At 36.9% G+C, this 169,031-nt stretch carries 151 protein-coding genes and 1 pseudogene (1 of these 152 only partly in view); 77 read left to right on the top strand and 75 right to left on the bottom strand.

Going from position 1 to position 169,031, the window contains the following annotated elements:
* Positions 1-128: 128 nt before the first annotated feature.
* Positions 129-1,094, bottom strand: a complete 966-nt coding sequence (locus Q4493_RS10460; protein ID WP_303452303.1) for a response regulator transcription factor — start codon at positions 1,092-1,094, stop codon at positions 129-131.
* A gap of 93 nt (positions 1,095-1,187) precedes the next feature.
* On the opposite strand from Q4493_RS10460, the gene Q4493_RS10455 reads away from it, so the two are divergent.
* The 3 genes from Q4493_RS10455 to Q4493_RS10445 all read left to right on the top strand — a co-directional run bounded on the left by Q4493_RS10455 (position 1,188) and on the right by Q4493_RS10445 (position 6,468).
* Entirely contained in the window at positions 1,188-2,825 is a 1,638-nt protein-coding gene (locus Q4493_RS10455) for an FAD-binding protein (protein WP_303452301.1), read from the top strand.
* Entirely contained in the window at positions 2,822-4,552 is a 1,731-nt protein-coding gene (locus tag Q4493_RS10450; protein ID WP_303452299.1) for a thiamine pyrophosphate-binding protein, read from the top strand. Before Q4493_RS10455 ends, Q4493_RS10450 begins: the two co-directional genes overlap by 4 nt.
* 95 nt (positions 4,553-4,647) lie before the next feature.
* The gene (locus tag Q4493_RS10445) at positions 4,648-6,468 is read left to right on the top strand and encodes an acyl-CoA dehydrogenase C-terminal domain-containing protein (protein WP_303452298.1); all 1,821 of its coding nucleotides are present in this window, start codon (positions 4,648-4,650) and stop codon (positions 6,466-6,468) included.
* 82 nt (positions 6,469-6,550) lie between these two features.
* Here Q4493_RS10445 and Q4493_RS10440 read toward each other — a convergent pair whose 3' ends face one another.
* The 5 genes from Q4493_RS10440 to Q4493_RS10420 form a co-directional block, all read right to left on the bottom strand.
* Positions 6,551-7,924 carry an aldehyde dehydrogenase family protein gene (locus Q4493_RS10440; RefSeq protein ID WP_303452297.1) on the bottom strand — a complete coding sequence of 458 codons (1,374 nt, stop codon included), beginning with the start codon at positions 7,922-7,924 and terminating at the stop codon, positions 6,551-6,553.
* Positions 7,925-8,000: 76 nt separating this feature from the next.
* Positions 8,001-8,669 carry a TetR/AcrR family transcriptional regulator gene (locus Q4493_RS10435; protein ID WP_303452296.1) on the bottom strand — a complete coding sequence of 223 codons (669 nt, stop codon included), beginning with the start codon at positions 8,667-8,669 and terminating at the stop codon, positions 8,001-8,003.
* A gap of 89 nt (positions 8,670-8,758) precedes the next feature.
* Positions 8,759-9,652, bottom strand: coding sequence for an acyltransferase (locus Q4493_RS10430; protein ID WP_303452295.1), 894 nt, complete (start codon positions 9,650-9,652; stop codon positions 8,759-8,761).
* 195 nt (positions 9,653-9,847) lie between these two features.
* Complete coding sequence (gene fadE, locus Q4493_RS10425) at positions 9,848-12,283, bottom strand: acyl-CoA dehydrogenase FadE (protein ID WP_303452294.1); 2,436 nt, start codon at positions 12,281-12,283, stop codon at positions 9,848-9,850.
* A gap of 257 nt (positions 12,284-12,540) precedes the next feature.
* Entirely contained in the window at positions 12,541-13,218 is a 678-nt protein-coding gene (locus tag Q4493_RS10420; RefSeq protein WP_303452293.1) for a glutathione S-transferase, read from the bottom strand.
* 119 nt (positions 13,219-13,337) lie between these two features.
* Here Q4493_RS10420 and Q4493_RS10415 point away from each other — a divergent pair, with 119 nt between their 5' ends.
* Both Q4493_RS10415 and Q4493_RS10410 read left to right on the top strand, forming a co-directional pair.
* The gene (locus tag Q4493_RS10415) at positions 13,338-15,614 is read left to right on the top strand and encodes a peptidase U32 family protein (RefSeq protein WP_303452292.1); all 2,277 of its coding nucleotides are present in this window, start codon (positions 13,338-13,340) and stop codon (positions 15,612-15,614) included.
* Between the two features lie 63 nt (positions 15,615-15,677).
* Entirely contained in the window at positions 15,678-16,496 is an 819-nt protein-coding gene (locus Q4493_RS10410) for a class II glutamine amidotransferase (protein ID WP_303452291.1), read from the top strand.
* 36 nt (positions 16,497-16,532) lie between these two features.
* Here the strand turns inward: Q4493_RS10410 and Q4493_RS10405 are convergent, their stop codons facing one another.
* The 3 genes from Q4493_RS10405 to purM are packed head-to-tail and all read right to left on the bottom strand — an operon-like array spanning position 16,533 to position 19,017.
* Positions 16,533-17,300 (bottom strand): DUF3108 domain-containing protein, encoded by a 768-nt coding sequence (locus tag Q4493_RS10405; protein ID WP_303452290.1) that lies wholly within the window; start codon positions 17,298-17,300, stop codon positions 16,533-16,535.
* A 15-nt stretch (positions 17,301-17,315) separates the two neighbouring features.
* Positions 17,316-17,957: a phosphoribosylglycinamide formyltransferase gene (purN, locus tag Q4493_RS10400; RefSeq protein WP_303452289.1), complete on the bottom strand. Its 642-nt coding sequence runs from the start codon at positions 17,955-17,957 to the stop codon at positions 17,316-17,318.
* 16 nt (positions 17,958-17,973) lie between these two features.
* On the bottom strand, positions 17,974-19,017 hold the full coding sequence (gene purM / locus Q4493_RS10395; protein WP_303452288.1) for a phosphoribosylformylglycinamidine cyclo-ligase: 1,044 nt from the start codon (positions 19,015-19,017) through the stop codon (positions 17,974-17,976).
* A gap of 167 nt (positions 19,018-19,184) precedes the next feature.
* On the opposite strand from purM, the gene Q4493_RS10390 reads away from it, so the two are divergent.
* The gene (locus Q4493_RS10390) at positions 19,185-20,327 is read left to right on the top strand and encodes a DUF2066 domain-containing protein (protein WP_303452287.1); all 1,143 of its coding nucleotides are present in this window, start codon (positions 19,185-19,187) and stop codon (positions 20,325-20,327) included.
* Positions 20,324-21,043, top strand: a complete 720-nt coding sequence (gene hda, locus Q4493_RS10385) for a DnaA regulatory inactivator Hda (RefSeq protein WP_303452286.1) — start codon at positions 20,324-20,326, stop codon at positions 21,041-21,043. Before Q4493_RS10390 ends, hda begins: the two co-directional genes overlap by 4 nt.
* 29 nt (positions 21,044-21,072) lie before the next feature.
* On the opposite strand, the gene Q4493_RS10380 is transcribed toward hda, so the two are convergent.
* From Q4493_RS10380 to Q4493_RS10365, 4 genes are all read right to left on the bottom strand, one after another.
* Positions 21,073-21,468 carry a DUF2069 domain-containing protein gene (locus tag Q4493_RS10380; protein ID WP_303452285.1) on the bottom strand — a complete coding sequence of 132 codons (396 nt, stop codon included), beginning with the start codon at positions 21,466-21,468 and terminating at the stop codon, positions 21,073-21,075.
* A 9-nt stretch (positions 21,469-21,477) separates the two neighbouring features.
* Positions 21,478-21,816, bottom strand: coding sequence for an arsenate reductase (glutaredoxin) (gene arsC / locus Q4493_RS10375; RefSeq protein WP_303452284.1), 339 nt, complete (start codon positions 21,814-21,816; stop codon positions 21,478-21,480).
* A 97-nt stretch (positions 21,817-21,913) separates the two neighbouring features.
* The gene (locus tag Q4493_RS10370; protein WP_303452282.1) at positions 21,914-23,386 is read right to left on the bottom strand and encodes a M48 family metalloprotease; all 1,473 of its coding nucleotides are present in this window, start codon (positions 23,384-23,386) and stop codon (positions 21,914-21,916) included.
* A 13-nt stretch (positions 23,387-23,399) separates the two neighbouring features.
* Positions 23,400-24,023 carry a hypothetical protein gene (locus Q4493_RS10365; RefSeq protein WP_303452280.1) on the bottom strand — a complete coding sequence of 208 codons (624 nt, stop codon included), beginning with the start codon at positions 24,021-24,023 and terminating at the stop codon, positions 23,400-23,402.
* Between the two features lie 43 nt (positions 24,024-24,066).
* Between Q4493_RS10365 and Q4493_RS10360 the strand changes: the two genes are divergently transcribed.
* Both Q4493_RS10360 and Q4493_RS10355 read left to right on the top strand, forming a co-directional pair.
* Positions 24,067-24,360 carry a sulfurtransferase TusA family protein gene (locus tag Q4493_RS10360; RefSeq protein ID WP_303452278.1) on the top strand — a complete coding sequence of 98 codons (294 nt, stop codon included), beginning with the start codon at positions 24,067-24,069 and terminating at the stop codon, positions 24,358-24,360.
* The gene (locus Q4493_RS10355; protein ID WP_303452276.1) at positions 24,360-25,433 is read left to right on the top strand and encodes an AI-2E family transporter; all 1,074 of its coding nucleotides are present in this window, start codon (positions 24,360-24,362) and stop codon (positions 25,431-25,433) included. The genes Q4493_RS10360 and Q4493_RS10355 overlap by 1 nt, the downstream gene beginning before the upstream one ends.
* Positions 25,434-25,484: 51 nt before the next feature.
* On the opposite strand, the pseudogene Q4493_RS10350 reads toward Q4493_RS10355, so the two are convergent.
* The 3 genes and pseudogenes from Q4493_RS10350 to Q4493_RS10340 all read right to left on the bottom strand — a co-directional run bounded on the left by Q4493_RS10350 (position 25,485) and on the right by Q4493_RS10340 (position 26,872).
* A pseudogene (locus Q4493_RS10350) lies at positions 25,485-25,757 on the bottom strand (hypothetical protein).
* Positions 25,758-25,836: 79 nt separating this feature from the next.
* Positions 25,837-26,313, bottom strand: coding sequence for a thioredoxin-dependent thiol peroxidase (gene bcp / locus Q4493_RS10345; RefSeq protein WP_303452274.1), 477 nt, complete (start codon positions 26,311-26,313; stop codon positions 25,837-25,839).
* 31 nt (positions 26,314-26,344) lie between these two features.
* Positions 26,345-26,872 (bottom strand): glycine cleavage system protein R, encoded by a 528-nt coding sequence (locus tag Q4493_RS10340; protein WP_303452272.1) that lies wholly within the window; start codon positions 26,870-26,872, stop codon positions 26,345-26,347.
* A gap of 276 nt (positions 26,873-27,148) precedes the next feature.
* Between Q4493_RS10340 and bamC the strand changes: the two genes are divergently transcribed.
* A complete protein-coding gene (gene bamC, locus Q4493_RS10335; RefSeq protein ID WP_303452270.1) occupies positions 27,149-28,243 on the top strand; it encodes an outer membrane protein assembly factor BamC in 1,095 nt (364 codons plus the stop codon).
* Between the two features lie 86 nt (positions 28,244-28,329).
* On the opposite strand, the gene Q4493_RS10330 is transcribed toward bamC, so the two are convergent.
* The gene (locus Q4493_RS10330) at positions 28,330-29,655 is read right to left on the bottom strand and encodes a Na+/H+ antiporter NhaC family protein (RefSeq protein ID WP_303452268.1); all 1,326 of its coding nucleotides are present in this window, start codon (positions 29,653-29,655) and stop codon (positions 28,330-28,332) included.
* A gap of 321 nt (positions 29,656-29,976) precedes the next feature.
* Here Q4493_RS10330 and Q4493_RS10325 point away from each other — a divergent pair, with 321 nt between their 5' ends.
* The 7 genes from Q4493_RS10325 (at position 29,977) to Q4493_RS10295 (ending at position 38,203) form a co-directional block, all read left to right on the top strand.
* Positions 29,977-30,591, top strand: coding sequence for an FKBP-type peptidyl-prolyl cis-trans isomerase (locus tag Q4493_RS10325; protein ID WP_303452266.1), 615 nt, complete (start codon positions 29,977-29,979; stop codon positions 30,589-30,591).
* A 115-nt stretch (positions 30,592-30,706) separates the two neighbouring features.
* Entirely contained in the window at positions 30,707-31,141 is a 435-nt protein-coding gene (locus tag Q4493_RS10320; protein ID WP_303452263.1) for a hypothetical protein, read from the top strand.
* Between the two features lie 21 nt (positions 31,142-31,162).
* Complete coding sequence (gene dapB, locus Q4493_RS10315) at positions 31,163-31,966, top strand: 4-hydroxy-tetrahydrodipicolinate reductase (protein WP_303452261.1); 804 nt, start codon at positions 31,163-31,165, stop codon at positions 31,964-31,966.
* A 257-nt stretch (positions 31,967-32,223) separates the two neighbouring features.
* A complete protein-coding gene (gene carA / locus Q4493_RS10310; protein WP_303452259.1) occupies positions 32,224-33,354 on the top strand; it encodes a glutamine-hydrolyzing carbamoyl-phosphate synthase small subunit in 1,131 nt (376 codons plus the stop codon).
* Between the two features lie 33 nt (positions 33,355-33,387).
* On the top strand, positions 33,388-36,606 hold the full coding sequence (gene carB / locus Q4493_RS10305) for a carbamoyl-phosphate synthase large subunit (protein ID WP_303452257.1): 3,219 nt from the start codon (positions 33,388-33,390) through the stop codon (positions 36,604-36,606).
* A 117-nt stretch (positions 36,607-36,723) separates the two neighbouring features.
* Positions 36,724-37,200 (top strand): transcription elongation factor GreA, encoded by a 477-nt coding sequence (gene greA, locus Q4493_RS10300; RefSeq protein ID WP_303452255.1) that lies wholly within the window; start codon positions 36,724-36,726, stop codon positions 37,198-37,200.
* Between the two features lie 136 nt (positions 37,201-37,336).
* Positions 37,337-38,203: a hypothetical protein gene (locus Q4493_RS10295; RefSeq protein ID WP_303452253.1), complete on the top strand. Its 867-nt coding sequence runs from the start codon at positions 37,337-37,339 to the stop codon at positions 38,201-38,203.
* Between the two features lie 85 nt (positions 38,204-38,288).
* On the opposite strand, the gene Q4493_RS10290 is transcribed toward Q4493_RS10295, so the two are convergent.
* Both Q4493_RS10290 and cysZ read right to left on the bottom strand, forming a co-directional pair.
* Entirely contained in the window at positions 38,289-38,639 is a 351-nt protein-coding gene (locus tag Q4493_RS10290; RefSeq protein ID WP_303452251.1) for a hypothetical protein, read from the bottom strand.
* Positions 38,640-38,789: 150 nt separating this feature from the next.
* Positions 38,790-39,548 carry a sulfate transporter CysZ gene (gene cysZ / locus Q4493_RS10285; protein ID WP_303452249.1) on the bottom strand — a complete coding sequence of 253 codons (759 nt, stop codon included), beginning with the start codon at positions 39,546-39,548 and terminating at the stop codon, positions 38,790-38,792.
* A gap of 150 nt (positions 39,549-39,698) precedes the next feature.
* Between cysZ and smc the strand changes: the two genes are divergently transcribed.
* The 4 genes from smc (at position 39,699) to Q4493_RS10265 (ending at position 46,782) form a co-directional block, all read left to right on the top strand.
* Entirely contained in the window at positions 39,699-43,211 is a 3,513-nt protein-coding gene (gene smc / locus Q4493_RS10280) for a chromosome segregation protein SMC (RefSeq protein WP_303452248.1), read from the top strand.
* Between the two features lie 14 nt (positions 43,212-43,225).
* Positions 43,226-44,305 (top strand): cell division protein ZipA, encoded by a 1,080-nt coding sequence (gene zipA, locus Q4493_RS10275; protein WP_303452246.1) that lies wholly within the window; start codon positions 43,226-43,228, stop codon positions 44,303-44,305.
* 63 nt (positions 44,306-44,368) lie between these two features.
* Complete coding sequence (ligA, locus tag Q4493_RS10270; protein ID WP_303452244.1) at positions 44,369-46,450, top strand: NAD-dependent DNA ligase LigA; 2,082 nt, start codon at positions 44,369-44,371, stop codon at positions 46,448-46,450.
* A complete protein-coding gene (locus Q4493_RS10265) occupies positions 46,447-46,782 on the top strand; it encodes a DUF3392 domain-containing protein (protein WP_303452242.1) in 336 nt (111 codons plus the stop codon). The genes ligA and Q4493_RS10265 overlap by 4 nt, the downstream gene beginning before the upstream one ends.
* Before the next feature lie 142 nt (positions 46,783-46,924).
* Here Q4493_RS10265 and Q4493_RS10260 read toward each other — a convergent pair whose 3' ends face one another.
* On the bottom strand, positions 46,925-47,854 hold the full coding sequence (locus tag Q4493_RS10260) for a LysR family transcriptional regulator (RefSeq protein WP_303452239.1): 930 nt from the start codon (positions 47,852-47,854) through the stop codon (positions 46,925-46,927).
* A 106-nt stretch (positions 47,855-47,960) separates the two neighbouring features.
* On the opposite strand from Q4493_RS10260, the gene Q4493_RS10255 reads away from it, so the two are divergent.
* From Q4493_RS10255 to Q4493_RS10225, 7 genes are all read left to right on the top strand, one after another.
* Positions 47,961-49,433 carry an NAD-dependent succinate-semialdehyde dehydrogenase gene (locus Q4493_RS10255; RefSeq protein ID WP_303452237.1) on the top strand — a complete coding sequence of 491 codons (1,473 nt, stop codon included), beginning with the start codon at positions 47,961-47,963 and terminating at the stop codon, positions 49,431-49,433.
* 60 nt (positions 49,434-49,493) lie between these two features.
* The gene (gene gabT, locus Q4493_RS10250; RefSeq protein ID WP_303452235.1) at positions 49,494-50,774 is read left to right on the top strand and encodes a 4-aminobutyrate--2-oxoglutarate transaminase; all 1,281 of its coding nucleotides are present in this window, start codon (positions 49,494-49,496) and stop codon (positions 50,772-50,774) included.
* A 525-nt stretch (positions 50,775-51,299) separates the two neighbouring features.
* Positions 51,300-53,171, top strand: coding sequence for a PLP-dependent aminotransferase family protein (locus Q4493_RS10245; protein WP_303452232.1), 1,872 nt, complete (start codon positions 51,300-51,302; stop codon positions 53,169-53,171).
* A gap of 144 nt (positions 53,172-53,315) precedes the next feature.
* Positions 53,316-54,173, top strand: a complete 858-nt coding sequence (locus Q4493_RS10240; protein WP_303452230.1) for a carbon-nitrogen hydrolase family protein — start codon at positions 53,316-53,318, stop codon at positions 54,171-54,173.
* Positions 54,174-54,282: 109 nt separating this feature from the next.
* Positions 54,283-56,778: a TonB-dependent receptor gene (locus Q4493_RS10235; protein WP_303452228.1), complete on the top strand. Its 2,496-nt coding sequence runs from the start codon at positions 54,283-54,285 to the stop codon at positions 56,776-56,778.
* Between the two features lie 106 nt (positions 56,779-56,884).
* Positions 56,885-58,531 carry a tetratricopeptide repeat-containing sulfotransferase family protein gene (locus tag Q4493_RS10230; protein ID WP_303452226.1) on the top strand — a complete coding sequence of 549 codons (1,647 nt, stop codon included), beginning with the start codon at positions 56,885-56,887 and terminating at the stop codon, positions 58,529-58,531.
* Between the two features lie 23 nt (positions 58,532-58,554).
* On the top strand, positions 58,555-59,769 hold the full coding sequence (locus Q4493_RS10225; protein WP_303452223.1) for an MFS transporter: 1,215 nt from the start codon (positions 58,555-58,557) through the stop codon (positions 59,767-59,769).
* A 174-nt stretch (positions 59,770-59,943) separates the two neighbouring features.
* On the opposite strand, the gene Q4493_RS10220 is transcribed toward Q4493_RS10225, so the two are convergent.
* On the bottom strand, positions 59,944-61,689 hold the full coding sequence (locus Q4493_RS10220) for a hypothetical protein (RefSeq protein ID WP_303452222.1): 1,746 nt from the start codon (positions 61,687-61,689) through the stop codon (positions 59,944-59,946).
* Positions 61,690-61,837: 148 nt separating this feature from the next.
* Complete coding sequence (locus Q4493_RS10215; RefSeq protein ID WP_303452220.1) at positions 61,838-62,761, bottom strand: LysR family transcriptional regulator; 924 nt, start codon at positions 62,759-62,761, stop codon at positions 61,838-61,840.
* A 129-nt stretch (positions 62,762-62,890) separates the two neighbouring features.
* Between Q4493_RS10215 and Q4493_RS10210 the strand changes: the two genes are divergently transcribed.
* On the top strand, positions 62,891-64,240 hold the full coding sequence (locus Q4493_RS10210; protein ID WP_303452218.1) for an aminotransferase: 1,350 nt from the start codon (positions 62,891-62,893) through the stop codon (positions 64,238-64,240).
* Positions 64,241-64,268: 28 nt separating this feature from the next.
* Here Q4493_RS10210 and Q4493_RS10205 read toward each other — a convergent pair whose 3' ends face one another.
* The gene (locus Q4493_RS10205) at positions 64,269-64,631 is read right to left on the bottom strand and encodes a hypothetical protein (protein WP_303452216.1); all 363 of its coding nucleotides are present in this window, start codon (positions 64,629-64,631) and stop codon (positions 64,269-64,271) included.
* Between the two features lie 81 nt (positions 64,632-64,712).
* On the opposite strand from Q4493_RS10205, the gene Q4493_RS10200 reads away from it, so the two are divergent.
* From Q4493_RS10200 to Q4493_RS10175, 6 genes are all read left to right on the top strand, one after another.
* Positions 64,713-65,399, top strand: a complete 687-nt coding sequence (locus Q4493_RS10200; RefSeq protein WP_303452214.1) for a hypothetical protein — start codon at positions 64,713-64,715, stop codon at positions 65,397-65,399.
* Between the two features lie 220 nt (positions 65,400-65,619).
* Positions 65,620-66,318 (top strand): spondin domain-containing protein, encoded by a 699-nt coding sequence (locus Q4493_RS10195; protein ID WP_303452212.1) that lies wholly within the window; start codon positions 65,620-65,622, stop codon positions 66,316-66,318.
* A 9-nt stretch (positions 66,319-66,327) separates the two neighbouring features.
* Complete coding sequence (locus Q4493_RS10190) at positions 66,328-67,050, top strand: spondin domain-containing protein (RefSeq protein ID WP_303452209.1); 723 nt, start codon at positions 66,328-66,330, stop codon at positions 67,048-67,050.
* A 100-nt stretch (positions 67,051-67,150) separates the two neighbouring features.
* The gene (locus Q4493_RS10185) at positions 67,151-67,876 is read left to right on the top strand and encodes a response regulator transcription factor (protein WP_303452207.1); all 726 of its coding nucleotides are present in this window, start codon (positions 67,151-67,153) and stop codon (positions 67,874-67,876) included.
* On the top strand, positions 67,873-69,357 hold the full coding sequence (locus tag Q4493_RS10180; RefSeq protein ID WP_303452205.1) for a cell wall metabolism sensor histidine kinase WalK: 1,485 nt from the start codon (positions 67,873-67,875) through the stop codon (positions 69,355-69,357). The genes Q4493_RS10185 and Q4493_RS10180 overlap by 4 nt, the downstream gene beginning before the upstream one ends.
* 74 nt (positions 69,358-69,431) lie before the next feature.
* Positions 69,432-70,220, top strand: coding sequence for a M48 family metallopeptidase (locus Q4493_RS10175; protein ID WP_303452203.1), 789 nt, complete (start codon positions 69,432-69,434; stop codon positions 70,218-70,220).
* A 99-nt stretch (positions 70,221-70,319) separates the two neighbouring features.
* On the opposite strand, the gene Q4493_RS10170 is transcribed toward Q4493_RS10175, so the two are convergent.
* From Q4493_RS10170 to Q4493_RS10140, 7 genes are all read right to left on the bottom strand, one after another.
* Entirely contained in the window at positions 70,320-70,502 is a 183-nt protein-coding gene (locus tag Q4493_RS10170) for a hypothetical protein (protein ID WP_303452201.1), read from the bottom strand.
* The gene (locus Q4493_RS10165) at positions 70,495-71,175 is read right to left on the bottom strand and encodes a M15 family metallopeptidase (RefSeq protein WP_303452199.1); all 681 of its coding nucleotides are present in this window, start codon (positions 71,173-71,175) and stop codon (positions 70,495-70,497) included. The genes Q4493_RS10170 and Q4493_RS10165 overlap by 8 nt, the downstream gene beginning before the upstream one ends.
* Positions 71,176-71,186: 11 nt before the next feature.
* Positions 71,187-72,326 carry a succinyl-diaminopimelate desuccinylase gene (gene dapE, locus Q4493_RS10160; protein WP_303452197.1) on the bottom strand — a complete coding sequence of 380 codons (1,140 nt, stop codon included), beginning with the start codon at positions 72,324-72,326 and terminating at the stop codon, positions 71,187-71,189.
* The gene (locus Q4493_RS10155; protein WP_303452196.1) at positions 72,323-72,670 is read right to left on the bottom strand and encodes an ArsC family reductase; all 348 of its coding nucleotides are present in this window, start codon (positions 72,668-72,670) and stop codon (positions 72,323-72,325) included. Before Q4493_RS10155 ends, dapE begins: the two co-directional genes overlap by 4 nt.
* Positions 72,671-72,677: 7 nt before the next feature.
* Positions 72,678-73,052 carry an ACT domain-containing protein gene (locus Q4493_RS10150; protein ID WP_303452194.1) on the bottom strand — a complete coding sequence of 125 codons (375 nt, stop codon included), beginning with the start codon at positions 73,050-73,052 and terminating at the stop codon, positions 72,678-72,680.
* 491 nt (positions 73,053-73,543) lie between these two features.
* Positions 73,544-75,667 carry a phosphate acetyltransferase gene (gene pta, locus Q4493_RS10145; protein ID WP_303452192.1) on the bottom strand — a complete coding sequence of 708 codons (2,124 nt, stop codon included), beginning with the start codon at positions 75,665-75,667 and terminating at the stop codon, positions 73,544-73,546.
* A 1-nt stretch (position 75,668) separates the two neighbouring features.
* Positions 75,669-76,865 carry an acetate kinase gene (locus tag Q4493_RS10140; RefSeq protein ID WP_303452190.1) on the bottom strand — a complete coding sequence of 399 codons (1,197 nt, stop codon included), beginning with the start codon at positions 76,863-76,865 and terminating at the stop codon, positions 75,669-75,671.
* A 156-nt stretch (positions 76,866-77,021) separates the two neighbouring features.
* On the opposite strand from Q4493_RS10140, the gene yfbV reads away from it, so the two are divergent.
* Positions 77,022-77,447, top strand: a complete 426-nt coding sequence (yfbV, locus tag Q4493_RS10135) for a terminus macrodomain insulation protein YfbV (RefSeq protein ID WP_303452188.1) — start codon at positions 77,022-77,024, stop codon at positions 77,445-77,447.
* A gap of 91 nt (positions 77,448-77,538) precedes the next feature.
* On the opposite strand, the gene Q4493_RS10130 is transcribed toward yfbV, so the two are convergent.
* The 7 genes from Q4493_RS10130 to nirB form a co-directional block, all read right to left on the bottom strand.
* The gene (locus tag Q4493_RS10130) at positions 77,539-77,877 is read right to left on the bottom strand and encodes a hypothetical protein (protein ID WP_303452186.1); all 339 of its coding nucleotides are present in this window, start codon (positions 77,875-77,877) and stop codon (positions 77,539-77,541) included.
* A gap of 10 nt (positions 77,878-77,887) precedes the next feature.
* On the bottom strand, positions 77,888-78,697 hold the full coding sequence (rlmA, locus tag Q4493_RS10125) for a 23S rRNA (guanine(745)-N(1))-methyltransferase (RefSeq protein ID WP_303452184.1): 810 nt from the start codon (positions 78,695-78,697) through the stop codon (positions 77,888-77,890).
* A gap of 50 nt (positions 78,698-78,747) precedes the next feature.
* Positions 78,748-79,554, bottom strand: a complete 807-nt coding sequence (xthA, locus tag Q4493_RS10120) for an exodeoxyribonuclease III (RefSeq protein WP_303452182.1) — start codon at positions 79,552-79,554, stop codon at positions 78,748-78,750.
* A 149-nt stretch (positions 79,555-79,703) separates the two neighbouring features.
* Positions 79,704-82,292: a [protein-PII] uridylyltransferase gene (glnD, locus tag Q4493_RS10115; protein WP_303452180.1), complete on the bottom strand. Its 2,589-nt coding sequence runs from the start codon at positions 82,290-82,292 to the stop codon at positions 79,704-79,706.
* Positions 82,293-82,996: 704 nt separating this feature from the next.
* Positions 82,997-83,485 (bottom strand): MarR family winged helix-turn-helix transcriptional regulator, encoded by a 489-nt coding sequence (locus Q4493_RS10110; protein WP_303452178.1) that lies wholly within the window; start codon positions 83,483-83,485, stop codon positions 82,997-82,999.
* 152 nt (positions 83,486-83,637) lie between these two features.
* Entirely contained in the window at positions 83,638-83,973 is a 336-nt protein-coding gene (gene nirD / locus Q4493_RS10105; RefSeq protein ID WP_303452177.1) for a nitrite reductase small subunit NirD, read from the bottom strand.
* Positions 83,974-84,002: 29 nt separating this feature from the next.
* Entirely contained in the window at positions 84,003-86,624 is a 2,622-nt protein-coding gene (gene nirB / locus Q4493_RS10100; protein ID WP_303452175.1) for a nitrite reductase large subunit NirB, read from the bottom strand.
* A gap of 315 nt (positions 86,625-86,939) precedes the next feature.
* On the opposite strand from nirB, the gene Q4493_RS10095 reads away from it, so the two are divergent.
* A complete protein-coding gene (locus Q4493_RS10095; RefSeq protein ID WP_303452173.1) occupies positions 86,940-87,947 on the top strand; it encodes an XdhC family protein in 1,008 nt (335 codons plus the stop codon).
* A 108-nt stretch (positions 87,948-88,055) separates the two neighbouring features.
* Here Q4493_RS10095 and Q4493_RS10090 read toward each other — a convergent pair whose 3' ends face one another.
* The 12 genes from Q4493_RS10090 to Q4493_RS10035 form a co-directional block, all read right to left on the bottom strand.
* Positions 88,056-88,490, bottom strand: a complete 435-nt coding sequence (locus Q4493_RS10090; protein WP_303452171.1) for a hypothetical protein — start codon at positions 88,488-88,490, stop codon at positions 88,056-88,058.
* Between the two features lie 118 nt (positions 88,491-88,608).
* Positions 88,609-89,109 (bottom strand): hypothetical protein, encoded by a 501-nt coding sequence (locus Q4493_RS10085; protein ID WP_303452169.1) that lies wholly within the window; start codon positions 89,107-89,109, stop codon positions 88,609-88,611.
* 61 nt (positions 89,110-89,170) lie between these two features.
* Positions 89,171-89,815, bottom strand: a complete 645-nt coding sequence (locus Q4493_RS10080) for a rhomboid family intramembrane serine protease (RefSeq protein WP_303452166.1) — start codon at positions 89,813-89,815, stop codon at positions 89,171-89,173.
* 117 nt (positions 89,816-89,932) lie between these two features.
* Entirely contained in the window at positions 89,933-90,589 is a 657-nt protein-coding gene (locus Q4493_RS10075; RefSeq protein ID WP_303452164.1) for a Bax inhibitor-1 family protein, read from the bottom strand.
* A gap of 144 nt (positions 90,590-90,733) precedes the next feature.
* Entirely contained in the window at positions 90,734-91,195 is a 462-nt protein-coding gene (locus Q4493_RS10070; RefSeq protein ID WP_303452162.1) for a nuclear transport factor 2 family protein, read from the bottom strand.
* A gap of 127 nt (positions 91,196-91,322) precedes the next feature.
* Positions 91,323-91,808, bottom strand: coding sequence for a septal ring lytic transglycosylase RlpA family protein (locus Q4493_RS10065; protein ID WP_303452159.1), 486 nt, complete (start codon positions 91,806-91,808; stop codon positions 91,323-91,325).
* A gap of 118 nt (positions 91,809-91,926) precedes the next feature.
* A complete protein-coding gene (locus Q4493_RS10060) occupies positions 91,927-93,186 on the bottom strand; it encodes a DUF3644 domain-containing protein (RefSeq protein WP_303452157.1) in 1,260 nt (419 codons plus the stop codon).
* 573 nt (positions 93,187-93,759) lie between these two features.
* Positions 93,760-94,173 carry a hypothetical protein gene (locus tag Q4493_RS10055; protein WP_303452156.1) on the bottom strand — a complete coding sequence of 138 codons (414 nt, stop codon included), beginning with the start codon at positions 94,171-94,173 and terminating at the stop codon, positions 93,760-93,762.
* Between the two features lie 160 nt (positions 94,174-94,333).
* Complete coding sequence (locus Q4493_RS10050) at positions 94,334-96,283, bottom strand: DmsC/YnfH family molybdoenzyme membrane anchor subunit (protein ID WP_303452317.1); 1,950 nt, start codon at positions 96,281-96,283, stop codon at positions 94,334-94,336.
* Positions 96,284-96,423: 140 nt separating this feature from the next.
* Positions 96,424-98,640 (bottom strand): molybdopterin oxidoreductase family protein, encoded by a 2,217-nt coding sequence (locus tag Q4493_RS10045; protein WP_303452153.1) that lies wholly within the window; start codon positions 98,638-98,640, stop codon positions 96,424-96,426.
* Between the two features lie 201 nt (positions 98,641-98,841).
* Positions 98,842-100,626 carry a bifunctional protein-serine/threonine kinase/phosphatase gene (locus Q4493_RS10040; protein ID WP_303452151.1) on the bottom strand — a complete coding sequence of 595 codons (1,785 nt, stop codon included), beginning with the start codon at positions 100,624-100,626 and terminating at the stop codon, positions 98,842-98,844.
* 4 nt (positions 100,627-100,630) lie between these two features.
* Positions 100,631-102,100 (bottom strand): NarK family nitrate/nitrite MFS transporter, encoded by a 1,470-nt coding sequence (locus Q4493_RS10035; protein ID WP_303452149.1) that lies wholly within the window; start codon positions 102,098-102,100, stop codon positions 100,631-100,633.
* A 669-nt stretch (positions 102,101-102,769) separates the two neighbouring features.
* On the opposite strand from Q4493_RS10035, the gene Q4493_RS10030 reads away from it, so the two are divergent.
* Positions 102,770-103,363, top strand: a complete 594-nt coding sequence (locus Q4493_RS10030; RefSeq protein WP_303452147.1) for a PEP-CTERM sorting domain-containing protein — start codon at positions 102,770-102,772, stop codon at positions 103,361-103,363.
* Positions 103,364-103,474: 111 nt separating this feature from the next.
* On the opposite strand, the gene Q4493_RS10025 is transcribed toward Q4493_RS10030, so the two are convergent.
* From Q4493_RS10025 to udk, 7 genes are all read right to left on the bottom strand, one after another.
* Positions 103,475-104,152: a transporter substrate-binding domain-containing protein gene (locus Q4493_RS10025; RefSeq protein WP_303452145.1), complete on the bottom strand. Its 678-nt coding sequence runs from the start codon at positions 104,150-104,152 to the stop codon at positions 103,475-103,477.
* A 137-nt stretch (positions 104,153-104,289) separates the two neighbouring features.
* Positions 104,290-105,093: an ABC transporter substrate-binding protein gene (locus Q4493_RS10020; RefSeq protein ID WP_303452143.1), complete on the bottom strand. Its 804-nt coding sequence runs from the start codon at positions 105,091-105,093 to the stop codon at positions 104,290-104,292.
* Positions 105,094-105,103: 10 nt separating this feature from the next.
* On the bottom strand, positions 105,104-105,730 hold the full coding sequence (upp, locus tag Q4493_RS10015; protein WP_303452142.1) for a uracil phosphoribosyltransferase: 627 nt from the start codon (positions 105,728-105,730) through the stop codon (positions 105,104-105,106).
* A 54-nt stretch (positions 105,731-105,784) separates the two neighbouring features.
* Positions 105,785-106,360 (bottom strand): thymidine kinase, encoded by a 576-nt coding sequence (locus Q4493_RS10010; protein ID WP_303452140.1) that lies wholly within the window; start codon positions 106,358-106,360, stop codon positions 105,785-105,787.
* A gap of 54 nt (positions 106,361-106,414) precedes the next feature.
* Complete coding sequence (gene deoC / locus Q4493_RS10005; RefSeq protein WP_303452138.1) at positions 106,415-107,203, bottom strand: deoxyribose-phosphate aldolase; 789 nt, start codon at positions 107,201-107,203, stop codon at positions 106,415-106,417.
* Between the two features lie 11 nt (positions 107,204-107,214).
* Positions 107,215-108,459: a NupC/NupG family nucleoside CNT transporter gene (locus Q4493_RS10000; protein ID WP_303452136.1), complete on the bottom strand. Its 1,245-nt coding sequence runs from the start codon at positions 108,457-108,459 to the stop codon at positions 107,215-107,217.
* Between the two features lie 45 nt (positions 108,460-108,504).
* Positions 108,505-109,143, bottom strand: coding sequence for a uridine kinase (gene udk / locus Q4493_RS09995; protein ID WP_303452315.1), 639 nt, complete (start codon positions 109,141-109,143; stop codon positions 108,505-108,507).
* 235 nt (positions 109,144-109,378) lie between these two features.
* Between udk and Q4493_RS09990 the strand changes: the two genes are divergently transcribed.
* The gene (locus Q4493_RS09990) at positions 109,379-110,599 is read left to right on the top strand and encodes a phosphopentomutase (RefSeq protein ID WP_303452134.1); all 1,221 of its coding nucleotides are present in this window, start codon (positions 109,379-109,381) and stop codon (positions 110,597-110,599) included.
* A gap of 84 nt (positions 110,600-110,683) precedes the next feature.
* Positions 110,684-112,942, top strand: a complete 2,259-nt coding sequence (locus Q4493_RS09985; RefSeq protein ID WP_303452132.1) for a TonB-dependent receptor — start codon at positions 110,684-110,686, stop codon at positions 112,940-112,942.
* Between the two features lie 94 nt (positions 112,943-113,036).
* Here the strand turns inward: Q4493_RS09985 and deoD are convergent, their stop codons facing one another.
* From deoD to add, 3 genes are all read right to left on the bottom strand, one after another.
* Complete coding sequence (gene deoD, locus Q4493_RS09980; protein WP_303452130.1) at positions 113,037-113,741, bottom strand: purine-nucleoside phosphorylase; 705 nt, start codon at positions 113,739-113,741, stop codon at positions 113,037-113,039.
* 155 nt (positions 113,742-113,896) lie between these two features.
* Positions 113,897-114,067 (bottom strand): XapX domain-containing protein, encoded by a 171-nt coding sequence (locus Q4493_RS09975; protein WP_303452128.1) that lies wholly within the window; start codon positions 114,065-114,067, stop codon positions 113,897-113,899.
* A gap of 142 nt (positions 114,068-114,209) precedes the next feature.
* Positions 114,210-115,208 (bottom strand): adenosine deaminase, encoded by a 999-nt coding sequence (add, locus tag Q4493_RS09970; RefSeq protein WP_303452126.1) that lies wholly within the window; start codon positions 115,206-115,208, stop codon positions 114,210-114,212.
* Positions 115,209-115,416: 208 nt separating this feature from the next.
* Between add and aroG the strand changes: the two genes are divergently transcribed.
* On the top strand, positions 115,417-116,472 hold the full coding sequence (aroG, locus tag Q4493_RS09965) for a 3-deoxy-7-phosphoheptulonate synthase AroG (protein ID WP_303452124.1): 1,056 nt from the start codon (positions 115,417-115,419) through the stop codon (positions 116,470-116,472).
* A gap of 87 nt (positions 116,473-116,559) precedes the next feature.
* Here aroG and Q4493_RS09960 read toward each other — a convergent pair whose 3' ends face one another.
* Positions 116,560-119,115 (bottom strand): EAL domain-containing protein, encoded by a 2,556-nt coding sequence (locus tag Q4493_RS09960; RefSeq protein ID WP_303452122.1) that lies wholly within the window; start codon positions 119,113-119,115, stop codon positions 116,560-116,562.
* A 345-nt stretch (positions 119,116-119,460) separates the two neighbouring features.
* Between Q4493_RS09960 and Q4493_RS09955 the strand changes: the two genes are divergently transcribed.
* Positions 119,461-119,934, top strand: coding sequence for a low molecular weight protein-tyrosine-phosphatase (locus Q4493_RS09955; RefSeq protein ID WP_303452120.1), 474 nt, complete (start codon positions 119,461-119,463; stop codon positions 119,932-119,934).
* 97 nt (positions 119,935-120,031) lie between these two features.
* Here Q4493_RS09955 and ilvN read toward each other — a convergent pair whose 3' ends face one another.
* Together ilvN and Q4493_RS09945 are read right to left on the bottom strand one after the other, a co-directional pair.
* Positions 120,032-120,529: an acetolactate synthase small subunit gene (gene ilvN / locus Q4493_RS09950; protein WP_303452118.1), complete on the bottom strand. Its 498-nt coding sequence runs from the start codon at positions 120,527-120,529 to the stop codon at positions 120,032-120,034.
* The gene (locus Q4493_RS09945) at positions 120,529-122,253 is read right to left on the bottom strand and encodes an acetolactate synthase 3 large subunit (RefSeq protein WP_303452116.1); all 1,725 of its coding nucleotides are present in this window, start codon (positions 122,251-122,253) and stop codon (positions 120,529-120,531) included. Before Q4493_RS09945 ends, ilvN begins: the two co-directional genes overlap by 1 nt.
* Before the next feature lie 577 nt (positions 122,254-122,830).
* Between Q4493_RS09945 and Q4493_RS09940 the strand changes: the two genes are divergently transcribed.
* Positions 122,831-124,372 (top strand): HD domain-containing phosphohydrolase, encoded by a 1,542-nt coding sequence (locus tag Q4493_RS09940; protein ID WP_303452114.1) that lies wholly within the window; start codon positions 122,831-122,833, stop codon positions 124,370-124,372.
* Here the strand turns inward: Q4493_RS09940 and Q4493_RS09935 are convergent.
* Complete coding sequence (locus tag Q4493_RS09935; protein WP_303452112.1) at positions 124,369-124,896, bottom strand: SCP2 domain-containing protein; 528 nt, start codon at positions 124,894-124,896, stop codon at positions 124,369-124,371. The two genes, Q4493_RS09940 and Q4493_RS09935, sit on opposite strands and share 4 nt — an antisense overlap.
* Positions 124,897-125,090: 194 nt before the next feature.
* Here Q4493_RS09935 and Q4493_RS09930 point away from each other — a divergent pair, with 194 nt between their 5' ends.
* Both Q4493_RS09930 and Q4493_RS09925 read left to right on the top strand, forming a co-directional pair.
* The gene (locus tag Q4493_RS09930) at positions 125,091-126,086 is read left to right on the top strand and encodes a peptidase U32 family protein (RefSeq protein ID WP_303452110.1); all 996 of its coding nucleotides are present in this window, start codon (positions 125,091-125,093) and stop codon (positions 126,084-126,086) included.
* A gap of 26 nt (positions 126,087-126,112) precedes the next feature.
* Positions 126,113-126,994, top strand: a complete 882-nt coding sequence (locus tag Q4493_RS09925) for a U32 family peptidase (RefSeq protein ID WP_303452108.1) — start codon at positions 126,113-126,115, stop codon at positions 126,992-126,994.
* Between the two features lie 37 nt (positions 126,995-127,031).
* On the opposite strand, the gene Q4493_RS09920 is transcribed toward Q4493_RS09925, so the two are convergent.
* The gene (locus tag Q4493_RS09920) at positions 127,032-127,535 is read right to left on the bottom strand and encodes a YchJ family protein (RefSeq protein ID WP_303452106.1); all 504 of its coding nucleotides are present in this window, start codon (positions 127,533-127,535) and stop codon (positions 127,032-127,034) included.
* A gap of 108 nt (positions 127,536-127,643) precedes the next feature.
* Positions 127,644-128,057 (bottom strand): hypothetical protein, encoded by a 414-nt coding sequence (locus Q4493_RS09915; protein ID WP_303452104.1) that lies wholly within the window; start codon positions 128,055-128,057, stop codon positions 127,644-127,646.
* Positions 128,058-128,223: 166 nt separating this feature from the next.
* Between Q4493_RS09915 and Q4493_RS09910 the strand changes: the two genes are divergently transcribed.
* On the top strand, positions 128,224-128,412 hold the full coding sequence (locus tag Q4493_RS09910; protein WP_303452102.1) for a hypothetical protein: 189 nt from the start codon (positions 128,224-128,226) through the stop codon (positions 128,410-128,412).
* A 165-nt stretch (positions 128,413-128,577) separates the two neighbouring features.
* Here Q4493_RS09910 and Q4493_RS09905 read toward each other — a convergent pair whose 3' ends face one another.
* From Q4493_RS09905 to Q4493_RS09890, 4 genes are all read right to left on the bottom strand, one after another.
* On the bottom strand, positions 128,578-128,985 hold the full coding sequence (locus Q4493_RS09905) for a lysozyme inhibitor LprI family protein (RefSeq protein WP_303452101.1): 408 nt from the start codon (positions 128,983-128,985) through the stop codon (positions 128,578-128,580).
* A complete protein-coding gene (locus Q4493_RS09900; protein ID WP_303452100.1) occupies positions 128,985-129,287 on the bottom strand; it encodes a YciI family protein in 303 nt (100 codons plus the stop codon). The genes Q4493_RS09905 and Q4493_RS09900 overlap by 1 nt, the downstream gene beginning before the upstream one ends.
* A 12-nt stretch (positions 129,288-129,299) precedes the next feature.
* Positions 129,300-129,863 carry a septation protein A gene (locus Q4493_RS09895; protein ID WP_303452098.1) on the bottom strand — a complete coding sequence of 188 codons (564 nt, stop codon included), beginning with the start codon at positions 129,861-129,863 and terminating at the stop codon, positions 129,300-129,302.
* Positions 129,864-130,038: 175 nt separating this feature from the next.
* Positions 130,039-131,256 (bottom strand): Xaa-Pro peptidase family protein, encoded by a 1,218-nt coding sequence (locus tag Q4493_RS09890; RefSeq protein WP_303452096.1) that lies wholly within the window; start codon positions 131,254-131,256, stop codon positions 130,039-130,041.
* A 463-nt stretch (positions 131,257-131,719) separates the two neighbouring features.
* Between Q4493_RS09890 and Q4493_RS09885 the strand changes: the two genes are divergently transcribed.
* From Q4493_RS09885 to Q4493_RS09870, 4 genes are all read left to right on the top strand, one after another.
* Positions 131,720-132,028: an STAS domain-containing protein gene (locus Q4493_RS09885; protein WP_303452094.1), complete on the top strand. Its 309-nt coding sequence runs from the start codon at positions 131,720-131,722 to the stop codon at positions 132,026-132,028.
* A 2-nt stretch (positions 132,029-132,030) separates the two neighbouring features.
* The gene (locus tag Q4493_RS09880; protein ID WP_303452092.1) at positions 132,031-133,767 is read left to right on the top strand and encodes a SpoIIE family protein phosphatase; all 1,737 of its coding nucleotides are present in this window, start codon (positions 132,031-132,033) and stop codon (positions 133,765-133,767) included.
* Positions 133,768-133,956: 189 nt separating this feature from the next.
* The gene (locus Q4493_RS09875; protein ID WP_303452090.1) at positions 133,957-134,787 is read left to right on the top strand and encodes a response regulator; all 831 of its coding nucleotides are present in this window, start codon (positions 133,957-133,959) and stop codon (positions 134,785-134,787) included.
* 68 nt (positions 134,788-134,855) lie between these two features.
* Positions 134,856-136,184, top strand: a complete 1,329-nt coding sequence (locus tag Q4493_RS09870; protein WP_303452088.1) for a diguanylate cyclase — start codon at positions 134,856-134,858, stop codon at positions 136,182-136,184.
* Between the two features lie 116 nt (positions 136,185-136,300).
* On the opposite strand, the gene yfaE is transcribed toward Q4493_RS09870, so the two are convergent.
* The 5 genes from yfaE to ubiG form a co-directional block, all read right to left on the bottom strand.
* Positions 136,301-136,600, bottom strand: coding sequence for a class I ribonucleotide reductase maintenance protein YfaE (gene yfaE / locus Q4493_RS09865; RefSeq protein WP_303452086.1), 300 nt, complete (start codon positions 136,598-136,600; stop codon positions 136,301-136,303).
* 81 nt (positions 136,601-136,681) lie between these two features.
* Positions 136,682-137,812 carry a class Ia ribonucleoside-diphosphate reductase subunit beta gene (gene nrdB / locus Q4493_RS09860; protein ID WP_303452084.1) on the bottom strand — a complete coding sequence of 377 codons (1,131 nt, stop codon included), beginning with the start codon at positions 137,810-137,812 and terminating at the stop codon, positions 136,682-136,684.
* A 144-nt stretch (positions 137,813-137,956) separates the two neighbouring features.
* A complete protein-coding gene (gene nrdA, locus Q4493_RS09855; protein ID WP_303452082.1) occupies positions 137,957-140,227 on the bottom strand; it encodes a class 1a ribonucleoside-diphosphate reductase subunit alpha in 2,271 nt (756 codons plus the stop codon).
* Between the two features lie 396 nt (positions 140,228-140,623).
* Complete coding sequence (locus Q4493_RS09850; RefSeq protein WP_303452080.1) at positions 140,624-141,304, bottom strand: HAD family hydrolase; 681 nt, start codon at positions 141,302-141,304, stop codon at positions 140,624-140,626.
* Positions 141,305-141,306: 2 nt separating this feature from the next.
* Entirely contained in the window at positions 141,307-142,014 is a 708-nt protein-coding gene (ubiG, locus tag Q4493_RS09845; RefSeq protein WP_303452078.1) for a bifunctional 2-polyprenyl-6-hydroxyphenol methylase/3-demethylubiquinol 3-O-methyltransferase UbiG, read from the bottom strand.
* 354 nt (positions 142,015-142,368) lie between these two features.
* Here ubiG and gyrA point away from each other — a divergent pair, with 354 nt between their 5' ends.
* The 9 genes from gyrA (at position 142,369) to pyrF (ending at position 152,896) form a co-directional block, all read left to right on the top strand.
* Positions 142,369-145,092: a DNA topoisomerase (ATP-hydrolyzing) subunit A gene (gyrA, locus tag Q4493_RS09840; RefSeq protein WP_303452077.1), complete on the top strand. Its 2,724-nt coding sequence runs from the start codon at positions 142,369-142,371 to the stop codon at positions 145,090-145,092.
* 105 nt (positions 145,093-145,197) lie between these two features.
* A complete protein-coding gene (gene serC / locus Q4493_RS09835) occupies positions 145,198-146,283 on the top strand; it encodes a 3-phosphoserine/phosphohydroxythreonine transaminase (protein WP_303452075.1) in 1,086 nt (361 codons plus the stop codon).
* A gap of 1 nt (position 146,284) precedes the next feature.
* Positions 146,285-147,565 (top strand): 3-phosphoshikimate 1-carboxyvinyltransferase, encoded by a 1,281-nt coding sequence (aroA, locus tag Q4493_RS09830; RefSeq protein ID WP_303452073.1) that lies wholly within the window; start codon positions 146,285-146,287, stop codon positions 147,563-147,565.
* 85 nt (positions 147,566-147,650) lie between these two features.
* The gene (gene cmk, locus Q4493_RS09825; RefSeq protein ID WP_303452070.1) at positions 147,651-148,346 is read left to right on the top strand and encodes a (d)CMP kinase; all 696 of its coding nucleotides are present in this window, start codon (positions 147,651-147,653) and stop codon (positions 148,344-148,346) included.
* 138 nt (positions 148,347-148,484) lie between these two features.
* Positions 148,485-150,146: a 30S ribosomal protein S1 gene (gene rpsA, locus Q4493_RS09820; RefSeq protein ID WP_303452068.1), complete on the top strand. Its 1,662-nt coding sequence runs from the start codon at positions 148,485-148,487 to the stop codon at positions 150,144-150,146.
* Between the two features lie 88 nt (positions 150,147-150,234).
* Entirely contained in the window at positions 150,235-150,522 is a 288-nt protein-coding gene (gene ihfB / locus Q4493_RS09815; protein WP_303452066.1) for an integration host factor subunit beta, read from the top strand.
* A 76-nt stretch (positions 150,523-150,598) separates the two neighbouring features.
* The gene (locus tag Q4493_RS09810) at positions 150,599-150,835 is read left to right on the top strand and encodes a LapA family protein (protein ID WP_303452064.1); all 237 of its coding nucleotides are present in this window, start codon (positions 150,599-150,601) and stop codon (positions 150,833-150,835) included.
* A 9-nt stretch (positions 150,836-150,844) separates the two neighbouring features.
* Entirely contained in the window at positions 150,845-152,014 is a 1,170-nt protein-coding gene (lapB, locus tag Q4493_RS09805; protein WP_303452062.1) for a lipopolysaccharide assembly protein LapB, read from the top strand.
* A 186-nt stretch (positions 152,015-152,200) separates the two neighbouring features.
* On the top strand, positions 152,201-152,896 hold the full coding sequence (pyrF, locus tag Q4493_RS09800) for an orotidine-5'-phosphate decarboxylase (RefSeq protein ID WP_303452060.1): 696 nt from the start codon (positions 152,201-152,203) through the stop codon (positions 152,894-152,896).
* A gap of 142 nt (positions 152,897-153,038) precedes the next feature.
* On the opposite strand, the gene Q4493_RS09795 is transcribed toward pyrF, so the two are convergent.
* Positions 153,039-153,641 (bottom strand): nucleoside triphosphate pyrophosphatase, encoded by a 603-nt coding sequence (locus Q4493_RS09795; protein WP_303452058.1) that lies wholly within the window; start codon positions 153,639-153,641, stop codon positions 153,039-153,041.
* A gap of 123 nt (positions 153,642-153,764) precedes the next feature.
* On the opposite strand from Q4493_RS09795, the gene yceD reads away from it, so the two are divergent.
* The 18 genes from yceD to acnD all read left to right on the top strand — a co-directional run.
* A complete protein-coding gene (gene yceD, locus Q4493_RS09790; RefSeq protein WP_303452056.1) occupies positions 153,765-154,277 on the top strand; it encodes a 23S rRNA accumulation protein YceD in 513 nt (170 codons plus the stop codon).
* A 36-nt stretch (positions 154,278-154,313) separates the two neighbouring features.
* Positions 154,314-154,484 carry a 50S ribosomal protein L32 gene (gene rpmF, locus Q4493_RS09785; RefSeq protein WP_116000475.1) on the top strand — a complete coding sequence of 57 codons (171 nt, stop codon included), beginning with the start codon at positions 154,314-154,316 and terminating at the stop codon, positions 154,482-154,484.
* A gap of 20 nt (positions 154,485-154,504) precedes the next feature.
* Positions 154,505-155,533: a phosphate acyltransferase PlsX gene (gene plsX, locus Q4493_RS09780; RefSeq protein WP_303452313.1), complete on the top strand. Its 1,029-nt coding sequence runs from the start codon at positions 154,505-154,507 to the stop codon at positions 155,531-155,533.
* Between the two features lie 157 nt (positions 155,534-155,690).
* On the top strand, positions 155,691-156,626 hold the full coding sequence (gene fabD / locus Q4493_RS09775; protein WP_303452046.1) for an ACP S-malonyltransferase: 936 nt from the start codon (positions 155,691-155,693) through the stop codon (positions 156,624-156,626).
* An 8-nt stretch (positions 156,627-156,634) separates the two neighbouring features.
* The gene (gene fabG / locus Q4493_RS09770) at positions 156,635-157,369 is read left to right on the top strand and encodes a 3-oxoacyl-ACP reductase FabG (RefSeq protein WP_303452044.1); all 735 of its coding nucleotides are present in this window, start codon (positions 156,635-156,637) and stop codon (positions 157,367-157,369) included.
* A 171-nt stretch (positions 157,370-157,540) separates the two neighbouring features.
* On the top strand, positions 157,541-157,774 hold the full coding sequence (gene acpP / locus Q4493_RS09765; protein ID WP_303452042.1) for an acyl carrier protein: 234 nt from the start codon (positions 157,541-157,543) through the stop codon (positions 157,772-157,774).
* Positions 157,775-157,910: 136 nt separating this feature from the next.
* Complete coding sequence (fabF, locus tag Q4493_RS09760; RefSeq protein WP_303452040.1) at positions 157,911-159,149, top strand: beta-ketoacyl-ACP synthase II; 1,239 nt, start codon at positions 157,911-157,913, stop codon at positions 159,147-159,149.
* A 191-nt stretch (positions 159,150-159,340) separates the two neighbouring features.
* A complete protein-coding gene (gene pabC, locus Q4493_RS09755; RefSeq protein ID WP_303452038.1) occupies positions 159,341-160,168 on the top strand; it encodes an aminodeoxychorismate lyase in 828 nt (275 codons plus the stop codon).
* A gap of 1 nt (position 160,169) precedes the next feature.
* Entirely contained in the window at positions 160,170-161,174 is a 1,005-nt protein-coding gene (gene mltG / locus Q4493_RS09750; RefSeq protein ID WP_303452036.1) for an endolytic transglycosylase MltG, read from the top strand.
* Positions 161,175-161,203: 29 nt separating this feature from the next.
* Positions 161,204-161,848, top strand: coding sequence for a dTMP kinase (gene tmk / locus Q4493_RS09745; protein ID WP_303452034.1), 645 nt, complete (start codon positions 161,204-161,206; stop codon positions 161,846-161,848).
* Complete coding sequence (gene holB, locus Q4493_RS09740; protein WP_303452032.1) at positions 161,845-162,831, top strand: DNA polymerase III subunit delta'; 987 nt, start codon at positions 161,845-161,847, stop codon at positions 162,829-162,831. Before tmk ends, holB begins: the two co-directional genes overlap by 4 nt.
* Before the next feature lies 1 nt (position 162,832).
* Complete coding sequence (locus Q4493_RS09735) at positions 162,833-163,159, top strand: PilZ domain-containing protein (RefSeq protein ID WP_303452030.1); 327 nt, start codon at positions 162,833-162,835, stop codon at positions 163,157-163,159.
* Between the two features lie 58 nt (positions 163,160-163,217).
* Positions 163,218-163,988: a TatD family hydrolase gene (locus Q4493_RS09730; RefSeq protein ID WP_303452028.1), complete on the top strand. Its 771-nt coding sequence runs from the start codon at positions 163,218-163,220 to the stop codon at positions 163,986-163,988.
* Positions 163,989-164,463: 475 nt separating this feature from the next.
* Complete coding sequence (locus Q4493_RS09725) at positions 164,464-165,693, top strand: nucleoside recognition domain-containing protein (RefSeq protein ID WP_303452026.1); 1,230 nt, start codon at positions 164,464-164,466, stop codon at positions 165,691-165,693.
* A gap of 150 nt (positions 165,694-165,843) precedes the next feature.
* On the top strand, positions 165,844-166,533 hold the full coding sequence (locus tag Q4493_RS09720; RefSeq protein WP_303452024.1) for a GntR family transcriptional regulator: 690 nt from the start codon (positions 165,844-165,846) through the stop codon (positions 166,531-166,533).
* A gap of 21 nt (positions 166,534-166,554) precedes the next feature.
* The gene (gene prpB, locus Q4493_RS09715) at positions 166,555-167,445 is read left to right on the top strand and encodes a methylisocitrate lyase (RefSeq protein WP_303452022.1); all 891 of its coding nucleotides are present in this window, start codon (positions 166,555-166,557) and stop codon (positions 167,443-167,445) included.
* A gap of 79 nt (positions 167,446-167,524) precedes the next feature.
* Positions 167,525-168,664: a 2-methylcitrate synthase gene (prpC, locus tag Q4493_RS09710; RefSeq protein ID WP_303452020.1), complete on the top strand. Its 1,140-nt coding sequence runs from the start codon at positions 167,525-167,527 to the stop codon at positions 168,662-168,664.
* 170 nt (positions 168,665-168,834) lie between these two features.
* Positions 168,835-169,031: the beginning of a Fe/S-dependent 2-methylisocitrate dehydratase AcnD gene (gene acnD / locus Q4493_RS09705; protein ID WP_303452018.1), read on the top strand. The gene runs 2,446 nt beyond the window's last position; the window shows 197 of its 2,643 coding nt (coding positions 1-197); it begins with the start codon at positions 168,835-168,837; the stop codon falls past the right edge of the window.

Here is a 169,031-nt window from a genome sequence, read left to right as displayed (position 1 = left end):
GTGGTAGTTCAGTTGGTTAGAATACCGGCCTGTCACGCCGGGGGTCGCGGGTTCGAGTCCCGTCCACTCCGCCACTTTTGTTTAAAATCCTGAACAATCCCTATACTATATTAAAACCCAATATCATTTTACTCTCTTTTCTTTTGTACCAATTCAATTAGTTCACTGCGGGTATTTATTCCTAATTTGATATAAATTCGATATAAATGATTTGACACTGTTGAAGGTGAAAGCGTTAGCGTTTTTGCGATTTGTTTAAAGGTTTGTCCCTGACAAACCCCTTCAATAACTTCTTTCTCCCGCGTAGTTAATATGTCTAATTGATCGATGATCCTTATTGAAATTTTAAATAATTCCCCGACAGCTTTTACTGAAAAATGTAAGTTACCTTTGATCAGTTCATCATTATTTTTTAATAAATCAGGCGGAAACGTTTGATGAGAGGCTTGTGGCATATGTTCATCAAGCACGGCAAAAAATTGTGGTGTAACACAATGGTAAATTCCTTTGGCGTCACATAAAGCATTGATTTGGTTACTTTCTGCAGCTTTAACTGATTTTGTATCTATTGAAATTTCTGATAATTGACGATAAGCGAAGCAACTCATTAAGTGATAAAGCAATCGGCTTTGTAAGCTCTGTTCCGCTTTAGTAAATAAATGTGCTCGATCATAGCGGTATAGTGTGAGCAAGGTAAAAATACCACTACGTTCATCAACATTTATTGAACTTAAAATTCTTTCAATATCACAGGGTTTAAAACATTTATGATAAAGCTCTGATTGATAAAAATTATCATCATCTATGACATCACTCATATTAATTGCTGTACCTAAACGTTCAGTTATTTGGGCGAAAATAGGGTTTATAGGTAGATATGTTAAGAGGTTAGTAAATATATCATCAGAGACATCTAGAGTTATCTGGGTATGAAATGTTTTAGTTGATGTATGACCTGTCCCCCAAATCGCGCCATCAAAAGGTATCACTTGCCTAAGGAGATCTAATGCCCAGGTTGGAAAATCTGCTAAAGATACATTGAGCGCTCCACGATAAAGTTGGCTAATAAACTTATCAACGTCAGTATTTTTCATCAAAGTTTCATTCATTAGGTAATTTTTACTATAGTCAAATTCAGTTAATTAAAAGAATATTAAGATAATTTTATGCTAACAGGTGGTTAGTTGATGGAACAAGAAAAACTTTTACCATGTGATACTGTGATTGCTGGCGGTGGTATAGCCGGCCTTGTCAGTGCGCTTGAATTGCTGCAAGTAGGTCAAAAAGTGATGCTTATTGATCGAGATACCCCAGAAAATTTAGGTGGTTTAGCTCGTTGGGCTTTTGGTGGTATGGCGTTAACAGAGACAGCGCAACAAAAAAAGATGAAAATTCCTGACTCTGCGAAAACATTGTTAAAAGATTGGCATAGTTTTGCAGAGTTTACAGAGCAAGATATTTGGCCTAAAGCTTGGGCGAAAGAATATGCCGAGCACAATCATGAAAAAGTCTATCAATGGTTAATAAAAATAGGCTTAGGTTTTTTACCTGCCGTTAATTGGGTGGAACGAGGGTTATATCAACCAGGTAATTCTTTGCCACGTTATCATGTTTTATGGGGCACAGGTTGGCAGCTAATTGAGACTATTATCAGGTTATTAACTCCTTTTTTAAAGAGTGGCGCATTAACGATTTTTCATCAACATAAAGTATTAGCTACTTTGCTTGAAAATCAACAGTGTATTGGCGTACAAGTGAGTGATGAGTTAAATGATGTAAAATTTAAAATTAGCGCAAAGAACACCATTATTGCCTGCGGTGGAATTAATGGCAGTTTAGAAAAAGTGAAAGAACATTGGCCGTATCAAGACAATACTGTTAGTAAAAAAGTATTAAATGGTGCCAACCCTTTATCAGATGGAAAACTTCATGAACACATTAGTGACATTGGTGGCAACATCACTCATGCCGATAAAATGTGGAACTATGCGGCGGGAATTCATCATCCACAAGCTGAGTTTGAAAATCATGGGCTAAGTTTAATTCCTTGTAAATCTGCTGTTTGGTTAAATCATCTTGGTGAGCGTATTGGGCCTATGCCATTAGTGACAGGTTTTGATACTCACTATTTATGCCAGCAAGTAGTTAAACAAGAAAAGCCATGGACTTGGCAAATTCTCAACGAAACCATTGCCAAAAAAGAACTTGCTGTGTCTGGTTCACTTCATAATCCCTCGATAAAAAATAAGAAACTATTGAGTTTTTTGAAAGAAATATTATTCGGTAATAAGCGTTTGATCAGGCAGTTAAGTGATGAAAGTGAAGATTTTATCTGTGCTGACACCTTGGTTGAATTAACCGACAAAATGAACGCACTCACCGATGAAAAATATATCAAGTTAGCAGTTATCCAAGATGAAATTGACCGTTATGACGATGAATTGCACAAGCCGTCAAACTTACAAAATGATGAACAGATCAGGCGTATTAATCATGCGCGTCAATGGAGGCCTGATAAATTAAGAACTTGTCAACCCAAGCCTATTGTTAAAAGCAGTAAAAAACAAAAATTGATTGCAATTCGCTTGCATTTGATTAGTCGAAAAAGCTTAGGGGGAATACAAACCAACTTAAAAAGCCAAGTACTTAAAGAAAATGGGGACGTTATGCCAAACTTATATTGTGTTGGAGAAGCGGCAGGTTTTGGTGGTGGCGGGGCATGTGGAAAGCGTTCTTTAGAAGGAACATTTTTATCCGGATGTATTTTAACGGCAAAAAATGCCGCACAAGCAATTATAAATAATAAAGATGAGAATCAGAGATGAAAAAAACAGCCGCGTGGTTAGTCAAATATGCTTTAGAGCAATTGAACGTAAAATTTACCTTCGGGATCCCCGGAGTTCATAATACCGAGATTTATGATGAACTGGCTAAGTCGAGTCAAATTGAACCGATATTAGTCACGCATGAAGGCTATGGCGCTTTTATGGCAGATGCTGTTAGTCGCAGTAGCGAAAGTATCGGTACTTTAGTGATTGTTCCAGCGGCAGGGGCAACACATGCAGCTAGTGGTATTGGCGAAGCTTTTTTAGATGGCATTCCTATGTTAGTGATTTGTGGCGGGGTGAGATCAGATTCTCAATTTCAATATCAACTGCATGACATGGATCAGCATAAAATGTTGGAGCCGATCACAAAGAAAACCTACAAAGTTGAAAACCATCAAGCGGTTGTTGCCACTATTTTTGATGCTTATAAAGTGGCGAATGAAGGTGAGCCTGGGCCAGTATTTGTTGAAATTCCAGTGAACCTTCAATTAGACAAAGGTGAGGTGGACGAGTTATTAACCTTTACTCCTTCGCTGCCGGTAAAAAATAACAATATCGATATAGCGTTAGTAGAAGCTGCCAAGCTTTTAGCTAAAGCAAAAAATCCTGCAATATTTGTCGGCTGGGGAGGGGTTGAGGCGATAGCTCATACGGAAACTATTGCTGATCTTCTGTGCGCACCAGTGGCCACTACTTTGCAAGGTCTCAGTGCATTTTCAGCCAAACATCCTTTACATACAGGAATGGGCTTTGGTCCTGCTGCAGTTCCAGCAGCTACGAATGCTTTTAAAAACTGTGATTGTTTGCTGGCAATAGGAACCCGATTTGCAGAAATAGCTACCGGTAGTTTTGGTGTTGATGTACCTGAGAATTTGATTCATATTGATATCAATAAGCAAGTATTTAACGCAAATTATCCTGCTAAAGTGGCGATTGAAGGAGATGCCTCCTTAGTATTAGCGTGTTTAGTGGAAAAATTAAAGCAAGAAAATATCATTGAAAAGCCAATAGAAAGTATTACCTCGGCAATTAAACAAGATAAGCAGTCTTATCTGGATGAATGGTTGCAACACGATAGTCAGCAACGGGTAAATCCAGCGCTATTCTTCCAACAACTCCGTCAACAACTTGATGATGATGCTTATGTTATCGCTGATGATGGCAATCATACTTTTTTAACCGCAGAATTGATGCCGTGCTATCAAGCGAAACATTTTTTTAGTCCAACTGATTTTAATTGTATGGGCTATGCTATTCCTGCTGTGATAGGTGCTAAGCTCGCAAACCAGGATAATCAAGTCGTGGGGATCATTGGTGATGGCGCCTTTTTGATGAGCCAAACGGAATTATTTACAGCTGCACATTTAAATATTGGCGCTATTTTTACGATTTTTAATGACGGCGAATTAGCGCAAATTTCTCAAGCCCAACAAACACCTTACAATAAAAAAACCTGTACCGTGTTACCTAATGTTAAATTTGAAGCGATTGCACAGGCAAGTGGTTGTCAGTATCTGCGTATTGATTCTAATGATGATATCGATGAAAAAATTGCACAAGCCCTTAACTATGCTAAAAATAAAGTACCGGTAGTGTTAGATGTAAATATTGATTATTCAAAAAAAACACGCTTTACCCAAGGTATTATTGCCACCAATTTAAAACGGATGAAATTACCGACCAAAGTGCGCATGATTTCAAGAGCGTTATGGCGTCGTGTTTAATAACAGAAAAATAAGTGGTTTGACCAGTTGCTTTTATACGAAATGTCCAATAGTATAAAGTCATTATACAGGTCGGACCTATTTGGAGTTTATTCATGTTGACATATAAAGCACCTATTGCAGATATAAAGTTTCTTTTTGAAGATGTATTTGGTTATTACAAACATTACGAAAAATTTCCTGAATTTGAAGAAGCGACACCTGATTTAGTTGATGCAATTTTCCAAGAATGTGCAAAATTCTCAGAAAATGAATTATTACCGATGAATCAAAGTGCTGACAAAGAAGGTTGTACATTCGATAATGGTAAAGTCACTACGCCTAAAGGTTTCAAAGAAGCTTATCAACAATATGTTGATGGTGGTTGGCAGTCATTGTCACATGGCATTGAATATGGCGGCCAGGGCTTACCTCCTTCGCTAGGTATGGTTAAGTCTGAAATGATGGGAACTGCAAACTGGTCTTGGTCAATGTACCCAGGATTGAGTCATGGTGCGATGAATACCATTGATGTTCATGGTACCGAAGATCAAAAACAGCTTTATTTAACCAAACTGACTGAAGGCACATGGACAGGTACTATGTGTTTAACTGAGCCACAATGTGGTACCGATTTAGGTCAAGTGAAAACCAAAGCAGTACCAAATGGCGATGGTACATATGCCATCAGCGGTACAAAAATATTTATTTCAGCAGGTGAGCATGATCTGGCTGAAAATATTATTCATATCGTCTTAGCCCGCTTACCTGATGCACCAAAAGGGACTCGAGGTATTTCATTATTTATCGTCCCTAAAATGGATGTTGAGCAAGATGGAAGCATTATTGGCGGTAACCATGTTACTTGTGGTTCACTCGAAGATAAAATGGGGATTAAAGGCTCTGCAACAGCCGTATTAAACTTTGATAATGCGAAAGGTGTACTCATTGGTCCTGAAAATAAAGGCTTAGAGTGTATGTTTACCTTTATGAATACTGCTCGTGTAGGGACAGCTTTACAAGGTGTCTGTGCTGCTGAACTGTCTTATCAAAACGCCTTGTTATACGCGAAAGAGCGTCTTTCTATGCGTTCCCTATCAGGTGCAAAACAACCTGAAAAAGTTGCTGACCCTATTATTGTACATCCTGATGTTCGTCGTATGTTATTGACACAAAAAGCGTTTGCTGAAGGTGGACGTGCGATGATTTATTATGTATCAAAACTTGTTGATACGATTGAGACCTCTAAAGATGAAAAAGAACGTAAACGTGCAGATTATCGTTTAGGCTTTATCACGCCAATTTTAAAAGCATTTTTAACTGAAGTGGGCTCTGAGAGTGCTAATTTAGGTGTACAAGTGTTTGGTGGCCACGGGTATATTAAAGAGTGGGGCATGGAGCAAATTGTTCGTGATTGCCGAATTTCTACTTTGTATGAAGGCACTACAGGTATTCAAGCGCTTGATTTATTAGGGCGTAAGATCTTATTGAGCCGAGGCAAGTCGCTGAAAAGCTTTACTATGGAAATATTAAGTTATTGCCGCGAGAAAAGTATGATCTCTAGTAACCCGCATAAACGCCAAATGAATAAATTTATTTGGCCATTAAGTAAAGCGGTCGCCAATTGGCAACAATACTCGGTTCGTTTAGCGATAAAAGCGAAAAAAGACCGAGATATAGTTGGCTCAGCGTCTGTAGATTATTTAATGTATTCAGGCTACATCACTATGGCATATTTTTGGGCACAAATGGCGCAAACTGCCTACGAAAAATTAGCAGGCGAAGTTGAAAATCGAGATTTTTATCGAGCAAAAATTAAAACGGCTGAGTTTTATTTTGAACGTATCTTACCTCGTATAAAATCACATGCCGCAACTATGATGGCGGATCCAAAAAGCTTGATGCAATTGGATGAAGATTTATTGTCTTTTTTATAATATGAATAAGTAGTTAAAAATATATAGACCGATAAAAAAAGCTGCAACTGCAGCTTTTTTTGTTTTTACCGTTAGTGATTAATTATAAATGTCTGATCAAACGCAGTAATTTAAATTTTAGCTTGGTATAAGGTGCGAACCTAACGGGTAAGTCTTTAAAGAAAGGGCGGTATAATACGGACTTTAAATGACTAAAATTATCAAAGCCTGCTTTTCCGCTATATTGCCCCATACCACTTGGGCCAACACCACCAAAAGGTAAGTCAGGAACAGCATTAAACATAATTACATCATTAATACATTGACTACCCGAGCTGATTTCATTAATCCAACTTTGAGTTTGTTGATTATCTTTACTAAAAATATAAGATGACAGTGGCTTTTCTCTTGATTTAACAAAGGCTTTTGCTGCTTCAAAATCATCAATGGTGATGATTGGTAATAATGCACCAAAGATTTCATCAGTCATAATCGCGCTATCAAGTGCGGGATTAAGGATTATCGTCGGTTCAATATAATTTGTCGTTACATCAACTTCACCACCGTGAACAATTTCACCACTATCCATATAAGAGGCTATTCGCTCAGTGTGACGTTGGTTCACAATACGTCCATAGTGAGGATTATTTTTTATATCATCGCCAAACATTGATTTAATTTGTTTTTTCAGCGCAATGATAAGTTTTTCAGCAACATCTGTGCTCGTTAAAATATAATCTGGGGCAATACAAGTTTGCCCTGCGTTCATCCATTTTCCCCAAGCGAGTCTTTGTGCGGTAATGGTTAAATCAGCACTTTTATCGATGTAAACTGGACTTTTTCCACCTAATTCTAAAGTCACAGGGGTTAAATGCTTAGCGGCAGCAGTCATAACAATACGACCCACTTGGCCATTGCCGGTATACATAATGTGATCAAAAGGATAGGTTAATAATTCAGTGGTTTCTTCAACGCCACCTTCTATCACCGACACGGCTTCGTTATCTAAATATTGCGGAATAAGTTTAGCTAATAATGCCGAAGTCGCTGGTGATAATTCTGACGGTTTAATGATGGCACAATTACCTGCTGCAATAACAGCAACAAGGGGAGCTAACACTAATTGCAAGGGGTAGTTCCAAGCGCCCATAATGAGTACTGTACCCTGGGGCTCTGGTTGAATATAAGAACGGCCTGGTTGAGCAACTATAGGCGTTGAAACTCTACGCTTCTTTGCCCATTTATCCAGGTGTTTAACCATGTGATCAACATCACCAGCTACATACGAAACCTCAGTGATCCATGCTTCAAGAGTTGGTTTACCTAGATCTGACTTTAATGCATCTAAACATAACTGTTCATTTTCAATGACCAATTTTTTTATTTGCAGTAATTGCTTTTTTCGCCAAGATAAATCATGGGTTATATGACTTTTAAAATAGGCTTTATGCAGGTTGATTTGTGATTCAAAGTTCATAAAGTCTCCAAAATTCAGTTGATGGTGGTCGGATGACTAAATCTACACTATTTTAGAACTTATGTACAAAATTGATTTAACGTTTTAGTTGCATAATCCAGTTTATTATCCGTTCTACTGTTTGGTGAATATTGTTAACGTCTATTTCATCAACCGGTAAAACTAAGTTGCGATATTCTAATTGAGTAAAAATAGTCAGCATTATATCAGCATCTAACTCAGCATATTCATCGTTAAAATATGAACAAAGTTGTATGAACGGGGTAATAAGTGCTTGTTTATGAATTTGCGCTAGTTCACGTAACTTAGGAGTGATTTGTATCTCAGTGAAAAGTAACTGTTCAATGGCTAATTCAGTCGGGTGATCTTTAATTTTCGTATATAAATAGCTCGTGGCCATTTCACTGAGTTTTTCAGCTAACTCTGTTCGCAAAGCGACTTTTTTTAATTGAGTTTTTGTATATGAATCTAATAAGTTAAAAGCGGGTAACCAAGCCGCTCCAGCTCTAGATACCGTTTGTGTGGAACTTAATACAAAAGCTTCATGAACAAGCTCTTTAATATCTTTAAAATAATAAGTGGTTAGCGACAGTTGCAGTTGTGCTTGTGTTGCAATAGCTCTATGAGTGGTACCTTTAATACCCTGAGTGGCTAAAACTTCAATCGCTGCGTTAAGAATTTGATTGCGAGTTAGCTCACCTTTTGAACGACGCTTTACTAAAGCTTTATCTTTTAGCACAGTCATATTAAATACTACTTAAAATTTAAATTTGATTAACATTAAATTAACGTATTTTTAAGATTTATTCAATGTTTTCAATGAAGAGAAAGCGCTTACTTTGATAAATAATGGGTTATTTTTTTATCATTTTTAACCCAAAGTTGAGTTAGCCATTGATGAAAGGCTTTTTTATATTGTATGTCTTCTTGATAATTACCGAGTAGCTTGTCAACGTTATCTATTTGTTCAATGTCAATAATCACTTCTTTTAGCTGCCCTTTGAGCATTTCTTTCATGATATGACCTTTATTGTGCGGGTAGACCAGCGTGATATTAAGAATTTTGTCAAATTGTTCCCCCATCGTTGCCAAAGTAAAAGCTATGCCACCTGCCTTTGGAGAAAGTAGGTGCTTAAAACTATTTTGCTGAGCTTGATGTTTTTGTGGAGTAAATCTTGTGCCTTCAACAAAATTTATAATAGTGGTTGGGGTGTTTTTAAATTTAAGACAAGACCGTTTTGTCGTTTCGATATCAGTGCCTATTAAATGAGGGTGCTTTTTTAAATAGGATTTACTGTATCGTTTCATAAAGGGCATATCTAATGCCCAACAACCCATACCGATAAATGGCACTTTTTTAAGGGAATCTTTTAGAAAGTATTTTGGCTCAGGTATATGAGTTCTAGCAAAGTTGGATAAAACAAAGATATCTAACCAACTTTGGTGATTGGCTATTAATAAATACCAGGCATCTTTACTTAAATTTTCATTACCTGTAATTGTCCATTTAATTTTATTAAAAAGACTCATAATAATAAAATTATTAAGGGCCCAGAATCGGTAAATAAAATGCATGGGTTTATAAACGGCTTGATGTATTAATTTAAATGGCAACAATAACTTTATTAGTCCGCCTAATAGCAAAAATGTGCCGGCAAATGCTAAATTTAAGCAAAATAATAGAAAGGAAAGGGGCATTGATATAAAAGCTGGTAAGCCTGAAAACATAAGAAAAAAGAGAGTTAAGAAATTATTTTTTGGATATTTTACGTGGTATTTTAATATTTTGGTAATGCTTTATTCGTTACACATGTACGCTGAAAAGCTTAAAACTACCTTTTATTGTTAAGTCATTTGTAAAAATAGAGTGAAGTTTTTAATTCCACTCTATTTAAATTTTACACAATTTTATTTGATGGCTAACTATTGTTGTTGAGCAAACTTTGCTGAAATCAACTCATCGTTATCAAAGTCATCAACATTTATTACCGCTAAACGTTGTTGTTCTGCTTCCGTTAATAGTTGAGCTTCTTGTTCAGTAATCACCTTGGCTGCTAATCCTTGCTCGGCTACTTTATCAAGCTGATAAAAAGGTAATTTTTTATCAATGGCTTTGCAAACACGGTCGAAAATTGGCTCACAGGCAATGATATTCAACAAGGCTGTTTCTAGTTTCCCTAGAGTATTCTCGCCATCATCCGTTAAATATTGCCCTTGTCCTAAACGTGTTCTTGCTTCACAAGGTGTTTGTAAAATTCTAGCAACTTTATGATCGATGATATCTGATGGTTTCTTTAACCATGTACCTAATGGGAAGATCATCGCACGAAGTGCTAAAGCGACCAATGTATTAGGGAAATTGCTAATAAGTTCATCTATCGCCTTTTGTGTGCGATACAATGAGTCTTCAACGGCCCATTGCACCAATGGTAGGTCATCTGCTTGACGGCCTTCATCGTTAAAACGTTTTAAACTGGCACTGGCTAAATAGAGGTAACTTAAAATATCGCCTAAACGTGCTGATATTCTTTCTCGGCGTTTTAAGTCGCCACCAAGCGTTAGCATGGCAATATCTGAAAGCATGGCTAAATTTGAACTAAATCTTGTCATTAATTGATAATAACGACGAGTTTCATCATTAAAAGGTGTTTTGATAAAACGAGCACCGGTAAATGACATCCATTTGCTGCGAACGATATTACTGATGGCAAAACCAATATGGCCAAATAATGCGTGATCAAAATCAACAAGTGCTTGTGATTCATTAGGGTTAGCGGCAGATTCAAGTTCTGCGAGCACATAAGGATGACAGCGAATAGCGCCTTGACCATAAATGATCATACTTCGAGTTAAAATATTCGCGCCTTCAACGGTAATAGCAACAGGCGCACCTTGGTACCCACGTGCTAAATAATTGCTTTCACCCATACAAATACCTTTACCGCCATGAATATCCATAGCATCGGTAATACAACTACGCATTTTTTCGGTTAAATGATATTTTGATATAGCAGATACTACAGAAGGTTTTTCTCCTAAATCAATGGCGCCTGTTGAAAGGGTTGTTACGGCATCCATTAAATAAGCATTGCCGCCGATACGGGCTAGTGCTTCTTCAACACCCTCCATTTTGCCAATAGGTAATTTAAATTGTCGTCTAATACGGCTATAAGCACCCGTAGCTAAAGCGACAGATTTTATTCCACCCGCACTGTTTGATGGTAATGTAATAGCGCGGCCAACAGATAAACATTCAACCAGCATACGCCAACCTTGGCCTGCCATTTCTGGCCCACCAATAATAAAGTCAAGCGGAACAAATACTTCATTACCTTGAGTTGGACCATTTTGAAAAGGAACATTCATTGGGAAATGACGTCGGCCTGTAATAACTCCATCAATGTCAGTAGGAATTAATGCACAGGTAATACCTAATTCTTCTTTGTCACCCAGTAAGCCGTCAGGATCACGTAATTTAAAGGCTAATCCTAATACAGTGGCAACAGGCGCTAAGGTAATATAGCGCTTGTTCCAGGTTAATTTCATACCTAAGGTTTCTTTACCGTCAAATTCACCTTTGCAAACGATCCCAAAATCAGGAATTGCACCGGCATCTGAACCAGCTTCAGGGCTCGTTAGTGCAAAACAGGGCACTTCTTCGCCTTTGGCTAAACGAGGTAGATAGTAATCTTGCTGTTCAGTTGTACCATAGTGTTGTAATAGTTCACCTGGACCTAATGAGTTAGGAACACCAACAGTACTAGCTAATACAGTACTCGCACCTGATAATTTTTGCAGCACTCTCGATTGAGCATAAGCACAAAACTCTAAACCGCCATACTGCTTTTTAATGATCATGGCAAAGAACTTGTTATCTTTTAAGTACTGCCATACTTCAGGTGATAAATCGGCTCTGTCGTGCGTGGTCTCCCAGTCATCTATCATTTTACAAACGTGTTCAACTGGACCATCTAAAAAAGCTTGTTCTTCTGCACTTAAACGAGGCTTTGGATATTGATGAAGCTTTTGCCAGTCAGGGCTTCCTCTAAATAATTCGGCTTCAAACCAAGTTGTACCCGCATCAATAGCTTCTTTTTCAGTGTCCGACATTTCAGGCATTATTTTTTGAAAAGCGGTCAATAACGGTTGGCTGAGGTATTTTTTACGAACGTCTGCAATATTAAAAGGCAGAATAACAATGGCGAAAATTAACCATCCCCAAAATGAAATTACATTAAAAAAAGAACCGACAACCATTAACGCAGCGAAAGAAACGCTGAACGTTGTTAATGACGAACGGTTATAAGTCATAAAGACAATAAGTGCGATTGCGCATAATAGCCAAGTAAATAGTTCCACAAAAATTCCTTACATTTGATAGAGGTCAGACCACTAGGTTTGAATAGCTTAATTTGCTTTTACGTTAATTTCAATCATTTATTCATAACTTTATAAACGAGTATTTTTGTCTTATTCGTCGCATTCATTACCACGTTAATTACTTGCGAATGTAGCTTGTGTTTAATTGTTACTATAAATATAGCAGTTTAGCGCTAATTGTCGGTTAATATTGCATTTTATTGGAATAAATGTCCGAACATAAATGAAATGAAAAGTTAGAGTTGTGGAAAAATCAGGGGGGCTTGGTTACTTTCCCATAATGGGTGTTTCGCCATTACTTTAGTAAACATGGCACTTTGCAGATACATATTTAACCAAGCTCTAACGTTAGGATAGGGAGCTTGTAAATACCATTGGCGTTCAATACGTGCAAACTGCCTAATAAAAGGTAATAAAGCGATATCGGCTAAGCTTTCATGATTTGATATTAAAAATGGATGCTGTGTTAATCGCTGCTCTAATTGATTAAGAAAAATTTCACAGGCTTGTCTACATTCAACGAGATTTGTTTCATGATACCGTTTTGCGCACTTATAATTTTCTAAACAGGTTTTAAACTGAGTATCGAAGGTATGAATTAACGCCATCATTTCTTCATTTTTAGTCGCTTGATTATCCGTTATGCTTTTATGTAAAAAGTCAGCAGGATCAGCTTGATGAAACGCCCATAGCATAATGTCTAAACTTTCTTCAATTACTGTACCCTTGTTAAGCACTAATACTGGTACAGTGGCTTTAGGTGATGCGTTGAGCATTTCTTGAGGTTTATTACTTAACACTATATCTCGTAAAACGACCTTTTGTTTTGCTTTAAATAACGCAAGTCTGGCTCGCATAGCAAAAGGGCAATGTCTTAAAGAGTATAAAATCGGCAGTTGAGAAATGTCATTCATATAAGTTTTACGAGCAGGCTTATGTCTTTCTGGTGATTAAACCACTTTAACGATATTCATCTGCTAAATATACAGGTAAAATCTCATCTTTATACATTGAATAAGTAAAAGTTGTAAAAATGGATCATAAAATTGAATTATTAGCTCCCGGTGGTGATGTTGATGCGATTAAAGCGGCAATCATTGCTGGAGCCGACGCGGTTTATTGCGGATTAGATACGTTTAATGCCCGAAATCGTGCGTCTAATATTTCATTTGAGCAACTTGTTGGCATTATTCGTTTAGCTCATCAGTATCAATGTGAAATTTTTCTTACCTTAAATATTGTTATCTTAGAGCACGAATTTAAATCATTAACCAAGTTATTGAATAAACTGGTTAATACCACATTGGATGGAGTGATAGTACAAGATCTTGGTTTACTGTATATTCTAAGAAAACACTACCCAACTCTTGATATTCATGCCTCTACTCAATTAACTACTCATAATATCGGCCAAATTCCGTTTCTTCAAAAACTTGGCGCTTCAAGAGTTAATCTGTCACGAGAATTAAATTTAAGAGAGATCACGGCGATGGCGAAAGTTGGCCATGAAAACGACGTTCTCACTGAAGTTTTTGTTCATGGTTCACTTTGCGTTGCTTTTTCAGGGCTTTGTTATTCTACTTCGGCAAGTGTAGGAAATTCAGGAAATCGTGGCCGTTGTAGTCAAGCTTGTCGGGAAGAATATGAAACCACAGCATCGGGTAACAACTTCCCCTTAAATATCAAAGATAATTCAGCCTTTTTTGATTTACCGGCTTTAATTGATGCGGGTGTTCATTCATTTAAAATTGAGGGAAGAATTAAAGGAGCCAGTTATGTCCATACGGTTGTTGATAGCTTTCGTAAACAAATTGACGGTTACTTCGACACTGGCGAGTTGTTAGAAGACGGCGAACGATTATATAAAGTATTTAATCGTGATTTCTCCAATGCCTTTTTAAGAGGGGATTTAAATCAATCGATGTTTATTGATAATCCTCGCGATAATTCTAAAAATCATGCCGTTGACAAATATACGGCCGATAACAGCCAAAATATTTCTGTAGTACAAATTCATGAGGTAGAAAAAAGCCTCAGTGATGAAAAATCGGCAATGCAAGCAAGTGTTTTTGATAAAATTAAATATTTAAGTATCGAAAAACAGCAATTATCATTACATGTCATAGGTACGGAAGGTCAACCACTGCAGATTAAAGCCATTGTAGAAGATACTTTGCAAGAGACGAAAACTCACTTAATAAGTTCAACATCAATATTAGCGAAAACGGACAATAATGCGATTGATCAAGCCGCGATAGAAAAACGTTTTAAAAGTATCAATAATGCTCATTTTCATTTATTTGACATCAATCTTGATAATTTCGATTCAGGATTAAGCATCCCTTTTAAAGAATTGACCCTACTTAAAAATGAGTTATTACGTGTATTAAATAACAATCAAGTTATTCATCCTGAGGTTGATCTACCAAAACTTGTTCATCACGAAAAAATAAACAAGGCACAGAATGAGTTATCGATATTAATTTCTGATATCGCAGATATTCATTTATTAAATGAGACCGACGCTGATATTTATTTTAAATTACCTGATGCTTATAAACGTGGCTGTACTAAATATGTTGATTTTTTCAAGGAAAACCCTAGGTTAATACCTTGGTTTCCTTCGGTATTAATTGGTAAAGACTTTGATGTTGCGCTGAATATTTTAGAACAAGTAAAACCACCATTAATTGTGACTAATAACACGGGTATTGCCAACCGAGCCAGTGAGTTAGGTGTTGATTGGATTGCCGGACCATTCTTAAATACTACTAATTCGTATGCCTTGTTGGCAATGCAGGAAGCCTTTAATTGTCGAGGTGCATTTATTTCAAATGAGATCAATCATAAGCAAATAAAAAGTATTGCTCGACCTAAAGGATTTAAATTACTTTATAGTATTTACCATCCTATTTTATTAATGGCGAGTCGTCAGTGCTTTTTTCAGCAAAGTGTAGGTTGTGAAAAGCCGCGTATCGATAATGGTTGTATGTTGTCATGCGATAAATCAACCAGTATCACTAACTTAAAAGGTGAATCTTTTGCCATCGATAAACAAAAGGCGGGTTATCCAAGTATTTATAATCAAGATCAGTTTTTAAATATCGATATCATTGACGATCTCGCAAGCTTGTTTGATGGCTTTATGATTGATCTAACAAACATTGGTGCAGGAGATAAAACCTCACCAGATAAATCGGTGTTGATAAAACAGTTTGAGCAATTATTAAAAGGTGACTCATCTACCGAAACTTTATTGCATAAATTAGTGCCTCAATCAACGAACGTGCAATATTTCAATGGTTTATAGCGGCTGTTTGTTTTAATCTTTACGTATATTTAGCTAGATAATAATGAGGAAAGGTGTTGTTAAATGTGTGAACTGTTAGCCATGTCTGCCAATGTTCCAACTGACATTTGTTTTAGTTTTAGTGGTTTGATGCAACGAGGTGGTAATACTGGCCCACACAAAGATGGTTGGGGGATCACTTTTTATGAAGGAAAAGGCTGTCGAAGTTTTAAAGACCCTTTACCGAGTGCTCGTTCTCCCATTGCGCAACTTGTCACAGAGTATCCGATCAAAAGTGAAGCGGTGATTTGTCATATAAGACAAGCAAACTCTGGCGGAATTTGTCTTGAAAATACTCATCCTTTTACCCGTCAAATGTGGGGTAAAAACTGGACTTATGCCCATAATGGTCAATTAACATCTTTTAAAGAAGAACTGCCCATAAAGTTTCATATCCCGATTGGCACAACCGATAGTGAACATGCATTTTGTTGGATTTTAGATCAATTGCATATTAAGTTTGCTGAGCATGAACCAACCAATGAAGTGCTTTTTCAATTCATTGCTACCTTAAGTGAGAAAATTAATCGTTTAGGGGTATTTAATCTGAACATTTCAAATGGTGATTGTTTATTTGTGTATTGTTCAACTAAATTACATTGGATCACGCGTCGCGCGCCATTTGGTGAAGCAAGTTTGATTGATGCTGAAATGGTGGTAGATTTTCATAAAGAAACAACGGCCAATGACATTGTAACCGTTATTGCGACGCAGCCTTTAACTGACGATGAAACGTGGCAAAAAATGTTACCTGGCCAGTGGCAGTTATTTTGTTTAGGTGAATCTATTGCAAGTGGTCAAACAGAAGCTGACATAAAAGAAACCGTCAATACTTCAACTTAAATCACTGTTATATAAGCGTTATAATAAATAGCGTGGTTATTTTGTAACAGGTTGTCCATTGATGGAAAGTTTGTTCAATTGTGCTTCAAACTGCTCTACGCCTGATTTTGCTTGGTAGAGTTTTACCATTAAATAGTCTAATTCAGGGGCAAACCATGCATAAGTAATACGATTTTTTTCGACGACTTCTCGTTTTAATTTAATGGTTTTAACTAGCCCGTAAGGCAACATAATATCTTCTTCACCTTCATATTGGTAAACATAATTTTTAATTGTGCCAGAGGTGCTGATCACTGGATAAACAAAGTGCTTTTGATCTGGATTCTGCAGTAAATTAATGCGATTTTGAAGGTGATAACTGAGTTTATCTTGAATGTTAATTGGGAAATTAATAGTTTTTTCGCGTTCTTTTTTCATATCAAACGCTTTATTATTTTTCGTATCGTAACGCCATTGGTACTCTTTATCTCGCCCCGTGCCAGAACGTTCATAATGATAAAGCGTTGGAATAACTTGATTGTCTTTCAAAACCACGGTTGAAGTTTCTTTTCGAGCGTCAGAAAAAATTAACCATTCAATATCCGTGTGATAGCTATATTCAATCAAGCCATTGTCGAGGTTTTTCAACTCTCTTACACCTGTGCCAACCGGTGATGATTTATGTAGGATAGTGTATTCTGCGCTAAAAGGCTTAACGACTATGTTAGCACTGCTTTGTTCATTGTCACTTGCACTAACATTAGGGCTAGCAAGTAGCGTAAAAGTGAGTGTTGATAAACAAAAATAACATACTGCTTTTAGCATAAAATTCCTTAACTATTATTCACTTGCATAACCTGAAGAAGGTAAGCTTACCCCATCCAATACTGCTTTGTCACCTATCATAACCACTCTGCCTGAACAAAACCAATTGATGACAAGTGGATAAATTTTATGCTCTTGAACATGAATTCTACTAGCTAAATCATCCGCGGTATCTTCAGGAAAAATCGGTACTTTAGCTTGTAAAATAACCGGGCCACCATCGAGTTCTTCGGTAACAAAGTGAACACTAACACCGTGTTCTTTATCATTAGCATCAATAGCACGTTGATGTGTATTGAGGCCTTGATACTTAGGCAACAAAGATGGATGAATGTTCAATAATTTTCCAGAAAAATGTTGCACAAAGTCAGGCGTTAAAATACGCATAAAACCAGCAAGTACCACTAAGTCTGGATTATAGTCGTCAATGGCACTCACTAAAGCTTGGTCGTAACTTTCTCGTGAATCATATTCTTTGTGTGAAAGTACTTGATGAGGGATATTGGCATTTTCGGCTCGTGTTAAACCAAAAACTTCAGCTTTGTTGGAAATAACGCCAACAACTTCTCCTGGATAATCAGTTGTCTTGCAGGCATCAATAATTGCCTGCAAGTTTGAACCACTACCTGAGATTAAAACAACAATACGACGTGTCATTTAAGGGGAACCTTGATTATGAATTAATCACTACTTGCTCAGCACCATCTTGCAATTGGGCAATTGCACCAATATGCCAGGCTTTTTCACCGTGAGCAGATAAAATCTCAAGGCTTTTTGATACTTGCTCAGCAGGTACAACGATGATCATACCAACACCACAGTTAAAGGTACGATACATTTCATGCGTCGTTATATTGCCTTTTTCTTGTAACCAGTTGAAAATTTCAGGCCATTGCCAGCTATTGCCATCAATAACTGCTTGAGCATTATCGGGTAATACACGAGGGATATTTTCCCAAAATCCGCCACCAGTAATATGAGAAAGGGCGTGAGCTTTCACTTCTTTGAGCATAGCTAATGTTGATTTAACATAAATTTTAGTTGGCTCTAATAAATGTTCCGCGATACTTCTATCACCTAACATTTCAGCGGTGTCAGTATTATTTACTTCTAATACTTTACGAATTAATGAAAAACCATTTGAATGAGGACCTGATGAACCTAAAGCGATTAATTGATCACCGGCAGCAACTTTTGACCCGTCGATTAATTCAGACTTTTCGGCAACACCAGTACAAAAACCCGCAATATCGTAATCGCCTGCATGGTACATGCCCGGCATTTCAGCTGTTTCACCACCAACTAAAGCACAACCTGATTGTACACAACCTTCAGCAATGCCTTTAACAACATCAGATGCAACGTCAACTTCAAGCTTACCTGTGGCGTAATAATCTAAGAAATATAGAGGTTCAGCACCTAATACTAAAAGATCGTTGACACACATAGCGACAAGATCAATACCAACCGTGTCATGCTTTTTAAGGTCAATGGCTAAACGTAATTTTGTGCCAACCCCGTCTGTACCTGAAATGAGCACAGGCTCTTTATAACCAGTAGGTAATTGACAAATAGCGCCAAAACCGCCAATTCCACCCATGACTTCTGGACGAGTAGTACGTTTAACAGCACCTTTTATATTCTCAACTAGGGCATTACCAGCATCAATATCAACACCAGCATCTTTATAGCTTAAAGACTGTTTTTCTTCACTCACGGGGGAACCTCGTTTTGTTACCGTTATTAGATGAAATAATCAAAAAATTATTTTGCATGATTATAAAAGTGCGTATTCTACCAGTGCATGAGCTTGCTGAAAATCTTTATAATAAATTATTTTTTTTCAAGGATTAAAATTTGCTAAGTTGTGATAATATTCTTTTTATGAAAAACCTCTCTTTGAAAAAAATGATTAGATATTGGTTTGTTTTTACAACAGTTTTTATCTCCCTTTCTATTTGTATTTCAACGAATGCTGTTGAAGTTAAAGATTTATATGTAGCAAAAGTTGCTGTTAAATCTCAAGGGAAAAATGAACGTAATCGTGCTTTAAAGCAAACATTGCGTGCGGTGTTGATTAAAGTGGGCGGCCATCAAAGTGTTCTTAACCATCAAGCAATTAAAGCGCAACTTAATCGCTATAACAGTTTTGTAACCCATTATCGTTATGAACGTGATGAAAAACAGCAATTTTTACAAGCTAGTTTTGATGAAGCTAAAATTAATCAATTATTCGTTGATGCCAATTTACCTATTTGGGGAAGTTTAAGGCCACAAGTGGTGTTATGGTTAGTCGACGAAAATGGTTTACTACGAAACGTCATTAGCGAAAGCCATTCATCACCTCTTATTGAAACGGTTAACAACTTTAGTAGCCTACGAGGTTTACCTATTGCATTGCCTTTATGGGATTTAGCCGACACCAATAATATTAGTACTTCTGACGTTTGGGGGCGATTTTCTCAGCCTATCTTTCATGCTTCAAAACGTTATCAGGCTGAAGCCATTATTGTCGTTCGAATTTCAGATAATAGTTTATTATCAGATGAGCAGCTTGGCAGTAATGCCGACGGTTGTGAGCTGTTATGTCAAACGCCGATTGGATTAGATTGGAGTTACCTTTCAGCAGATGATGTCGATCAAACCCCACAATTTAGTCAACGTTATCAAGGTTTTGACCGAAGCGAATTATTGAGCCAAGCGTTAAGTGATATTACCGATAATATTTATCAACGATATGCCTTAACTACGGGAGAAAATAATCAATACGAAATAGAGGTAGCTAATATTGATTCGCTTGCTCGTTTTGTACAAGTGAGCCAATTTCTACAAGAGCTTTCATCAGTACAAGCTGTCAGGTTAACTCAAGCAAATGGTGAAGTTCGACGGTTCAGCTTAACGTTAATCGGCTCTGAACACACTTTTTTAGCTTCGTTAAAATTGCACAAAGCGTTAAAACAGCATATCGATATTCTAAATCCTGTTATTGATGAAAAAGTGCCTGTTTTTTACTGGGAGCGGATGTGATTAACAATAATCAGTTAACCTTATCTGTACAGTTACCCGATGATGAAACCTTTAAAAGCTATCAGAGTGAGGTTAATCAATCGGTTTGCAAATTACTGAACGATTTTGTCGCAAATCAGGCTGAGCAATCGCAAGAAAAAAATATTTGTGGTTTTTATTTATTTGGTATCAAAGGGGTAGGGAAATCTCATTTATTGCATGCCTGTTGTGCACAAGCGCAAGAAAATCAGTTAACGTCGGTTTGTTTATCTTTTTCTGAGTTACGACATTTATCAGTAGAAGTATTAGACGGTTTAGAACATATCGATTTAATTTGTCTTGATGATATTCAATATATAAGTGGCGAAGCTGATTGGCAACAAGCGGTTTTTGATTTATATAACCGCGTGTTAGAACAAAATAAAAAACTAATCATCACAGGGGATAAAAGTGTTCAAGCTTTGCAATTAAGCTTACCTGACCTACGGTCACGGTTATCTTGGGGGTATATCGAGCAAATAAAACCTTTGTCCGATGATGAGAAATTACTTGCGGTGCAATTTCGCGCTCAACAAAGAGGTTTGTTATTAACTGATGAGGTTGCGCGTTTTTTATTAACTCGATTATCTCGTGAAATGACCAGCTTATTAAATGCTTTAGATAAGCTCGATAAAGCTTCAATGAGGGAACAACGAAAAATCACCATTCCCTTTATTAAAGACGTGTTATTAACCTAACGGGTTATTATTTCTTCAAACGTCTCTTTTTAAGCTTGCTCTTCTTTTTTCTTTCGAATACTTAAGCCTAATTCTTGCCCGCGATACTTTGCAAAATAACTCCCTGATATAAACATCATGGTGGTAAATATTAGTTCTAACATCGCCCATATCATATCTTCTTTAGAGACCCATAACGTTGTTAAGCTATGCAAGAAATAAATCATAACAATAAAATTAGACCAAGCATAAGTATAGGGATTGCCCTGAACTAAACCTTTTAATGGAAATAACAAAGGTAAAGTAAACATAACCAAAGTGAGCGTTGGCGATAAACCATCTGAGGGATTGATCAGCAACAACCATAGTGGCATATAGATTAATAAAGCAAAGTAACCGGTTAAAGCGATTTTTTTATGAGTTTGAGTTGAAATATATCGTTTCATATTAGCTTATTAAAACAAGGTCAAAACGTTTTCAGGCGGGCGACCGATAACGGCTTTATTGTTTTTAACAACAATAGGGCGCTCAATTAATTTTGGCGTAGAAACCATCGCATTAATCAAGGTTTCATCATCTGCATTTTGTAAATTTTGCTCTTTAAACTCAGCTTCTTTCGTACGCATCATATTGATTGGGCTAACGGATAATGCTTGCAGTAAACCCTTGATATCATCATTTGTTAAAGGTGTTTTTAAATACTCTACAACCGTAACGTCTTGGTTGTTTTCTTCAATTAGGGCGAGGGTTTGTCGGCTTTTTGAGCAGCGAGGATTATGGTAAATAGTTAACATTTTTTTCTCTAATTTACAGTTGGTTAAGGTTAATAATGTTGATAAATTATTGTTGATTTAACGTGTTCTCTAAAGGTGTTAAGTTTATTTGAGCATGTTAATTTAGACGTTTTAATTTATTTTCTTGTTCCTGAAATTGAATGATACGTGCTTTAATGCGTTTTTTCACTAAAGGTTTATCATCGGCAAAATTATATCCGGTTTGTAATTCATCTATGGCTCGCGAATATGCGCCTAGTAAAGAAAATACTTCAGCTTTAGTCGCATGCATCATTGCCATTTTATTTTGTTTTTTATATGCGTCAGTGAGTAAGTCATGAGCGATAAAATTATTGGGTTGAACCAGTAAAAAATCTTGCAATAAAATTTCAGCTTGTTGGTATTGTTCGGCTTCAAGTAACGTGTTGGCATAATTTAAAGCAACCACTTGATTGTTAGGCATTAAAAGATTTAATTCTTTTAACCTATCAAGCGCAGGGGCGAAGTTTTTAGTCTTAATATGTATGTCAGTTAATAGATCGATATAAAATAAATTGTTTTTGTCGTCTGATAATAACGAGTTTATGATGTTTAGTGATTGTTCATAGGCTGCATTTTCAAAATAGGCGATGGCTAATCCATATTGTGCTGCTTGTTTATAGACGTATCGTTGTTTTTCGATTTCTTTTGAATAAAATTTAATATTATCGGGTGCATTACCTTCATAGCGCGCTCTTAATCGTGCTTTTGCTAATTCAAAATCTAAACTTGCTCTAATTTGTCGAGCAGGAAAATTTTGTGCTCTGACCCTTGCTTCTGAAATACGTGATTCAGGTAATGGGTGAGTAAGTAACATAGCTGGCGGTTTACTGGTATAACGAAATTGCTCAGCCATTTTACCAAAAAAGTTTGGCGCCCCCATAGGATCAAAACCGCTGTTTGCTAATAATTGAATGCCTACGCGGTCAGCCTCCTTTTCGTTTGTTCGGGTATAATTTATTGATGCTTGTTGTGATGCTGCCATGCTGGTACTTAGGGCTGCCATCCCAACAGTAGGGTTGATGAGGGTAAGTAATACCCCTGAAATCATCCCTGCCATTGTTAAAGGTTGATTTCGGTTTTGTGCTTCCATTTTTCTGGCAAGATGGCGCTGGGTAACATGAGATATTTCATGAGCAACCACCGAAGCCAATTCACTTTCTGTTTCGGCCGTGGTGATTAATCCGGTATGAATACCTATATGTCCGCCAAAGAAAGCAAAGGCGTTAAGATCTTTATTATTGACTAAGAAAAATTCAAAGTTGTAATGCACGTCTTGCGCATTTCGAACCATTCTATTGCCCAAATCATTAATATATTCAATTAAAATCGGATCATTCACAATAGGTTGCGATGCACGAAGGTGTTTCATCATGGCATCACCGATTAATTGTTCTTTATCTATTGATAAAGCGCTAAATCCTGCGGCACCAATTTCTGGTAATTTATTTCTCCCGTGATTTTTACCATTGACTTGTTGACCATAACTGAAGGGCGTTGAAATTAATATGATCAATAAAAAAGTGCTAAATAATAAAGATAGTTTTGCCAAGGTATATGTTCCGTTATTCTTCGATATCAAGTAAATTTTCTAAATGAAAATCAGGTCTTCTTTTGAATAGTTCTTTACAAAATTCAGCAATGTTATAGCCTTGAATTTTTCTTATATCAAAAGATTGAGTTAAGTTTTTGATATGCTCTTCAACCTTATAATGGGCAAATTTAATTAACTGCATATCTGCTTTATCACCACGTTCAAAAGTAAAAACAATCATAGGTACAATATTGCATACTCGAAATAACATTTGCATGATTTCAGGTTGCCAAAGTTTAAAAGGACAATGTGGGTCATCTTTTAATTGTGTTAATACTCGTTCTCCTTTGACTATAGGGTAGCAATGAAGTTCATAGTTATTCTCACAATAGACATGCCTAAGCTCAATGGTGGGTTTCTTCTTAACGAGTATATTACCTGAATTGTCTTTAGAACCGTCGAGATAGCTAAGGTTCCAATTCTCCGTATTAAATAAATCTTTATACGCACTTTCAAAACCATGGGTTAATAGACCATCTAACTCTCCGATGGAAGAAGCAGCCATTTGATAAATAGTGGGTATTTCTCCCCAGTTTAATTTTCTTTTATAGGCATTTATATCTTTTAACGTGGGACTATTTGGTAATTCACTCATTTAATAATGCCTAATAAAAATTTATCATTAAGAATCTGAAAACTTGATTGTAATTGATTGTCGCAAATTAGATAATCAAACAAAAGTACTGTTGATTATTTTGTTCATGAATTATGAGTATGATGCTAGTAAAGACAAATGTCCTTTACCTTTAGTTAAAATGCGAGTGTTGTTAAAAAAATTACAGGCTCATGATACGTGTATTATTCGCTTAGCTGACCAAGGCTCTAAATCCGATATACCAAAATATCTCAGTGCGAAAGGATATCAGTATACGCAACAACAGTTAGATAATTCAATAGTCGAATTTCACATAAAAACAGGTAAGTTATTATAATGGTTTCTTTTTTCTCTCAGTGGTATAAACAAAAATTTTCAGATCCTAATGCCGTTACGCTTGTCGTTATTTTGATGATGGCTTTTCTTGCTATTTACTTTTTAAGTGGATTATTAATGCCAGTTTTCGTTGCCATTGCGATAGCGTTTTTACTCGATTTGCCGGTTAATAAACTTGGCAGTTTCGGCTTGTCTCGCATGTTTTCTACCGTGGTAATTGTTATCGCGTTTGTCGGGGTAGCCTTGTTAGCCTTTTTAGGGTTAATGCCCGTGATATGGCAACAAAGTTCAAATTTGATTCAAGAAGTCCCTCATATGCTTTCGCAAGGGCAAACATACTTATTAACCTTGCCAGAACAATACCCTGAATATATCAAAGCAGAGCAAATTCAAGCGGTGATCACTTTAGTCAATGATAAATTAATCGAGTGGGGGCAAGTTGCTTTAAAGGCGTCTTTAAATTCGATTTCAGACATAGTCGCTTTATTAATTTATTTGATTTTAGTGCCACTGATGGTGTTTTTCTTTTTAAAAGATAAAAAAGAATTACTGGCAAGTTTTAGTCAGTTTTTACCCAAAGATAGAAAAATGGCGACCCAAGTTAGTGATGAAATGAACCAGCAAATCATGAATTACATTCGAGGTAAAGTCATTGAAATTCTTATTATTGGTACAGCTTCGACCATTGCTTTTGTTATTTTAGGCTTAAATTACGCAGTATTGTTAGGTGTTTTAGTAGGATTGTCTGTATTAGTGCCTTATGTGGGAGCGACCATAGTCACGTTTCCTGTCGTGTTAGTTGCATTATTTCAGTGGGGAGTCGGTGCTGAGTTTGGTTATGTCATGCTCGCATACGGCATTATTCAAGCCTTAGATGGCAATTTATTAGTGCCATTATTATTTTCTGAAGCAGTTAATTTACATCCGGTGACTATTATTATTGCTGTCATTTTATTTGGCGGATTATGGGGATTTTGGGGAGTGTTTTTTGCTATCCCATTAGCAACCTTGGTAAAAGCAGTACTGAACGCTTGGCCTTCAACCACACTTACTACTGAAGATTCTAACGCGTAAATCTTGATCGTGCAGCTAAAAAAAAGACTGTAAATTTATTTACAGTCTTGTTTAGTTTTTTCTGTAACCATTAGGGGCTGTTGATCTTTCGAGATTGTTTTTGCCGCATTTTGTTGGGTATTTATACAAGGCAGAGCCTTTGTAATAGGGTTGTTCCACATAAAAAGGCGATAAAGACTTTATGCTCCTGCAAAGTCACCTTACCCCACATCCTTGTGGGGCAACGCCGTTAAAAATGACCAACAAACGCTGTCCGAAGGATTCGGCTAAAATCATTTTACGCTTTGTTGAGTAGTGTTTGCTTAGAATGACTAGGCTACACACTACTCGCCGCGATTAAAACGATTTTATCTCGAACAAAATTTAACCGCGAAAGATCAACAACCCCTAGCTGAATAAAAGGTTATTCAGCATTAGCGTTTAAAAAGTCTAAAACAACCTGATGATGATCTTTGGTTTTAAATTTATTAAATACGTGACTGATCTTACCGTCTAAACCAATTAAAAAGCTTAAGCGGTGAATGCCATCGTATTCTCGGCCCATAAATTTTTTCAATCCCCACACACCAAAATCATCCGCCACTTTATGGTCAACATCAGACAGCAGGGTGAAGTTTAATTCATCTCGTTGGCAAAACTTGGTTAGTCTTTTCGTTTCATCAGGACTGATACCAAAAACGACGGTATTAAGTTTTTCTAATTCAGCTTTACTATCTCTTAAATTTTGTGCTTGCACAGTGCAACCTGGCGTCATTGCTTTTGGATAAAAATAAACCAGTACTTGTTTTTTACCAATATAATCAGCTAAAGAAACTGATTGGTTGTTTTCATCTAATAAAGAAAATAATGGAGCGGTATCGCCAGCCTTTAATGTATTCATTGTTGTCCTTACTAATTAGCTTTATCTACACTTATAAAAAGTTTGAGTTAACTTTGGTGATAGTACCTTGAACATCTATTTGATCGCACAGATCAAAATAATCTTTTTCTAATGCTTCAATGGTAGTTTCTTTGGTCAATGCAATTTGAATTGCAGCATTCATTTGGTTGGTTTGTGGGTTTATTTCCGACTTAAGAGAAGAAATATCGATATTTCGAGCGGCAAAAAATGCCGTCATCGCTTTTAATAACCCCGGTTGGTCTATCCCCGCATATTCTGCTTGATAATGCTCAGTAAATTCTTGGTGTTTGTAGCCAGACGTGCGTTTCATCATGGTGATTAATTCACGCTTTACTGCAACGGCAGGTAGTTTACTTTCAATTTGGCTAATGGCTTTACTGGTGCCATTAAGCAACATTATCATGGTGAACTCTAAACCAAAAATCGCCATTCGGCTATCTACAATGTTACAACCACATTCACTTGCAAGCTTGGTTAAACTACTAACGCTGCCTGTTCTGTCAGCGCCCATGACTGTGAGAACTAGATATTGAGACATTTTTAACCTCCTCTGCTATAAAAAAGTGCGATATTGTAGCCTAAATAAAGCGCAATGACATCCGCATTTATTCTTGTGTTTGTTTTTAGGGGCAAGTACCATGTAGCGCATATAATGAAAGCTGAACAACTTGAAGTGAAGTTTTAAATTAACGAAGAAAGTGAACTTTATTTCTTATAAAGCGTCTATCTCTGCACTTAATCATTCGTCATCAAAAATTGTTAACTAGTTTTTCTAAAACAAAAAAAGATTCAGATGTTATCCGCGGGAGTTTTAATGAATCGTAATATTTTTTATTTTTCATTGCTCAGCCTTGCTGTTGCAGGTTGTAGTACAGTTAATAATAAACAGGCAGGTGGGGATTTTGACTATGCTAGTCAACCTGAGCCTCAAAAATTAAATATTCCATCAGGATTATCAGCACCAGAACAATCGCAACGTTATTTTGTTCGTGATGATATAAATCGTCAAGGTCCTATCGGTCAAGAGGTGGATGTACGCGCTCCGTCATTAGTTTTACCTATTGCTGCTTCTTCTCGTATTGAAGGGGATAGTAATCAAGCTAAAATTTGGTTTGATAAAGTATTAGAAGATAAAGACTTACAACTTTTTATTTACCAAGCGATTGAAGAGCAATTATCGTCAGATGGTGTCGGCATAGAAGTTATCGATGCTGAAAATAAAATTTACGAATCTCAGTGGTATAATCGTGAAAAACAATCAGGGTTTTGGTTGTTTGAAGAAGTTGAATCGACGGAGAGCTTACGGTTTAGATACCAATTTGAAACGAAACCACATGGTCGCAGTGTTGCTGTCATTGTTTCTTTAGTGGATTACATGAAAACGGATCAATCAGGTGGTTCTAAAGTGATGAATCAACTTGATAAACAACGCGCTGAAATGGCGATGTTAAATGAAATTGTTGCACAAGTAGATTTCAAATACCGTAAACAACAACGCGATAATCGTTTATTAAGAGCTAGCCAAAAGTTAGTGACAATCGGTGAAAACCAATTAAATGAGCCCGCTTATATTGTTGAAATGGAATTAGATTTATTATGGGCCAATATGCCTATCTTCTTTGAAGATCACGGTTTTAAAGTGGCTGACTTAAATGAAACTAAGAAAATCTATTACGTTGATTTTGTTAAACCAAATATCAGTTTATGGGATAAAATTTGGGGTGAGGAGCAAGCCATTATAGAGCTTGAAGATCAACGCTATCAATTTGATTTATCACCAAAAGGTGAAAAAGAAGAACAAACTAGCGTGACCATTTTTGATGCTCAAGGTAATGTACTTCCTAAAGATAAGCTGGAGTTCATCTTTCCTGTCATAGAGCAAGCTTTATCGTTTAGAGATACGTTTTAATTATTATCTTATTTCTCGATTAATCGTTAGCAATAAAAAAACCAGTCATTTGACTGGTTTTTTAGATCAGAAACACTGATAAATAATTACTTTTTCGTTACTCGCCAAAAAGCAATACTAGCCACGACTAATAAAATCATCGGATAAAATGCACTTGAAACCACCTCTATTGGCGAGAGTTTTAAAGTAGTTCCCAATAACAGCGCTTGTGCGCCATAAGGTAATAAACCTTGGTTAATACAAGCGAAAATATCTAATATGCTGGCAGAATGAGCGGGGGAAAGCTCACTATCGTTTGCTAAGTTTTTTGCGGTTTCGCCAGTTACAATAATAGACACGGTATTGTTTGCCGTAAAAAAGTTACAGGTAAATGCTAAACTTGCTATGCCTAGACCGGCGGCACGTTTTTTATTGTTAGGGCTTAGTTTACGGGCAAGCTTTTCTACTTTACTGGTTAACGCTGCTAACCCACCTTGTTGTTTGATTAACTCACTTAATCCACCAATAAAGAGTGCTAAAATGAAAAGATCCTGCATGTTACCAAAACCGGTATTAATATCATTCACCCAAGTGCTAAGTTGATAACCTTGTGTGATCATGCCAACACCAGCTGCGAGTGCGATACCAATGATTAGTACTAAAAATACATTTACCCCTAATAACGCCAAAACCAAAATAACGATGTAAGGAATTAAACCAACGACATTAACTTCATTGATTTGTTCATGAGGAATAGATACGCCTAAACTGGCAAAAATAACGAGACAAATTATGGCGGCGGGTATAGCAAATTTAAAGTTAACTTTAAATTTGTCTTTCATTTGAGCGCCTTGGCTACGTGTAGAAGCAATAGTAGTATCAGAAATAATGGATAGATTATCACCAAAAATTGCCCCAGAAATTATCACACCTGCAATAATACTCGCGTCTAGATTTGCTGATTCAATAAAACCTAGTGCGATAGGTGCGATCGCGGCAATCGTACCCATAGACGTTCCCATGGCCGTAGAGATAAAAGCAGCCACTAAAAATAACCCAGGTAATAATAAATAATCGGGAAACAGAGATAAACCAAGTTGCACACTGGCATCCACACTACCTGTAGCTTTTGCTACTGTCGCGAACGCACCGGCTAATAAATAAATCATACACATAGTAATAATGTTTTGATGGCCAGCCCCTTGAATAAATTGTCCTATTTGTTCACTTATTGGTGCTTTACCTAGCCAAATAGCCACTAAAATAGCAGGGATAATTGCGATACTGGCAGGGAGTTGGTAGAAAGCAAAATCCACTCCTTGCAAGGTAAGGACTATGCCGGTTCCTAGAAATAGACCTAAAAATACGGCGAAAGGGAATAAACTACTCAAACGTTCAGCTTCGGGAGATTTTTTTAATTCAGATGATGTCATGCGTACAATTCTAATAGTGTGTATAGGTTTAATTATGGAAAACAATAAAGTAATTTGAGAAAAAGTCTATGAAGATTATTACATTATCACCATAAAATTGAATTTTATGTGAACTCAACTAAAGCATTAAAATGGCCTGAGTCGAGAATTAACTTAGTGTTAAAACCAAATATCGAGAAAAAATTATAATAAATAACAAATTCTCAGTAAAACACACTACAGAGAAGGCTGTGTTTATGCTATCCTTTCGCGAATTTTTTAGCACTCGCCAATATAATCATTTTTAAATGGGTAAATTTGGTGAAAACATGAGTGAATAATATGTCTTTTGAAACTATCGAACAACGCGTAAGTTACGGTGTAGGTCGTCAATTAGGTGACCAATTACGTAATAACCCTTTTAAAGAATTTGATGTATCTGCAGTTCAAGCAGGTTTAGCAGATGCTATTGCTAATGCTGACAGTCAAGTTTCTGATGAATTATTAAACGAAGCTTTCTCTGTCATTTCAAAAAAATTACAAGAGCAAGAGCAAGCAGAAGCTAAAGTTAAAGCCGCTGAAGGTGAAGCTTACTTAGCAGAAAATGCTAAACGTGATGAAGTAACCGTTACTGAATCAGGTTTACAATACGAAGTATTAGCGACAGGTGACGGTGAAAAGCCAACAGCTGCAAGTACTGTACGTACTCATTACCATGGTACTTTTATTAATGGTGATGTTTTTGACAGTTCGGTTGAACGTGGTCAACCGGCTGAGTTTCCAGTGGGTGGCGTGATTGCTGGTTGGACTGAAGCATTACAATTAATGACGGAAGGTTCTAAGTGGCGTTTATACGTACCTTACAACTTGGCTTATGGTGAGCGAGGCTCTCAAGGTGCAATTCCTCCATACGCAACCTTAGTATTTGATGTTGAGCTATTAGCCATTGTTAGCTAATCAGTTATTTTAAAGCCCTCCGTTGAGGGCTTTTTTATGAATGAATTTAAATAATATAGTTTGTTAAGTTATAAAAATTTATTGATAAAAAATTTATTAAAGACATTATTTTTAAATGACAAAATCAGCGCTAGTAAATTTATTTCAAAGGTACCTCAAAGCATTTAAGTGTTATGACTTATCGACAATTAAGCAATGCTATCACTTACCATGTACCTTACACACGCCTGATAAAGTCGCTTATTTAGCTAATGAATCTGACTTTGAGCAAGAAATATTACAAATCTTTACCGTGTTACAACAAGCTAAGGTAAGTGAAATTAAAATTACCAAGGCGACTTATAGTGAATCGCTAAATGATGCTGTTGATGTGTGTATTGATTGGGTATTTATTGATGAAAATGGCGAAGTTTTTGCTGACTTTTGTGCGTTTTATCATCTCACTAAAGTTGTTCAGAAATTTAAAATAACGAGTGTGGTGTCACACGAATTATCTAATAGTGTTGAGTTAGCTGAAAACATTTCAGTTCAATTATCAAATGTGAAATAAAAGAATAAGTTGAGAAAAAATATGAAAGTTAAAGTTGCCATTTTAGGGTGTAGTGGTCGAATGGGGCGTAATTTAATTCAAGCGGCTATTGAACATGAATCCGTTGAACTTATTGGTGGCAGTGTTCGTTCTTCATCATCTTTTGCAAATTTTGATTTAGGGGAGTTAGCAGGAATTGGCGCTTTCGGGAAGAAAACGTCAACTGAGCTTAATGATTTATTAGCAGCCGATGTGTTTATTGATTTCACTTCTATTGAAACAACATTAGAAAATATTAAATGGTGTCAACAGCACCAAAAAGCGATAGTCATAGGTACTACAGGTTTTAATGATGAACAGGTCAAACTGATTGAAAAATCAGCTGAAAAGATACCGCTGGTTTTAGCACCTAATACCAGTGTTGGTGTTAATTTAATGTTTAAACTATTAGAAATTACCTCAAAGGCAATTGGCGACTATACTGATATAGAAATTTTTGAAGCACATCACCGTTTTAAGAAAGATGCACCTTCTGGCACAGCCGTAAAAATGGGTCAGGTTATCGCTGATACTTTAGGTCGTGATTTAAATAAAGTTGCCGTTTATGGCAGAGAAGGGATCACCGAAGAGCGTGATCGTGACACGATAGGTTTTGCAACGGTAAGAGCCGGAGACATTGTCGGTGAGCATACCGCATTTTTTGCTGATTTAGGTGAACGACTGGAAATCACCCATAAAGCTAGTTCACGTATGACTTTTGCTTTAGGAGCAATGCGAGCAGCGTTTTGGTTAAATGACGCTGAAAATGGCTTTTATGATATGCAAGATGTTTTAGGATTAAAGTAAGTATTATTTATGAAAGTGTTGTTTATGATGCTTTTAGGTAAAAAAACAATTAAACGCTTAGTTTTTACATTTTTCACTAGACGAATATGTAATATAAGCGTAAAATAAGTGGATTTTGTCAAAAATTTATTGATTCTGAATTATTAGTGGAATGGTAAACAAATTTTTGGCATTTTTTATGTGTATCGCTTTTATGCTTAATGAATGAAGTTTAGTTGTTTCTTCGTTAAGTTTACTTCTTCTTTACGGAGGTTAAATTGACTAAATCTGCAATTTTAGTGCTTGAAGACGGCACTGTTTTTAAAGGCACCGCAATAGGTGCAGACGGGGCAGCAGTTGGTGAGGTGGTATTTAATACCTCGATGACTGGTTACCAAGAAATTCTTACCGACCCATCTTATGCAGAACAAATTATTACGCTAACTTATCCTCATATTGGTAACACTGGTACTAATAGCGAAGATGAAGAATCAAGTACCATTTGGGCAAAAGGCCTAGTTATTCGTGATTTACCTTTATTAGCGAGTAATTTTAGAAATGAACAAAACTTGAGCGATTATTTAAAAGCTAAAAATATTCTTGGTATAGCTGATATCGATACACGTAAATTAACCCGAATTCTTCGAGAAAAAGGCGCGCAAAATGGTTGCATATTAGCAGGTGACTCGCTAGATGAATCAGCTGCTCTAGCGCAAGCGAAAGACTTTCCTGGTTTAAAAGGTATGGACTTAGCAAAAGTTGTTTCTACTCAAGAACAATACCTATGGACAGAAGGAAGTTGGGAGCTAGGAAAAGGACATGTCACGCCAGAAAATAGCGGTTTTCATGTGGTTGCCTACGATTTTGGTGCTAAACGTAATATTTTACGTATGTTAGTTGATCGAGGTTGTAAACTTACCATAGTACCTGCAGAAACTCCTGCTGCTGATGTATTAGCAATGAATCCTGATGGTATTTTCCTTTCAAATGGTCCCGGTGACCCAGAGCCATGTGACTATGCTATTTCAGCAATTAAATCATTTTTAGAAACCGACATCCCAATTTTTGGTATTTGTTTAGGTCATCAACTGCTTGGTTTAGCTTCGGGTGCAAGTACATTAAAAATGAAATTTGGCCATCATGGTGGCAACCATCCGGTTAAAGACTTTGACCGAAATGTTGTGATGATCACTGCGCAAAACCATGGCTTTGCTATTGATGAAAATAATCTACCTGACAATATTAAAGTGACTCACAAGTCATTGTTTGATAATTCCATTCAGGGCATTCATTTAACGGATAAACCTGCGTTTAGTTTCCAAGGACATCCAGAAGCAAGCCCAGGACCGCATGATGCTGCACCTTTGTTTGATCATTTTATTGATCTAATCAAAGCATCAAAAGCTTAAGCACTTAACCAAGATATAAGAGAGAATTGAAAAATGGCAAAACGTACTGATTTAAAAAGTATCTTGATCTTAGGTGCTGGTCCAATTGTTATTGGTCAAGCATGTGAATTTGACTACTCTGGCGCGCAAGCGTGTAAAGCACTTCGTGAAGAAGGCTATCGCGTTATTTTAGTGAATTCAAACCCTGCTACTATCATGACCGACCCAGAAATGGCGGATGCAACGTACATCGAACCTATTCATTGGGAAGTTGTTCGTAAAATTATTGAAAAAGAACGCCCTTGTGCAGTGTTACCCACTATGGGTGGTCAAACGGCATTAAACTGTGCTTTAGAACTTGAAGCAAAAGGTGTATTGGCGGAATTTGGCGTAGAAATGATTGGCGCAACTGCTGATGCCATTGATAAAGCAGAAAACCGTGAACGCTTTGATAAAGCAATGAAAAACATTGGTTTAGAATGTCCACGAGCTGAAATTGTTCATACCATGGAAGAAGCGCACGATACGTCAAAACGTATTGGCTTCCCATGTATCATTCGTCCATCTTTTACTATGGGTGGTACTGGTGGTGGTATCGCTTATAACCGTGAAGAATTTGATGAAATTTGTACGCGTGGTTTAGACCTTTCTCCAACCTCAGAATTATTGATTGATGAATCTTTAATTGGTTGGAAAGAATATGAAATGGAAGTGGTTCGCGACAAAAATGATAACTGTATCATTATTTGTTCTATCGAAAACTTTGATCCTATGGGCATTCATACGGGTGATTCAATCACCGTTGCTCCGGCTCAAACGTTAACTGATAAAGAATATCAAATTATGCGTAATGCTTCGATTGCCGTATTACGTGAAATTGGTGTTGAAACTGGTGGTTCAAACGTACAATTTGGTATTTGTCCAAATACTGGCCGTATGGTTATTATCGAAATGAACCCACGTGTTTCTCGTTCTTCGGCACTTGCTTCAAAAGCTACAGGTTTCCCAATTGCGAAAATAGCCGCGAAACTTGCTGTCGGTTATACCCTTGATGAATTATCAAATGATATTACCGGTGGCGCAACTCCTGCGTCATTTGAACCAACAATTGATTATGTGGTTACCAAAATACCTCGTTTTAACTTTGAAAAATTCGCCGGCTCGGAAGATAGATTGACCACCCAAATGAAATCTGTGGGTGAGGTTATGTCTATTGGTCGTAACCAACAAGAATCATTACAAAAAGCTTTACGTGGTCTTGAAGTAGGCGTAAGTGGCTTTGACCCTATGGTTGATGTAACACAACCTGGTGCTAAAACGAAAATTATGCATGAATTGCAAGAAGCTGGCGCCGACCGAATTTGGTACGTTGCTGATGCCTTCCGTTTAGGTTTAACCGTTGATGATATTTTCCGTTTAACCAAAATTGACCGTTGGTTCTTAGTACAAATAGAAGACATCATTCTTGAAGAAGCAAAAGTGGCTGAAGGTGGCTTAAAAGTTTTAACGCCTGAATACTTACGACGATTAAAACGTAAAGGTTTTGCTGATTCACGTTTAGCATCATTAATCGGTGTTGCTGAAGCGGAAGTACGCAAAAAACGTCATGCGGCTGAAATCTTTCCAGTTTACAAACGTGTTGATACTTGTGCTGCTGAATTTAGCTCAGACACTGCTTACATGTACTCTACGTATGATGAAGAGTGTGAAGCTGCGCCAACCGATAATGATAAAATCATGATCTTAGGTGGTGGCCCTAACCGAATTGGTCAAGGTATTGAGTTTGATTACTGTTGTGTTCATGCGGCATTAGCACTTCGTGAAGACGGTTACGAAACCATTATGGTTAACTGTAACCCTGAAACGGTGTCTACCGATTACGACACATCAGACCGTTTATATTTTGAATCGATTACCTTTGAAGATGTTTTAGAAATTGTTCGCATTGAAAAACCAAAAGGCGTAATCGTGCAATATGGTGGTCAAACACCACTTAAATTAGCACGTGCTTTAGAAGCGGCTGGCGTACCTATTATTGGTACTTCACCTGATGCGATTGATAGAGCGGAAGATAGAGAACGTTTCCAACAAGCCGTTGAACGTTTAAATTTATTACAACCAGAAAATGCTACCGTTACTTCATTAGATGAAGCGATGGCAAAAGCTGAATCCATTGGTTTCCCATTAGTTGTTCGCCCGTCATATGTTTTAGGTGGTCGAGCTATGGAAATTGTTTATGATTTAGATGATTTACGTCGTTATATGACAGAAGCAGTAAGTGTTTCAAATGACTCGCCAGTATTGCTTGATCACTTCTTAGATGATGCGATTGAAGTGGATATCGATGTGGTTTGTGATGGTACCGATGTTGTTGTTGGCGGTATTATGCAACACATTGAACAAGCCGGTGTACACTCTGGTGACTCAGCATGTTCATTGCCAGCATATAGTTTAAGCCAAGAAGTTCAAGATGTGATGCGCAAACAAGTTACTGATTTAGCGTTTGAATTAGGCGTTAATGGTTTAATGAACACGCAAATGGCAGTGAAAGATGGTAAGGTTTATTTAATCGAAGTAAACCCTCGTGCTGCTCGTACTGTTCCATTTGTTTCTAAAGCAACTTCGGTACCTTTAGCAAAAGTTGGCGCTCGCGTTATGGCGGGTAAATCACTGAAAGAGCAGGGAATTACCAAAGAAATAATTCCACCGTACTTTTCAGTGAAAGAAGTGGTTATTCCATTTAACAAGTTCCACGGTAGTGATCCTTTAGTTGGGCCAGAAATGCGTTCAACCGGTGAAGTCATGGGGGTTGGTAAGACTTTTGAAGAAGCCTATGCTAAAGCTAACTTAGGCGCTGGAGTTTCAGTTCCTAAATCAGGTCGTGCGCTTATTTCTGTTCGAAATAGTGATAAAGCACGTGTTGTTGATTTAGCCAAGCAAATGGTTGAATTAGGCTATGAATTAGACGCTACTCACGGTACTGCGGTTATTCTTGGTGAAGCCAATATTCCATGTCGTTTAGTTAATAAAGTACATGAAGGTCGCCCACATATTCTTGATAGAATTAAGAATGAAGAATATAGCTATATTATTAATACCACTGAAGGTCGTAAAGCCATTGAAGACTCTAAAGTATTGCGTGGCGGAGCATTACGCTATAAAGTTGCTTATACGACAACGTTAAATGCTGCGTTTGCTGCTTGCCAAGCTCATGCGGCAGACGATAGAAATACAGTGACTTCTATTCAAGAATTACATAAGAAGTGTCATTAAAATAAATAAGCTTTATTGCGTTATTTATAGCGAAAATAAAGCTTTTAAAATAAATTAATAAAGGTGGTTGTGCTTTATGTATAGCCGCCTTTATCGTTAAAAGAAGTAAGGATTATAATGAATCAATTTCCAATGACAGTGCAAGGTGCAGATGCTTTGCGCGAAGAGCTTAATTACCTTAAAACCGTAAAAAGACCTAGAATAGTAAATGATATTGCTGATGCCCGTGAACATGGTGATTTAAAAGAAAACGCTGAATATCATGCCGCGCGAGAAGAGCAAGGTTTTTGTGAAGGCCGTATTCAAGAAATTGAAGGGAAATTAGGCAATGCGCAAGTCATTGATGTTTCTAAAATTCCAAATAGTGGCAAAGTTATTTTCGGTGTTACTGTTACATTGCTTAATATTGATACAGATGAAGAAGTTAAATATCAAATAGTGGGTGATGATGAAGCGGATATTAAAAATAACCGTATTTCAGTAAACTCTCCTATTGCACGAGGTTTAATCGGGAAAGAAGTTGATACTGAAATTGAAATAAAAACCCCAGGCGGCTTAGTTGAATACGAAATTATCGCTGTTGATCATATTTAGTTTTTAATACAATTTATTTATTCATATTAAAAAGCACCATTTACGGTGCTTTTTTGTCTTATAAATAAACTATTATTAGGTTTATCGGTACCATTATTAAATTTAACTTGTGATGTTTATGAAAGCTTTCGTGGTAATGATTGTTTTGTTTTTTGGCACTTCATCCGTGTTAGCAATCGACGTGGTGAAATATCCATGGGTTGGAAAAGCGTTTTCAACATCTGATGGCTACTATGCGGCGTTATTAGAGTTGGCATTAGAAAAGTCGAAAGATAAGTTTGGGCCTTACGAAATTCAGCAAGTTGTCGCAGGAGAGAGCCAAGAGCATATGGTTCGGCTTATTCAAGAAGAGAAATTTGTTAATCTTTTTTGGACCATGACTTCAAGTAAAAGAGAGGAATTATTAACGCCTATTCGTTTTCCGCTTTTTAAAGGTTTATTGGGATGTCGAGTTTTTCTTATCAAAAAAGGTCAACAAACAAGGTTTGATCATTTAACCGATGCTGAACAATTAAAAACGCTTTTTGCCGGACAAGGTGAAGATTGGCCTGATACAGAAATATTATCTGCTCATCGGTTTACACTCGCTACGTCTTCAAAAGACGTTAATTTATTTAAAATGTTATCCAAAGAGCGATTTGATTATTTTCCTCGCGCATTACATGAAGCTAGATTGGAAGCCTTAGAACACCCAGACTTAACAATCGAAAAACGCTTTCTTCTGTACTATGATTCGCCGTTTTACTTTTTTGTTAATAAAACAAATCAACGTTTAGCTCAAAGGTTAACATTTGGTTTGAATGTGGCACTTGAAGATGGAAGCTTTGAGCAATTCTTTAATACTCATCCAGTAAGTGCCGATCTGTTAAATCAATTTAACCTAGCGCAGCGGGAATTACTGATCTTAGACAATCCGTCTTTATCTCAACAGAGTCGACAAGCACTGAACAAGTTGGCTACTCGCGAAAACTGTATTGGAAAATCACGTAATAAACTTCATTGATGCTATTAAAAAAAACTAGCTAGTTGACTGCTTATTCAACTTGAATTTCTTTACGGTTTTGAAAATGGCGAAACAAGGACGTTATTTATTTACTCATCAATATATCAACTTGATTTTTATTCCCTTGCTGTGAAATTACTACCCGTAGTTGTCTATCTTTATGAGTGAAATATAGCGTTAATCTTTGTCTTTTTAGTTCTCGACTTATAGGCTTGCCGAACTTGTCTTGATAAAAGGTGATGATTTCTTCTTGAGAATGAGCAGTAAAGTAATTGATAACTGCGGGTAATTCGTCGGTAAATTGTGCAAAAATTTTAGCGTTCTTAAGATATGGGATAGCATAGTCGTCTTTTACTTGATAAGCATTGCTAGTTGCACTGGCTAAACTAAGCAGTAAACTCATTGTTATCACTAAGCGATGTTTTTGATGAATCATTTCTGCTCTCCAGCTTAAAAATTTATTCGTTAATTGAATAACCTTCTCAGTTAAAATTAAAACAATGGCTAATATTTATCAACTTATTGTTTATTTTATAATTTATGTGAACGGTCGACATTATTAGGTTGTGGTTCAATGAATAATCGCTTACTTGTTACCTGTAATGAAATCATCTCGATAATGATCTACCCAAAGTGCCGTCGCACCACAAATGGCAACTGGCATTACCACTAAGTTAATTATCGGGATCATCGAAAAAACCGCCGTAGTAATACCAAAACTATAGCTTAAGCCTTTTCGTTGCTTTAACGCATATTTCATTTCATTAAAATTAATTTTATGGTTATCAAAAGGGTAATCTTTATATTGAATCGCCATCATCCAAGCCAGAAATAAAAACCATAAAATTTGGCCAATTATTGGCAAAATCCAATACAGAATAAAAAATCCAATCGCTCTAGGTAAATAATAGCGAAACTTACACCATTCTCGGCTTAAAGTTCGCGGGATATCTTTAACTATGTCTAAAGCTGAGCCCGGTGGCGGCGTTTCATTGGTTAGCAATGCTTCCATTTTTTCAGCAAGTAGCCCATTAAAAGGGGCGGCTATCCAATTGGTAACTGAGCTAAAAACAAACGAGAACATCACTAATAAGAATAATAAACTAATTATCCAAACGGTGGAGGTTAACCAAGATAAACTTTCCGGTAACCAGTTTTGCAATTCGAGCATGTAAACATCGAGTTGTTCAATCAATAAATAGAAGGCAGCACTAAACAAGATAAAATTGATGATCAAAGGAATAAACACGAAACGTTTGATCCCTTTTAGCTTGATGAGATCAAAGCCTTTCATAAAATAGCCCGCGCCACTTTGGGCAAAGGGTTGTTGAATTTGTAATGACATTTAGTTTGTTTTTTAACTAGTTAAGTTCAAATATTGATTATAGTGCTAATAATGTATTGTGAGAAGTTGTCAGTTGTTACAAACTAAAACAAATTCTGATAAAGTCATTTATCACCATTAAAAACAATACATATTAGGTTTGCTAACTACATGCGATTAAAGCACATCAAATTGGCGGGATTTAAATCTTTTGTTGATCCAACAAAAGTGCCATTTGAACAGCAAATGACCGCGATTGTTGGACCTAATGGCTGTGGTAAATCAAACATTATCGATGCCGTACGTTGGGTGCTAGGCGAAAGTTCTGCAAAAAATTTACGTGGCGATGCAATGACCGATGTTATTTTTAATGGCGCATCGACACGAAAACCCGTTGGACAAGCCAGCGTTGAATTATTATTCGATAATATCGCTGAGCGGATCCAAGGTTCAATGGCGGATCGGAATCAAATTTCTATTCGTCGTGTTGTAAATCGTGACAGTCAAAATTCTTATTATTTAAATGGCACGAAATGTCGTCGTAAAGATATTACTGATATCTTTTTAGGTACCGGTTTAGGGCCTCGTAGTTACGCCATTATTGAACAGGGCACTATTTCTCGGTTGATCGAATCTAAGCCGCAAGAGCTTCGTGTTTTTATTGAAGAAGCTGCCGGTATTTCAAAATACAAAGAGCGTCGTCGTGATACTGAAAATAGGATCAGACATACGCGAGAAAACTTAGCTCGATTATTTGATATTCGCTCAGAGCTAAATACTCAAATAGATAAATTACATCAACAAGCAGAAGCGGCAAAACGGTTTAAAACGTTAAAAGCCCAAGAGAGAAAAATAAAAGCAGAATTGGCAGTATTACGCTGGCAAAAATTTGATCAGCAATATAAAAGTAATCAATCACGTATTGAAGGTTTTCAAAGCCAAATTACGCAAAAAGAATCAATACAAAAAAGTGATGAAATTGCTTTATTTACTGCTAAGCAAAATTATCAAACAGCCAACCAGTCCATTCAGACACTGCAACAGCAAAAAATTACCTTAATTAATGATACGGCGCGCATTGAACAGCAAATTAAGCATCAACAGCAACAACAGAAAAAGTTGCTGGAAGATCATCACGTTAATCAACAACAAATAAGCCAAGCGCAAAAATCTTTATTACTTGAACAAGAAAAGTTAAATACTTTTACCGATAAGCTTGATGAGCTACAGCCTAAATATTCAAAAATTAACCTTCAATATAATGAACAGAGTCAGCAATATCAGCACTGCCAAGAGAATTTGTTGAAGCAACAGAAAAACCTGCAAGCATATCATCAGCAGCAAGAACAGCAAAATCAACGTTTGTTAGAAGAAACCACTAAAAAAGCGCAATTGTCAGAAATCATTGAACAGAAAAAATCAAGATTGGCGACAGTCGTTGAGCAACTGACTCATTTAGCGGCAGAAATGGATAATAAGGCTGATGATGATGAAACTAGGCTCTCAATAATAAAAGAACAACGTGAGCATTTATATCTTCAGCAACAAGTTATACGAGAGAAAAAGCAGGAAAATCAAGATAAAATATTGCAGTTAAATCAGCAAAAAAGTGATATCGCAGGAACCTGCGCAGCTTTAACAAGAGAAATAGAACAGTTAACTAAAAAATTAACGCAGCAACACGATTGGCAAAAAGATCAAACCGTTTGGCTTGAAAAAAATAACATTGCTAGCTTAGGTGAATTGCAACAGAAATTGTCTATTGTTGAAGGCTGGGAATTAGCGATTGAAATGGTTTTGTCACATAAACTACAAGCACTTTTTATTGACACGTTTCCTTTAAATTATACGCTGTTTGAGAACAGCCCTTCAGCTTTTTTATTGTTAAATCATCAACGAAGCACTAATAAAAATAACAGTAAAGCTAATACTTTGGCTGAAAAAGTGAAAGGAAGTGATGCGATCAATGGCATATTAAATCAGATACATATCGCCAAGGATTATCAAGATGCAGTTGCCCTTTTACCGCAACTAAAAGAGCACGAATCAGTCATTTGTCCCGAAGGTATTTGGTTAAGTCATCATTTTATTCATCGTGGAATTTTTAATGTTAAAAATGATCACTTCACGCATGCGCAAACGCTAGCGGAAAATGAACAAAATTTATCATTGTTAAATCAGCAGTTTGATGAGATTGTAAATCATATCGCGATTGTACAAGATGAACAAAATACCCTAGTCACGCAACTTGATGAAATTGAACATCAACTTAATAAACGCGAACAACAGATTGTTGATTTAAATCAGTTACATGCTCTGAATAAACAAAAACAAGAAAGTCAGCAGAGCCAACGTCAACAATTGCAGCTCGAGCAGTTAGCCCTTGAACAAGCAATTAAAGCGTCTGCCGAATCTTTTTCAACATTATTGACATCTCTGTCGGGTGATAAAATAACCAATAGCGATCAAACACATTTAGCTAACCATAGTTCAATTCAAGCGTTAACAGAAAAGGTGCAGCATTTACAACAACAAGTGCAAGATTTTCAACAACAACTTTCGTTGTTAACAACTGAAAAACACCAACTTGAATTAGCCATTGAAAAAACGAAAAATGCTGAAACACAATGTCAACAACATATCGTTCGCTTTCAAGAAAATATTAAACAACTCACGGCACAGCAAAACCATCATGCACAACTTCATGAAGCAGGCGTTAATCCATTATTGTCGGACGAAAAGCAATTACAAATTTGGTTGTCAGAGCTAGTTAGTTTAGATAATCAACTTAATCAAGCGCAAACAACCTTAAGTGAAACACAAGAAATAATACAATCAAGTGAACAAAAACAACGTGTTACTGTCGAAGCTATTAATGAATTAAAAGAATCGCTTAATCAATTACACGTCGACAGTGAAAGTTATCGCTTAAAAGCGCAAAGTGCCTTAGAACAGTTACATGAACTTGGCCAATCGGTAAAATCTGTGCAAGATGCAATGCCAGACAATGCACGTGAATCTCAATGGCAAGCGCAACTGATAAAATTAGCGAAAGACATTCAATTGTTGGGAGCGATTAATTTAGCAGCAATTGAAGAGTTTGAAACGCAATTAACGAGAAAAAACTATCTTGATCAACAAGATCAGGATTTAAATTTAGCTATTTCAACGTTAGAATCAGCGATTGAGAAAATAGATAAAGAAAGTCGACATAAATTTAAAATAACGTTTGATAAAGTGAATCAAGACTTACAATCTTTATTTCCTAAAGTATTTGGTGGTGGGCAAGCTTATTTAACCCTGACCGGTGATGATTTACTTGATACCGGTGTCACGATAATGGCGAGACCTCCAGGGAAAAAAAATAGTACGATTCATCTATTATCGGGTGGAGAAAAAGCATTAACCGCATTATCATTGGTTTTTGCTATTTTTCGTTTAAATCCAGCGCCGTTTTGTATGTTAGACGAAGTAGATGCGCCACTTGATGACGCAAACGTAAGTCGGTTTTGTAATTTAGTAAGAGAAATGTCTCAAACCGTACAATTTATTTATATTAGTCATAATAAAATCGCGATGGAAATGGCTTCACATTTAACAGGCGTAACTATGGTTGAAGCAGGTGTTTCAAGAATGGTCGCGGTTGATATTGACGAAGCAGTTGCTATGGCAGAAGTATCATAAGAATAGGCTAGGTAATGGAAGATAACTTCAGAAATGTTTTAATTATTCTCAGCGCTATTATTATAGCCGCTATCTTTATACATGGTTTTTGGACCATCAGAAAAAATAAAAACCCATATAAGCTCAAAGCTAAAAATGAAAAGATAGAGCCGCAATCTCGAGGCTTTGATGGCTCAGGGTTTGATCAAGACGGTGTAGGAAAAGCAAAAGTTATTGGTGTTAATACCTTAAATGATAATGAAATACCTTCTGAAGCAGCGCCAGCACCTTCTTTTGATGAAGAGCCGTTACCAATAGATGTTGAAAAACCGAGTGCAGAACAACCTGCTTTAGAACCTGCTTTAGGTGATCTTGATGATATTAACGAACAGCCTCCGCAAATAAATACGCCACATCCGGCTCAAACTAGCGAGCTTGCGCCTGAGCAAGTTGAACGAGATAAACCTGTATATCAACAACCTGTTGAACAACAAAAACCAGAGGTAAAACCGGCAAAACCTCGCAGTAAAGGTGTGCGTAAAACCGTTAAAGAGAAACTGGCACGTAATCAAATGGAAATAAATTTTGGTGGCGATGCCGAGCTCGACGACGTTTCATCCTCCATTGAAGAAAATTCAGCGGCAAATGCGAAGGCAAGTCCGGCGAAAGAAAAAATAGAAATTGACCCCGAAGTTATCGTTGTTTCTGTGGTAATGCCTGAGAATAATAGTATTTCGGGAGCCGCTTTATTGCCAACGTTATTAACCTTAGGGTTGCGATACGGTGATATGGATATTTTTCATCGTCATGAAGATAATGCTGGTAATGGCAAAGTCACCTTTAGTTTAGCGAACATGATGAATCCTGGAACATTTGATTTAGATGAGATTGAAAGCTTTAGTACTCAAGGCATAACCTTATTTATGACTTTACCTAATGAAGGTGATCCCTTTGAAGTTTTTGAATTAATGATGTCAGCAGCAAAACAGTTATCTATGGAATTTAACGCCCAATTGCTCGATGACAAACGCAGCGTGATGACTAAGCAAACCGAACAACACTACATGGGTAAAATACGAGAATTTGAACGTAGAAATAGAATTGCCTCTGCCTAACCAATTTTTTAAGTCTCTTAGTTTGTATTTATTAAGAGACTTAATGTTAAGAATTAAAACACTATGACTGAATCATCAACGTTACAAAAACGAGTATTTGCCCTTCATCAACTCATAAACCAGTATAATCACCAATATTATGTATTGGACGAGCCGAGTGTTCCTGATGTGGAATATGATCGATTAATGCGTGAATTAATTGATATTGAATTGCAACATCCTGCATTGAAAACCTTGGATTCTCCTAGTCAAAAAGTAGGAGGGGAACCGTTAAAAGCTTTTACTCAAGTTGAGCATCAAGTTCCTATGTTGTCACTCGATAATGTTTTTTCTGCACAAGAGTGGCAAGCCTTTGATAAACGCATTCAAGACAGACTGAAATCAACTCATGATTATGCGTTATGTGCCGAGCCTAAACTAGACGGTTTAGCTGTGAGCATTCGATATGAAAATGGTATTTTTGTTCAAGCGGCTACCCGTGGCGATGGTACTACCGGTGAAAATATTACCGAAAATGTCCGCACAATTAAATCTATCCCGCTTAAATTACAAGGAAATGATTTTCCAGCTATTCTTGAAGTGCGTGGTGAAGTCTTTATGCCAAAAGCAAGTTTTGAGCAGTTAAATGCCAAGGCGATAAAAAAGGGTGAGAAAACCTTTGCTAATCCACGCAATGCTGCCGCAGGGAGTTTAAGACAATTAGACTCTAAAATAACCGCTCAACGTAACTTAGCGTTTTATGCATATGGTATGGGGTATGTTAGTGATGTCGTTAGCGTATTAGATGAGTCAGGTAAAAAATTTGAAACTCAACAAGAAGAATGGTTATCAAACTCTCACTATCAACGACTATGTCAGCTAAAAGCCTTAGGTTTACCTATGTGTCCAGAGGTTAAACTATTGAAAAATGCTGACGATGTTGAGGCCTTTTATCAAAATATTTTAACGAGCCGAGCGGCATTAAGTTATGAAATTGATGGCACGGTATTTAAAGTGGATAACATCACCTTACAAGAAAAGCTCGGTTTTGTTGCCAGAGCGCCACGCTGGGCAATTGCGTATAAATTTCCAGCACAAGAGGAATTAACCACTTTAGAAGATGTAGAATTTCAAGTGGGCCGAACAGGTGCAATAACTCCTGTAGCGCGTCTTAAACCAGTATTTGTTGGCGGTGTTACAGTCAGCAATGCCACTTTGCATAATCAAGATGAAATCACCCGTTTAGGGATTAAAATAAATGATACTGTGGTTATTCGACGTGCCGGTGATGTTATTCCTCAAATCGTCAGTGTAGTTATCGATAAACGTCCAGAAAATGCCAAAGATATACATTTTCCTAACACTTGTCCTGTCTGTGATTCTGAGGTTTTACGGCTTGAAGGCGAAGCGGTATTGCGCTGCACTGGCGGCCTTTTTTGTGGCGCACAACGAAAAGAAGCTATTAAACATTTTGCCTCACGTAAAGCAATTGATATTGATGGTTTAGGCGATAAGTTAGTCGAACAACTCGTTGATGAAAAGCTGATTCAAACGCCTGCTGATTTATTTAACCTTACAGAGCTTAACATTAGTACCATGGAAAGAATGGGGAAAAAGTCAGCGCAAAACCTCATTAAAGGTTTGCAAAATGCCAAGCAAACCACCTTAGCAAAGTTTATTTATTCATTAGGGATCCGTGAAGTTGGTGAAACTACCGCCGCGAATTTAGCACAACACTTTTTAACGTTTGAAAAAATTAAAATAGCGGATGAAGAAAGTTTACAGCAAGTACCTGATGTTGGAGCTGTTGTTGCCCAAAATATCGTATTGTTTTTTCAACAACCGCATAATGTTGAAGTGGTGAATGAACTTGAAAACATTATGTCTTGGCCGGCCATTGAAGTGAAAAGTGAAGATCAACAACCCTTATTAAATCAAACTTTTGTGTTAACGGGTACGTTAAATCAAATGGGGCGAAATGAGGCGAAAGGGCACTTACAATCACTTGGCGCTAAAGTTTCAGGCAGTATTTCTGCTAAAACACACTTTTTAGTTGCCGGCGAAAAAGCCGGCTCTAAACTGACTAAAGCACAAGACTTAGGCGTCGAAGTGTTAACTGAGCAAGATATGCTTAACTTGTTAGCTATGCATGGCATCAGTTTATGAGTGAGTTAATTAATAGCTCGCTTATTGAATCTGGGCAATGGTTTCGCTCTTATCAATATCAATGTGCGTTAGCGATTATTGCGACCATTTTGGTAATTTTTGGTAATGATATCAATAACGTGATTAAACACTTAGTGCGCAAACAACATTTTATTATTCGTACGTTAGTTTTTATTGTCGTCTGTGCAATAGGTTATGGTTTAGCCACGGTTTGGCTTACAGGGTTATTGTCACAACAGTTGGCTAAAATTCCAAACCTTTACATTGTTCCTGTTGTTAGCCTTATATTTGTCGCATTAGGGCTTTATGCACAAAAGCAACGTCATATTTAAACTGTCAGAAAAGCGCGAAAATAAAATTTAAATTATCGTTTCTTTTTTTACTTTTATATTTACTTTTCACCTTGCCTGATAATGTTACTTAGCCATTAAATTGACATGAATAACAGGTATTAATATAGGAATTGTAATATGGCTACTCATCTAAATGAAAAGCTGTTGTAAAAGCATTAGTTAACAATTCTACTTTACCTGTTTCTCTTGGAACTTTCTTATGAACAAGTGATAGTTTAAATGGGTAGGTTAGTTTGGAGGGTTGTATAAGACGAATTTCCCCTAAATTTAATTCGTGTTGAATGAAGCTTTGTGGCATATATCCAATATATTTTCCTGATAATATCATTGTCTTTCGTGTATCAAATTGGTACGCCTTAGCACTTAAATTTAGTTTTTGTAACTGCTCACGCCCTTCGGCATCTATATCTATACCTGGATGAATTGCCGCAGTAGAAAATAAATCATCGTCCGTGATTTTTGTATCCACTCTGTTAAATAGTGGATGGTTTTTACTGCAACAAAGGAAAATAGGTTCACTGGATAATGCTGTATAACTAAGTCCTTCAATTTGTTGATAACCTGGGAAAATTCCCATATGTGCTTTATCTTTCAGCAGTAACTTTTCAATATTTGAGATGGAATCACCGTCTAAAACAACATGTAGGTTAGGCGAACTTTCTGATATTAATTCAATCACATGTGCGAGTTTACGTTGCTTTTTGTCATCTAGTTGGTCTGCGCATAAAATCACTATTTCGCCACTTAGCTCTTTACCTAGCGTACTAACTAGCACTGAAAAGTCGTTCAATGAGTCAAATAGATTGATCACAGCTCTGTATACCGATTGTCCTTCTTCGGTTAATGAAAAGCCTGCTCGGCCTCGCACACAAAGTTTTAAATTCATTCGTGTTTCAAGGTTTGACATATGAATGCTGATGGTTGAGCGAGTGATCCCTAATGCCTTTTCAGCAGCTGAAAATCCTCCGTGCTCGACAACAGAAAGGAAAATCCGCAATAAACGTAAATCATATTCGGTAATTGGTTTTGGGATTATTGAAGATAAAGTCATATTATTAATGTTTGATAAGCTTAAAACTTAAGGTTGAATGTTTTGTATTTAACCTTGTTTTAATTTGATATTCAATAGCTGCAAGAGAATGCAGTGGAGAATTTAAATGAACAAGCACGAAGAATTTGGATTAAAAGATAAACATTTAGTGAAACATTTTTCATATATCAATGGTAGTTGGCATAGCAGTGAAACACAGATTTCAGTGACTAACCCAGCCAATGGCAACGTTATTGCAAAAGTAAGTAATGCTGGTTCAGTAGAAACAGAGCTTGCCGTAAAGGCGGCAAAAGATGCGTTAACCATGTGGTCTGATAAATCAGCAAATGAACGCGCAGTGCTTTTACGCAATTGGTTTAATCTAATGATGGAAAATCAAGATGATTTAGGGCGAATTCTAACTTTAGAGCAAGGTAAACCATTAGCTGAAGCGAAAGGGGAAATTGCTTATGGTGCTGCATTTATCGAGTGGTTCGCTGAGGAAGGGAAGCGGGTTTATGGAGATACCATACCTGGGCCATCTAATGATAAACGTATAATTGTTGTAAAAGAGCCTGTAGGGGTTGTAGCGTCGATTACACCTTGGAATTTCCCAAACGCAATGATTGCACGAAAAGCAGCAGCTGCATTGGCGGCGGGTTGTACTTTTGTTGCTCGACCGGCAACAGAAACACCACTTTCAGCGTTAGCCATGGCTGAACTGGCTGAGCGTGCAGGGATCCCTGCTGGGGTTTTTAATGTTGTTGTTGGTGACGATGCTAGAGCAATGGGCTCGGTATTAACACAACATCCGGATGTTGCAAAATTTACTTTCACTGGCTCTACACCGGTAGGTAAAACTTTAATTAGCCAATGTGCGACTACAGTGAAAAAAGTCTCAATGGAGCTAGGGGGGAATGCGCCTTTTATTGTCTTTAATGATGCTGATATTGATTCTGCTGTTCAGGGGGCAATTCAATCTAAGTACCGTAATGCGGGACAAACATGTGTTTGTACTAATCGTATTTTTGTTCAACAAGATGTACTTAAAGCGTTTACAGAAAAATTTTCTAATGCAGTTGCTCAATTAACCATTGGGGAAGGGTTAACTGATGGAGTTAACATTGGACCTATGATTTCGAGTAAAGCGGTAGCTGGTGTTGATAAGTTAGTCAGCGAATCAATTGCCGCTGGTGCGAAATTACTCTTAGGCGGTAAGCGAGACAAATCGGGTGATAATTTTTATCAGCCGACAATTTTAACGGATGTTACCAATGATATGCCGATCGCGAAAAATGAGATCTTTGGTCCTGTATCACCCATCATTTCTTTTGAAAATGAAGCTGAGGTAATTGCTATGGCTAATGATACAGAATATGGCTTAGCCGCTTATTTTTATGCTAGAGATATTGGGCGAATTTGGCGGGTAGCAGCAGCGCTTGAGTATGGCATGATTGGAATAAATGAAGGTTTGATCTCTAATGCAGCAGCTCCATTTGGCGGTGTTAAGCAATCGGGTAATGGTCGAGAAGGTTCTAAGTACGGATTAGATGACTATTTAGAAATAAAATATTTATGCATGGGTGGCTTAGATCAGTAGCTGACGTTTTCAATGACACGTTAGTCACTTTTTGAAATCAAATAAATAAAGATAAAAATTATGAAAAATGAAAACTTACAAGCAAGAAAAAACCACGTCATAGCCCGCGGGCAAGGCAATATTTATCCTGTATACATAGATCATGCAAAAAATGCCGAGGTCTGGGATGTTGAAGGGAAGCGTTATATTGATTTTGGTACAGGTATTGCGGTCTGTAATACAGGTCACAGTCATCCAACAGTTATTGATGCGGTAAATAAACAAGTAGATAAATTTAGTCACACTTGTGTCATGGTTAACCCTTATGAAGTTGCTGTTGAATTGGCTGAAAAGTTAACGAAAATAGCGCCAGGTGAGTCAGATAAAAAAGCCATTTTTGTTTCAACAGGGGCAGAAGCCGTAGAAAACTGCGTTAAAATTGCTCGTGCCCATACTAAGCGTCGAGGTGTTATCGCTTTCAATGGAGGATTTCATGGTCGTACAAATTTAACCATGGCGCTAACGGGTAAAATTACTCCATATAAATATTTGTTTGGGCCTTTCCCAGGTGATATTTTTCATGCCCCATTTCCTATTGATTGCCACGGAATTTCGGTTGATGAATCATTAAAAGCGTTAGAAAACTTATTTAAGGTTGATATTGCACCCAGTGATGTAGCTGCAATTATCGTAGAACCAATACAAGGAGAAGGCGGGTTTTACCAAGCTCCTGCTAGTTTTTTGAAAGCCTTGCGTCACATTTGTGATGAACATGGTATTGTGCTTATCGCCGATGAAATCCAAACAGGATTTGGTCGAACGGGGCGAATGTTCAATATGGAATATTCTGGTGTTGAAGCTGATCTCATGACTATGGCTAAGGGGATTGCTGGAGGCTTTCCTATTGCAGCCGTTGTTGGTAAAAGTGAAATCATGGATGCGCCATTACCCGGTGGTTTAGGTGGCACTTATGGTGGCTCTCCTGTGGCATGTGCCGCTGCTCTGGCTGTATTGGATGTTATTGAAGAAGAAAATCTTATTGAGCGTGCTATAGCAATTGGCGATCTATTCAATAAAAAATTATCCGCTTTGCAACAGCAGTATTCAGAACTTATCTTAGATGTAAGAAATACTGGCGCTATGATTGCCATTGAACTGATTCAACAAGGTGACGCTGAACAACCAAATACAGCGTTAACTCAAGCGATTATTGCTAACGCAGCAAGATATAATTTAGTACTGCTAGCTTGTGGGTTTTACGGTAACGTAATACGTTTTTTACCTGCACTGACCGCCAGTGATGAAATCATTGAAGAGGGATTGGCTTCTTTTGCTGAGCTTTTTAAAGAATTAGCAAGTTAGCTTTATTCCTTCATTTTTTACTTCACATACTCATAATGACAGCCTAAGCATTTTACCTGTCATTATGAGCATTCACTATTTTAGCTTTTATTAATAAGTAATTAGAAATTGACTTTGAGTTAAGCAGGCAAGATTAAGAAATTATTAAGTAAATTCTGGTCCAATCGAAATACTTAAACTGGCACTATGGCCAAAAAGTGTTCGGTGTATGCTGTAGATATTTAACTATATTTAAAATGTTGCTTTAGTGATGGATCTGACTATGCCTTTGTCACAACGTTAAATGAGTTAAATAAAATTAGTTCATTGTGTAATTAAATTTGGGTATTTAAATTTAGATAATTAAGCTTGGACAATTAATCTTATGTTTTAAACATAATGTGCTGATTTTAATTGTAAATTATAGCAACATAAAGGCCTGATATATTCTGGCCTTTTTTAATTAAGTGTTTAGGTGGACTGTATTTAGGTTTGACAGCTTGTGCTTTTCTTTTACATTAGCAATAAAAGGTATTAAATAGTTATATGATTAATCGCCTAATTCATATAGATCATGAAGCAGAGGAAAGTTTACAAAGCCAAATTCGTACGAAAATGGTAGAAGGTATTCTTGTTGGCTCTTTTCCACCTAATAGTAAGTTTCCCTCTTCCCGTAAACTTGCTAAACAACTCAATGTTTCAAGAAATACCATAGTTTTAGTGTATCAAGCTTTAATTGACGAAGGTTATTTAATATCAAAAGAGCGTAGTGGTATTTTTGTAAGTAGTGATATTCACAAAGGCTATGTGGCTAGCACTGGCAAGGCTCAAGAATTAGAAGATTTAAGGAGTGAACAATTAGCTAAATCAAGTAAAAATCTGCCAATTAATAGTCAAAAGTTAACTCATAACGCTAAATTTAAAGGGGCGTTGTCAACCACCAATCAAACTTCATGTCCAGTGAACTGGAGACGATATACCTTTCCTTTTATCGACGGAAAATTCGATTCATCACTTTACCCAATAAAGGAATGGCGAGATGTCAACAATCGAGCAAATGCTAGTGGTGAAATTTATCAATGGTCTGAATTACAAGGTTTGCAAGATGATCCTATGCTACTTGATGAAATACGAAGTAAAATTTTGCCTCGGCGAGGTATTCAAGCCAGTAGAGAAGAAATATTAATTACGGTGGGAACGCAGCAAGCGTTGTATTTAATTAGTAAGCTTTTTGTTGATGATTCTGTCACGGTAGCTCTAGAAGAACCAGGTTATCCTGAGATGAGGGAATTATTATTAAAACAAGGGGCTAAGTTAATTCATCAAGAAATTGATGATAAAGGTGTCGTGGTGGATGACAAGCTTAATGATTGTGACATTATCTATACAACCCCAAGTCATCAAACACCTACCAGTATAACGATGTCGATGGATCGCCGAGATCAATTGCTCAAAAAAGCTCAACTACATGACTTTTTAATTATTGAGGACGATTTTGAATTTGAGAGTAATTTTCTAGGTCAACCACACCCAGCATTACGTAGTTTAGATAAAAATAATCGCGTGGTGTACATTTCTTGTTTATCAAAGGTGTTAGTTTCTGGCGTACAGATAGCGTTTATTGTTGCCGATAGTGCCGTTATTCTTGAGCTTAAAAAATTGAGAAAAATGGTAATGCGTAATCCGCCTTTATCTAATCAGCGGGCTGTTGCTTACTTCTTATCTTTAGGTTATTACGATGCGTTTATGATGCACTTACATAAGGTGTTTTTTGAGCGTTGGTTAGAATTAAGAGAAGCCTTAAACATTTATTTACCCAATTGTATTGATACCGGACCTATTCAAGGTGGAACGGCATACTGGATCACTGGACCTAAGCAACTTGATGGCGAATATTTGCGAGAAAAAGCGGCTGAAATAGGCATATTAATAGAGCCTGTTAAGCGGTATTTTGCAAGTTCGGCTTATCCCGAAAATTGTTTTCGTATGGGAATTACCAGTATTCCTACGGATAAAATTCGCTCAGGAGTAAGTAAATTGGCAGAATTAATACACCAATTAACGGCTGAGTTTGAAGAAAAATTATCGGATGCCAAAGGGCATTTATTGACACATGATTCTATGAAAAAAGTGCTTTCAGGTGCGGTTTTAGAGTGTCAGATGGTTTATGGCGTTCCTTGTACGATCGAATTATTAAGTGATGGCACTATGGTGGGGCACACTGGTGGGCATAGTGTTGAGTCTGATTTTGGCCGTTGGTGGGTCGAAGGAGATATGTATTATCGTCAGTGGAACTTATGGGGATATGGCGAAGTTAAAGGTTTTTATGTCATTATGGATGGCAATGAGATGAAATGGTTTGATCAAAATTACTGCTTTGTTCGCCAATTAGATTACCTTAATAACACTAGCACTTGAGTGCCACCAACACGTGAATTCAACCACTATTCAAATCTGGACCTAACGCTAGTAACCATCTGGTACTATCGTCTTATCGAATAAACTTAGTAGAGTAGATTTAACTTCACTTAGTTTCATAAATATTACATTGAGAGTCAGTTAATGAGTCATTTTTCTATTGCAGGTATGCAACTGTCACTACCTTGTGGTGATAACTTAGCCATTATTGGTGAAGAAATTACAAAAACGAAAAAACGTTTTCCTTGGCTAGATATGATTGTTTTGAGTGAACTTTTAACTTATGGGCCCGAAAAAAAATATGCAGAGAAGTTGCCAAGCAAAGCTGAAAAATTTTACTGTGCACTCGCTAAAGAGCTGAACATTTGGCTTATTCCTGGTTCAGATTATGAGAAAGATGAAGATGAAATTTTTAACACTACCTCTGTGATTAATAATGAAGGTGTTGTGGTAAAACGTTATCGTAAAATATATCCATTTTGTCCTTATGAATCAGGCGTTTCTAGTGGCCAAGACTTTGTAGTTTTTGACGTTCCTCAAGGTCGAATAGGTGTCGCTATTTGTTATGATCTCTGGTTTCCTGAAGTTGCACGCAATCTAGTTTGTCTTGGTGCTGAAGTTCTTATTTATCCAACACTTACCGGCACGATAGATCGTAATGTTGAATTATCTATGGCACAGGCAACAGCAGCAATGAACCAGTGTTATGTATTTACTGTTAATGGTTTAGGTGATTTTGGCAATGGTAAATCCATAATCGTTGCACCTGATGGGAGCGTTATCCATCAAGCAGGTATAAATAAGGAAATATTTCCTGTTGAAATTGATTTTGCTTTGGTTCGTCGAAATCGCGAGCGTGGTCTACATGGCTTAGGACAACCACTTAAAAGTTTTAGAGATAACCCAATTACTTTTGCTTTTTCTACTGAAAATGAACGCAAAAACAGTGAGTTGAGAAAGCTTGGCCAGCTCACAATACCAAAAAGTAACCATCAAAACTAACGAATTAAACTGGACCTAACACAAGTCCGAAACTGGCACTATGTCATCAGGTTTGATTACTCTAACCTAAATTCAGTATAAAAATAAACCATGAGTTCTGAGGAATATGATGAAACATACAACATTTAATAAATCAGTAATATCAAGCGCAGTGAGTGCTGCATTATTAATATCTTTACCATCGTTAAAAGTGAATGCTGCCGAAGAACCAACGGCTGAAAAAGGTAAAATTGAAATAATTGAAGTTACCGCTAACCGCCGCTCACAAACGATTCAAGAAATTCCATATAATATCTCAGCCGTTTCTGGTAGTGAGCTTGAAAGCGCTGGAATTATTGATTCTTCAGATCTTATGCGAAATGTTGCTGGTATTACCGTTGTAGATCGTGGTTATCGAAATTCTGGAGCGGTTAATGGTGTTATTATTCGCGGTGTAAACGTTGATGGCGGCTCTAACGGAGATGTCGCTTTGTCTGCCGTTCCTACTGTCGCTTCTTATATTAATGATACGCCTATGTATGCTAATTTTATTTTAAAAGATGTTGCGATGGTTGAGGTGTTACGTGGACCTCAAGGGACATTGTATGGCTCTGGTTCATTGGCAGGTACTGTTAAATATAGAATGAATCGTCCTGAAACGGATGAATTTTACGGCTCAGCTAGTGCCAACTATGGTCAAACCGAAGGCTCAGATGGCTTTAATTTAAATACAGATGTCATGGTCAATTTACCACTTTCAGACAATTTTGCTATTCGTGCTAATGTTGGAAAAGTTGATAATGACGGTATTGTTGATTATTCAAATGTTTATAACTTAACTGACAATTCACGTGCTCCAATGGGATCGACTCCTCCTGCTAATTTTGACCCAAGTGGCGGTTTTGTTGCTTCGAGTGGTTATAATGCACCGGCAACTAATGGAGATCTAGCGACAGGTGGAAATACCTTTAGAAGTGTCAAAGATGCGGATAGCGTCGATATAACTTATGGTCGAATTTCAGCATTATTTGAAGCAACAAATGATCTGACCTTTTTACTCGCGCACCAGTTTCAAAGTGATGAAATAGGGGGGCGCCGTCAAGTGACACGAGGAACAAATTGGACTGATGGAAGTGAGCAGTCTTACGGTGATTATGAAAATGGTGCCGTATTATTAGAACCATCAGATCGTGATGTGTCATTAACTTCACTCGAAGTAGAATGGAATTTAGGCTTTGCTACGTTAACGTCAAGCTCTTCGCAATATACTCACGAAGGAAACTCAATCAGTGATAATACGGGATTTTATGCTCAAAATGATTGGTTCAGTGGTCTTTACTATGGCTCTCCTCGTCCTTTAGCCATGGCCGAACGTGGATATAAAGAAGAAGCTTTCGTTCAAGAATTACGCTTAGTCTCTAATGAACGTAACAATAATATTGATTGGGTGGTTGGTGCTTATTATATGGATCAAGACACGCTTTCTACTCAAGATAGTTATATGCCAGGTTATCAAGAATGGGCATTTTCAGCATTTTCAACGTGGTGGGATACCATGGGCGGATATGGCATGGTTTACACGGATAATGATTTTCATTATGTGAGAAATCAAAGCTTTAAAGATACTGCTGTCTTTGGTGAAGTTACGTATCACTTTTCAGATAAGTTACGCACAACCATTGGTGCCCGTTATTTTGATAATACATTTAATAATGACACAGTTCTTTCATTACCAATTTGGCCATTTTTAAGTGATGAACCAAATTTTGAAACAGATGAGAGTGACACATTATTTAAAGGAAATATTTCTTACGATTTATCTAAAGACACTATGTTATACGCTACTTACGCAGAAGGTTATCGTCGTGGTGGGGCAAATGCAGTACCATTAAGTGGCGCTTTAGAAGAAAGACCAGAATGGCAACAGTACACCTCTGATTCTGTTACTAACTATGAATTAGGTTTAAAGGGATACTTAGATGGAGGCGCCCATAGCTATACTCTTTCTACCTTTTTAATTGATTGGCAAGATCCGCAGTTAAATACTGCAACCACTTGGGGTTTTTTTGCGGTAGCCAATGGGCAATCAGCTCAAACGTCTGGGGTTGAATTGGAATTGCAAGGCTATCTAAGTGACGATTTACATTATGTTGTTGGTTATGCTTATGCAAAAGCAGAACTCACTGATGATTTTTATGCACCATCAGGCGCAAGTTCAACCGAAGCAACATATTTAGTTGCTGCTGATGGTACTCGTTTACCTTCCACACCAGAAAGTACCTTTAGTGTGTCATTAGACTACACCCATACATTGGATAATGATATGTATTGGATAACGCAAGTTAATGGTTATTACCAGTCAGATACTTTAAATGCCTTAGGCGAGGGGAAATATCAAGCAGATATTGATGCCTTTTCCATTTGGGGATTAAGTACCCGCATCAGTGCCGATAATTGGGATGTAACGCTTTACATTAAAAACGTATTTAACGAAGATGGCGTAACTGGGGTTATTCCTGAAAGTGCAATGGGGACCGATCCTGCTGAAAACTTTTTAGGTAATTCATCTAAAGATTATATAAGTCAGCCCCGAACTATTGGTTTATCGGCAAGCTATCAGTTCTAAATGATTACTAGCAACCGTATGTTGGTTTTGTTCGCTGACATCACGGTTGCTAGCGTTTACACAAAAAGTTATGTTGTTGTCACACTTTTTTACTTGCTGAGCCTGTATGCTTGATAATAATTCTTTTTCCACAAGCTTTCCTACTAACCCTGTTGATATTGAATCAAGGTTAGATCAAGCTTGGACATATATAAACGAAAGAAAAGTCTCTTTGGCGCAACAAGCCTGTCAAAAAATTAATCAAGATTTTCCAAAGAATGCTGATGGTTGGTACGCTACCAGCTTTCTAGACTTTCAGCTCAAACAATTTCCAACCGCAATTATAGCTATTGATAAGGCAATTGGTTTACAACCTCATAATTTTCAATGGCAGTACCAGAAGGTGACAACTTTATTATCTATGTCTGATAAAGTTCAAGCAATAAAGTTGGCGGAAAATCTTAAAAACCTAAGATTAACTAACAGCAAACAGTGTAGTGACTTTGCTGTTATGTTTACCCACTTAATGGATTATCAGCAAGCAAACTTCTATTACCAACAAGCACTCACAATTGTGATTGAAAAACAGCAACCAAAACAGTGTGCTCAACTTTATTTTAATTTAGCCTCTATTGAACGTTATCAAGGTGAAATTGAATTAGCTGAGCAACATCTCAATAAAGCTATTTCATTGAATCCACAAGATTTTGAAGCATACCTTTTACGCTCAAGTTTGAAAAAACAAACGCCAGTCAGCAACCACATAAAGCCGATTGAACAAGTATTATCTCAAGGTATCAAGCATCCCATTGGTAAAGCACAAATGCACTATGCCTTAGCAAAAGAGCTAGAAGATTTAGGCTTGTTTACACAGAGTTTTACTCAGCTTAATCATGGAGCAACCGTGCGTCGTGCTTATATGAAGTACGATGTTAAACATGATTTATCCACCATACAAAAGATCAGAACAACCTTTAACCAATCTCTTTTTAATAAGAAAAAAGGTTTATCGGTGTCATGTGATAATGATGAAGCTATTTTTATTTTAGGTTTGCCTCGCACCGGTTCAACCTTGGTTGAGCGAATAGTAAGTGGTCATCGAGATGTGTTTAGTGCAGGAGAGCTTAATAATTTTGCTTTATGTATGATGGACGAAGTAAAAAATACAACCAGTATCCCGCCTAATTCAAGACAGGCGTTAGTTGAGTTAACCAGCGAATTAAATTTTAAACGGTTAGGTGAAAATTACATCAAGAGTACTCGACCTGAAACTGGGCATACTAAGCACTTTATCGATAAATTACCGCTCAATTCTCTCTATATTGGTCTTATACATTTAGCACTACCTAATGCCAAAGTAATTCATGTTACTCGGCATCCTTTGGATACTTGTTATTCTATTTATAAACAACTTTTTACAAACGGCTATCCTTTTTCGTATGACCTAATTGAGTTGGCGCAATATTACATTGAACATCACAAAATGATGCAGCACTGGTATAGCATACTCCCAGGGGTTATTCATCAAGTAGCTTATGAAGATGTCGTAAATGACTTAACCACAGAAGCAAAAAAGTTAATTGCTTTTTGTCAACTTGACTGGCAATCAACTTGTAGCGATTTTCAAAATAACACTGCACCGTCTACTACAGCAAGTGCCACACAGGTACGACAAAAAATTTATAAAAGCTCTCACGGAAAATGGCGTCAATTTGAAAAAGAGCTTTTACCTATTAAACAATTATTAGAGCAAGCAGGTATTTGTTGTGATTAGTCAGCACCTGTTAGGAGCATTTAATGTCAGAACAAAATATTAACCCTCAGCCTATGCCTTCACAAGCAACAGACTATTTTAATAAAATTAAAGTATTACCCAACAGTATTACTGCACGGATTATCTTGGCGTTTTTAACAACGGCAGGTATTTTTTATATAAATATTATGCCTGCTGTGGTTAATGGCTTAAAAGAGGGATTAGCCTTTACCAGCCAGCAAGCCGGTTTTGTTAGCTCTGCAAATTTATATGGTGCTGCCATTGGTGCACTTGCGGCAGTATTTTTAATTAAACGAATACGTTGGCAACGATGGTCTTATGTATTATTACTCGCACTTATTGGCATAGACACATTATGTATTTTTATTACCGAGCCCAATACTATGATCGCTATCAGAGCAATCCATGGCTTAACCGGCGGTTTATTAGTAGGAATAGGTTTTGGTATTATATCAAGGACCTCTGAAGCAGATAAAACTTTTGGCTATCTGCTGTTAATTCAATGGGGTCTAGGCGGGTTGGGGATCATGTTTTTACCTGGTTTGGTGCCTGATTATGGTACCAGCGCACTATTTATTTCTTTAGTCACCTTTACTGTCGTTACATTGGTTATGCTACCTTTCCTCCCAAATTATTCTATCGCTAAAAAAGATGATTCAACAATCGAAAATCAGCATGTAACTCCTTTAGTTTCTCGTTTACCACTTATGCTAAATCTATTTGGAATATTTTTATTTCAAGCAGCAAATATGGGATTGTTTGCTTATATGATCAGCTTAGGTAAAGCAGACGGTCTCTCGGTCAGTTTTATGAGTAACGCTTTAGGTGTCGCTAGTTGGGTAGCGTTATTGGGAGCATTGTTAGTTATCCTTATAGGTACTAAATTTGGCCGAACGGTACCACTTGTGAGCGCTATATTAGTTACGGCGTTTTGTAGTTGGTTACTTCACTTTAGCAGCAATGAAATGATTTATTTGGTTACTAATATTGTCATTGGAATAACCTGGGCATTTGTTTTACCTTATTTATTTGGTATTTGCTCTGAGCTAGATAAAAGTGGCCAAATGGCCGCGCTTGGTGGCTTTGCGTCGAAAATAGGATTAGCGTCAGGACCTATGGTTGCTGCGCTTATGCTAAACGGCGAAAATTATCAGCAAGTTATTAATTTTGCAGTAATTGGACTGGTGATTTGTTCAATGATGATTTTCAAGCCAGCGAGAAGTTTGGATAAGCATTAACGAGGTTGTTTACTTAAATCCCTTGAAAGTTCAGTTGCAATTAACATTGAGTCGCTTGAAGTCATTTGGGGCATTGTGCTTGTACTAAAATTACCATGGTACAAGCACGTAAAATGTGCAACCGGTGCCAATAATAGAAAGTGTGCACAGTAAAATGTTTTATAAATCCAGATATCAAGGACAGACATTACTTATATTATTAAAGACATCCGTAACGGTTCGCGATACACCAAGCGCACCACTGTCTGTCATTTGAGTAATGATGACTTTAGGCATAATTAAGCTCGTATGACCACCAAAACCAGAAAGCATAGGCACTTGGGTTAAAGCGCCACAAGCACTCATTGACGTTAAGCTACCAACATGTAAACGCCAGAAACTATTGTCATAGTGTAAAAAATCAATATTAGCGAACAAGCCTTTGACTTCCCCAGTGAGTACTTCATTAACCATTGTCGGATCTAATAATCCGTCAGTCACACCTTCATCTCGAATGTATTGAGCAATACGCACCACATCATTTAATGTCGCTGAAAGACCATAGCCAGCCCAAGCATCTTGACTGTCAGAGGTACGTTGCGTGCCTTGTATATAATGACTTAAACCAATTTTTTGATATAACGGAACTAAGATATCATTGAAGGCTTCTTTATCATTGCCCAACCTATTTTTTACATAAGCTGATGCTGCGTAGCCAACTAATTCAGTATCGCTAGTGTGATACACACTCAAAGTACCTGGTGACACTTGTTGCGGCCAAGCATTACAGGCAAAATTAGCACGGGCGACTCTGGTTGACTCTAGAAAATAACCATTTAGTTTCTCATGGCTGTTTTCATCACTTTCAAAAGCAGACGATTGATAATTTCCTGTCGCCATATCAAGTGCATTTTCAATAGTTACTCCATGCCAACGACTATCAGAGCACTCAGGTACTAAGTCTTGAATTAAACTGTGTTTAAAGCCGGGATATTGCTTTTCTAAGGCAGCAACCACCATAAAACCATGAATGGTTTTCGTAAATGAATAGATGCCAATTGTTTTGTCAGCACAATATGGGTGCTCACCATGGCGAGTATTACAGCCTTTGCTGTAGCTAATATTATTAACCAAAATACTATAACCATTTAAGTCTGCTTCATCCATGGCATAGGCATAATTAGCTAAATCAACGCCGGGGTAATCGCTCGCTAGCTCAGCTAACGGTTTCGAAGGAATCCTTGCAGCTTCTTCAATATTTCTGTCAGTAATCACCTGCCCCTTATTTTCTATTGAATAATTATCGTATTCGGCGGTTAAAGTGCCGTAAAACTCAAATCCATAAAATAGACAGGTTTCAGCAACATTTTGCACGTGAACATTCGAAATAGAACCATCACTTTTAAAGAGAAATGTTGCTAAGCCATTTGCTTCACAGTTTTGATTATTTTCTTTTATCGTGTAAGGAAAGGAAGCTCTACTATAGCCATTGTCATCGGCTTCATCCCAAACAGCTCCTACACCAGCAGTGATAGACCAAGCCCCATTGCCGATAAAACCATGACTTCTATCAATTGGAATTAAGCGTTCTTTGTCTTGCACAAAAGCATATGAAAATTCAGGCCATTGCTCATATCCCTTGGGTAAGTCTTCAACCGAGCCATATTTTTGTTTAAATTTAGGCGTTCCTGTAATCGTTAAACGCCCTTCGAAAATATTGCTCGCTTTAACTGCATTGTTAGGTAAAAAAGCTTTTGTTGAGAAGATCTTGTCACTATTTGCATTTAAATAATCATAGCTTGCTTCGACTCTTTTAGGCTCTGTAGTAGGTGTGGGGACTGCAGGTGCAATGGCATCAGGTGAGACTTTTTCACTCGAACTACTGCCGCAGGCATTTAAAAGCAATAGACTAAAAAGAGCAGCCGATCTTAATATATTCATTTTAATACCTAAATATTAGAAAATTTTTATGCGTTAACGGACGTTAATTCGTTGTTATCATACAAAATCATAAAGATTAAATGATAAACTTGTAGTACCAGATAACACGGTTTTATAGTGCCAGTTACGCGTTATTCTTATGTGTATTCTAGCGACTAATCGCGCTTTTTAAGCATTGAAAAAACACATCAGTAATTAATTCATTCGTGCCTTTTTTAAGTCGAACCGCCTTAAAGGGATTTTGATAGCCATAACGTTCAATAAACAAAGGCTTCATTTTATTATTTAGCCCCCAATTAGAAACAATATGTTTAGGTAAAATACCAAGGTAAGCCCCACTCAAAATGAGTGTCGCCCTTGCTTCTTGATGATGCGCTATAGCTGTTTTATTCCATAACTCCATATCTGAATGAGGCTCACGTCCACGCATCAAACGAGGAGATTCGACAAAATGATAGTGCTGTAATTCTTGTGGCGATATTTCTTCTTGATTAAAAAGGGGATGTCCCTGAGCGCAGTAGACAAGCATCTCTTCAGAAAATAAAGCTAAAGATTCAAATTCATTAAAGCGCTCAGATAATACCGTGACACCAATATCAACGTTTTTATTTTGAACGGCGGTTGTTACTTCATCAGAACTCATGGTGCTTATTTTTACTTCAACATCGGGAGCCATTTCAGTAAATGCTTGCAAAGCGGTGATCATACAAGAGTCATGAACACTCAACATATGCTCAGCAAAGGCAATGTGTAAGTATCCTAGCAGGCGGTGATGTGATTGATTTATTGTCGCACGAAATTGTTCAAGTGCAGCCATTAACTCTACCGTCGCATTATAAACAACCAAACCATGCTCTGTTAACTTAAAGCCGGCGCGACCACGGTCACATAAATGCATATCCAATCTATTTTCTAAGTCAGCAATATAGTTAGAAATTGTTGAGTTAGCTAAATTGAGTGGGATTTCTGCAGCACTAAATCCTCCAAAGTCTACTACCGCTTTAAATACATTTAGCAAACGTATATCAATATCGGCAAGTTGTCTTGAAAGCGCCGCTTTCTTTTTTCCCATGATAATCCTTACATTGATTGTGTATTTACATTTGTATATCCAATTATAAATAAAGACAAGTAATTATATAAATGAAATTATTATCCTTTTATGCTCAATGTAAATTTAAACCATCAAGCGATGTTATTTATGAACCCAATTATCTATCCAACAAGCAATTTGAAAAAATCGAGTGACTTTATTATTGAGCGAGGAAAGGGAGTGTATGTTTATGATAATAAAGGGAATAAATACTTAGAGGCTATGGCTGGCTTATGGTGCGCTTCATTAGGGTATAAGAATCAAGAATTAATTGACGCCGCTAACGAGCAAATGAGCAAACTGTCATATTCACATATGTTTGGTGGTAAAACTCATCAAGTAGGTATTGATCTAGCAGAAAAATTATCAGCCATGGTGCCAATGAACAATGCCAAAGTCTTTTTTGGTAACTCAGGTAGTGATGCCAATGACACCCATATTAAAATATTGCGCTATTACTTTAATGCGATTGGACAGCCGCAAAAATATAAAATAATTGCTAGAGAGCGATCGTATCATGGGGTCACTATCGCTTCTGCATCATTAACAGGGCTTCCTGTAAATCATACCCATTTTGACTTGCCTTTTGATGCTTTAGGTGTTTTGCGAACTGATGCACCACATTATTATCGTGGTGCTCAAGCACATGAATCTGAAACTGAGTTTGTTGATAGGATCACTCAGAACCTAGAAAAGCTTATTATTAAAGAAGGCCCTGAAACTATCGCTGCATTTATTGTTGAGCCTATAACCGGCGCTAGCGGCGTCATTGTTCCTCCTCAGGGATATTATGAAAAAGTACAAGCTATTTTAGCCAAATACGATATTTTATTTTGGGCGGATGAAGTCATAACAGCTTTTGGCCGAACTGGAAACGATTTTGGCTGTAATACGATGGGAATAAAAACACCTGATTTAATGACCTTAGCTAAACAACTTTCTTCAGCTTACATGCCTATTAGTGCTTCACTTGTGAGTGACGATATCTATCAAGCGTTAGTTGAACCAAGTAATAAAGTTGGGGTGTTTGGTCATGGATATACTTATTCTGGCCATCCTGTAGGTTGTGCTGTCTCGTTAAAAACGTTAGAAATTTATCAGCGAGATAATATATTTGAACGAGCAGCTCTGCTTGGCGATTATATGCAAGCTAAATTACAAACGTTAAAAGATCATCCGTTAGTGGGTGAAATAAGAGGTAAGGGCATGATTGCCGCTGTTGAATTAGTTGCGAACAAAAAAACAGGTTTAGCATTTCTAAATGGCGATATTGGTAACTTTGCCATGAAGTCATGCCAGCAACTTGGCATGATCACGCGAGCTATAGCGGGATCGTCTTTGGCATTTTGTCCGCCTCTGATCATTACAGAGTCACAAATTGACGAGATGATAGTGATATTACAACAAGCCCTTGATGAAACACTTATATTCGCATCAAAAAATAACTATATTGTTTAACAGGCTTAGTTATTTCAACCCTAACTATTTAAACTGTCAGAAAAGCGTAGATAAACAACATCGTTGGCAAAGGTAAAATAAAACCGAACAGTATGGTCTCGCACCATTCAATTGTTCGATAAAATTTGTACCATTGTTTATTTTGCACTTTCGAAGATGGTAATACTTGGAAGAAGAAAATAAATGAAGCGATGACTAACGCTTGTAATGCCGAGAATAAAACCATTATTGCCAGCCAAACCAGTAAAGTAGGTGTGGTTTGACTCACTTGATATTGTAATATCAGAAAGAGTAAAAATGAAAAAACACTCCAAGCCAGCAAGTTCCAGCGGTATTCTGCTAGCGAAATCGCAATATTATTAAATACATCTGGGCTTAACCAAAACTTCATTTGTCAGGCTTTTCCTTTTTAAAAAGTGCTATGATAATGTTAACATTTTTCTAGTCACTTGATTTAAGTATAAATAAACTAATGAAATTAACCATTAAAAAACCTTTATTTTTCATTCCATTATTGCTTTGTTCGTTCATTACGCAAGCAAATATTGGTGGGCAAGTGTCAAGCAATACCCAAGATAATCATGTTACTATTTTACCGAAAACAGCAAGTGGTCAGCACGCTAAAGCTGAAGTGAACAGTAAACTTATTCATGTTCGTCCAGGACAAGCACGTGCATTAAGGGCAATTGAACAGGCTAAGTATCAAGTGGATGATATAAAAATGTTGGTATTAGAAATACAAGAACTGTCTGATAATACCGGCTTGAAATATTTGGCTGGCATCGTAAATAAAGCGGATATTGAACAATACCTCAATAAGATGCGGGTGATTTTGGGCGATGAATTTGAAGCATATCGACATCATCAAAGCGCTCGAGATCACGGATCTTTTCACGTTACCTTAGTTAACCCCTACGAATATCAAGCATTAGCGAACAAAGATGCTGCTGTTAATCAAAAAATTCGTGTTCAATTACATGGTTTAGGGCGTGTCAGCCAAGGAGAACATACTGCTTATTTTGTTGTGGCAAGCTCCTCTGATGGCCAATTTTTGCGTCAAAAATTATTACTGCAAAATAAAGACTTTCACGTGACACTTGGCTTTAAGTCACAAGATGTTTTTGGTGTTGCGAAAGATCAAACCGCTTTAATTAAATAATTCCCCCTTTATGTAATAACAACATTAAGTGTTTATGTTATTGAAGCATTAAAGCCCTATATTTTATGGCTGAACAAGAGAAAGAACGGCATTTTATCCGGTTAATTTCATCATTTTTTAAATAAATAATTGTGATACTTTTGTGATTATTTTGTGAAATCTAAACAATATTTCCTTTGCATACTGATGGCGAATGCAAAATATAACAAAGGAAATATTTATGAAAATTAATACGTTAATGGCAGGATTAACTTTTGCTGCCACTGCTTTATCTTCACAAGCCCAACAACTAGACATCACGGTTACTAACCTTACTCAAGGTATTTATTACACGCCAATATTAATCGGAGCACATAATGCAGATACTTCATTGTTTTCTACTGGCGAAATGGCTTCTGAATCATTACAGATGATGGCTGAAGGTGGCGATATTTCTGGTTTGAGTATGATGTTATCAACGGCAAATGCTGATGTGGTTGAAAATCCAGCCGAAGGTTTACTGGCTCCGACAATGACTACCACCACAACACTTGATACAACCGACGGCAATATGTACTTGTCGCTTGTCGCTATGATGTTACCCACTAATGATGGCTTCGTAGGACTTGATAGTTGGATGATTCCAACAGAAGCGGGTACTTATACCCTGACTCTTAATGCTTATGATGCAGGAACTGAAGCCAATGATGAAATTATCAATGGTGGCGGATCACCCGGTGTTGCAGGTATTCCGGCAGCACCTGGCGGTGATGCAGGCACTGGCGCAATGGGAGTCACGATGAATGAAGAAAATGGTTACATTCACATACATCGCGGTAGTTTAGGTGATGATGATTTAGCGGGCGGAAAAAGTGATTTAGATAACACCGTTCATCGTTGGTTGAATCCAGTGGCTCGTATAACGGTAGTGGTTAACTAGGAGGTTAATATGAAACGCTCAATTAATAATATAGCTTTTGTATCTTTATTGCCTTTGGCCTTGTTAAGTGGTTGTAATGACAACGATTCATCTCCAATGGAAGTGGAAGAAGTCGTAATACCTGAGCCAGTTGTTTATAGCTATGAAGTGACGGTAAGTAACTTAACTTATGGACAGCCTTTATCACCGGTTGCCGTTGTTCTTCATGATGAAGGACAGTTTTGGCAAATAGGTGAATCTGCAAGTGTCGCGTTAGAAGTTTTAGCCGAAAGTGGTGATAACAGCTCATTTCTAATGGAAGAAAATGTTTTAGCTGGGCAATCTGGTACTGGGATCATTATGCCGGGCATGAGCGAAACCATTGAAGTATCGTTAACAGATAACGAACCTGCTTTGCTTTCTTTGGCAACAATGTTGGTAAATACCAATGATGCATTTACAGGTATTAATGCGATAACGTTAACCAATTTACCCGTTGGCGAAAGTATTTCTTTAACAACGCGTTCTTATGATGCAGGAACGGAAAAAAATTCTGAATTAATCTCAACAATTCCTGGGCCTGCAAGTAGTGGTGCAGGTGAGGGCTTTAACGAAATACGAGATGATCTGGATATGGTTGGTATGCATGCGGGGGTTGTGTCTGTTGATGATGGCTTATCGACATCGGTACTCACGCAAGCACATAAATTTGATAACCCAACATTACATATTACGATAAATCGTACTAATTAATTCATCAGTTCACTGAAAATGAGTCGAGCAGAGTGTCTGCTCGTTCCTCATATTATTCCGTTCAATTTAGCTTCATTAGAATTAAGTTGAAGGGAATAAAATGGATAAAATACTTATTGTTGAAGATGAACAAGATATTGCTGAATTAATTAAAGTGAATTTACAAGAATTGCCTGTACAGGTTGAGCATTGCCTTACGGGTGAATTAGCACTCGAAAAAATTGAAAAGCATGATTATAAACTCGTTATTCTTGATGTAATGTTGCCTGGCATATCTGGGTTAGATGTTTGTCGTAAAGTAAGAGAAAGTAAACCTGAACAAGTCATTATCATGTTAACCTCGCGTGATAGTGAAATTGATCGAGTATTAGGCTTAGAGCTAGGTGCTGACGATTATATGGCGAAACCTTTCAGTGTCAGAGAGCTCCAAGCCCGTATTCGCACTCAGCTTCGTCGTATACATTTAACTATCGAAAAAAATACTCAGTTAAAAAGTCTTTCCGCTCCTGAGCAATACTTAACGTTAGGGCAGCTACAAATAGATAACTTAACTCACCGCACCTTACTTGCTGGTAAAGAATTAGATCTAACCTCAACTGAATTCGACCTATTACTCTATTTAGCTTCTCACCCTGAACAAGTTTTTTCTCGCGAACAATTATTAAGCTCAGTTTGGGGTTACCATCATAGTGGTTATGAACATACGGTAAATTCACATATAAATCGCTTACGAAATAAAGTAGAGAAAAATGTCAACAAACCTGAAATTGTTCAAACGGTGTGGGGCGTTGGCTATAAACTATCAAAACAAGGTGTTGCCGCGTGAAGTTATCACTTTATCAGCGCCTTTCTTTATCTTTGTTATTGGTCTTTATTGTAATTATTAGCGTATTTTATTTATGGTCGGTACAACTTGAAAAACAAGCAAGGTATGAATCAGAACAAAGTTTACATTTATCATTAGCAGCAAATTTAGCAAGGGATAACCCTTTGTTACAACAAGGGGTATATGATCATCAGGCACTAAAAAATCTTTTTCATACCCTAATGGTTTTAGGGCCTGCTTTTGAATTTTACTTTTTAGATCCACAAGGAAACATATTAACCCATTCACTTTCGCCATCTTCAATCAAGCGCAACAAAGTGAATGTTTCTCCTTTAAACCGTTTGACACAAAATCAAGCGGATTTACCTGTTTATGGTGATGATCCTCAACATCAAACACGGCAAAAAATTTTTTCAGCAGCTCCAGTTTTCAATGGCGCAACCTTGCAAGGTTATTTATATGTCATTGTTGCTGGCGAACGCTATGAAACTGCTTTTGAAAGACAAAATATTAATAAGCAAGTTAAGCTGTCAATGGTGCTTTCTATTGGTGCATTATGCTTTCTATTTATTGTGATGCTTGGGCTGTTTGCCTATTTTACCCGGCCACTTAGGTTATTAAATAGGGATATTACCGCACTTAAATCGGCAGGGTTTGATACGACAAAGGTAAAGCTCACACATTGGCAGCAGCATAGTCATAATGAAGTCCATTTATTAGGAGAAGTATTCGAAGCAATGGCCGAACAAATTCATGAGCAATTGCTGCAATTAAAACAAAACGACAGCCAACGCAGAGAGTTGTTAGCTGATATTTCTCATGATTTAAGAACACCACTTGCGTCACTACAAGGCTATATTGAAACAATTTCTTTAAATGCCGAACATTTAACGCCTGAGCAACAACAAAAATACATTGATATTTCATTAAAAAATGCACGACAGTTAAAACAATTGATTGATCAAATCTTTGAACTTGCGCATTTAGAAGGAGGGCAGGTATCTTTGAATCTAGAAAATTTTAACCTCACTGAGTTGCTTTATGATGTGATGGCAAAATTTAGCTTAAAAAGTCAAAAAAAGCAGATTTCAATGAAAATCTCCCCTCCATGTTCCACTTTGGTTATTAACAGTGATATAGCAAAACTGGAAAGAGTTGTGAGTAACTTAATTGAAAATGCTATTCGCCATACGCCCATTGGTGGTGAAATTACGTTAAGCATTGAAACATATAACCCATATCAATCTGTGGTTAAAATAAAAGATAATGGCACGGGCATAAAATCTAAAGAATTACCTTATATATTTGATACACGTTATCGAGCAAGTAATGCGGTAGAAAGTGATGAAAAGCATACCGGACTTGGCTTAGCCATCACGAAAAAATTATTAGAGTTGTTGAAAAGTGAAATACGCGTTACGAGTGAAATAGGTAAAGGGAGTGAATTTTCATTTAGTGTTATAACTGCAGATAAAATATAACTAATTTTGCCTCGAAATTTAGTGAAATAGTTTCTAAAATAGAGGGGTTAACTTTTAAATTATATGGATTTATTGTGAATATAAAATTATTAATCTGTTTAGTCATTATCACTATTACTGGTTGCGCTAAATCTTCTACCGGTCGTAATCAAATAACCTTGTTCTCTAATAGTGAATTAAACAAAATGGGGATAACTTCATTCGAAGAGCTCAAGCAAAAAGAAAAAATTAGTTTAGATATCAAAACCAATCAATATGTGCAATGCGTTGCGAATGCGTTGATTAAACATGTGCCAAAATCTGCTCACGATGGTGATTGGGAAGTCGTTGTGTTTGACTCTCCACAAGTGAATGCCTTTGCTTTACCGGGCGGGAAAATTGGTGTGTATACGGGCATTTTGCAAGTGACAGAAAATCAGGACCAATTAGCGGCGATTATTGGTCATGAAGTTGCTCATGTTATTGAGCGCCATTCAAATGAGCGACTTTCTTCTAATCAGTTAACACAAATGGGCGCAGCCGCAGGTAGTGCGATATTGACGCAGCAAGGTGTTGAAAACAAAGAAACTTGGTTAATGGCTGGCATGGCAATCGCACAATATGGTTTTTTAATGCCATATAGCAGAATGCATGAAAGTGAAGCGGATATTGTTGGGCAAGATTTAATGGCTAAATCTGGTTTTCAGCCTCAAGCGGCTATTGCTTTATGGCAGAATATGGCAAAACAATCGAAAGGTGCACCACCTGAGTTTTTATCTACTCACCCGTCAAATCAAACAAGGATTGATGATTTAGGTCAACATTTAGCTCAAGCTAGAAAATACTATCAAAGCAAAAATCGTCCTAGTTGTTCAAGACCTTAACGTTTTAATCAAACAACGGCAATTAACACCTAAAAATAACAAAGCCTTAAGGATCACACTTAAGGCTTTTTTACGTTAATTGATAAAAGTGTTGACGTATTATTTTTTCGGAACAGTTTTCATTTTATGTTCAGTTTTATGACTTCTTGGTAATGTTTCTTTTAAATCATTAAGACTTTTTTTACGAAGCGGTGTTTTCGCACTTTTTTGGAAAGTACTAAAGTTACCAATAATAAGTACTAAAGCAATGATAATAAGGGTTGGGGCAATCCAGCTATCCATGGTCATTGTGTCCGATGTTAGTAATATATTGATGATATATTTCAGCGAGTTTCATTAAAATATTTGCTCTGAGTTTGATGTCAGCTTTTTGCAGACAGTCATAAAGCTTTTCTTGCGTTAGTTGTGTTTCAAATTTTTCAGCGATAGGGAAGTAAGATAAATGCCATGGCTCAGCAGCAATACCGCCACGGTATTTGTCATAAGGAAAATAAAATCCATAACTCGCTGCATGTTGTTTTAACCATTGAGTTAACGCAAAAAAAGGACCATTGTCTTGATATTCCCATGGCTCTAATTGCAGTTTTTGATCGTCAGCTAAGGCATTTTTATCGTAAAAGTCTATATCGGTACCCCAATGATGACGACTAGCTCCAGGAAGTGCTGAAAAGGTTAATATCGCCTGTACTATTTCATCATCACTAAGGCTAAAAACATCAACCGGCTTGTTATTCATATCTTTAATAACAAGTTGACCAAGGCATTTTTTATTCCAAATGGCTAATTGACGCTCAAATGAGCGAAAACCGCTAGCTATCGTTAAGTTAAAGCCTTGTTTGTCAGCGGCGGCACAGAGCTTTTGCCAAGGTTCGATAACCTCTTGGTGAATGCCGGTATTGGCAGAGAGCCAATGAATATGTTGATCAGATTGTCCTGTTAATATTTCAATAGTCATGTTTGCGCAGCTTATGTTAAAACGTGCACTAATGTTTGATAATAAATATCGACCAAGGCTTCTAAATCCGCACATTTTACCGATTCATTTACTTGATGAATTGTTGCATTACAAGGGCCGACTTCAATAACTTCTGCACCTGTTGGTGCAATAAACCGGCCGTCTGAAGTACCACCTGAGGTTGATAGCTCAGTTTGTCGACCGGTGACCGTCTCTATTGCAGTACTCACCGCATTAATAAAAATTCCTGGCTCAGTAATAAAAGGCTTGCCATTAAAGGTCCACTTAATGTCGTAATCAAGTTCATGCTTAGTTAATATCTCATTCACTTTATCAACGATTGTGTCAAAGGTAAGCTCTGTACTAAATCGTAAATTAAATAATGCAGTTAAATGCCCAGGTACCACGTTGGTGGCGCCAGTACCTGATTCAATATTGGATAATTGGAAACTCGTTTCAGGAAAATAATCATTGCCATTATCCCAATGAGTGCTACTTAATTCAGCTAAAGCAGGCATAGCCTTATGAATAGGGTTAATGACATGTTGAGGGTAAGCTACATGACCTTGTTTGCCTCGAATCGTTAATTCACCTGAGATAGAGCCACGACGACCATTTTTAATAATATCGCCTATTTCATGAGTACTCGATGGCTCACCAACAATACAATAGTCAATTTTTTCATTTCGCGCTTCTAAGGTATCAATAACGCGCGTAGTTCCGTTAATAAACGGGCCTTCTTCATCACTGGTGATCAAATAGGCAATCGAGCCTTTATGATCTGGATGATCAGCGACAAACTTTTCTGTTGCCACCAACATTGCTGCTAAACTACCTTTCATATCAGCCGCGCCGCGTCCGTATAACATGCCATCTTTAATCGTGGGTTCAAAGGGAGGCGTATTCCAACTATCAAGGTTTCCGGCTGGGACAACATCGGTATGACCTGCAAAGCAAAAAACAGGCGATTCGCTGCCTCGTCTTGACCATAAGTTGGTTGTATCTTCAAACACCATGCTTTCGTTAGAAAAACCTGATTTCGCTAACATTTCTGCCATTAATACTTGGCATTGGGCATCAATTGGGGTGACTGATTCTCGTGAAATAAGTGTTTTGGTTAATTCGATTACCGCTGATGTAGGTTGACTCATTGGGCAAATAACTCTTGATATTGTTCTTTTTTAAAGCCGATATGCATATTGTCAGCAAGCGATAATAATGGACGTTTTAACAGTGTTGGTTGCGCTAACACGGCGTTAAACATAACGTCATCGGTTAAATTTTCTTTTATTTCATCACTGAGGTTTCTATAGGTTGTACTGCGTTTATTGAGCAATATTTGCCAGTCGCTTTTACTGACAAATTCAGCGAGTAACTCATGGCTTAAACCATCGGTTTTAAAATCGTGAAATTGATAAGGGATTTGTTGATCTTCAAGCCACTTACGTGCTTTCTTAATTGTGTCGCAGTTTTTTATTCCGTAGAGAGTTGTCATTGGCTTCTTAAATTACTTGATAATGGTTTTTACGTAATGCTGATACAGCATCGTTTACTTTGTTTGTTTTTACTAATATATAGTCGGTATCGAACGTTGAAATAGCAAATATGCTGATTTTTTCATTGGCAAGTACCGTCGAAATACTGGATAAAATCCCCGTTAAGTTAAAGTCTAATGGGCCAACTACTTCTAGTGCTTGCCAGTCGGCTTCAACATCTTCACTGTCAATGTTAATGGAACTAGGTATAACAATGGAAACTTCATCGTATGTTTTACCAATAAAATAAATTGGTGCATCAAACACTTTTGCCGGAATTTTACTATCAACAGCTAAACTGTGGATGGAAAAATTTTCTTTTAATAATTTTAAGGTAAGCATAAATTTAGGTTAAAGATTACTGAATTATTAATGTGTGGTTACTATACCGTTGTCATGGTCATAACGCTAGAGAGCCTCACTGATTTCTGTATTCTATCGATACCAAAAACAAAAGTTTTTTCAACGTTGTAATAGAGGAATTGTTTAAATAAGAGTGTTTGCTATTAAACTTAATAAAGTGCTTTGTTTTTTTAGTTTAAATCTTAGGCAGATTGCGAAAACAGATAAGGTTAATATAAAAAATGATATCCACAAAAGCTGTGGATATCATTGTGAGCAAGTGTTGTTTATCTTTTTAAGTTACTGTTTGGTATGGGTTTTTGTGTTCGTTCGTTTTTTGTCTAGTCAATAAATGCACAAATTTTTATTAATAATAGGCTAAATGTCTATTTGATAACTAATGGCAGTTAATCCAGTTAAATTTTCTAGTTAACTAAGATTAAAAGAGCTTAAATTAATGCTTTTACTACAAGAATAGTATTGTTAGTTACTCACTCATCTTTAATGTTATTGGCTTGTATAGCCGTTAAGGCAATGGTGTAAACAATATCATCAACTAATGCACCACGTGATAAATCATTGACGGGTTTCTTCATACCTTGAAGCATGGGGCCAATACTAACTAAATCTGCCGATCTTTGTACCGCCTTATAGGTTGTATTTCCGGTATTTAGATCTGGAAACACAAAAACCGTCGCCTTTCCTGCAACAGGACTATTTGGCGCTTTTTTCTTAGCAACATTTTCCATAATAGCGGCATCATATTGTAATGGACCATCAACAACTATATCGGGTCGACGTTCTTTGACTAAAGCGGTCGCTTTAATTACTTTTTCAACGTCCGCACCTTTACCTGAATTTCCGGTACTGTAACTAATCATGGCGACTTTCGGGTCAATACCAAAACTTTTAGCTGAATCAGCAGATTGAATTGCAATATCGGCTAACTGTTCGGCATTCGGCTCTGGATTAATGGCACAATCGCCATAAACCAATACTTGGTCTGGCAGTAACATAAAAAAGATTGACGACACTAAATTACTATTAGGTGCGGTTTTAATCAGCTGAAGTGCAGGGCGGATAGTATTTGCTGTGGTATTTACAGCGCCAGAGACTAAACCATCTACTTGCCCTAGTTGTAACATCATTGTTGCTAACACAACGTTATCATTGAGTTCTTGTTTAGCGACTACTTCAGTGAGTCCTTTATGTTTTCTTAGCTCCATTAATGGTGCGATATAATTGTCTTTTATCGAAGCAGGATCTGTAATTAATAAACCTGAAGGTAAATTGATACCTTGTTGTTCTGCAATGGTAAGAATTGTTTCTTTATCACCCAAAAGTTGGCAACGAGCAATATTACGTTCAACACAAATTGCTGCGGCTTTAATGGTGCGAACATCGGTACCTTCTGGCAGAATAATTAATTTATTGGCTTGTTTGGCTAGTTCAGTAAGCTTATGACGAAATGCGGGCGGTGAAAATTTCTCCAGCTCTGTCGCTTGATTAGATAAGTCGGTTAACCATTGTTCAGATATATTATCAGCAATATATTGCTTAACTCTTTCATGCCTTTGTAGATCATCTTGTGGAATTTCAGGGTTGAAATTCATTAAGTGTCGGGAGGTTTGCCATGTATCCCAAGGTACCGATAATACCGGTAAACCTGTCATAAATGCCTGTTTACACAATAGCATGACTTGTTCGTTTGGCTGATAGCCATTGGTGAGTAATAAAGCCGCGACTTTCGTGCCATTCATAGCTGAAAGACAAGTGGCAATTATGATATCCGTGCGATCGCCAGGCGTAACAATGAGCCGACTAGGTTGCAGATGACTCATTAGATTTTCAGCGCTACGCGCACAAAAACTAATACTGCGAATTCTTCGATGATCAATATCACCGGCGTTAATCACTTTGGCTTCTAAATAGTCACAAATATCAATAACTCTAGGTGCGATAAGATCCATTTCCCACGGAATGCTACCAAGCAAGTCAAAATTTCTAGCTGTAAATATTGATAAATTTTGCCAAGCTGAATTATCTATTTCATTGTTGAATTCATGCTCTCTGGGTAAAAGGCCAAATTCATCTTTATCAGGAGAATTAATTTTATTAATAATACAGCCAATTAATTTTTTGTTTTTAATGCCGCCAAAAGTTTCTGCACTCATTTCTAGGCGATCTTCAAACTCTTCAGGCGAGTCATTGTCTGGTGATGCCACAAGAATAATTTCAGCGGATAGTGTTTGAGCAACGTCGCGATTGATTCTTCCTGCATAGGGTTGGCGTGTTGTTGGGATCAAACCTTCAATAATCGTTAGGTCATAATCTTTGCTAAAAGCGTCGAAATTTGCGACTAATTGCTCAAGTACTACGTCATGATGTCCTTCCCCCATTTGTTCTTCAACATAACTTAATGGAATAGAACTGCTATTTTGAGAAAGACTGATCACCTGATTTTTATTTTGTAAAACATTGCGAGAAGGTTGGCTGATCGGTTTAAAGTGACCAACCTTAATGCCTTTTTGCTGACATGCATGCATTAAACCTAATGCAACACTGGTTAAACCAACGCCAAAACCAACGGGAATTAACATGATACGTCGAGCCATCTTATTGCTCCTGATTTAATTGTTGATAGGTTTGTTCAGCGATAACCCATTCTTCGTTTGTTGGGATTACCCAGCAAGGGGTAGAGTCAATTTTAGCAATATTGCCTTGTTTACCAAATCGCATGGTTTCATTGGCAAGTTTATCTTCGTGGAAATTCAACAGGGTAAGTTGCGATAAAATTAATGATCGGATCAGCAGTGAGTTTTCACCAATACCACCGGTAAAAATTAAACCGTCTAATGATGTAAAATTACAAGAAAATGACGCAATGCTTTTTGCGATACGATAACTGAATATATCAAGCGCGAGTTTTGCTTGTTCATTACCTTTACTGGCGGCTTCTTCAATCGTTCGGCAATCATTACTTAATTGTGAAACGCCCAGTAAACCACTTTTTTTATTCAAAATAGTATTCACATCTTCAAGACTATAACCGAGTTGATCTACCAGATGGAAAATAACGCCAGCATCAATATCGCCACTACGTGTGCCCATCATAACCCCTTCAAGAGGAGTTAGGCCTAAACTAGTATCAACACTTTTTCCTTGTTTAACGGCTGTGACACTGCAACCATTGCCAAGGTGAGCGCTAATAATATTACATTGCTCCATTGGCTTATTAAGGATAGTCGCGGCTTCTTTGCAAACAAAGTAATGGCTGGTGCCATGAAAACCATATTTTCTGATGCCATGGTCTTGATAAAAATGATAGGGCAAACCATATAAATACGATCGTTTAGGCATCGTTTGATGAAATGCCGTATCGAAAATTGCCACTTGTGGTGTTTGAGCAAACGCTTTTTCAGCCGCTTGTATTCCTTGTAAGTTAGCGGGGTTATGCAAAGGAGCAAGCTTAGATAATTGCTCAATGCTGCTTTTAACCTTTTCATCAATTAAGGTGGGTTGGCTATATTTTTCTCCGCCATGAACAACACGATGACCAATAGCAGATACTGTTTCTTTGAGTTGATGTTGGGTTAAATAGTCCACTAAAAATTGTATAGCTACTTCATGATCAAAAGGCGCAATTAATGACGTGGAAATTTTTTTCTCTTGATGTTTAATGGTAATTACCGCTTCTTCGGTTAATAAACATTCGGCAAGACCAGAAAGAATAAGTTGACCGTTGACGGGGTTCATTAATGAGTACTTTAAAGAAGAACTACCACAGTTAATTACTAATATATTGTTTTGCATCTATTTTAAGGGATTTGCTAAAGGTAAGTAGAGTATAGACTCTTTTTATTTACAGAAGTTTGACTTGCTACAACTTTTTTATTTACTTGCCTATTATTTAGACTATAGAACAAGTTTATACTATCTTTTAATTAATAGTTGTTATAGTGTGCGCCTATGAACGTAGTAGAAATTATCAAGTTAGGGTTAAAGTACAAACAACTTTGGCCAGAAAAAGTTGAATTGGCGAGTTATTTTGAAGAATATCGTGCCATTCAAGTCAGTCGTTTAGTTTGCCGTTATTTACCAGGTGTAGCTTTATTCGTCTTTATCATGCAGCTTTATTTAGGTGGTTTACAACAGTTACCACAATCAGTGCTTTACGCTTTTTTTATTCTAAGTATTCCTGTTCAATCGTTAGTGATGTTAGGTGTGAAAGCCGACAAGTTTTTACCTCCTGCTTTAGCCGCTTGGTATAAAGAAGGCGTAGCTAAAATTAATCAAAGCGGTGGTAATATTAAGCTGTCGGTACAAAAGCCTCGATACTTTGATTTAGCAAAGTTATTGAATGTTAGTTATTCAGGGGCACATCACAGCTCATAAGTTTTACCGTTAATATTGATATTTTTGAAAAATTAGCAAGCGTTAACTTTAAAGGGTTAACGCTTTTTTTTTGGAAAATTTTAATTGCGGGTTACGTTTTTGATTGAGGAATAAAAGGAACAAGAAAAAATAAGGCAGCACTGATGCCTGTACTCAAAACATTTTGTTCATAGGTGAGAATATCAACATAAAATAAGCCATTTTCTACTAAGGCCACCATAGCTCCATAAGCTAGGAAAAATCGTTTGTTATATTTGGGTAATATTTTGATCAACATCGACGATAAATAGCCAATCAATGGAATAAAAGACCAAAGTAAAAAAACAATTAAGGAAAAGAAAATCGCAGAAACAGCAATATTTTCGGTGAATAGTTTATTGCTTACTGGGTATAGTTGAATGATTAAATAACCTAAGTAAAGATAAAGCATAACTAAAGACTTATTTTTGATATAAACGGATATGAAAATCGGCTTGGCATTGAAAGTTTTGTAATTGAGCTAATTCATGCTTTAGCTGTTCACTTGCTTTAAACGCGAATGGAGTCATCGACAGTAAATTTAAAATATCTTCACCTGTGGTTAAAGTCATCGAGTAAGATAGGGTTTCTTGATGAACTAAGCTAAGCGCTTCAATAGGTTGGCGTTCAACGTCATGCTCTTTGGCTTCTAGGTAGATTTTTTCTTTTAATTCAATTAAATGGCGTTGGGCAGGAGTAACCGTTAAAAAGTATCCATGCTTGCTTAGTACGCGAGTAAATTCTTGCTCTAAAATGGGCGCGTAAATAGAAATCATCCAATCAAAAAAGCCATCCTCAAAGGGCAATTGCGACAAAGTACCAACACTAAAATGACATTGTTGATATTTCTTAGCCGCTTTTTTTACCGCTTCTTTGGCAATATCGATACCGTATACTGTGTTTTCAGCGGTTTTATGCTGATGAGTGTAGTAACCTTCACCACAACCCGCATCAAAAAGTTTCGCTGTCTGTTGTCCGTAAGCGCGATAAATTTCAAGGAGCTTATTAACTAAAGGCTGATAATAGCCTTGTTCTAAAAATGCTCTACGGGCATTGACCATGGTTTTATTATCACCTGGCTCTTTAGAGTGTTTAAATTGCACTGGTAATAAATTGACATAGCCTTCTTTGGCGAGATCAAAACAATGATGTTGTTGACAACGAAACGTTCGCGCTTCCAATAAAAGCGTGTTTTGGCAAAGAGGGCATTGATATTGTGGATTTTGACTCATAAGATTAACCGGGAGAATTGCTTCATTCTCCCTTTGCTCTGGGCTCTATTTTATTTAAAGGTCGACCAAATAGGTGCATGATCAGAAGGCTTTTCGATGCCTCGTAGTTCATAATCCACGTCTGACTCAATACAAGTAGCGGCTAACTTTTCCGTGGCAAGTACCACGTCAATGCGTAAGCCACGGTTGTCGTCAAATCCACGAGAGCGGTAGTCAAACCAAGAATAACGTTCTTCGCGCGTTGGGTGTAATTCTCTAAAAGTATCTTTAAAGCCCCAATTCATTAAGGTTGCTAACCATTCGCGCTCTTCGGGTTGAAAACTACATTTGCCTGTTTTTAACCAACGTTTTCTGTTGGGCTCGCCAATGCCTATGTCTAAATCGATAGGCGAAATATTAATATCCCCCATGATTATAACGTTATCTTCAAGGGTATGATGGCTGTCTAAATATCCCATTAAATCTTTATAAAACTGGCGTTTATAAGGGTATTTTGTTTCGTGGGCTATATTATCACCTTGTGGAAAGTAACCATTAAGTACGGTTACTGTTTCACCTTGATCGTTGGTAGATTCTACCATGATCATACGTTTTTGTGCATCGTCGTTGTCAGTTGGGAAGCCATATTGAATCTTACTTGGCTCTTTTTTACAGAGCATAGCAACGCCGTAATGCGCTTTTTGACCATGAAAATACACGTGATAACCCATCGCTTCAACGTCTTCAACCGGAAAAGCGTCGTTATGCACTTTTATTTCTTGTAAGCCAATAATATCGGGTTGATGTTTGTCGATAATTGCTTGTAATTGATGCAAGCGAGCACGTAGGCCATTAATATTAAAAGAGATAATTTTCATCGAAAACCTTAAGAGGTGAGCTAAGTGTGAATTTTATTTTTGCGATAATAACATGATTGAAAACAGAGAAAAATGAAAATGCGTGATATGGCTAGGTTTTATTATCACTCACGTATTTAACAGACTTATCAAGCATATACTTGGGCGTGTTAAGCTATTTTATTAATTAATAGTGCCGCTAATTCTTGTTTGCCTTCAGGTGAAATTGCTTCATTATCTTTAGACGAAATTGAAAAAACATTTTCTGAACTTTCACCTAAGGTACTCATTCTTGCCGAGTGAATGGTGAGTTGTTGATGTTTAAAGACATTACAAATTTCCTCGATAAATAGAGGATCATCAAGGGCATTGATTCTTAATAACGTTTTATTCGGCTTAGGAGTAGATAAAAATTCGACCACTGGCGTGTTATCAAAGTTTTTAACAAATCTGGGGCTAGAAGGTTTTTTGACAACGTCAACGCCTGAGATCACTTCTTCAACGCGACTGATAATTTTCTTAATTCGGTAAGGATCAGCAATAGACTCACCGTTATGATCAAGAATTTTAATGACTTCTAACACTTTGTTATTTTTGGTTTTATGTAGTTGGGCTTCTTTAACATTTATTTTCAATAACGACAGCGTATTAAAAATATCAACAAACAACATGCTTCTATCGTTGGTATATACGAGTAAATTACTACATTCTAAATTGGAATCATCTGAAATTGACACCGCTTGTTCAGGTGAATCACTGCTGAGTATCTGCATAGTAAATTCAACAATTTCATGCAATTGATTTGAACTGAAAAAGCTAGAAGGCAAGGTTGACCACAGTGTTTTAACTTGTACGTTGTCATAACCTTTTGCTAGTAAATCAGCTAATGCTTCTGTTTTGTTTTCACGAATAACGGTACGTTGCTCAAAGACATTTTCAATACCATTTTTTAACGCACTTCTAAGAGAAATATATAAGTCATTTAACAGGCTTTCTTGCCATTCATTCCACATTTCATCATTGGTTGCCATTAAATCAGCGACAGTAAAGCAGTAAAGTGCATTGAGTTTTGATTCGGTACGAATTTGTTTGGCGACTTTTTTGATCACTTCAGGATCGGCTATATCAAGTGTTTGCGTGGTAGAAACGAGTAAGTCTTGATGCTCGACAATCCAATGGATCAAATCTACTTCAGATTTTTTTAATTGGTGTAATAACGCAAACTCTTTTGCATGAATGGCGCTTATCTCATTGGTTTCATGGGATTGTTTACCTGATAAGTCATGGCATAAGCCTGCAATCACCAAAATATGTTTATGCGAAGAGGGCTTATAAATACTGTTAATTAAGTTTTTATTTTTTTTATTTACTTCAAAATTATCAATACATTGAATAAGTTTAAAAGCGTGTTCATCAACGGTATAGGCATTATGCATATCAAACTGCATTTGGCCTTCTATCGCTTTCCATTGTGGAAAATAGGCCGCTAAAATGCCATAACGATGCATTAAACTAAATGCTCGTTTTAAGCCATTTTTATGTTTAATTATTGAAATAAAGACTTTTCGACATTCTTGGTAATCTTGCAACTCACCTAATAGCCTTCTGCGCGTTTGACGAATAAGTCTTAAGGTTTCTGGAGCAATATTTTTTATTTGATCATACTCGGCAATTAACTTAAATAATTGTAATACGTTGGCTTTATTGAGAAAAATTTCGTCAAAATTTGCCTTGATCATATTGTTGGCAAGGATGAAGCCATCGCCTAAATCAATTGAGTTAGATTGGTTTTTATTCACATGAAAGACATCACGTTTAAAAACGCCAATCATCATTTGATTAAGCTCTTGAATACGGGTCATTGCTCTAAAAAGTTGACGCATCATCTTTTCAACGGCGAGTTGAGCGTTGTCGCCATAGCCAAATTTCATATATTTGGCGACTTCTAATTGATGATCAAACAGGAGCTTTTCTTCCGCACGATTAGACACCATATGCAGTGCCCAGCGAATTCGACAAATAAAATCATACGACTCGATTAATTCGTAATATTCATCAGATTTCAGCACGCCAAGCGATTTTAACGATTGCACGTCGGGCACATTATAATGTTTACGAGCGATCCAAATAATGGTTTGCACATCACGCATACCGCCAGGGTTATTTTTAATATTAGGCTCTAAATATAACGCGGTGTTTTTTGCTTTGTCGTGTCTGTCATCTTGTTCTTGGAGTTTATGCTGACAAAACTTTTCGCTATTCCATAAGCTGTTGTTATATAACGCTTCTAGCATATATTTCGCGTGAGAAGGCTGACCAACTAAGGTTCTAATATCAAGTAAATTAGTGGCAATGGTAATATCAGTTTTTGCCGCATTGATATTTTCTTTTATCGAACGCACTGCATGCCCAATATCAACGCCTAGATCCCATAATCGGGTTAAAAAAGCGGTTAAGTTTGCTTCGTGATTTTTAGCGATAGATTTGTCGAATAAAATGCAAATATCAATGTCTGATTTGGGATGAAGTGTTTGTCTACCATAGCCGCCAACAGCATTTAACGAAAGGTTTTCAATGGTATCAAGCTGATAATGTTGCCATAGCGCAATCAATAATTGATCAAATAATATCGCTCGCTGATTTTGTAGGGTTTCTATGGGGGTATCAAAGAAGCGTTCTTCAAATACTTGTTGTTGCTCAGCTAAGTAAGCTTTCATTGCGATTGAACTGGAAAGGTCGATATTAACAAGTGAGTTCATAAATGTATTTAATACTTTCTCTTAGAGTCGTGTTTAATCTTTTGGACAAAATCAGCTAAACAATTTTTCATCGTAAAAGAGCAATTTATCAGAGGATTATAGCTGATGAAATAAATCGTGATCTGATGCTCAGTGAGGATATTTATCCATAAAAACAACTCAATAGTATCAACTCTAAGTAATTTTCTCAACTGAGAGTAGTTATATGATAGATAAGCTAAGCATTACTTAAATAAATTGTTGTGAATAAACGAGTGTTATTTATGTCAATAAATGATGGTTAACTCTTAACTGAATGAGCTTGTGTGATTTGATTTTGACGAGTAGTTATTTGTATACGGAGTCGTAATTATATGTTTATAGGCTGGTTTTTATGGAGTTTGCGAAGTTGTCGTTATAGAGTAAATTGAGTCGGGGTTATGGGGCTAATAAACCTTAATAAGACATAAAAAAGTTAAATAGATATAAAAAGCTTAATAAGATTTATAAAAACATTGTGTGCGGAATTTATAGCAGAAGCGATAATATAAGAAATTAATTAGAGTTATAGCGAATTTATTTATGGTTTACTCGTGATAAACCGCGATAGTTAAGCCGTTCAGTGGAAATCTCGATGCGTTTTAAATGGTACTGTGATCAGTTGATAAACAACAAAAATGCTAAATTTATTGTCTTTTTGAAGACATGAAATAAAAAGAAAGAGCTTACTCTTTCTTTTCAGAGCTCATGTGCATAGGTTCTATTTCTAATACCGGCGAAGCATCAAGTTCACTGGCATCCATCATAGAAGCGATTCTTTGCATTGAAGAGAGTAAAAGCGATTGTTCCCAGTTTTCTAAACAGGAAAACTTTTGAATAAAATGTTCTTGTAATGGCTGAGGGGCATCAATTAATGAGTTACGACCACTGTCAGTTAAAAATAAACTCACTCTGCGTTTATCTTCAGAGCTTCGCACTCTTTCAATCAAGCCTCTATTTTCCAAGCGATCTAATATATTTGTTACTGTTGCTGCGCTTAAGTTAATTTGTTTGGCAATTTGACTTGCTGTTACGCCTTTAACTCGAGCAATTTCTTGCATGATCAGTAATTGAGGACCTGTCAGCCCAGATAATTTATTTAATTGTTTGGAATGCAAGTCAATCGCGCGAATAACCTTACGGATTGAGATCAGCAATTCTTCATATTTTTCCATGTCGAACGTTTTCTGTCGTAATTTTTCGTAAGGGTAACATAAAAGTGTATAAGATGAATTAAAGCGTTATAAAGAATAATATTCGTGACAAGTTTTAAGCAAAAAAATAGTGAGCCAAAGCTCACTATTTTTAACGAAATGATGGTATCAAGTTATGCAAATACTTGCACGCTATTATCAATAATACGCGTTTGATATGGCGTTACAGCTAAGTTTTCGTCATCTAAACATTTACCTGTTTGTAAAGAAAATCGCTCTTTATATAGTGGTGATGCGACAAATAACTCGCCATTTTCATCACCGACTATGCCTCGATATAAAACATTTGCTTTGCCAGCAGGATCCCAATTATTGATCGTATGGGCCTGATCGTCGCCTGTTTGGAAAATAGCGATTTGTTGGTCGTTTTCAAGTAATGCACAGATACCTGAGTGCTTCACTAAATCGTCTTTTTGGCAGATAGTTTGCCAGTTTTTATTTGTAGTCATGATCTGTTCTCCTATCCTAATAATAAAAGTTAAGCAGGTGCAGTTTCTGCGGTTTTAACGTCATCAAGCGTAACTGAATCAACCATTACAGAGTCAATAAGTAAGCCTGAGTCTACTTTTTCTTTTAGTGTTGCGGGGCGAATTTGCTCACGTTCAGTAATAAATTTAATGCTTGAGTCAACTTTGTCTGAGTTAACAAATTGACGGAAACGTTTCAGTTGTTCAGGGCTTTCAATCGTGGTTTTCCACTCACATTGATAGGTTGCCACAACAGCTTCCATTTGCTTTTCAAGCTCGTCGTTAACGCCTAAGTGGTCATCAATAACGACTTTTTGCATGTACTCAAGACCACCTTCAAGACTTTCTAACCAAACAGACGTACGTTGTAAGCGATCGGCCATGCGTACGTAAAACATTAAATAACGGTCAATATATTTAACTAAAGTTTCATCATCTAAATCTGTGGCAAATAAATCACCATGGCGAGGTTTCATACCACCGTTACCACTGACGTATAAGTTCCAGCCGTTTTCGGTGGCAATGACACCAATGTCTTTACTTTGTGCTTCAGCACATTCACGCGTACAGCCTGATACCGCAAACTTTATTTTGTGCGGCGAACGTAAACCTTTGTAACGATTCTCTAATAATATCGCCATCGACATACTGTCTTGTACGCCATAACGACACCATGTGCTGCCGACACAAGATTTTACCGTACGTAACGACTTACCATAAGCGTGACCCGTTTCCATACCTGCCGCAATTAAGCGCTCCCAAATGGCCGGAAGTTGATCAATGCGCGCACCAAATAAATCGATTCGTTGACCGCCGGTTACTTTGGTATACAGGTTATATTCTTTCGCGACTTCGCCAATAACAATGAGTTTGTCAGGTGTTACTTCACCACCAGGCATACGCGGTACTACTGAATAAGTTCCATCTTTTTGCATGTTACCTAGGTAAGTGTCATTAGTATCTTGTAGCGGTAAATGATCGTCTTGCAGAATGTAGTCATTCCAAATTGACGCTAAAATAGAACCAACGGCAGGTTTACATACTTCACAACCCACGCCTTTACCGTGTTTCTCAATCAAAGTATCAAAGTTTCTGATTTTTTCTGCTTTGATGATGTGAAATAACTCAGTACGGCTATAGGCAAAGTGACTACAAATATCAGTGCTTACTTCAACACCACGTTTAGCAAGTTCGCTGTCGGTAACATTTTTCAGTAACGCGGTACAACCCCCACAACCCGTACTGGCTTTGGTTGATGACTTAACATCGCCTACATCTACTGCACCACAGTCGATTGCGGCAATAATGTCGCCTTTTGTTACGTTTAAACATGAACAAATGGTGGCTGAATCGGGTAGGGAGTCTACACCTAAGGTTGGTTTTTCACCGCCGCTACTTGGTAAAATTAACGCATCTGGATTTTCAGGTAATTCAATACCATTTAACGCGTATTGTAATAATGAATCGTATTCGCTGGTATCACCTACTAAAACAGCGCCTAATAAGGTTTTGCCGTCTTGGCTAACGACCATTTTTTTGTAAACACCGTCGCGATCATTTTGATAAGTAAAACATTGTGCGCCTTGTGTTTTCGCGTGAGCATCACCAATTGAGCCAACTTCTACGCCCATTAGTTTTAATTTGGTACTCATGTCCGCGCCGGTAAATGACTCTTCGCCGCCTTGAATATGACTCGCAGCAACTTTCGCCATGGTATAACCTGGTGCAACAAGGCCAAATATAAAGTTATTCCATAACGCACATTCGCCAATAGCATAGATGTCTTCATCTGAGGTTTGACACTGATTATTCACCACGATACCGCCACGTTCGCCGATGGTTAAATCGAACTCACGCGCTAAGTTATCGTAAGGGCGAATACCCGCAGAGAATAAAATTAAGTCGGTGTCTAAATGGCTACCGTCTGCAAATTCCATACGGTGCACAGCACCTTCGCCATCAATAATTTGTTTAGTGGCTTTTTCGGTATGAACCGTTACCCCAAGATCTTCAATTTTCTTTTTAAGTAACGCACTGCCTGATTGGTCAAGTTGAATGCCCATTAATTGCGGAGCAAATTCAACAACATGTGTATCTAAACCTAATTCTTTTAAGGCGTTGGCCGCTTCTAAACCGAGTAAACCGCCACCAACAACAACCCCTATTTTACCTGTGTTTGCTGATGCTTGAATGTCGTCTAAGTCATCTATCGTTCGATAAACTAAACAATGTTCACGCTCTTTACCTGGAATAGGTGGAACGAAAGGGTATGAACCAGTTGCTAACACTAATTTGTCATAAGAAAAGCTTTGGCCTTGTTCGGTAGTTACTACTTTACTTGCTTTATCAATTTGCGTAACTTTGGCATCTAAATGGAATTCAACACCTAATTCATTATAATTTTCTGGTGTGGTTAACGCTAAGTCATCGGCTGTTTTACCTGAAAAGTACTCTGATAAATGAACACGGTCATAAGCGAGTCTTGATTCGGCTGAAAGTACCGTAATATGGTAGCTGTCGTCTTGAGCTAATTGTTCGACGAAATGGTGACCAACCATACCGTTACCGACAACAATAATATTTTGTTTCTTTTTAGAAACTGTTTTCGTTTGAGTCTGTGCGTTTGAACTCATAATATACTTCCTACGACTTTTGTTAACGTTAAATGCAAATCAAGACAGATGAATTACACACATTAACTTTATGTTTTTCTTTATCACAGCAAAGGTGGTGCCATAAAGAAAAAGTCATATTAAATAATGAGTTATAAAAAATAAGTGTGAATTTTAAGCCAGTATTGCACTAGTTTGAACGTATTTAGCACTATTGATGTGCAAGTAAAAAGGCACAACTGGCGGTAGTATTTAATTTTCATCGGTGATCTAAAGCATCACATAGCTGTATAGACAGCGTTGAAACCAACAATAAAAATAATAGAGGAAGCAAACTTGCAAATTCAAAGTCATCACCACGTTGTAGCAAATGTTTTAAAGTGGTTAACAATAGGTGAGCCTGTTTGGTTATGCACCATTACCAGTACTTGGGGGTCATCGCCAACACCGGCAGGCACGTTAATGGCGTATAGTGCTAAGTTTGGTGTTGCAGGAACGTTGTCGGGTGGCTGCATTGAAGAAGATTTATTAGAGAAAATGCAGCAAGGCACTTTGTTGCACAATCAAGAACAACAGCAATATCCACTCGAAATGGTGTATGGCGGCTCGTTAGAAGAGCAAACTAAGTTTGTTTTACCTTGTGGTGGGCAACTGCACGTTTTAGTGGAATATTTGCAACCTTCAAGCACGACAATCGAGCATTTTACCTTACTTGATAGGTTTTTAACTAAACGTGAACTTATCGGCAGAAAAGTCATGGCAAGTACTGGCGAAATGTCGTTACTAGAAAAAAACATTCAACGGGGCATCACAAGAGTTGCTAGCAATGACGATCATGAAGTGTACATTGAGCATATCATGGGACCTGCCTACCAAATGCTACTTATTGGTGCCAGCGAAGTCGCACGTTGTGTGGCAGAGCTTGCGCAATCGTTAGACTTTGATGTTTCGGTTTGGGATCACCGCGAAGAATTTATTCGCAATTGGTCGGTTGCTAACGTGACTATTTATCGCGGCTCACCTGAAAAGTTAATCAATGAAAAATTTGCCGATGAAAATAATGCCATAATCGCTTTGGCGCATGACCCTCGTGTTGATGACTTTGCCTTGGTTGATGCCTTAACCACCAAAGCGTTTTATATTGGTGCAATTGGTTCAAAAAATACGTGTAGAAAGCGAAACGAACGCCTGATGAACTACGTAGAAGATGTCGCAAGTTTAGATAAAATGCATTCACCTGTCGGTTTAGATATTGGCAGTAAAACCCCGTTTGAAATCGCGATATCAGTGTTGGCACATGTTATTCAAGAAAGGCGTTGTTTAGAACAATCGTTACGAAAGTAATGGGCTAATGATAAATCTAATCTGACAGTCACCGATTAAAAACGGATAACTGTCAGGTTTACAATTGAAGTGCCAGTTCTTGTCTGAGTTATTCGCTTAATTTTCTTATTAAGCTTTTGGGCACTCTTTGGTATCAACATTAATTTCTGTAATTTGCTTTTGATTAGTATCAAAATAACTATATGAAACAACAATTTCCATATCTCTAAACGTTTGCATATCTTCAATTGTGCAAACAGAGTTTGTTATATTGGGTTTCATATTGTCCACAAAAGTAGGTATATCGATATTTTCTTTTTCGTAGTTAGGTAGTTTGTAGTTATAAGTAAACTTATTTTGTACTCCGATGGTCGAAAATAAAATGGTATCGGCATCAATATTCATAGGTAGGTTGGTATTAAGTTCACTGGCTGCTTGCATAAGAAGTTTTGTTTTATCTTCCGTTGATTGAGTAAATAAACCACTCACAGTCCATTTTCCTATTATTGCCCCGCCAATTACTGCGGCAACAGTAAGTGTATTCGTCCATGTAATCTTCTTCATTTTATACTCCAAGTGATGATAAAACTTAACGCCTCATTCTGAGGCAATAAAAATAGCTGGTTTAAATTTGTTTTGCGCCAGTAAAAGCAACTGTTTTTTGCGCTTTAGAACGAGCTTATTAAAGATCGTTTTTGTCATTAATTAAAAAATCAATTAAATGCCCATGTCCACCAAGATAGGAAGAAAGTCGAATTTTGGTTCCGTTATTAAACTTGAGGACATACCAAGAACAAAATGGATTAAAAGAGCAACTTTCTAGGTCTTTAAACTGTTTAATTTTTCTGCCAGACCAAGGTGAAAAAAACTCTATTTTTTCATTGTCATAATTTCCATTGACGAAGAAAGATTCGCCGATTGAAAAAATTGCACCTAAACCAAACCCTATCGTTAATGAAATTAATGCAGTTGTTTCACCAGGCTTTTCAACTTGGTAGTTTTGTGTAAGAAGTACAATAAATGGGACAACAGAAAATGCGAGACAGAGTACACCAATGACTTTCATTGGTATTCCGTATTTCAAGTTCCCTTTGTTTTGGCTATACACAGCACGATTTGTTAAATATCCAATCACCGCGACGGTAAGTCCAGTGGTTAATGCAGTTTGGAAGTCAAAATCCATTTAAATCTCCAGAGAGCTTAACGGTCTAAAATTTGAGTGGCTGTCCGTTATTTACTTCTTGTTAGCTGCTACCTAATACTTGAGCTAGATTTGGTTCATTACTGGTGCGTTTAATCCAGTTATATTTGTACATACCCCAGCCTATTGCTAAACCTGAAAATAAGCCGCCTAAATGAGCTACATATGCAATTGGTGCATCACTATATAAAGCACCAAAGAGATCTTTTAAGAACCAAAAACCTATAAGCCAGTTTGCCCTAATACTAAAAGTTTTACCCCAAGCCCATATGACTGTCCACATACATTTAATTTTTGAATGCGGATATAGAAACAAATAAATACCTATAACCCCATTTACAGCGCCGCTAGCACCAATCGCGGGAGAACCATCAAAAATCAGATGTATAAAACCAGAGGTGATAATAAGGGTAAAGTATATGGTTGGGAAAGTTGCATTACCTATCCGAGAACATATTGCACTACCAAAAAGAAGTAAATAAAACATATTCCCTAAAATATGTCCCCAATCACCATGCATAAAGCCATGAGAAAAAAGGCTAGCATTGAAACCATCTAAAATAAATGAATCAATTGGCGTAAACCCCGAATACACAGAGATAAAGAACAGAAAAGTAAAACCTATTATAAGTAGGTTTGAAATTGGATTAGCAAGAATTTCAACTTCTGCTTTGTATGGAATGAACACCTAACTTCCTTGTACAGCTAACGCCCCAATAAGGGGCTGATAATAGTTTGCTAAAATTGTGTAGCGCTGCGAAACCGAGCAAATTGTTTGCAGTCCCGCTCAAATACTTGTTATGTGCTATTTTCGCCCAAGTATTCTAAGTATGCGCAAAAACAAATTGATAATATCCATGTACAATGCAGATGCACTATCGACTGCATTATCATATGTTTTAGGGATAGCATTTGCTCTAGCCCAGTCATAACCGATATAGCCACAGAAAATAATAGCTACAATCCAATCTAAGATTCCGTGATGAGTATTAAATATAAATATTTCAATTAATTCGACTACGATTACACATAGCAGAGCTATTGTGAGACCACCTGCAATTTTATTGAAAAAGGCTGGGTACATTGAACCAAGAAGCATCATGACGAAAGTAACCATACCCGTAACTCTTATAGCTTCTAATACAATATCGGGATTATATTGGCTAACAACTAAATTAATAATTAATCCAAATGGAACGACTACAAAGTTATACCCGATAAAACTTACAGCTGGACTGCCAGATTTACTAAATAGATAAATCCCAAAAAAACAGCATGTAAAATAGCCTATAAAAAAGAAAATTGGATTAATGCTGCTAATAGACTCAACAGGAATATTTAATACCATCCACCAATTAACCGCGAATCCCCAGATTAATGTTAAACCTATTATTAAATTGTATGTTGAACCACTAATTATTTTGTCTGTAGTTTCTGTTCTGTCAAATACACTTACTTCCATTTCTACGTCCTTATAGTTAAATTTTACACCAAACTTTGATGGCAGATAACGCCTTAATAATGAGCAAAAAATTGTTGGCTAAAATGTGAAGCGAAGCGAAACCTAGCCAACTGTTAAAAGTTTTGCTTGAATGGCTTGGTATACTTAAATTTTATACTCTGATAGTAAGATGTTTTTTGGTAAGTTTTCAGGTTTTATTTTAGTTGAATGCAACATCTGTATTTTCCAATTATTGTTATCTTTAATTGGCACGGCACTCTCTAACCAAACTACGACCTCGACCATTTCACCTTTTGTAAAAGTTGCTTTATTCCAATAACTCACCCAAGCAGTATTGCCACTTGATTTAGTTTTAATAACACTGAAATAATTTCTCCTAATGTATTCAGAGGGATTAACTACCTTAATGAGATCGTTGATATCCCAATCTTCACCAACTTCTAGTAATTGAAAATCACTAGTCACAATACTTTTCATTTTTTCATGATTTATTTCTGAAATAGCTGAAAATAAATCTTGAACTGCTTTAAAAGGTTTATCTGATCCAAATGATGAAGTACTAAATGCTATTGAAATAATAAAAATAAATTGTTGGATTTTAAACATGATTTTGAAACTCCATTTAAATATAACGCCGCAATCAGCGACAGCTAGGCTGTCCAAGCCACGAAGTGGCTGATGCTGGATTGCCTTGTTAGTGGTTTACAATTTAGAATAAATTCATCTTCTCTGGCTACTCAGGCGCTGGCACATAGAGCGATTCAATCTTCACCTTCGCAGTTTCAGAGGTCAATAAATCTAACTGCTTAGCAGCCGCGTAGCTTAAAACGATCGCTTCGTCTGAATGCCAAGCACCACGATCATTAATTGTGACCACCACTACCCGCCCATTCTCAGTATTTGTTACACGCACCTTAGTTGGTATAGGTAGTGTTGGATGTGCCGCCGTCATTGCGTACATATCATAAGATTCACCACTAGAGGTCATATCGCCGTGAAACCTCTCACCAGACCAAGAGGCTCTTCCTGTTTGTCGAAACCCCTCGGATGTATATAGCACCTCATAAGTCTCTCCCATTATCACGTAAGGACTTCCATTACCCAATTCAGAACGCGGTTGATACTTAGGTGAAGCACAGCCAGTCACGCACATGATAAGTAGCACTAAGAGTCCCTTTAAAAAAAGCGGTAGACGGTAAACCGAATGTGTTTTTAGCATATTTTTCTCATTAGATATTGATTGACACTAACGCCTCGTTAAGAGGCAAAAAATTGTTGGCTAAAATTAGCGACGAAGGAGCAAAAGCCAACTGTTTTTTGTCCTTTTGAACGACTTGTTAAATGGCTTGTCTGCGTACCCTAGCAAGCTCTTCTTTGTTTCTTAATTGCCTAATTAAAAAGTCAGCCCAACGCCGTGAATACAAGTAACCGTCAAATCCTTCAACATATGCAGCATACTCACCCTTGTAGGTAGTGACAAGTTCACGCGGTCTAGCGTTATAAAACTTCCAACACTTTGTATGTAAAGTAGGATTAAAGTCTTTTATCTTTTCTTTTACTATCGGAACAACTTTACTCGGCTTTAATTTAAATGGTGACTCAATACCCTTAATAAAAGCTACACCTTGTTCATAGTTTTCCATTTCGTCATCGTTTAGTTTATTAACATTTATGAACTCAACTGCTAAATCAGCCGATTTCGCATGATTTCCGAGTTTTGGGACTAGGAAAGCTCTTATTCTATATTTTTGACTCTCTAACACTTCATCTGACAAATCATTTTTATATGTTTCCATATACTCACGTACAACGCGATAATTTTCAGTTTGAAATTGTTTTAATGCTTCCAATTGCGCTTGTTCCGATGTTCGTGTGAGTTGCATAGCTATGGCTAGTCTTGCCATTAGTGCATGACTATCACCGAACTCTTCAACCAGTAAATTCTCAAAATTGTTTAGCGCTGATTGGCATTCACCGCTAGTAGCAAGATCGACCGCAGGCAGGCTTCTATGTTCAATCTTATTTCTTAGTCCAATTAGAAAATTCAAATTTTTGGTTTCTGGGTTATCTTGCCCGCCCCAATATTCAGTGCAACAACGAGATAACTCCCAAGCTTTTTCTTCGCCATCAATGAATGTAGGGTTTCCTTCTTCATCGAGATAAAAATAATTTTCTGATTTTTTCTCGAAAATAGCATGAAAGAGTGCTGTGTAAGCTATAACAATATTGACTATGAAGCCATATGTCTTAAATTCTGTATAAGGGTTGTTGTATGTTGAAACAGCTAATAGTGCAAATTCTCTTGCCTTGTGAAGAAGTATACTCTTTGAAGATTGGTTATTTGGATCTTGTAGTTTTTGCGAGTGTATAAGACTAAACTCGTCCTTACTCAAGTAGATCAGCCCTGTAGATGTATATTGACTACCATCTCTTTGAACGAATTGATGCCACCTTTTAGTTGGGTATGTTCTACAACTACTAAGTGCCCAGCCTGATGCTTCAGCAAGTTCAGCCATTGTGAAAGCTTCTCCTGCTTTCTCTTTTGCTAACATAAAATTAAAAGCTAGCTCAACTCTTTGATTCCGATTCAACGACATACTCCCTGAGCCATTTAACGCCCATATTAACGGGCAAAGTAACGTTGGCTAACATTGTGAACGGAGTGAACGTAGCCAACTGTTACGTGTCCCGTTGAATTGCTTGTTATATAAATACTTGCTACAACATTACGTTAGCAACCTTTTTATAAGCTAGCAACTCACATAACTTTTTGAGCCTTTACCCACCGCAACGTAAACCTGAATGAGAATATTACGGAATTTACTCTTAAACTTGCCGAAGAACTAACAAAAGTAAAACCTAAAATACACCCAAAGAATTCATCACCAAGATTCAAATAAAAGCACCAAAACCTGAGAAACTTTTTATCGAATTAGTTGCGGTATATAACAGCTTCATCAAAGGAAAAATTCCTTCTTTCATGTAAGAAATATTTCCATTTTATTGTTGATATAAAAACACAATACGTGAACAGTTAATGTTTATCAATCACTTATAAAATCATTAGCTTTAGTAGTTCGGTAAAAAGAGGAGATAAAAGGAAGGATGATAGGGAAGGTACAAGTGAGCTTTCAATCTATCGCGAGAAGGAAAGCTAACTTAGTTTTAAATTAATTTACTTGCGGCGCTGCAGTTCTTGGGTGCCATTCCCACCATTGTTGTTCTTTTTCTTGCGTTTCGTTTTCTGGCTTTTTCGTTTGGTAAATATCCCACGTGACTAAAAAGTCAGGGTTTTCAATTTTGATTTTTGGATTACTGGTACTGAATGTGCCTTTTGGTGCTTTGAACCAACACGACAGGTTTGCCGGTAAGATAAATTCTGGTCGCTCTTTTTTATCGTCAATAGCTTGGGCGGTTTTATTATCGCCTTCAACATCAAGCGAAAGGGTGATACCCATTTCTTTATCAACTGATTTTACCGTGCCGGCCAGTAAGGTTTGTTTTAACGGTTGGTCATCAACGCTGAAATAGCTAAGGGCAATTAAACAACGTTTATTGATGGTGTCTTCTAGGTTTTCTAACATGAATGGTACTCAAATGTCTGGGATTTAAATTTCTGGAGCTTTAATTTCTGAAACTCAAATTTCTGGAACTTAAATGTATAAATGAGAGATATTCTATAATAGTAGCAATATCTCTCAATTATCTTAATCATTAATATGATTTTTTGATGATGGCATTAACTTAATGAGCTAAAGGCGCGACACCTGTTGCAGGGTTATCTGCTAAGCCGATGTCTCTAGCGTGTTGTTCAAAGCCTTTGTTTTTCCAGAAAAATGCGCCAGGCATAGTTGTTGGAATCACAAGAATATAAAACAAGGCTCGGCCAATAATTGCTGTAATTGCGTTTAACACGGCTAACGCGCTCCAAAGAATAAGTAAGGTATTAATGTCGTTAAAGCCTAATAACGTACTTAACAATAAGCTACTAGCCAGTAAAACATTTAATCCTAATAAGCTGTTACGAAGTAAATAGGTTTTACCAAACGTTGTACATTGAATGTAATGCGCCGCGCCGCCTTCGTTATCACTTTTGTTTAAATCTTTGTTGTGTTTGATCAAGCCAATCGCTTCTAATAATAAGCCAAAGGTAAAAACACTTGAGAACAGAATAATTGCTTGTTCAATGAGTGCTGAACTTGCCTTTGACAGAATTAACGTTGTAACAACAATACTGCCAGAAACTACCGCACCTAACGATAAACTGTTACCTAAGAACGAAGTAGCGGTTTGAATATGATGCCAAAACGGACGCGCTTTAATTTGGTAACATTTATTCATGTAATAAATTCCACCAGAGCCTGCGAGTATCGTAAATATGCCTGCGCCAAGCTGTAAGTTGCTTAACGGTAAACCGGCAGAAAGCTCGACTAAGTTTAATGAAAACAACTCGATACTTACTTCATTTACCCAAGTATTCATAGGTAATGAGAATAGGGCAGTAATACCACAACCGGCAGATAATAACGCTAAACCAAAACCTTCTCTTGCCATAGGTGAATAACGTAAGTTATTAAAACCACGATAAAATCGCATTGGTTTACCTAAATGCGTAACACTCATTAATAACGCAAACGCGGTCATCACTAATGAAATAACGGTAAGCGGTAAGAACATATCTGAATGAACAAACGAGGTTAATGCTTCAACACCAAATAGTGCGCCTAAAAATGGAATTAAAAAGGTGCCAAATGCCGCTTGAGCAAATAAGGTGAATAACACGAGTGGGTTTTCTCGGCTATTTAATTTACCTAAATTCCAATGCTTGGCTTTTCCTGCTTTTTGATCGATAACAGGCTTATAGTTGCCTTCTTTATCTTTATGGTATTTTACCGGCATTGAGTCAGTACGATTCATTTCATCAGGCAAGGTTTTTGTTTGTTGGAAACGAATATTCGGGTGGGTGATTTCTGGATCAGGAAAGCCTGGAATACTAGTTTTACATTGTTCTCGGTTTTCTGGGGTATTTTCAATAACGCCAAAATCTAAAGCATTACCCACACACGCTGATACACAAGCCGGTTTTAAACCAACTTCTAAACGGTCAACACACATATTACATTTTGAAACGCGACCTTTTACTGGGTCAAGTTGTGGGGCGTTATACGGGCAAACCCAGGTACAGTAACCACAACCAAAACAGGTTTCGGGATCTTGTAACACCGCGCCATATTCAGCATGTTTGGTATAGGCTTTAGTTGGACAACCTTTTAAACAAACAGGGTCATCACAATGGTTACAGGCCATTGAAATGTTCATACGTTTGTAATCTGGGTAAGAGCCACCTTCAACATAACCAACAGAGCGAAACGCTAAATGTGCTGGGTTTTCGTTCTTTTCTGAACAAGCTGCTTCACAAGCATGACAACCAATACAGTTATCAGCAGTGAAGAAAAAACCATGTTGTTTATTACGGTTTGGGTTGGTACCAACTTCAGGGTTTTCGTTAATGAACATTGAGCGTTCTTTAGGTAAACCAGACAGATCAACACAATCAATTAATTGACCGTAGCGATTTTTTTCTTTGATCTCACTTCTGTCTTCATGTGTGGGTAAAAACGCATAGTCTTGTTCTTGCGTTCTTACTTCCCAATGATTAGAACGTCCTTCTTGTTCGGGAGTAGCCACAGACATTGTTGCAGGATCAAAACTGCCTACACTTAAATCAACAGCGCCTTTGGTCTCAATTTTTTTATCTACTTCTTTGGTAATCGTTACATTATTCATATTAATGCCTTATAAGCTAAATATTACGGCTTATTTATTTGTCTTTTCTAGAACGCACGTCGTTCAACGTTTAATTGTGCCGCTTCTTTTTGATCTACTTTATCGATTCTGACAGAGCCTTGTTTAAAAGCAGGTTGTCTTGAATGAGGGTCTAATAAGCCTAAAGTTAAGCGGTTTACACAATCATGAAAATGGAACGGAATAAACACCATATTGCGCGGAACACGTTGGGTTAATTGCACCATGACTACAGCATCGCCTCGGCGACTGGTTAATCGCACATAACTTTGATGTTCAATGCCTAATTCAATGGCGGCATCTGGGTTCATTTCCATGTACGGGGTTGGGCTAAATTTATTACAGTTGCCGATTTTTCCGGTACGAGTTCTGGTATGAAAATGCTCAACCACACGGCCACTGTTTAGCCAAAACGGATAATCTTTACAGGGCTGTTCATTGTTATTAAAAAACTTGATTGGTAATAAATTTGCTTTACCTGATTTGGTTTGAAATTTTCCGTCAGTATATAAACGAGGATCACCTTTTAAGGTTTCTTCTTCGCCTTCTGCAGCTTCACGATATGGCCATTGAATACCACGGGCTTTCATGATTTTTTCATAGCTCATGCCTGAAATATCTAAGGTTCTTTCGTTGCCATAAGCATTGGTACCTACCGACAGTTTTTTCATTTCATTAAAGGCTTCTTCAGGCTTTTCTGGAAAATGAATTTTTTGTCCATTTTCAAAACGTTTGGCCATTTGATTGAAAATCCAAAAATCAGGTTTTGATTCTTTGTACGGCTCTAGCGCGTTGTCGATTAAATTAACGCGACGTTCTGTGTTGGTATGACAACCTTGTTTTTCAGCCCAAACAGCGGCAGGAAAATACACGTGCGAGTATTGGTTCATCTCAACGTCTTCGTATACGTCTTGCACGACGAGAAAATCGAGTTTTTCTAATGCTTTACGAATACGACTGGTATCAGGCATTGAGGTCATAGGGTTGGTGGCTACAATCCATAAGCCTTTAATTTCACCTGTTTCGATGGCAGGGAAAATATCGGTTTCAGCCAAACCACGTTTTTTAGGGAAAAACTCTGGATCTATGCCCCAAAAGTCTGCAATTTCTTGACGATCGTCTGGGTTTTCAAGGTAACGATAACCCGGCAAACCTGAACAAGAAGACCACTCACGCGTGCCCATTGCATTACATTGCCCAGTAATTGATAGGCTTGTTCCGCCTGGCTTGCCGATATTGCCGGTGATTAAATTTAGGTTATTAATGTTAGCAACGCCGTCTGAACCATGGGTTGATTGATTAATTCCCATGGTCCAAATACTCATTGCGGCTGGCGCTTTGGCGTATAAACGTGCGACGGTGCGAATTTTATCTTCATCAATACCACAAACATGCTGTGCTGATTTTGGATCGTAGTCTTGAACTAAGGCTTTAACTTCTTCAAAACCTTGGGTATGTGCGTCGATATAGGCTTTATCTTGCAAACCTTCGTTAATAATAACGTGCATCATGGCGTTGATTAATACGCAATCGGTGCCTGGGGTAATGGGTAAATGAATATCGGCAAATTGCGCTAACATGGTAACGCGAGGGTCAACCACGATAAGCGGGAATTTTCTTTTTTCTAACGCTTCTTTTAAGCGCCAGTAAATAATAGGGTGTTGCTCAGGTAAATTTGAACCAAACGCCATAAAACAATGGGTATGTTCAAAATCATCGTAACAGCCTGGCGGGCCGTCAGAGCCAAAGCTTCGTTTATAGCCGCTTACCGCTGACGCCATACAAAGTGTGGTGTTACCGTCGTAATTGTTGGTACCAATACAACCTCGGGCGAGTTTACCTAAGGTATAGAATTCTTCAGTCAGTAGTTGACCGGTAGAGATAATAGCGAATGCGTCGCGTCCGTATTTGTTTTGTATTTTTTTTATTTGCTCTGCGGTGGTATCTAAAGCGTGGTCCCATGAGGTTTTCTCAAATTTATCATAATGTTTATTTCTGATAAGTGGTGTTGTACCACGACCGGGGCTTTCAAACAATTCATGTTCAAGTAAGCCTTTAATACACAATTTGCCGCGATTCACATCTGCGCCTGCGTGACCTCTTGAAGTGACAAGTTTTTTATTTTCGTCCAATCCAATCTCGATTGAACAACCAGTAGAACAATAATTACAAGTGGTATATTTCCACTCTTTTACTTTTTTAGCAGGAATAGAAATAGGTTTTCTTTTCTTTCGCCCAAACAACATAGCGTATTCCAATTTATAAATTTATAGTGCGTGTGCCTTTGATTTGCAATATTCGCACCGTAAATAAAATCTTTAAATATCAATGAGTAATGTATTGTTGGTGTTGATGTGTTGAACTATAACAGGGCTTTTGCGCAAAGATGGTGCGAACAGAAAATATAGCCTATGTTACTTTGTTCATTTTGATCAAAACGAAGTAAATTAATTGGTTAGCGAGATAATTAGTAAAACAAAAAGAATGAAAGACACGCCTTGCCAAAATTTTATGGGATCTCGTTGTAGTATCGGCTGTTTTTTATATTCTTCAATGGCTGACAAATTAGGTTTTGTTAAGTCACTTTGAAATTCTGAAAACGCTTTATAACGTAAGCTAGGATCTGGCTCGGTACATTGTTTTAAACAAAGGTCTAACCAAAAAGGGATATCGTGGCGAAATTGTTTAATACTGCGATATTGCCAATCTTGAAAACCTGTTTGTGTGACTTCCGCTCTATTCATCGGCTTAAAGGGAAGCTCGCCAGTTAACATTTCATAGCAAATAACGCCGAGTGAGAACAAGTCACTCATGTTGTTAGACTGCATAGAAAGCAAGGTTTCGGGGGCGATATAATTTAACGTTCCTTGAGGGACGTCATCTTTAATCGAATTAATATCTTCATCTAAAGAAGCGATAGAAACAGTGCCGTAATCTATCAGCTTAATTTGTCCGTAATTATCGATCATAATATTGTCGGGTTTAATATCACGATGGACGAGTTCAAGTCGTTGAAATGCACGTAATGCTGAAATAACTTGCGTGATGATATCTCTTACTTGTGCAATGCTAGGCGAAGGATTATCGTGCATCCATTCTGACAAGGTTTGCCCGTCAATATATTCGCAAATATGATATAAAAAACGACTATCATGACAGTCTGAAGTAACTTTCATCACATTTGTGTGGTTAATACGTTCGCCAACCCAGGCTTCGCGCATAAAGCCTTGTAGGTAAAGGCTGTCGTCACTAAAGTTTAACGACGGCACTTTAAGTACCGAAGTTTGTTTATCAAGGGTGTTTTCTACCAAATATAAATGCGAACGGGTACTTGAATGTATCGCCTTGCAAATAGTGTAGTTATCAAGTTTCATTCCGGGCTTCATAACCGGCGGAATGACTCTTTCTCTAATGTCTCTTTCTATTTCACTTAACTGGCGATTAGGCGTTTGCGCGACATACACTAATAAACAACTAACATTATCATCACTGCCATTATTCATTGCTAAAGTTGTGATGGCACGACTCGCCGTTTCTAATTGCTGACTCGTTGGTTTTGCGGTAAGTGAAGCTAATATTTTAGCTATTTCTTTTTTGTCGACAAAGTCATGAACCCCGTCACAACTGATGATAAAAATATCGTCGTTTTGTACATCAATTTTATGATAATCAACTCTTAGTCGACTATCAGCGCCTAACGCTCTGGTTAAAATATTACTGTGATTGCCTTGTTTTCTATTATGATCTTGAGTGATTATTTCATATTGATTTGCTCTTAAGCGGCTAATTCGCGTATCACCAATATGAAAAATATAACCTGTGGTTGATTTAATAATTAGTGATGAAAGGGTGGTGAACCATTGTTGGTTACGCATCGAATTATCATGTAAGTCGATATTATCTGATTGTGAAAATAACCATTGATTTAAACTGGTGAGTACCTTTGACACTGACTTTTCAGTTGACCAGGTTTCGGGTGTTGCATAGTAATCTTGTATAAGTTGAGTTACCGCTAGTTGTGCGGCCTTTGCAGCATGACTCGCGCTGCTAACTCCATCTGCTAGTGTCGCAATTGCGCCTTTGGCAGATAACACGGAATTAGTGGGATGTGAAACAGCAAAGGCATCTTGATTTTCATCTTTGATGCCTTTGCGAGAGTCGCCCCCAAAACTTAACTGTAAGGCTGCAGTATTTGCTTTGTTAAGTTTTGAGGTGTTTTCTTCATTTTTCATGTAGTTAGGTTACATTAATTAGCTCTATTGAACCATCTTCTTTTACTTCAGTGATAGTGCCGTTTGGCTCTTCCATAAAGAGTAAAGTGATAAAGCCAACGACAGCGGTTCCGGCAATCACTAAGAAGAATGTTTGATAACTTACCATAGATAAAACTGTTAAATAAACCACAGCTCCTACATTACCATAAGCACCTGTCATACCAGCAATTTGCCCCGTTAAACGGCGTTTAATCAGTGGTACTGCTGCAAAAACGGCACCTTCACCTGCTTGCACAAAGAATGAACACGCCATGACTGCTACAACGGCAAGCGCCAGAGGCCAGCTGTTATCAATTGTAGACATAGTAAAGTAACCTACGGCTAAACCTGCGGTTAAGATAAGTAAGGTTTTTTTACGACCAAACTTGTCGCTGATCCAACCGCCACCTGGGCGAGACATTAAATTCATAAAGGCATACATTGAAGCAAGTAAACCGGCATAAACCATATCTAATTCAAAAGTTTCGGCAAAAAATAAAGGTAGCATTGAAATTACCGCAAGTTCAGAGCCGAACGTAGCAAAGTAAAGAACGTTAAGTACCGCAACTTGTTTAAATTTATACTGATGAATTTTATCGACTGGTTTTTTGAATATATGACCATTAACTTTATAGGTTTGAATGACTTCAAAAATATATAAAGCAATCAGAGATAAGTAAGCGATTAAAGTTGTCGTTTCTGTTAATAAACTCACGCCACTAGGTGACAGTTTCCAAGCTAGTAAAGTAAGTGCGCCATACATAGGAAGCTTCATGATTAATAATAACCAGAAGTCGCCAACGCTAGTTACTTCCATTGCACCGGTTTGTTTAGGTTTAAAGTACGTAGAACCTTTGGGCGTATCGGTTACGTTGTAATACCAAACAAAACTAAAGATTAAACTCATTAAACCTGAAAGGCCAATAGCGTATCTCCAACCGTCTTCACCGCCAAATAACAAAGCAATAGCAGGTAAAGACATGGCACCAGCTGCTGAGCCAAAATTACCCCAACCGCCGTAAACACCTTCCGCAGTACCAAGTTCGTTTACAGGGAACCATTCACTGACCATTCTAATGCCGATAACAAAACCAGCACCAATAAAGCCTAGTAAAAATCTAGAAATAGCGGCTTGTTCAAAAGTATTTGCTGTGGCAAACATAAAACAAGGAATACTACAAAAGAAGAGGATAAACGAGTAGGTGATTCTTGGGCCATACTTATCTGTTAACATACCAATAATGACTCGAGCAGGTATGGTTAAGGCAACGTTTAAAATAAGTAAGGTTTTAATTTCACTGTTTGTTAACCCTAAGCTATCGCCGATCACCGCTAATAAAGGTGCGTGGTTAAACCAAACGACAAACGTTATAAAAAATGCCATCCAACTTAGGTGCAAAATTTTAGTTTTTCCTGTGAATGACCAGAGTTTAAAACCTGCTTGTCCACTCATTATATTCTCCCAAATATTAATAAATCTTAATTGCTTTATAGAAAGCAAAGTGAATGCCAGTGGCTGACTTTATTTTTATATTGTTAAATATCAATTATTTATGAGGTTTTAGCCCGTTTTTGAAAATATTATCTTGCACTTATGGGGCGCTTTTGCACGGTTTGAGTGCAGGTTTTAAGGTAAATACTCTAATCAATAAGTTCTTATCTAAAGTGTCACCGGCTAAGAAAGTAAATTGTCAGAATTTTATACATATTTTTACAGGTTCAAATATTGGAATTTATAAGTGAGGTTATACTTTTTGCATTACCTTACTCGTTACAACGAATTAGAGTAAATCATGCTCTTAAATAACAACTGTATGTTCTGATATATTCAATAAGTTAAATACGCTAATAACAATGAAATAAACTCGGTTTCATTGTGGTTTTATACTGAAACACCTATAAACTACAATCATCTTAATAAAGCACATGTAAATCATTGAGTTGGCGATATGAATAGTGTCAGACATTTTTACATTCTTTAAACATGTCAGCACTCATCATTCTTTAAGTATTTGAAATTAAAATGATTTTAAATTTGGCATTTTTTTTGTATATTTGTTCGGTAATTAATTTAACTATTCTTTCTACTAGAGGATTGGAAAGAGAATAAAAGGGTCATTAAATGAAATTTAAAATTCTAAAAACTGTTTTTGCTAGTTTAATTCTATCAATTTGTTGTTTATCTCAATTCGCTCATGCCGGTTTAATAACTTCTAATGATGTATATAACGACGGCTCTTTAGAGTGGTTACATTTTAATTTTACAGTTGGTTTAACCTCGACAGAATCATTAAATACATACGAAGGTGAAGGGTTTAGACTTGCAACAGCTGATGAAGCAACTACCCTAGTTAATGACTGGTTTGGAGTGAACTTGGATGCAGGAAACACAATTGTGAATGGTACTGCTTTTTCTGATTTAATAGACAGTTGGAATGAGGAGTTCACAATAAATTACACAACAGTTGGCAGTTACGGCTTAGTGGCAAATTATGGATTATTTGGCGCTAGAAGCGACAATAATAATATATTTAGTAATTATTATCCTACAGTTTATGGTGCAGGTGGGGATGCTTCGCAGATCGGGGCATCGTATATGTTAGTGAGGGATGTTAACAAAGATGTTAATGTAAATGTGCCAGAGCCTTCAACACTTGCTATTTTTGCATTAGGAATAATTGGTTTAGCGTCACGTAGATTTAAACAACAATCTTAAGTTAATGCCTTGAACTAAAGCTAAAAAACATCAATTGTTATGATTGGTGTTTTTTTGTTTCTAGTGATGTGTAAAGTAAACTAGGTAATTTACTTATAAATCACCTTAGGGTTAAATTTTAAATAAATGACGACATTCTTTGATCGCTTTATTGAATTTTTCCGCGTGATTAGCATAAAACTTTGGTGATAAATAAAAGCCTACTTTTAAATCGCCATGCTCTTTAACTGTTAAATTGGCTGCGGGATTTTCAAGCATGTATTTATCTAAAATAAGTTTGGACACCACGATAAGTTTTAGTTTTCCCGCCATTAACAAGTTAAATAACTTTCTGTGCTCATTAGCGAGGTATATATGCTTATATTGCATTGCTAATAATTTACTATGTTGTGCTGAGCCATACATGGCACCTACGTCTAATTTAACATCAGTGATATCAATGGAGTCGTCTTTGCTGATCCATGAGTAGATGCCATCACTCACATATTCACTGCGGTGAGCTCCTTTATCACGCTCATCATTAAATACTAATGGGAAATTTACATCTAGCTGATTATTCTCAACCATATTAACTAGCCTTAGAATAGGGTAGCCTTGCCATTCTATCGTTGTTTGCAGGCTTTCTTCCATACATTTAAACAACGGTTTATGTCTAAATACGTTATCAGAGTCATTTTTATTTTCTACACCCTGGCTATTCGGATTAGCGTTAGGTACGCCCACATGAATGGTTTGTGTATGAATAGTAAAACTTACAATAAACAGTAAGAGTATTAAAAATTTATTCATTTTCAATCCTTTATTAAATTGAAAAATATAGAAATGATACCTTTTTGCGTACAGTTTAAAATAATTCAGGTATGACAATAAATAATTATTGCTCGCTGAGGAGAGAAAAACAAGGATTGGAATGGCAAAGACTTAATTTAATATTCTTCTATTGCTAATTTGTATTTTTGTTTAATTTTTAGGTGTTCTTCGCTTATTTTATCGAGTGCTGCTTGGTATTTAGTAATAATGCTTTCAGGTGTTTCACGGTTAAAAGCAATATAATTTGCAAATTTGTTTACTTGCCAAACATTCTCATATCGGGTGTGATCAAAATTCAATTGCTGAGCTAAATGTTGGAATCCGTGTATGGTTGCAACTAGCATGTCTACTCGGCCTGTTTCCATCATTTTATAAGCAAGTTTGAGTTCAGTGACTTTAGCAATATTTTGGTCTGGAAAACCAATTTTACTCAGGGATATTTCTGAAATATCTCCGCGAACTGCAGCCACCTTGTAATCAAATAGTTCACTTAACTTTGAAAATTTAAAATGGTTGGACTTCTTAGTCATAATAACGTGGGTGGAATTAAATATGGGCCCAACCCATTTGAAAAGTTTTTCACGTGGAGGTGTTCTAGACATAGTAAATAAAGCTGTATTGGGATTATCTAAAGTGTTTCTATAACCTCGCGCCCACGGTACTATATTGATAAATTGTTCCGGTTGTTGAAGTTCACGCCAAATAGCTTTTAGCGTATCAACAGTGATGCCCTTTAATTCGTTATTTTCATAATAATTTGCCGGTGGGTAAACTTCAGTATAAAAAGTGATCTCTGATTGTGCAGCTTGCTCATTAGCACTTAATTGGTAACTGAACAAACAGAAAAAAAACGTGAGAATGACTTTGTATGCAGGTAATAAAGTGCCATTGCTAAACGTTAATTTTAGCTCACTGACCATACTATGTAGCTTACAGAGTCCCAAAAATTTTATCTCCTGCATCACCTAAACCTGGTAAAATGTAACCTTGTTTATTTAATTCTTTATCTATCATACCAATGAATAAATCTACATCAGGGTGAGCTTCTTGTAAAATAGAAATACCTTCAGGTGCCGCAACTAAGAATATCGCGTTAATATTGGTGCACCCCGATAGTTTTAATAAGTCAATGGTTGCTAGGGCTGATCCGCCTGTAGCTAACATAGGGTCAATAATAATGGCTTGCCGTTCTGCTACGTCATTAACAATATTTTGATAATAGCTTATCGGTTGCAAGGTTTCTTCATCTCGCTTTAGACCAACAACACTGACCTTGGCACAAGGTAATATTGATAATGCGCCATCAAGCATGCCTAATCCAGCCCGTAAAATTGGTACTAGGGTGGGCTGCTTTTCAGCTAGCAAAGGGGCTGAAATGACTCCCGACCAACAAGTTAAAGGTTTGTTTTCTAAAGATAATTGTGTAGTTGCTTCCATAGTAAGTAATACCGAAAGCTCTTTGGTCAGTTCTCTAAATGACTTAACCGATATTTTGTCATCGCGAAGTAAACTTACTTTATGTTTTACTAAGGGGTGATTACTAGCATATACAGCCATGTTTTATCCTAGGTTGTGTAACTGATTTAATTGTAGATTATTTTTGGCGATTTGTTACCAAACGAGTGCTTTAAAGTGGCTACGACATAAAGATTCGTATTTTTCATTACCGCCAACTTCAATTTGCTGTCCGTCAGTAACTGGTTTGCCGTTTTCATCTCGACGGATAACAAAATTAGCTTTTTTACCGCAATGGCAAATCGTTTTTAGCTCAATAAGTTTGTCAGCCCAAGCAAGTAGGGCAGCACTGCCATTGAAGGTTTGACCTAAAAAATCAGTTCTAATACCGTAGGCTAAAACGGGGATTTTTAAATGATCAACAATGTCGGTTAACTGTTTTACTTGCTCTGTGGTTAAAAATTGCGCTTCATCAACTAATACGCAATCAATAGGGTTTTGTTGATTGAGTCGGGTAACTTCCCCTAATATATTGCTTTGTTGTTCAAATAACAGAGCTTCTGCATTTATCCCTAAGCGCGATGATACTTTGCCCTGGGCAAAACGATCATCAATAAGCGCAGTATATAAAACCGTATTAAGACCGCGCTCACGATAATTATAAGAAGATTGTAATAAATGCGTCGATTTACCAGCATTCATTGTTGAATAGTAAAAATATAATTGGGCCATGATATCTGTGTTAAATGAAATTAAAAAAAAGTGAAAAAACTGGTTAATCTTAAGTTAATAACCTGACGGCTCTTGGCTACTGTTTTGTGCCGAACTTTCATTATTATTTAACGTTGATAATAAACTGTTAAGTAAGCCACTTGCACCGAAACGAAAATGAGTCGCGCTTAGCCACGAAGAACCTAATATATCCATACCCAAGGTTAAGTATTGTGCGGCGTCTTCTACATTTTTAACGCCGCCTGCTGCTTTAAAACCTATATTAGGATTAAGCTGCTTAATTACTGTTAACATGGCTTTTGCCGCGGGTAACGTTGCATTAATCGACACTTTTCCGGTTGAAGTTTTAATAAAATCAGCCCCTGCATTAATCGCAATTTCACTGGCTTTAGTTATTAGTTCGTCGGTTTTTAATTCACCCGATTCAATAATAACTTTTAGTAAAATACCGCTACCACAAGCGCGTTTACAGGCTTGCACTAAATCAAATCCTACTTGTTCATCACCGTTTGATAACGCTTGGTAGGGAAATACTACATCAATTTCATCAGCGCCTAAGGCGATTGCTTCCGCTGTTTCTTTTACCGCTTGCATTACATCGTTATTGCCATGTGGGAAATTAGTTACGGTGGCTATTTTTATCTCTGTACTACCTTGTAAAGCAAGTTGTTTTTTGGCGACGGGAATAAAACGAGGATAGATACAAATAGCAGCGGTATCACCCGCTGGTGACTTAGCTTGTTTGCATAGGTTGATGATATCTTGCTCGGTTTCTTGGTTCGTTAAGCTTGTTAAATCCATTAATGAAAGGGCAAGCTTGGCAATTTCTTTCTGTGAAGACATATTCAATTCTCTTATAAACTGATAAATACACCAGCTATTGCGGCACTCATTAAATTTGCTAGTGTAGCTGCAAACATCGCTTTCATTCCTAATTTTGCAATGTCGGGTCTTCTATTAGGCGCCATTGAGCCAATGCCTCCTAATAAAATAGCAATTGAAGATAAATTAGCAAAACCACATAATGCGAACGTGATAATAGCTTGAGTAACAGGGCTGAGAGTGTCTTTTACTTCAACAAAATTGACGTAGGCAAAAAACTCATTAACGACAATTTTTTGTCCGATAAAACTACCTGCTTGTAGCATTTCATCCCATGGTACACCGATTAAAAAAGCAAAAGGCGCGAACAAATACCCTAAAATCCATTCGATAGTGATACCTTCAAACCCCATTGCGCCAGTAACACCAGAAACTAAGGTATTAAGCAGGGCTATAATAGCGATAAATGCTAATAACATTGCACCAACATTAACTGCAAGCTTTAAACCAGAAGCGGCACCTGAAGCTGCAGCATCAATGACATTTACCGGTTTGTCTTCATCTTCTGGAATATCGATATTAGTCGTGGTTACTTTGTCATGCTCGGTTTCTGGGAGCATGATTTTTGCCATTAATAAGCCACCAGGAGCAGCCATAAACGAAGCGGCAATTAAGTATTTAAGTTCTACTCCTAAACCGGCATAACCCGCTAAAATAGAACCTGCTACTGAAGCTAATCCACCCACCATCACGGCAAATAACTCCGATTGGGTCATTTTGGCAATATAGGGACGAACCACAAGAGGCGCTTCAGTTTGACCGACAAAAATATTCGCAGTGGCTGATAAAGACTCTGGCTGACTAGTTTTCAGCAGTTTTTGTAAGCCACCACCAATGATACGGATCACCCATTGCATGATATTAAGGTGGTATAACACGGCGATAAGTGAAGAAAAGAAAATAATGACAGGAAGGACACGAACGGCAAAAACAAAGCCAACACCATTGTCAAACATCGCGTCTGTGCCTAATCCGCCAAAAAGAAAGTCTATGCCTGCTTTGGCACTATCAATAACACTTTGTACGCCGTTGGTGACAGAGCCAAGCATATCTTTGCCAAAAGGTACATAAAGCACAAATGCGCCTAATATTAATTGTAAAACAAAGGCTAATCCTACGGTTCTAAAGTTAATTGCTTTACGATCTTTGGAAAAAAAGTACGCGACGAGTAATAATGCCAATATGCCTATAACTCCATGCAGTGCCGCTAAATTCATAAAAACCTCTTTGTATATTTTATTAGTGTGGTTAGTGGAATAAGGTTATTTTTGGTGCAAATTAATTAATTGGCGAATCTTCGCCTTTAATACTTCTATCGCCATGCGGTTTTTACCGCCTTTGGTAATGACAAGATCTGCCCATGATTTTTCAGGTTCAATATGTTGATAATACATTGGCCTAACAGTTTTGATATATTGATTAGTAATGGACTCAATACTGCGGCCTCGTTCTACTGTGTCACGCTGAATTCTTCTAATTAAACAAATATCTAAAGGTGTATCCATATACACTTTTATATCAAAACAATCCCTTAAAGTATGGTTTGAAAACAGCAAAATACCTTCAACTAATATAATAGAAGTTGGATTAAGTGTTGTCGTTTCTGTAGTACGAGTATGAGTTTGGTAACAATAAATAGGGGTTTCAATTGCCTGATTATTCAGTAATTGTGTTAAATGTTCAGAGAGTAATTCATGTTCAAAAGCATCAGGATGATCGTAGTTAGTTTGCTCTCTTTCTGCCATTGGTAAATGATCTTGTGCGCGGTAATAAGCATCTTCTTTGATGATAGAGATACTATCTGCGCCAAATTCACCTAAAAGTTCATCGTAGATAGTTTGAGCAAAAAGGGTTTTTCCTGAAGCTGAAGCGCCGGTGATAGCAATAATTGTTGGTTTGATCGTTTGCAATGCTAGTTGCCTTAAAGAACTAAAATTAATTAAAAAGTGAAGAAATAAATTACATTTGTGTTTAGTAAGTATAATTTAATTGCCAACCTATACTCAATATTAACGTAGCAAATGTGTAATAAATGTTCTGCTGCGCTATAACTATTTATTGAATAATGCTAAATTAGCATAACTTGACTATTTGGTCATGAAGTAAATTAAATAAAATTAATATTTGGAGTGAAAAGTGGCAAGAGCAATAATTTTAGTAATGGATAGTTTTGGTATAGGCCATGCCCCTGATGCTGATAAATTTGGCGATGTTCCTGCAAATACCTTCGCCCATCTCGCACAATATTATTTTGAACAAACGAAAAAAGAAATTTCACTGCCTCATCTTGCTTCTATGGGGTTGGTTGATGCTTGCTTAGCGGCAGGTAAAGAAAGTTTTCCCATTGAGAATTATCATTTAAACCAAGGCGCGTATGGATATGCTGCTGAAATTAGTAGCGGTAAAGATACCCCAAGTGGACACTGGGAGATGGCAGGGGTGCCTGTGCTTTTCGAATGGGGATATTTCCCTAAAACCGTGCCTAGTTTTCCAAATGAGTTGATTGAAACAATTAATAATGCGACTGGGTTTTCAGGCATTTTAGGTGATTGCCATGCTTCTGGAACCGATATCATCGCAAAATTGGGCAATGAACATATTAAAACGGGTTTACCTATTTGTTACACCTCTGCGGATAGTGTATTTCAAGTCGCAGCCCATGAAGCGCATTTTGGTTTAGATAATCTGTATAAATATTGCGAAACGGTTCGTGAATTACTTGATGATTATAATATTGGTCGAGTCATTGCTAGACCTTTTGTTGGTGAAACCCCTGAAGATTTTGTTCGCACGGGAAATCGTCGAGATTATTCTGTGTTACCGCCAGCGCCAACAGTATTAGACAAACTTTGTCAGGCGGGTGGTCATGTGATCAGTGTCGGGAAAATTGCTGATATTTTTGCTCATCAAGGGATCAGTGAAAAAACTAAAGCAACCGGTATTGATGCGTTAGTCGATGCGACAATCTCACATTTACACAGCGCACAAGATAAGAGTGTAATTTTTACTAATTTAGTGAATTTTGATCAAGACTTTGGACATCGACGAGACGCTATTGGCTATGCGAAAGCGCTAGAAGAATTTGATAAGCGTCTTCCAGAAATATTTGCGGCTATGGCCGACGATGATATTTTATTTTTAACGGCTGATCATGGTTGTGATCCAACGTGGCATGGTAATGATCATACTCGTGAATACGTACCAATGCTGGCTTATCATCATAATATTGCTTCAGTTGATCTTGGTGAACGTTCAACATTTGCCGATTTAGGGCAAACTATTGCTGAAATGTTCAATCTTGATAAGCTTGATTACGGAATAAGTTTTTATAAAAACTTAGTCAAAAAACACAATTAATTGAAAACACTCGCTATAATATTCAAGTTTATAAGAAATTCTTTTTAAATATATAACATTAATGAGTCCTTGGGAGAGAACTACATGAAACTGTTCGGACGAACGACGCTTGCTACAAGTGTGCAGGTAGCAATACTGTCTACCACGTTAGGCTATTCAGCAACTTCAATTGCGGAAGAAGCTAAAGAAGAAGTCGTAGGAATTGAAGTAATTCAAGTTACCGCGCGTAAAAGAACTGAAAATGTTCAAGATGTACCTATTGCTGTGTCAGCTTTATCGACTAAAAAAATGGAAATTTTAGGTTCATCTGGTATGGATGTTCGTGCTTTGTCAGGCAAAGTGCCGAGTTTATTAATTGAATCTTCATTTGGTCGAACTTTTCCACGTTTTTATATCCGTGGTTTAGGCAATACAGATTTTGATTTATTAGCCTCTCAACCGGTATCTCTTGTTTATGATGATGTGGTGTTAGAAAACTCGTTAACGAAAGGTATGCCAATGTTTGACCTTGAGCGCGTAGAAGTTTTACGTGGTCCTCAAGGTACTTTATTTGGTCGTAATACCACAGCCGGCATTATTAAAGTTCAGTCGAAAAAGCCGACTCAAGACTTTGATGCTTCGGTATCCGCCAGCGTGGGAAGCTACGGTTCTACCGACTTTAGATTAGCGGTAGGCGGTGGTTTAACCGATGATTTATCGGCACGTGTTTCATTATTACAGCAAGATCGTGATGACTGGATTGACAACGAAGCGCCAGGCTTTGAAGCAAAAGATGAGTTAGGCGGCTATAGCGAAACGGCTGGACGCATCCAATTATTATGGGAACCGAGTGATAAATTTAATGCACTGTTTAATTATCATTTTAGAGATGCAGAAGCCGATGCTCGAGTGTTCCGTGCAAATATCATTAAACCTGGAACGAATGATTTAGTTTCTGACTTTGATCGTGAAGTGGTTTATCACGATGCCGCTAGTCGTAATGATCAAACGATTGAAATGTCAGGCGCCAGTTTAAAGTTGTCTTATGATATGGGTAACCATACCTTAACATCAGTAAGTGGTTATGAGTCAGCTGAAATGTTCTCAGTAGGTGATATTGATGGTGGTTACGGTGCGTCATTTTTACCATATATGGGGCCAGGCTTTATTCCATTCCCTTCAGAAACAGGCGCTGCAATGCCTGATCACAAACAGATAACTCAAGAAATACGCGTATCAAGCAATGAGTTAGGTGAATTTGATTATCAATTTGGTTTTTTCTACTTTGATGAAGACTTAACCATTAATAACCTGAGTTTTGATACGTTAGCCAATGGTGCTCAAAATGGTATTGCTGTACAAAATATGCAAACAACCGCTTGGGCAGTATTTGGCTCTTGGGATTACGAGCTGTCAAATAAATTAAGTTTAAATGGTGGTTTACGTTATTCAAATGACGAAAGAGATTGGGATGGCACATTAGTGCAGTCACCATTTGGTGCGCCAAGCTTTAGTGAAAAATCATCGGTTGACGATTCACAAGTTAGTGGTGATTTAAGCTTAAGCTATAAATGGACTGATGAAACTAATGTTTATGGTCGTATAGCTCGTGGTTATCGTGCGCCAAGTATTCAAGGGCGTAACTTATTATTTTCTGGCAATGCAACAACGGCAGATTCAGAAACGGTACTTTCTGCAGAAACTGGTTTTAAAACGGTTAGCTCAGATAATATGGCACGTTTAGACGGTGCGGTATTTTATTATCAAGTCAGTGATCAACAATTAACAGCCGTTGGTGGCGAAGGTAACTTAGCGCGTTTATTAAATGCGGATAAAGCGGTTGGTTATGGTTTTGAATTAGACGGTGAATGGTTTATCAATGCTGACTTAGTACTAACCGGTAGCTTAAGTTATAACCATACTGAGCTTCAAGATGGCTCTATTGGTGTTGCTCCTTGTGGCGGTGGTTGTACGGTAACTGATCCTATTCGTGGTGATGGTCAAGCCATTATCGACGGTAATTCTTTACCTCAATCACCAGAATGGATAAGCAATATTGCGCTTCGTTGGTCGAAAGAAGTACAAAATGGTGAGCTTTATGTTTATTCAGATTGGTCTTATAGAAGCAAAGTTAACTTCTTTTTATATGAATCAACTGAATTTACCGGTGATGCCTTATTAGAAGGCGGTATTCGTGTTGGTTATCAATGGTCTGGTGAATCGGCTGATTACGAAGTGGCAGCTTTTGGACGTAATATTACTGATGAAGAGCAGTTAACCGGGGCAATCGATTTTAATAACTTAACTGGTTATGTAAATGAACCGGTATTTTGGGGACTAGAATTCAAAGCTGATTTTTACTAATTAGTTCGAATTGACCCATTAACTTAATCAAGTGAAAACAAAAAGGTTGGCTAATTAGCCAACCTTTTTTAATGCCTTTAACTCTTAATAATGATCAAAGAATACTTTCTAAAGTTAATTCCATCATATCTTTAAAAGTATTTTCTCTTTCATCAGCAGAAGTTTGTTCACCGGTTTTTATATGATCACTAACGGTAAATACTGCTAACGCTTTTTTACCTAATTCAGCCGCCACGCCATATAAACCAGCTGCTTCCATTTCTACTGCTAAAATACCCATGTCTTCCATTTTTTTGAACATTTCTGGTTGTGGGGTATAGAATAAGTCTGCAGTGAATACGTTACCAACATGGACTTTTTTATTTATTTTTTCAGCGGTATTTACCACTTTCTGTAAAAGGGAAAAATCAGCGCTGGCGGCAAAGTCCATATTGTTAAATCGTTGTCGATTAACATTTGAGTCGGTACTTGCTGTCATGCCTACAATGACGTCACGTACTTTAATATCATCTCTTACTGCACCGCACGAGCCAATGCGAATGATATTTTCAACACCGTACTCGTTATATAATTCTGTTGCATAAATTGAGATTGATGGAATACCCATGCCTGAGCCCATCACTGAAATTGGTTTACCTTTATAGGTGCCTGTGTAACCAAACATGTTGCGCACGCGTGTAATACACTTTGCGTCGTCTAAAAAGTTTTCGGCAATAAATTTTGCTCGAAGAGGATCGCCAGGCATTAAAACCGTTTTTGCGAATTCATTTTCTTTTGCTTCTATATGGGGTGTTGCCATGAGATATAACCTTATAATTACTTATATTTTTATGTCTCAGTAAGTTTCTAGCCAGCGCATTAGTATGTGCAAGCTGCTATCAAGGGTGTTTTACTGAAGGGTGTTAGTTTTTCTTTTGTTATTCTAGTCGATTTTAGAATTTATACCTGCTTATTTTAACTAAAAAAGCGTTCAATAATCCAGCTATAGGCCATTCCGCCTAAATAAATACCGAATATGCCTGCAATACCTGATAAAACAGGTGGCGCGGGTAACGGTAATTTAATTAACGAAAATAAGATGCCAACAATGGCACCAGCAAATAATGCTAATAATACTTCTGTCATTTAATCTCCTTTGGTTAATTTAATGGTTAATTTAATTAATGGTTAATTTTAAAAGTTAATAAGTATTGAAGTTTCATCACTCATTAACGGTTAAACGTGATCATTTATTGGATAATTGAAAACGTTTAAGGGACGTATTATTTCAATTTTGTTTTTGCTTTAGCAAGGCTTGTTTTTCATTTTCAGATAAAAAACTCGCTTTTAGTGCGTTTTGTTGTAATTGACTAATTTGACTATCAGTTAATTTTAACTGGCTTGAAGCTAGTGAAAACTCATGCTTTAACTCGATATTTTGTACAGCGGGATCATCCGTGTTTAAACAGACTAGCAAGTCATTAGCTAAAAATGTTTTGATAGGGTGGTTGTCTATATTCGTTACAGTCCCTGTTTGATAATTGGAAGTAATACAAGACTCAATCGCGATGTGATTGTCTCGCATATAATCCATTAATTTTTCATCATGCTGACATGCAACGCCATGGCCAATTCTGCGAGCATTTAACGCTTGTATTGCTTGCCATATACTTTCGCTACCGGCTGCTTCACCTGCATGTATCGTGACTTGTAAGTCAGCTTTTTTTACTTGATTAAAATGCTCGACAAATAATTCACCAGGAAAGTTATATTCATCGCCAGCTAAATCAACTGCGGTGATAGCTTGTTTGTGATCAAGAATGGCGTTTAACTCATGTTGGCACTTCTCGACTCCAAAGGTTCTGCTTAAAATACCGATTAAATTAATTTTTACATCATAATCTTTCATGCCTAAGCGAACGCCATCTATCACGGCTGCAACTACATCACTGGTATTTAATTGATGACTTTTAGCCATGTAATAAGGCGAAAACCTAAGTTCAGCGTAATCGATACCGGCATTAAAGGCATCTTCAACATTTTCATAAGCTATACGTTTACAATCGTCTAGCGTTTTTAACACGGCGACACCCCAGTCTAATTTCTGCAAAAAAGCTAATAGGTTTGACTCACTATCAATTATTTGAACATAGGGGATAAAATCTTCAAACTGGCTAACGGGTAATGTAATGTTGTGATTTTGCGCAAGTTGCCAAATAGTTTTTGCTCGAATATTACCATCTAAATGACGATGCAAATCGATAAGTGGTAATGTCGGATTGATCATTATTTCCTTTCCTTTCTCGTTATATGCGAACCCTTGTTCTATAAAGGGATAATATATTCTTTATTATATCGTCTTTTCACTATTTTATGTTGGTATTACTACAATAACACTGCTAAATTAGTGACGGGTTAATCATCTAGGCGTCTAGACGTAAATATAAGATTAAATGAATTAAATAAGAAAGCTGAAAGTAAAAAGAGAAATAACTATGTCCTACCAAAATGACGATGTTCGTATCGCAAAAATCAAAGAATTATTACCACCAGTAGCTTTACTGGAACGATTTCCTGCATCAGAGAAAGCGTCTAAAACTATTTTTTCAGCTAGAAATGCGATCAGCAAAATCTTTAACCATCAAGACGATAGAGTACTAGTGGTCATTGGTCCATGTTCAATTCACGATCCCAAAGCAGCCATAGAGTATGGCGAAAAGCTCGTACAACTTCGTGAAAAATATAAAGAAAACTTAGAAATAGTTATGCGTGTCTATTTTGAAAAACCACGTACTACGGTGGGTTGGAAAGGGTTAATTAACGATCCGTACATGGATAACAGTTTTAAATTGAACGATGGGCTACGCATTGGACGTAAATTATTAACCGATTTAAATAATATGGGCTTACCGACTGCAGGTGAGTTTTTAGATATGATTACCCCACAATATATTGGTGACTTAATGTGTTGGGGGGCAATTGGCGCAAGAACTACCGAAAGTCAGGTGCACCGTGAATTATCTTCTGGCTTATCTTGTCCGGTAGGTTTTAAAAATGGTACTGATGGCACAATCAAAATTGCGATTGATGCCATAGGTTCGGCGAGTGCCTCGCATCATTTCTTATCAGTAACTAAGTTTGGTCACTCGGCTATTGTTCAAACTACCGGTAATAAAGATTGCCATATAATTTTACGTGGCGGTAAAACACCAAATTACGATGCTGACAGCGTTAATCAAGTTACTGAACAATTAGCGAATTCAAAATTAAACACTAAAATTATGATTGATTTTAGTCACGGCAATTCTAGTAAAAAGTTTGAAAATCAAATGAAAGTTTGTGATGACGTCAGTAAGCAAATTGCTTCTGGAAACAATAATATTTTCGGTGTGATGGTTGAAAGTCATTTAGTAGAAGGGCGTCAGGACTTAGTTGATGGTAAAGCTAAAAATTATGGTCAGTCAATAACAGATGCTTGTATTGGTTGGGCAGATACTGAAAAATTATTAGCGCAATTAAATGATGCGGTAGGTAAAAGACGTAACGCCTAACAAGATTATTTAAAAAAGCATATTTAGAAAACGCATCAATAGATGCGTTTTTTTTGTATTTTTATTGTTAGTTTTAAGAGAATTAGGCTATTTTTCTGCAGGGATAAATTCACCTTGAACAGGTTGTTTAATACGCCCGTTATCTAAGTTTTCTAACCAACTAATATAATCATCGATAGCCATTGGTTTAGCATAAAAATATCCTTGCCCGATATCGCAACCGAAATCTCTTAAAGTATCTTCATCAGCTTGGCTATTGATACCTTCAGCAACAACTTCTAAGCCCAGACCTTTTGCCATTTTTACTGTCGCTTCAGCAATAATTTTCCGTTTATGATCATCATTAACATTTTCAACAAATTGTCGATCAACTTTTAATTCTTGAAATGGCAGATTGCTCACTTGAGACATTGAAGAATATCCTGTACCAAAGTCATCAATACTGATAGTTATACCAAGCTCAACCAGCTTCTCAATAAGCGATAATGATTGCTCATTATAAGTAAAGGAGGCTGACTCTGTTAACTCAAAAATTAACTTATCAGCTGGAATAGTCGATGCTTCAATAATGTCCATTACTTGTGGGAAAAAGTGCTGTGAAGCGATATCTTTACCGCTAATGTTAATGGAAATCATATGATTAAAACCATAGTCATTAGACAAGCTAAATTGTTGCTGTAGCGCTGTTTTTATTACCCATAAGGTTAATTGGTTTATTAGTCCCATATCTTCAGCAATTGGGATGAATACCGTTGGCGGAATAAAACCTTTATCTGGATGTTGCCAACGGATCAAACATTCACTACTACAAACCCTTAATGTTCGAAGATCGATCTGAGGTTGATGAAAAACTTCTAATTGATTGTTTTCAAGAGCAAACTGTAAGTCACTGGTTAGTTGTAATAAATAGGCGTTTTCGTTACTCGAATTATCCTCGTAATAGCTCCATTTTTGATGAATGGTTTCAGCTCTATTCGCCGCTAATAATGCTTGATTAATCAGTTGATGGCTTTTCTTTGTATTACTCGAAAATATTGATATGCCCACAACGGCCGATAAAGGGAGTTTGATTGATTTAATGTAGTAATTATCTGAAACTGTTTGTTGAATGGCATCGATAAGTTCTTCTATTGATTGCTGTTTTTGCCTTTTATCTATGATTGCCATTAATGAATTGTTATTAATTAAGCAAAGTTTTTCACCTTTGTCAGTCAGAGCAAACACTTTATCGTTATACTGAAATAGGGATGATAATTTATAAAATAATCTTTGGTATAACTCGGTGAGGATTGAATCATCAACATATAATGCTACTTTTTCAATATGCTCGGGCTTTATTACCAAGACTTTAAAGTCTTGATATTTTTGCTGTATTAATCGATTGATATAACTTTCTAAATTAGATTTTCGAGGTAAGCCACTACTAATGTGATAAGTAATATCATTAAGCCTGTCTTTTTCGTTGCGTTTCATTCGTTCAGCAAGAGCAAAAGCCATTAACGTTAATTCTATTAAAATGGCAAATAGAAAAGCATTACGAGTGACAAACGAATACTCTAAATAATTAAGTAAAACTAAAGGCTGTATAGCCGCACCAATTAATAAGGGAACCCAAGATAACAAATAGTATTTTGCCCAAGAAAAATCTTGATGGAGTCGCCTTAACAAGACAAACAAGGCAAAAAGATAAAAGACTGGTTGAATAGAAAAAAACAATTTTGTTTGAGCAATGGTATCAAGTGTTAATGAATAGAATGAACAAATCGCCAAAAAAGCGGTTAACACTAAACCTACTTGATAAGTTTTATTGTTTTGTTGGTCATAACGAAGAAAGAACAAGGTAAATACCAGTAAAAATATCACCAGATAATAATCAATGAAGAGCAAATATTGATTGAAAAACTCTTGGGTTTTTGGTGAAAAAATAAAGTAACCAAACCCCGTTAAACTTGATAAAACAAAAAAAGCACTTAATAAGTAACCAATATATACGAGATAAACCTTGTCCTTTATCGCAAAAAATAACACTAAGTTATACATTGCCATTAGAATTACTAAGCCAATAAATGCGCCATAAAATATTTGCGCGTATAACATTCTTTGAGAAAAATCATCATCACTAAGTACCATTAAAGGTATATTAGGTGGACCTAGTGTTTGAAGTTTTAATAAAAACGTTTTCGTTTGATTCGTCATTAATTGAAACGTTAAATGCGGATAAACTTTGAGCAATCGATTGTTGTTATTGCTAGCAATTAAATCAGTATGAATTAACGATTGATCAAGCCCGAAGGTATTGTTTGGCTGATAAATATCAAAAACGTCCAACATACTATTATCGGCATATAATACAAGTGGAAGCGGGGTATTGGTTTTATTGGTTACTTGTACTTTTATCCAATAGGTTTGATCCGCTAATTCAAAAGGAATTTTATTGATGTCGATGGCTGTTAACAGCTCTTTTTTGCTGTAAATATCTCTAGCATTTAGTTGATTAGAGGTATCAATAAAGTAACTTGCAGCGATAGAAAACCTTTGACTGGTTTGTTTACTATTATCAATTGAAATTAATCTTGAAGAGACATTAACTATGATGAACGTGATTAAGAGTAAAATAACGATAATCGCTAGGAACTGTATCATCCTTAATATTTTTTTTAGAAACACGCGAATACTCTTATTCGTAATTATTTGAAACTTGCTTTAACTGTAGCAAATTTATGAGGTTTTTGTGAATTAATCGTTTAAAACTGTATTTAAGGTAAATTTTACCTGATGTCGGACATTTTCTACCTTAACTATTCAAATAAAACATTCTGATAAATGTCATTAAAATATATTCATGAATAAGACTTTACGAATGCAATAAAACTCGACAAAATAACCAGATAAATCCCCCAAAATTATAACGCAAGTCATTGATTTTATTGGCGGCTAAAATGTAAATTTAGCCATTCGATTTCTTGTAAAATAAACAAGGTTAACATTATGAATTATAAGGAAATTAGCAGCGTTCTTTTTGTCTGTATGGGTAATATATGCCGTTCACCAAGCGCTGAAGCGGTTTTTAGACATAAAGCACACGAACAAGGACTTAATTTACAAATTGATTCAGCAGGAACAATAGGCTCACATGCCAGAGAAAAACCGGACCATCGAGCACAGAAGGTAGGAATATCGCGCGGGTATTCGTTTGATAAAATTAAAGCACGTAAAGTAACCGTTGAAGATTTTGAGAAGTTTGACCTCATTCTGGCAATGGATAAGCAAAATATTAAAGAATTACATAAAGTTGCACCAGCGCATTTAACTGGAAAAATTAAGTTGTTTTTAGATTTTTCTGCCAACTTTGAAGAAAATGAAGTGCCTGATCCATATTATGGTGGCGCTAAAGGTTTTCAATTTGTATTAGATTTAGTAGAAGATGCTAGCGATGGGCTAATTAAAGAGCTAACTAGTTAATGATAAAACTAGGGGCTACTCGATTTATCAAGTAAGCCAAGCATATTGCTTGGCTTACTTATTTAGAAACGACGAATCGTTGTGATGATTGCTAAAACTAAACCCGAAGGGCTTTTTCTCCTCTAGCAATACCAACACAACCTGAACGTACTGATTCTATAATTTCAGTTTCATGAGCAAGTGTTTTGACAAAAGCATTTAACTTGTCAGCATCACCAGTTAGTTGAATTGTGTAAACTTGCTTACCAATATCAATAATAGACCCTCTGAAAATATCAGTAACGCGTTTCACTTCTGTGCGAGACTTATCATTCATTGCTAAAACTTTGATTAATAAAAGCTCTCGTTCTACATGACTACGCTCTGTTAAGTCAGTAATTTTTATTACATCAATTAATTTATTCACTTGTTTAACAATTTGCTCAAGAACCTTGTCATCACCTTTTGTCGCAATAGTGATACGAGATAAACTTTCATCTTCGGTTGGAGCGACTGTTAAACTCTCAATATTAAATGCTCTCTGAGAAAATAATCCGACGATACGCGATAACGAACCAGGTTCGTTTTCTAACAAAATAGCTAAGATACGACGCATTATGCTTTTACTCCTTTTTTAACCCACATATCATCAACTGCCCCATGTTTAATTTGCATAGGGTAAACATGCTCTTTCTCATCAACGCAAATATCGACAAAAACTAAGCGGTTTTTAATAGCAAAAGCTTCAGTTAATTTAGCGTCTAATTCATCTAATGTATCAATTTGAATTCCGACATGACCATATGCTTCTGCTAGCTTAACAAAGTCAGGGATCGACTCCATATAAGATGAAGAATGACGACCGCCATAAATCATGTCTTGCCATTGTCGAACCATACCTAAAGAACGATTGTTTAAAGTAACGATTACCACAGGTAAATTGTATTGCAGACACGTTGATAATTCTTGAATGTTCATTTGTATTGAACCATCACCGGTAATACAAATAACGTGGCTGTCAGGAAACGCTAATTTAACGCCCATTGCGGCAGGTAAGCCAAATCCCATCGTGCCTAGTCCGCCAGAGTTTATCCATTGTCGAGGCTTCGCAAAGGGGTAATATTGCGCGGCAAACATTTGATGCTGACCAACATCTGAACAAACATACGCTTGTCCATTGGTAATTTCATACATAGCTTCAACTACACGTTGAGGTTTGATTTTATTATTATCTTGTTGGTAACTGACACTTTTAACCGAACGCCATTGTTCTATTTGTTGCCACCAATCATTAAGTGTCGCTTCATTTGGCTTAAATTTAGTTTCTGATAGCTCATCTAAAATTTGTTGTAGAACAATATCGACTAAACCTACGACAGGAATATGAGCATTGATGGTTTTTGAGATTGAAGTAGGATCAATATCTACATGAACGATTGTTGCATTAGGACAGAATTTTTTAACGTTGTTCGTGACACGATCATCAAAGCGTGCACCTAGCGCTAAAATCACATCAGCATTAGCCATAGCTTTATTGGCTTCTAAACTGCCATGCATTCCTAACATACCAATAAAGTTTTTATGCGTACCAGATAAACCGCCTAAGCCCATTAGTGTATTGGTACAAGGTGCATTTAACGTTTCTACTAGCTGTGTTAGTAATTCAGAGGCATTGGCCAAGATAATTCCGCCACCAGAATAAATTACTAATCTTTTAGCTTCAGTAATCGCTTGTACTGCTTTTCTAATTTGTTTTGGATGACCTTTTTTAGTTGGATTGTATGACCGCATTTTAACTTTGGTTTCTATATGAAATTCTGCTTTATTTTCAGGGATCAGAATATCTTTCGGCAATTCAACAACTACAGGTCCAGGGCGACCAGACTTAGCGATATAAAAAGCTTTAGCAATAACATTTGGAATATCTTCAACTTTTCGACAATTAAAGCTGTGTTTGACGATAGGACGAGAACAACCGACGATATCTGTTTCTTGAAAAGCATCATCTCCAATTAGGCTAGTAGCCACTTGACCTGATAATACAACCATAGGAATAGAATCCATGTAGGCGGTGGCAATACCGGTAACACAATTGGTTGCTCCTGGTCCTGATGTTGCTAATACAACACCAACTTCACCCGTTGCTCTTGAGTATCCATCTGCCATATGAGTAGCGGCTTGTTCGTGACGCACGAGAATATGTTCAAAATCCTTTTGTTGAAAAATAGCGTCATATATATCTAATACACTTCCGCCAGGGTAGCCAAATATATACTTAACATCTAATGCTGATAAGGCCTTTACAACCATCTCCGCACCAGTAAATAGTGGTGTACTCATAACTATTACCTTTATTTTTAACCTATTTATCAATAGGTTTTCCTTTGTTAATTCTGTTCTAATCTACAAATGTTCGAAGTATTTAATGATAAAAAAACCCTCGGTCTGATGTAGAGCGAGGGTTTTAAAATTTTGTTGTTATTTCATTTTTCTATGCACAACAAACCTCGCGTATTGGCTTTAATACCACTACGACTTTGAGGACTACATTGAGTACATTTTTTACGTTCATTATTTTAAGATTCTATTTGTTCTTATTAAAAATAAATTGAAAGTTGCAGAAAATTTTATGTCCCTATTTTTAAGGAGAAAGCAGTAAACTGTCAACCAATAAATACACTTAAGCTAAAAAAAGTTATATCTAAATTGAATTAACCATTTCATCTGATTATATCTGCGAGTTTCAATATGACTTATCTATGGCGAAAACGATGGATTTGCACAGGAAATTAACGAGAGAATTTAGATACTACAATACGTGATACTCGTTAAAAGCTTCAGTAAAATTTTTCTTTATGATTTTTATGAAAATTGTTCTACACTCAAAGGTATGGCAAATAAAAATATAATCTAATCAATGTCTAAGTTCATATTTAAGGAAGAGTCTACTGATGACTTGGTCGTACCTAAAAAAAACAATACTAACAAAGTGTGGCGAATTCTTGTTGTAGATGATGATGAATCGGTTCATCAAATTACTCGTCTAGTATTAGCTGATGCAATCATTGAAAATAGACGTTTAGAAATAGTTTCTGCGTATTCGTCTATAGAAGCCAAAGAAATTCTTAAAAACGACACGAGCTTTTGCATGGCATTTGTAGATGTTGTGATGGAAACCGATCATGCCGGTTTAGAGTTGGTAGAATGGATTCGTAAAGAACAATTAAATCAAGCAATCCGCTTAATATTAAGAACTGGTCAGGCGGGGAATGCACCTGAAGCAAAAGTCATTAAAGAGTTTGATATTAATGATTATAAAGAAAAAACTGATTTCACTTCTGGAAAAATGACGACGACGGTATACGCAAGTATCCGCGCTTATCGTGACATAATGACCATTCAGCGTTCTCTTGATGCCTTTAAACAGTTAATAAAATCAACTCACGATTTATTGAAAATAAGTCAGTTTCGTCCTTTTGGCTCTGCGGCATTAAATCACTTATTAACCTTGATGGATGTCGATAGCTCTGCATTATATATTGCCAGAAGCCAACGAGACTTTAATGAAGAAAGCATTAACTTAATTATTGCCTGTACAGGAAAATATGTTTGCGAATCTGATAGTCTAGATGATTCGCAAATAAATGACGAAGTTCGGGCATTAATACGTCAAGCATTTGATGAAAAACGTCATTTTACCAGTAATGAATATTTTGTCGGTTATTATGAAGCTTCTGCTGAGTCATCTTCTGTCTTGTATATAGAATTTGAAGATGATGCCGAGCATTTTCGATCAAATCTAGCTGAACTTTTTGCCACTAATGTTGCGCATATATTAGAAAGCTTGACCAAACAGCATGAAATTGAACGAGCTCAAAAAGAGTTGCTTTGCATCGTTGGAGAAGCCATTGAGTCAAGAAGTAAAGAAACAGGATTACATGTTCAACGCGTTTCAACTATTTGTGAATTAATTGCCCAAAAATTTGGTTTAGATGAAAAACTTGTTGAAGCCATTAAACTCGCGGCACCTTTACATGATCTTGGAAAAATCACCATTCCCGAACAAATTTTACATAAAGCAGGCAAGCTAGATGATAAAGAATGGGATATCATGAAAACTCATAGCGCCTCAGGCGCACAGCTGTTGAATAAATCAAAGGCAAGCTTAGCCATGGTTGGCGCTAAATTGGCTCAATATCATCATGAAAACTGGGATGGCACGGGTTACCCTGAAGGCTTGCAAGGGGAAGCAATTCCTATTGAAGCACGAATAGTCGCTATTGGCGATGTATTCGATGCTTTAGGATCTGAACGTAGTTACGACAAACCTTGGTCAGCGTCACAAGTCAAAGAATATATTCTTGAACAAAAAGGAAAAAAATTCCAACCAGCGCTTGTCGATATCATTATTAATAACTTCGATGAGTTTTGGTCAATCAGAAGTCGTTTTCCTGACTAATCAATGACTTGAACTCGTTGTTTAGCAATGATATTTGCACATTGCGTCACTACTTGATGGGCTATGCTGGGAAGATGCTCTAAATCTAGGGCATCGATAAGGTTTTTAACCGCTAGTCCTAACTCAGTGTTGCCTTCAATTTTTAATCGTCGTTGAAAAAACAAGGTATCAGAATCTTCTTTTCTCCCTGCTATTAATAATAAATCATCGCCATTTGCATGAAAACTAACGTCCTCTTGTTGGCTATTCTCGGGTGCCATAATTAAACGGTCATTTTTAATGCTTAGCAGCCAAGTGATGCCCAGATCATTAATGTTGATTTTTAACCAGTTTCCTTGCAAAAATTCAAAATCGCCTTCGTTAATTGCTTCAGAAAAAATGGAATGTAGAACAGGTAACAAACATGCTTTGTGAACAGAGTAAGGTATTCGTGTTAACGCGGGCTTTAAAATACTTGGTAATTTGTTTATTAACTTAGGGAAATATTTAGCAGTGAAGCTATTATTTGGAAAGAAATTACTCACAATTGACTCTTAGATTCAATAACAATTTTATGTGCTTTCTATGGTAGCAATAGCAATAATTTTTTTTCTGTTACAGATCAACTTTTAATAAAAATGTTTCGAAAATAAAAACCGTAAAGTTTGTTTTAAGTCAAACCTCTGTTGTTCGAAAGTCGTTAAATTGCCGCTAGTTATTCTACTAATAAAAAATAGTTATGGAATTATTATGTCCGGCGGGAAATTTTCCTGCCCTAAAAACAGCAATAAATAATGGTGCTGATGCGGTTTATATAGGCATGAAAGGAGATACCAATGCCAGACACTTTGCCGGATTAAACTTCTCAGAAAATAAATTATTAAAGGCTGCAGACTATGTGCACCAACGGAATAAAGAGTTACACGTTGCCATCAATACTTTTGCACATCCCGAAGGTGAAATGCGTTGGCGTAAAGCCGTCGATGATGCCGTTGCAATAGGGTGCGATGCTTTAATTATTGCAGACTTAGGAGTGCTAGATTATGCGGCAAATAAATACCCTGAAATTGAACGTCATGTGTCAGTACAGGCGTCTACCACAAATATTGAAGCTATTCGCTTTTATCATGAAAACTTTGATGTGAGTCGTGTGGTGCTACCGCGAGTATTATCTGTTCAGCAAGTCAGACAACTAGCACAAAAAACACCAGTACCATTAGAAGTTTTTGCTTTCGGTAGTTTATGTATTATGTCGGAAGGGCGATGTTATTTATCTTCTTATATGACTGGAGAATCACCTAATACTGTCGGTGCCTGTTCGCCTGCTAAATATGTACGCTGGCAAGACACCGACAAAGGGTTGGAAAGTCGGTTAAATGGAGTATTGATTGACCGTTATCAGCCTGATGAACATGCAGGTTATCCCACGTTATGTAAGGGGCGTTTTTCCGTAGATGAAAGCGTTTATCATGCCTTAGAAGAGCCTACAAGTTTAAATACACTAGCGTTGATCCCTCAACTTGCCCAAATGGGCATTGTATCAGTAAAGATAGAAGGTCGACAACGAAGTCCTGCTTATGTTGAACAAATAGCAAAAACTTGGCGTAGTGCTTTAGATAGTTATCAAAGTTCTCCAGATACTTTTGAAGTAGAAAACCATTGGATGCAAGCGCTAGAGAAGCTATCAGAAGGAAAGCAAACAACGTTAGGTGCTTATCACCGTAAATGGCAATAGTAAATTTACCAAATAGAGAGTAATACATGCAGTTTTCCCTTGGCGCCAATTTATTCTTTTGGCCAAAAACACAAGTAGAAACGTTTTATCAGCAAGCAATGACTTGTGAGGCTGATATTATTTATTTAGGTGAAACCGTTTGCTCTAAGCGACGAGAGCTGCGCATTCATGACTGGCTTAATTTAGCTAAAGAGATAGCAAAATCTGGTAAGCAAGTGGTTATATCAACAATGACTTTGCTAGAATCTGCGGCAGAAATTCAAACCTTAAAAAAATATTGTGCCAACGGTGACTTTCTAATCGAAGCAAATGATCTGAGTGCAGTTCAAATTCTACATGATTATCAATTACCATTTGTCGCAGGGCCTGCCATTAATTGTTACAACCTTTCAACGTTAAAAGTATTGCTTAAACAAGGCATGTTTCGTTGGGTTATGCCAGTTGAATTATCAAAAGACTGGTTAGCATCATTATTATCCCAAGCTCAACAGTCTTCTATTCGTCAACAATTTGAATGTGAGGTTTTTTCTTGGGGGTATTTACCTTTAGCTTATTCTGCTCGTTGCTTTACCGCTCGCTCAGAAAATAGAGCGAAAGATGACTGTCAATATTGTTGTATTAATTATCCGCAAGGGAGAAAAATGAAAAGCCAAGAAGGGGAGCAAGTTTTTACGTTAAATGGCATTCAAACCATGTCGGGTGATCAATATAACTTAGTCAACGAAGTAAATAATATGCAAGCGATTGGGGTTGATGTGATACGTATCAGTGCCGATAATAACCAAGCGTTTGATAAATTGAGACAATTTAAGCAACAGTTGGCTTCACCTCAATATTTTCCATTAGATAAAAACACTGAATGTAACGGTTATTGGTATCAAATTGCAGGAATGGCTAAAGTGAATTAGTGAGAATGATCACAAATTATGCCGTTAATCGACCAATTTAGTGGTCAAGCAAAGCACAGCAGTGCTTAAACTTTTTCCCACTTAAGCATAAGCACGGAGCATTTCGTTTTGGCGTGGGGAGATTATGGTGTTGAATTATCTCACCATCAAGGTAACGCCATTGTTCATGTTCTACTAGGAAACGTGATTTTTCTTCAATCAAACAAAAATGCGGTTTATCAAAATATAATGCTTGAAAATGTACGGTTGGCAAAGCCGCGTTTGTACGTGAGTTAAACTGGCTGATTGTAATATTTTTACTGGTTAAAACAGTTAGCTTTAACCAGTGTGTTTGTTTTGCCCATTGAGCGATGTCACCAAGTGATTGGGCTTTTCTTGTCGGCGCGGCATAAGTGTCCAAAATATATTGAGGAATTTTAGCTGCATAAGCACTGTATCTGGATCGCATTAACTGTTCTGGTGTCTCTGCGTTATTGAGCCCTTTGATGATTAGCTCGCAACATTGTTTAAAGGTTTGTTGGCTGCCACAATAACAATTCATTTTCGATAATAATCATATTGATAATGTAGTTTTGATTATATCAAGTTTAATAACTTTAAGTATATTTTGGTTATTGATGTCATCAAAAGAGTTTATTTCATTGTATTGTTAGTGCAATTGTTGTTGGTTTTTTAATACGATACAGGCTGTTTGACCCTTTTCAGCAAAATAATGAAGTTGTGCTAATTCTTCATCTTTTAATGAAGGATTACACAAAATAACTGCGGCACAATTACCATTCCCTAAAGCAAATTCAATATTCTTCATATCAATTTTAGTTTTATTGGTGTTCACTTTTAATATTTTACTAATATCGATGTTTTGTGATTTTGATAATGTTGCTAATGATTGATTTTCTGGGTTGATCATTAAAATCCACTTTTTATTGATCTCATGTTTCTTACAAATATCTTCATATTGATCCGATAATTGATGTGAATTTTCAATGCCTCTTACATCAAGCCAGTTGCTACTTTTATTTAAGTTAAATTGGTTTTTGATATTTAAATGATTGATGTTCATAACGTTTACCTTTTAAAGATTAATGTAAAACAATGCACTGTATATATAAACAGTATATTGTTTTGTACAGTAGATCAAGTATATTTTTTAATCTTTATGGAAAAAGTAAAAAGCTGAACTATAGTCAATAGTTCGCGAATTATTTTTTATAAAAAGAAGGTATAAGATGGAGCGGGTTACTCCAATTCGACATAATGTCAGGCAAGTAAAAGATTCCTTAGATCATTTACAAGAAGTGCTGGTGGATGAAAATTATTCTGATGATTCTTTGTTAAGACTAAGCCGAGCGTTAAAAGAAATTAATGAAGAGGTTGATATGTTAACGACTGTGATGCAAATAGGACGATCAGGTTAACTACTATATTCGACCTATTATTTGCTCCAAAAAGATGATTGAATAGAGTGCAGTTCACTCATTGAACTAATCCAACTTAGTCAGGCAAAATTAAGCATAGTTAAGCATAGTAAGTCTGAGAGTTAGGCTTAGTTGGACTTGATCGCATGTTCTTGTTAAAGAAAGTTATTTTCCTATTTGACTTAACTCGTTAATTCTATTTCTTGTTGTAATGATATAACATTTTTTAAATGTTGCTGCTGCGCTTGTATCAGGGGATATATGAAGATATTGCCAACGACAATTATTTTCTCTATAAGTAATAAAGTTTCGTTGCGAGCGTTTAAACATTTCTAGTGCTGCACGCCTTCCTGTTTCTAATTCAAACTCTTCCAAAATAAAAGTTTGGCTGTTGATCCAAGTTTGTAATTCTCTGTCAATTGACTCTTTTACTCGATCTAAACATTGAGATAATTCACTGTTGCTATCTGATGCCTTACCACAATCAGCTAGTTTTTTGGCTTGATATGCTTGTACTTGATTAGAGAAACAAAGAAGGGCAGTAACTAATAGGCAAAAAATAGATTTGTTCATTATATTGGCAATACTTTTTTATAAGGTTTTACGGTCACTTTTTGGTAAACACCGGCATCAATATAGGGGTCTTGATTTGCCCATGTTTGTGCCTCGTTTAAACTGGCGAATTTAGCAATAATTAATGACCCGGTAAAGCCTGCATCTCCAGGATTTTCGGCATCAATTGCAGGACATGGTCCTGCTACTAATAATCTTCCTTGCTGTTGAAGCTCTGTTAATCTAGCGAGATGTTTCTCACGTACTTTCATGCGTAAGGCTAAACTGTTTTCTACATCTTCGCTATAAATTAAATAATACATGCTGCTCCGGTTTTAGTTGTTTTCTTCGTTGCTTTTATTTTCGTCATCTTCTTGAGGAAGGTATTTATATAAAGCAAAGACAGTTGCAATCGCAAAGGTAAATGTTAACCCCATCAAACCGAATACTTTAAAGTTAACCCAAGTTTCTAATGGAAAAGTATAAGCGATATAAATATTTAAAATAGCACAAACCATAAAGAAAACTGCCCATGCCAAGTTAAGGTTACTCCAAATTTTCTCTGGTAAAGCTAATGACTCGCCCATTAATTCTTTAATTAAGTTTTTGTTGAAAAAACTTTTGCTGACAATAAGTACTATGGCAAATATTGCATTGATGATTGTGACTTTCCATTTAATAAAAGCATCGTCTTGAAAAAATATCGTCAGACCACCGAATACTGCAATTAAAGCAAAAAATATCCAATTTCGCTTAGGGATAGGTTGTTTTTTTATCACGTAAAATAATATTTGTAAGGCAGACGTAACAATAAGTGAGCCTGTAGCCCAATATAAATCACCAAATTTGTAGAATACAAAGAAGATAACTAAGGGCAAGTATTCAAAAATAGCGTGCATGAATTATTTTTCTAATAAAATAGTGGAATTATTCTAACGAATAGCAAGTGTTTCTCCAACAGTTAATCTTTATTTTTTAATAAAGCGAGATAAATTTTTATTTAATCTCGCTTTATAGTATTGCAAAGGTACTTTCGTTGTTAGCTTAGTGTTATTCGATGGTAACAAGCTAACTTTATGACTGATAACCAAAAGGGTCTTCTATGGAGTGAGAGGGTTCAGTAAACCATTTTGGCCCAGATTCTGTGATATAAAAATGATCTTCTAACCGTACGCCAAATTCACCAGGTATCACTAACATAGGTTCATTTGAAAAACACATGCCTGTGGCTAAAGGTGTTCTGTCATTTCTGACTAAATAGGGCCATTCATGAATATCTAAGCCAATACCATGTCCTGTTCTGTGTGGGCAACCTGGTGTTTGATAATCAGGCCCCATATTTTGGCTAGCAAGATAGTTTCTTGCTGCTACATCAACGTCACCACAAGCGACACCTATTTGTGCGGCATTAAAGGCAGCAAGCTGAGCTTGTTTTTCGATCTGCCACATATCTCGCTGTCTTTGATTAGCTTCGCCAAAAACATAAGTACGGGTAATATCTGAGTTATAACCTTCTACTTGGCAACCTGTATCAATCAGCACAATATCATTTTCTTCAAGGGCTTTAGGCGTTTTAACCCCATGAGGATATGAGGAGTCTTCCCCAAATAAAACAATGCAAAAGTATGAACCAGCTGGTGCTCCAACTTTTTTATGAGCAGTATTGATAAAAGCTGCGACTTCTTGGGTTGTTATTCCTTTTTTTAATATACGTGCAACCGCTTTGTGCACTTCCATGGTCATGTTTTTAGCTTGTTGCAATAGTGCAATTTCATGGTCGGATTTTTGGGCACGACAACCTGCGGTAACTATTTTTGCATCAGAGATAATAAGTTGTTTATTTAGTTTGCTAATGCCATCTACGATAAAAAAAGCGGTGGACTCGTCAAAGGCAATATTGCCATGGGTAATTCCTAAATTTGCAAGCACGTCATTAAATAACTGATAAGGGGATTCATGCTCCTGCCAGCCGTGAATTTCACCTGACACTGTCATGTATTGACGTAAAGTATTCACTTCAAAAAAAGGCGTTATATAATGAATGTCGCCCTCTGCAGGTATTATCGCACCAACCATTCTCTCACTCGCATACCATCTAGTTCCAGTGAAGTAATAAAGATTAGTGCCTGCATTTACGTAGGTAGCAGCAATATTATTTTCTTTCATAATTAACTGCGCTTTTTCAATACGTTGTCGATATTCTGACTCAGTAACTGCTGTTACGTTTGCTGTCATATTAGTAAGTTTTGATAATTCTATTTCTGCCGTTGAGCCGCCTACGCCTATTGTCATGTTCTTGCCTTATATTTGAAAACTTATCGAAAGTAATTATGACATGTTATTTAAATTAAATTAAGTGATTTTATACAATATACATGAATGATTAAGAGATAATTCTACATACCGTGAATTACGTAGTGATTTAACCAAAATAAATAAAAATACTCGTTAATATTTATATTGAATATCCTGATGATAAATAATAGACAATTTTGCAAAGGTAATATTTAATAGTCTTAAGCTTTAAATAAACGTGTTAGCCGATTAAAGAGTGAGCCATCTCGGTGGTAACGATACTTTAGCTTTAATGGCGCTTCACTAAAAAATTGAATAGCAACTCATTCAGTGGCTATTTAGCTTTATTAAGAACTTTGATTAAATTTTCACATTAACACGAATAGTTGAAGTTATGCTTAACGGCAGCAAGATGGAATAAATTAGTTTTATTATTAAATAAAAAATACAGGGAGAAATAATGTTATTTCGTAAAGTAGTATCTGATGATAATAGTCAGTTAGTTATCTTTATTGAAGATAGTTTTGACTTTTCTGCACACCAACATTTTAGAAATGCTTATGGTGAATATAATGAAGTTGGCGGGACAATAATCGTTAATTTATCAAAAACTACTTATATGGACAGTTCAGCGCTTGGCATGTTATTGCTGTTAAAAGATCATGTAGAAAAAAATAATGGCAAGCTGGTTATTGCAAAACCAAATGAAACGGTGAATAACATACTCGAAATAGCCCAATTTCATCGATTAATGAATATCGAGAAATAATTATGACAAATTCAATGACTAAATCTTTGGTTAAATTAGCATTAGTTGTTGAAGACTCGCCAGTACAATGTGAAATTTTAAGTAAGCTATTACAAGAAGAAGGTTACAAGGTTCATACCGCAAACGATGGCGCAAGAGGTGTCGCAGCTTATATTGAATATCAACCTGATCTAGTCTTGATGGACATTAATATGCCGATAATGAATGGTTATGAAGCGGCACGAAAAATCAAAAGTATTTCCCAAAAAAATAGTTTATGTCCGTTGATTTTTATTACCAGTTTGGATACTGACCAAGCTTTTATTGAAAGTATTGAAGCTGGTGGTGACGGCATACTTGTTCGTCCATTTTCTCCTGATGTATTTAAAGCAAAAATAAAATCAATTCAAAGAATTAGTGATTTATATGGCGAGCTAAAAGCATTTCAATTAATTCAACAAAAAGATGCTCAACTTGCTGAACAATTAATGACAGAGGTTATTGAATCACGAAATTATGGGCTTAATAAAATAGGTATGATACAAAAACCCGCCGCGCTTTTTAGTGGTGATATTCATCTTACCGCATTAAGTCCTAACGGGGATGTTCATGCAATGTTAGGAGACTTCACAGGTCACGGTTTACGAGCATCAATTGGTGCTATTCCTGTGTCTGAAACCTTCACATCCATGACTAAAAAAGGTTTCTCGTTACTGGAAATCATCACTCAAATCAATCAACAACTTTATAGTTTATTACCGGCTGATTTATTTTTAGCGGCAAGTTTTGCTTCTATTTCTAGTTATGAAAAAACGGTGTGTATTTTTAATGCCGGTTTACCTGATACTTATATATTTGATAGACATGGAGAGGTAAAACATAAGATTAAATCTAGTCATCCTCCTTTGGGAGTTTTAATAAATTTATTATCAGATTTTTCATTTAAAGCCGTAAGAGTTGATTTATCGGATAGGGTGGTTTTATTAAGTGATGGTATTATTGAAGCTCGAAATGTTGCAGGTGAAATGTTTGATATTCAACGTTTTGAACAAGCAGCCAAGCGTGGTGTTCTGCAAGGGGATATTTGCGATATAGTACTTAATAGCATCGCTGAATTTTGCCAAGATGTGCCACAAAAAGATGACTTATCTTTGATTGATATTCCTTGTCATGGCTGGGATCAAGCGTTTGTTAATGATAATGAAATAGCACGACACAAATCTCTAGGACACATAACACCTTTCAAAAATAATACGATTGCTGCATGGCGTTGGCAACTGTCTTTAACAGGAGAGCGCTTATCTAGAGTCAATCCTATCCCCATGGCAATGAATCAAATTAAAGAAATGGAAGGACATGCACAACACTGGCAAAATGTTTTTACTATTCTTACTGAGCTTTATATAAATGCTTTAGATCATGGCGTGCTTGCATTAGATTCTGCTTTAAAAAACTCGCCAGAAGGTTTTTCTCAATACTTTTTGGAACGAGAGAAAAAGATGAAAGCCTTAAGTGCTGGAGAGCTAAGCTTACACCTTTCTTATTTTCCTCTCGATATTGGCGGTCAGTTAAATATAACGATAAAAGATAGTGGTCAAGGCTTCGATATTGAGGCGGTTAGGCATAAACTTTCTATGAAAAAATCAGATCTCAGTCAGCTCAGTGGTAGAGGGATTCTCTTAGTCGAAAAGCTATGTGATAGCTTGATTTATAAGAAAAAAGGAACGGTTGTTGAAGCTTGCTATCTTTGGCATATTTAATAAACTGCTACAGCAATTATTACTTTTACCTAGAATGATTTAATCTTGAAGCATTCAATAAAGCCAGAATTTTAAAGATGATTTACACAACATAGTCTTTTGAATTTGCTTATCATGGGGTTAAACGTCATAGTTTAAGCAAGCAAACGTTATCACTCATTAATCAAACTTTAAACGTTGGATGTACGCTTGAAAAAAACTAAATTACCTAATAATAAACGCATTTTGTTAGTTGAAGATAATCGAATCAGCCAAACGATAATCTTAGGGGTGTTAGCGAACATTTACTTAGACGCAGATATTGCAGAAAACGGCCATCAAGCGTTAAAAATGCTTAAAAAAAATCATAAAGAGGGTAGATATCAACTTATTCTGATGGATTGCCAAATGCCTGAATTAGACGGCTTTGAAACAACCCAATTAATTAGAAGTGGAGAAGTCGGGCCTCAATATCAATCGATACCTATTATTGCGTTAACCGCGAACACCTTGCAAAAAGAGAAAGAAAAATGTTTATCGTCTGGCATGAATGACTATACCACTAAGCCTGTTGACGTTGCTATTTTTCAGAACAAACTTTGCCAATGGTTGGGCGAGCGAGAAGATCCGTTAAATAAAGAACATCTTGAATCTAAAAATGTCATTGATTCCCCTTCTTTAAAAAAAGCTAGTACTCACCATGAAAGTTGGAATATAGATGACTTTATGAAACGTGCGCGAAACAATACTCAGTTAGCGAAAAAGTTAATTGATTTGTTTGTTGTAGATACCCCTTTTTTAATAAATAAATTACAAGTTGTTATGAAACAAGGGAAAGAAGATGATATTGTTGCTTTTGCACATAAACTTAAAGGAAGTGCGCGGGATTTAGGTGGTTATCATTTAGCTGAAATTTGTCAGACCATTGAAAATAATGCTAGCGAGCGCGAGGGAGTACAGCTAGATTTACACTATAAAACCCTAGAAAAGGAATTTAATTTATTTATAAAAGAGTTACAACGTTTTCGCTATGAGCTTTGAACTCGAAAAGAAATTTTTCTTTTTATTATTATGTTCTGATGGCGTTTAATTAAATTTAAGAGAATTGAATGAACAAAGTATATCGATATACAATTTTAGCGGTTGATGATGCCAAAGATAGCTTGTTGTTACTCGAGCATGACTTAAAAGAAGCTGGCTATCAGGTTCTTACTGCAGAGTCTGGCGACGAAGCGCTGTCAATTTTACAAGAAAAAAATGTGAGTTTAATTTTACTCGATATGCATATGCCGGGTATTTCAGGATTAACCGTTTTACAAGCGGTAAAGGCGCAAAAAGATATCGAACATGTTCCTGTAGTGATGTTGTCTGCTTCAGACGATGAAACACAAATAGTCGCCTCGTTAGAGTTTGGTGCAGATGATTATGTTACTAAGCCCTATATTCCTAATGTTTTATTAGCACGTATTAGAAATTCTCTTAGGTTAATGGAAAAAACCTTACAACTTGAATCATTAGCGTCGATAGACTTTTTGACAAAAGTGAATAACCGAGGAAGTTTTCAAAATTTAGTTGAAAAGGTGATCAGCCAAGCAAAACGGGATCAATCTATTGTTTCTATGGCAATGTTTGATTTAGATTTTTTTAAACATGTGAACGATACTTATGGTCATGAAATCGGTGATAAAGCACTAATAAGTTTTGCACAAATATTAAAAGACACATTTCGCGACTACGACATTATCGGCAGAGTAGGTGGTGAAGAGTTTGCTGTTTGTATGCCAAATGCTGATATTGAGGCAGTATTTAATGCTTGTGAACGTTGTCGTAAAACCTTAGAAGCACATGTTATTTATTTTGAATACGAAGGTAAAGAATGCCAATTATCACTAAGTGTGAGTGTAGGCGTTACTTCAGCACAAGGACAGGTAATTGATTTTGACGAATTATTAAGAATTTCAGATCATGCTTTATATAAAGCGAAGAAAAATGGTAGGAACCAAACGATGATAGAAGGAGAATTTGATTTGAACATTACAACGATTGAAAGTAAAAAAAGACAAGAGCAAGAGAAAAAGAATATGCAAGAAAAATATGCCGGGATAAATTACCAAGTAGGCTTAAATAATGTTTTAGGGGATGAAAGCTTATTTGAAGATATTCTCGTGATGTTTCATCAAGATCATGGTGAAGATCATAATAATATTCAACAGGCCATTGACGAAAACGATCAACGTAGACTTAAACATTTAGTGCACACGATAAAAGGAGTTTCTTGTTCTATCGGGGCGATGACTTTATATGACTTATGTAAAGAGCTAGATGTTGCTGTTAATGAAAATAACACATCAAGTTACCAAGCCCTTTTTACACCACTTAAAGCAGAATTAATTAAAGTAACTTCGGGCATCGCATTACATTTATCTGAAAAGTTATAGTTTTTTATTTTAGGTGTTTATTTTGCAAGCTTAACCTTTTGTATCAGGTATCAGGTATCAGGTATCAGGTATCAGGTATTGGCATCAAGTATCAAGAAAATGAGTTGATACGAGGCTTACTCTATAATTAAGCGAATATTTGACGCGGGGATACAACAACAAGGCAATATTTCGTTTTCACCGACAAAAGCGAGAGGCTCACCATTAGGGTAATGGATCTTTCCTTCCGCTAAGGTCACGCGACACGCACCACAAAAGCCATCTCTGCAGTGGTAATGCACTTCAATATCATTTTTCTCTAAATTATTTAATAGCGTTTTATCATCAGGATCAAAAGTAATACTTTGATGTTCTACTGTGATGGTAAATGCTTTATTTGAGGTGGTTTTATTATTTAAATCTTTAGCATCAGTCATTATGCTTTCTCGACAGTGATAATATTGTCATGAAAGTGGTTAAATAATAATTAATGCTAAAGTGAATAGCGATGAACATTGTTATAGGTCAAAGTCATCAAAGTCATTGCTTGAAACGGAAGAGTCAACTTGCCCTACTAAATAACTTGAAATTTCAGTTTCTTGTGGAGCTACTTGAACATTATCACTGACCAAATAAGCATTCATCCACGGCAGTGGGTTACTCTTAATATTAAATGGTGCTTCAAAGCCTATTGCGGCCAAACGTTGGTTACTAATATACTCAATGTACTGATTTAATATCTCTGCATTTAAGCCAATCATAGAGCCATCTTTAAAAAGGTACTGCGCCCATTCTTTTTCTTGTTCAACCACATCTATAAATATTTGTAGGCCTTCATCTTTTAATGATTCAGCAATTTCTTTCATTTCAGGATCATCTTTACCTGACATCCAATTATTTAAAATATGTTGAGTCCCAGTAAGGTGCAATGCTTCATCACGAGCAATGAGCTTGATTATTTTAGCATTACCTTCAAGTAACTCGCGTTCAGCAAAAGCAAATGAACACGCAAAGCTGACATAAAATCGAATAGCTTCTAAAGCATTAACTGAACAAATGGCAAGAAATAAACGCTCTTTTAATTTACGTTGATTGACTTCAATACTTTCACCATTAACCTCATAAACTCCTTCACCTTGCGATTGCAGCAGTTGAGTGGTGATAATGACATCATCAAAGTATTTCGCAATGCTACTGGCACGTTTTAATATTGCTGGGTTAACCACAATATCGTCAAATACTTCACTAGGATCGGTAAATAAATTTCGTAATATATGAGTATATGAACGAGAATGAATGGTTTCACTAAACGCCCAAGTTTCTACCCAAGTTTCAACTTCAGGTAAAGAAACCAGTGGTAATAATACGGCATTAACAGAGCGTGCAGCCATACTATCAAGTAGTGTTTGATATTTTAAATTAGAAATAAAAATATGTTTTTCAGAACTTGTTAATCCTTGCCAATCAGCCCTGTCTTTTGACACATCAATCTCTTCAGGGCGCCAGAAAAATGATAATTGTTTTTCAATCAATTTTTCAAAGGCAACATAACGTTGCTGATCATAGCGCGAGACATTTACACTATTTCCCAAAAACATCGGCTCTAATAAAGCATTGTTGGGAGTTTGGTTAAATGTACTGTAGGTCATGTAGTGCTCCTAGAAACAATAATATTTTGTATTGTTTCAACATATCTAAAGAATAAATTGTTATTATTTTTTGTGCTTTTAATGCAGAGAATAACGCTTAATTCTCATGCTAACTTTATTGATAATTAAGCGTTTAAATATAAATTATATTTTACAAGCGCCGCCAGCACAGTCGTCACTTTCTACTTCGACCTGATCATCAGCACCATCACGGGTGTTGTGATAATACATGGTTTTCACACCAAGTTTATAAGCCGTAAGAAGGTCTTTTAGAATTTGTTTTACTGGTACTTTACCACCTTCAAATTTAGATGGGTCGTAATTGGTATTTGCTGAAATGGTTTGGTCAACAAACTTTTGCATAATACCAACAAGTTGTAAGTAACCTTCATTATTTGGAATATTCCATAATAATTCATAATTATCTTTTAATCTTTCATACTCAGGTACAACTTGTTTTAAAATACCATCTTTACTGGCTTTTACGCTGATCAAACCACGAGGAGGCTCGATACCGTTAGTGGCATTTGAAATTTGCGATGAGGTTTCTGATGGCATTAATGCTGAGACGGTTGAATTTCTTACGCCATGCTTTTTAATGCTTTCTCTTAATCCTTCCCAATCTAAATGCAAAGGTTCGCCCGTAATATTATCGATTTCTTTTTTATAAGTATCGATAGGTAAAATACCTTGCGACAAACGTGTTTCATTGAACTTAGGACAAGCGCCTTGCTCAATAGCCAATTTATTTGATGCTTGTAATAAATAAAATTGTATCGCTTCAAACGTTCTATGCGTTAAATTGTTTGCACTGCCGTTTGAATAATAGACGCCATTTTTGGCTAAGTAATAAGCATAGTTAATCACGCCTATCCCTAAAGTTCTACGACCAAAGGTTGCATTTTCAGCCGCTGGCATTGGGTAGTCTTGATAATCTAATAAATTATCTAAGGCGCGCACGGCTAAATCGGCTAAACCTTCTAATTCATCTAAACTTTCTATCGCACCTAAATTGAACGCAGATAAGGTACAAAGCGCAATTTCACCTTCAGGATCATTAATTTCATTTAATGGTTTAGTCGGTAAAGCAATTTCTAAACAAAGGTTACTTTGTCTAATTGGAGCTACTTCAGGGTTAAACGGGCTATGAGTATTACAATGGTCAACATTCTGTAAATAAATGCGACCTGTACTAGCACGTTCTTGAGCAAATAAAGTAAACAATTCAATCGCTTTAATACATTTTTTACGAATCGAGTCATCGGCTTCATATTGTAAATATAAGCGCTCGAATTCATCTTGGTCTTCGAAAAAAGCATCATATAAGCCAGGTACATCGCTAGGACTAAATAAAGTGATTGATTCACCTTTGATCAAACGTTGGTACATGACTTTATTAAATTGAACACCGTAATCTAAGTGACGAACGCGATTCTCTTCAACACCACGGTTATTTTTTAATACCAGTAAACTTTCAACTTCTAAATGCCAAAGCGGATAAAAGAGCGTAGCAGCACCACCACGTACACCCCCTTGAGAACAACTTTTAACGGCTGTTTGGAAGTGTTTATAAAAAGGAATACAACCCGTATGAAAAGCTTCACCATTACGAATCGAACTGCCTAACGCGCGAATTCTACCAGCATTAATACCAATACCCGCACGTTGAGAAACATATTTCACGATAGAGCTAGAAGCGGCATTAATTGAATCTAAACTGTCACCACATTCAATGAGCACACACGAAGAAAATTGGCGAGTAGGGGTTCTAACTCCAGCCATAATTGGTGTTGGTAATGAAATCTTAAATGTTGAGATAGCGTTATAGAAACCTTCAATATAGGTTAAACGTGTCTCTTGTGGATACTTAGCAAATAAACAAGCGGCGACTAATAAATACAAAAATTGGGCACTTTCGTAAATTTCACCGGTAACTCGGTTTTGAACTAAATACTTACCCTCTAATTGTTTAACGGCAGCATAGCTAAAATTTAGATCTCTGCGGTGATCTAAAAAACTTTCCATTTGTTCGAATTCTTCTTGCGTATAGTCGGCAAGTAAATGTTGATCATATTTTCCTGATTCAACTAATTTCACGACATGTGGGTATAACTTTGGTGGCTCAAACTGGCCATAAGCTTTCTTGCGCAAATGAAATATCGCTAATCGGGCAGATAAAAACTGATAATCAGGTGTTTCTTCAGAGATTAAATCGGCAGCGGCTTTAATGATGGTTTCATGAATGTCTTCGGTTTTAATGCCGTCGTAAAATTGAATATGAGATTTCAGTTCTACTTGTGATACAGATACGTTATCTAAGTCTTCAGCAGCCCAAGCAATAACTTGGTGAATTTTCTCTAAATCGATGGGTTCTTTTTCGCCGTTACGCTTGGTTACAAAAAGATTGTTAGTCATGAAAAACCTGTTTATTAATTTTATTGTTTTAATTATTAAGGTGGATATTTACAAAAGATGAGCAAAATTCAGCCATGCACTACATCTTGGGTGTAAACATAAAACTGATCACAAGATAATGAGGTTTAAGCTTTAATGCAAGCACTAAAAAAGGCGATATTTTGCTCTAAATAAACAAGCTCAAATCTATGTTAGTAACAACTAACTTAGTATGGTCTTTTCAATTTGATTTTTGTGAAACGCAATATCTTTTTACTTTTTTTTTTAGCGCTAAAACATGGGTATATTTATTTTAGTGATAATTTTACTATGTATATTACAAATTGTAATATAGCTGAAAAAATTATTTAATTTCAGCAAATTACAATAATTGCTTTATAAATAGGCAGTTGTCGATTATCTAATCGAAATTAATTCTTGTGGGGTTTTGATGATAAAATCAGCTTGCCATTGTTCAATATTATCTGTGGATTTAATATATCCCCACTGAGCAACCAATGTTTTCATTCCTGCGTGATTTCCAGCTTCGATATCTCTAAGGGCATCTCCTATATAGAGACAATGCTTAGGATCAACGTTCATGGCCTCGCACGCATAAAACAATGGCTCTGGATCTGGCTTTCTTGTCGTTAAAGTATCACCGCCCACCATCACAGCGCATTTATTTAGTTCAGGAAAAGACGGTAATAATTGCTTGGTTAACCCTTCAGGCTTATTCGTGACAATGCCCCAAGGAATATTTTGACTTTGCAATGTCGATAATAATTGCGAAACACCAGGGTATAAGCAGGTTTCATGTGCAATGTTAGCTTGATAAAAATCCAAGAACTCTGCTCTTAATACGTCATAATCATACTCTTTTAATTGTGAAGCAAATCCCAATGTTAATAAGCCTAATGCGCCATCTGAGGCAACAGGGCGATAAACCTCTCGTGCAACTTTAGGTAAATTGTATTTACCTAAAACAAAATTTAACGCTTCACCTAAATCATTGGCGGTATCTAATAAAGTACCATCAAGATCAAATAAAACTGCTTGTGCATTGTTCAGGAGATTATTGGCTGTATTGACTGACATGATTAAACCTTTTGACAACATAAAATATAATTTACATCTAATGACTCAATAAGCTTATGGTTTTCAGTTAATGGGTTGTAATGAATGCCAGCTGCGTCGATACATTTTAAATTATGTGCTTCCGCCCAACGTATTAATTGAGAAGGTCGAATAAAATGTTCATGATCATGGGTACCATCAGGTACAAGCTTAAGGACTTTTTCTGCTGCAACTATCGCTAATAAATAAGATTTAATGGTTTTATTTAATGTCGAGAAAAAAACATAACCGCCGGGTTTAATCATTTTACTACACGCTTCTATAATAGAGGCGGGATCAGGCACATGCTCTAACATTTCCATGCAAGTGACGACATCGAAGTGTTCAGGAAGCTGCGTTGCTTTTTCTTCTGCCGTTATTTTCTCATAAACTAAGTTAACATTCGCTTCAAGGGCGTGAAGTTTTGCGACATTTAAGGGCTCTTCTCCCATATCGATACCGGTAACTTCAGCTCCTAATTTAGCTAAACTTTCTGCAAGAATACCGCCGCCACAACCGACATCGATTATTTTTTTACCGAAAATATTTTGTACATGCTGAATTATAAATTGTCGTCTTATTGGGTTAATTTGATGTAAAGGTTTAAAGTCACCTTCTAATTCCCACCATTGACTGGCTACTTTTTCAAACTTGGCAATTTCTTCTAGATTAACATTCTGTTGTTCAGACATAAGCAGATACATTCATTTAAAGTTGAAATGCATTCTAAACCAAAGAGAATAATTCGACTAGCCATTGAAATAGAATGTTAATTAAATATTTTATTGTCGATATTTATTGTTGTTTATTTATCGACCAATCATATAACGTTTTGAATAATCTAGCGTTAATTGATAATTAATTTGTTTTAAAGGCTGATTTCATTTTTAATTGCTTTGTTTAAAATTATCACTTGAAATACATCGCTAACCAAAGCAGAATGTGATGTTATAAAGCAGTATAGTGTCATTGTTTTTTTATGATAATATCACTGTGATTTTAACAATAATAATTTCCAAATTCACATTTAGGGATACCGTCGTCATATGACCGATCTGGCAAAAAATATTGCACCAATCAATATTGAAGATGAGCTTAAAAGCTCCTATTTAGATTATGCAATGAGCGTAATTGTAGGACGAGCGTTACCTGACGTTCGAGATGGTTTAAAACCAGTGCATCGCCGAGTTCTTTTTGCGATGAATGTTTTAGGTAATGATTATAACAAACCTTACAAAAAATCAGCCCGTGTGGTTGGTGATGTAATCGGTAAATATCACCCGCATGGTGATACCGCTGTATACGATACCATCGTACGTATGGCGCAAGATTTCTCAATGCGTTATATGCTTGTTGATGGCCAAGGTAACTTTGGCTCTGTTGATGGTGATTCTGCAGCAGCTATGCGTTATACCGAAATTAGAATGAACAAAATTTCGCATTCAATTTTGGCTGATCTTGATAAAGAAACCGTTGATTTTGTCCCTAACTATGATGGCACCGAGCATATTCCTGCTGTTATGCCAACACGTATCCCAGCATTATTAGTAAACGGTTCTTCTGGTATTGCTGTTGGTATGGCAACCAATATTCCGCCACATAATTTAACGGAAGTAATTAATGGTTGTTTAGCGCTTATAGAAAATAGTGATATCACTATTGATGAGTTATTAGGACATATTCCAGGTCCTGATTTCCCAACATCTGGTATCATCAGTGGCCGAGCGGGCATAGAAGAAGCCTATAAGACAGGTCGCGGTAAAATAAAAATTCGTGCTCGTGCTGAAATTGAAGTCAATGAAAACTCAGGTAAAGAAACCATTGTTGTTCATGAGCTTCCTTATCAAGTGAACAAAGCCCGCTTAATTGAAAAAATGGCTGAGCTTGTTAAAGAAAAACGTTTAGAAGGTATTTCTGCCTTACGTGATGAGTCTGATAAAGACGGTATGCGTATGGTCATTGAAGTGAAACGTGGCGACGTCGGTGAGGTGGTTTTAAATAACTTATATAAACTGACTCAAATGCAGGTGTCTTTTGGTTTAAATATGGTGGCATTAACCAATGGCCAACCAAAGTTATTTAACTTAAAAGAAATGCTTGAAGCGTTTGTGCTGCATCGCCGTGAAGTGGTAACTCGTCGCACTATTTTCGAATTACGTAAAGCACGAGATCGCGCGCACATCTTAGAAGGTTTATCAATTGCCTTAGCGAATATTGATCCGATTATTAAACTAATAAAAGAATCAAGTAATCGTAAAGAAGCAGAAGAGAAGTTAATTGCTCAAGGCTGGGAACTTGGCAATGTTAGTGCCATGCTCGAAAGTGCAGGTACCGACGCAGCTCGCCCTGAATGGTTAGAGCCACAATATGGTATTCGTGATGGTTTATATTATTTAACCGCTGAGCAAGCTAAAGCGATTGTAGATTTACAATTGTATAAATTGTCAGGCATGGAACACGAAAAAATTCTAAGTGAGTACAAAGCGTTATTAGACCTTATTGCTGAATTAATGCATATTCTTGCTAGCCCAGAGCGTTTAATGGAAGTTATCCGCGAAGAATTAGAATTAATTCGTGATGAGTTTGGTGATGAGCGTCGTACAGAAATTACAAATGCGTCGCACGATTTATCTTTAGAAGACTTAATTTGTGAAGAAGATGTGGTCGTTACACTTTCAAGTGAAGGCTACGTGAAATATCAAATATTATCAGATTACCAAGCACAACGTCGAGGTGGTAAAGGGAAAGCAGCAACGAAGATGAAAGAAGAAGATTTCATCGAACGCTTATTAGTTGCTAATACCCATGACACAATATTATGTTTCTCAAATCGCGGAAAATTATATTGGTTGAAAGTTTATCAATTGCCATTAGCAAGTAGAACGGCTCGTGGTCGTCCAATTGTTAATTTATTGCCATTGGAAGAAAACGAACGTATTACCGCTATTTTACCGGTACGTGAATACGAAGATGATAAATTTATTATCATGGCAACTGCCTCAGGTACGGTTAAGAAAACGCCATTAACGGCATATTCAAATCAACGTGCGAACGGTATTATTGCGCTTAATTTACGTGATGATGATACGTTAATCGGTGTTGATATTACCAACGGTGAAAATGACATTATGTTATTTTCAGATGCTGGTAAAGTGGTTCGCTTTAACGAAAAAGCACGTGATAGTGAAACCGGCGAAGTGAAAGTAGATCCTGAAACTGGTGAAGAAATTCATGCATTAAGAGCGATGGGACGTACAGCAACGGGTGTACGTGGTATCAAACTTGAAGGCGATCAAAAAGTTGTTTCACTGATTGTACCTAAGAATGAAGGTGCCGTATTAACCATCACACAAAACGGTTACGGTAAACGAACTGATTTAGCTGAGTATCCAGCGAAAAGTCGTGCAACCAAAGGTGTTGTGTCAATTAAAGTGAGTGATCGTAATGGCCCTGTAGTTGGTGCAGTGCAAGTGGAAGATCTTGATGAAATCATGTTGATCACTGATAACGGTACGTTAGTTCGCACACGCGTTAATGAAGTCAGTATCATAGGTCGTAATACGCAAGGTGTTCGTATTATCCGTACAACGGAAGAAGAACATGTTGTGGCATTACAACGCATTGATGAAATTGAAGAAGATGATTCAATTATCGAAGGAGAGGTCGCAGAAGGCGAAACATCTGCAGAAGCCTCAACTGAAGAGTCGTCATCTGAACAAACACCTGATACTGAGAATGATGAAAATCTCAGTGACGGTGAAAACGAATAGTTAACACTGCAAACTAAAAAATAGGCGGTGTTAACCGCCTATTTTTTTGTGTGAAAAACACATATTCATTTTATATTTACATTTTTATTAAGGTTTTAGTTACTCATGTCTGTTGTCTATAATTTTTGTGCTGGTCCCGCAATGTTACCCACCCAAGTGATGAAAAAAGCTCAACAAGAGTTTATTAACTGGAATGATACAGGCTGTTCGGTGATGGAATTAAGTCATCGAAGTAAAGAGTTTATGGCACTTGCTGAACAAGCCGAAGCTGATTTACGTGAATTAATGGCGATTCCTGATAACTATAAAGTTATTTTTTGTCATGGCGGCGGTCGAGGTCAATTTTCAGCTGTGCCATTAAATTTATTATCCGAAGGTGGCAAAGCTGATTATGTAGTTTCAGGATCTTGGTCAAAAGCAGCTGCAAAAGAAGCTGAAAACTTTGGTGAAGTAAATGTTCTGGACGTTGTTGAAGAGATTGACGGAAGAAAAATCGTAAAACCTTCAAGTGATTGGGGAGTATCAAAAGATTCTGCTTATGTACATTATTGCCCTAATGAAACCGTTGATGGCATTGAAATGTTTGATATCCCTGATTTTGGTGATATTCCGCTTGTTGCGGATATGTCATCGACGATTCTTTCTCATCATATTGATGTTAGTAAATTTGGAGTCATTTACGCCGGTGCGCAAAAAAATATCGGTCCGTCAGGTTTAACTATTGTTATCGTGCGAGAAGATTTATTAGGTAAGGCACGTCAAGCTACGCCTTGCATTATGAATTATAAAACCAGTGCTGATAATGACTCTATGTATAACACACCACCTACGTATGCGTGGTATTTAGCTGGGTTGGTGTTTGATTGGTTAAAAAGTGTTGGTGGCGTTAGTGCTATCGAAAAAATTAACCAACGTAAAGCTCAGCTTATTTACGATTATGTTGATCAAAGTACTTTTTACAAAAACAGTATTGCAGATGACTTTCGCAGTCGCATGAATGTGCCTTTCTGGCTTGAAGATGAATCATTAAACGAAGAATTCCTACGTCAAGCAGAAGCGCAAGGCTTATTAGCATTAAAAGGGCATCGAATTGTCGGTGGTATGCGCGCAAGCATATATAATGCTATGCCTTTGGCTGGCGTAGAAAAACTTGTTGGCTTCATGAAAGATTTCGAACAGGGGATTAAATAATATGGAACAGTTAACACTAAACCCAATCAATAAAATTAATGGCGAAATCTTTTTACCCGGTTCTAAAAGTTTGTCGAATCGTGCATTGTTAATAGCAGCGCTGGCGAAGGGCGAAACAAAGATTACCAACCTTTTAGTCAGTGACGACATCAATCATATGTTGGACGCCTTAACAATATTAAATATCAATTATTCCCTCAGTGAATGTGGTACTGAATGTACGGTTAAGGGTAATGGCGGATTTTTCAAGGTTGAATCACCTGTAGAACTATATTTAGGTAATGCTGGTACAGCCATGCGTCCTTTATGCGCAGCATTGGCCGCCAGTCAAGGAGAATTTATTCTCACTGGCGAGCCTAGAATGAAAGAAAGACCAATTGGTCATCTAATTAATGCTTTGGCACAACTTAATGCAGATATTGATTATTTAGAAAATCCTGACTATCCGCCGGTAAAAATTAACGGTAAAGCATTAACGGGAAGCGAGGTTAGTATTGATGGCTCTATCTCTAGCCAATTTTTAACCGCAATATTAATGATCACTCCATTATTAACAACAGACACACAAATTAATATTGAAGGTGACTTAGTTTCAAAGCCTTATATAGATATCACCTTAAATATCATGAGTCGTTTTGGTGTTGAAGTGCAAAATAACAATTATCAATCGTTTACCGTTAAAGGTAATCAAATTTATCAAGCCGTTGATAAATATATGGTCGAGGGTGATGCTTCTTCTGCATCGTACTTTTTAGCCGCGGGCGCTATAAAAGGCGGCGAAGTGACAGTACATGGCGTGGGTAAATTAAGTGTCCAAGGAGATAAACATTTTGCAGATGTCCTTGAAAAAATGGGCGCTGAAGTGATTTGGCAAGATGAGTCGATTACCGTTAAAGGCAAGCCACTTGTTAGTGTTGATATGGACATGAACCATATTCCAGATGCCGCAATGACCATTGCAACTACCGCGCTATTTGCCAAAGGTACTACAACAATAAGTAATATTTATAATTGGCGGGTTAAAGAAACCGATCGCTTGTTTGCTATGGCAACAGAGTTAAGAAAAGTTGGTGCAGATGTGATCGAAGGCGAAGACTTTATAACAATTACTCCACCTGAAAAGTTACAGCATGCAGAAATTGATACGTATAATGATCATCGCGTCGCAATGTGCTTTTCATTAGTAGCGTTAAGTGATACGCCCGTCACTATCAATGACCCTAAATGTACTGCGAAAACCTTCCCAGATTATTTTGATAAATTAGCACAAGTCTCTTGTTAAACTTGTAACAGGATAATTTTATAGGCGATTTTGTCTTTTAAATCCCGTATAATGCTGCCGATTTTCGACTTTAGGAGAAAAATGCATGCAGGAAAATGTACCTGTAATCACTATTGATGGACCAAGTGGTGCTGGCAAAGGAACAGCTGCTCGTTTGGTTGCAGAGCAGTTAGGTTGGCATTTACTAGATAGCGGCGCTATCTATCGTGTATTAGCTGTTGCTACACAATATCATCATCTTACTATTGATGAGGAAGAGCCATTAATTCCTATTGCTGCTCATTTGGATGTTCAATTTGAAATATCTAAAGAAGGCGAAAGTAAAGTTATACTTGAAGGCGAAAACGTAACTAACAGTATTCGAACTGAAGAAATTGGCGCTATTGCGTCAAAAGTTGCGGCTTTCCCGAGAGTAAGAGAAGCATTACTTCGTCGCCAAAGAGCATTTAAAGTGTCACCAGGGCTAGTCGCTGATGGCCGAGACATGGGCACAGTTGTTTTTATTGATGCCCCTGTAAAAGTATTTTTAACCGCTAGTGCAGAAGAGCGTGCAGAGCGTCGTTTTAATCAGTTGAAAGCTAAAGGCTTTGATGTTAAAATCGGGCGCCTTTTGGATGACATACGTCAACGAGATGAGCGAGATGAGAACCGTAAGGTTGCTCCGTTGGTCCCGGCAGAAGGTGCGTTAATTATTGATTCTACTGAACTTTCTATAGATGAAGTGGTCAGTAAAATCCTTTCATTTACGAATGAAAAATTAACAAAAACTACCAATTCTTAATAGTGAGCATTTTCTTAATAGTGAGCATTGGTAAAACTACCTAAGGTAAGGATGCATTAGGTCTTATTAACAACCCCATGAAACATGTAAGTTGATTGGATTTAAAAAATATTGAGCAATTTACGCTCTAGAGACATTATGACTGAAAATTTTGCACAACTTTTTGAAGAAAGTTTAAAAGAAATCGAAACACGCCCTGGTTCAATTATCAAAGGAACTGTGGTAGCCATCAACAAAGACAACGTTTTAGTTGACGCCGGCTTAAAATCTGAATCTGTAATCTCTATCGATCAGTTTAAAAACACTGCTGGCGAAGTAGAAATTAATGTTGGTGACGAAATTGATGTTGCATTAGATGCAACTGATGATGGTTTCGGTGAGACAATTCTTTCTCGTGAAAAAGCAAAACGTCACGAAGCTTGGCAAGTGCTTGAAAAAGCATACGAAGAAAAAGAAACTGTTATCGGTGTTATCAACGGTAAAGTTAAAGGTGGTTTCACGGTTGAAGTTAGCAACATTCGTGCTTTCTTACCGGGTTCATTAGTTGATGTACGTCCAGTACGTGACACAGCTCACCTTGAAGGTAAAGATTTAGAATTCAAAGTTATTAAGCTTGATCAAAAGCGTAATAACGTGGTTGTTTCTCGTCGCGCGGTTATCGAATCAGAAAGCAGCGTAGAACGTGACGCATTATTAGAATCGTTAGCTGAAGGTATCGAAGTTAAAGGTATCGTTAAGAACTTAACTGATTACGGTGCGTTTGTTGATTTAGGCGGTATTGACGGTCTATTACACATTACAGATATGGCTTGGAAGCGTGTTAAGCACCCAAGTGAAATCGTAAATGTTGGCGATGAAATCCAAGTTAAAGTATTGAAATTTGACCGTGAGCGTACTCGTGTATCTCTAGGTATGAAGCAGTTAGGCGAAGATCCATGGGTAGCAATTGCTAAGCGTTACCCTGAAGGTGCTAAACTTTCTGGTCGCGTAACTAACTTAACTGATTACGGTTGTTTTGTTGAAATCCAAGAAGGCGTTGAAGGCTTAGTTCACGTTTCTGAAATGGATTGGACTAACAAAAACATCCACCCATCTAAAGTTGTAAACTTAGGTGATACGGTTGAAGTAATGGTATTAGAAATTGACGAAGAACGTCGTCGTATTTCTCTTGGTCTTAAACAATGTATCCCGAACCCTTGGGAAGAGTTTGCTAAAAACTTCAACAAAGGTGATAAAGTATCAGGTAAGATCAAGTCAATTACTGACTTTGGTATCTTCATTGGTCTTGACGGTGGCATTGATGGTCTTGTTCACTTATCTGACATTTCATGGGCTGGCGGCGAAGAAGCTGTTCGTGAATATAAGAAAGGTGATGAAATCTCTGCAGTGGTACTTCAAGTTGACCCAGAGCGTGAGCGTATTTCGTTAGGTGTTAAACAAACTGAAGATGATCCGTTTAATCAATACCTTGCAGATAATAAAAAAGGTGCTATTGTTACAGGTAAGGTAGTTGAAGTAGACGCTAAAGGTGCTAAGATTGAATTAGTAGAAGGCGTTGAAGGTTACTTACGTGTTTCTGATATCTCTCGTGACCGTATCGAAGATGCAAGCACTGAATTATCTGTAGGTGATAGCGTTGAAACTAAGTTTATGGGTGTTGATCGTAAGAACCGCACTATTAGCTTATCAATCAAAGCGAAAGATCAAGCAGATGAGCGTGAAGCAATGGATAGCTTAAACCAAGAAGAAGATACTGGTTTAAGTGCTATGGCTGCAGCGTTTAAAAACGCTAAAAATTAATTTTTAGCTGGGACTGAGAAAAGCTTTTAATAGCTTTTCTCTATTTTAATTTCCATTGGCGTGATGCTATATGACACTGGGGGGTCGAATGACCAAATCAGAACTCATTGAAAGATTAGCGGATAAACTTAATCATTTATCTGCAAAAGATGTAGAACAAGCAATTAAAGAAATTCTTGAAATGATGGCACAAACCTTATCTAAAGGTGAGCGCATTGAAATCAGAGGCTTTGGTAGCTTCTCTTTACATTATCGTGCACCACGCGTTGGTAGGAATCCTAAAACTGGCGAATCAGTAGATCTCGCTGGAAAATATGTTCCACACTTTAAACCCGGCAAAGAATTACGTGAAAGAGTAAATCTTTCCATTACGTAATCAAAAATTAAATGAAAACGGCATGCTTTAGCATGCCTTTTTTTTGTTTAGCTCATAAAGATAAAAGGCTTAAGTTTTGAAAATATATCTTACTTTAATTATTTTGGTTGCCTTACTTATCATTGCATTCATTTTTGGCAGTCAAAATAACCAAATGTTCACCTTAAATTATTTAATTGCTCGAACAGAGATATCAGTAGCAACGGCAGTGAGTTTGTTTACTACTATTGGTTTTTTCCTTGGTATATTTTTCTCACTTTTGTGGAAATTTGTTCGAATGGTAAAGCCAAAATCAATTAGCAATAAAGGTTAAATCACGCCAATGTTAGAACTACTTTTTCTTTTATTACCGGTAGCGATGGGCTATGGCTGGTTTATGGGAAGAAACAGTGTTAAACAAAATGATCACTCAGCTAAACAAGATTTATCCATTAAGTATTCCACTGGTTTAAACTACCTGTTATCAAATCAACAAGACAAAGCTATTGAGTTTTTATTAGAAACGCTCAAGGTTGAAGATGATACCGTTGAAGCTCATTTTGCGATGGCTAATTTATTTCGTAAACGCGGTGAGTTAGACCGGGCACTGAAAGTGCATGAGCACCTTGTCAGACAAAAGCATCTTCCCAGTAAAGCTAAGCAACAAGCCGCTTTTGAATTAGGCAAAGATTTTCTGAGTGCTGGCTTGTACGACCGCGCTGAATCTATGTTTCATAAATTGCTAAAATCAAAAGATTTCAACTTAAAGTCGTTAAGTTATTTATTACAAATTTATCAATCGACCAAAGATTGGCAACATGGTTTACAACTTAATAAAGCGATAGCTAAATCTAACGATAAAAAACTCCTGCATACGTTAGCTAATTTTTATTGTGAGCTTGCGACCATAGCCTTAGAAAAAGATGAATTTATAGAAGTGTTAGAGTTATTAGAAAACGCACTTAAATACGATCCAAACTCTTGTCGAGCCAATTGGTTAATGGCAAAAATTTATGAGAATCATCAACAATTCAATGAAGCTTGTCAGTGTTATAAAGATATTTATACGCAAGATAAAGACTTCTTTCCCGATGTTATCGAACAAATGCAAGGTTGTTATCATCAACTTGATGCCGAAGATGAGTTCTATCAATTTATTAAAAAAGTCTATGATGAAACCGGTGGTAGTAGTGCGTTAATAAAATATTTATCGTTTGTTGAAAATAAGCATGGTTTGAAAAAAGCTCAAGACTATATGTTATCTGCGTTAAAAAGACGTCCGACGATTAAAGGCTTTAAACATTTTATTAAAATGCAGATGAACGAACAAAGCTCACCGCAAGAAAATGAAAACTTAGATATGATCAAAGAATTAATATCATCGTATCTTAGTGTCAAACAACGATATAGTTGTTGTAATTGTGGATTTAGTAGCAGCACTCATTATTGGTCGTGCCCATCATGTCATGATTGGGAACAATTAAAACCTGTGCGAGGCCTAGAAGGGGAATAATAGTTAGCTTCTTAGTTATTTTCTTCAAAATTATTGTCGAAAGTACTCACTGACTATCGTCAGCTCCGTGCTATCTCCTCAATCTTAAAGAAAATTCCGTCGAATCTAACTATTATTAACTTGGTTTAAGTGTTACTGCGTTTAAAATAGAAATAAATAATTAGTTTTAAAAATTAAGGAAACAGTATGAATGATCCAAAAGTAGTAGTCGCATTAGATTTTGATAATCAAGCTGATGCATTTGCTTTTGTTGATAAAATTCAACCCAATGATTGTCGATTAAAAGTGGGCAAAGAAATGTTCACTTATTTTGGTCCTGACTTTGTAAAAGCATTAGTCGATAGAGGCTTTGATGTTTTTCTTGATCTAAAATTTCATGATATTCCTAATACGGTTGCTAAAGCCGTAACAGCAGCTGCTGAGTTAGGCGTTTGGATGGTCAATGTTCATGCCTCAGGCGGTATGGAAATGATGACAAAAGCCAAAGAGGCATTAGTGCCATATGGTGACAAAGCTCCGTTATTAATAGCCGTTACTGTTTTAACCAGTATGAGCGAAGAAGATTTAATTGGCTTAGGCATTACAAAATCACCTGCCGAGCAAGTCCAGCATTTAGCTAACTTAACCAAACTCGCTGGTCTTGATGGTGTTGTATGTTCGGCACAAGAAGCTGAAACACTTAAAGATACACTAGGTAAAGATTTTAAGTTAATAACGCCAGGCATTCGTCCTGCAGGCGCTAGTGTCGATGACCAAAAACGTATTATGACGCCTGAAAAAGCTATTGATGTAGGCGTGGATTACTTAGTGATAGGTCGTCCTATTACTCAAGCGTTAGAGCCGCAAAAAGTATTACAAGACATTAATCTATCCATCCAATAATTTTTCATTATTTTCGATAGTGAAATGAAAATAAGTTAACGGCCGAAAAGTAAACTAATCGGCCGTTAATTAAATCAAGTATTAGCATTTTCTTGATCTTACCTACGTGAAAATACCCACGTGATAATCCCTTTTATCGAATTTACTTTTTTATTTGATTAGCTAAGACATTAAAATTAAATTCTTTTAATAATTGAACCAGTTTTATTAAAGGAAGACCTATTAGGGTATTTGGATCATCTCCTTCTAATTTATGGAATAAACAGATCCCTAAACCTTCACTTTTAAAACTTCCTGCACAATTAAGCGGTTGCTCTGCGTTAATATAATCTTTTATTTCTTGTTGACTTAAGGTATTAAAATGCACATGAAATGGTTCCACCAATGATTTCACTGTATTATCTTGGCTGTTAAATACACACAGTCCAGTATAGAAAGTCACCGTTTTCCCACTGAATTTAGTTAATTGATTGACAGCATTATCAAAAGTGTGTGGTTTACCTAGTATTTCATTATCACAAACAGCGACTTGATCAGAGCCAATGACCAAGCTTTCTGGAGATTTTTTTGCCACTGCTGCTGCTTTTTCTATGGCTAATCGCTCAACAAGTGCTTGTGGTGATTCGTTTAACTTAGGCGTTTCATCGGTTTCGGGTTTGCCACAGGTAAAGTTAATATTAAGTTTCTCTAGTAAACTTTTTCTAAAAGGAGAGGTTGAGGCCAAAATAATAGATTTAGTATTCATTTCGTAAATATCACACAAAAATTAATCAGTTTCTGCTAATATGAGGGCTATATTGAAAATTTAAACAAATTTAGTTATTTTTCTTTTGACAGCAGGCCTTAACGGCTTTATTATGCGCGCCTTATGCAGAATCTTAAGCTTCCGATCACAATAGACCCTTATAGAAGCGCACAGCGAAGTCTGGAGTGTGAAGGGATATATGAAACTTCGGGAATGAACAGATTGCTTGCTGCTTGTGAGAGCAGTAGTGAGCATGTGCATGTTAAAGTAGATTTTGGTGTGGATGAACTTGGTTTGGTATTTATATCAGCAAAGGGGTCGGCATCGGTTGTTTTAACATGTCAGCGGTGTACTGAGGCATTTGAGCATAAACTTTTAATAGACTTTGTTTTTAGTCCAGTAAAAGATGAAGAAGCCGCTGAAAATTTGCCGTCATATTATGACGCAATTGAATTAGATGAAAATGGTGAAGTTAACTTGCGAGATTTAGTGGAAGAAGAGTTGTTACTCGTAATTCCGTTAATTCCTAGGCATGAACTTAAAGACTGTCAGTCACCATCTGATAGTGTTTGGGGACAATTGCCTGTTGAGCATGAGAAGCCGAATCCATTTGACGTATTAAAAAAACTTAAGTAACTCGTTTGAGTTCACAATGATTTTAGGAGTTAGGAAATGGCAGTTCAAAAGAGCAAGAAGTCTCGTTCAAGACGTGGCATGCGCCGTTCACACGATGCTTTAACAGCAGAAAATTTATCAGTTGATCCAGTATCTGGTGAAACACACCGTCGTCATCACGTTACAGCTGATGGCTTCTACAAAGGTGTTAAAGTAATCGCTAAATAAGCTTTTACTTGGTAGAAGATATTTTGAATGATCTAACCATAGCGTTAGATGTTATGGGGGGCGATAAAGGCCCCCTTGTAACGATCCCCGCGGCAATTCTTGCAATTCAAAAATCGCAAAGATTACATCTTATTCTTTGTGGTGATGAAAAAGTTATTCAAGAGTTGTTGTCAGCGCATAAAGTTTTAACTCACCCTCAGTTATCTATATTTGCAACGTCAGAAGTTGTCTCTATGGATGAAAAGCCAAGTTCAGCCCTTCGAAACAAAAAAAATTCATCCATGCGAAAAGCATTAGATCTTGTCAAAGAAGGCAAAGCTCAAGCATGTGTCAGTGCCGGTAATACCGGAGCATTATTTGCGACAGCCCATTACGTGTTAAAAACATTACCAGGGGTTGAAAGGCCTGCTTTAATTTCTTCATTGCCAACTCACGAAGATAATAAACATGTGTTTATGCTTGATTTAGGGGCCAATGTTTTTTGTGATTCAACAATCTTATATCAATTCGGTGTTATGGGCTCGGCAATGGCAGAAGAAGTTGATGGCATAGAAAAACCTCGAATTGCTTTGTTGAATATGGGGGAAGAAGATATTAAAGGTAGTGACCACATTAAAATGGCAGCAAGTCAGCTTAATGCAAATACTTCAATAAACTACGTTGGGTTTATTGAAGGTAATGATATTTTTACTAATAAAGCCGATGTGATTGTTTGTGATGGCTTTGTTGGTAATGTCGCCTTAAAAACTTGTGAAGGTGTTGCAAAACTCGTCTATGAAAAACTTAAACATGTACTTTCTAAGCATTTCTTTGCGCGCTTTATAGGAAAGTTACTCGCTTCTACTTTAAAAAAACTGTTTAAACCCTTGAACCCCGACCAGTATAATGGTGCAAGTCTGATAGGATTGCGCGGTATTGTGATCAAGAGTCATGGCAATGCGAGTGTTTTAGCATTCGAATCTGCTATTTTTGAAGCCATGAAAGAAGTAGAACGCCAAGTGCCAATTAAAATTAAAAATAAATTAGCCTTGGGTTTAACAGATAAATAAGTCGATTGGTATGTGTAATAAACGCATAACGGGACTGAGAATCAATCCTCTTAAATCACAAACATTATAAAATTCGTTGTTACTGTTTTATCGTTTTTTGCATTCTATTGGGTGCTCAAACAGTAACATTACATGTTTAAATCGTTTAGGTAATACAATGAAAAATAATCTAGCCTTTATCTTTCCAGGACAAGGATCTCAAAGCGTTGCAATGTTGAGTGATTTTGCTGAAAATTCGGTGGTACAGTCAACATTTTCAGAGGCATCTCAATCTTTAGGTTATGACCTTTGGCAATTAATCAGTGAAGGTCCTGCAGAAAAGCTTAATCAAACTAATTTTACACAACCGGCATTACTAACCGCTAGTGTAGCTTTATGGCGTTTATGGCAAGCAGAGAGTGAATCTACTCCATCGATCATTGCAGGACATAGTTTAGGCGAATATTCAGCATTAGTTTGCGCGGGTGTTTTGTCGTTAGCTGATGGTGTTAAACTCGTTGAAAAGCGCGGTGAATTTATGCAAGCTTCTGTGCCAGAGGGTGTAGGCGCTATGGCCGCTGTTATTGGCTTAAGTGATGACAAAATCATTGAAGCTTGCGCACAAGCAGCAGAACAACAAGTAGTTTCTGCAGTGAATTTTAATTCCCCTGGTCAAGTGGTTATTGCCGGCAATAAAGAAGCGGTAGAGCGTGCAGGATTATTATGTAAAGAAGCTGGCGCTAAACGTGTGCTACCACTTCCTGTTAGCGTTCCGTCTCACTGTGCATTAATGAAAGATGCTGCAGACAAGCTAGCGCAAGAATTTAACGCGGTAACCTTCAATCAACCAAATACTCCTGTGGTTAATAATGTTGATGTTGCTATTGAAAGTGACGTAGAAGCGATTAAACAAGCGTTAATCAAACAACTTTATAGCCCAGTAAGATGGACAGAAACTATTGAACTTCTAGCTGATAAAGGAATTGATACGGCTGTAGAAGCAGGGCCAGGAAAAGTATTACAGGGTTTAGTAAAAAGAATAAATAAAACCATTTCATGTATTTCAGTGAATGATAATGACTCATTATCAAAAGCAAAAGAATTAATAAAATAGGAAAAATTATGTTTTCATTAGAAGGAAAGGTGGCATTGGTAACAGGCGCAAGCCGAGGTATCGGTAAAGCCATTGCTACTCAACTACAAACGTTAGGTGCTACGGTAATTGGTACTGCTACTTCAGAGCATGGTGCTGAAAAAATCAGTGACTATTTAGGTGCAGGACAAGGCATGGTATTAAATGTAACAAATGATGAGTCAATTGCGTCATTATTTGACACGATTAAAGATAATTTTGGCGGTGTTGATATTTTAATCAACAATGCCGGTATCACACGTGATAATTTATTTATGCGTATGAAAGACGATGAATGGGACGATATTATCAATACTAACTTGTCATCAGTCTTTAAAATCAGTAAAGCGGTTATTCGTACTATGATGAAAAAGCGCAATGGCCGTATTATTAATATTGGCTCAGTTGTTGGCACTATGGGCAATGCAGGACAAGTAAACTATGCGACTGCGAAAGCTGGACTCATTGGCTTTACTAAGTCATTAGCACGTGAAGTTGCATCTCGTGGTATCACAGTAAACACTGTTTCTCCGGGCTTTATCGACACAGACATGACGCAAACGTTAACAGATGAGCAAAAAGAAGGTATATTCTCTCAAGTGCCTGCAAATCGTTTAGGTAAGCCTGAAGAAATTGCAAATGCTGTGGCTTTTTTAGCTTCTGACAGCGCGGCATATATTACCGGTGAAACATTGCATGTAAACGGTGGCATGTATATGGTTTAATCAATATTCAACATTGAGATATTGATTATTCACGATTAAAAATTATAATAAAATTTATGTCTAAAGGTTAGACCAGTGCAAAAAGCAAAATTAGAAGCTTGCAAGGGACGCTTTAGACGAATACACTACACGCAATTTTGAAAAATTGTATTTTCTAGTAAAGGAAAAAAAATGAGTACTATCGAAGAACGCGTAAAAAAAATTACTATTGAGCAGTTAGGTGTGAGCGAAGACGAAGTGAAAACAGAAGCTTCTTTCGTTGATGACTTAGGTGCAGATTCTTTAGACACAGTTGAATTAGTAATGGCGTTAGAAGAAGAATTTGATACAGAAATTCCTGACGAAGAAGCTGAAAAGATCACAACTGTTCAAGCAGCTATCGATTACGTTACCGCTAACCAGTAATATTAGCTCGTTTAAAGTAATGAATCAGGCGGTATAATTACCGCCTATTTTGTTTTTATCTCTCAATAACCGTTGAGCGTATTTAAACAAATCCAACTTTTTCAAATATTCAATTCTATCGGAGGCAACTCTTCCTATGCGACGTGTTGTAATTACCGGTTATGGTATGCTTTCCCCATTGGGAAACAATGCTGAATCTACATGGCAAAATTTATTAGCGGGAAAAAGCGGTATTGGTGCTATTGAGCATTTTGATGTCAGTAATTTTCCAACGAAATTTGCAGGTTTAGTTAAAGGTTTTGATCCTGAACAATTTGGTATCGCCAAAAGAGACACTAAAAAAATGGACTTATTCATTCAATACGGTCTTGCGGCAGGTATTCAAGCATTTGAACATTCGGGTTTAGAAGTTACAGAGGATAATGCTGAACGTATTGGTGTTGCAGTAGGTTCAGGTATCGGTGGCTTGTCTTTAATTGAAGAAAATCATACCAAATACCTCAAAGGTGGCGTAAGAAAGCTTTCACCATTTTTTTGTCCGTCTACGATTTTAAATATGGCGGCCGGCCATCTATCAATAAAACTAGGGCTACGAGGTCCTAATATTGCGATTGTCACAGCTTGTACTTCTGGCGTGCATAATATTGGTCACGCTGCTCGAATGATTATGCATGGCGATGCTGATGCAATGCTTGCCGGTGGTGCTGAAAAAGCATCAACGGAATTAGGCATTGGTGGCTTTTGCGCGGCAAGAGCGCTTTCTACGCGTAATGATGATCCGCAAGCGGCAAGTCGACCTTGGGATAAAGACCGTGATGGTTTTGTTCTCAGTGATGGTGCTGGCATTGTCGTTGTTGAAGAGTATGAACATGCTAAAGCTCGAGGTGCAAATATATATGCAGAAATCGTCGGTTTTGGTATGAGTGGAGATGCTTATCACATGACTTCACCGCCAGCTGATGGTGCGGGTGGTGCGTTAGCCATGAAAAATGCTTTACGAGATGCCAAGATTAATGCGGAGCAAATTGGTTATATCAACGCGCACGGAACATCAACGATGGCTGGTGATAAAGCCGAAACCAATGCCGTTAAGTCAGTATTTGGTGAAGCAGCTTATTCTACTATGATGGGCTCGACCAAATCGATGACAGGTCATTTATTGGGAGCTGCTGGCTCTGTTGAAGCAATATTTACCGCTCAAGCGTTATTTAATAACCAAGTACCACCAACAATTAACCTCGATAACCCAGATGAAGGATGTGATCTCGATTATATTCAAGGGAGTGCCCGCGATGTTAATTTAGAATATGCCTTGTGTAACTCATTTGGCTTTGGCGGTACAAACGGTACCTTAGTATTGAAAAAAGTGAATTAATTTAGTCATGTAAGCGTTTTTAAGTGAAAGTTTTAATCTTTACTCGCTTAAAACTACGTAATTGAAATGAAAAAGTAAATAAGCCTGAATACTGTAGTGGTATTCAGGCTTATTTGTAAATACAATGACGAAGTATTCAATGGAAAAATATACAAAATTGTGACAACAAATTATAAAATCTTGAGTGATGCATGCTTTATTATTCAGTAAATGGTCAACAGCAATCTTCAATTGATATTAGTGATAGAGCTATTGCTTATGGTGACGGCATTTTTACGACAGCACATATTATTAATGGCCAAGTGCAGTTTTTATCAGCACATATCAACCGCCTGATTGAAGGCTGCCATTATTTAAAAATAGACTTTACTCAAAGCCAAGCATTAGTTGATGAAGTCGTTGCTGTAGCCAAAGCTTTTTCCACAGCGGTGTTAAAGGTTATTATCACTGCTGGCTCAGGAGGAAGAGGATATTCCCGTAAAGGCGTCAACGGGGCTCAAATCATAGTATCTGTTCATGACTTTCCAACGCATTATCAAACATGGTCTGAACAAGGTGTTTCTCTTGTAGACTGTAATATTCAATTAGGTCTTAATCCTTTGTTAAAAGGGCTTAAGCACTTAAATCGACTTGAACAAGTCTTAATTCGGGATGAATTAGATAACTCACCAGCGGATGATTTATTAGTCTGTGATTTAAATGGCTTTGTGGTTGAAACCAGTTGCGCAAATGTATTTTGGCTGCGTGATAAGCAACTTTTCACGCCCATTTTACATGATGCTGGTGTTTGTGGGCTATATAGGCAACAGATATTATCGTTTGATGAAAGCGTTCAACAAGTGAAAGAAAAGCCTACCGAATTAACCGATATTTCAGCGATGTTTATTTGTAATAGTGTCATGGGAATTGTCCCTGTAAAAACATTCAATAAAAAACCTTTAAATACTGAGTCGGTTATACAATATCGGAAAATTTTATTAAGTCATTTTCGTGATAAAGCGCTAAAAAAGGACAATTAATTTGACTCGATTAATTAAAATCTCAGTTGTTGTTTTTTTTATTGCGTGTTTGTTGTTAATCACTTTAGTGGCGACAACTTACCTTAAAGTTAATGAGGCGAACCTGCTTGTCGATGAAACTTTTATTACTTTAGCTCCTGGTACTACATTTAATCGCTTTACTAAAAAACTACAAAATGATGGCGTAGTGGATACGAGATTTTGGCTAAGAAACTATATTCGTTTCAATAAACAGTATGCGAAAATAAAAGCCGGAACATATTTAATTAAGCCTGGGCAAAGCTATCTATCAATATTATCAATGATCGCTAAAGGAGATGAGCATCAATTTTTTATTACTTTTGTTGAAGGCTCTACTTTTAAACAATGGTTAGCACAATTAAAGACCCGTAGCGAATTAACGCAGCGTTTACAAAGTGCTGAATCAATTAAGCAAATGTTACAATCATTTGGCATTGAGCAAGCTAACCCTGAAGGGTTATTTTTTCCTGATACGTATGCTTTTACTTACAAAACAACTGATATAGAAGTCCTGAAAAAAGCTTATGTAAAGATGAAGCAGCAATTAGATCTTGCTTGGAATACGAGAGCGGTAGGACTACCCTATAAAAATTCGTATCAAGCATTGATCATGGCTTCCATTATTGAAAAAGAAAGTGGTAAATTTTCTGAACATACTCGGATATCGTCAGTTTTTATTAATCGATTAAATAACAAAATGCGACTACAAACCGATCCGACAGTAATTTATGGCTTAGGTGAACGATATCAAGGTGATATTAAACGAATACATTTACGCGAAAAGACGCCATATAATACTTATCGTATTAATGGATTACCTCCTACACCTATTGCAATGCCAGGCTTATCTGCACTTGAGGCTGCTATGCACCCTGAAGAGAGTGATTATTTTTATTTTGTTAGTAATGGCCAAGGAAAGCACATCTTTTCAACGACGTTAACTGAGCATAATAAGGCCGTAGCCAAGTACCAGTTAGGTAAATAAACACATTTAGTAAGTGATTAAGAGATTTTATGAGTATTGGAAAATTTATTGTAATTGAAGGGATTGAAGGGGCAGGAAAGTCTTCCGCTATTGAAGTGGTAAAAAATACCCTAGAAGAATTTCAACAAGCATATATTACCACACGAGAGCCGGGAGGAACTTTATTAGCGGAATCATTACGTGAAATAGTAAAGTCTGCAGATCATAATGAAACGGTCACTCAAGAAACCGAATTATTATTAATGTATGCGGCGCGTAGTCAATTATTAGCCAATCGAATTTTACCGGCATTAAATGAAGGTAAGTGGGTGGTAGGAGATAGGCATGATCTTTCTTCTAGAGCCTATCAAGGCGGTGGTCGCCAGTTTGATGATAAAATAATGAATATGATCGCCGAGATCACCCTAAAAGGTTTTAAACCTGACTTAACTTTATATCTTGATATCTCACCTGAGCAAGGTTTATCGCGTGCACAAGCAAGAGGTGCATTAGATAGAATAGAACAAGAAAAGATTGAATTTTTTCATCGCGTGCGTGATAAGTATTGTCAAATCGCCAATGCTGACGACAGTATCATCACAATTAATGCCGGTGAAGATATGGCAACTGTTCATCAAAATATAAAATCTCATGTAACAAACTTCATTAAAAGCACTTTGGAAAGTGATAAATGAAACCTTGGTTAGCCGACAATAAAGCTCATTTTATTGAGTTATTAAAACAACAAAGTTTACCCCATGCTTTGATTATATCTGGTGCGCATGGTGCTGGAAAATCAGAGTTAGCTCGCTGGTTATCGAATACCTTATTATGCCAAACTTTGCATACTGAGCCCTTGCAGAATCTTGAAGGGGTAGCTGACATTCCATGTCGTCAATGCAAGTCTTGTAATTTGTACCAGCAACAAACGCACCCTGATCATTTAAATATTGAATTAACCACTTCGAGTATTGGTGTTGATCAAATAAGAAATGTTAGTCGATTTTTTGAAAAAACCGCACAATTAGCAACGAATCAAGTGGTGATCATTGAAAATGCGGAGTCGATGACAGAGTCGGCAGCCAATGCCTTGTTAAAAACCTTAGAAGAGCCAACTAACAATAGTTTTATTATATTGTTAGTTAATGATGAACAACGTTTATTACCTACGATTATTAGTCGCTGTCGGCATATACAGCTTAAACCACCTACAGGAAATGAATTATTAAGCTATTTAGATAACGGCCATCTTAAAAAATTAAATCAAGATCCTTTTATTAATTTGACGCATTTATCTGAGCTTAGCGATAACCAACTTGCTCAACAATACCTAAAATTCAGCCAATGTTTTATTCGATTTTTAATCGATAAAAATCAAAGATTGTCATTGTTAGCGCAATTGAATGATAACGAAAATAGTATCAATTGGTTAGAAAGGGTTATCACGAATTTGATGAGGGCAGAAGCTAGTTGGCTAAGCCATGTTAATCTTGATGGTCTTTCAGATGATAACTTACTAGAATACTTAACAAGCAATAAAGAAAAACTTTGGCAAGTTTATTTATTAATCAAACAGTTTAATAAACAACGACTTACTTTAGTCCAATTAAATGCAGAATATAATGTAGAAAAATTGTTAGTGGATATTTGGATTACAATGAATGCAGTAGAGGAATAATATGGAACATTTGTACTTAGAGTTTGTCAACGACCGAGATTTATATCAATCTTATATGCCATTTGTAAAAAATGGTGGTTTATTTGTTAGAACGACAGAGCAATTTGAATTAGACGTTGATATAGAATTAGAAGTTTTGTTACCTGATTCATTAGAGCCGTCACAAATTATTGGTAAAGTTTGTTGGTTAACTCCTATTGGTGTGCAAAATGGTACTCCGGCGGGTATAGGTATAACCTTTGTTGAAGACCCAGATAATATGCGTAGTCAAATTGAAAAAGCCATTGGTCGTCTTCTTAATTCTTCTGATGCTACATTAACCATGTAATAACGCTTACCCGCTATTCATTTATTAAATCTAATTCATATATTATAGGAGTACTTCGTTGTACATAGATTCACATTGCCATTTAGATCGCCTTGATCTTACTTCGTTTGACAATAACTTAGATAATGTTATTACTGCAGCTCAAGCAGCTCAGGTAAACCAGTTATTATGTGTCAGTGTTACCTTGGAAGACTTTCCATCAATGGCAGAGCAAACAGCAAAATACGATAATGTGTTGTTGACTTGTGGCACACATCCCTTAAACCAAAGTGATGAAGTCGATCAAAACCTTTTGGCTGAACTATCAAAATCGCCAAGAGTAATTGCCATTGGTGAAACGGGTTTAGATTATTTTTATGCTCCAGAAACGAAAGCTGTGCAACTTGATTCATTTCGAAAACATATACGCGTTGCTAATCAACTTAATAAACCATTAATTATCCATACTCGTGATGCACAACAAGATACTCTTGATATTTTACGGGAAGAAAAGGCTGAAAATGTCAGTGGAATACTTCATTGTTTTACTGAAACATGGGAAATGGCAGAGCAAGCGATTGAAATGGGCTTTTATATTTCGTTTTCCGGTATTGTTACTTTTAAAAATGCCAGTGCTTTGCGTGAAGTCGCCAAAAAGGTGCCTGATGATAAAATTTTAATAGAGACAGACTCGCCTTATTTAGCACCAGTTCCCCATCGAGGTTCGCAAAACCAACCAGCTTATGTGGTTGAAGTCGCTAAACATTTAGCAAGCATTCGCGGACAATCTGTTGAGCATATCGCTAAAATATCAACGGAAAACTTCAAACGTCTTTTTAAATTAACGTAAGTAAATTTGTCCTTAGGTTTTCTTTGATGGTGGTAAAATTTTATCGGGATTAGCAATAAAAACAGCCCGAAACTACACCTAGTTTCGGGCTTAGGGGATGGCTCAAAAAGGAGATGAGCCGTGCGCTAATTAACAGGTTTTATTACTAAAACAATAGAAAGCTTGCGAGCATTATTGGTTAATAAACAATCTGTAAAGTTAATTGTAGTGCAAAGTTTACTAATTGCTAATTTTATTTTTAGTATTGTTTAATCTATTGATAAATAGGTGGTTTTAACTTTTGTATGACGTTATTGCCACATGATATCAACGGCTTTTATACTGCTAGTTCACAAGTTACTCACAGCTTTACCCAAAGGTGAGCCATTAAACTTTATTACTAACTAATTTTTTAACTAATTAGTTAGTTAATTATTTAAGTATGTAATTAACTATGCAATGATTGTGTTTTCATCTTAAATAATTAAAAGTTACCGTGTTAAATCGCCTTTGGATCAGTTTTTTTCTTATTGCCTTTATATGTGCACTTTATCAATGGTTAGTACTAGATCAGGTGCTAATTTTTGAACAGTTGCTTGCTTCACTTTTTGATATGTCAAAAGTAACCGTTGATATCGCGATTGGATTGATTGGAATTTTAAGTTTTTGGCTAGGGATGATGAAAGTGGCAGAGCATGCCGGGCTAATCGACAAATTATCGCGAGCTATTTCTCCTTTATTTAATAAATTAATGCCAGAAGTGCCTAAAGGACATCCCGCTATGGGCTCTATGACCATGAACCTTTCGGCGAATTTTTTAGGGCTAGATAATGCAGCAACGCCTTTAGGCTTAAAAGCAATGCAAGATTTGCAACAACTTAACCCTAAAAAGGATACCGCGAGTAATGCACAAATTTTATTTCTCGTGCTTAATACCTCTTCTGTTACTTTATTTCCTGTTGCCGTTTTTGTTTATCGTGCCCAACAAGGGGCGGTAAACCCTACTGATGTTTTTATTCCTATTATATTAGCTACATTCGCCTCTACAATGGCTGGCTTGTTCGCCGTTGCGACCATCCAGAAAATTAAACTGTATGATAAAGTTGTTTTACTGTACCTTTCTGCAGGTATTGCTTTAATTGGTGGATTAGCCGTATATTTTTCAACGTTAACAGCACAAGCCTTAGCACAGCAATCTTCTTTATTTGGTAATTTATTAATTTTTACCACATTGATTATTTTTATTCTTAGCGCCATGCGAAAGAAAGTTGATGTTTATAATAGCTTTATTGAAGGGGCGAAAGAAGGTTTCGAAACCAGTATTAAACTTATTCCTTACTTACTGGCAATGTTATGCGCGATTGGTGTTTTTAGAGCTAGTGGCGCGTTAGAGTTAATTGTCGACACTTTCAGGCAATTTATTATCTTTTTGGGTTTTGATAGTCGTTTTGTCGACGCATTACCAACGGCCTTCATGAAGCCGTTAAGTGGCTCAGGTGCACGAGCTATGATGATAGAAACTATGAATACTCATGGTGCAGACTCATTTGCCGGACGATTAGCTTCTATTGTTCAAGGCTCTACTGAAACTACGTTTTATGTACTTGCTGTATATTTCGGCTCGGTTGGTATTCGTTATAGCAGACATGCCATAGCGTGTGGCTTATTCGCTGATCTTGCCGGAATTTGTGCTGCAGTCAGTGTCTGTTATTGGTTTTTTGGCTAATAAATTTGCTTATATTCACTTATTAGTAGTTAGCTACTCATGCTTACCTATTTTTTAATCTATATATTGTCGACAATTTTTATGGTTAGTCCTTGACTATTTGGCTAATTACACTATTATCCTTGTAAATATTCGTAAGTGTCGACAATTATGGCGTTAGTTAATCCTACTCTACAAACTCCTGTTACCACCGCTGATAAAGTTTTTCAGCAAATGTTGCATGCGATCGTCGAAGGGCATATTGCTGCCGGCAGCAAAATTAGCGAGCCAGAGCTAGCTAAGCAATATCAAATCAGTCGCTCTACCCTCAGAGAAGCGCTTAATCGATTAGAAAAATGTCATTTAATTGAACGCAAACCAAATATTGGCTCAAAAGTTGTGGAGTGCACGATTGAAGGATTACTTGAGATTTATGTGGTTCGCGAATCGCTAGAAGGTATGGCATGTCGACAAGCCGCGATTTATATGACAGATCAAGAAATAAACGAGATGAAAGACATGTTAACGCAACATGCCAGTATGCAAGCACTTAAAGAAGGTACTGCTTATTATCAGGAAGAGGGGGATCTTGATTTTCATTATAAAGTTATTTTGGGCAGTCATAATCAACAATTGATCAATATTTTGTGCGGTCAGCTTTATCATTTAGTGCGAATGTATCGTTGTCAATTTGGCATGAATAGCCCAAGAGCAAGCAAAGCTTTTGATGAACATTCGCGCATTATTGAAGCGATTGCCGATAGAGATGGTGAACTTGCTGAAATGTTAATGAGACGTCATATCGCCGCATCACGTAAGAATATCGAAAATAAAATTGCTGAAAAACAGCAGCAAAATTAATTAACCAAAAGGACGTTTTTTATGTCTGTACGATTATCTCCAGGTGCTAAATTTAGACAAGCACTGCAAAATAATAAACCTTTACAAGTTGTTGGTACCATTAACGCTTATTGCGCAATGATGGCGGAACAATTAGGCCATCAGGCGATTTATTTATCTGGTGGCGGAGTTGCCAATGCTTCTTATGGTTTACCTGACTTAGGCATGACTTCATTAAACGATGTGATTGCTGATGTCCAACGTATTACATCTGCTTCAAGTTTACCGTTATTAGTTGATATTGATACTGGTTGGGGTGGCGCATTTAATATAGCTAAAACCATTCGAGATATGGAAAAAGCGGGTGCAGCAGCAGTGCATTTAGAAGATCAAGTAGCGCAAAAGCGGTGTGGTCATCGTCCGAACAAAGCGATAGTTTCCACTGAAGAAATGGTTGATCGCATCAAAGCTGCGGTTGATGCTCGTACTGATGCTGACTTTTTTATTATGGCTCGCACTGATGCTTTTGCTCAAGAAGGCCTTGAAGCAGCACTTGAACGTGCTAAAGCCTATGTACAAGCAGGTGCTGATGGCATTTTTGCTGAAGCCGTTAAAACTGAAGAGCATTATCGGGTATTTACTGAAAATCTAGATGTACCGGTTTTAGCAAATATTACGGAATTTGGCCAAACTGAATTGTGGAATAAAACACAATTAGGTGAATGGGGCTGCGCTATGGTGCTTTATCCATTATCAGCATTTAGAGCAATGAACAAAGCTGCTGAGTCTGTTTATAAAACTTTATTAGCCGATGGTGATCAAAAAGCAGAAATTGCCAATATGCAAACTCGTATGGATTTGTATGACTATCTTGGCTACCACGATTATGAACAAAAGTTAGATGCGTTATTTACTGAAGGTAAAAACAAATAATAAGTAATCACTGGTTACGTGTAACCGATAAAATTACAAGTAATAACGTATAAAAAATTAAGAATATGAGGAAGTTACAATGTCTAAAGAAAATTCAAATGATAAAAAATTATCCGGTGCAGGTTTGCGCGGTCAAAGTGCCGGCGAAACGAAACTATGTACAGTAGGTAAGTCTGGATCTGGCTTAACTTATTGTGGTTATGATGTTGCTGATTTAGCCGATAATGCCACTTTTGAAGAAGTTGCTTACTTACTTTTTAATGGTGAATTACCTAATGAAAAAGAGTTGGCAACATACAAAGCTGAGCTTGCTGCAATGCGAGATTTGCCACAAGCCTTAAAAGAAGTGTTACAGCGAATTCCAGCAGATGCTCATCCAATGGATGTAATGCGAACGGGATGTTCATTTTTAGGAAATTTAGAGCCAGAAAAAGACTTTACTGAGCAAAACCAAGCGGCAAATCGTTTGCTAGCCGCTTTTCCTGCCATTATGTGTTATTGGTATAAATTTAGTCACGATAATATCGAAATTGATTGTGTTACTGATGAAGAATCATTAGGAGGGCACTTTTTACGTTTGTTAAATCAAGCTAAACCTTCTGAGCAACATCGTCGTGTCATGGATGTGTCATTAATTTTATATGCAGAACATGAATTTAATGCATCTACTTTTACTGCTCGTGTTTGTGCATCAACGTTATCGGATATGTTTTCTTGTGTTACCGGCGCTATTGGCTCATTACGAGGGCCATTACATGGCGGCGCGAACGAAGCGGCGATGGATATGATACAAAAATTCAAATCTCCGGCTGACGCAAAAGAACAAATGGCAGGTATGTTAGCGCGAAAAGAAAAAATTATGGGCTTTGGTCATGCCATCTACCGTACGTCAGATCCACGTAACGTTATCATCAAACAGTGGTCAGAAAAGTTAGCGGCTGAAAATGGCGATACCTCTTTATATGATATCTCGGTAGCTTGTGAAGAATTTATGTGGGATAGCAAAAAGCTATTTTGTAATGCTGATTTTTTCCACGCCTCCACCTATAACTACATGGGCATACCAACTAAATTATTTACTCCTATTTTTGTGATGTCTAGATTAACCGGGTGGGCAGCACATGTGATGGAGCAACGAGCAAATAATCGTATTATTCGACCTTCAGCTGATTATACCGGCTCAGAGCCGCGTAAAGTGATGCCTATTTCTGAACGTTAATAAGACTTGATTTTTGTTCTGAACTTGTCGATAGAGGTTAATTTTCATAGGAAACTATGTGCAATTTTCCCATCTCAATTTCAAAACAATTTTCTTCGTCTAAAAATTAAAGTTTAAATAAAACGGATATCCGACAGATATTCGTTTTTATAAAATTTAGTGGATAAAATATGAATTACGATTATCGAAAACCTTTGCCAGGCTACAACCAAAATGGTGCGACGATAGATTTTTTTGATACCCGAGAAGCAATCGAAAATATCAAGCCGGGTGCATATAAAACTTTACCTTATACATCACGAGTATTAGCAGAGCAGTTAGTACGTAGATGCGCGCCAAACGACTTAACTGCTGCACTGCAACAAAT

The organism is Colwellia sp. 1_MG-2023 (genome assembly GCF_030546755.1).
GTDB lineage: Bacteria > Pseudomonadota > Gammaproteobacteria > Enterobacterales > Alteromonadaceae > Thalassotalea_H.
Note: the sequence above shows the minus strand (reverse complement) of the source record. Positions and strands in the feature narration are given on the sequence as shown.

Coding starts and splice junctions, on each gene's coding strand:
- Q4493_RS10060 (WP_303452157.1), bottom strand. CDS start 93,186: ATGTCGTTGAATCGGAATCAAAGAGTTGAGCTAGCTTTTAATTTTATG.
- Q4493_RS10390 (WP_303452287.1), top strand. CDS start 19,185: ATGAAAAACCTCTCTTTGAAAAAAATGATTAGATATTGGTTTGTTTTT.
- bamC (WP_303452270.1), top strand. CDS start 27,149: ATGAATCGTAATATTTTTTATTTTTCATTGCTCAGCCTTGCTGTTGCA.
- Q4493_RS10225 (WP_303452223.1), top strand. CDS start 58,555: ATGTCAGAACAAAATATTAACCCTCAGCCTATGCCTTCACAAGCAACA.
- Q4493_RS09720 (WP_303452024.1), top strand. CDS start 165,844: ATGGCGTTAGTTAATCCTACTCTACAAACTCCTGTTACCACCGCTGAT.
- Q4493_RS09975 (WP_303452128.1), bottom strand. CDS start 114,067: ATGACAGAAGTATTATTAGCATTATTTGCTGGTGCCATTGTTGGCATC.
- Q4493_RS09925 (WP_303452108.1), top strand. CDS start 126,113: ATGCAGTTTTCCCTTGGCGCCAATTTATTCTTTTGGCCAAAAACACAA.
- Q4493_RS10020 (WP_303452143.1), bottom strand. CDS start 105,093: ATGGTCAGTGAGCTAAAATTAACGTTTAGCAATGGCACTTTATTACCT.
- aroG (WP_303452124.1), top strand. CDS start 115,417: ATGTCCTACCAAAATGACGATGTTCGTATCGCAAAAATCAAAGAATTA.
- yfaE (WP_303452086.1), bottom strand. CDS start 136,600: ATGACTGATGCTAAAGATTTAAATAATAAAACCACCTCAAATAAAGCA.
- nirB (WP_303452175.1), bottom strand. CDS start 86,624: ATGAGTTCAAACGCACAGACTCAAACGAAAACAGTTTCTAAAAAGAAA.
- rlmA (WP_303452184.1), bottom strand. CDS start 78,697: ATGAGTCAAAATCCACAATATCAATGCCCTCTTTGCCAAAACACGCTT.
- Q4493_RS10255 (WP_303452237.1), top strand. CDS start 47,961: ATGAACAAGCACGAAGAATTTGGATTAAAAGATAAACATTTAGTGAAA.
- Q4493_RS10195 (WP_303452212.1), top strand. CDS start 65,620: ATGAAAATTAATACGTTAATGGCAGGATTAACTTTTGCTGCCACTGCT.
- cmk (WP_303452070.1), top strand. CDS start 147,651: ATGCAGGAAAATGTACCTGTAATCACTATTGATGGACCAAGTGGTGCT.
- Q4493_RS10260 (WP_303452239.1), bottom strand. CDS start 47,854: ATGACTTTATCTTCAATAATCCCAAAACCAATTACCGAATATGATTTA.
- nrdB (WP_303452084.1), bottom strand. CDS start 137,812: ATGACCTACAGTACATTTAACCAAACTCCCAACAATGCTTTATTAGAG.
- Q4493_RS10440 (WP_303452297.1), bottom strand. CDS start 7,924: ATGAACTTTGAATCACAAATCAACCTGCATAAAGCCTATTTTAAAAGT.
- xthA (WP_303452182.1), bottom strand. CDS start 79,554: ATGAAAATTATCTCTTTTAATATTAATGGCCTACGTGCTCGCTTGCAT.
- Q4493_RS10110 (WP_303452178.1), bottom strand. CDS start 83,485: ATGGAAAAATATGAAGAATTGCTGATCTCAATCCGTAAGGTTATTCGC.
- Q4493_RS10045 (WP_303452153.1), bottom strand. CDS start 98,640: ATGTTGTTTGGGCGAAAGAAAAGAAAACCTATTTCTATTCCTGCTAAA.
- Q4493_RS10365 (WP_303452280.1), bottom strand. CDS start 24,023: ATGAGTGAATTACCAAATAGTCCCACGTTAAAAGATATAAATGCCTAT.
- Q4493_RS10295 (WP_303452253.1), top strand. CDS start 37,337: ATGATTGTTTTGTTTTTTGGCACTTCATCCGTGTTAGCAATCGACGTG.
- Q4493_RS10025 (WP_303452145.1), bottom strand. CDS start 104,152: ATGAATAAATTTTTAATACTCTTACTGTTTATTGTAAGTTTTACTATT.
- Q4493_RS10170 (WP_303452201.1), bottom strand. CDS start 70,502: ATGGATAGCTGGATTGCCCCAACCCTTATTATCATTGCTTTAGTACTT.
- cysZ (WP_303452249.1), bottom strand. CDS start 39,548: ATGTCATTACAAATTCAACAACCCTTTGCCCAAAGTGGCGCGGGCTAT.
- Q4493_RS10235 (WP_303452228.1), top strand. CDS start 54,283: ATGAAACATACAACATTTAATAAATCAGTAATATCAAGCGCAGTGAGT.
- Q4493_RS10040 (WP_303452151.1), bottom strand. CDS start 100,626: ATGAAAAATGAAGAAAACACCTCAAAACTTAACAAAGCAAATACTGCA.
- Q4493_RS10290 (WP_303452251.1), bottom strand. CDS start 38,639: ATGATTCATCAAAAACATCGCTTAGTGATAACAATGAGTTTACTGCTT.
- upp (WP_303452142.1), bottom strand. CDS start 105,730: ATGGCTGTATATGCTAGTAATCACCCCTTAGTAAAACATAAAGTAAGT.
- Q4493_RS09985 (WP_303452132.1), top strand. CDS start 110,684: ATGAAACTGTTCGGACGAACGACGCTTGCTACAAGTGTGCAGGTAGCA.
- Q4493_RS10000 (WP_303452136.1), bottom strand. CDS start 108,459: ATGAATTTAGCGGCACTGCATGGAGTTATAGGCATATTGGCATTATTA.
- Q4493_RS10140 (WP_303452190.1), bottom strand. CDS start 76,865: ATGCAAAACAATATATTAGTAATTAACTGTGGTAGTTCTTCTTTAAAG.
- Q4493_RS09910 (WP_303452102.1), top strand. CDS start 128,224: ATGGAGCGGGTTACTCCAATTCGACATAATGTCAGGCAAGTAAAAGAT.
- Q4493_RS10010 (WP_303452140.1), bottom strand. CDS start 106,360: ATGGCCCAATTATATTTTTACTATTCAACAATGAATGCTGGTAAATCG.
- dapE (WP_303452197.1), bottom strand. CDS start 72,326: ATGAGTCAACCTACATCAGCGGTAATCGAATTAACCAAAACACTTATT.
- nirD (WP_303452177.1), bottom strand. CDS start 83,973: ATGACTACAAATAAAAACTGGCAAACTATCTGCCAAAAAGACGATTTA.
- Q4493_RS10085 (WP_303452169.1), bottom strand. CDS start 89,109: ATGGATTTTGACTTCCAAACTGCATTAACCACTGGACTTACCGTCGCG.
- Q4493_RS10090 (WP_303452171.1), bottom strand. CDS start 88,490: ATGAAGAAGATTACATGGACGAATACACTTACTGTTGCCGCAGTAATT.
- Q4493_RS10380 (WP_303452285.1), bottom strand. CDS start 21,468: ATGAAACGATATATTTCAACTCAAACTCATAAAAAAATCGCTTTAACC.
- Q4493_RS10130 (WP_303452186.1), bottom strand. CDS start 77,877: ATGCTTTATCTTTACTTAGGTTATTTAATCATTCAACTATACCCAGTA.
- dapB (WP_303452261.1), top strand. CDS start 31,163: ATGAAAGTTAAAGTTGCCATTTTAGGGTGTAGTGGTCGAATGGGGCGT.
- Q4493_RS09905 (WP_303452101.1), bottom strand. CDS start 128,985: ATGAACAAATCTATTTTTTGCCTATTAGTTACTGCCCTTCTTTGTTTC.
- Q4493_RS10320 (WP_303452263.1), top strand. CDS start 30,707: ATGACAAAATCAGCGCTAGTAAATTTATTTCAAAGGTACCTCAAAGCA.
- acpP (WP_303452042.1), top strand. CDS start 157,541: ATGAGTACTATCGAAGAACGCGTAAAAAAAATTACTATTGAGCAGTTA.
- Q4493_RS09870 (WP_303452088.1), top strand. CDS start 134,856: ATGAACAAAGTATATCGATATACAATTTTAGCGGTTGATGATGCCAAA.
- holB (WP_303452032.1), top strand. CDS start 161,845: ATGAAACCTTGGTTAGCCGACAATAAAGCTCATTTTATTGAGTTATTA.
- Q4493_RS10055 (WP_303452156.1), bottom strand. CDS start 94,173: ATGTTAGAAAACCTAGAAGACACCATCAATAAACGTTGTTTAATTGCC.
- Q4493_RS10325 (WP_303452266.1), top strand. CDS start 29,977: ATGTCTTTTGAAACTATCGAACAACGCGTAAGTTACGGTGTAGGTCGT.
- serC (WP_303452075.1), top strand. CDS start 145,198: ATGTCTGTTGTCTATAATTTTTGTGCTGGTCCCGCAATGTTACCCACC.
- deoC (WP_303452138.1), bottom strand. CDS start 107,203: ATGTCTTCACAGAAAGAAATTGCCAAGCTTGCCCTTTCATTAATGGAT.
- deoD (WP_303452130.1), bottom strand. CDS start 113,741: ATGGCAACACCCCATATAGAAGCAAAAGAAAATGAATTCGCAAAAACG.
- aroA (WP_303452073.1), top strand. CDS start 146,285: ATGGAACAGTTAACACTAAACCCAATCAATAAAATTAATGGCGAAATC.
- Q4493_RS10030 (WP_303452147.1), top strand. CDS start 102,770: ATGAAATTTAAAATTCTAAAAACTGTTTTTGCTAGTTTAATTCTATCA.
- Q4493_RS10075 (WP_303452164.1), bottom strand. CDS start 90,589: ATGGAAGTAAGTGTATTTGACAGAACAGAAACTACAGACAAAATAATT.
- Q4493_RS09960 (WP_303452122.1), bottom strand. CDS start 119,115: ATGATACAGTTCCTAGCGATTATCGTTATTTTACTCTTAATCACGTTC.
- Q4493_RS10435 (WP_303452296.1), bottom strand. CDS start 8,669: ATGACTGTGCTAAAAGATAAAGCTTTAGTAAAGCGTCGTTCAAAAGGT.
- Q4493_RS10460 (WP_303452303.1), bottom strand. CDS start 1,094: ATGAAAAATACTGACGTTGATAAGTTTATTAGCCAACTTTATCGTGGA.
- smc (WP_303452248.1), top strand. CDS start 39,699: ATGCGATTAAAGCACATCAAATTGGCGGGATTTAAATCTTTTGTTGAT.
- Q4493_RS10410 (WP_303452291.1), top strand. CDS start 15,678: ATGTGTGAACTGTTAGCCATGTCTGCCAATGTTCCAACTGACATTTGT.
- ihfB (WP_303452066.1), top strand. CDS start 150,235: ATGACCAAATCAGAACTCATTGAAAGATTAGCGGATAAACTTAATCAT.
- Q4493_RS10240 (WP_303452230.1), top strand. CDS start 53,316: ATGAGTCATTTTTCTATTGCAGGTATGCAACTGTCACTACCTTGTGGT.
- Q4493_RS09940 (WP_303452114.1), top strand. CDS start 122,831: ATGTCTAAGTTCATATTTAAGGAAGAGTCTACTGATGACTTGGTCGTA.
- Q4493_RS10330 (WP_303452268.1), bottom strand. CDS start 29,655: ATGACATCATCTGAATTAAAAAAATCTCCCGAAGCTGAACGTTTGAGT.
- Q4493_RS10190 (WP_303452209.1), top strand. CDS start 66,328: ATGAAACGCTCAATTAATAATATAGCTTTTGTATCTTTATTGCCTTTG.
- Q4493_RS10185 (WP_303452207.1), top strand. CDS start 67,151: ATGGATAAAATACTTATTGTTGAAGATGAACAAGATATTGCTGAATTA.
- Q4493_RS10200 (WP_303452214.1), top strand. CDS start 64,713: ATGAAATTAACCATTAAAAAACCTTTATTTTTCATTCCATTATTGCTT.
- pabC (WP_303452038.1), top strand. CDS start 159,341: ATGCTTTATTATTCAGTAAATGGTCAACAGCAATCTTCAATTGATATT.
- Q4493_RS10430 (WP_303452295.1), bottom strand. CDS start 9,652: ATGTTTTCAGGCTTACCAGCTTTTATATCAATGCCCCTTTCCTTTCTA.
- rpsA (WP_303452068.1), top strand. CDS start 148,485: ATGACTGAAAATTTTGCACAACTTTTTGAAGAAAGTTTAAAAGAAATC.
- prpC (WP_303452020.1), top strand. CDS start 167,525: ATGTCTAAAGAAAATTCAAATGATAAAAAATTATCCGGTGCAGGTTTG.
- Q4493_RS10455 (WP_303452301.1), top strand. CDS start 1,188: ATGGAACAAGAAAAACTTTTACCATGTGATACTGTGATTGCTGGCGGT.
- ubiG (WP_303452078.1), bottom strand. CDS start 142,014: ATGTCTGAACAACAGAATGTTAATCTAGAAGAAATTGCCAAGTTTGAA.
- Q4493_RS09920 (WP_303452106.1), bottom strand. CDS start 127,535: ATGAATTGTTATTGTGGCAGCCAACAAACCTTTAAACAATGTTGCGAG.
- Q4493_RS10215 (WP_303452220.1), bottom strand. CDS start 62,761: ATGGGAAAAAAGAAAGCGGCGCTTTCAAGACAACTTGCCGATATTGAT.
- Q4493_RS09895 (WP_303452098.1), bottom strand. CDS start 129,863: ATGCACGCTATTTTTGAATACTTGCCCTTAGTTATCTTCTTTGTATTC.
- Q4493_RS10065 (WP_303452159.1), bottom strand. CDS start 91,808: ATGCTAAAAACACATTCGGTTTACCGTCTACCGCTTTTTTTAAAGGGA.
- Q4493_RS10205 (WP_303452216.1), bottom strand. CDS start 64,631: ATGAAGTTTTGGTTAAGCCCAGATGTATTTAATAATATTGCGATTTCG.
- glnD (WP_303452180.1), bottom strand. CDS start 82,292: ATGAACTCACTTGTTAATATCGACCTTTCCAGTTCAATCGCAATGAAA.
- Q4493_RS09880 (WP_303452092.1), top strand. CDS start 132,031: ATGACAAATTCAATGACTAAATCTTTGGTTAAATTAGCATTAGTTGTT.
- Q4493_RS09850 (WP_303452080.1), bottom strand. CDS start 141,304: ATGTCAGTCAATACAGCCAATAATCTCCTGAACAATGCACAAGCAGTT.
- Q4493_RS10445 (WP_303452298.1), top strand. CDS start 4,648: ATGTTGACATATAAAGCACCTATTGCAGATATAAAGTTTCTTTTTGAA.
- Q4493_RS10035 (WP_303452149.1), bottom strand. CDS start 102,100: ATGAGTGGACAAGCAGGTTTTAAACTCTGGTCATTCACAGGAAAAACT.
- Q4493_RS09930 (WP_303452110.1), top strand. CDS start 125,091: ATGGAATTATTATGTCCGGCGGGAAATTTTCCTGCCCTAAAAACAGCA.
- yceD (WP_303452056.1), top strand. CDS start 153,765: ATGCAGAATCTTAAGCTTCCGATCACAATAGACCCTTATAGAAGCGCA.
- fabG (WP_303452044.1), top strand. CDS start 156,635: ATGTTTTCATTAGAAGGAAAGGTGGCATTGGTAACAGGCGCAAGCCGA.
- greA (WP_303452255.1), top strand. CDS start 36,724: ATGAATCAATTTCCAATGACAGTGCAAGGTGCAGATGCTTTGCGCGAA.
- carB (WP_303452257.1), top strand. CDS start 33,388: ATGGCAAAACGTACTGATTTAAAAAGTATCTTGATCTTAGGTGCTGGT.
- fabF (WP_303452040.1), top strand. CDS start 157,911: ATGCGACGTGTTGTAATTACCGGTTATGGTATGCTTTCCCCATTGGGA.
- Q4493_RS09890 (WP_303452096.1), bottom strand. CDS start 131,256: ATGACAATAGGCGTAGGCGGCTCAACGGCAGAAATAGAATTATCAAAA.
- Q4493_RS10210 (WP_303452218.1), top strand. CDS start 62,891: ATGAACCCAATTATCTATCCAACAAGCAATTTGAAAAAATCGAGTGAC.
- Q4493_RS10450 (WP_303452299.1), top strand. CDS start 2,822: ATGAAAAAAACAGCCGCGTGGTTAGTCAAATATGCTTTAGAGCAATTG.
- Q4493_RS10230 (WP_303452226.1), top strand. CDS start 56,885: ATGCTTGATAATAATTCTTTTTCCACAAGCTTTCCTACTAACCCTGTT.
- Q4493_RS10220 (WP_303452222.1), bottom strand. CDS start 61,689: ATGAATATATTAAGATCGGCTGCTCTTTTTAGTCTATTGCTTTTAAAT.
- arsC (WP_303452284.1), bottom strand. CDS start 21,816: ATGTTAACTATTTACCATAATCCTCGCTGCTCAAAAAGCCGACAAACC.
- add (WP_303452126.1), bottom strand. CDS start 115,208: ATGATCAATCCGACATTACCACTTATCGATTTGCATCGTCATTTAGAT.
- ilvN (WP_303452118.1), bottom strand. CDS start 120,529: ATGCGTCGTATCTTAGCTATTTTGTTAGAAAACGAACCTGGTTCGTTA.
- Q4493_RS10340 (WP_303452272.1), bottom strand. CDS start 26,872: ATGTCTCAATATCTAGTTCTCACAGTCATGGGCGCTGACAGAACAGGC.
- gyrA (WP_303452077.1), top strand. CDS start 142,369: ATGACCGATCTGGCAAAAAATATTGCACCAATCAATATTGAAGATGAG.
- bcp (WP_303452274.1), bottom strand. CDS start 26,313: ATGAATACATTAAAGGCTGGCGATACCGCTCCATTATTTTCTTTATTA.
- Q4493_RS10150 (WP_303452194.1), bottom strand. CDS start 73,052: ATGCTTACCTTAAAATTATTAAAAGAAAATTTTTCCATCCACAGTTTA.
- gabT (WP_303452235.1), top strand. CDS start 49,494: ATGAAAAATGAAAACTTACAAGCAAGAAAAAACCACGTCATAGCCCGC.
- purN (WP_303452289.1), bottom strand. CDS start 17,957: ATGACACGTCGTATTGTTGTTTTAATCTCAGGTAGTGGTTCAAACTTG.
- pyrF (WP_303452060.1), top strand. CDS start 152,201: ATGAATGATCCAAAAGTAGTAGTCGCATTAGATTTTGATAATCAAGCT.
- Q4493_RS10405 (WP_303452290.1), bottom strand. CDS start 17,300: ATGCTAAAAGCAGTATGTTATTTTTGTTTATCAACACTCACTTTTACG.
- tmk (WP_303452034.1), top strand. CDS start 161,204: ATGAGTATTGGAAAATTTATTGTAATTGAAGGGATTGAAGGGGCAGGA.
- Q4493_RS10155 (WP_303452196.1), bottom strand. CDS start 72,670: ATGACAACTCTCTACGGAATAAAAAACTGCGACACAATTAAGAAAGCA.
- zipA (WP_303452246.1), top strand. CDS start 43,226: ATGGAAGATAACTTCAGAAATGTTTTAATTATTCTCAGCGCTATTATT.
- ligA (WP_303452244.1), top strand. CDS start 44,369: ATGACTGAATCATCAACGTTACAAAAACGAGTATTTGCCCTTCATCAA.
- Q4493_RS09945 (WP_303452116.1), bottom strand. CDS start 122,253: ATGAGTACACCACTATTTACTGGTGCGGAGATGGTTGTAAAGGCCTTA.
- Q4493_RS10245 (WP_303452232.1), top strand. CDS start 51,300: ATGATTAATCGCCTAATTCATATAGATCATGAAGCAGAGGAAAGTTTA.
- prpB (WP_303452022.1), top strand. CDS start 166,555: ATGTCTGTACGATTATCTCCAGGTGCTAAATTTAGACAAGCACTGCAA.
- fabD (WP_303452046.1), top strand. CDS start 155,691: ATGAAAAATAATCTAGCCTTTATCTTTCCAGGACAAGGATCTCAAAGC.
- Q4493_RS10415 (WP_303452292.1), top strand. CDS start 13,338: ATGGATCATAAAATTGAATTATTAGCTCCCGGTGGTGATGTTGATGCG.
- nrdA (WP_303452082.1), bottom strand. CDS start 140,227: ATGACTAACAATCTTTTTGTAACCAAGCGTAACGGCGAAAAAGAACCC.
- lapB (WP_303452062.1), top strand. CDS start 150,845: ATGTTAGAACTACTTTTTCTTTTATTACCGGTAGCGATGGGCTATGGC.
- Q4493_RS09885 (WP_303452094.1), top strand. CDS start 131,720: ATGTTATTTCGTAAAGTAGTATCTGATGATAATAGTCAGTTAGTTATC.
- Q4493_RS10265 (WP_303452242.1), top strand. CDS start 46,447: ATGAGTGAGTTAATTAATAGCTCGCTTATTGAATCTGGGCAATGGTTT.
- Q4493_RS10050 (WP_303452317.1), bottom strand. CDS start 96,283: ATGTCTGTGGCTACTCCCGAACAAGAAGGACGTTCTAATCATTGGGAA.
- Q4493_RS10355 (WP_303452276.1), top strand. CDS start 24,360: ATGGTTTCTTTTTTCTCTCAGTGGTATAAACAAAAATTTTCAGATCCT.
- pta (WP_303452192.1), bottom strand. CDS start 75,667: ATGGCTCGACGTATCATGTTAATTCCCGTTGGTTTTGGCGTTGGTTTA.
- Q4493_RS10070 (WP_303452162.1), bottom strand. CDS start 91,195: ATGTTTAAAATCCAACAATTTATTTTTATTATTTCAATAGCATTTAGT.
- Q4493_RS09735 (WP_303452030.1), top strand. CDS start 162,833: ATGGAACATTTGTACTTAGAGTTTGTCAACGACCGAGATTTATATCAA.
- rpmF (WP_116000475.1), top strand. CDS start 154,314: ATGGCAGTTCAAAAGAGCAAGAAGTCTCGTTCAAGACGTGGCATGCGC.
- Q4493_RS10420 (WP_303452293.1), bottom strand. CDS start 13,218: ATGAATGACATTTCTCAACTGCCGATTTTATACTCTTTAAGACATTGC.
- yfbV (WP_303452188.1), top strand. CDS start 77,022: ATGAACGTAGTAGAAATTATCAAGTTAGGGTTAAAGTACAAACAACTT.
- Q4493_RS09915 (WP_303452104.1), bottom strand. CDS start 128,057: ATGAACATCAATCATTTAAATATCAAAAACCAATTTAACTTAAATAAA.
- Q4493_RS09900 (WP_303452100.1), bottom strand. CDS start 129,287: ATGTATTATTTAATTTATAGCGAAGATGTAGAAAACAGTTTAGCCTTA.
- Q4493_RS10165 (WP_303452199.1), bottom strand. CDS start 71,175: ATGACTATTGAAATATTAACAGGACAATCTGATCAACATATTCATTGG.
- Q4493_RS09795 (WP_303452058.1), bottom strand. CDS start 153,641: ATGAATACTAAATCTATTATTTTGGCCTCAACCTCTCCTTTTAGAAAA.
- Q4493_RS09955 (WP_303452120.1), top strand. CDS start 119,461: ATGAATTATAAGGAAATTAGCAGCGTTCTTTTTGTCTGTATGGGTAAT.